206 protein-coding genes, 1 tRNA gene, 1 pseudogene and 1 riboswitch (1 of these 209 cut by a window edge) are annotated in these 230686 nt (G+C 65.0%); of the genes and pseudogenes, 95 read left to right on the top strand and 113 right to left on the bottom strand.

The features are described 5' to 3' along the window. From AB4099_RS20155 to AB4099_RS20130, 6 genes are all read right to left on the bottom strand, one after another. Positions 1–191 carry the beginning of a tripartite tricarboxylate transporter TctB family protein gene (locus tag AB4099_RS20155; protein WP_441479367.1) on the bottom strand. It extends 304 nt beyond the left edge of the window, so only the first 191 of its 495 coding nucleotides appear in the window; its start codon is at positions 189–191; its stop codon lies off the left edge, out of view. 71 nt (positions 192–262) lie between these two features. After that, the gene (locus tag AB4099_RS20150) at positions 263–1213 is read right to left on the bottom strand and encodes a Bug family tripartite tricarboxylate transporter substrate binding protein (protein ID WP_113515898.1); all 951 of its coding nucleotides are present in this window, start codon (positions 1211–1213) and stop codon (positions 263–265) included. A gap of 105 nt (positions 1214–1318) precedes the next feature. Next, positions 1319–2251, bottom strand: coding sequence for a methylisocitrate lyase (gene prpB / locus AB4099_RS20145; RefSeq protein WP_441479366.1), 933 nt, complete (start codon positions 2249–2251; stop codon positions 1319–1321). Positions 2252–2257: 6 nt separating this feature from the next. Further along, positions 2258–3709: a bifunctional 2-methylcitrate dehydratase/aconitate hydratase gene (locus AB4099_RS20140; protein ID WP_441479365.1), complete on the bottom strand. Its 1452-nt coding sequence runs from the start codon at positions 3707–3709 to the stop codon at positions 2258–2260. A 316-nt stretch (positions 3710–4025) separates the two neighbouring features. Next, a complete protein-coding gene (locus tag AB4099_RS20135; RefSeq protein WP_441479364.1) occupies positions 4026–4730 on the bottom strand; it encodes a glutathione S-transferase N-terminal domain-containing protein in 705 nt (234 codons plus the stop codon). A 105-nt stretch (positions 4731–4835) separates the two neighbouring features. Next, positions 4836–5282, bottom strand: coding sequence for a hypothetical protein (locus AB4099_RS20130; RefSeq protein ID WP_113515894.1), 447 nt, complete (start codon positions 5280–5282; stop codon positions 4836–4838). A 157-nt stretch (positions 5283–5439) separates the two neighbouring features. On the opposite strand from AB4099_RS20130, the gene AB4099_RS20125 reads away from it, so the two are divergent. The 14 genes from AB4099_RS20125 (at position 5440) to AB4099_RS20060 (ending at position 20215) form a co-directional block, all read left to right on the top strand. Next, entirely contained in the window at positions 5440–6162 is a 723-nt protein-coding gene (locus tag AB4099_RS20125; protein WP_441479363.1) for a helix-turn-helix domain-containing protein, read from the top strand. A gap of 174 nt (positions 6163–6336) precedes the next feature. Further along, positions 6337–8004: a cytochrome-c oxidase, cbb3-type subunit I gene (ccoN, locus tag AB4099_RS20120; RefSeq protein ID WP_441479362.1), complete on the top strand. Its 1668-nt coding sequence runs from the start codon at positions 6337–6339 to the stop codon at positions 8002–8004. 11 nt (positions 8005–8015) lie between these two features. Further along, entirely contained in the window at positions 8016–8780 is a 765-nt protein-coding gene (gene ccoO, locus AB4099_RS20115; protein ID WP_441479361.1) for a cytochrome-c oxidase, cbb3-type subunit II, read from the top strand. 11 nt (positions 8781–8791) lie between these two features. Next, positions 8792–8947, top strand: a complete 156-nt coding sequence (locus tag AB4099_RS20110; RefSeq protein ID WP_113515890.1) for a cbb3-type cytochrome c oxidase subunit 3 — start codon at positions 8792–8794, stop codon at positions 8945–8947. Between the two features lie 3 nt (positions 8948–8950). Next, complete coding sequence (gene ccoP / locus AB4099_RS20105; protein ID WP_441479360.1) at positions 8951–9838, top strand: cytochrome-c oxidase, cbb3-type subunit III; 888 nt, start codon at positions 8951–8953, stop codon at positions 9836–9838. A 1-nt stretch (position 9839) separates the two neighbouring features. Then, on the top strand, positions 9840–11276 hold the full coding sequence (gene ccoG / locus AB4099_RS20100) for a cytochrome c oxidase accessory protein CcoG (protein ID WP_441479359.1): 1437 nt from the start codon (positions 9840–9842) through the stop codon (positions 11274–11276). Between the two features lie 34 nt (positions 11277–11310). Continuing rightward, positions 11311–11835 carry a FixH family protein gene (locus AB4099_RS20095; protein ID WP_441479358.1) on the top strand — a complete coding sequence of 175 codons (525 nt, stop codon included), beginning with the start codon at positions 11311–11313 and terminating at the stop codon, positions 11833–11835. Positions 11836–11840: 5 nt separating this feature from the next. Then, positions 11841–14048, top strand: a complete 2208-nt coding sequence (locus AB4099_RS20090; RefSeq protein ID WP_441479357.1) for a heavy metal translocating P-type ATPase — start codon at positions 11841–11843, stop codon at positions 14046–14048. After that, a complete protein-coding gene (ccoS, locus tag AB4099_RS20085) occupies positions 14045–14221 on the top strand; it encodes a cbb3-type cytochrome oxidase assembly protein CcoS (protein WP_113515886.1) in 177 nt (58 codons plus the stop codon). Before AB4099_RS20090 ends, ccoS begins: the two co-directional genes overlap by 4 nt. 17 nt (positions 14222–14238) lie before the next feature. Further along, positions 14239–14439, top strand: a riboswitch (cobalamin riboswitch). 120 nt (positions 14440–14559) lie between these two features. Next, positions 14560–16503 (top strand): TonB-dependent receptor plug domain-containing protein, encoded by a 1944-nt coding sequence (locus AB4099_RS20080; protein WP_441479356.1) that lies wholly within the window; start codon positions 14560–14562, stop codon positions 16501–16503. Continuing rightward, complete coding sequence (locus AB4099_RS20075) at positions 16500–17366, top strand: ABC transporter substrate-binding protein (protein WP_113515884.1); 867 nt, start codon at positions 16500–16502, stop codon at positions 17364–17366. The genes AB4099_RS20080 and AB4099_RS20075 overlap by 4 nt, the downstream gene beginning before the upstream one ends. Then, complete coding sequence (locus tag AB4099_RS20070; protein ID WP_441479355.1) at positions 17363–18388, top strand: FecCD family ABC transporter permease; 1026 nt, start codon at positions 17363–17365, stop codon at positions 18386–18388. The genes AB4099_RS20075 and AB4099_RS20070 overlap by 4 nt, the downstream gene beginning before the upstream one ends. After that, complete coding sequence (locus AB4099_RS20065; RefSeq protein ID WP_441479354.1) at positions 18388–19188, top strand: ABC transporter ATP-binding protein; 801 nt, start codon at positions 18388–18390, stop codon at positions 19186–19188. Before AB4099_RS20070 ends, AB4099_RS20065 begins: the two co-directional genes overlap by 1 nt. Next, entirely contained in the window at positions 19175–20215 is a 1041-nt protein-coding gene (locus AB4099_RS20060; protein WP_441479353.1) for a DUF6925 family protein, read from the top strand. Before AB4099_RS20065 ends, AB4099_RS20060 begins: the two co-directional genes overlap by 14 nt. Positions 20216–20423: 208 nt before the next feature. Here the strand turns inward: AB4099_RS20060 and AB4099_RS20055 are convergent, their stop codons facing one another. The 10 genes from AB4099_RS20055 to AB4099_RS20010 form a co-directional block, all read right to left on the bottom strand. Further along, positions 20424–21899 carry an alkaline phosphatase family protein gene (locus tag AB4099_RS20055; protein ID WP_441479352.1) on the bottom strand — a complete coding sequence of 492 codons (1476 nt, stop codon included), beginning with the start codon at positions 21897–21899 and terminating at the stop codon, positions 20424–20426. Continuing rightward, a complete protein-coding gene (locus AB4099_RS20050; protein ID WP_441479351.1) occupies positions 21896–22819 on the bottom strand; it encodes a sugar phosphate isomerase/epimerase family protein in 924 nt (307 codons plus the stop codon). The genes AB4099_RS20055 and AB4099_RS20050 overlap by 4 nt, the downstream gene beginning before the upstream one ends. A gap of 16 nt (positions 22820–22835) precedes the next feature. Beyond that, positions 22836–23711, bottom strand: coding sequence for an ABC transporter permease (locus AB4099_RS20045; RefSeq protein WP_441479350.1), 876 nt, complete (start codon positions 23709–23711; stop codon positions 22836–22838). Position 23712: 1 nt separating this feature from the next. Then, complete coding sequence (locus AB4099_RS20040; RefSeq protein WP_069880364.1) at positions 23713–24648, bottom strand: ABC transporter permease; 936 nt, start codon at positions 24646–24648, stop codon at positions 23713–23715. After that, entirely contained in the window at positions 24648–25640 is a 993-nt protein-coding gene (locus AB4099_RS20035; RefSeq protein WP_441479349.1) for an ABC transporter ATP-binding protein, read from the bottom strand. The genes AB4099_RS20040 and AB4099_RS20035 overlap by 1 nt, the downstream gene beginning before the upstream one ends. After that, a complete protein-coding gene (locus tag AB4099_RS20030) occupies positions 25637–26647 on the bottom strand; it encodes an ABC transporter ATP-binding protein (protein ID WP_441479439.1) in 1011 nt (336 codons plus the stop codon). The genes AB4099_RS20035 and AB4099_RS20030 overlap by 4 nt, the downstream gene beginning before the upstream one ends. A gap of 5 nt (positions 26648–26652) precedes the next feature. Then, the gene (locus AB4099_RS20025; protein ID WP_441479348.1) at positions 26653–28290 is read right to left on the bottom strand and encodes an ABC transporter substrate-binding protein; all 1638 of its coding nucleotides are present in this window, start codon (positions 28288–28290) and stop codon (positions 26653–26655) included. A 71-nt stretch (positions 28291–28361) separates the two neighbouring features. After that, positions 28362–29999 (bottom strand): ABC transporter substrate-binding protein, encoded by a 1638-nt coding sequence (locus AB4099_RS20020; protein ID WP_441479347.1) that lies wholly within the window; start codon positions 29997–29999, stop codon positions 28362–28364. Then, on the bottom strand, positions 29966–31570 hold the full coding sequence (gene pehA, locus AB4099_RS20015) for a phosphoric/sulfuric ester hydrolase PehA (RefSeq protein ID WP_441479346.1): 1605 nt from the start codon (positions 31568–31570) through the stop codon (positions 29966–29968). The genes AB4099_RS20020 and pehA overlap by 34 nt, the downstream gene beginning before the upstream one ends. 401 nt (positions 31571–31971) lie before the next feature. Then, a complete protein-coding gene (locus AB4099_RS20010) occupies positions 31972–32205 on the bottom strand; it encodes a hypothetical protein (RefSeq protein WP_441479345.1) in 234 nt (77 codons plus the stop codon). 116 nt (positions 32206–32321) lie between these two features. On the opposite strand from AB4099_RS20010, the gene AB4099_RS20005 reads away from it, so the two are divergent. From AB4099_RS20005 to AB4099_RS19965, 9 genes are all read left to right on the top strand, one after another. Further along, positions 32322–32891 carry a flavin reductase family protein gene (locus AB4099_RS20005; RefSeq protein ID WP_441479344.1) on the top strand — a complete coding sequence of 190 codons (570 nt, stop codon included), beginning with the start codon at positions 32322–32324 and terminating at the stop codon, positions 32889–32891. Between the two features lie 52 nt (positions 32892–32943). Beyond that, entirely contained in the window at positions 32944–33948 is a 1005-nt protein-coding gene (locus AB4099_RS20000) for an LLM class flavin-dependent oxidoreductase (protein WP_441479343.1), read from the top strand. Positions 33949–33974: 26 nt separating this feature from the next. After that, positions 33975–35333, top strand: a complete 1359-nt coding sequence (locus AB4099_RS19995; RefSeq protein ID WP_441479342.1) for an LLM class flavin-dependent oxidoreductase — start codon at positions 33975–33977, stop codon at positions 35331–35333. 12 nt (positions 35334–35345) lie between these two features. Continuing rightward, complete coding sequence (locus AB4099_RS19990) at positions 35346–36539, top strand: M20 aminoacylase family protein (RefSeq protein ID WP_441479341.1); 1194 nt, start codon at positions 35346–35348, stop codon at positions 36537–36539. Positions 36540–36562: 23 nt separating this feature from the next. Beyond that, entirely contained in the window at positions 36563–37105 is a 543-nt protein-coding gene (locus AB4099_RS19985) for a GNAT family N-acetyltransferase (RefSeq protein WP_441479340.1), read from the top strand. Between the two features lie 60 nt (positions 37106–37165). Then, positions 37166–38959: an amino acid ABC transporter permease/ATP-binding protein gene (locus AB4099_RS19980; protein ID WP_441479339.1), complete on the top strand. Its 1794-nt coding sequence runs from the start codon at positions 37166–37168 to the stop codon at positions 38957–38959. A gap of 88 nt (positions 38960–39047) precedes the next feature. Next, a complete protein-coding gene (locus AB4099_RS19975; RefSeq protein ID WP_441479338.1) occupies positions 39048–39986 on the top strand; it encodes an ABC transporter substrate-binding protein in 939 nt (312 codons plus the stop codon). Between the two features lie 80 nt (positions 39987–40066). Further along, the gene (locus tag AB4099_RS19970; protein WP_113515864.1) at positions 40067–40999 is read left to right on the top strand and encodes an ABC transporter substrate-binding protein; all 933 of its coding nucleotides are present in this window, start codon (positions 40067–40069) and stop codon (positions 40997–40999) included. 32 nt (positions 41000–41031) lie between these two features. Continuing rightward, complete coding sequence (locus AB4099_RS19965; protein ID WP_441479337.1) at positions 41032–42090, top strand: LLM class flavin-dependent oxidoreductase; 1059 nt, start codon at positions 41032–41034, stop codon at positions 42088–42090. A gap of 140 nt (positions 42091–42230) precedes the next feature. Here AB4099_RS19965 and AB4099_RS19960 read toward each other — a convergent pair whose 3' ends face one another. Further along, on the bottom strand, positions 42231–42845 hold the full coding sequence (locus AB4099_RS19960) for an NrsF family protein (protein WP_441479336.1): 615 nt from the start codon (positions 42843–42845) through the stop codon (positions 42231–42233). 129 nt (positions 42846–42974) lie between these two features. Beyond that, positions 42975–43541 carry a sigma-70 family RNA polymerase sigma factor gene (locus AB4099_RS19955; RefSeq protein ID WP_441479335.1) on the bottom strand — a complete coding sequence of 189 codons (567 nt, stop codon included), beginning with the start codon at positions 43539–43541 and terminating at the stop codon, positions 42975–42977. A gap of 49 nt (positions 43542–43590) precedes the next feature. Here AB4099_RS19955 and AB4099_RS19950 point away from each other — a divergent pair, with 49 nt between their 5' ends. From AB4099_RS19950 to AB4099_RS19930, 5 genes are all read left to right on the top strand, one after another. Then, positions 43591–44616 (top strand): CE1 family esterase, encoded by a 1026-nt coding sequence (locus tag AB4099_RS19950; RefSeq protein ID WP_441479334.1) that lies wholly within the window; start codon positions 43591–43593, stop codon positions 44614–44616. A 58-nt stretch (positions 44617–44674) separates the two neighbouring features. Continuing rightward, positions 44675–46324 (top strand): thiamine pyrophosphate-binding protein, encoded by a 1650-nt coding sequence (locus AB4099_RS19945; protein ID WP_441479333.1) that lies wholly within the window; start codon positions 44675–44677, stop codon positions 46322–46324. Further along, positions 46324–47529: an OpgC family protein gene (locus tag AB4099_RS19940; protein ID WP_441479332.1), complete on the top strand. Its 1206-nt coding sequence runs from the start codon at positions 46324–46326 to the stop codon at positions 47527–47529. The genes AB4099_RS19945 and AB4099_RS19940 overlap by 1 nt, the downstream gene beginning before the upstream one ends. 68 nt (positions 47530–47597) lie before the next feature. Continuing rightward, positions 47598–48983 (top strand): tetratricopeptide repeat protein, encoded by a 1386-nt coding sequence (locus AB4099_RS19935; RefSeq protein ID WP_441479331.1) that lies wholly within the window; start codon positions 47598–47600, stop codon positions 48981–48983. 23 nt (positions 48984–49006) lie between these two features. Continuing rightward, a complete protein-coding gene (locus AB4099_RS19930; protein WP_441479330.1) occupies positions 49007–49507 on the top strand; it encodes a hypothetical protein in 501 nt (166 codons plus the stop codon). A 66-nt stretch (positions 49508–49573) separates the two neighbouring features. Here the strand turns inward: AB4099_RS19930 and AB4099_RS19925 are convergent, their stop codons facing one another. The 11 genes from AB4099_RS19925 to AB4099_RS19875 all read right to left on the bottom strand — a co-directional run bounded on the left by AB4099_RS19925 (position 49574) and on the right by AB4099_RS19875 (position 61501). Continuing rightward, the gene (locus AB4099_RS19925; protein WP_441479329.1) at positions 49574–50506 is read right to left on the bottom strand and encodes a BadF/BadG/BcrA/BcrD ATPase family protein; all 933 of its coding nucleotides are present in this window, start codon (positions 50504–50506) and stop codon (positions 49574–49576) included. Beyond that, on the bottom strand, positions 50493–51185 hold the full coding sequence (locus tag AB4099_RS19920; RefSeq protein WP_441479328.1) for an N-acetylmannosamine-6-phosphate 2-epimerase: 693 nt from the start codon (positions 51183–51185) through the stop codon (positions 50493–50495). Before AB4099_RS19920 ends, AB4099_RS19925 begins: the two co-directional genes overlap by 14 nt. Then, positions 51182–52039 carry a carbohydrate ABC transporter permease gene (locus AB4099_RS19915; RefSeq protein WP_441479327.1) on the bottom strand — a complete coding sequence of 286 codons (858 nt, stop codon included), beginning with the start codon at positions 52037–52039 and terminating at the stop codon, positions 51182–51184. The genes AB4099_RS19920 and AB4099_RS19915 overlap by 4 nt, the downstream gene beginning before the upstream one ends. Next, on the bottom strand, positions 52036–52968 hold the full coding sequence (locus tag AB4099_RS19910) for a carbohydrate ABC transporter permease (RefSeq protein ID WP_113515952.1): 933 nt from the start codon (positions 52966–52968) through the stop codon (positions 52036–52038). The genes AB4099_RS19915 and AB4099_RS19910 overlap by 4 nt, the downstream gene beginning before the upstream one ends. 109 nt (positions 52969–53077) lie before the next feature. Further along, a complete protein-coding gene (locus AB4099_RS19905) occupies positions 53078–54349 on the bottom strand; it encodes an extracellular solute-binding protein (protein WP_113515854.1) in 1272 nt (423 codons plus the stop codon). Positions 54350–54380: 31 nt separating this feature from the next. After that, positions 54381–55199: a hypothetical protein gene (locus AB4099_RS19900; RefSeq protein ID WP_441479326.1), complete on the bottom strand. Its 819-nt coding sequence runs from the start codon at positions 55197–55199 to the stop codon at positions 54381–54383. A gap of 276 nt (positions 55200–55475) precedes the next feature. Then, positions 55476–57104, bottom strand: coding sequence for an ABC transporter ATP-binding protein (locus AB4099_RS19895; RefSeq protein ID WP_113515852.1), 1629 nt, complete (start codon positions 57102–57104; stop codon positions 55476–55478). After that, positions 57101–57931, bottom strand: a complete 831-nt coding sequence (locus AB4099_RS19890; protein ID WP_113515851.1) for an ABC transporter permease — start codon at positions 57929–57931, stop codon at positions 57101–57103. The genes AB4099_RS19895 and AB4099_RS19890 overlap by 4 nt, the downstream gene beginning before the upstream one ends. 3 nt (positions 57932–57934) lie before the next feature. After that, positions 57935–58912: an ABC transporter permease gene (locus tag AB4099_RS19885; protein ID WP_113515850.1), complete on the bottom strand. Its 978-nt coding sequence runs from the start codon at positions 58910–58912 to the stop codon at positions 57935–57937. 40 nt (positions 58913–58952) lie between these two features. Then, the gene (locus AB4099_RS19880; protein ID WP_113515849.1) at positions 58953–60557 is read right to left on the bottom strand and encodes an ABC transporter substrate-binding protein; all 1605 of its coding nucleotides are present in this window, start codon (positions 60555–60557) and stop codon (positions 58953–58955) included. A 95-nt stretch (positions 60558–60652) separates the two neighbouring features. Continuing rightward, positions 60653–61501, bottom strand: coding sequence for a VOC family protein (locus AB4099_RS19875; protein WP_441479325.1), 849 nt, complete (start codon positions 61499–61501; stop codon positions 60653–60655). Positions 61502–61825: 324 nt separating this feature from the next. On the opposite strand from AB4099_RS19875, the gene AB4099_RS19870 reads away from it, so the two are divergent. Continuing rightward, the gene (locus AB4099_RS19870; RefSeq protein ID WP_441479324.1) at positions 61826–63154 is read left to right on the top strand and encodes an NAD(P)/FAD-dependent oxidoreductase; all 1329 of its coding nucleotides are present in this window, start codon (positions 61826–61828) and stop codon (positions 63152–63154) included. A gap of 142 nt (positions 63155–63296) precedes the next feature. Here the strand turns inward: AB4099_RS19870 and AB4099_RS19865 are convergent, their stop codons facing one another. The 4 genes from AB4099_RS19865 to AB4099_RS19850 all read right to left on the bottom strand — a co-directional run bounded on the left by AB4099_RS19865 (position 63297) and on the right by AB4099_RS19850 (position 67957). Then, complete coding sequence (locus AB4099_RS19865) at positions 63297–64727, bottom strand: M20 family metallopeptidase (RefSeq protein WP_441479323.1); 1431 nt, start codon at positions 64725–64727, stop codon at positions 63297–63299. A 232-nt stretch (positions 64728–64959) separates the two neighbouring features. After that, positions 64960–65739 (bottom strand): ABC transporter ATP-binding protein, encoded by a 780-nt coding sequence (locus tag AB4099_RS19860; protein ID WP_441479322.1) that lies wholly within the window; start codon positions 65737–65739, stop codon positions 64960–64962. Beyond that, positions 65733–66803 carry a FecCD family ABC transporter permease gene (locus tag AB4099_RS19855; protein WP_441479321.1) on the bottom strand — a complete coding sequence of 357 codons (1071 nt, stop codon included), beginning with the start codon at positions 66801–66803 and terminating at the stop codon, positions 65733–65735. The genes AB4099_RS19860 and AB4099_RS19855 overlap by 7 nt, the downstream gene beginning before the upstream one ends. 11 nt (positions 66804–66814) lie before the next feature. Further along, a complete protein-coding gene (locus AB4099_RS19850) occupies positions 66815–67957 on the bottom strand; it encodes an ABC transporter substrate-binding protein (protein ID WP_441479320.1) in 1143 nt (380 codons plus the stop codon). Between the two features lie 233 nt (positions 67958–68190). On the opposite strand from AB4099_RS19850, the gene AB4099_RS19845 reads away from it, so the two are divergent. The 5 genes from AB4099_RS19845 to AB4099_RS19825 all read left to right on the top strand — a co-directional run bounded on the left by AB4099_RS19845 (position 68191) and on the right by AB4099_RS19825 (position 76686). Continuing rightward, positions 68191–68976 carry a class I SAM-dependent methyltransferase gene (locus AB4099_RS19845; RefSeq protein WP_441479319.1) on the top strand — a complete coding sequence of 262 codons (786 nt, stop codon included), beginning with the start codon at positions 68191–68193 and terminating at the stop codon, positions 68974–68976. Positions 68977–69501: 525 nt separating this feature from the next. After that, positions 69502–70287, top strand: coding sequence for an IclR family transcriptional regulator (locus tag AB4099_RS19840; RefSeq protein ID WP_441479318.1), 786 nt, complete (start codon positions 69502–69504; stop codon positions 70285–70287). Continuing rightward, a complete protein-coding gene (locus tag AB4099_RS19835; RefSeq protein WP_441479317.1) occupies positions 70284–74132 on the top strand; it encodes a hydantoinase B/oxoprolinase family protein in 3849 nt (1282 codons plus the stop codon). Before AB4099_RS19840 ends, AB4099_RS19835 begins: the two co-directional genes overlap by 4 nt. 57 nt (positions 74133–74189) lie before the next feature. After that, positions 74190–75860: an OPT/YSL family transporter gene (locus AB4099_RS19830; RefSeq protein WP_441479316.1), complete on the top strand. Its 1671-nt coding sequence runs from the start codon at positions 74190–74192 to the stop codon at positions 75858–75860. A 151-nt stretch (positions 75861–76011) separates the two neighbouring features. Further along, positions 76012–76686 carry an AroM family protein gene (locus AB4099_RS19825; protein WP_441479315.1) on the top strand — a complete coding sequence of 225 codons (675 nt, stop codon included), beginning with the start codon at positions 76012–76014 and terminating at the stop codon, positions 76684–76686. Positions 76687–77076: 390 nt separating this feature from the next. On the opposite strand, the gene AB4099_RS19820 is transcribed toward AB4099_RS19825, so the two are convergent. The 4 genes from AB4099_RS19820 to AB4099_RS19805 all read right to left on the bottom strand — a co-directional run bounded on the left by AB4099_RS19820 (position 77077) and on the right by AB4099_RS19805 (position 81214). Further along, entirely contained in the window at positions 77077–77385 is a 309-nt protein-coding gene (locus tag AB4099_RS19820; protein ID WP_113515836.1) for a hypothetical protein, read from the bottom strand. Positions 77386–77642: 257 nt separating this feature from the next. Next, entirely contained in the window at positions 77643–78539 is an 897-nt protein-coding gene (locus AB4099_RS19815; RefSeq protein ID WP_441479314.1) for an ABC transporter permease, read from the bottom strand. Beyond that, positions 78539–79492, bottom strand: a complete 954-nt coding sequence (locus tag AB4099_RS19810; protein WP_441479313.1) for an ABC transporter permease — start codon at positions 79490–79492, stop codon at positions 78539–78541. Before AB4099_RS19810 ends, AB4099_RS19815 begins: the two co-directional genes overlap by 1 nt. 33 nt (positions 79493–79525) lie before the next feature. Next, the gene (locus AB4099_RS19805) at positions 79526–81214 is read right to left on the bottom strand and encodes a peptide ABC transporter substrate-binding protein (protein ID WP_441479312.1); all 1689 of its coding nucleotides are present in this window, start codon (positions 81212–81214) and stop codon (positions 79526–79528) included. A gap of 338 nt (positions 81215–81552) precedes the next feature. On the opposite strand from AB4099_RS19805, the gene AB4099_RS19800 reads away from it, so the two are divergent. From AB4099_RS19800 to AB4099_RS19785, 4 genes and pseudogenes are all read left to right on the top strand, one after another. Then, complete coding sequence (locus AB4099_RS19800) at positions 81553–82881, top strand: NAD(P)/FAD-dependent oxidoreductase (RefSeq protein ID WP_441479311.1); 1329 nt, start codon at positions 81553–81555, stop codon at positions 82879–82881. A gap of 154 nt (positions 82882–83035) precedes the next feature. Next, complete coding sequence (locus AB4099_RS19795) at positions 83036–84352, top strand: NAD(P)/FAD-dependent oxidoreductase (RefSeq protein WP_441479310.1); 1317 nt, start codon at positions 83036–83038, stop codon at positions 84350–84352. A 200-nt stretch (positions 84353–84552) separates the two neighbouring features. After that, positions 84553–85220: pseudogene (locus tag AB4099_RS19790) on the top strand (haloacid dehalogenase type II). Between the two features lie 5 nt (positions 85221–85225). Next, on the top strand, positions 85226–86698 hold the full coding sequence (locus AB4099_RS19785; protein WP_441479309.1) for an aldehyde dehydrogenase family protein: 1473 nt from the start codon (positions 85226–85228) through the stop codon (positions 86696–86698). Positions 86699–86904: 206 nt separating this feature from the next. Here the strand turns inward: AB4099_RS19785 and AB4099_RS19780 are convergent, their stop codons facing one another. Continuing rightward, a complete protein-coding gene (locus AB4099_RS19780) occupies positions 86905–88182 on the bottom strand; it encodes an NAD(P)/FAD-dependent oxidoreductase (RefSeq protein ID WP_441479308.1) in 1278 nt (425 codons plus the stop codon). Between the two features lie 205 nt (positions 88183–88387). On the opposite strand from AB4099_RS19780, the gene AB4099_RS19775 reads away from it, so the two are divergent. Beyond that, on the top strand, positions 88388–89263 hold the full coding sequence (locus tag AB4099_RS19775) for a GNAT family N-acetyltransferase (RefSeq protein WP_441479307.1): 876 nt from the start codon (positions 88388–88390) through the stop codon (positions 89261–89263). 102 nt (positions 89264–89365) lie between these two features. Here AB4099_RS19775 and AB4099_RS19770 read toward each other — a convergent pair whose 3' ends face one another. The 7 genes from AB4099_RS19770 to AB4099_RS19740 form a co-directional block, all read right to left on the bottom strand. Continuing rightward, entirely contained in the window at positions 89366–89842 is a 477-nt protein-coding gene (locus AB4099_RS19770; protein ID WP_441479438.1) for an Lrp/AsnC family transcriptional regulator, read from the bottom strand. 115 nt (positions 89843–89957) lie between these two features. Then, a complete protein-coding gene (locus AB4099_RS19765) occupies positions 89958–91352 on the bottom strand; it encodes an aminotransferase class III-fold pyridoxal phosphate-dependent enzyme (RefSeq protein ID WP_441479306.1) in 1395 nt (464 codons plus the stop codon). Between the two features lie 49 nt (positions 91353–91401). After that, on the bottom strand, positions 91402–91818 hold the full coding sequence (locus tag AB4099_RS19760; protein ID WP_441479305.1) for a helix-turn-helix domain-containing protein: 417 nt from the start codon (positions 91816–91818) through the stop codon (positions 91402–91404). Positions 91819–91981: 163 nt separating this feature from the next. Beyond that, complete coding sequence (locus tag AB4099_RS19755; RefSeq protein WP_441479437.1) at positions 91982–93445, bottom strand: NAD-dependent succinate-semialdehyde dehydrogenase; 1464 nt, start codon at positions 93443–93445, stop codon at positions 91982–91984. Between the two features lie 20 nt (positions 93446–93465). Beyond that, the gene (locus AB4099_RS19750; RefSeq protein WP_441479304.1) at positions 93466–94392 is read right to left on the bottom strand and encodes a 2-hydroxyacid dehydrogenase; all 927 of its coding nucleotides are present in this window, start codon (positions 94390–94392) and stop codon (positions 93466–93468) included. A gap of 21 nt (positions 94393–94413) precedes the next feature. Continuing rightward, complete coding sequence (locus tag AB4099_RS19745) at positions 94414–95274, bottom strand: GNAT family N-acetyltransferase (protein ID WP_441479303.1); 861 nt, start codon at positions 95272–95274, stop codon at positions 94414–94416. A gap of 42 nt (positions 95275–95316) precedes the next feature. Further along, complete coding sequence (locus tag AB4099_RS19740) at positions 95317–96042, bottom strand: cupin domain-containing protein (protein ID WP_441479302.1); 726 nt, start codon at positions 96040–96042, stop codon at positions 95317–95319. A gap of 682 nt (positions 96043–96724) precedes the next feature. Between AB4099_RS19740 and AB4099_RS19735 the strand changes: the two genes are divergently transcribed. The 5 genes from AB4099_RS19735 to AB4099_RS19715 all read left to right on the top strand — a co-directional run bounded on the left by AB4099_RS19735 (position 96725) and on the right by AB4099_RS19715 (position 102485). Then, the gene (locus AB4099_RS19735) at positions 96725–97669 is read left to right on the top strand and encodes an ABC transporter permease (RefSeq protein WP_441479301.1); all 945 of its coding nucleotides are present in this window, start codon (positions 96725–96727) and stop codon (positions 97667–97669) included. Beyond that, entirely contained in the window at positions 97659–98549 is an 891-nt protein-coding gene (locus AB4099_RS19730; protein ID WP_113515822.1) for an ABC transporter permease, read from the top strand. The genes AB4099_RS19735 and AB4099_RS19730 overlap by 11 nt, the downstream gene beginning before the upstream one ends. A 182-nt stretch (positions 98550–98731) precedes the next feature. Next, positions 98732–99799: an ABC transporter ATP-binding protein gene (locus AB4099_RS19725; protein ID WP_441479300.1), complete on the top strand. Its 1068-nt coding sequence runs from the start codon at positions 98732–98734 to the stop codon at positions 99797–99799. Then, the gene (locus AB4099_RS19720; protein WP_441479299.1) at positions 99796–100857 is read left to right on the top strand and encodes an ABC transporter ATP-binding protein; all 1062 of its coding nucleotides are present in this window, start codon (positions 99796–99798) and stop codon (positions 100855–100857) included. Before AB4099_RS19725 ends, AB4099_RS19720 begins: the two co-directional genes overlap by 4 nt. 137 nt (positions 100858–100994) lie before the next feature. After that, complete coding sequence (locus tag AB4099_RS19715) at positions 100995–102485, top strand: ABC transporter substrate-binding protein (protein WP_441479298.1); 1491 nt, start codon at positions 100995–100997, stop codon at positions 102483–102485. A 416-nt stretch (positions 102486–102901) separates the two neighbouring features. Here the strand turns inward: AB4099_RS19715 and AB4099_RS19710 are convergent, their stop codons facing one another. After that, a complete protein-coding gene (locus AB4099_RS19710; RefSeq protein ID WP_441479297.1) occupies positions 102902–103156 on the bottom strand; it encodes a heavy-metal-associated domain-containing protein in 255 nt (84 codons plus the stop codon). A gap of 229 nt (positions 103157–103385) precedes the next feature. Between AB4099_RS19710 and AB4099_RS19705 the strand changes: the two genes are divergently transcribed. Beyond that, entirely contained in the window at positions 103386–104402 is a 1017-nt protein-coding gene (locus tag AB4099_RS19705) for a 2Fe-2S iron-sulfur cluster-binding protein (protein WP_441479296.1), read from the top strand. Between the two features lie 54 nt (positions 104403–104456). Here AB4099_RS19705 and AB4099_RS19700 read toward each other — a convergent pair whose 3' ends face one another. The 7 genes from AB4099_RS19700 to AB4099_RS19670 all read right to left on the bottom strand — a co-directional run bounded on the left by AB4099_RS19700 (position 104457) and on the right by AB4099_RS19670 (position 113193). Further along, positions 104457–105527: an ABC transporter ATP-binding protein gene (locus AB4099_RS19700; RefSeq protein WP_441479295.1), complete on the bottom strand. Its 1071-nt coding sequence runs from the start codon at positions 105525–105527 to the stop codon at positions 104457–104459. Then, positions 105524–106516, bottom strand: coding sequence for an ABC transporter ATP-binding protein (locus AB4099_RS19695; protein ID WP_441479294.1), 993 nt, complete (start codon positions 106514–106516; stop codon positions 105524–105526). The genes AB4099_RS19700 and AB4099_RS19695 overlap by 4 nt, the downstream gene beginning before the upstream one ends. Then, a complete protein-coding gene (locus AB4099_RS19690) occupies positions 106513–107973 on the bottom strand; it encodes an amidohydrolase family protein (protein WP_441479293.1) in 1461 nt (486 codons plus the stop codon). Before AB4099_RS19690 ends, AB4099_RS19695 begins: the two co-directional genes overlap by 4 nt. Positions 107974–108091: 118 nt before the next feature. Continuing rightward, positions 108092–109681, bottom strand: coding sequence for an ABC transporter substrate-binding protein (locus AB4099_RS19685; RefSeq protein WP_441479292.1), 1590 nt, complete (start codon positions 109679–109681; stop codon positions 108092–108094). A gap of 27 nt (positions 109682–109708) precedes the next feature. Next, the gene (locus AB4099_RS19680) at positions 109709–110617 is read right to left on the bottom strand and encodes an ABC transporter permease (protein WP_441479291.1); all 909 of its coding nucleotides are present in this window, start codon (positions 110615–110617) and stop codon (positions 109709–109711) included. Then, positions 110617–111558 (bottom strand): ABC transporter permease, encoded by a 942-nt coding sequence (locus AB4099_RS19675; protein WP_069880300.1) that lies wholly within the window; start codon positions 111556–111558, stop codon positions 110617–110619. Before AB4099_RS19675 ends, AB4099_RS19680 begins: the two co-directional genes overlap by 1 nt. 12 nt (positions 111559–111570) lie before the next feature. Next, positions 111571–113193, bottom strand: coding sequence for an amidohydrolase (locus tag AB4099_RS19670; RefSeq protein WP_441479290.1), 1623 nt, complete (start codon positions 113191–113193; stop codon positions 111571–111573). 358 nt (positions 113194–113551) lie between these two features. Here AB4099_RS19670 and AB4099_RS19665 point away from each other — a divergent pair, with 358 nt between their 5' ends. Then, positions 113552–114130 carry a cupin domain-containing protein gene (locus AB4099_RS19665; protein WP_441479289.1) on the top strand — a complete coding sequence of 193 codons (579 nt, stop codon included), beginning with the start codon at positions 113552–113554 and terminating at the stop codon, positions 114128–114130. A gap of 51 nt (positions 114131–114181) precedes the next feature. Here the strand turns inward: AB4099_RS19665 and AB4099_RS19660 are convergent, their stop codons facing one another. The 3 genes from AB4099_RS19660 to glpK form a co-directional block, all read right to left on the bottom strand. Further along, complete coding sequence (locus AB4099_RS19660) at positions 114182–115081, bottom strand: HNH endonuclease (RefSeq protein ID WP_441479288.1); 900 nt, start codon at positions 115079–115081, stop codon at positions 114182–114184. Positions 115082–115315: 234 nt separating this feature from the next. Further along, a tRNA-Gln gene (locus AB4099_RS19655) sits at positions 115316–115389 on the bottom strand. Positions 115390–115492: 103 nt separating this feature from the next. Next, positions 115493–116995 (bottom strand): glycerol kinase GlpK, encoded by a 1503-nt coding sequence (gene glpK, locus AB4099_RS19650; RefSeq protein WP_441479287.1) that lies wholly within the window; start codon positions 116993–116995, stop codon positions 115493–115495. 236 nt (positions 116996–117231) lie between these two features. On the opposite strand from glpK, the gene AB4099_RS19645 reads away from it, so the two are divergent. Together AB4099_RS19645 and AB4099_RS19640 are read left to right on the top strand one after the other, a co-directional pair. Next, positions 117232–118326 carry a Ppx/GppA phosphatase family protein gene (locus tag AB4099_RS19645; protein ID WP_441479436.1) on the top strand — a complete coding sequence of 365 codons (1095 nt, stop codon included), beginning with the start codon at positions 117232–117234 and terminating at the stop codon, positions 118324–118326. A gap of 65 nt (positions 118327–118391) precedes the next feature. Then, complete coding sequence (locus tag AB4099_RS19640) at positions 118392–119108, top strand: RlmE family RNA methyltransferase (protein ID WP_113515802.1); 717 nt, start codon at positions 118392–118394, stop codon at positions 119106–119108. An 89-nt stretch (positions 119109–119197) separates the two neighbouring features. Here AB4099_RS19640 and AB4099_RS19635 read toward each other — a convergent pair whose 3' ends face one another. Next, entirely contained in the window at positions 119198–120637 is a 1440-nt protein-coding gene (locus tag AB4099_RS19635; RefSeq protein WP_441479286.1) for a DHA2 family efflux MFS transporter permease subunit, read from the bottom strand. Positions 120638–120911: 274 nt separating this feature from the next. Here AB4099_RS19635 and guaB point away from each other — a divergent pair, with 274 nt between their 5' ends. The 10 genes from guaB to AB4099_RS19585 all read left to right on the top strand — a co-directional run bounded on the left by guaB (position 120912) and on the right by AB4099_RS19585 (position 135196). Then, complete coding sequence (gene guaB, locus AB4099_RS19630; protein ID WP_441479285.1) at positions 120912–122405, top strand: IMP dehydrogenase; 1494 nt, start codon at positions 120912–120914, stop codon at positions 122403–122405. Positions 122406–122527: 122 nt separating this feature from the next. Further along, positions 122528–122938, top strand: coding sequence for an MAPEG family protein (locus AB4099_RS19625; RefSeq protein ID WP_441479284.1), 411 nt, complete (start codon positions 122528–122530; stop codon positions 122936–122938). A gap of 204 nt (positions 122939–123142) precedes the next feature. Continuing rightward, positions 123143–124396 (top strand): efflux RND transporter periplasmic adaptor subunit, encoded by a 1254-nt coding sequence (locus AB4099_RS19620; protein ID WP_441479283.1) that lies wholly within the window; start codon positions 123143–123145, stop codon positions 124394–124396. Continuing rightward, positions 124396–127536, top strand: coding sequence for an efflux RND transporter permease subunit (locus tag AB4099_RS19615; RefSeq protein WP_441479282.1), 3141 nt, complete (start codon positions 124396–124398; stop codon positions 127534–127536). The genes AB4099_RS19620 and AB4099_RS19615 overlap by 1 nt, the downstream gene beginning before the upstream one ends. 271 nt (positions 127537–127807) lie before the next feature. Next, positions 127808–128728 (top strand): DUF2865 domain-containing protein, encoded by a 921-nt coding sequence (locus AB4099_RS19610; RefSeq protein WP_441479281.1) that lies wholly within the window; start codon positions 127808–127810, stop codon positions 128726–128728. A 153-nt stretch (positions 128729–128881) separates the two neighbouring features. Next, the gene (locus AB4099_RS19605; RefSeq protein WP_441479280.1) at positions 128882–129979 is read left to right on the top strand and encodes a DUF2865 domain-containing protein; all 1098 of its coding nucleotides are present in this window, start codon (positions 128882–128884) and stop codon (positions 129977–129979) included. 208 nt (positions 129980–130187) lie between these two features. Continuing rightward, positions 130188–131201 carry an extracellular solute-binding protein gene (locus AB4099_RS19600; RefSeq protein WP_441479279.1) on the top strand — a complete coding sequence of 338 codons (1014 nt, stop codon included), beginning with the start codon at positions 130188–130190 and terminating at the stop codon, positions 131199–131201. Between the two features lie 23 nt (positions 131202–131224). Further along, positions 131225–132877 carry an ABC transporter permease gene (locus tag AB4099_RS19595; protein ID WP_162768165.1) on the top strand — a complete coding sequence of 551 codons (1653 nt, stop codon included), beginning with the start codon at positions 131225–131227 and terminating at the stop codon, positions 132875–132877. A gap of 147 nt (positions 132878–133024) precedes the next feature. After that, positions 133025–134782, top strand: coding sequence for an AsmA family protein (locus tag AB4099_RS19590; RefSeq protein ID WP_441479278.1), 1758 nt, complete (start codon positions 133025–133027; stop codon positions 134780–134782). A gap of 114 nt (positions 134783–134896) precedes the next feature. Beyond that, positions 134897–135196, top strand: a complete 300-nt coding sequence (locus AB4099_RS19585) for a hypothetical protein (protein WP_113515792.1) — start codon at positions 134897–134899, stop codon at positions 135194–135196. An 80-nt stretch (positions 135197–135276) separates the two neighbouring features. Here AB4099_RS19585 and gyrA read toward each other — a convergent pair whose 3' ends face one another. Continuing rightward, positions 135277–137991, bottom strand: a complete 2715-nt coding sequence (gene gyrA / locus AB4099_RS19580; protein ID WP_113515946.1) for a DNA gyrase subunit A — start codon at positions 137989–137991, stop codon at positions 135277–135279. A 356-nt stretch (positions 137992–138347) separates the two neighbouring features. Here gyrA and AB4099_RS19575 point away from each other — a divergent pair, with 356 nt between their 5' ends. Next, a complete protein-coding gene (locus AB4099_RS19575) occupies positions 138348–138980 on the top strand; it encodes a MarC family protein (RefSeq protein WP_113515791.1) in 633 nt (210 codons plus the stop codon). Positions 138981–139102: 122 nt separating this feature from the next. Here AB4099_RS19575 and AB4099_RS19570 read toward each other — a convergent pair whose 3' ends face one another. Both AB4099_RS19570 and AB4099_RS19565 read right to left on the bottom strand, forming a co-directional pair. Continuing rightward, entirely contained in the window at positions 139103–140281 is a 1179-nt protein-coding gene (locus AB4099_RS19570; RefSeq protein ID WP_441479277.1) for an E22 family MetX-like putative esterase, read from the bottom strand. 90 nt (positions 140282–140371) lie between these two features. After that, a complete protein-coding gene (locus AB4099_RS19565; protein ID WP_113515789.1) occupies positions 140372–141487 on the bottom strand; it encodes a M20 family metallopeptidase in 1116 nt (371 codons plus the stop codon). Positions 141488–141654: 167 nt separating this feature from the next. Between AB4099_RS19565 and AB4099_RS19560 the strand changes: the two genes are divergently transcribed. The 3 genes from AB4099_RS19560 (at position 141655) to AB4099_RS19550 (ending at position 143081) form a co-directional block, all read left to right on the top strand. Then, entirely contained in the window at positions 141655–142047 is a 393-nt protein-coding gene (locus AB4099_RS19560; RefSeq protein WP_113515788.1) for an ArsR/SmtB family transcription factor, read from the top strand. 2 nt (positions 142048–142049) lie between these two features. Then, a complete protein-coding gene (locus AB4099_RS19555; RefSeq protein WP_441479276.1) occupies positions 142050–142544 on the top strand; it encodes an SRPBCC family protein in 495 nt (164 codons plus the stop codon). Between the two features lie 102 nt (positions 142545–142646). Beyond that, positions 142647–143081: a VOC family protein gene (locus AB4099_RS19550; protein WP_113515944.1), complete on the top strand. Its 435-nt coding sequence runs from the start codon at positions 142647–142649 to the stop codon at positions 143079–143081. 194 nt (positions 143082–143275) lie between these two features. Here the strand turns inward: AB4099_RS19550 and ssb are convergent, their stop codons facing one another. After that, the gene (ssb, locus tag AB4099_RS19545; RefSeq protein ID WP_113515943.1) at positions 143276–143812 is read right to left on the bottom strand and encodes a single-stranded DNA-binding protein; all 537 of its coding nucleotides are present in this window, start codon (positions 143810–143812) and stop codon (positions 143276–143278) included. 396 nt (positions 143813–144208) lie between these two features. Between ssb and uvrA the strand changes: the two genes are divergently transcribed. Both uvrA and AB4099_RS19535 read left to right on the top strand, forming a co-directional pair. Further along, positions 144209–147130, top strand: a complete 2922-nt coding sequence (gene uvrA / locus AB4099_RS19540) for an excinuclease ABC subunit UvrA (protein WP_441479435.1) — start codon at positions 144209–144211, stop codon at positions 147128–147130. Between the two features lie 421 nt (positions 147131–147551). Continuing rightward, positions 147552–148049, top strand: a complete 498-nt coding sequence (locus AB4099_RS19535) for an invasion associated locus B family protein (RefSeq protein ID WP_113515787.1) — start codon at positions 147552–147554, stop codon at positions 148047–148049. A gap of 19 nt (positions 148050–148068) precedes the next feature. Here the strand turns inward: AB4099_RS19535 and AB4099_RS19530 are convergent, their stop codons facing one another. Beyond that, the gene (locus tag AB4099_RS19530) at positions 148069–149148 is read right to left on the bottom strand and encodes a citrate synthase/methylcitrate synthase (protein WP_441479275.1); all 1080 of its coding nucleotides are present in this window, start codon (positions 149146–149148) and stop codon (positions 148069–148071) included. An 84-nt stretch (positions 149149–149232) separates the two neighbouring features. On the opposite strand from AB4099_RS19530, the gene AB4099_RS19525 reads away from it, so the two are divergent. After that, the gene (locus AB4099_RS19525) at positions 149233–150378 is read left to right on the top strand and encodes a citrate synthase family protein (RefSeq protein ID WP_441479274.1); all 1146 of its coding nucleotides are present in this window, start codon (positions 149233–149235) and stop codon (positions 150376–150378) included. Positions 150379–150398: 20 nt separating this feature from the next. Here the strand turns inward: AB4099_RS19525 and AB4099_RS19520 are convergent, their stop codons facing one another. Next, a complete protein-coding gene (locus tag AB4099_RS19520; RefSeq protein ID WP_113515940.1) occupies positions 150399–151073 on the bottom strand; it encodes an RraA family protein in 675 nt (224 codons plus the stop codon). Positions 151074–151181: 108 nt separating this feature from the next. Continuing rightward, positions 151182–152735: a phospholipase D family protein gene (locus AB4099_RS19515; protein WP_441479434.1), complete on the bottom strand. Its 1554-nt coding sequence runs from the start codon at positions 152733–152735 to the stop codon at positions 151182–151184. Positions 152736–153020: 285 nt separating this feature from the next. Here AB4099_RS19515 and AB4099_RS19510 point away from each other — a divergent pair, with 285 nt between their 5' ends. Both AB4099_RS19510 and AB4099_RS19505 read left to right on the top strand, forming a co-directional pair. Beyond that, on the top strand, positions 153021–153890 hold the full coding sequence (locus AB4099_RS19510; RefSeq protein WP_441479273.1) for an endonuclease/exonuclease/phosphatase family protein: 870 nt from the start codon (positions 153021–153023) through the stop codon (positions 153888–153890). A gap of 223 nt (positions 153891–154113) precedes the next feature. Beyond that, positions 154114–154749, top strand: coding sequence for a pyridoxamine 5'-phosphate oxidase family protein (locus AB4099_RS19505; RefSeq protein WP_113515784.1), 636 nt, complete (start codon positions 154114–154116; stop codon positions 154747–154749). 240 nt (positions 154750–154989) lie between these two features. Here the strand turns inward: AB4099_RS19505 and AB4099_RS19500 are convergent, their stop codons facing one another. From AB4099_RS19500 to AB4099_RS19490, 3 genes are all read right to left on the bottom strand, one after another. Continuing rightward, a complete protein-coding gene (locus tag AB4099_RS19500; protein WP_441479272.1) occupies positions 154990–155679 on the bottom strand; it encodes an isochorismatase family protein in 690 nt (229 codons plus the stop codon). A gap of 43 nt (positions 155680–155722) precedes the next feature. Beyond that, a complete protein-coding gene (gene ycaC / locus AB4099_RS19495; RefSeq protein ID WP_441479271.1) occupies positions 155723–156349 on the bottom strand; it encodes an isochorismate family cysteine hydrolase YcaC in 627 nt (208 codons plus the stop codon). Positions 156350–156450: 101 nt separating this feature from the next. After that, on the bottom strand, positions 156451–157332 hold the full coding sequence (locus AB4099_RS19490; RefSeq protein ID WP_441479270.1) for a pirin family protein: 882 nt from the start codon (positions 157330–157332) through the stop codon (positions 156451–156453). 125 nt (positions 157333–157457) lie between these two features. On the opposite strand from AB4099_RS19490, the gene AB4099_RS19485 reads away from it, so the two are divergent. Beyond that, positions 157458–158396, top strand: coding sequence for a LysR family transcriptional regulator (locus tag AB4099_RS19485; RefSeq protein ID WP_113515938.1), 939 nt, complete (start codon positions 157458–157460; stop codon positions 158394–158396). Positions 158397–158419: 23 nt separating this feature from the next. On the opposite strand, the gene AB4099_RS19480 is transcribed toward AB4099_RS19485, so the two are convergent. Next, positions 158420–159088, bottom strand: a complete 669-nt coding sequence (locus AB4099_RS19480) for a ceramidase domain-containing protein (RefSeq protein ID WP_441479269.1) — start codon at positions 159086–159088, stop codon at positions 158420–158422. A gap of 450 nt (positions 159089–159538) precedes the next feature. On the opposite strand from AB4099_RS19480, the gene AB4099_RS19475 reads away from it, so the two are divergent. Together AB4099_RS19475 and trmFO are read left to right on the top strand one after the other, a co-directional pair. Continuing rightward, the gene (locus AB4099_RS19475) at positions 159539–159691 is read left to right on the top strand and encodes a DUF1127 domain-containing protein (RefSeq protein WP_113515780.1); all 153 of its coding nucleotides are present in this window, start codon (positions 159539–159541) and stop codon (positions 159689–159691) included. Positions 159692–159861: 170 nt separating this feature from the next. Beyond that, positions 159862–161274: a methylenetetrahydrofolate--tRNA-(uracil(54)-C(5))-methyltransferase (FADH(2)-oxidizing) TrmFO gene (gene trmFO, locus AB4099_RS19470; RefSeq protein WP_441479268.1), complete on the top strand. Its 1413-nt coding sequence runs from the start codon at positions 159862–159864 to the stop codon at positions 161272–161274. Between the two features lie 148 nt (positions 161275–161422). On the opposite strand, the gene AB4099_RS19465 is transcribed toward trmFO, so the two are convergent. The 5 genes from AB4099_RS19465 to yajC all read right to left on the bottom strand — a co-directional run bounded on the left by AB4099_RS19465 (position 161423) and on the right by yajC (position 165752). Beyond that, positions 161423–162316, bottom strand: coding sequence for a phytoene/squalene synthase family protein (locus AB4099_RS19465; protein ID WP_441479267.1), 894 nt, complete (start codon positions 162314–162316; stop codon positions 161423–161425). 116 nt (positions 162317–162432) lie between these two features. After that, on the bottom strand, positions 162433–162810 hold the full coding sequence (locus AB4099_RS19460; protein ID WP_441479266.1) for an Mth938-like domain-containing protein: 378 nt from the start codon (positions 162808–162810) through the stop codon (positions 162433–162435). Positions 162811–162830: 20 nt separating this feature from the next. After that, on the bottom strand, positions 162831–163784 hold the full coding sequence (gene secF / locus AB4099_RS19455; protein WP_113515776.1) for a protein translocase subunit SecF: 954 nt from the start codon (positions 163782–163784) through the stop codon (positions 162831–162833). A gap of 28 nt (positions 163785–163812) precedes the next feature. After that, positions 163813–165423 carry a protein translocase subunit SecD gene (gene secD / locus AB4099_RS19450; protein WP_113515775.1) on the bottom strand — a complete coding sequence of 537 codons (1611 nt, stop codon included), beginning with the start codon at positions 165421–165423 and terminating at the stop codon, positions 163813–163815. Between the two features lie 53 nt (positions 165424–165476). Then, entirely contained in the window at positions 165477–165752 is a 276-nt protein-coding gene (gene yajC, locus AB4099_RS19445) for a preprotein translocase subunit YajC (RefSeq protein ID WP_113515774.1), read from the bottom strand. 383 nt (positions 165753–166135) lie between these two features. Here yajC and AB4099_RS19440 point away from each other — a divergent pair, with 383 nt between their 5' ends. After that, complete coding sequence (locus AB4099_RS19440; protein WP_441479265.1) at positions 166136–167014, top strand: ATP-binding protein; 879 nt, start codon at positions 166136–166138, stop codon at positions 167012–167014. A 321-nt stretch (positions 167015–167335) separates the two neighbouring features. On the opposite strand, the gene AB4099_RS19435 is transcribed toward AB4099_RS19440, so the two are convergent. Next, on the bottom strand, positions 167336–168535 hold the full coding sequence (locus tag AB4099_RS19435; protein WP_441479264.1) for a peptidoglycan DD-metalloendopeptidase family protein: 1200 nt from the start codon (positions 168533–168535) through the stop codon (positions 167336–167338). Between AB4099_RS19435 and AB4099_RS19430 the strand changes: the two genes are divergently transcribed. Further along, complete coding sequence (locus tag AB4099_RS19430; protein ID WP_162768161.1) at positions 168534–168722, top strand: hypothetical protein; 189 nt, start codon at positions 168534–168536, stop codon at positions 168720–168722. The genes AB4099_RS19435 and AB4099_RS19430 overlap by 2 nt on opposite strands. A gap of 95 nt (positions 168723–168817) precedes the next feature. Here AB4099_RS19430 and AB4099_RS19425 read toward each other — a convergent pair whose 3' ends face one another. From AB4099_RS19425 to AB4099_RS19360, 14 genes are all read right to left on the bottom strand, one after another. Continuing rightward, positions 168818–169486 (bottom strand): protein-L-isoaspartate O-methyltransferase family protein, encoded by a 669-nt coding sequence (locus AB4099_RS19425; protein WP_441479263.1) that lies wholly within the window; start codon positions 169484–169486, stop codon positions 168818–168820. 28 nt (positions 169487–169514) lie between these two features. After that, positions 169515–170276 (bottom strand): 5'/3'-nucleotidase SurE, encoded by a 762-nt coding sequence (surE, locus tag AB4099_RS19420; protein ID WP_113515770.1) that lies wholly within the window; start codon positions 170274–170276, stop codon positions 169515–169517. Positions 170277–170280: 4 nt separating this feature from the next. Further along, positions 170281–171582 carry a serine--tRNA ligase gene (gene serS / locus AB4099_RS19415; protein ID WP_441479262.1) on the bottom strand — a complete coding sequence of 434 codons (1302 nt, stop codon included), beginning with the start codon at positions 171580–171582 and terminating at the stop codon, positions 170281–170283. 52 nt (positions 171583–171634) lie between these two features. After that, on the bottom strand, positions 171635–172450 hold the full coding sequence (tatC, locus tag AB4099_RS19410; RefSeq protein WP_113515768.1) for a twin-arginine translocase subunit TatC: 816 nt from the start codon (positions 172448–172450) through the stop codon (positions 171635–171637). Next, entirely contained in the window at positions 172447–172941 is a 495-nt protein-coding gene (tatB, locus tag AB4099_RS19405) for a Sec-independent protein translocase protein TatB (RefSeq protein ID WP_441479261.1), read from the bottom strand. Before tatB ends, tatC begins: the two co-directional genes overlap by 4 nt. 47 nt (positions 172942–172988) lie before the next feature. Further along, entirely contained in the window at positions 172989–173231 is a 243-nt protein-coding gene (locus AB4099_RS19400) for a twin-arginine translocase TatA/TatE family subunit (protein WP_043232977.1), read from the bottom strand. 66 nt (positions 173232–173297) lie between these two features. Beyond that, complete coding sequence (locus AB4099_RS19395; protein WP_441479260.1) at positions 173298–174338, bottom strand: ABC transporter ATP-binding protein; 1041 nt, start codon at positions 174336–174338, stop codon at positions 173298–173300. Positions 174339–174558: 220 nt separating this feature from the next. Beyond that, positions 174559–175260 carry an SMC-Scp complex subunit ScpB gene (gene scpB / locus AB4099_RS19390; RefSeq protein ID WP_441479433.1) on the bottom strand — a complete coding sequence of 234 codons (702 nt, stop codon included), beginning with the start codon at positions 175258–175260 and terminating at the stop codon, positions 174559–174561. Between the two features lie 13 nt (positions 175261–175273). Then, positions 175274–176092: a segregation and condensation protein A gene (locus AB4099_RS19385; RefSeq protein ID WP_441479259.1), complete on the bottom strand. Its 819-nt coding sequence runs from the start codon at positions 176090–176092 to the stop codon at positions 175274–175276. A 46-nt stretch (positions 176093–176138) separates the two neighbouring features. Then, a complete protein-coding gene (gene nagZ / locus AB4099_RS19380) occupies positions 176139–177152 on the bottom strand; it encodes a beta-N-acetylhexosaminidase (protein ID WP_441479258.1) in 1014 nt (337 codons plus the stop codon). A gap of 153 nt (positions 177153–177305) precedes the next feature. Beyond that, entirely contained in the window at positions 177306–178403 is a 1098-nt protein-coding gene (locus tag AB4099_RS19375) for a TRAP transporter substrate-binding protein (protein ID WP_113515763.1), read from the bottom strand. 201 nt (positions 178404–178604) lie between these two features. Beyond that, positions 178605–180248 carry an SPOR domain-containing protein gene (locus tag AB4099_RS19370; protein ID WP_441479257.1) on the bottom strand — a complete coding sequence of 548 codons (1644 nt, stop codon included), beginning with the start codon at positions 180246–180248 and terminating at the stop codon, positions 178605–178607. A gap of 99 nt (positions 180249–180347) precedes the next feature. Further along, positions 180348–182114: an arginine--tRNA ligase gene (gene argS, locus AB4099_RS19365; RefSeq protein ID WP_441479256.1), complete on the bottom strand. Its 1767-nt coding sequence runs from the start codon at positions 182112–182114 to the stop codon at positions 180348–180350. A gap of 46 nt (positions 182115–182160) precedes the next feature. Then, a complete protein-coding gene (locus AB4099_RS19360) occupies positions 182161–183396 on the bottom strand; it encodes a deoxyguanosinetriphosphate triphosphohydrolase (protein WP_441479255.1) in 1236 nt (411 codons plus the stop codon). Between the two features lie 86 nt (positions 183397–183482). Between AB4099_RS19360 and AB4099_RS19355 the strand changes: the two genes are divergently transcribed. From AB4099_RS19355 to AB4099_RS19335, 5 genes are all read left to right on the top strand, one after another. Continuing rightward, complete coding sequence (locus AB4099_RS19355; protein WP_113515760.1) at positions 183483–183833, top strand: HesB/IscA family protein; 351 nt, start codon at positions 183483–183485, stop codon at positions 183831–183833. A gap of 203 nt (positions 183834–184036) precedes the next feature. After that, complete coding sequence (locus tag AB4099_RS19350) at positions 184037–185569, top strand: sensor histidine kinase (protein ID WP_441479254.1); 1533 nt, start codon at positions 184037–184039, stop codon at positions 185567–185569. Further along, positions 185562–186308 carry a response regulator gene (locus AB4099_RS19345; RefSeq protein WP_441479253.1) on the top strand — a complete coding sequence of 249 codons (747 nt, stop codon included), beginning with the start codon at positions 185562–185564 and terminating at the stop codon, positions 186306–186308. Before AB4099_RS19350 ends, AB4099_RS19345 begins: the two co-directional genes overlap by 8 nt. Positions 186309–186462: 154 nt before the next feature. After that, the gene (locus tag AB4099_RS19340) at positions 186463–187035 is read left to right on the top strand and encodes a TRAP transporter small permease subunit (protein ID WP_441479432.1); all 573 of its coding nucleotides are present in this window, start codon (positions 186463–186465) and stop codon (positions 187033–187035) included. Then, positions 187032–188459 carry a TRAP transporter large permease gene (locus AB4099_RS19335; protein ID WP_441479252.1) on the top strand — a complete coding sequence of 476 codons (1428 nt, stop codon included), beginning with the start codon at positions 187032–187034 and terminating at the stop codon, positions 188457–188459. Before AB4099_RS19340 ends, AB4099_RS19335 begins: the two co-directional genes overlap by 4 nt. Before the next feature lie 193 nt (positions 188460–188652). On the opposite strand, the gene AB4099_RS19330 is transcribed toward AB4099_RS19335, so the two are convergent. Together AB4099_RS19330 and AB4099_RS19325 are read right to left on the bottom strand one after the other, a co-directional pair. Next, complete coding sequence (locus AB4099_RS19330) at positions 188653–189267, bottom strand: cold-shock protein (protein WP_113515934.1); 615 nt, start codon at positions 189265–189267, stop codon at positions 188653–188655. A 138-nt stretch (positions 189268–189405) separates the two neighbouring features. Continuing rightward, positions 189406–190161, bottom strand: a complete 756-nt coding sequence (locus tag AB4099_RS19325; RefSeq protein ID WP_113515756.1) for an SIR2 family NAD-dependent protein deacylase — start codon at positions 190159–190161, stop codon at positions 189406–189408. Between the two features lie 101 nt (positions 190162–190262). Between AB4099_RS19325 and AB4099_RS19320 the strand changes: the two genes are divergently transcribed. Beyond that, positions 190263–191447: an aminotransferase gene (locus AB4099_RS19320; protein ID WP_441479251.1), complete on the top strand. Its 1185-nt coding sequence runs from the start codon at positions 190263–190265 to the stop codon at positions 191445–191447. Between the two features lie 63 nt (positions 191448–191510). Here AB4099_RS19320 and AB4099_RS19315 read toward each other — a convergent pair whose 3' ends face one another. The 4 genes from AB4099_RS19315 to AB4099_RS19300 form a co-directional block, all read right to left on the bottom strand. Then, positions 191511–191903 carry a hypothetical protein gene (locus AB4099_RS19315; protein WP_441479250.1) on the bottom strand — a complete coding sequence of 131 codons (393 nt, stop codon included), beginning with the start codon at positions 191901–191903 and terminating at the stop codon, positions 191511–191513. Between the two features lie 77 nt (positions 191904–191980). Next, complete coding sequence (locus AB4099_RS19310) at positions 191981–193510, bottom strand: UxaA family hydrolase (RefSeq protein ID WP_441479249.1); 1530 nt, start codon at positions 193508–193510, stop codon at positions 191981–191983. Positions 193511–193641: 131 nt separating this feature from the next. Then, the gene (locus tag AB4099_RS19305) at positions 193642–194976 is read right to left on the bottom strand and encodes a cytochrome c peroxidase (protein ID WP_441479248.1); all 1335 of its coding nucleotides are present in this window, start codon (positions 194974–194976) and stop codon (positions 193642–193644) included. A gap of 9 nt (positions 194977–194985) precedes the next feature. Then, on the bottom strand, positions 194986–195852 hold the full coding sequence (locus AB4099_RS19300) for a hypothetical protein (protein ID WP_441479247.1): 867 nt from the start codon (positions 195850–195852) through the stop codon (positions 194986–194988). A gap of 247 nt (positions 195853–196099) precedes the next feature. On the opposite strand from AB4099_RS19300, the gene AB4099_RS19295 reads away from it, so the two are divergent. Further along, complete coding sequence (locus tag AB4099_RS19295) at positions 196100–196759, top strand: Fe2+-dependent dioxygenase (RefSeq protein ID WP_441479246.1); 660 nt, start codon at positions 196100–196102, stop codon at positions 196757–196759. Here the strand turns inward: AB4099_RS19295 and AB4099_RS19290 are convergent, their stop codons facing one another. From AB4099_RS19290 to AB4099_RS19280, 3 genes are all read right to left on the bottom strand, one after another. Beyond that, positions 196760–197311: a gluconokinase gene (locus AB4099_RS19290; RefSeq protein ID WP_441479245.1), complete on the bottom strand. Its 552-nt coding sequence runs from the start codon at positions 197309–197311 to the stop codon at positions 196760–196762. 5 nt (positions 197312–197316) lie between these two features. Next, positions 197317–198300, bottom strand: a complete 984-nt coding sequence (gene gnd, locus AB4099_RS19285; protein ID WP_441479244.1) for a phosphogluconate dehydrogenase (NAD(+)-dependent, decarboxylating) — start codon at positions 198298–198300, stop codon at positions 197317–197319. Between the two features lie 90 nt (positions 198301–198390). Continuing rightward, positions 198391–199254 carry an AraC family transcriptional regulator gene (locus AB4099_RS19280; RefSeq protein WP_441479243.1) on the bottom strand — a complete coding sequence of 288 codons (864 nt, stop codon included), beginning with the start codon at positions 199252–199254 and terminating at the stop codon, positions 198391–198393. Between AB4099_RS19280 and AB4099_RS19275 the strand changes: the two genes are divergently transcribed. Further along, positions 199253–199663 (top strand): DUF2000 family protein, encoded by a 411-nt coding sequence (locus tag AB4099_RS19275; protein WP_441479242.1) that lies wholly within the window; start codon positions 199253–199255, stop codon positions 199661–199663. The genes AB4099_RS19280 and AB4099_RS19275 overlap by 2 nt on opposite strands. On the opposite strand, the gene urtE is transcribed toward AB4099_RS19275, so the two are convergent. The 5 genes from urtE to urtA all read right to left on the bottom strand — a co-directional run bounded on the left by urtE (position 199654) and on the right by urtA (position 205349). After that, positions 199654–200349 (bottom strand): urea ABC transporter ATP-binding subunit UrtE, encoded by a 696-nt coding sequence (gene urtE / locus AB4099_RS19270; protein ID WP_441479241.1) that lies wholly within the window; start codon positions 200347–200349, stop codon positions 199654–199656. The genes AB4099_RS19275 and urtE overlap by 10 nt on opposite strands. A 61-nt stretch (positions 200350–200410) precedes the next feature. Next, positions 200411–201172 (bottom strand): urea ABC transporter ATP-binding protein UrtD, encoded by a 762-nt coding sequence (gene urtD / locus AB4099_RS19265; protein WP_441479240.1) that lies wholly within the window; start codon positions 201170–201172, stop codon positions 200411–200413. A gap of 5 nt (positions 201173–201177) precedes the next feature. After that, a complete protein-coding gene (urtC, locus tag AB4099_RS19260) occupies positions 201178–202320 on the bottom strand; it encodes an urea ABC transporter permease subunit UrtC (protein ID WP_441479239.1) in 1143 nt (380 codons plus the stop codon). Further along, positions 202317–203933 carry an urea ABC transporter permease subunit UrtB gene (gene urtB / locus AB4099_RS19255; RefSeq protein ID WP_441479238.1) on the bottom strand — a complete coding sequence of 539 codons (1617 nt, stop codon included), beginning with the start codon at positions 203931–203933 and terminating at the stop codon, positions 202317–202319. Before urtB ends, urtC begins: the two co-directional genes overlap by 4 nt. A 159-nt stretch (positions 203934–204092) precedes the next feature. Beyond that, positions 204093–205349, bottom strand: a complete 1257-nt coding sequence (urtA, locus tag AB4099_RS19250) for an urea ABC transporter substrate-binding protein (RefSeq protein ID WP_441479431.1) — start codon at positions 205347–205349, stop codon at positions 204093–204095. Between the two features lie 659 nt (positions 205350–206008). Between urtA and rnr the strand changes: the two genes are divergently transcribed. From rnr to rpmG, 4 genes are all read left to right on the top strand, one after another. Further along, on the top strand, positions 206009–208315 hold the full coding sequence (gene rnr / locus AB4099_RS19245) for a ribonuclease R (protein ID WP_441479237.1): 2307 nt from the start codon (positions 206009–206011) through the stop codon (positions 208313–208315). Further along, on the top strand, positions 208312–208761 hold the full coding sequence (locus tag AB4099_RS19240) for a DUF983 domain-containing protein (RefSeq protein ID WP_113518778.1): 450 nt from the start codon (positions 208312–208314) through the stop codon (positions 208759–208761). Before rnr ends, AB4099_RS19240 begins: the two co-directional genes overlap by 4 nt. Continuing rightward, a complete protein-coding gene (locus tag AB4099_RS19235; protein WP_441479236.1) occupies positions 208758–209492 on the top strand; it encodes an NUDIX hydrolase in 735 nt (244 codons plus the stop codon). The genes AB4099_RS19240 and AB4099_RS19235 overlap by 4 nt, the downstream gene beginning before the upstream one ends. A 161-nt stretch (positions 209493–209653) precedes the next feature. Continuing rightward, positions 209654–209821 carry a 50S ribosomal protein L33 gene (gene rpmG / locus AB4099_RS19230; RefSeq protein ID WP_038367996.1) on the top strand — a complete coding sequence of 56 codons (168 nt, stop codon included), beginning with the start codon at positions 209654–209656 and terminating at the stop codon, positions 209819–209821. Positions 209822–210011: 190 nt separating this feature from the next. On the opposite strand, the gene AB4099_RS19225 is transcribed toward rpmG, so the two are convergent. Further along, positions 210012–210338, bottom strand: coding sequence for a cytochrome P450 (locus AB4099_RS19225; RefSeq protein ID WP_244523503.1), 327 nt, complete (start codon positions 210336–210338; stop codon positions 210012–210014). Between the two features lie 272 nt (positions 210339–210610). Between AB4099_RS19225 and AB4099_RS19220 the strand changes: the two genes are divergently transcribed. Then, complete coding sequence (locus tag AB4099_RS19220; RefSeq protein ID WP_441479235.1) at positions 210611–210811, top strand: hypothetical protein; 201 nt, start codon at positions 210611–210613, stop codon at positions 210809–210811. A gap of 255 nt (positions 210812–211066) precedes the next feature. On the opposite strand, the gene AB4099_RS19215 is transcribed toward AB4099_RS19220, so the two are convergent. Then, positions 211067–212443: a PleD family two-component system response regulator gene (locus AB4099_RS19215; protein ID WP_113518775.1), complete on the bottom strand. Its 1377-nt coding sequence runs from the start codon at positions 212441–212443 to the stop codon at positions 211067–211069. Between the two features lie 17 nt (positions 212444–212460). After that, positions 212461–212832, bottom strand: a complete 372-nt coding sequence (locus tag AB4099_RS19210; RefSeq protein ID WP_043232944.1) for a response regulator — start codon at positions 212830–212832, stop codon at positions 212461–212463. A 133-nt stretch (positions 212833–212965) separates the two neighbouring features. Between AB4099_RS19210 and AB4099_RS19205 the strand changes: the two genes are divergently transcribed. Further along, on the top strand, positions 212966–213256 hold the full coding sequence (locus tag AB4099_RS19205; RefSeq protein ID WP_441479234.1) for a DUF3572 domain-containing protein: 291 nt from the start codon (positions 212966–212968) through the stop codon (positions 213254–213256). After that, positions 213253–214617, top strand: a complete 1365-nt coding sequence (locus AB4099_RS19200) for a DNA polymerase IV (RefSeq protein WP_441479233.1) — start codon at positions 213253–213255, stop codon at positions 214615–214617. Before AB4099_RS19205 ends, AB4099_RS19200 begins: the two co-directional genes overlap by 4 nt. On the opposite strand, the gene AB4099_RS19195 is transcribed toward AB4099_RS19200, so the two are convergent. Continuing rightward, positions 214574–215422 (bottom strand): cell envelope integrity EipB family protein, encoded by an 849-nt coding sequence (locus tag AB4099_RS19195; RefSeq protein ID WP_113518773.1) that lies wholly within the window; start codon positions 215420–215422, stop codon positions 214574–214576. The genes AB4099_RS19200 and AB4099_RS19195 overlap by 44 nt on opposite strands. A 240-nt stretch (positions 215423–215662) precedes the next feature. On the opposite strand from AB4099_RS19195, the gene AB4099_RS19190 reads away from it, so the two are divergent. From AB4099_RS19190 to AB4099_RS19160, 7 genes are all read left to right on the top strand, one after another. Beyond that, entirely contained in the window at positions 215663–216136 is a 474-nt protein-coding gene (locus AB4099_RS19190) for a RidA family protein (protein WP_069880227.1), read from the top strand. Then, complete coding sequence (locus AB4099_RS19185) at positions 216136–216894, top strand: glycerophosphodiester phosphodiesterase family protein (RefSeq protein WP_441479232.1); 759 nt, start codon at positions 216136–216138, stop codon at positions 216892–216894. The genes AB4099_RS19190 and AB4099_RS19185 overlap by 1 nt, the downstream gene beginning before the upstream one ends. Beyond that, positions 216891–218150, top strand: coding sequence for a GNAT family N-acetyltransferase (locus AB4099_RS19180; protein WP_441479231.1), 1260 nt, complete (start codon positions 216891–216893; stop codon positions 218148–218150). Before AB4099_RS19185 ends, AB4099_RS19180 begins: the two co-directional genes overlap by 4 nt. Continuing rightward, positions 218140–218943, top strand: coding sequence for a hypothetical protein (locus AB4099_RS19175; protein ID WP_441479230.1), 804 nt, complete (start codon positions 218140–218142; stop codon positions 218941–218943). Before AB4099_RS19180 ends, AB4099_RS19175 begins: the two co-directional genes overlap by 11 nt. 33 nt (positions 218944–218976) lie before the next feature. After that, complete coding sequence (locus AB4099_RS19170) at positions 218977–219405, top strand: HIT family protein (RefSeq protein ID WP_069880223.1); 429 nt, start codon at positions 218977–218979, stop codon at positions 219403–219405. 63 nt (positions 219406–219468) lie between these two features. Continuing rightward, on the top strand, positions 219469–219933 hold the full coding sequence (locus AB4099_RS19165; RefSeq protein WP_441479229.1) for a carboxymuconolactone decarboxylase family protein: 465 nt from the start codon (positions 219469–219471) through the stop codon (positions 219931–219933). Positions 219934–220014: 81 nt separating this feature from the next. Continuing rightward, a complete protein-coding gene (locus AB4099_RS19160) occupies positions 220015–220896 on the top strand; it encodes a sigma-70 family RNA polymerase sigma factor (RefSeq protein ID WP_441479228.1) in 882 nt (293 codons plus the stop codon). Between the two features lie 8 nt (positions 220897–220904). On the opposite strand, the gene AB4099_RS19155 is transcribed toward AB4099_RS19160, so the two are convergent. The 7 genes from AB4099_RS19155 to AB4099_RS19125 form a co-directional block, all read right to left on the bottom strand. After that, positions 220905–221270 carry an AzlD domain-containing protein gene (locus AB4099_RS19155; protein ID WP_069880221.1) on the bottom strand — a complete coding sequence of 122 codons (366 nt, stop codon included), beginning with the start codon at positions 221268–221270 and terminating at the stop codon, positions 220905–220907. Further along, positions 221267–221992, bottom strand: coding sequence for an AzlC family ABC transporter permease (locus AB4099_RS19150; protein WP_441479227.1), 726 nt, complete (start codon positions 221990–221992; stop codon positions 221267–221269). Before AB4099_RS19150 ends, AB4099_RS19155 begins: the two co-directional genes overlap by 4 nt. Before the next feature lie 154 nt (positions 221993–222146). Then, a complete protein-coding gene (locus AB4099_RS19145) occupies positions 222147–222416 on the bottom strand; it encodes a hypothetical protein (RefSeq protein ID WP_441479226.1) in 270 nt (89 codons plus the stop codon). Between the two features lie 4 nt (positions 222417–222420). Further along, entirely contained in the window at positions 222421–224949 is a 2529-nt protein-coding gene (gene clpA / locus AB4099_RS19140) for an ATP-dependent Clp protease ATP-binding subunit ClpA (protein WP_113518768.1), read from the bottom strand. A gap of 45 nt (positions 224950–224994) precedes the next feature. Next, the gene (gene clpS / locus AB4099_RS19135; RefSeq protein ID WP_043233033.1) at positions 224995–225339 is read right to left on the bottom strand and encodes an ATP-dependent Clp protease adapter ClpS; all 345 of its coding nucleotides are present in this window, start codon (positions 225337–225339) and stop codon (positions 224995–224997) included. A 323-nt stretch (positions 225340–225662) separates the two neighbouring features. Further along, entirely contained in the window at positions 225663–225974 is a 312-nt protein-coding gene (locus AB4099_RS19130; RefSeq protein ID WP_113518767.1) for a DUF6506 family protein, read from the bottom strand. Between the two features lie 440 nt (positions 225975–226414). Next, complete coding sequence (locus AB4099_RS19125) at positions 226415–227203, bottom strand: PAS domain-containing protein (protein WP_441479225.1); 789 nt, start codon at positions 227201–227203, stop codon at positions 226415–226417. A gap of 933 nt (positions 227204–228136) precedes the next feature. On the opposite strand from AB4099_RS19125, the gene AB4099_RS19120 reads away from it, so the two are divergent. Continuing rightward, positions 228137–230686 (top strand): beta strand repeat-containing protein (locus tag AB4099_RS19120; protein WP_441479224.1); only part of this gene is annotated, 2550 nt, incomplete at its 3' end.

The following is a 230686-nucleotide window of genomic DNA, read 5'->3' as shown; positions in this document are numbered from 1 at the left end:
ACCCCAAGGACGGCCAGCCCCATTCCGACGGCCAGGATGATGGCCGCCGGCCCGACCCCGATATAGTTCGTCGTCGAGGCGATGCTGCGTGCACCGTTAAGCCACAGCGCCCCCATCGCGAGCACGCCGAGCCCCAGCCACCATGGGCGCGGCTTGCGGTGCGCATCCTGTCTGCTTGGATTGACCGACATCGTTCGGGCTCCTCGAGAACAAGCGCCATGACGGCGCGCAACCATCGGTCACGCGCCGCTCCGACAGGCCGTCATTTCAGGATGCCGACTTCCTTGAGCGCGCTCGACCAACTCGCATCCTCGGCCTTGAGGAAGGCAGCGAACTGGTCGCCCGGGAGATAGGCGTCCTCCCAGCCCTGGGTCTTCAGAGTTTCCTTCCAGACCGGGGTCTGGTGCAGCTTGGCGAAGCGCTCGAGCCAGGTCTTCTTGGCGGCCTCGCTCATGCCGGGCGCACCGACGAAGCCACGCCAGTTGCCGATCTCCACCGGAATGCCGGATTCCTTCAGCGTCGGCGCATTGAGTCCGTCGACCCGCGTCGGGCCCGAGACGGCGATGATGCGGATGCGACCAGTCTCCGCAAACTGACGGAATTCCGAAGCGCCGGAAATCGCAGCCTTGATCTTGCCGCCACCGAGAGCAGCCAGGATCTCTCCGCCCGAGAAGGATACGAAATTGATCTTCGCGACCGGAGCCCCGGCATGCTTGGCGAGCAGCGCCAGCATGACATGGTCCGCGCCGCCGGCCGAACCGCCGCCGACCGAGAGCGCGCCGGGATCAGCCTTCATCGCCGCGATGAAGTCCTGCGGCGTCTTGATCGGCGAATTCGCGGGAACGGCGATCGCGTTGTACTCATTGGTCAGGCGCAGCAGCGGAGTGGTGTCCTTCAGGGACACAGGCGTCTGGTTGGTGATGACGCCGCCGACCATGATGACGCCCGTCACCAGGAGCGCGTTGTCGTCGCCCTTGGAGGTGCGGACGAATTCGGCAAGCCCGATCGTGCCGGCAGCGCCGCCCTTGTTGGTGAAGGACGCGCCATCGGTGAAGATCTTCGACTGCGCGAAGGCCGCCATCGTATGGCGGCCGGCACCATCCCACCCGCCACCCGGGTTGGCCGGAATCATCACCTTGGCCGGCTCGGCGATCGCCATGCCCGTGCTCAGGACCAGCGCCAGCGCGCCAGTCGTCATCAGACGCCTCAACATCTTGTTTCCTCCCGTGGGTTGCCGCCGCCTTGTCTGGCTGGTCGTGTTTGCCGCGCGACGCGCGGAATTTGGCCGCCGGTCTCGCACCGGCTCGCATACTGGTCGTCAGGCGCTCCGCTCGTGCTGCGGCATGGCTTCCGGCGTGATGGTCGCCACAATCGAGGCATCGAGCGCCTCGTAGTCGTGCAGCCCGATGGTCGCGTAGAGTTCGGCGCGGGTCTGCATCTGCTCGACCATGCCATGCGTGCCGCCATCGCGAGCGAGCGCGGCATAGAGCCTCTCCTGCGCCTTGTTGGCGACGCGCAGCGAGGAGACCGGCCAGATCACCATGCGGTAGCCCATCGCCTCGAACTCGGAGGCGGTGAAGAACGGCGTGCGTCCGAACTCGGTCATGTTGGCGAGCAGCGGCACGCCGGGCACACGGCGCGCGAACTCCCTGAACATCTCGGCGGTGGTCAGCGCCTCCGGGAAAATCGCGTCGGCACCGGCCTCGAGATAGAGCTTTGCGCGCGCGACCGCGCCCTCCATGCCCTCGCTCGCCGCGGCATCGGTGCGGGCGATGACGTAGAGATGCCGGCGGGCCCTCACCGCAGCCGCGACCTTGGCCGCCATGTCATGGGCATCGGCCAGCTTCTTGTCGTTGAGATGGCCGCATTTCTTCGGCAGCAACTGGTCTTCGATATGGACCGCGCCCGCCCCGGCATCCTCGAAGGCGCGGACCATGTTCATGACGTTGAGGGCCTCGCCATAGCCGGTGTCGCCGTCGACCAGCACCGGCAGAGCACTGGCCCGCGCCACCTGCCGGATGAAGAAGGCAACCTCGTCGACCGTGATGATGCCGAGATCGGGCAGCCCCATTGAAGCCGTCATCGCCGCACCCGAGAGATAGAGCGCCTCGAAACCGGCGGCCTTGGCCTGCAGCGCCGCCATGCCGTTATGGGTGCCGGGTAACCGGAGGATGCCGCCCTCCCCGACCAGCGCGCGAAAGCGCTCGCCGGCCGGCTGCGCAGGACAATCGGAGGCAACGAGATAGGGCATGGGGCCTCAGTTCGCGTAGAGGTCGACGTAGTCGTGAACCGGCATGGCTTCGAGCCGCGCCTGATCGAGCGAGACATCGAGAATCTGGCGCTGGCGCTTCTCGACGAAGCGGCGCGCGAGATTGGTGCGGAACTTGGCCTCGAGCAGCGGGATGCCGTCGACGCGGCGGCGCTTGTGGCCGATCGGATATTCCACCACCAGTTCGGGCAGCACCGTCCCGTCATTCAACGTGATCGTCATCGCGTTGGCGATCGAGCGCTTTTCCGGATCGTGATAATCGCGGGTGAAAGCAGGATCCTCGACGCATTCGATCTTGTCGCGGAGTGCGTCGATGCGTGGATCGGCGGCAATATCGTCTTCGTAATCGCCTGCGGTGAGACGCCCGAAGATCAGCGGCACGGCGACCATGTATTGGAGAGTGTGGTCGCGGTCGGCCGGGTTATGCAGCGGTCCGCGCTTGTCGATGATCCGGATGCAGGCCTCGTGCGTGCGGACGCGGATCGAAGCGATGTCGTCGCTGCTGCGCCCGATCTTCTGGAGATGAGCCTGCAGCGTCATCGCCGCTTCGACGGCCGTCTGCGCATGGAACTCGGCCGGATAGGAAATCTTGAACAGCACATGCTCCATGACATAGGAGCCGTAAGGTCGCTGGAACTTGAATTCCTGGCCGCGGAACGAGGCGTCGTAGAAGCCCCAGATCTTCGCGCTCAGGGCCGAGGGATAGCCCATCTCGCCACTCCGGGCGATCAGGGCGAGCCTCACTGCCCGGCTCGTTGCATCGCCAGCCGCCCAGCTCTTGCGCGAGCCGGCATTCGGTGCGTGGCGATAGGTTCGCAGAGCCTGTCCATCGACGAAGGCAAGTGACAGCGCATTGACGATCTCGTCGCGGTTCAGGCCGAGCAGCCCTGCGACCACGGCCGTCGAGGCGATCTTGACCAGGATGACATGGTCGATCCCGACCTTGTTGAATGCATTTTCCAGCGCGAGACAGCCCTGGATCTCATGGGCCTTGATCATCGCGGTCAGCACGTCGCGCATGCTCAGCGGCCGCCGTCCGGACGCAACCGCCGTCCGTGACAGCCAGTCGGCCACAGCCAGGATGCCGCCGATATTGTCCGACGGGTGGCCCCATTCCGCCGCGAGCCAGCAATCATTGAAGTCGAGCCAGCGGATCATCGTGCCGATATTGAAAGCGGCCTGGACCGGATCGAGCTGATAGGGCGTGCCGGGCACGCGCGCGCCGTTCGGGACCACGGTCCCCGGTACGACCGGGCCGAGCAGCTTGATGCAGGCAGGGTATTCCAAAGCCTCCAGCCCGCAGCCGAGCGTGTCGAGCAGGCAGTTGCGGGCGGTCTCGTATGCCAGCGAACTGTCGACACGATAGTTCAGGACGTAATCGGCGATATCGACGAGCACACTATCCGGAGCGGGGCGTTCATTGTTGTTGAATCGAGCCATGGACGGGCATTTCCTCACGCCGACCCGGCTGGTCGCCTAGCGCCGCCGGAGAATTATTGTCGACATATGTTTCATGCGCACGGCTGTGGCGCAAGATCAAACTGCCCAATAATGAAATTCTGTCGACAATGATCAAGCGCTATGCCGTTTGGCTCCCAACTGGCGATCCGCATCCTGGTTGAAAACTTTCAGGTCGGAGCCCGCTCCGCATCGCCAGACGCGATGCTCCAGGCCGACCCGAGCCAGCATAAAATTCTCGAAAATCCAGGGGATCAGAGCCGGCTGTAGCCGCAACGATTGCGGCTACAGCGAGCCCTCAGGGCCGCTTCGGGATCTCGAGCCCGCGCTGGACAGCGGGACGTGCAAGCCCGCGCTCCAGCCAAGCCGGCACATGCTTCAGGCTGGCATAGTCGACGAGTTCGCCCGCGCCGTAGAATCCAACCAGGTTGCGGACCCAGCCGAGCAGGGAGATGTCGGCAATGGTATACGCATCGCCCATGATCCAGTCGCGACCGGCGAGACGGGTCTCGAGCACACCGAGCAGACGCTTGCTCTCGGCCGCATAGCGGTCACGCGGACGCTTGTCCTCGTATTCGCGCCCGGCGAATTTATGGAAGAAGCCGAGTTGACCGAACATCGGCCCGACCGCAGCCATCTGGAAGAACACCCACTGGATGGTCTCGTAGCGCTCCGCCAGATCGGACGGCAGGAACTTGCCTGCCTTCTCCGCGAGATAGATCAGGATCGCGCCCGATTCGAACAGGCCGATCGGCTTGCCGCCTGGGCCATTGGGATCGATGATCGCTGGAATCTTGCCGTTCGGATTGAGGGAGAGGAATTCGGTGGTCCAGGTCTCATTCTGCCCGATATTGATCGTATGCGGCTCATAGGGCAGCCCGGTCTCCTCCAGCATGATCGAGACCTTCACGCCATTCGGCGTCGGCAGCGAATAGAGCTGGATGCGGTCGGGATGCTGGGCCGGCCAGCGCTGGGTGATCGGAAAGGCAGAAAGATCGGACATCCGGAGCTCCAAGGGCTTGAAACAGGCGCCCGGGAACGGATTCCCGCGGCACTGAGCAACCCTACCCAGATTCCCCCCGTATCACTGCGACGATTTCGTGAGCTGTTACCAGGTCCGTCCCCGCATCCTGACCCGTTCGAGCGCAAAGCCCCGCTGCTCCATGGCCACCTGGTCCTGCGCCCAGACGGCCGAGGGCTCGAGTTCGAGCGCGATGGCAGGAAGATTGAGATCACCGGCGAGAGTATTGGCGAAGCGCATCAAGGCGTCGATCAGGACGGTCCCGGGCAGGCGCACCGAGGCCAGTTCGGAGACATTGAGCGTCGCCTCCCGCGAAAGCGGCTGGGCGACGTCATAGGCGAAGATCCCGTGGATGCAGCGACGCCGGTCATACAGCGCAATCAGGCCGCGCTCCTGGCCTGTCTCCTTCTCGTAGCGGCGCAGGTAAGCCGCCCAGTCACTGATACTGAGGCCCGGGTTCGCCATCGCCATCAATGCATAGGCTGCCTGTGCCTGCTGCGATGTGACGCGTACCGCCTCGAAAATATCTTCCATTACGATTGCCGAACTGCTGAGCGGAGATATGTCAGCAGAGTTGAACACCCGATCTTCTGCATTGATGCAGATCAAGGAGCGCCCTCGCCGTCCCGGCTAGGGTTTGAATGACTGGGAACAAGGTGTGAAGCTCCCTTGTTCACGGAGGTACGAACGCGTGGACTGCCAGCAGGCCGCTTGCGGCAACGATTCAAGACGGGAAAGCGGATGCCTTGCCTGCAAGGTCCGCCTCGCGAGCGTGTGCGCGTCGCTGTCCGTCGAGGAACTCGCGGAGCTCAACGCTCTCTCCCATCACACCTCGTTCGATGCCAAGGAAACGGTCTTCGTTCAGGACCATCCCGCGCATTCCGTCTACAACATCATCGAAGGCATGGTGCGGCTCTACAAGCTGCTGCCGGATGGGCGCCGGCAGATCATCGGCTTTGCCCTGCCGGGTGATTTTCTCGGTTTGGCGATGCGCGATGCCTTCGGCTTCTCCGCCGATGCGGTCGACTCGGTGTCGGCCTGCGCCTTCTCGCGTTCGGCCTATGCCTCGCTGGTCAATGCCAAGCCGCATCTGCTGCGTCGCCTGCATGAATTCGCCACCCATGAACTCACGCTGGCCCAGGAGCAGATGATGCTGCTCGGCCGCCGCAGCGCAGAAGAGCGGGTCATCTGCTTCCTGCTGACCATGCGCGACCGCTGGGCCAAGCTCGGCAAGCCGTCGGTAACGGTGCCGCTGCCGATGAGCCGCCAGGACATCGCGGATTTCCTCGGCCTGACGATCGAAACGGTGAGCCGCACCTTCACCAAGCTCGCCAAGGACAAGACGATCCTGATCGTGCCTGATGGCGTGCGCCTGCTCAACACCGACCATATGGAAGTGGTCGCAGCCGCCTGATCGCAGTTCCCGCAGCTTGAAGGGCGCCGTCCAACCGGCGCCCTTGCTGATTCCGCAGCGCAACAACGGGGCCTTCCTCAGGTCGCGTTGATCTGCATCAAGGCTCGCCTCGCTCCGCTTCGCTAACGCTCTCGATTGGCAGCATTGATGCGCTGCAGCAAACGAGGGCTGGCCATGGCGGCGACAGGGTATCCGATCAGGCGCGCGACGACGGGAGAAATGGGGGGCCTCGTATTGGCGGCCGGCTGCGTGCTGCCGCTGATCATCATCGCCGCCCTGACACCCGATCCCGCCTATGCCTTCCATATCAGCCTCGCGGCGGTCGCCTCGCTCGTCGCGGTGTTCCTGATCGGCAATCGCTGCTTCAGTCCGGCGCCGAGCCCTGCGCCGCAGGAGATCGACGGCAAGCCGAACTACAATATGGACCCGGTCAAGTTCGCGACCGTGGCCGCAATGGTCTGGGGCATTGCCGGGTTCACCGTCGGCCTGATCATTGCGCTTCAGCTCGCCTTCCCCGACCTGAACTTCGACCTGCCCTGGACGAATTTCGGACGGATGCGCCCGCTTCATACCTCGGCGGTGATCTTCGCCTTCGGCGGCAACGTGCTGATCGGCACATCCTTCTACGTCGTGCAGCGCACCTCGCGGGCGCGCCTGGCCGGCGACATCGCGCCATGGTTCGTCATCCTCGGCTACAACTTCTTCATCGTGCTCGCCGGCACCGGCTATCTGCTCGGCATCACGCAGGGCAAGGAATACGCCGAGCCCGAATGGTACGCCGATCTCTGGCTGACCATCGTCTGGGTGGTCTACCTGCTGGTGTTCCTCGCAACCTTGGCCAAGCGCAAGGAGCCGCACATCTATGTGGCGAACTGGTTCTATCTCGGCTTCATCCTGACGATCGCCGTTCTGCATATCGGCAATAATCTGGCGCTGCCGGTCTCGATCCTCTCACCGAAATCCTATGTCATCTGGTCCGGCGTCCAGGATGCGATGTTCCAGTGGTGGTACGGCCATAACGCGGTCGGCTTCTTCCTCACCGCCGGCTTCCTCGCGATCATGTACTATTTCGTGCCGAAACGCGCCGGTCGGCCGGTCTACAGCTACCGTCTCTCGATCATCCATTTCTGGGCGCTGATCTTCCTCTACATCTGGGCCGGCCCGCACCACCTGCACTATACCGCCCTGCCCGACTGGGCGCAGACCCTCGGCATGACCTTCTCGATCATGCTTTGGATGCCCTCCTGGGGCGGCATGATCAACGGGCTGATGACGCTGTCCGGCGCCTGGGACAAGCTGCGCACCGACCCCGTGCTGCGCATGATGGTGGTCTCGCTCGCCTTCTACGGCATGTCGACCTTCGAAGGTCCGTTGATGTCGATCAAGGCGGTCAACTCGCTCTCGCACTACACCGACTGGACGATCGGCCATGTCCATTCCGGCGCGCTTGGCTGGGTCGCCTATATTTCCTTCGGCGCGATCTACTGCCTCGTGCCGTGGCTGTGGAACCGCCGCGAGCTGTATTCGCTGAAGCTCGTCAACTGGCACTTCTGGATCTCGACGCTCGGGATCGTCTTCTACATCTCGGCGATGTGGGTCTCGGGGATCATGCAGGGCCTGATGTGGCGCGCCTACACCTCGCTCGGCTTCCTCGAATACTCCTTCATCGAAACCGTGGCTGCGATGAAGCCCTACTACGTCATCAGGGCGCTCGGTGGCGGGCTCTTCCTGACCGGGGCGCTGATCATGGCCTTCAATCTCTGGATGACGGTCAGGCACGGCACAGTCGACGCCCCGAGCGATGACCATGCGCTGCAGCCGCAGCTCGTCCCCGCGCAGTAAGGAACGCTCAGATGTCGAGCATTGAAAACCCGGCTCCGCGCAAGTCGCTCTGGCTCAAGCACAAGATCTTCGAGACCAACTCGATCATCCTGGTCATCGGTGTGCTGCTGGTGATCTCGGTCGGCGGTCTCGTCGAGATCGCGCCGCTCTTCTACCTGCGCAACACGATCGAGAAGGTCGAAGGCATGCGGCCCTATACGCCGCTGGAGCTCGCCGGCCGTGCGATCTATGTCCGCGAGGGCTGCTACAACTGCCATAGCCAGATGATCCGGCCGCTGCGCGACGAAATCGAGCGCTATGGACCCTATTCGCTGGCGGCCGAGAGCATGTACGACAAGCCCTTCCAGTGGGGCTCGAAGCGGACCGGTCCCGACCTCTCCCGCGTCGGTGGCAAGTATTCCGACGAATGGCAGCTCGGCCATCTCAACCAGCCGCGCGCGCTGGTGCCGCAGTCGATCATGCCGGGCTACCCCTTCCTGGCGAAGACCGAGCTTCATTTCGGGGACATTGCCGATCACCTGCGTGCCAACCGCGGCGGCGGCGTGCCCTATACCGACGAGATGATCGCGCAGGCCGCGAGCGACCTCGAAGCCCAGGCTACGCCCGACCACCCGAGGGCGGCCGAACTCGAAGCGCGCTACCCGAAGGTCCAGATCCGCGATTTCGACGGCGATCCCAAGCGGATCACCGAAGCCGACGCGCTGATCGCCTACCTGCAGGTCCTCGGCACGCTCGTCGACTTCAAGCTCTACGACACCAAGGCCAACATCCGTTGAGCGAGGGCACCATGGATTCGACCTACCATTGGCTCGCGGGCTTCGCCCAATCCGCCGGCCTTCTCTACTTCGTCGGCACCTTCCTGGCCGTTTGCCTCTACGCGCTCTGGCCGAGCAACCGCGCGCGCTTCGACGAGGCCGCCCACACTCCCCTGCGGGAGGACTGAGCCATGAACAAGCATCACGACCCTGCCTCGGAATTCGACGCCGCCACCGGCCAATCGACCACCGGCCATGAATGGGACGGCATCCGCGAGCTCAACACGCCGCTCCCGCGCTGGTGGCTCGGCATCTTCTACGCCACGATCATCTGGTCGCTCGGCTATTGGGTCATCTATCCGGCCTGGCCTCTGCTGACCGACGCCACCAAGGGCGTCATCGGCTATGCTTCGCGACAGGAGATCGAGGACGATCTCGCAATCATGCGCAAGGACCGGGCCGCGCTGGCCAGCGGCCTCGCCGATGCCTCGCTCGAGCAGATCAAGGCCGACCCCGCGCTGTTTCGCGTCGCAATGGCACAGGGCAAGGCCGCCTTTGGCGACAATTGCGCTGCCTGCCACGGTGTCGGCGGCAGCGGTGGCAAGGGCTACCCCAACCTGAACGACGACGAGTGGCTCTGGGGCGGCTCGCTTGCCGCGATCCAGACCACGCTGCAGCACGGCATCCGCGTCGCCGGCAACAACGACACCCGCGTCAGCCAGATGCCGGCCTTCGGGCGCGAAGGCATGCTGAAGAAGGACGAGATCAGCGCCGTCGCCAACCATGTGCGCGAACTGGCCGGACTGTCGACGCAACCCAAGGCTGACCTCGCGCTCGGCCGCAAGCTCTTCGCCGAGAATTGCGCCGCCTGCCATGGGCCTGCCGGCAAGGGCAATCAGGAGCTCGGCGCTCCGAACCTGACCGACGCCATCTCGCTCTACGGCATGGATCTCGCGTCCGTGACAGAGACCATCACCAACAGCCGCAACGGCGTCATGCCCGCTTGGGGCCAGCGTCTCGACCCGACCACGATCAAGGCGCTGACCGTCTACGTCCACTCGCTCGGCGGAGGCCAATGACATGGCACTCACGGAAAGCGAAGACGCTCCGCTCTTCGCGCCGTCGAAGAAGGTCTACCCACAGAGCGTGTCGGGCCCGTTCCGGCGCGCCAAGTGGTTTATCCTCGTCCTCTGCCTCGGCATCTACTACCTCCTGCCCTTCCTGCGTTGGGACCGCGGCCCCAACCTGCCGAACCAGGCCGTGCTCGCGGACATCGCCAATAACCGCTTCTATTTCTTCTTCATCGAGATCTGGCCGCAGGAGGTCTACTACTTCACCGGCCTGCTGATCCTGGCCGCCTTCTTCCTGTTCCTGATGAATGCGGTCGCCGGCCGGGTCTGGTGCGGCTATCTCTGCCCGCAAACGGTCTGGACAGACCTCTTCCTCGCCGTCGAACGCGCCTTCGAGGGTGACCGGCGCGAACGGATGAAACGCGACGAGGGTCCCTGGACCGCCGACAAACTTGCCAGGAAGACCGGCAAGCACCTGATCTGGCTCGTCATCGCCTGGTGGACCGGCGGCGCCTGGGTGCTCTATTTCGCGGATGCGCCGACACTGGTGCGGGAACTCGCGACCTTCACGGCACCGCTCTCGGCCTATGTCTGGATCGGCATCCTGACCTTCACCACCTACGCCCTCGCCGGGATCATGCGCGAGCAGGTCTGCACCTTCATGTGCCCCTGGCCGCGCATCCAGGCGGCGCTGACCGACGACGACGCCCTCAACGTCACCTATCGCTACGATCGCGGCGATCCGCGCGTCTCGGTCAAGCAGGCCACGCGCCGGCGCGCCGCCAACGAGCCGGCAGGCGACTGCATCGACTGCTTCCAGTGCGTCGCAGTCTGCCCGACCGGAATCGACATTCGCGACGGCTCGCAGATGGACTGCATCCAGTGCGGCCTGTGCATCGATGCCTGCGATACGGTCATGCTCAAGATCAACCGCCCGGCCGGGTTGATCGCCTATGACACCGACGACAACGTCAAGCGGCGGATCGCCGGCCAGAAGCCGGTCTATCGCCTGATCCGCCCCCGCACCCTGATCTACACCGTGCTGATCGGGCTCGTCGGCGGAGCCATGATCTACCAGCTCGCGACCCGCAGCACGGCGGGAATCTCGGTGCTGCACGAGCGCACCCCGCTCTTCGTGACGCTCAGCGACGGCTCGATCCGGAACGCCTACACCATCCGCCTGCTGAACAAACGCCCGGACTCCCGCCCCTTCGCACTCACCGTCGCCGGCGTGCCCGGCATCCGGGTCGAGACCATCGGGACCCAGGCGACAGCCGATCTTCGGCCGATCATCACGGTCGATCCCGATTCCTCGCGCGAGATCCGCGCGCTGGTCACGGTGCCGGCCGGCATTCCTCTCGACAAATCCCAGACGATCACCTTCACCGCCTCCGACCTGTTCGCTGGCGAGGTCGTGACCGCCGGGGATCATTTCATCGCTCCCTAGAGAACGCATCATGACCTGTTGCGGAGGCTTCATCATGCCGATCGACTTTCCATCCCCACCGGCGCCAGCTCGGCGCCGGCCTTTCGAGCTCAGCGGGCGCGCCGTGCTCTTCGGCATGATCGGCTTCTTCATCGTGGTCGCGGGCGTCAATGGCGTGATGATGGTCTCGGCCATCCGGACGATGCCCGGCGCCGATGTGAAGAGCGCCTACGAGACCAGCCAGCGCTTCAACAGCGAGATCGCGCGCATGCAGGCCCAGGCCGCACGCGGCTGGCTGGCCCAGAGTGAGGTCGTGCGTGCCGGCGCCGACGCGGTCGTTTCGCTCTCGCTGAAGGACAAGGCGGGCGCAGCCGTGACAGGGCTCGCAGTCGAGGCGAAGCTCCAGCACCCGGCGACGCGGCAGCAGGACCGCAGCATGACGCTGACCGAAACAGCCCCGGGCCACTATGGCGCGACGGTGCCGGAACTGCATGCCGGCGCCTGGACCCTGGTGGTCGAGGCGAAGCGCGATGGGGACCCGACCTTCTCCTCTCGCAGCCGCATCATGCTGAAGGAGTGAATCGCGTGGCCGCGCAGCAGGATCTCTCCGTCTTCGTCCGCCATCGCGAAAGCGGGGTCGCGGGCATGGAACTCGCGGTGGAGAACATCCGCTGCGCCGGCTGCATGCACGCGATCGAGAACGGCCTTGCCCATGAGACCGGTATCCTCAGCGCCCGGGTCAATCTCGCGCTGAAGCGCGTCACGGTGGAATGGACGGAGGGCGCACTGCGCCCAGAGGCCGTGATCGAGCGCCTCTCCCGGCTTGGCTTCAAGGCCTACCCCTTCCTGCCCGCCTCCGGACGTGATGACGACACAAGCGAGGAAAGGCGGCTGCTGCGCTATCTCGGCGTCGCCGGCTTCGCCTCGATGAACATCATGCTGCTCTCCGTCTCGGTCTGGTCGGGCAATAGCAGCGACATCAATCCGGTCACGCGCGACTTCTTTCACTGGCTCTCGGCGCTGATTGCCCTGCCGACCGCCGCCTATGCCGGCCGCCCCTTCTTCGAGAGTGCGCTCCGGGCTCTGCGAGCCGGCGCCGTCAACATGGACGTGCCGATCACGCTCGGCATCGTGCTCGCGCTCGGCATGTCGGTGGTGGTGACCTGGAACCACGCCGAGCATGCCTATTTCGACGGCGCGGTGATGCTGATCTTCTTCCTGCTGATCGGGCGCTATCTCGACCAGCTGATGCGCCGCCGCACGCGCGACCTCGCTGGCAATCTTGCTGCGTTGAAGGCGGAAACCGCGACCCGGCTACTGCCGAATGGCGAGGCGATGGTGACGCCGATCGCGGCCATCGTGCCCGGCGACCGCGTCCTGATCCAGCCGGGCGAGCGCGTCAGTGTCGATGGCATCATCGAGACCGGCTCCTCCGAGATCGACCAGAGCCTCGTCACCGGTGAAACCCTGCCGCATGCCGTCATGGCCGGCGCGCAGGTCTATGCCGGTACCGTGAACCTCTCCGGGGCCCTGACCGTCAAGGTCGAGGCCGCAGCCAGTGGCACCCTGCTCGACGAGATCGATGCCCTGATGGCGCGCGCGGTCGAAAGCCGCTCGCGCTATGTCAAGCTTTCGGATCGGGCGGCTAGGCTCTACGCCCCTCTCGTCCACGCCACGGCGCTCGCGACCCTGCTGGGCTGGATGGCCTTCGGTCTGCCCTGGCCCGAAGCACTGATCATCGCCATCACCGTCCTGATCATCACCTGCCCCTGCGCGCTGGGGCTGGCGATTCCGGCTGTGCAGGTCGTTGCCGCCTCTGCCCTGTTCAGGCGCAAGGTCATGCTGAAGCAGGGCGACGCGCTGGAGCGCCTGGCCGAAGCCGATGTCGCTGTCTTCGACAAGACCGGCACCCTCACGCTGCCGGATCCCGATCTGGTCAATGGCGCCGAGATCGATGCCGCAACCTTGCAGGCGGCGGGCAGGCTGGCGGCCGCGAGCCGCCACCCCCTCGCCCGCGCCATCGCCCGTGCCGCCGGCCATCCTGCTCCTGCGAGCGATGTCAGCGAGAATCACGGCGCAGGCCTGAGCGCGATCGTGGATGGGATCGAGACCCGTCTCGGCAGCGTCACCTATTGCGAGGCCGGGGCCGAAGCCGCCATCGTCGCCGCGCGCCATCCCGCAGCCTCCCTGATCGCCTGGCGCCATGGCAATGAATGCGCCGTCTTCGCGGTCGATCAGAAGATCCGGCCGGAGGCGCGCGACTGTATCGCCGCGCTGCGCGGCCTCGGCCTCGAGATCCGCATTCTCTCCGGCGACCGAAGCGAAGCTGTCGCGCCGGTCGCCTCGGCCCTCGGCATCACGAAGGCGGAAGCCGGCCTGCGTCCCGACGAGAAGCTCAAGGCGCTCGACCGACTCAGCGCCAAGGGGCGCAAGGCGCTGATGATCGGCGACGGGCTCAACGACGCTCCGGCGCTTGCCAAGGCCCATGTCTCGATCTCGCCGATCAGCGCGACCGACCTGGCGCAGGCTTCGGCCGACATCGTCTTCATCGGCGACAGCCTGATGCCGGTCGCAGACAGCCTGCGCATCGCCCGCAGGGCGCGCAACCTCATGCTGGAAAACCTCTGGTTTGCGGTGCTGTACAATGCCGTCGCGGTGCCGATTGCCGTCGCGGGCTTCGCGACGCCGCTCGTCGCAGCCGTCGCGATGTCGGGCTCGTCACTGGTGGTCACGCTCAACGCGCTGCGCGCGGGACGCGGCCTGCCGCGGCAGAATACGGGAGTGGCGGCATGAATATCCTGGTGATCCTGTTCCCCCTGGCGCTCGGTCTCGGACTGCTGGGGTTGGCGGCCTTCTTCTGGTGCATGCGCACCGGCCAGTTCAGCGATCTCGAGGGACCGAGCTGGCGCATTTTGAGGGATGACGACCTGCGTTCGCCTGGGGACACCCGCACCAACGATCATTGACGCAGCGGCCATTCCGGCCTTACCTCGCCAGCGACGGTTCCCTTAGGGGATCAAAAGGGAACGCGGTGCGGATGGTTCGCCATTCAATGCCGTGGCTGCCCCCGCAACTGTAAGCGGCGAGCCTTTCGCCACACGCCACTGGGGCCCTCGGACCTGGGAAGGCGGCGACAAGGCACCGACCCGCGAGCCAGGAGACCTGCCGTCAGCCGTGGTCACACGCGAACACGTTCGGACGGGGTGTTTCGATCGCTTGTTGAACTGCACGCTGGCTAAGGGCAGCGGACGGGGCCTCGCGTTCGCGGTGACGTGCCACAGACGTCAACGCCCGAGGTCCCATCGTGATCCGTCCTCCCAAGGTTGCCCGGCGCAGCCGGCTGCTCATCACCCTGCCGCTCCTTGTCTCCGCCGGCTCCCTCCCCGCCAGAGAGGCCTCGGCCCAGTCAGCCACCGGCTCGATTGCCCTCGACGAAATCGTCGTCAGCGCGACGACGCGACCCACGCCAGCGCGCGAGATCGCCAATTCCGTGACCGTCATCACTGCCGGTGACATCGAGCGCGAGCAGCGCCGGACCCTGCCGCAGGCGCTCGCCGCCGTTCCCGGCCTCAATATCGTGCAGACCGGCGGGCCGGGCGGGCTGACCTCGGTCTTCATCCGCGGCACTAACTCCAACCACGTCAAGGTATTAATCGACGGCATCGAGGCCAACGACCCGTCGACCCCGAACCGCTCCTTCGATTTCGGCTCGCTGCTGACCGACGACATCGAGCGCATCGAAGTGCTGCGCGGACCGCAAAGCGGCCTCTACGGCGCCAACGCGCTGGGCGGCGTCATCTCGATCACCACCAAGCGTGGCGAGGGTCCGCCGAAGCTGACAGCCCGCGCCGAGGCCGGCTCATACGGCACCTTCAACCAGTCGGTCGGCCTCAGCGGCGGCGATGACCGCTTCAACTACGCCCTCAGCATCGCCCATTTCAAATCGGATTCGACCCCGGTGACGCCTCCCGGGCTCGTGCCGCCGGGGCGCCGCATCAACCCGAATTCCTACGACAATTGGACCTATTCGGCCCGGTTCGGCGTCGCGCTGTCCGATACGCTGTCTCTGAACTGGGTCGGCCGCTACACTGACGGCTACCTGCTCTTCACCGGCGATTCCGGCTTTCCGAGCACGCCCAGCAGCTTCCGCAGCAGCCAGGACTACAAGCAGGCCTTCACCCGCGGAGAGGTCGTCTGGGATCCGCTTGGTGGGCGCTTCGTCAATCGCTTCGGCCTGTCCTACAGCAATCAGGACCGCACCGGCCGCACGCCGAATGCGATTGGTATCCTCGGCCTGCCGACGGAGAATCTCGGCGAACGCACCAAGGTCGACTGGCGCGGCGACCTGGAGCTGATGAAGGGCCAGACCCTCGTGATGGGCCTGCAATACGAGCGCGAGCGGCTGGAAACCCGCGCGCTCACGGCATCCAACGGCAATACGGGCGCCTTTGCCGAACTGCAGTCGAATTTCGGCGACCGGCTCTTCATGGTCTCGAACATCCGCTACGACGATGACGAGACCTTTGGCGGCCACACGACCTATCGCTTCGCGCCAGCCTATATCGTGCCGGGGACCGAAACCAAGCTGAAGGCGAGCTACGGCACGGGGTTCAAGGCCCCGACCCTGAGCGAGCGCTTCAGCGATTCTCGACCGGCCTTCAACTTCTTCGGCAATCCCAACCTGAAGCCGGAGGAAAGCCGCGGCTGGGATCTCGGCTTCGAGCAGCCCTTGCTCGCTGACAAGGTCCGGTTCGGCGCCACCTATTTCCACAACGACATCGAGAACCTGATCGTCACCAACGTGGCGCGGAACTCCTATGCCAATATCGGCAAGGCCACGACCAAGGGCGTCGAGGCCTTTGCCGCGCTCGAAATCTCGCCGCAGTTCAAGGTGCGGGCCGACTACACCTTCACCATCGCCAAGGACGACATCGCCCGACAGGAACTGCTGCGCCGTCCCCGTCACAAGGCCAGCGTGACAGCGAGCTGGATCCCGGTTGACAAGCTCACCCTTTCGGCGACGCTGATCTATGTGGGTGAGCGCGTCGACGGAAACCGTGACTTCTCGATCTCGCGCATGCGGGCGCCGGGCGCGGCCATCGTCAACCTCGCCGCCGAGTACAAGGCGACGGACAGGCTCAGTGTATTCGGCCGCATCGATAACCTGCTGGACAGGCGCTACGAGAACCCGGTCGGCTTCCTGGTACCGGGTCTGGGCGCCTATGGCGGCCTGAAGGTAACGCTGTGAAGGGCTGGGCCGCCCGCGCGATGGCCGGCGGCGCCCTCGCGCTCGGCCTCTTGCTCGGTTTTGGCGGCCTGCCGGCCGCTGAAACCCCGGCAAAGCCATCCCGTATCGTCTCGCTCAACATGTGCACGGACGAATTGGTGCTGCGGCTCGCCGAGCGCGAGCGCATCGCTTCAGTCACCTGGCTCTCCCAGGACCCGCGCAACGCCAACATGGCCGAGATGGCCCAGACCATCCCGGCCAATCACGGCCTGGTGGAGGAGGTGCTGAGCTACAAGCCCGACCTGATCATCGCCGGCGCCTACACGACGCGCAGCACGGTCGCGCTGCTGAAGAAGGCCGGCGTGCCCGTCCGTGAATTCGGGGTGCCGCGCAATCTCGCTGAAATGCGTGCCCAGATCACCGAGATGGCGGTCTTGCTCGGCGAGGCCGAACGCGGCGCGGCCCTGATCGCGGCGATCGACCGGCGCCTCGAAGCGCTCGCCGCCAACCCAATCGCGGGCCATACCAGGGCGCTGGTCCTGAGGCCGAACGGTTTCACCGTCGGGCGCGGCTCCCTGGTGGACGAGATCCTGACCCGCGCGGGCCTGACCAATCTCGCTGCCGAGCTCGGCATCGACAATTACGGCCAGATCGCGCTGGAGACGGTCGCTCTCGGACGGGCCGACATGCTGATCCTGAACACCACGCCGGGCGGGCCACCCTCGCTCGCCCATGAGATCCTTCATCATCCGCTCCTGACGAAGCTCGGCGAGCGGGTCAGGCTCGTCGCCCTCCCCTCGAAACTCTGGACCTGCGCCGGACCGGCCGTGCTCGATGCGATCGAGCTGCTTGCCGCCTCCCGCAAGCAAGGATCGCGCTCATGACACTGGCGGTTCAGGACAGGGCAGGAGCGACGACGCCGAAGCTGGCGCGCCTCGTTGTCATCCTGGCCGTGTTGATGCTGACCATGATGCTCGTTTCCATGGCGGTGGGCTATGCACCACTCGACATCGAGGCGGCCCTCTCCGACGCCCTCGCCGGGCGGAAGACCCTGCCGGCCCTTGTCCTTGTCGAACTCCGCCTGCCGCGCGCGCTGCTCGGCGCCCTTGTCGGCTTCAGCCTCGGGCTTGCGGGCGCCGCGATGCAGGGCCTGCTGCGCAATCCCCTCGCCGAACCCGGAATCCTCGGAATTTCGAGCGCCGCCGCCTTCGGCGCGGTCGTGGTCTTCTATAGCGGCTTGTCGGCGACGATGGCGCTCGCCCTCCCCTTGGGCGGCATGGCTGGCGCGGCACTGGCAACGCTTCTGCTCTATGCCTTCCTGGGGCGCGGCGCCGGAACGATGACGTTGATCCTCGCCGGCGTTGCGATCAACAGCTTCGCCGGCGCGATGACCGCGCTTGCGCTCAACCTCGCGCCAAATCCCTATGCCGCACTGGAAATCGTCTTCTGGCTGATGGGCTCCCTTGCTGACCGCAGCCTGCTCCATGTCTGGCTCGTGCTGCCGCCGATGCTCCTGGGCTGGCTGCTGCTGCTTTTGACGGCGCCTGCGCTCGACGCCCTCACCTTGGGTGAGGACACCGCCAAGAGTCTCGGCTTCGATCTGACCTGGCTGCGCGCCCGACTGACCGGCGGAGCTGCACTCGCCGTCGGTAGCGCGGTCGCGGTCACCGGTGCGATCGGCTTCGTCGGTCTCGTCGTGCCGCATCTGCTGCGTCCGCTGGTCGGCAACCGACCGGGTCGGCTGCTGCTCGTCAGCGGTTTTGGCGGAGCGATCCTGACGCTCGCCGCCGATACCGCTCTGCGCCTCGCCCCGATCCGGCCCGAGCTGAAGCTCGGTGTGGTGACGGCGCTGATCGGAGCGCCATTCCTGTTCCACCTGATCCATCGCCTGCGACGGGAGGTCTGATGAAGATCGAAGCCTCAGGAATTTCGCTCACGCTCGGGGCAAAACCGATCCTGCGCGACATCGATATCGCGCTCTCGGCGGGCGAAATGGTCGGGCTGATCGGCCCCAACGGTGCCGGCAAGACGACCTTGCTACGCGTGCTCACCGACCTCGTCACCCCCGATTTCGGCGAGGTGCGCTATGACGGGCTGACCGCCAAGACGCTCGGGCGCAAGGAACTGGCACGGCGCATCGCCTTCCTTGCGCAGGGCGGCGCGGTACACTGGTCGATGCGCGCGGAGGCCCTCGTCGGACTTGGGCGCCTGCCGCATCGCCAGCCCTTTGCCGGCGAGAACGAGGCCGATCGCGCCGCAATCACGCGCGCCATGGCAGCGGCCGACGCCACGGCGTTCGCCGACAGGACAGTAGAGACGCTCTCCGGCGGAGAGCGCATGCGCGTGCTGCTGGCGCGTGCGCTCGCCGTCGAAGCACCGATCCTGCTCGCCGACGAACCTCTGGCGGCGCTCGACCCGCTGCACCAACTCGAGGTCATGGAGCTTCTGCACCGGACCGCTGCCGGCGGCACCGGCGTGGCGGTCATTCTGCATGACCTGACGCTGGCCGCGCGTTTCTGCGATCGCCTCATCCTGCTCGATCGCGGCAAGCTCATTGCCGATGGTTCACCCGGAACCGTCCTCAGCGACGCCAATCTTGCTGCCGTATTCGGCATTACCGCCGCCCGCGGTTCGGAAGCCGGCGCACCCTACCTGCTGCCCTGGCGGCGCCTCACATCGGAACAGTCGCGACATGACAGCCCCTGACGACATCCGCGCTCTCCTGCGTGCCCATCTCCCCAATCCAGCCTCGCAATGGAATCTCGGTACCTTTGGCGCCATTGCCGAGTTCATGCGCGATTTGAACGAACCCGTTGAGCTCACTGATAAGACTCATCTCCTTGCGGCGACGACTGCGCGCGGCGGCATTGGCTTTCGCAATCTGACCGGCGTGACGCCCTTCGCATCGGAATCCGCGACCGGCCTGAGCTGGAACCACCGCATCGCGCTCTGCCTGCCTGAGAAAGCCTGTGCGATGAACCGGCGTATCGTCCTGACCGAGCTCGGCCCCGACGGCGACGCGCTGCGCGAGCAGGATCGCGAGGGCATCCTCTTCGACATGGGTCTCGATACCTTGCAGGTCGATATCTGCATCCGAACCTGCGCCCCGGGGCTGATCGCAGCCTTGCGCGCCGCATGCGGCCGCCCCCTCTTCGAGGCCGGCAACACCGCAATGGCCGCCATCGTCGCAGCCGGGCCGCATCGCGTCTTCATCACCCGTTTCGGCCGTTGTGAAGTCTACCAGCCAATCCCCCCGGCAGACGGCAAGAGCCCCGAGGGGCCGCATACCCATGTCCTGCCCAAGCTGATGCGGTCCGGCCGAACGCATGCCGCTACGGAGCCCGTCCCGGCGGGACTCGTGCCCTGCGCTCATCTCGTGCCGGCACATCCGGTCAAGGATGCGATGGGCCGGCCGACGCCGTTCGATGCGACCGCCCAGAAGCAATTCCAGGACCTGCTGATGCGTTATGGCGATGCCGAGCTGGTCCGGTTGAAGCAGAGCGTGCTCGCGGCCGTGGCCGCAGGAGCCACTCCGTCAGCCGTTGGCGCGCCGCAGGATCGCTTTGCCCGCCACGCCCTGCGGGCGACATTGCGCCAACTCGCGGCGTCCGGCGGAGCTATGCCTGGACTTCCCGCCTGGATCGCCGCTCATGATGAACGGTGGGCAGATGGTGCCGGGGCGGAGGACGCTGGCGCGGATGACGCGGCCGATGCCTATGGCCATGCGAGCTGAGGTGGCAAAACATCCCTGAGCTTGGCGCCCTCGGCTTCAATCTCGTGGTCGCCCCGATGCTGAAGGAAGGCGAGACGGAGCGCTAACTCTGCCTGCCCACGCATCCCGGTGGCTGGTACGACTGGCACGACGGCAAGCATTTCGAAGGGGCGGGACGTTTCGCGTCGATGCCCTTCGTGCAGGAGCGGAAAGCGCTCCCACCCCAAGGTCAGCCTCGCGCGCCGGAGAGGATGATGCGCGATCCCTTGCGGTCAGCGCGTTCGAGGCGCTGACGGAACCCGCCGGCGCCGGTCTCGAACGAACGGGTCCGCTGCTCCGTCGCCGGCAGCGCCAGATTCCGGCCCAGCATCGTCCGTGCCGGTGAAAGGCCGAGCAGGCCGAGCACGGTCGGGCCGATATCGATGATGCCGCAAGCGCAGACATCCTTCGCGCCGGGCTCGAAGCCGCCCCCGCGGACGGCCAGAACGGTGTTGAGTTCGTGCCGGTTGAGTCCGCCATGCATGCCGCCGCCGACCGGCACATCGAACTTGGTCAGGAGCCCGAGCCCGGGATTGCCATAGCTGTCCGGCTCGTCGCCGGAGCGCAGGACGTAGACGAGATCGGGCTGGCGAGCATGGTCGAGATCGACCAGCGAGAGCGCAAAACTTCCCTCGACCTCGCCCTCGACCTCGTTGCGGGCCTTCGAGAAGAGCATGCCCAGGAAGTCCTGCTCCCGGAGCCAGGCGGCAATCGCGTCGCGCCGGGACGCTCCTCCCTCGAGGATGCGGATTTCCCCCATATTTCCGCCCGTCATCGAGAAGCTGGCGCCGGCCAGCGTGCGCTCGGCGGCACGGCGACCGGCATGGCCTTGCCCACGCAGCAACTCGGAGAGAGCGAGCTCGCCCTTGGTCGAAATCTGGCCGTGATCCGAGGCCGCGACGACGGCGTAGCGCTCGGCATCGGGCTGCCCCTCGATCCATTCAAGCAGCCTGCCGAAGGCGGCATCGACATGTCTGAGCACCGCAAGCGTCTCGGGCGAGCCGAGAAAGCGGTAATGGAAGGACGTGTCGGGCTCATTGAACCAGATCAGCGCGACGTCGGGCTTCATCTCGGCCAGCACATGCTCGCGCAGCACCCGCTCAGCGTAATCGATTTCCTCGAAGCGCGGCAGGCTGCGCGGCGGCAGCGCCCCGAAGCGCGCGACGATCTCGTCCACCGCGTCCGGCGTCTGGCTGTGCTCGCGCCCGAGGATCGAGAAGGTCCAGTGGCCGTTGGCCCTGGCACGCGGATTGATCAGGTAGGCAGAGCCGGCCGAACCGGTATGGACCACGGCGAGCCGCTTGCCGGCCTTCGCCAGCACATCGCCGAAGCTCTCGGCCTCGACAAGGCCTCCTCCGGTCGCAACCTCCGCCAGCGCGATATCGTCGGCACGGCTCATGTCGAGCGCATGCTCGCGCGTCACCTCGGGAAACAGGAAGGCGTTGCCGACGACGCCGTGCACCTTTGGCGGCGCACCGGTCGCGATCGACGTGGTGGCCACGCGCGTCATCGACGGAAACACGCTGCGCGCCTCGCGAAACCACGTGCCCTGCCCTGTGAAACGCGCCAGGTTCGGCATCAGCTCCGGCCGGATGAAGTCGGGACGCAGGCCGTCGAAGACGCAGATGACGACGCGGGCGGCTGCGGCCTTGGCGGGATCCCTCATGCGCTCTTCCTCAAGCCGCTGGTCAGCGCCTGCATCGCAAGCGCCCGGGTCGCGGTCACGCACTCCTCGGCCGCGTACCAGAAACGCGGATTGAGCTCGATGTTGAAGAGGACGCCGTCCGGGAAGACGCAGGCCTCCATCAGCTCCTCCCAGGGAATATCGCCCCAGCCGACCGGCAGGTGCAGGTCGCCGTGTCCGAAGGCGAGCTTCTCGCTCAGGCTGTAGGTCTCGATCGCATCAGCCCGGCCGAAGGAATCGTGGACATGCAGATGCTTGGCGAGAGGGGCAAGCGCCTTGATCTCGCAGAGATAGTCGCCTCCGAAATAGCCCGTGCGTAAATAGGAATGGCTGAAATCGAGCGTCGCCCAGACATGGGAGTGGCCGATCTCGACGAGCTCCTCGGCGAGCCGCGACGGCATCGAGGCGTGCATCCTGCCGTGGTGGCCACCGAACATGGTCTCGACGCAAAGCAGGAGCTCGAGCTCGCGCGCCACATCTCCGGCCCTCGACAGCCACTCACGCTGGCGATCATAGGCAGCCTCGACCACCTCGCCGGGCTGGGCCGGCATGACGCCGGAATGCATGACGTAATGGACCGCGCCGACCTCGGCCGCGATCTCGAGCGAGGCTTTCAGCACCTCGAAATGGCGCGGCAGGCGGGCGGGATCATCGAAGAAATTGATCGCCAGCGGACCATGCGCGGAATAGGCGAGCTTGCGCCCGGCACAAGCTCGCTTGAGCAGATCGAGATGCGGACGGCGGATGCGCCCCCCGATGATCAGGTCCATGTCGAAGATCGGCAATTCCGTCGACTCGACGCCAAGCGTCTCGACCTTGTCGAGGATCGCCGCAAAATCGGAGAGATCGCTCTTCGGGCGCGGAGCCGTGATGCCGAAACCGCGGACGCCATTGGGATGCATGTTGTCTCTCCAAGGATCAGCGCAGGGTCGGATCGAGCCGATCGCGCAGCCAGTCGCCGACGAGACTCACCGCCAGCGTCGTCAGCACGATGGTGCAGGCTGGCGCGAGCATGATCCAGGGGGCACGGGTCAGATATTCGCGGCCATAGCCGACCATGTTTCCGAGGCTCGTCATCGGAGGCTGAACGCCGAGCCCCAGGAAGGAGAGCCCGCTCTCGAGCAGGATGACCTCGGGAAAGGTCAGCGTCATCGAGACGATCAGCGTCGAGGCGATATTCGGCAGGATATGGCGCAGGTAGACGCGCGCCGGGCTTGCCCCGATCTGGCGCACCGCGCCAGCATAGCCCTGCGCCCCTGCCGAGATCGCCAGGCCGCGCGAGATCCGGGCATAGCGCTCCCAGCCATAGAGCCCCATCAACCCGATGAAGAGCGGCAGCGCATTGCCGAAGAAGGCAAGCACCGAGAGCGCCAGGATCAGGAAAGGCATGGCTGCCTGGAAATCGGCCAGCATCAACACGAACTGCTCGACCCAGCCGCGGAAATGCGCGGCGAGAAAGCCCATCACCGTGCCGAACACCGCCGAGATCACGGTCGCACCGAAGGCGACCAGCAGCGAGATGCGGATCGAAACGATCAGGCGCGAGAGCACATCGCGGCCGAGTTCGTCGGTACCGAGCCAGTGCAGCACATGGCCGGGCGGCGAAAGCCGATTGCGCAGGTCGTAGGCCGTGAAGCGATAGGGCGTGATCCAGTCCGCCGTCAGCGCCACGATCAGGATGAAGCCGATCCAGATCAGCCCGAACCAGACCAGCAGCGGGATGCGGTTCTTCGGCTGCGGCGCAGCCTTGTCGACGGAGGCAGGGGTGGCGCCGGCAGCTGTGATATCGGCCATCTCAATGCGCTCCCGCCTTGGCGCCGCTGCGCAGGCGTGGATCGAGCACGCCGTAAAGCAGATCGACGATCAGATTTGCGCTGACCATGGTGATTGCGACCAGGAGGAGGATGCACTGCACGATGGCAAGATCGCGATTGGCGACCGACACCACCAACAGCCGCCCGACGCCCGGCCAGGAGAACACGCTCTCGACCACCACCGCGCCGGCGATCAGGCTGCCGACCATGAAGCCGACGATCGTAACGGTCGGGACTGCCGCGTTGGGCAGCGCGTGGCCGCGCACCACGGCAGGCCACGGAACACCCTTGGCGCTGGCCGTTCGGATATAGGATTGGCCGAGCACCTCGAGCATGGCGCTGCGGGTAAAGCGGGCAAGCACCGCCGCGCCGCCAATGCCAAGCGTCAGCACCGGCAGGATGGCGTGGCGCCAGCTCTCCTGGCCGCCGGAGGGCAGCCAGCCGAGCTGGACCGAGAAGATCAGCACAAGCACCAGGCCGAGGACGAAGCTCGGCACTGTGAAGCCGGCGACTGCCGTGACCATAACGATGCGGTCGATCAGGCTGTCGCGATGCAGGGAGGCATAGATGCCGGCGGGGATGCCGATGCCGAGCTTGAGCGCAAGCGCCGGCAGGGTCAGCGCCAGAGTGGCGGGGATGCGCTCGGCGACGAGCTCGAGAGCCGGCCGGCCATCGCGCATCGACTGGCCAAGCTCACCCTGCCCGATCGCCGAGAAATAGCGCAGATATTGCAGCCAGATCGGATCATCGAGGCCCCAGGCCTTGCGGAAGGCGGCGATGGCCTCAGGCGGAGCATCCACGCTCATGATGATCAGCGCCGGATCGCCGGAAAGCCTCAGCACCACGAAGGCGAAGGTCACGACGAGGGCAACGGTCAGTGCCGCGCGACCGAGACGCAGAAAGAAGAAACGCAGCATCAGCTCGCAGCCTTCAGGAAATTGGCCTGGTCATGCGCAACATGGCAAGCAGCAAGCCGGCCATCCGGCATCGGCTTCAGCAACGGGCTCTCGACCTTGCAGCGCTCGCGTGCCGCATGACAGCGGGGGTGGAAGGCACATCCCGAGGGGCGCGCCGCGGGGTTCGGCGGGTCGCCCTGCAGCACGATCCGGGGGCGCGTGCGGCGGCCGGGCACCGGCGCGGCCGAGACCAGCGCCTCGGTATAGGGATGTGCCGGGTTGGAAAGCAGCAGGTCGGCCTCGCCCTCTTCGACGATCCGGCCGAGATACATCACCGCGACGCGATGGCTGACCTGCCTGATCACCTTGAGATCGTGGCTGATGAACAGCAGACCGAGGCCGAGTTCCTGCTGGATATCGACCAGGAGATTGATCACCTGGGCCTGGATCGAGACGTCGAGCGCCGAGACCGGCTCGTCGCAGACCAGGAGGTCCGGCTTGGTGGCCAGCGCGCGGGCGATGACCGCGCGCTGGCGCTGTCCCCCGGAGAGTTCATGCGGGTAGCGCCGGCCCTGGTCGGCGCGCAGGCCGACCGATTGCAGCAACGCGAAGGCCAGCGCCTCGCGCTCCTTCGGCTGGCCAAGCCCATGCACGTCGAAGGGCTCTCGCACCTGTTCGACGATCTGGAGGCGCCGGTCGAGCGCGCCGAGCGGGTCCTGGTAGATCATCTGCATGCGCGCGCGCATCTGGCGCCAGGCCAAGCTGTCCGTGCCGGGCATGGCGGCGCCCTTGAACAGAACATCCCCCGCATCGGGCTTCTCGAGCCCGAGCGCGAGCCGGCCCGTGGTTGATTTTCCGGAGCCGGATTCGCCGACAAGGCCAAGTGTCCGGCCGCGTTCGACCGTCAGCGAGACGCCATCGACGGCGCGCACCTCGACGGAGCGGCCAAGCAGGCCTTTGCGCATGCCGTAGCAGCGCGCGACATTTCGCGTCTGAAGCAAGGGAGACGTCATGCGTAGACCGGCTCCCGCGGACGGACAGGTTCCGCTTGAAGCGCCTTGATGCAGGCCGCAAAGCGCCCCGGCGCCTTCCAGGCCAGGGGCGGTACGCCAGCATCGCAGGCCTCTCCCCGTCGCGGGCAGCGTGGTGCGAAGGCGCAGCCGGGCGGCAGATTCCAGGGCTCGGGCACATTGCCCTCGATCGGGTCGAGCCTGCGACGCACGCCTTCCAGCGGCGGCAGCGCGGCGATCAAGCCCTGCGTATAGGGATGCAGCGGCTCGTCGAACAGCGACTGAGCCTCGGCGGTCTCGATGATCCGCCCGGCATACATCACGCAGACCCGGTCGCAGGTCTGCGATATCACGCCGAGATCATGGCTGATCAGCACCAGTGCCATGTCAGTCTCGCGCCGGATCTTGGTCAACAGCTCGAGGATCTGCGCCTGGATAGTGGCATCGAGCGCCGTGGTCGGCTCGTCGGCTACGAGCAGGTCGGGCTTGCCGGCGAGCGCCATGGCGATCATCACGCGCTGATTCTGGCCACCCGAGAGCTCATGCGGGAAGGCGTCGAGGCGGCGCGCCGCGTCTGGAATCCCGACGAGATCGAACAGGCGTCTTGCTTCTGCCTTGATCGCCGCCCCGGAGAGGCCGCCATGCAGCGCCAGAGCCTCGCCCACCTGCTTGCCAAGGCGAAGGACGGGGTTGAGCGCACTCGCCGGATCCTGAAAGATCATGGCAATGCGCCCGCCGCGCACCGTGTCCAGCACGTCCGGTTCGGCGTCGATCAGTTCCGTGCTGCCCAGCCTGACATTGCCGGAGACGCTCGCCTTCTTCGGCAGGAGGCCGAGGGCAGCCAGCCAGGTCACCGATTTGCCGCAGCCGGACTCGCCGACCAGGCCGACCGCCTCGCCGCGTGCGACCGAGAGATCGATGCCGTGCAGCACCTTCACGCCGTCGAAGGCGACCGTCAGCCCGTTGATCTCGACCAGCGGGTCAGCAACGGTGCCGAACCTGTCCAACATTACGCTCACGAGCGGATCCCGCCCCAGTTGCGCGCCCTGAAATCCATGACGAAGGCCTGTGCCGCCTTCCACTGGATATCCCGGCGCTTGGCCGTGAAATTCGCTGTCTGGTGCAGCACGGTGTAGGCGGGGTCCTCACGCTCGCAGATTTCCAGGATGCGGCGGAACATCGCCTTGCGCCTGGCGCGGTCGGTGGAGGTCTCAAGCTCGTCCGAAAGCTTGCCCATCTCGTCGTTGCGCCACTCGCCGATCTGCCATTGTTGGCCGGTCGGGCCGTGCTGAGCGGTGATCGAGGCGACAGGATCGTTGAAGGCGGCGCTGTTCGACCAGTCGCGCACGGCCCGCGTCGGCCCCTTTGCCAGAACCTGCGGGAAGTTCTCCTTGCTTTCAATCTCGACGTTCAGGCCGATCTCGCGCCAGCTCTCGATCAGCACCTGCGCCGTCGAAACTTGGCCGGTATAGTAATTGTTGAGAAGTCGGTAAGGAATCGTGTCGCCCTTGTAGCCCGACTGCTTCACCAGTTCGCGGGCGAGCTTGGTATCGAAGGCTGGCACCGCCCAATCGGCGATGAACATGTCGCCGTAGAACTCCCATTGCAGCCCCTTGGGCACGCGGGTGCGCCCGCCCCAGAGCGCATCGACGATGGTCTGGCGGTCGATGGCATGGGTCATGGCCCGGCGCACCAGCGGGTTTTCGAGTTGGGGATGGGTCTTGTCGAAGGTCGTCAGGCGGTGATTGGTGATCAGGCCGCCGAGCACCTCATGACGCGGGTTCTTCTCGATCTCGCTGATCTGGTCAGGCGGGATATCGCAGGCAAAGTCGTACTCGCCCGAACGCAGACCGTTGATGCGGGACGCCGTCTCCGGCACCTCGACGAACCGGATCTGCTTGAGGGGCGGCCGGCCGCCCCAGTAGGCGTCATGCGCGACGAGCGTCAGCGACTGATCGGGTTTGAACTCGGCGATCCCATAGGGCCCTGTCCCGACGGGCTTGCGCGCCCAGTCGAGCCAGCTCCCGGCCTCGGCAAAAGCCTTGCGCGAGACGATGATGCCGACATTGCGCGAGATACGGCCTTCGAGCGTCACGTCGGGTGTCTTGTTGACGAAGCGAACGGTCTGCGGATCGACGATCTCGATTTTCTCGAAGCCCGGGAAGGCTCGCCTCGCCACCGCCACCACCTCGGCGGGCGGCTGCTTGCCGGCGGCGCCGGCCGTCACCGAACCGAATAGCCCGGCCGAGCTCGCCTGCCCCGCTCCGCCCCACATCCGTTCGGAGCCGAAGGAGAAGGCGACGTCCTCGGCAGTCATGGTCTCGCCATTATGAAACGTGACGCCCTGGCGTAGCGTCAGCTCGACCGTGCGATCGTCGATGCGGCGCCAGGCTGTGGCGAGGCCCGGCCGGAGCGACAGGTCGCCGGCCCAGTCGGTATCGATCAGGCTCTCGGCATAGCTGTAGAAGGTGCGAGTGCCGACATTGGACTGCTCGCGCAGCGTTTCCAACGTGTTGGAATTGGCGATCTTCTGGACCGCGATGGTGATCGAGGGCCGGTTATCGGCCTGCGCGATCGCGAAGCGCGGCAGGATCAGGGCACCGGTCGAGGCCGCGCCGAGGCCAAGCGCATGGCGGCGTGTCAGATGGGTCAAGGAACCCTCCAGAAGTCATCGGAAACAGAAAACGGCGCGCCCTTTCGGGGCGCGCCGCGATAGGACTGCGATCAGCTCCGGCCGCCCCAGTTCTCGGCACGGAAATCCATCGCGAAGGCCGGCGAGGCCTTCCAGGCAAGCGCCTTGGGCTTGGCCGTGAAGGTCGCGTTCTGGTGCAGCACCGTATAGGCCGGGTCCTCGCGCTCGGCGATTTCCAGCATGCGGCGGAACGCGGCCTTGCGGCGGGCCCGGTCGGTCGAGGTTTCGAGTTCGACCGAGAGCGTGTTCATCTCGTCATTGCGCCATTCGCCGGCCTGCTGCTGCTGGCCGTTGGGGCCGTGCTGGGCAACGATCGAGGAGACGGGATCGTTGAAGGGCGCCGAATTCGACCAGTCGCGCACCGCACGGGTCGGCGTGCGCTCGAGAATCTGCTGCCAGTTCTCCTTGACCTGGATTTCGACGTTGAGCCCCGCCTCCTTCCACATCTCGACCAGGACCTGCGCCGTGGCAGTCTGGTTGGTGTAGTAGTTGTTGAGCAGGCGATACGGGATCGGATCGCCCTTGTAGCCGGACTGCTTGACCAGCTCGCGCGCCAGCTTCAGATCGAAGGCCGGCACCGCCCAATCGGCGTGGAACATCTCGCCGTAATAGGGCCATTGCAGCCCCTTCGGCACCACCGTACGGCCGGCCCAGAGCGAGTCGACGATCGCCTGCCGGTCGATCGAGTGCGTCATGGCGCGGCGAACCAGCGGATTCTGCAGCTGGGCATGGTTCTTGTCGAACACCGTCAGGCGGTGATTGAGAATGGTCCCACCCTGCACCTCGAAGGCGGGATTCTTCTCGATCTGCGAGATCTGGTCCGGCGGGATATCGCAGGCAAACTGGTACTGGCCGGAGAGCAGACCGTTGATGCGGGACGCCGTCTCCGGCACCTCGACAAAACGGATCGACTTCAGCGGCGGGCGGCCGCCCCAGTACTCGTCATGGGCTTCGAGCAGCAGCGAGACGTCCGGGCGATACTCGGCGATCCGGTAGGGGCCGGTCGTGACCGGCCTGGTCGCCCAGTCGCTATAGGTCTTCGCCTCTTCGAAGGCGCGACGATTCATGATCTCGCTGCCATAGCGCGAGATGCGACCCTCCATCGTCACGTCGGGCGTGCCGTTGACGAAGCGCACCGTGTATTTGTCGACGATCTCGATGCCGAGCAGAGCCGGCCAGGAGCGGCGCGCCACCGCCGGCACTTCGGCCGGCAGTTCCTTGTTGGCGCGGCCGCCCCCGACGACGAAGTCGACGGAGATCGTCTTGCCTTGCGACGGCTGCGTGTCGCCGAACATGCGCTGCCTGCTGAAGGAGAACGCGACATCCTCCGCCGTCAGCTCATCGCCGTTGTGGAACTTCACGCCGCGGCGCAGCTTGAGCTCGACAGTCTTGTCGTCGATGCGCTTCCACTCGGTGGCGAGACCCGGAACCGTCTCGAGATTGCCGAGCCAGTTGCGGCCGATCAGCCCCTCCCAGATCGACGAGAAGAAGACGCGTTCGCCGACATTGGACTGCTCGCGCAGCACGTCGAGCGTGTTGGAATTGGCGATCTTCTGCACCGCGATGGTGATCGAGGGCCGGTTGTCGGCCTGGGCGATCGCAAAGCGCGGCAGAATGAGGGCCGAGCCGCCGAGCGCTATTGCGCTGCGACGCGTGAAGGAACCGACCATTGTTCATCTCCTGAAGGGGTGGCGTTGGGATCGCGCTCCTCGAGCCCGCGCGGGCCGGAGCGGAAATGGGTCAGGGTCCGGTCGGCATGGATCAGCCGCCAGGACAGCGCCTTCTGGGCATAGTCACGCACCAGGGCGGCATAGGCCGGGTCCTCGGCCAGATTGACGAACTGGTGCGGATCCTTGCCGAGGTCGAAGAAGAGCGGCGGCAGCGCGGCGAAATGGACGTATTTATAGTGCTCGTCCTGGATCACGCAGAGGCTGGACTGATCCATGTGGAGGCCCAGAACCTGCTCCGGCTGGGAGTAGTGCACGTCGCGGAAATCGTATTCGTAGTGCAGTTCGCTGCGCCAATCCGCCGGCCTGCCCTCGCTGAGGAACGGCATGACCGAGCGCCCGTCGCAGGCGCGCGGCGCCTCGCCCCCGAGCCAGTCGAGAATGGTCGGCATCACGTCGACGCTCTCGGTGAAGGAGGTCTCGATTGCACCGCGACGCTCGTCCGCTCCGCGCGGGTCCTTCACCACCAGCGGAATGCGGAAGCTCTCGTCGTTGAAGCCGATCTTGCCGAGCAGGTGGTGGTCGCCGAGCTGCTCGCCATGATCGCTGGTGAAGACTATCAGAGTGTCGTCCCACTGCCCGGTCTCGTCGAGATAGGCGAAGACCCTGCCGAGGCAGTCGTCGATCTCGGTGATCAGGCCGCAATAGGTCGCCCGCATCTGGCGGATTTCGGCCTCGTCCAAGGTCGCGCCCGAGCCTTCCGCCCCGTGGAAGAAGGAGCCGCGCTTGATCGAGTCGATGTAGAACTTGGTCAGCGGATGCTGAGCCGCCTCGGCTTCCGGCGATTCCGCCCGCACCAGTCCGGGCATATCCTCCGGACGGTACATCGCGTGATAGGGCGCCGGCGCAACGAAGGGCGGATGCGGGCGATAATAGCCGAGATGCAGGAAGAACGGCCTGCCGGCGCGCCCCTTGAGATAGGTCAGCGCACGCTCGGTGAAGAAGGTCGAGTCGGAGAACTCCTTGGGGATTCGCGATGGCTTGTCGGTTGCGCCCGGCACCGAGTCCTCGCCCTCCGGCAGCCAGATATCCTCGCGCTTTTCCGGCAGCTCGAAGCCGTTCTGCGCCACCCAGCCGAAATAGCCATCCATATTGGGCTCGAAGGCGCCGACCGAACGGAAACCGTCCATCAGGTCGCCGAGCACCAGGAAGCGCGGGTCGCTCTTCGAGGTCGCGCGCGGATCGGGCGTCGTCGTGGTGTAGCCGACCAACGCGGGATCATAACCGATGGCGCGCAGCGCCTTGCCGAGATTGAAATGGCGCTGGTCGAGCGGCACCGTGTTTTGCACGGCGCGGTGGTTCATCAGGTAAAGGCCGGTGAGCAGGCTGGCCCGGGCCGGACCGCAAGGCACGCAGGCCGTGACATGGTTGCGGAAGGTCACGCCCTCCGCGCAAAGGCGATCGAGATTCGGCGTCTTCAGGAAGGGATCGCGCCCCTCGGCCCGCATCAGATGCGGTATGAAATCGGCGCGCCATTGGTCGACGACGATCAGGAGAACATTCTGGCGTTTCATTCTCGGCAATCCAGCTGTGAGGCCGCCTGCCTAGGTCGCCTGGATGACGCCGGGATGACTGTTGGATGAAAGCCAGGGCAGCCATCTCGCGAGTGTTCGCCAAGCTGGAATGGTGACCTTGCGTCTCTTCCCAGCGCGCTGACCAAGGCGGGATGCCCCGCAGGTCACGTACGTCCAGCGCATGAGGCAAAGCCTTTCGAGCACCTCGCCGTCCAGAGGCGTTTATCCCGGTTCGAGAGCGATCTTTGAAAAGACGTTTCATTGACCGAAGCGGCATGATGCAGAATGATCATAGTATCGACAGTGTCGATCGCGGGATTTTCTGGAGCAGCTTGCACCGCGTCACCAAAGCTAAAAGCACCACGAATGCATTCGTGGGCTCCCGATTGCTGGAGACACGTTCATGACTGAATCAACATCGAAGAAAATTCCACTTTATCTTCATGAAACTGCACCTGATCGGGCGCATCGATGTTGAACACTCCTGCGTGCCGGGCCTGAACGGCACCGCGCCCCGCTCCTCCTGATCCCGCGTGGGTAACGCCGCTCAGCTCGGCCGCGGCGGAGCCATGCCGAACACCGTCGACCCCCGGATTGGGGTCAGACAGCGTTCTGGCCCGCTCGGAACGTCCCACCACCCCTCTTTTCGGCTCGGCCGCTGGCCGGCTCGATCGGCGAACGCACGGCTTGATCAACAGCCGTCGCGAGATCGCTGCGTCCAAACCCGCCCGCATGGCTTGAAGGATTCCCCATGAGCATCGTCACGCGCTTGCCGACAGCTTCGCCCCCGGTTCGCGACGAAGCAGCCGCATTCCGTGCCGCTTTCCGCCACCTCGCTGGCGGGGTCAGTGTCATCACGACCGGCGCAGGCGAGGATCGGACCGGCCTTACGGCGACCTCGGTCGCCTCGCTCTCGGCCGAGCCTCCGACCGTCATGTTCGGACTCAACCGCACATCGTCGAGCTATCCGACCCTGCAGCGGTACCGCACCTTCGGCATCAACTTCCTGAATGCGGCGCAGAAGCAGATCGCGGATCGCTTCGCCGGACGGAACGGCGAGAAGGGCGCCGAGCGCTTCCGGCACGCCGAATGGACCACCGCCGTAACCGGCGCCCCGCTCCTGGTCGGCGCGCTCGCCTCCCTCGATTGCGAAGTCGAGGAACTGATCGAGCGCCATTCCCACAGCATCATCATCGGCCGCGTGCGGGCCGTCAGATTCGGCGCCGACGAAGCGGCCCTCGTCTACTGGCGCGGCGACTACGAGCGCCTCGGCTGGATGGCGGACGAGGCCGCGGCGGCGCTCGGCCTGCGGGCGCTCTGATTCCACCCGCCCCAAACCCGCACGCAGACCTGCATTCACGAAGGCCGCTCCAATGACCTATCGCCTCAGCCTGCTCGAAAAGAGCCCCGTCTTCGACGGCGAGACCGGCAGCATCGCGCTGGCCCGCTCGGTCGCACTCGCTCAGAATGCGGAGCGCTGGGGCTATCACCGCTTCTGGGTCGCCGAGCATCATGGCATGGCGGGCGTCGCCAGTTCCTCTCCGGAAGTGCTGGCGGCCTATATCCTGGCCAGCACCTCGCGCATTCGGGTCGGGTCGGGCGGCGTCCTTCTGCAGCATTACAGCCCCTACAAGGTGGCGGAGAACTTCCACGTCCTCGCCTCACTCGCACCGGGCCGGGTCGATCTCGGCATCGGCAAGGCGCCGGGCGGACTGCCACTGGCGACGCGCGCGCTGCAATGGGGACATGATCCCGCCGTCCGGCGCGAGTTCGGCACGCAGTTGCGCCAACTCGGCGCTTATCTCGATCACGGAACGGACGCTGGGCAGGCCCTCGACCGGCCCCTTGTAGCGCCAATCCCGCCCGAGGTGCCGCAGCGCTTCCTGCTCGGCGGCAGCCCGGAGAGCGCGCGACTTGCCGCCGAACAGGGCTGGCAGTTCGTCTTTGCCGGTCAGCTCAATGGCGATCACGCAGCGATCGAGGCAAGCATCGAGGCCTTCGCCAATGCAGGAGGCCCTGGCACGCCGCTCCTCGCGGTGACCGCGCTGGCCGCCGAGAGCAACGAGGAAGCCGAACGGATCGCGGACGGGCTGCAGATCGTGCGTCTCTACCTCGACGATGGTCAGGCTCTCAATGTCGGCAGCGAAGCGCAGGCCGCGGAATACGCCCGGCAAGCGGGGGTCACCTCCTACCGCACCGAGTTGCGCCGGCCGAGCATCGTCGCCGGCACGCCGGCTCGGGTCCGGCGCGAGCTCGATGCGCTGCACCGGCGCTTCGGCATCGCTGAATTCATCCTCGATACGCCGGCGGCCGCCCGGCAGCAGCGGCTCACGTCGATCGCGCTGCTCGCCGACGAAGTCCTGGCGGCCGCGGCCTGACCACTTTCTCCACCGGAGCACGTTCCATGAGCAAGAATCCCATCACGTTCGGCATCATGCTGCAGGGCCCGGGCAGCCATATGAACTCCTGGCGCCATCCCAGCAGCCCTGCCGATGCCAGCGTCAATTTCGACTTCTTCGTCCGCACCGCGCGCAAGGCGGAGGCTGCCGGCATCGCCTTCGCCTTCGTCGCCGACGGGCTCTACATCAACGACAAGTCGATCCCGCATTTCCTGAACCGCTTCGAGCCGCTGACGATCCTGTCGGCGTTGGCTGCTTCGACCAGCAAGCTCGGCCTCGTCGGCACCGTCTCGACCTCCTACAGCGATCCCTTCACCATCGCGCGCCAGTTCGGCTCGCTTGATCTGATCTCGGGCGGGCGCGCCGGCTGGAATGCGGTGACCTCGCCGCTCGAAGGCTCGGGCCGCAACTATAGTCGGCCGCATCCGGAGCATGCCCTCCGCTATGAGATCGCCACCGAATATCTCGATGTCATCAAGGGCCTTTGGGATTCCTGGGACGACGATGCCTTCCCGCGGGACCGCGAAAACGGCGTCTTCTTCGACAAGGCCAAGCTCCACACGCTGGGGCACAGGGGCCGCTTCTTCCAGGTCGAGGGGCCGCTGAACATTTCCCGCTCCGCGCAAGGGCAGCCGGTCGTCTTCCAGGCAGGCGCCTCTGACGCCGGGATCGGGCTTGCCGGCAAGCACGCCGATGCCGTCTTCAGCAACAATGTCGCGCTCGAGGAGGCGCAGGGCTTCTATCGCAGCATCAAGAACAGCGCCATCGCCCATGGCCGCAGCGCGAGCGACATCAAGGTCTTCCCGGGCATCGGCCCGATCGTGGGGGCGACCGAGCAGGAAGCCGAGGAGAAGTACCGCGCCATCCGCGATCTCGTCTCGATCGACGAGGCCCTGCTCTATCTCGGCCGCTTCTTCGACCATCACGATTTCAGCGCCTACCCGCTCGATCAGCCGTTCCCCGAACTGGGAGAGATCGGCAAAAACAGCTTCCGGTCGACCACCGACCGCATCAAGCGCAATGCGGCTTTGAAGGGCTTGAGCCTGCGCGAGGTCGCGCTCGAAGCCACCACACCGCGAACCGATTTCATCGGCACGGCCGAGACCGTCGCCGAGCGGATCATTCACCGTGTCGCGCAACAGGCGGCGGATGGCTTCATCCTGGGCTTCCCGGTGATCGCCGAAGGCTTCGACGATTTCGCCCGGCTCGTCATCCCGGTGCTCGAAGAGCGTGGCGTCTATGACCGAAGCTTGCCCGGCGCGACGCTGCGCGACCATCTCGGTTTGCCGCGCCGGGAAAGCCGCCATGCCGGCGCCCGCGAAGGCACGACGCGGCAGGCCGCGTTGACGCGGTCGGCCAGCTGAGGCGGCTGGGAGATGACCTTTCACACGCCCGGTCTCGGCCAGCCAGAGCGTGAAGACGCGGCGCGCGGCATCGCAGCCTTCGCCGATACCTTCATCGCATTGCGCCGCGACCTTCATCGCCACCCCGAGCTCGCCTTCGCGGAAAACCGGACCAGTGCGCTCGTCGCCGAGCATCTCGCGGGATGGGGCTACGAGGTTGCGACGGGGCTCGCCGGTACCGGCGTCGTGGCGACGCTCCGGCGCGGCAGCGGCGAGCGTAGCCTCGGCATCCGTGCCGATATGGACGCCCTGCCGATCCAGGAGGCAACGGGCCTGGCCCATGCCAGCATCCATGCCGGCGCGATGCATGCCTGCGGCCATGACGGGCATACCGCGATCCTGCTCGCGGCAGCGCGCTATCTCGCCGAAAGCGGGCGCTTCTCAGGCACGTTGACTCTGATCTTCCAACCGGCCGAGGAGATCGGCGCCGGCGCCCGCAAATTGATCGACGAGGGGCTGTTCGAGCGCTTCCCCTGCGACGCGGTCTTCGGCCTGCACAACTGGCCGGGCGTGCCCACCGGACAATTCGGCTTCATTGCCGGTCCGGCGATGGCTTCGGTCGATCAGGCGCAGATCACCGTGCTCGGCAAGGGGGGACACGGAGCCGCTCCGCATGAGACGGTCGACCCGGTCGTTGCCGCCGCCGCGGTGATCACGACGCTGCAGAGCGTGGTCTCCCGCAATATCGATCCGCTCGAGGCTGCCGTCGTCACGGTCGGCTCGATCCATGGCGGCACCGGCTCGAATGTCATCCCCGACAGCGTCGGGCTCAGGCTGACGATCCGCTCCTTCAGCAGCACGGTCCGCGAGCAGTTGCAGCAGCGCATTCCGGCGCTGGTGCGTGCCCAGGCCGAGAGCTTTGGTGCAAGGGCCGACGTCCGCTACCGGCTCGGCTTCCCCGCGCTGGTCAACCACGATGCGGAAACCGCCTTCGCACACGAGGTTGCGGTGGCGGCCTTTGGCGAAGAACGGATCGAGCGAGACTTCAGGCCCCGTACCGCCAGCGAGGATTTCGCCTTCATCTCGGAGGCGTGCCCCGGCAGCTACCTCTTCGTCGGCAACGGCTACAGCGCCCCCCTGCACAGCCCTCACTACGACTTCAACGACGCCATCCTGGCCCCAGCGGCGACCTACTGGGTCGCGCTGGCGCAGGCCTACCTCTCCTGAACCCGCCGGAAAGGCAGCCCATCATGGCCGACAGCTTCATTTACACCACCCCGCTCGACGCGCGCTCGCAGCCCTTGATCGAAGCGCTGACCTGGGAATATGCGACCCGCTATGGCAGCATTTTCGGAGAGCCGCCCGGCGCCGAAATGACCCGCTATCCAGCCGAGCTGTTCGCGCCGCCGGATGGCAATTTCGTGCTGCTCGTCCGCGATGGGCGCACCATCGGCGGCGGCGCCTTCAAGCGCTACGACAAGCATACCGCCGAGCTGAAGCGGATCTGGACCCATGCCGATTTCCGTCGGCAGGGGTTGGCCCGCAAGGTGGTCGAGGAGCTTGAAGCGCAGGCACAGCGCCAAGGCTACAGCAGGATCTACCTGACGACCGGATTCCGACAGCCCGAAGCCAAGGAATTGTACCTGCAGTCCGGCTATCGCCCGCTCTTCGATGTCACGGTCGATCCCGAGATCCATCTCAAGCTTCCTTTCGAAAAGGAACTCGGCCCGTTCACCGGGCATCTGCCACATGCGTCGGCCAGCGAACGGCCGGGTGCCGCCAGCGCGGCCTGAGCGCCTCCGAGCCGACAGACAGCGGGTCAGACCGCCCCCAGCCTCCCGACGAGACCTGCCATGACCCTGACCACTGATTTTCGCGCGCTTGATGCGCCGCCGCCGCAACCCGCGCGAAAGAGCGACTACGCGCATTATCGTATCGTGCCAGCGAAATACCCGGCGCGGACGGTCGGAACGGTGTTCTCGGTGATCGTGATCTTTGCGATCCTGAACTCGGTTCTGTCGAACCCACGCTGGGGCTGGGACGTCTTCGCCGAATGGTTCTTTGCCGAGCCCGTCCTGGCCGGCCTCGGGCGCACCCTGCTGCTGACCTTGCTCGGCGCCACCTTCGGCTTCCTGCTCGGCACGGCGCTGGCGCTGGCGCGGGTCTCCGGCTCGCCCCTGCTGGGCTCGCTCTCCTGGGGTTATGTCTGGCTCTTCCGCTCGATCCCGCTGATCGTGCTGCTGCTGGTGCTGAACAATCTGGGCTATCTCTACGAGACGATCACGCTCGGTGTACCGTTCACCGAGATTTCCTTCTTCAGCTACCAGACCACGCAGTTGCTCACGCCATTCGCGGCAGCCGTACTCGGGCTGGCGCTCAACCAGGCGGCCTTCTGCTCCGAGATCATTCGCGGCGGTATCCTCTCCGTCGATCAGGGTCAGTTGGAAGCCGCAGCCGCACTTGGCCTGCCGCGCTCACGCCAGGCCACGCGGATCATCCTGCCGCAGGCGATGCGCACCATCCTGCCGACTGGCTTCAACGAGATCATCGGTTTGGCCAAGGGCACCTCGATGGTCTACATCCTGGCTCTGCCGGAGCTGTTCTACACGATCCAGATCATCTATCGCCGCAATCTGGAGGTGATCCCTCTGCTGATGGTCGCGACCGTCTGGTATCTGGTCATCCTTAGCGTCCTGTCCTTCATCCAGCATCATATCGAGCGCTATTATTCGAAGGGCGCGCTACGCAATCCACCGCCATCCCTGATCGGCAATGCCCTTGCAAAGCTGCGTCGCTCGAGAGCAGTGCAGGCAGCGAGCACGACATCGGTTCCACTCCTTGTGCGGGACGCGGGCACGCCGGTGAGCTGGGCCTCATTGGCCCGCAGCGGTGGCGAGGTTCGCATCCAGGCCGTCAGCAAGAGTTTTGGCCCGCTCAAGGTGCTGGACGATGTCAGCCTCACCATCCCGCGCGGCAGCGTCACCGTCATCCTTGGCCAGTCGGGCTCAGGCAAATCGACCCTGCTGCGCGCCATCAATCATCTCGAACGCGTCGATGACGGTTTCGTCTCGATCGATGGCGAGCTGATCGGCTACCGCCAGGACGGCGACACGCTCTATGAGCTCAAGGAGACGGATATTCTCAAGCGCCGCGTCGATGTCGGCATGGTGTTCCAGAACTTCAACCTGTTCCCGCATCTGACCGCGCTCGAGAACGTCATCGAGGCGCCGATCACAGTGCGAAACATCGGCCGCGATGAGGCTGTCGCCCAGGCACGCGAACTGCTTGCCCGCGTCGGCCTCTCCGAGAAGGCCGAAGCCTATCCGCGCCAGCTTTCCGGCGGCCAGCAGCAGCGTGTTGCGATTGCCCGCGCCCTCGCACTTCGGCCGAAGGTCCTGCTCTTCGACGAGCCGACCTCGGCGCTCGATCCCGAGCTGGTCGGCGAGGTGCTCGACGTCATCAAGGAACTCGCGAGCTCCGGCACGACGCTGATCGTGGTCACCCATGAGATCGGTTTCGCCCGAGAGGTCGCCGACCGGGTGGTCTTCATGGAGCAGGGCCGCATTCTCGAAACCGGCTCGCCCGAGAAGGTCTTTGGGGCTCCCGACCACCCGCGTACCCGCGAGTTCCTCGCCAAGGTTCTCTAGCGCCTGGCCAGAACCGGCGAGCGCAGCGGGACCTGCGCTTCCCCGGATGATCCGAGCCTGTCCCGATCCCTCGCATGGAGTTTTCAGCATGGCCGCAAGGACCAGATCCCTTTCGCTCGGCTTCGGCGCGCTCGCCGCAGCGGCCGCCTTCCTCACCGTCCCTGCCATGGCCCAGCAGGTCTTCGATCTCAGCCCGGAACAACCCGGCCGCCCCCGTGCGGAGAGGAACGAGGAGGCGCTCAGGCTGGTCGGCAAGGACGCCAAATTCGCCAGGGATGGCGTCTTCACCGTCGCCATCGCCTCGCAGCGCCTCCCCTTCGGCGCCTATGGCACCGATACGCGTACGCTGGTCGGCTCCGAGCCCGACATCGCCCAGCTCGTCGCCGACAGTCTTGGCCGGAAGCTCGAGATCGTCAGTGTCGCCTGGGCCGACTGGCCGCTTGGCGTCGCCTCCGGCAAATACGACGCCGCAATCAGCAATGTGACCGTCACCGAGCAGCGCAAGGAGAAGTTCGACTTCTCCACCTATCGCAAGGATCTGCTCGGCTTCTACGTCAAAGCCAGCAACCCGATCACCATCACGGAGCCCAAGGACGTGGCCGGGCTCAAGGTCATCGTCGGCTCCGGCACCAACCAGGAGCAAATTCTGCTGCGTTGGAACGAGCAGAACCTCAAACAAGGCCTGAAACCGGTCGAAGTGCAGTATTACGACGACGACGTCGTGCTCTATCTCGCACTCGAGACAGGCCGGGCCGACGTCTATCTCGGCCCCAACGCCCTGCTCAGCTTCAAGGCCGCCCGCGAAGGCAAGACCAGACTCGCGGGCAATTTCAGCGGCGGCTGGCCGCTGCTGGCCGAGATCGCGGTGACGACCCGCAAGGGCAACGGGCTGGCGGAAGCGATCACCCATGCCCTCAATACCCAGATCGCGAACGGCAATTACGGCAAGGCGCTGACCCGCTGGAATCTCGGCCCAGAGGCCGTCGAGAAATCCACCACCAACCCGCCCGGCCTGCCCAAGAGCTGAGGCCCTTGCGCCGCCGCGCGACAGCGGCGGCGCTGGTGTCCTTTAGCGAAGCGGCCAAATCTGGAACTGGAAAGACGATCATGATTGGGCGACGAGCCATTCTCTCGCTGCTGCTTGGGGCAGCCACCGCCTACTGGAATTCTGCCCCCGCCCTCGCGCAGCCCTTCGATCTCGGCCCGGAGCAGCCTGGCAGGCTTCGCGCCGAACGGAATCCCGAGGCAATCAAGGCCATCCCCAAGGGCTTTGCCTTTGTCGAGCCGGGCTCGCTCACCGTCGCGATAAGCCCGAGCGGCCCGCCGCTCGCCACCTATGCGACCGACGCCAGGACCGTGGTCGGCGCCGACCCGGACTTCGCCCAGCTCATCGCCGACAGCCTGGGCCTCAAGCTCAATCTTCTGCCGATCGCCTGGGCCGACTGGCCGCTCGGACTGGCCTCGGGCAAATACGACGCGGTGATCTCGAATGTCGGCGTCACCGAGCAGCGGAAAGAGAAGTTCGACTTCTCGACCTACCGGCAAGGTCTGCACGGCTTCTATGTGAAGGCCGAGAGCCCGGTGACGTCCATTAGGGCCCCCAAGGACGCGGCAGGTCTGCGCATCATCGTCGGCGCCGGCACCAACCAGGAGCGCATCCTGCTTGCATGGAGCAAGCTGAATGTCGCAGCCGGGCTGAAGCCACTCGATCTGCAGTATTACGACGACGAGCCGACCAAACTGATCGCGCTGCTCGCCGGCCGGGCCGACGTCATCGTCCAGCCGCATGCCCAACTGGTCTTCATCGCCGCACGCGACCGCAACATCCGGCGAGCCGGCACCCTCAGCGCCGGTTGGCCCCTCAAGTCGGATGTCGCGATTACGACGCGCAAGGGCAGCGGTCTGGTCGACGCATTGACCGTGGCAACCAACGGCCTGATCGCCACCGACAGGTACCGCCAGGCGCTCGCGCGCTGGGGACTTGAGGAAGAGGCCCTGGAGCGCTCCGAGACCAATCCGCCAGGCTTGCCCAAGTCCTGAAGCCGCCGCCCCCAACGCCTTGTGAGTCCATCATGCCCGCCACTCCGCTCACGATCAGCCGGATCGGCTTCCTGACGCCCGGCAATTACCGCGACGACGCTCCACTGGTTGGCTTGGAGGACACCCTCCAGCTCTTCGAATTCGGCGAACGGCTCGGCTTCGACAGCGCCTGGGTGCGCCAACGCCATCTCGAACCGGGCGTCTCCTCGGCCAGTGTCTTTCTGGCCGCGGCAAGCCAGCGGACGCGACGCATCGAGATCGGCTCCGCCGTGATCCAGATCGGCTACGAAAACCCCTTCCGCCTGGCAGAGGATCTGTCGCTCGTCGACGTGCTCTCGCGCGGACGCCTCAATGTCGGCCTCAGTGCGGGGCCTCCGTCGCACGCCGAGTTGCTGGGTCAGCGCTTCCTCGACGGAGACCGGACAGATTCCGATTACTCGCATCAGCGCGTCGCCCGCCTCGCAGCCAATCTCGACGGCGGCTATCTCGGCGACGACGAGACCTTCATCACGTCGGCGGCGGGGCGGTTGCGGCCGCGCATCCAACCGCACGCACCGGGACTGCGCGAGCGGCTCTGGTATGGAGGAGGATCGCTGCGTTCGGCGCGTTGGGCCGGGGAGAACGGCTTCCACCTTCTCGTCGGCAACATCAATATCGGCGAGGAGACCGACAATTTCTTCGAGGCCCAGTTGCGCCAGCTCGCTCTCTATCGCAGCAGCTGGCAGGCCCGGCATCAGCCACGCATTGCAGTCGGCCGTGTCATCGTCCCGCTCGACGGGGCCGATGCGAAGACCCGCAGTCGCTATCACGGTTACGCCGCCAGCCGGCATGAGCGCACCCTGAAGCCGCAGGGCGAACGCCGAACCCAGTTCGCTCCGGATCTCATCGGCACATCAGAGGAGATTCTGATCGCATTGCTGCAGGACCCAGTGCTGCGCGAGGTCGACGAGTTGCGTCTTGAGTTGCCCTATAATTTCGAAGCGGAGGATTATGAGCAGATCATCGACGATTTCATTCATCTGATCGCGCCGAACCTTGGCTGGCCCGGAGCGCGGGCGAACAAGCCGGACCTCGCCAGGCTGCCAGCCTGATACGGGCGCTGATTGCAATTGGTGACGTCGATGGGCAGACGAAACCCCGCGGGACGGCCAGATGAGGCGGAGCGCCAATCGCCGCGGGGAGAACGTGTACTGCGTGATGGCAGTGTTTCTCCCCCTTGTCTCGCACTCCGCTACCAGCGCACGCATCGCGGAAAAGCGAGGGCTCCGACGATAGCCATCAGGCCCATCGCCAGCGGATACCAGCTTGCGATGAAGGGGATCGTATCCTCAGGGCAATGCACGCTGTAGGCGATGGTCGCCAACGCCGCGGATGCAACTCCGGCGGCAGCGCCAGTGAGGCGCAAATCGACCGGCGCGCCTCGCCGGGCAATCGCGATCATGGCAGCGAACGGGATCAGTCCGTAGAGCACAACGGAGATCAGGCAGGCCTGCCAGCTCCTGCCAAAGGTCAAGCTGGCCCATTCTCCGCCAGGCGCCCGAGCCAGAACGACGAGAGCCCACAGCATCACGGCGGCGATCGGGAGCAGGATCAAGGACAGATGTCCTCGCGGATTGAGGCCGGGCCGCAGGCTGCGCTGGAAAACCGCCACGGCGATCCCGGCCACACTCGCTCCCAGCAGGACCTTGCCCAGCACCGGCGCGCTCGCCCAGGCCGCCGCCAGGTCACGGCGCGCGCCGAGCGTCAGGAGCACGGCAAGCGTCGCCCCGATCATGGCGAGGAACGCAGCGAGCCAGGTGATACGGCGCAGCCACCCGGTATCAACCGGCTGGCTGCTCGTGGCCATGAGGGAAATCAGCTCGTCTGTATGCATGTCGGATCGGTCATCGTGCTGTGATGGACGGGATTTCGCAGCAAGCAGGCGAAAGGTTACAGCGTTGGGTGCGCTCACGCTGCCGCATCCCGCGCAACCCGGTCACAGTGCCCTGCGCTTGGTCAGGAGTCGGGCCATGGCCCGCAGGCCGCGATGGATCGCGACCTTCGCTGCCGTCTCGGTCATGCCGGCAGCGCTTGCGGCCTCGGCGACCGAACAGCCCTGGACCTTGACCCGGTCGATCAGCGTTCGTGTCCGCTCAGGCAGGGATTGCAGGGCTCGCGTCAAGTCCAGCCGGGCATCGGAGGCAGGCGTGTCGGGCGCCGCCAATTGATAGGCCTCGTCATCGATCGGCAGGTTGGACGCGTGCCGCCCGGAGCGGCGCAAATGATCGACGAGTTTATAGCGCGCGATCGCATGGGCCCAGGCGGTCACGGGGCTCGCCGGATCATAGCTGTGCCGGGAGAGATGCAGGGCGAGCAAGGTCTCCTGCAAGACATCCTCCGTCTCGCTCGGCTCGGTGCGCCCCGCCCGCGCCAGCTGATGGCGCAGATAGCCGCGCAGACGCAGGCTGATCGCCTCGAGGAACACCCGATAGGCCGACGCATCACCGGCAAGCGCGGAGAGAAAGACGGGACGCAGCTGCGTTTCAAGATCGGCGAGAGACACGGAAGCGGCGATTCTCCGGGGCTGTACAGGCGGGTGCCCAATCCGTCGCATGACGATGCAGGGCTCACAAGCCCGTGACTGGCAGATGCTGACCTCGCCCCGCCCCGATACGCTCGCATACGCGCAGAGCGCGGCCTTCCGGGCCTTTCGCGGGAAAGCGACGAACATGGCGACAGCAGCGCGCTTCGGCCGGGCGATCACAGCGCTCGCAATTTCGCTGACCACGACGCTGACACCCGCCGCCATCGCACAGGAACACGCCAGGACGGAAGACCGCCTGATGCCTTGTCCGGCCGAGGGAGGCTGCCCGGTCGAGGGCGGGTTCTATCGCATCCTGCTGCCCGCGCAGGCCGCGATCGGGCATCCGCGCGGCGCGATCATGTACTTTCACGGCTGGCAAGGCTCGGCCGAGGAGATCATGGCCGACCAGGGTCTCGTCGCAGTTGCGCAACACCTCGGCGTTGCCCTGATCGCCCCTGACGGGATGGGGCGGACCTGGTCCTATCCCGGCTCCCCCGGACACCATCGCGACGAATTCGCCTTCATCGGCCATGTTCTCGACGACGTCGCGCAACGCTTCCCCGTCGATCCCGGCAGGATTCTGGCCAGCGGTTTCTCGCAAGGCGCGTCCATGGTCTGGAATCTGGCCTGCCGGATGCCCTCGCGCTTTGCGGCCTTTGCGCCGATCGCCGGTGCGTTCTGGGAGCCCCTTCCGCAGGATTGCGTCGGCCCCCGGCCCAATCTGATCCATGTCCATGGCACAAGCGACACAACCGTGCCGATGGCGGGGCGCCCACTCCGGTCCGGGTACAGGCAGGGCGATCTTTTCAGGAGCCTTGCCGTCCTGGCTCCGGGCTGCATCTCGTCCTGGGCGGATGAGGTCCGGAGGGCGCCACGGCCGGAGGCCTTGACCTGTCGGCTGGCAACAGACTGTCCCGGGCCCGCGCGGCTGGAACTTTGCCTCCATGGCGGCGGTCATATGGCCGCCCCGGCATGGGTCGAGCGGGCCTGGCAACTTGCGATGCCTCCCAAGATGCCGACAGCCGCGGCGGGCGCCAGGCTCACTTTTCCGTGAGGCCGTAACCAGCAGCCCGCCTCGCGCGATCTCTCCTGCCGATACCGAGGGAGACACCATGCGCCAGGATACAAGCCTAACCGAGACGATGCCGAAAACGGCGGAAGCGGCATGTGTGCGCGGCGCCGATCTCGTGGCGCAACAGCTTGCCGCCGCAGGCGCGACACACGCCTTTGGCATTCCCGGCGGCGAGGTTCTGGCGCTGGTCGATGCACTGGAACGTGCCGGCATCCGCTTCCTGCTCGCCAAGCACGAGAATGCGGCGGGTTTCATGGCCGAAGGGCTGTGGCATGCGACAGGCGCCTTGCCGGTTCTGGTCGCGACACTCGGGCCCGGCGTCGCCAATGCGGTCAATGTCGTTGCCAATGCCCGGCAGGATCGCGTCCCTCTGATCTTCATCACCGGCTGCGTCGATCATGCCCTGGCTGAAAGCTACACGCATCAGATCTTCGACCATCAGGCCGTGCTGCGACCGCTGGTGAAGGCGAGCTTTCGCGCCGCGCAGGGCACCGAGGATCTGGTGGTGCAGAAGGCTCTCGCCATCGCCAGGAGCGGCCGCCCCGGCCCCGTCCATATCGATCTGCCAATAACGGTCGCCGAGGCGAAGACGGCGCAGCGCACAGTCCAGATCGTAAAGCCTCCCGGCAGCCGCGCCCCCACCGATCTCGGTCTCGCACGCGAGATGATCGCGACCGCGAAGAGGCCGCTGGTCATTGCCGGGCTCGACCTTGTCAACGAAGGCTCCGCCGCCGCACTCGACCTGTTCCTCGCCCGGATCGGCGCCCCGCTGCTCACTACCTACAAGGCCAAGGGCTTGGTGCCGGAATGCGATCCGCGCGTGATCGGCGGAGTCGGATTATCGCCGAGGGCCGATGCGCTGGTGCGGCCGCTGCTGGACGAGGCCGACCTCATCGTGCTCGCCGGCTACGACCCGATCGAAATGCGCCAGGGCTGGCGCAATCCCTGGCCGCCGGGCAAACGCGTGATCGACATCGTCGCCGAGGATGTCCACCACGGCATGCATAGCGCGACACTGCTTCTCGAAGGTCATGTCGCCACGATCCTGAAGCAACTCGGCCAGGAAGCGATGCTGGAGGGTACCTGGCCGGACGGGCGCCCGGCCGTCATTCGCGCGGCGCTGAGGGAGGCCTTCGCTCCACCATCGAACTGGGGTCCCCACGCCGTCTTCGACATCCTGCGCGAGGTCGCGCCGTCGAAAACCATCGTCACCGCCGATTCCGGAGCGCATCGGATTCTGCTCAGCCAGATGTGGTGCTGCGACGGGCCGCGCCGCCTGCTGCAGTCGACCGGGCTCTGCACGATGGGCTGCGCGCTGCCTCTGGCGACTGGCGCGGCGCTCGGCACGGGGCAGCCCACTCTTTGCTTCGTCGGCGATGCCGGCCTCGAAATGGTTCTGGGCGAGCTCGCAACCCTGCGCGATCTGGCGCTTCCGGTCGTCCTCGTCGTCCTTGTCGATGAGAGTCTCGGCCTGATTGCACTGAAGCAGCGCCAGCTTGGCCTGGCCCGCGCCGCAGTCGACTTTGGCGGCACCGATTTCGCGGCGATTGCCAACGCGGTGGGCGGCCACGGCAGCACGATCTCAAACCCGGACAGCCTCAGGCGCGAGGCGCGCGCCGCATTCCAGCGCAGTGGTTTCACGGTGCTCGCCTGCAGGATCGATGCAGTCAGCTACGAAGGAGCCTTCTGATGAGCACGCTTCAACAGAGGGCAGGCAAGCGCCCGCGCGATGAACGGCTCGACTTCTTCCGCGGCCTGACAATGCTGATCATCTTCGTCGCGCATTGGCCGCAGAACAGCTGGAACGCCTTCATCCCTGCTCGCTTCGGCTTCTCGTCAGGCGCCGAACTCTTCGTCTTTTGTTCCGGCGTCGCCAGCGCACTCGCCTTCGGCAGCATCTTTGTTCGCCGCGGCCTGTGGCTTGGAACCGCGCGCATCATGCTGCGCATCTGGCAGGTCTATTGGGCGCAGCTCGGACTCGTTCTGGCGCTGATCGCGCTCGCCGCGCTGCTCGATCACAGTTTCGGCCTTGGCGTGCTCGCGTCCCAGTTCGCGCCGCTCCTGAGCTCCCCGGACAGCGCACTGCTCGGCCTCGCGACGCTGACCTGGCAGCCGGATTATCTCGATATCCTGCCGATGTATCTGGTGATCCTGGCCCTGGTTCCAGTCGTCATGGCGCTGCACCGGATCAATGCTGCCTTGCCCTTCCTGATGGTGGCGCTGCTCTATGGGCTCGCCTGGGCGATCGACCTCAACCTTCCCGGAAATCCCTGGAACGGCGCCGGCTGGTTCCTGAACCCCTTCGCCTGGCAGCTCATCTTCTTCATCGGGTTCTTCATCGGCATGAAATGGGTGCCGGTACCGCGGCTTGGCGAGCACAGACTGATGCTCGCCGCCGGCGCCTTCCTGCTCCTTTCCGTCCCGTTCTCCTTCTGGGGCTTCCTGGAGCACTGGCCGGCGGCGCAGGCGCTACGCGACCTGATCCTCCCCACCAGCGAGAAGAGCAATCTGCACATCCTGCGCGTGCTGCATTTCCTGGCACTGGCCTATCTCGTACTCAGCCTGCTCGACCCCTGGCGCCGGAATCTGGATCAGGGCGTTGGCCACTTGCTCATCCTGATCGGACGGCAATCGCTCGCCGCCTTCCTTGCCAGCGTCGTGCTGGCAAGGCTCGCTGCCACCGCAGCCGATATGCTGGGCCGGACCGAGTTGAGCATGGCACTGCTCAATCTCGTCGGCTTTGCAGCGATCCTCGGCGTCGCGGTTCTCGTCGGCTGGTTCAAGAGCACACCCTGGGCCGGTCCTGCCGCGCCAGCGAAGGCCGAACCGCAACGGCCAGACGAGACGGAAGCGCCCAAGCACCGCCTGCCAACACGGGTCCGTGAAGCGAGTTGATCGCCGCTTGATCGCTCGCCAGCGAACTCCCCGGAGATGCCTTTCAAGGGCTCGAACGGAGTGGCCTCATGTATCACGATCTCTCAGGCGAGCGCGTCACTGTCGCGAATGACGCTGCATGCCTCGCCTGGAACGACACGCTCGAAGCTGTGCTGGCCCATGCTGCCGCGACGCCCGAGCATCTCGCCCGCGCGCTGGAAGCGGATCCGGATTTCGTCCAGGCTCATGCAGCCAAGGGCCTGATGCTGCTTTCGCTTGCCAGGTCCGAATTGCTCGGAGCGGCGCGCGACTGCCTCGCCAAGGCCCATGCCGCCATGACGCGGTGTCCCGTTACGCGGCGCGAGCGCATGCTGGTCGAGGCGCTGGCCCTCTGGCTGACCGATGCACCGCGCCTGGCCGCCGAACGCCTGGAAGCGATTCTGGAGGCGCACCCCCTCGATGTTCTGGCCCTGAAGCTCTCGCACGGCCTGCGCTTCATGCTCGGGGATCAAGCCGAGATGCTGGCCTGCCTGCGGCGGGTCGCTCCGAGTTTCACTGAGAACCACCCGCTCGCCGGCTATATCCATGGCTGCTACGCCTTCGCACTCGAAGAACAGGGTTTCTATGCCGAGGCCGAACGGGCGGGCCGCCGCGCCGTGACCCTGGCGCCGCGCGATGCCTGGGGCCGCCACGCCGTCGCCCATGTGCTGGAAATGACCGGCCGCGCCGACGAGGGGATCATCTGGCTCGCGAATGCCCGGAACTGGTCCCATGCCAATAACCTGCGCTTCCACATCGTCTGGCACCTCGCCCTGTTCCGGCTCGAGCGCGGTGAGATCGCGGAGGTGCTGCGCCTCTATGACAACGATATCCGGGGCGAGCCCACCGACGATTATCGCGACATCGCCAATGGCGCCTCGCTGCTTGCCCGGCTCGAATATGCCGGCGTCGATGTCGGGACGCGCTGGGAGGAACTGGCCGCACTCGCCGAGGGGCGGATCGACGATGGCCGCCTGGTCTTTGCCGACCTGCACTACGCTCTCTCATTGCTCGGCGCCGGGCATGCAAGCGGCGCGGAGGCGATTGCCCGCACGCTCGTTGGGGATAGCCGGGCGCATCGAAGCAGCGAGCGCCGGCAGGCAGCCCATCAAGGTGCGCTCGCGGCTTTTGGCCTGCTCGCCTTCCACGAAGGCGACTACACCGAGGCGGCGAGGCTGCTGGGCGCCGCGCGCACCGGGCTGGTCGTAATCGGCGGCAGCCACGCTCAACGCGACCTCTTCGAGCAAGCCTTTATCGAAAGCCTGATCCGCTCGGGCAATCATGAGCGCGCAGCCCCGTTTCTCGCGGAACGCATCACGAAGCGCGGCGGCTCCAACCTCTTCGCGGCGCGCCGGCTGGCGTTGCTGCGCAACCGACCGGCCGCCCGCACCGCCGCGCTGGCCGTCGCGGCGACGCCGCTCGCGCTCGCCCACTGAACGCCACCAGAGGAATCGCAGCCATGACCACCACCACCCTGCCCCGGACGCTCAGCCTTCCATCAGCGCGCACCATCGCGAACCTGGCCCTCGGCGGCTTTGCTGGGCTTGGCTTCTGGGAACTGTTCTCGGCCGTCCCGACCGCGTGGTTCGCGGAGTTTCCACTGGAGCCGCCGGAGCTGGTGAAATCGCTGTTTTCCCACCAGCTCGGCCTGACGATTTCGACGCCGGTCGCGAAGCTGTTGCATTTCCTCACGGGCTTCCTGTTCTACCCGCTCGGCTATTACGCTCTGACGCGCTTTGTGAAGAGTTTCGGCATGCCCGCCGATGGTTGGATCTGGGGGGTGATCACCTATTTCATCGCGCTCGGCTTCTTCGCGCCCCTGGCCGGTCAGGCCTTCCTTCTCACCGACGTGCCGCGCCTCTCCCTCATGAGCCTGATTGGCCACGCGATCTATGGCTACCTTGCGGCCTTCGTCTTCGAGCAGCTCGAAGCGTCTTCTGCGCCGGTTCGTTCCCGCTGAGGACATAACCCGGCTCTTGCCGATGACCGGGCACATAGCGCGGTTTCAACGCCCTGTGCCCGGCTTTCAATGACCAGGGTTCGCAGCAAGCTCAACGGCCAGTCGCGCCGCGACTGCCGGTACATCGGGGCTGGCATCGGCCAAAAGCACGGGCGGCGCGACGGAGGCTGCGAAGCTCCGGGCAATGGCTGGGGAGAGCACGATCGCACGGCCGGCCAGGGCCACCGGCTTGAGGCCGACACGCCTGCGCAACGCCAGAGCAAGACGGGCGAGTTCCCGTCCTGCGCCCGCAAAGATCCGTCTCGCCTCAGGATCCCCGGCCTCATCGGCTGCGCTTACTGCAAGGGCCAAAAGCCCCAGGCTGCCGCGGTCGCCGCCATAGATGTAGACGCGGGCCGCCTCCCAGGAGCTGCCGCCAACGGCTTCGGAGAGTGCCCGGCCAATCACCGTGCTCCAGCCTGAGCCCGGCTCCTCATCTTCCCGCCGCAGCACGGACCGCAACGCCTCGGTCGCGATCCAGGTCGCCGCCCCACCATCGTCGACCAGCACGCCATAGCCGCCGGCCCGCATGATCTCACCGCCTGCCGTGAGGTGGTAGCCGATGGAGCCGGTCCCGGCATAGACGACAATGCCCTCGCCGGGCGCAAAGCGGGCGCGGTAACCGAGCCACATGTCGTCCACGACGAGCACGGATGTCTCAGCGCATCGGAAGGCATCCGCGAGCATCCTTGCGAAGAGAGCCGTCGTCGGCGAAGCCGATCCGATGCCCGTGACGCCGGCCACGATGGCGCTGAGCCGGCCGTGGCCTGCGAGCTCCGCCGCGAGCCCCGCAAAGATGCCTCGGACACGCTCATGGTCCGCCTCGGAGAAGACATGGCCCGTCATCGGCGCCACGTCGCCTCGTGCCATCACCTCGCCAGTTGCCGAGACCAGGCACCAGCGCGACGCCGTCCCGCCCGTCTCGATGCCCAGGCCCCGCCGATGCTCAAGCCCGGGCATGCGAGACAAAGCGGCGCGTGATTTCACGAGGGTTGGTGATGGCCGTGCCGACAACCACGGCATGGGCACCTGCGGCGAAGGCCGCATCAAGCTGCTCCGGCCGCTCAAAACGCCCCTCCGCCACAATCGGAGTCGAGATCGCGCTAGCGAGGGCGGCAATCAGGGCGATATCCGGCCCCGTCGCCTTCAACGCAGCGGTTTCATCGGTGTAGCCGGACAAGGTCGTGGCAATGTAGTCGGCGCCAAGCCGGGCCGCGCGCATGCCGTCCTCGAATGTCGCGCAATCCGCGAAGACGGGCTTGCCCAGTTCACCGCGGATGCGCGCGATCAGGGCCCCGAGCGGCTCGCCGTCCCGGGGCCTGTCGGTGGCATCGAGCGCGATGATGTCGGCGCCTGCGGCAGCAATCAGCGCGGCAGCGGCGAAATTGGGCGTGATGTAGACGGGAAAGCGATCGTCCCAGCGCTTGAGAATGCCGATGATCGGCAGTGTGCTAACCGCGCGGATCGCCGTGATATCGGCAGCGCCATTGGCGCGCAGGGCGAGCGCGCCGCCCTGTTCGGCCGCCTGGGCCATCGCCGCCATGAACACCGGTCCATGCAAGGGGTTATCCGCCCGCGCCTGGCAGGACACGGCGAGGCTGCCGGGCGGTATCAACTTCTGATTGGCTGGAAGTGTCACTTTACCGCCCCTGCGGTCATGCCCCGGATGAACTGGCGCGACATCACGATGTAGATGATCGTCAATGGCAGGGCGGCAATGGTGAGCCCGGCAAACAGCATGCCCCAGTCGGTGGTATATTCGCCCATGAACACCGAAAGACCCTGAGGCAGGGTCTTGCGCGCATCAGTCTGGATGAAGACGAGCGGGAAGAAGAAATCATTCCAGGTCGGCACGGCATTCTGAATCGCGGAGATGACCATCGGCGGCACGGATAGCGGCAGCATGATGGACAGCATGATCCGCGGCTCGGATGCCCCGTCGATGCGCGCGGCTTCCTCCAGTTCCGTCGGCAGCGTCCGCAGGAAACCGGTCATGATGAAGATCGTCGAGGGCAGGCCCATCGCCGTATAGATCAGGATGAGGCCGAAACGAGTGTCGAGCAGGCCGAAATCGCGCATCTGCAGGAAGAGCGGAATCACCGCGAGCTTCAAGGGCAGCATCAGGCCGGCCAGGAAGAACATGAAGATGGCCGAATTGCCGGGAAAATCGTAGCGCGCAAGCGCATAGGCCCCCATCGTGCCGAGCAGCAGGATGAGCGCGATGGACGAGCCGGTGATGATCACCGAATTGATGAAGTAGCCCGGCAGGCTTGTCTCGCCCCAGATGCGGGTGAAGTTCGCGACATAGGTGAAATCAGGAATGGAAAACGGTGCGTCAAAAATCTCCCCCGTCGTCTTGAAGGCCGAGAAGACCATGATCACGATCGGGTAGAGCATCAGGACCGAGTTGCCCACGAGCAGCGCGGCAGCAATCAGACTGCCGGGGCTGCTGCGCGGGAACAGTGGATCCGGGCTTTGGGCCTTTGCCGTCACAACGCGATCTCCCGGCGACGCAGATACTGCGTGATGAGCGTGGCGACGACCGCGATGAACATGAACATCAAGACAGCAAGCGCATTGCCGTGCCCGAAATCCTGAAGGCCTCCGCTCTGGTTGCCGAAGGCTGTGCGGTAGAAATAGAGCCCCAGCACATCGGTGGAACCGTAGGGCGAGCCGTCCAGCCCCGCCATGATGTAGGGCAGCTCGAACCAGTTGAAGGCGCCGATGAACAGCAGCGTCAGCGTGATGGTCGTGGAGGGCGCCACCAGTGGCCAGACGACGCGGGTCAACATCTGCCAGCCGCTGCAGCCATCGAGCTTGGCCGCTTCCAGGATTTCGCGGGGAATGCGCTGCATTCCGGCCAGATAGACCAGCGCGGGAAACCCGACCCAGTGCCAGGCATTGGCCATGACCAGCGCGGGCAGCGCCGTCGTCTCCTGTCCGAGCCAGGGCTGGCGCAGCCCACCGAGCCCGATCATCTCGAGAAGCTGATTGATGAGTCCGAAATTGGGATCGAGGAAGAGCTTCCACAGGAACCCGACCAGGACGGTGGACAGGATCACCGGCATGAAGATCGCGATGCGGTGAAAGCGAAAGCCGAACGGCTCCCGATAGATGAACCAGGCAAGCAAGAAACCGGCGGTGTTCTGCACCACGAAAAGCGCGAAGAAGACGAAGAGATTGTGCCGGAACGCGCGCCAGGTCAGCGCTGCGAAATGATCCCCGAACAGGACATCGCTGAAGTTCTGCAGGCCAACGAATTCTCCCTGCGCCATCCCCTCCCAGCGATAGAAGGCCGAGCTGAGTGCCACCAGCAGCGGCCAGACGACGAAGGTCAGCATCATCGCCATCGGGGGCACGATGAGAAATGCGATCCAGGCCGCGCGCCTGCGCCTTTCGCGGCTTCGATAATCAGTCTTCATGAGACCTGGCCTGTTGAAGCAGCGCTCAGGGGAAAGCCCGGCGCGCTTGTCCAAGCGCATGGTCGGGCTCTGCCGGCCACGCGCATGATGAGAGCTTCAGCCCCGGAGCTTACTTCTTGAAAGGAGCGTAGTAGGTCCCGATGCCCTTCGTGACCTCCGCACCGACTTCGGCCGGGGTCGCCTTGCCCGCGAGCATCTTCTGCACGCCGGACTGCAGCAGCACCGAGCCCGTCGGCTCCTGATAGCGGAAGTTGACCAGCATGATGTAGGACATGGCCTGCTCGTTGAGCGCCGCCACCTCCTTCAGCAACGGGTTCTCGAACTTCACGCCCTTGATCGGCGAGATGTTCTGCAGATCGTTCGAGAAGGCCGTGCCGAACTCAGGCGTCCCGAGGAAGCGCAGGAACTTGAGCGCCGCGTCCTTCTTCTTCGACGCGGCGTTGATCGCGTAGCCGCCATCGTAATAGAGCGCGACCAGCCGTTCGTCCCCGGCCTTGGCGACCGGCGAGGCGAACATCCCCAGTTTCAGCTTCGGATTCTGGCGCAGGAAGTTGGCGAGTTCGAACGAACCGCCGGCAAACATAGCTGCACGCCCGGCGGCGAAGAACTGCTGCGACGCGGCATAATCCACGCCCGAGAAATTCGGGGCGAAGTACTCCTTCAGCTCGTTCAGCTTGGCGAGAGCGCCAACGAAGCGCGGATCGGTGAAGTCGGCCTTGCCGGCGAGCACGTCCTGCTCGAACTGCTTGCCGATCTGGGAGGAGAGCAAGGCGCCGACGATGGTCTCGTTCTGCCACGAGGTGGCGGTTCCGTTGCCGAAGGGGGTGATGCCCTTCTCCTTCAGCGTCTTCGAAACGGCAACGAGCTCGTCCCATGTCGCAGGCGGCGTGACGCCGGCTTTCTCGAACAGATCCTTGTTGTAGATGATCAGCATGGTCTGCGAGGCGAAGGGCACCGCATAAAGCTTGCCATCGGACCGCATGGTCTCTGCCGCCACCGCCGACGCGGGGAAATTCTCGAATTCCGGCACCATCGTCTTGTCGAGCGGCACGAGATAGTCCGGCTTACCGACGCCAAGCGTGCCGTAAGCACGCACCTGCACAATGTCCGGCCCGGTGCCGCCGGCAAGAGCGGTCGACAGGACGGTCGGGTAGTTCGCGGCTTCGAAGGCCTCGAACTTAACATTGATGTCTGGATGTTTCTTGCGGAACGCCTCGATGAACTTGGCGTAGGCCGCCTTGTCTTCCTGGCGCCAGCTCCACAGGGTGAGGTCCTCCGCCTGCACCGGAGCCGCAAGGACTGTCGCGGCGGCGAAAGCCGTCAGGGCAAGCTTGCCAAGCGCGCGCCTCAAGATGGATCTGGTCAGAACCCCGGCCAACATGTCTACTCTCCCTCGTTGAATGCAACGTTTGTTATTGTTGGATGAATTCGGCCGCCGGCAGGTCCGGCGTCACGACGAGCGCCGTGGCATCATCGTGGATTTTGACGCGGTTGAACCGTTCCGTCCGTGGATCTCCGCTCTCGAGCCGGCGCAGGTCATCGACAAGCGCGGCCGCGCCGTCGCTCACCACCGCCTGCATGAGACCAGCCTCGTCATAGCGTTTCAAGACATCGACAAGGCGCATGAACCCGTCGGAAGCGAGCAGCACCGTCGCCGTCGGAGAGACGGTCGTGACGAAGGAACGCAAGCCCCCGCGCCACGGAAGCCCGGGGTGAACAGCCCAATAGCCGTCCGGTCGGTTCAGGAAACGGCGGTTCTCGTGAATCTGCGCCAGAGCGGGCGCCGAAATCGGCTCACCTTCACGCCGCAGGCCGGTTCCGGCTGCCGCGATTGTCCTGGCCTCGAACGGGCCTGCCGAAGGGTCTGTCCAGCGCTCCATGCGCCTGCCATCGCGGATGATGATCGACACATCGCCAATCACCACGCCCTCGATACGGCAGGATTGCCCCGTGGGTGAAAGGCGCAGGAGGCCCAGGACAGCAGAAGGCCCCTCTCCTCCGACACGCTCAGGCTGACCGTCCCCCAGCGCAGCGTAATCTCGGGTAACGGTCGCCTCGAGAGTTGCCGCGATCTCGGAAAGCGGAGCTTCGTCGCGCATGTTAGAGCGCAGGATCTCATCGACACGCTGCGCGAGCCAGGCCCCTTCCGATTGCTGCTCCGTTCGGGCAGCGCCCGAGAAAAAGGCCGCCCCATCGATGATCCAGGCATGCGAGCCGGCAGATCCGGTCATGTCCTCGTTGAAAGGGGCACTACCCTTGTCGCTGACCTGCGACAGGATGCGCCAGCCGACCGATGCCTTCGGAACGGCACAGATGGCGGGACGTTCTGCGGACCCTGAAAGAGACCCCTCGCCTGCCACTGTTCCGCGTGCTCCCGCTTCGCGCGTTCAGCGCGATCAACACCCTCTGGTACGATACCAATATAGAACCAGTTTATGCTGTTCAAGCCGGAAAATGGCCACCCCTCACGCGTACGGGCGAAGGGGCACGACAGGCGTCTGAAAAGGTCAGCCCTCCTGCTGCTCGGCCACCCGCTCCAGCCCGAACTCGCGCCCGGGAATCGAGGCGAGCAGCGCTTGGGTATAGGGGTGCTGCGGATCGCCGAAGACCGCGCCGATGGGCCCGGCCTCCACCACCTCTCCGCTCTTCATGACAGCGACAAGATCACAGACCTGCGCTGCCACGCGCAGGTCATGGGTGATGAAGACGATTGACAGGCCGAGGCGCTGGCGCAGTTCCGCCAGCAGCTTAAGCACCTGCGCCTGTACCGATACGTCGAGCGCGGAGACGGGCTCGTCCGCCACCAGTACATCCGGCTCCAAAGCCAATGCCCGGGCAAGCCCGATCCGCTGGCGCTGGCCGCCCGAGAACTCGTGCGGATAGCGCTCGGTTGCGGCGGGGTCGAGACCAACGAGGCCAAAGAGTTCCTTGGCGCGCGCCAATGCCTGCGCTCGCGGCATGCCGTGAACGACGAGTCCTTGCGCGACCGCTTCCCCCGCCTTGCGGCGCGGGTTGAGCGAGGCAAACGGATCCTGGAACACCATCTGGATATGGCGCGTCTCGGCCCGCATCTGCTCGCGGGTCAGACAGGCGAGGTCGCGGCCATTCAGGCGGATCTCGCCGCTCTCGGGATCGATCAGGCGTACGAGGCAGCGCGCCAATGTCGACTTGCCGGAACCGGACTCGCCGACGATGCCGAGCGTGCCGCCCTTGGGCAGCACCAGCGAAACATCCTTGACCGCATGGGTGACACGCTGGCCGCGACCGAAGAAGCCACCAGTGCGATAGGTCTTCGAGACATGCTCGATGGTCAGGATCGGATCGCTGGAGAGCGGGCGCGGAGGTGGAGCCTTCAGTGGCGGCACTGCTGCGATCAGTTGCTTCGTGTAAGCGTGCCGGGGATTGCCCAGCACCGCGCTCGCCGTGCCCTCCTCGACGACGCGGCCCTGGCTCATCACCGCGACGCGGTCGGCGATTTCGGCAACGACACCGAAATCATGGGTGATGAACAGAACGGCCGTGCCCTTGCGCCGCTGCAGGTCGCGAATGAGTTCGAGGATCTGCGCCTGGGTGGTGACGTCGAGCGCAGTCGTCGGCTCGTCGGCGATCAGCACCCTGGGATCGAGTGCGAGTGCCATGGCGATCATGGCGCGCTGGCGCTGGCCGCCCGAGAGTTCATGGGGATAAGCCTTGATCGCCGAAGCCGGATCGGGAATCCGGACCTCGTCGAGCAGGGCAAGGACCCGCGTCCTGATCTCGCCAGCCAGCAGATCCGTATGGATCTCGAACATCTCGCCAATCTGGTCGCCAATGCTGCGCAAGGGATTCAGCGCGGTCATCGGCTCCTGGAAGATCATCGCGATGCCGGCGCCGCGCACCTTGCGCATCTCGGCCTCGCTTACATCGGCAAGGTTGCGGCCCTCGAAGAGGATGCGCCCACCGTCGATCGCGACCCCGCCCGGCAGCAGCCGCATGATGGCATTGGCCGTCATCGACTTGCCGGAGCCGGATTCGCCGACGACGCAGAGGATCTCATTGGCCGCCAGGGAGAGCGACACATTCGCCATGGCGTGCGACCGGTCGGCGCCGGCCGGCAGCTTCACGCTGACATCGTCGAGGACAAGGATCGGGGTCATCGGCTCTTCAGCCTCGGATTGAGAGCGTCATTGAGCCCCTGCCCGACCAGCGAGACGGCGAGCACGGTGACGAGGATCGCGATGCCGGGAATGGCCGAGACATACCACTGCACGCGCAGCACATCGCGCCCTGCCCCGATCAGGTTGCCCCAGGAGGCAACATTCGGATCGGAGAGCTTCAGGAAGGCGAGCGCGCTCTCAAGCAGGATCGCGACCGCCATTACGACGCTGGCATAGACGATCACCGGCGGTAATGCGTTCGGCAGGATCTCGCCGAAGATCAGCTTGATGTCCTTCAGCCCGAGCGTGCGGCCTGCCTGCACGAACTCGCGGTTGCGCAGAGACAGGAACTCGGCGCGCGTCAGTCGCGCCGAAGCCGGCCATGAAACGATGCCGATGGCGACCGTCACCGTGGTGATGGTCGAGCCGAACACCGCGACGAGCACCAGCAGCAGCAAAAAGTTCGGCAATGTCTGGAAGGCCTCGGTCACGCGCATCAGTACGGTGTCGACCCAGCTGCCGTAATAGCCGGCGAAGGCGCCGATCGTGATGCCGATCATGACCGAGATGAAGGTCGCGACCAGACCGATCAGCAGCGAAATGCGTGCGCCATGAAAGATTTGCGCGGCGATGTCGCGGCCGGAATTGTCGGTCCCGAGCAGGAAGCGCGGATTGCTGAAGGGCCAGATCAGCGGCCGCCCGGCGAGCGCCAGCGGATCCCGCGGATAGAGCCAGTCAGCCGTCGCCGCCATGGCCAGGACGAGGATGAACAGCAGCAGGCCGATGACGGCCGAGGGACTGCGGAAATAGAGCTTTGCGAACTCCATGGCTCAGGCTCCCGCCGTGATGCGCGGATCGAGCCGGGCATAAAGCAGGTCGACGATGAAATTGACCGCGATGACCAGCAGCGCCGAGACGAAGATGATGCCGAGCAAGGTGTTGAGATCGCGCTGCACGACCGATTCATAGGCAAGCCGCCCAAGCCCCGGCAGCGAGAACACGCTCTCCACCACCACAGAACCGCCCAGCATCGTACCGGCCTGCAGGCCGATCAGCGTCACCATCGGCAGCAGCGCATTGCGCAGGACGTGCCGCACCACCACCCGCGTCTCATCCATGCCCTTGGCCCGCGCCGTGCGGACGAAATCGAGGTTGAGCACCTCGAGCATGGAGCCGCGCATGATGCGCAGATAGATCGCCATGTAGAACAGGCCGAGCGTCAGGGTCGGCAGGATGAGGTGCTTGGCGATGTCGAGCGTGCGGGCCAGCCCGGTCAGGCTGACTGTGATATCCTCGAAACCTCCGGCCGGCAGCCATTGCAGGTAGATCGAGAACACGACGATCGCCATCAGCCCGAACCAGAAGGTCGGCATGGCGTAGAAGATCAGCCCGAGCGTCGAGATCAGGGTATCGGGCCATCTGTTGACGCCGCGCGCCGCGATCACCCCGAAGATCAGTCCGAAGAAGAAGGCGAAGGACAGCGAGGCGCTCATTAGCAGGATCGTCGCCGGCAGCCGCTCGGCAATCACGGTCACGACCGGCTTGCCGTAGATCGCCGAGAAGCCAAGATCGAGCCTGACCAACCGCCAGAGATAATTGCCGAGCTGGGCCCAGACCGAGAGATCGAGCCCGTAGAACTCGCGTAGGTGGCGGGCGGTGGCGGCATCGCCTCCGCCCATTTGCGCCATCATTGCATCGACCGTATCGCCCGGCGCGAATTGCAGCAGCAGGAACACCCCGATCAGGATCAGGATCAGGGTCGGAATCGAGGCGGCGAGACGCCGCCCCGCAAGAGCTAATACGCGCATGGGAACTGGCCGGTTTCGACTGCGGAGGCTGGTGGACGCGTCACTCCGCCAACCAAAGATCGTGCCAGGAGCTCGAGCCCCAGCGCGGCGTGTTGGAATGGTTGCGGGCCTTGGCGTTGATCACCGTCAGGAAGATCTGCTCGATCGGCGTCCAGATCGGCAGCTCGGTGTTGGCGCGCCGCACGAAGTCGCCATAGAGCGCCTTGCGCTTCGCCGGATCCACCTCGGTCGCCGCGTCGTCGATGATCTTGTCGATCGTCGGATCGGTCCAGTCCCATTGATTGGTCCATGGCGCACCCTTGGGCTGCCCAGAGCGATACCACACCGTCGTCGAGACCGCAGGATCATTGCGGTACTGATGCCAGCCCGTAGCCAGGTCGAAGGCGTGGTCGTCATAGACCTGCTTCAGGTAGCCGCCCCCATCGTTGCGCACGATCTCGACCTTGATGCCGACATTGGCGAGCGACTGCTGGATGAAGGTTGCAAAGAGCGTGATGTCCTCGCCCCATGGAGCCGGCAGCAGGCGCACCGAGAAGCGCGTCCCGCCGGCGCCGGCCTTGAACCCGGCTTCGTCAAGCAGCTTCGTGGCGAGTGCCTTGTCGAAGGGATATTGCGGGCCGTTATCGGCCGGATAGAAATCGGTCGAGACGGAGGGGACCGGACCTGTGCCGAGCTTGGCGAAATCGCCGAGGAAATTCTCGATGAAGAACGGGATGTCGAGCGCATGCGCGATGGCGCGCCTGACCCGGATATCTGCGAGTTCCTTGCGGCGGAAATTGAACTCGATCGTGTTCGTGCGGGCGTTGCCCTCGTTGCCCTTGGTCGAAACGATGAAGCGCGGATCCTTGCCGAGACGGGCGGAATCCGAGATCGTCAGGCCCGAGAACGGGCTGTAGTGGATCTGTCCGGCTTCCATCTGGGCGGCTGCGGCAGCGCGATCGGTGACCACACGCCAGACGACGCGATCGAGATAGGGGGCGTTGGCGCGCCAGTAGTTCGGGTTGCGGTCGGCAATGATGTGCTGGCCCCGCTCGTACTGCGCGAACTTGAACGGCCCCGTGCCGACTGGTGCGAGATTGACCGGGTTCTGGCGGATGTCGCCCTTGCCTTCGTAGAGATGGCGCGGCGAGATGTAGCCGAGATCGGGTAGCGCGCGCAGCAACAGGTTGAGCGGCATCGGGCGCTCGTAGCGGAACACCGCCGTCAACGGGTCGGGCGTATCGACGGCGGTAAGGAAGAGCTGCAGCGTGGTGCCGTAGTTGAGGATCTTCTTCCACATCTCCATCGCAGTGAACTGCACGTCTGCGGAGGTGAACGGCTTGCCGTCATGCCAGGTCACGCCCGGCCGCAGCTTGAACGTGATCGTCTTGCCGTCGGGCGCAGCCTCCCAGCTCTCGGCGAGCACACCGACCGGCTGGCCGGTGGCGTCGAGATCGACCAATTGTTCCTGGATCTTGCCGCCGATGATGTAGACGCCGGTCGAGGCCTGCAGGCTCGGGTTCAGCTGGCGCTGCTCAGCGCCGTAATGGACGGTGAAGACCCCGCCCTTGCGCGGCGTCTCCTGGGCGAAGGAGCGCATCGGAAACAGCACGTTGGAAGCGATGGCAGCGCTTGTCAGCAGCGCGGCGCGGCGGGTCATGTCCATGGAGACCTCCTGGGTCCGGTGTTCGATAAGGGCAGGACCGGCATTCACGATGATCCGGTCATCAGGCTGTTCTCAAAGGGAAGCCAAGGCTTCCGTCACGATACGAAGCTGACGATCACGCCATTGGCGGAGTCGGCCGGTACGCTGACGGCGCTGCCATGGCGCACCGCGAGCGGGCCGAGCGCCTTGGCAGGGCCTTCGAGATCGGCACTCGCCAGGACGATCGCGGTTGCGCCGGCGGGAGCCGCACCGATCCGCACCGCATCAGGATAGCGCCGCGCAAAACCGGCCGCATCATAGAACAGGAAATCGGCCCGCTTGCCGCCCGACGGCACCAGCCAGCCGTCATCCTGCGGACGTGCAGGCTCGTCGATCAAACGGCTGAGATGCCCGGCGGCCGCCTTCGGATCTGCCGCGAGGACCTCGACCCGGACGATGCGGCTTGCGCCGTTGGCATGTTTCTGGAGCTCAGGGATCCAGACCGTGTCGCGCGTCAGATGCTGGCAGGCAAAGATGCGCAGCCCGCCGGGACTCTCGTTCAGCGGCCAACGGAAGACATTGAACTTCGCTTCGCCCGTCCCGCCATTCGGCAGATCCACCGGGCGACCGAAATGCACGGGCCCCAGGGCGTCGAGGCCACGGCTCTTGAGTTCGGCTGCGCCAGCGGCAGCATCATCCGTGGTGAAGGCAGCGCGCTCCAGCCCTTCCCGGTTCTTCAGATAGTCCCGGGTCGGCTTGTTCTGATCCGTCTCGGTCAGCACGCCGAGCAGCTCGAGATAGTCCTCTCCGAACATGATCGTGTAGTTGCCGGTGCCCAGGATAGGCGAATGGGTGCCACGCGGAGAGACCGTGAAACCGAGGCGCTCCCATTGCCGGGCAGAAGCATCGAGATCGCGGACGGTCACGACGACATGATCGAGACCGAGAATGTGCTTGAGCGACATGACGCCCCCTTTGAACAAGAACCCAACGGAAGCAGAGTTCATCCGAACGAACAGAGGGGCGCAACCACTTCGAGATGACGATTCCAGCAGCCCCGGCTGCGCGGCACACATAGCGTCCGGAGAATAGTATTTTCAACAACCCGAGCGAGAAAGCCTAAATTTGGTAGATTCCATTCGTCATCGCCCAGAAAAATAGAAAACTGTTCTCCTCAGAGCAAATCGCTGGAACCAACCTACTTGCGAGCGGGCGGTCATGGCGGCAAGTATGCGCAAGCTCCTGCCAAACGGGCTTTGACCAGCCCGCCTTGCGAAAGATCGCCGCCGATGACTGCTCCGCCCTCCGTCGCCTGGCCTCCCTCTCTCTGGGCCGCCACCGCCCGGCCTGGGCCTGTACTCAGCGCGCTCGAAGGGGATGTCCAGACCGATGTCGTGGTGATTGGTGCCGGCTTCACCGGCCTCTCGACTGCGATCCATCTGCGCGAGCGCGGCGTCGACGTTACGATCGTGGAAGCAGCCGAGCCCGGCTGGGGCGCCTCGGGGCGCAACAATGGCCAGGTCATTCCGACGCTAGCCGGCCACGATCCCTCCGCGATGGTGAAACGCCATGGCGAAGCCGGCGAACGCTTCAACGCGGTGCTGCGCGACAGCGCTCAGTACCTGTTCGACCTCGTGCGGAAATACGACATCCCGGCAGAGGCCGAACAGGCCGGCTGGATCCAGCCAGTCCATTCGCCGGGCCGCTTCAAGCTCGCCGAGAAGCGGGTGCGCGAATGGTCGGCGATCGGGGCGCCGGTCGAGCTGCTCGATCGCGCCGCGGCGGCGGAGATGCTCGGCTCGGATGCCTGGTTCGGCGGCTTCTGGAACCGCAGCGGCGGTCATATCAATCCGCTCGCTCTCACCCGCGGACTGGCCGAGGTCGCGCTGAAGCTCGGCACAACCATCTATGCGCGGTCGCCCGCCACATCGATGAGCCATGCCAATGGCCGCTGGACCGTCAAGACCGCGCGCGGCTCGGTCATCGCTCGCGCGCTCGTGCTGGCGACCAATGCCTATACCGGCGAGTTCGAGCGCGATCTGGCCCCCGAGATCGCCAGCGAGGTCATCCCTGTCCTGTCCTGGCAGATGGCGACAAAGCCGGTCAGCGACAACATCGCCAAGACCGTCATCCCGGGCCGCCAGGCGATGTCGGACACCCATCGCGAGCTCTATTTCGCCCGATGGGACGCCCGCAATCGTCTTGTCACCGGCGGCGCCGCAGTGCTGCCGGGCGATGGCGGTGTCAATCTGCGCCCGCAGGTTGCGGCGCGGCTGAAACGACTCTGGCCGCTGCTCGGCGATGTCGAGTTCGACTATGTCTGGTCGGGCTATGTCGGGATGACCCCCGACAATCTGCTCCAGCCGCAGGTGCCGGGCTATCCGCGCATCCACCGTCTCGGGCCGGACGGATTTGCCTGGGTCGGATGTAATGGCCGAGCCGTAGCGCTGTCCATCTCGCTCGGTCGCGAACTTGCCAGGGCGACGCAAGGCACGGCGATCGAGACGCTCGGCCTGCCCTTGTCCGAGCCAAGGCCCCAACCGTTCCGCGCGATCGTGCGCCGGATCGCGCCGCTGGCGCTGCCGCTCTATCGGCGGCTGGACGCGACCGAGATCTGAGCACTCCTCGCACGATGCTGGTGAGCACGGCAGCGCCCGCCCGGTCGATCCGGAGCTCCGGCGCCATTTGGAACATCATCGCCCGGACGATGGCCCGGGCGATCCTTGCTGAGCCAAAACGGCTCGTGGCCCGATGCCCCGCTCAGTGAGCCGCCATGTCGAGCGGCGGTTCGATATCGTCGGTGATCGGGTTCTGGAACGGGTTTTCGGTGCGGAACGCAGCGAAGTCAGCCTGGGCCGCCTTGAGCAGCGCCGGCTGGGACAAGACATCGACCGCGACCCCGGCCATAGCCTTGGCCGCAAGCGAAAGCCCCTTATGCGCGGCCGGCGCGAGGCCCTGCGCAACCAGTTGCCAGGAATGTCCGGGCGTGCCCACCGCATAGCAGGCAACGCGGCATTGCACGGTGGGGACGACCCAGCTCACCGTTCCAACATCGGTGGACCCCACGGAGAGGGCCGCGACATAGTCCAGCGGATAGATATCGTCGCTGAGTGCTTCACCCTCCCGTACGGACAGCCCGAAGCGGCCATAGGAGGCGCGAATATCCTCTTTGGAAAAGGTCTTCTGGAACTCTGCCGCGAAGGCCCGGTCAGCGGCATCGAAACCAGGCCCGCCGAGCCGGATGAGGTTCGCGTGCATCGCCTCTTCGAGCGGACGATTGCCGACGAGGTTGGCATCGCCCGACAATTGCTGCGCAACGACTGAAGTCTCCGTCATCAGAGCAGCGCCATCGGCGATCGCCTTGACCCGCCGCACCAGGTCCCACATCTCGCTGAGCGTCCGGGCGCGGATCAAATGACGCACCGTCGCCTGTGCCTGCACGACATTCGGCGCGATGCCGCCGGCATCGATGATCGCGTAATGCACACGCGCATCGCTCGGCATGTGCTCGCGCATGTAGTTGACGCCGATATTCATCAACTCGACCGCATCGAGCGCACTGCGACCGAGATGCGGCGAGGCAGCCGCATGGGATGCGCGGCCCCGGAAGGTAAACTCGACCTCGACACAGGCAAGCGAGATCGCCTTGCTGACACCGGTGAATGAGGAGGGATGCCAGCAGATCGCGACATCGACATCGTCAAAGAGCCCGGCGCGCACCATGAAGCCCTTGGACGAGCCGCCCTCCTCGGCGGGGCAGCCGTAATAGCGCACGCGTCCCTTGATGCCGTTCGCAGCCAGCCAGTCCTTGACGGCGGTCGCGGCAAGCAACGAGGCCGAACCGAGCATGTTGTGGCCGCAGCCATGGCCATTGCCCCCCGACATGATCGGGCGTTGCTCGGCGACGCCGGCCTCCTGGCTCAGTCCGGGCAGCGCGTCATATTCGCCGAGGATCGCAATGACGGGACCGTCCTCGCCCGACTCGCCGATCAGTGCCGTCGGAAGACCGGCGACGCCCTTCTCGACACGGAAGCCTTCCTTCTCGAGCATCGCGGCGTGTTCGGCGGCCGAACGCTCCTCCTGATAATTCAGTTCGGGCATGGCCCAGACGCGATCGCTAAGCTCGAAGAAAGCCGGACTTTTGGCATCCGCCAACCGCCAGATCTCGGCGGTGTTCTGCTGATCGGTCATATCCTGCTCCTGGCTCTTTCCTGCCCATGCCGTCGCACGGCCGATCGCTCGGATCGGTCTCTGCGCAAACGCGCATCACGACATCAGACCAAACGGCCCGGGCGGCAACCCGGTGAGGAGCATGGGGCCCGATCGCGCCATGCAGCCAGCGCAGGATTCCGCACAGACAGGAACTTGCCCAGGCCGCAAGGCGTCAGGAGGGCACGACGTTGCCGGTCTGGACGACCGATCCTTATGCGGCGTGGCGCGTGGAGCCCTCGACGACGACATAGGGCTCACCGCTCGACAGGCCTTCGACGCGCGCCCTGACGCCATAGACCTCGCCCAGCAGCGACGGCGTCACGATCTCGCGCGGCGCACCGATCGCGACCAGGCGCGTCTTCGCCAGGACAAGGACCCTGTCGGCGACGCGCAACGCCTGATTGAGATCGTGGATCGAGATCAGGACGCACATGCCGCGGTCGCGCGCCAGTCGACGCACGAGCGATAGCACCTCGAACTGGCGATGCAGATCGAGCGCGCTCGTCGGCTCGTCGAGCAGGAGGATGTCCGGTTCGCGCGCCAGCGTCTGGGCGATCGAAACCAGCTGACGCTGGCCGCCGCTGAGTTCCCCAAGCCCCCTGAAGGCGAGATCTTCGATCTCGAGATCGCGCAGCACGCGATCGATCCGCTTGAGCTCGTCATCGCTGACCGACCATGTCCCGCCCTGCTTGAAGGCGAGCAGGATCGATTCGTAAACCGTGAGCACTGCGTTGACCGCCGTATCCTGCGGCAGGTAGCAGGACAACGGCGTGCGGCGCCCGGGCACGGAGCTCTCGCCGGAAATGCTGACCTCGCCCGGCCCTGGCACAAGGCCGGCAATCCGTCGAAAGAGGCTCGACTTGCCGGCCGCGTTCGGGCCGATCACAGCAATGACCTCCCCGCCGCTGAGCAGCGGCGTGGTCACTTCGCTCAGGACGACCTTGCGGCCGTAGCGGACGCCGACATCGCGAAGCTGTAGGCCAACTACCATGACCGCTTCCGATTGGTCAGGATCAAGCTGAAGAAGAACGGCACGCCGATGAGCGCCGTTACGATGCTGATCGGGAAGATGAGGCCCGGTATCAGCGACTTGCTGACGACCGAAGAGGCCGAGAGGATGGCGGCGCCGGCAAGCGCGGACGCCGGCAGGAAGAAGCGCTGGTCCTCGCCGATCACCATGCGAGCGATATGCGGGCCGACGAGGCCGATGAAGCCGATCGTGCCGACGAAGGACACGGGCACGGCCGCCAGCAGGCTGACCAGCAGCATGATCTCCAGCCGCAGCCGCCTGACATCGATGCCGAAGCTTGCCGCCTTCTCGTCACCGAGACGCAGCGTGGTGAGGGCCCAGGCGCGGCGCATGAAGAAGGGCACGCACAGGACAACTACGGCACTGGTGATCGCAAGCTTGTTCCAGCTTGCCTTCGTCAGGCTCCCCATCATCCAGAAGACGACAGCGCCAAGCGCCTGCTCGGAGGCGAAGAACTGCAGCAATGCGAGCAAGGCGTTGAAGGTGAAGACCAGGGCGATGCCGAGCAGGATCACAGTCTCGGTCGTCACGCCGCGGGACTGGCTGAGCACATGGATCAGCATGGCAGCCCCCATCGCCGCGATGAACGCGTTCAGCGGCACGATGTAATCGACGGCGAACGGCAGGATCGCGACGCCGAACACGAGTGCGAGCGCCGCACCAAAACTGGCGGCGGCCGATATCCCGAGCGTAAACGGGCTTGCGAGCGGATTGTTCAGGATCGTCTGCATCTGGGCGCCCGCCATGGCCAGCGATGCTCCGGTCACGACCGCCATCAACGCCACCGGCAAGCGGATGTCCCAGATCACGACGCGCACGGCCACCGGGACGCTGTCCGGCATTACCAGCGCGCGCACGACATCGGACGCCGCATAGCGGGCCGGGCCGATCATCAGGTCGGCGATGAAGCTCAGCAGCAGCAGCAGGAAAAGTCCGGCGAGGATCATGCGCCGGCGCGCGTTCAGGGCGCGATAGCTCGATCGCCCTCCATCCTCTCGCGCCACCTCGGCAGCAGCGCCGCTCATGCCGATCTCGCTCACCCCTTGCCCCCGACGGTCACCCAGTAGCCGGGCTGATAAGGCAGGGGCAGAAAGCGCTCATGCAGCGTCTTCAGCGTGGCATCGGCATCGACATCCCCAAACAGGTCGGGATGCAGCCACTTCGCAATCTCCTGGATCGCGACGAACTGGTAGGGGCTGTTGTAGAACTGGTGCCAGATGCCATGGACGCGGCCGTTCTTGACGGCAGCGGTCTGGGCGAAGGCGGGGCGGCGCGACAGCGCCGTGAGCTTGCGGCGCGCCTCGATCAGGTCGACGCCGGGGCCAAGGCCGACCCAGGCCCCACCCGGGACATAGGCCTCCCAATTGCCGCCGGTGACGATGACGACATCGGGATTGGCGGCCACGACTGCCTCGGCATTGACCGTACCGAAGGTCCCGGGGATCAGGTCGCCCGCAAAATTCTTGCCCCCGGCGATCTCGACCATCTTGCCGAAATTCTCGTTCCCGAATGACATGCAGCAATCGTCGGAATAGCCCCCGGCGCGCTCGATCATCACGACCGGGCGCTTCAACGCCGTAGCCTTGGCAAGACGGTCCGTCACCAGCGAGATCTGCTCGGCCCGGAACCTGATGAAATCCTCCGCAAGCGCCTCCTTGCCGAAGAGCTTGCCGATCACTCGCATGGAGGGTTCGGTGTTCTGGAAGGGTTTCTCGCGGAAATCGACATAGACGACGGGAATGCCGACGGAGGCGAGCTTTTCGACCAGCTTGGCCTCGTCGCTGGCGATCTTCGCCTCGACATTCAGGAAGAGAACGTCCGGCTTCAGCGCGATCGCCTGCTCGACGTCGAATGCGCCCTCCTTCATGCCGCCGAAATTCGGCAGTTTGGCAATGGCGGGATAGCGGGCGAGATAGGCCTTGTAACTGTCGGGGTCGGCTTTCGGCAGATCGTCGCGCCAGCCGACGACACGCTTGAACGGATCGTCCCTGTCGAGCGCGGCGACGAAGTACATCTGCCGCCCTTCGCCAAGGATCACGCGTTCGACTGGCGCGTTGACCTCGACCGCGCGGCCGAGAACATCCGTGACGCTGACCTTCTCCGCCAAGGCAGGCAACGTCGATGCGATGAGGCCAATGGTCAGAGTGGCTGCTTTAATAACCTTGTGAAGCAATGCCATCATGCCACCACCTAAACCTCGTCTGAGCTGGGCGGCTCGTATGAAATGACACAAGGTCGGTCAAGGCATATCTTTTAGAATACGTCCAATCTACTTGATTAAACCAATTCTAAAGTGAAGAACGGGCCGATCATCCACAAAACTTGTCAGCACAAACCGACGGAAAGACTTGTGAGATGCGGCGCAGCGTGGTGAAAGGTGTCGGAAACGGACCAAGACAAGGCGAATGATCGATGTCGACCACGATCGCAAATCGCAACCTGAAGGATGAAATCCGGGACTATTGGTCCATCAGGTCAGAGACATTCGATACGACGCCGGGCCACGAGATCTTTTCCCTGGAAGAACGGCGCGCATGGCTCGCGCTTCTGTCGCGGCACCTTGGCACCGATCAGGGGCGCCGGGCGCTCGACCTGGCCTGCGGCACCGGGGTGATCTCGCTGCTGCTGTCGGAACTCGGCTTTTCAGTGACAGGCCTCGACCTCTCCGAGGCCATGCTGGCGCGCGCCCGCGCCAAGGTCTCGGGCAAGGGACCAATCAAGCTCTTCCTCGGCGATGCCGAGAATACACTGGAGCCCTCGGACAGTTATGACGCAGTGGTCACGCGGCATCTCGTCTGGACGCTGCCCGACCCGCCGGCCGCTTTCGCCGAATGGCACAGGGTTCTCAAGCCCGGCGGGCGCGTCGCGATCATCGATGCGGACACCATCAACACCCCTCCGGACAGGCGGCTGATCAAATGGCTCGCACGACTTGCCAAACGCCTGAGCAGGAATGTGCCGCCTCCCCCGCCCTATGCGGATACCCATGCGAGCATCCTGTCGCGCGTCTATTTTTCTGACGGGTGCCGCCCCGATGCCGTAGCCGAATTGCTGAGGCAGGCGGGCTTCGAGGACATCATCGTCGACCGGGACCTTGGCCCGATCCACCACGCCCAGGGCCGCTTCATGCCGCTCTTCCAGCGCCTCGAGCGTGCGGCTCAAAACCGCTTCCTGATTTCCGCACGCAAGCCTGCTTAGGCTGATTTCTCCCCCAGTGCGGACGGGCTGACTGGCAAGGGCGGCGGCGTGCCCTGCGCCCGGTCCCGAGGCGCACGGCATTCGCCCCTGCCGGATCCGGGCAGCATCATCTCATACCGAGCACGCAGCCTCGGCAGGAATGGCGGTGCGCCGCCCCGTTCAGCCTTCCGGCGAACAGCTGGATCAGCACCGCGTTGCGCAGTCCCTTGCCTCCCGGATCGGCCGACGCCGGGCCGCGCAGCCTCGTCGCTGAATTCGCAGCGCCGGCCTTCCTGACGCCGACAGCATGACCGGGGTCGGCGAGAAAGCGTGACCTTCCCCGGATTGAGCGCCGGGCCGCTTCAAGCGACGCGCACCAGCCCAAGCGGGCTGCAGCACCATTGATCCGACACCAGGGCCACCGCGTGCCCCATGGGCATCCCGCCCACAATCCTTACCGCCCGTTGACTCTTCGGTCAGTCGCGATATTGTTCCTTTTATTGCAACTCTAGTTCCATTTTATGGAACTTTTTTGGACTCAACCGGATGTCCATTCTGTCGGCCGCCGTCGATGTGCTCCGTTGCTTCTCCAGCACGCGTCACGATGTGACCGTGACGGATCTGGTTTCGTTGCTTGGAATGCCGAAGAGCAATGCGTCGCGGCTGCTGCGGGCGATGCGCGACGAGGGGCTGCTTGAAACGGTCGGCGACAGCAAGCGTTACCGCCCCTCCCTGCTGCTCAATCAGGTCGGCCATATCTACCGCTTCGCCGCTTCGCTGATCGACCGTGCCGACACCGTGGTCGGGCGCGTCTCGGACGAGGTCGGGCATACCGGCTATATCAGCGTGAGACGCGGCAACGACATCGTCGGCGTCACGGCCCATCCCGGACGCCACGCCCTGCGTGTCGTCACGTCGATTGGCGACCGTATCGCCGCCTTCGCTTCCAGCACCGGCCGCGCCCTGCTGGCCCGCCTGCCGGACGACGAAGTCCGCCGCCTCTATGCCAGCGGTTTCGTTCCCCCGTCCGACACGGCCCCCCAGGACCTCGACGAACTCCTGGCGCGCCTCGCCGTCACACGACGCGAGGGCTACGCCGAATCCCATGACGAGGCGGTCAGGGGCGTGCGCGCCATCTCGGTTTCGGTCGGCGACCCGACCACCGGCGACGAAGTCGCACTCTGCATCTCCTTCCCGGCTGCGACCGTCACGCCGGAGGAGCGCCTCGCCATCATCCGTTCTCTGGGAGACGGCGCCGCCGAGATCGCAGCGCTGACCCGGGACCCGCTCTTCATTCCCCTACATCCCTCAATCGCGGAGACAGCTCCATGAGCAATCGTTGGCGCATCGGCTTCGATATCGGCGGCACCTTCACCGATTTCATCCTCTATGACGGCCAGGAGCGCTCGGTTCGGCTGCACAAGCGCCTGACCACGCCGCATGACCCGTCCGAGGCGGCCCTGATCGGCCTTGGCGAGCTGACCGAGATGGCCGGCATCACGCTGGCCGATATCGGCGACATCGTGCATGGCACGACGCTGGTGACCAACGCGGTGATCGAGCGCAAGGGTTCCAAGCTCGGCCTGATCACCACGCGCGGCTTCCGTGACATCCTCGAAATGGGAACCGAGCAGCGCTACGACATCTACGATCTGTTCCTGACCTTCCCCGAGCCGCTCGTCTCGCGCGAGCTTCGCCTCGAAGTCGCCGAGCGCATCGACCGCGACGGCAAGGTCGTGACGGCGCTCGATACCACAGCGGTGCGTGCAGCCGCCCGCGAGCTTGCCGCCGCCGGCTGTGAAGCCATCGCGATCTGCTTCCTGAACAGCTACCGCAATTCCGCCCACGAGCAGGAAGCCGGCCGGATCGTTCGTGAAGCCTGCCCTGAACTCACGGTCTCCCTGTCGAGCGAGGTCGTCGCCGAGATCTGGGAGTATCAGCGCTTCGTCACCACCGCGGCGAACGCCTATGTCCAGCCGTTGATGCGCCGCTATCTGGAACGGCTGGAGCGCGAGCTCGCAGCCCGCTCCTTCACCGGCTCGCTGCGGCTGATGCATTCGGCGGGCGGCCTGGTCTCGCCAGAGACCGCCCGCACCTTCCCGATCCGCCTGCTCGAAAGCGGCCCGGCCGGCGGCGGCCTCGCGACCGCCTTGTTCGGTGAGCTCGCCGGCCACAAGGACGTCATTTCCTTCGACATGGGCGGCACCACCGCCAAAGCCTGCATGATCGAGGACGGCCGCGCCGAGATCGCGCCGATGCTCGAAGCCGGGCGCGTCAACCGCTTCGCCAAGGGTTCCGGCCTGCCGATCAAGGCTCCCGTCATCGATATGATCGAGATCGGCGCCGGTGGCGGCTCGATCGCGGCCATCGATGAGGTCGGCCTGCTCAAGGTCGGCCCACACTCCGCAGGGTCCGACCCCGGCCCGGCCTGCTACGGCATGGGCGGTACCAAGCCAACCGTCACCGACGCCAATCTGGTGCTCGGCTACTATGACCCTGGCTTCTTCCTGGGCGGACGCATGGCGCTCGATCTCGCGGCCGCGCGCAAGGCCGTTGCCTCGGTCGCCGAGCCGCTCGGCCTCTCCGTGGAGGAAGCCGCCTGGGGCATCCACAAGGTCGTCGTCGAGAGCATGGGCGCTGCGGCGCGGGTCCATCTCGTCGAGAAAGGCAAGGATCCGCGGCACTACGCCATGGTCGGCTTCGGTGGGGCCGGCCCGGCTCACGCCGTCGACGTCGCCCGTGTGCTCGGCGTCCGGCAGGTCATCATTCCGCCGGCCTCGGGCGCAGCCTCGGCGCTCGGCTTCCTCGCCGCGCCGCTCTCCTTCGACATGGTGCAGTCGCTGCCGGTCGAGTTCTCGGAGGGTTTTGACGCCAAGGCCGTCAATACCGTGCTCAGCGAGCTCGAGGCCCAGGGCCGCAAGCACCTGATCGAGGCCGGTGTGAAGCCAGCCGACATCACGGTCGAGCGCTCCGCCGATATGCGCCTCGTCGGCCAGATGCATGATATCGCGGTGACGCTGCCGGCCGGAACGATCGATGCGTCCAGCCTGGACGCCATCCGCGCGGCTTTCGCCACAACCTATTCGGCGCGCTACACCTCGGTCTACGAGGGCGCCCGTCTGGAGGCGATCAACTTCCGCGTCCGCTGCGCCGGCCCGGTGCCGACCCTCTCGCTCTCCGGAGCGGCCGGCGGCGGCGATGCCGGCACCAAGGTGAAGGGTACTCGCAAGGCCTGGTTCGAAAGCGGCTGGAGCGAGGCAACCGTCTATGATCGCTACGCCCTGCGGCCGGGCGACAGCATCAGCGGGCCCGCGATCATCGAGGAGCGCGAGGCGACCACCATCGTTCCTCCCGGGGATACGGTCGCGATCGACGAGGTGCTCAACCTGCTGGTCAGCGTCGGGCGGGCCAGCGCCGCCGAGACCACGATCAGCGCCGACATGCCGTTGGCCGAGGCCGCGCGCCGGATCGAAGCCGACCCGATCTCGCTGGAGATCATGTGGAGCCGCCTCGTCAATGTCGTCGAGGAAATGTGGCTGACCGTCTGCCGCACGGCCTTCTCGCTGGTGATCTCCGAAGCGCAGGATTTTGCCTGCGAGCTGCTCGACCCCGAGGGCGAGACGCTGGCGCACTCGCCGCGCGCCATGCCGGTGTTCAACCTGACCCTGCCGCGCGCCGTCAAGGCGCTGCTGGAGCGCTATCCGGCCGACACCCTGAAGCCCGGCGACGTTCTGATCACCAATGATCCCTGGCTCTGCGCCGGCCATCTCTTCGACATCGCCGTGGTCACGCCGGTGTTCCTGGGCGATCGCGTCGTCGGCCTGATGGGCACTGTCGGCCATGTCTCCGATATCGGCGGCACCAAGGACAGCCTCAGGGCCCGCGAGATCTACGAGGAAGGCTTCCAGATCCCGCCGATGAAGCTCTATGAGGCTGGCCGGATCAACGAGACGCTGGTCCGCCTGCTGGGCGAGAACGTCCGCAATTCCGAGCAGGTCCTCGGCGATCTGCATTCGTTCGTCGCGGCCAATGCGATCGGCGCCGAGCGCCTGCAGTCCTTCCTGAGCGATTACGGCATGCAGGATCTGCGCGCCCTCGCCTCGGTGGTGCAGGACCGTTCCGAGAGGGCCATGCGCGAGGCCATCGCCGCGCTGCCGGATGGAACCTATCACGGCACCGTCTCGAACAATCCGCTCGGCACGCCGATGACCTATCCGCTGGCGTTGACCGTCAAGGGCGACACGATCCATCTCGACTTTGACGGCGCCCCGCCGCAGCTGCCGCAGGGCGGGCTCAACTGCACGCTGAACTACACGATGGCGCATGCGACCTACCCGCTGAAATGCATGCTGACGCCGAATGTCCGCGGCAATGCCGGTTGCTACCGCGCCTTCTCGATCGACGCGCCGAAGGGCTCGATCCTGAACTGCGACAAGCCGCTCGCGGTCAACCTGCGGACGCGCACTGGCTGGTACATCGCGCCGAACATCTTCCGCGCCCTGTCGCAGGCCGCGCCGAACCAGGTCCAGGCCTTCACCGGATTGCCGGTGGCGGCGAGCGTCTATGGCAGGGACCAGGCGGGCGACACCTATTCCGACATGCTCTTCGTCGGCGGCGGCCAGGGCGGCTCGGCCCATGGCGACGGCAAGTCCGGCCTTCTCTATCCGACCTCGGCAGCCAACACCTCGATCGAGACCTTCGAGGCGCGTGTGCCGGTGCTGGTGGTCGAGAAGACCTATCTCACCGACTCCGGCGGTGCCGGCGAGCATCGCGGCGGTCTCGGCCAGCGCGTCCGCCTGCGCAAGCTCTCCGATGACGGTCTCCCGACGCTGGTCTCGCTCTATCCGGAGGGCGTCAACAATCCGATCCCGGGCCTGTTCGGCGGCAAGGCCGGCGGCGGCGCGTCGGGGCGTGTCATCGATGAGCAGGGCCATGTCCTGAAGGATGTCGGGACCGGCGACCTCGTCCAGGTCAAGCATCCCCATGAGATCGTCGAACTCGTGCTCGCCGGCGGCGCCGGCTACGGCGCAGCGTCGGAGCGCTCACGTGACGCCATCGCCCGCGACATCGCACTCGGCCTCGTCTCGCCGGAGGCCGCCAAGCGCGATTACGGGGTCCAGACCGGCCATGCGACGCATGACGTCGGCGAGGCCAAGGCCGGCATCCTTGTTGCCTGACGACTGACATCAACAAGCACATCTGCCCCTCCAGGGGCCAATAACGGGGACTGAGGCATGAAGGACCAACCGAAAGGAGTGCCTCAGCGGCACCCGAGCCTGTTCGAGCCGGGGACGCTGGTACTGATCGCCATTCTTTGCGTCTTTGGCGCGATCATTGGCATGCAGCTTCTGGTGTCCCTGGGCATCACGGCGAACACATCGCTGATCGGGGCGCTCGCCGCCATGGCGCTTGCGCGCGTGCCGATAGCGATGTTCACGCGCTACCGCTCGATCCATGTCCAGAATCTGGCTCAGAGCGCGATCTCGTCGGCGACATTCGGCGCTGCCAACAGCCTGCTGCTGCCGATCGGCATCCCCTTCCTGCTCGGTCGCTCCGATCTGGTGCTCCCGATGCTGGCAGGCGCCTTCGCCGCGATGCTGCTCGACGCCTATCTGCTCTACCGGATGTTCGATTCCCGGGTGTTTCCAGCGACCGGTGCCTGGCCCCCGGGCGTTGCCGCCGCCGAAGCCATCAAGGCCGGCGACGAGGGCGGGCGCAAGGCGGTGCTGATGGGGGTTGGCTTCGTTACCGGCATCCTGGCCTCCTTCGTCAAGGTGCCGCTCGCGGCCATTGGCTTTGTCGGGTCCACGGCCGTCTCCGGCATTCCAATGTCGGCCTTCGGCGTCGCCTTCATCGGCAATATCTGGGCGCTCTCGATGTTCGGCGTCGGCCTGCTGCTGCGCGGCTATTCGAGCCAGCTCTTCGGCGGCCCGCTCTTTACCGACATCATCCCGAAGGGCGATCTGATGGCGGCCTATATCCCGCACGGTTTCATGATCGGTGCGGGCCTGGTTGCCCTGTTCCAGGTCGCGCAGCTCCTGTTCAGGCGCAGCGAAGCCCAGAAGCTGGCCGAGGCCGCCTCCGGCGTCTCCGATGCCGAAGTCAGGCGCGCGCTCGGTCTCGGCACCATTGCCTATCTCGGAATCGCGGTCTTCATCGCACTGGTCGGCGGCCTGATGAGCGATATGTCGATCGGGATGCTGATCCTGTTCGTGCTCTATGCGGCCTTTGCAGCGTATGTGCATGAGCTCATCGTCGGCCTCGCCGCGATGCACTCTGGCTGGTTCCCGGCCTTTGCCGTCGCCCTGATCACCTTGATCATCGGCATGCTGATCGGCTTCCCGATGCCGGCGCTTGCCTTGCTCGTCGGCTTCTCCGCCGCGACGGGGCCCGCCTTCGCCGACATGGGCTATGACCTGAAGGCCGGCTACATCCTGCGCGGCAACGGCGCCGATCCCGCCTTCGAGCGCGACGGCCGGCGGCAGCAGCTCTTCGCTGCAATGTTCGCCTTCGTCATCGCCGGTGCGGTGGTGCTGGTCTCCTACCAGTCCTATTTCGACCAGAACCTGGTTGCCCCCGTGAACAAGGTCTATGCCGCGACGATCAAGGCAGGCGTAGCGCCAGGCGTCGCCTGGCAGCTCGTCCTCTGGGCGATCCCGGGCGCGATCCTGCAGTTCATCGGCGGCCCGAAGCGTCAGATCGGCGTGCTCTTCGCCACCGGCCTGTTGATCAGCTTCCCGATGGCGGGCTGGGCCGTCCTGGCCGGCATCGTCTGCCGGCTGATCTGGGAGAAACTGCGCGGCAGCACGGGCGAAGGGGACATGGAGGTCTTCGCCGCCGGCATCATCGCCGGAGACGCGATCTTCAGCTTCTTCGACTCGGTGATCAAGAACTTCAGGCGCTAAAGCATCGGCCCCAAAAGCGTTTTGCGGCTTTCGGGGAAGCCGATGCGAACACAGAAGGCTGGATCATCGGACCGGAAACGAGATCCGATCGATCTCAGCGCCCGTGCCGGAAACGGCACGGGGATCCCCATTCGACAGAGGACGGTCGCGCATGCGCAAGCTCGGAACCCTGACCATCGGCCAGGCCCCACGCTCCGATATCACGCCCATTCTCGACGCGGTGATCGGCTCCGAGCTGCCGCGCTGCCATGCGGGCGTGTTGGACGGGCTGAGCCAGGTCGAGATCGAACGCGACTTCGGCCCTCGCCCCGGAGCTGCCGTACTGATCACCAAGCTGCTCGACGGCAGCTCGATCATCATCGACAGGAACCGCACCGAAGCTGCGGCACAGGCCAAAATCGCCATGCTGGAGGCCGAGGGCTGCAGCACGATCCTGATGCTCTGCACCGGCCATTTCGAGACTCTGGCGACAGACAGGGCGCAGCTGATCGAACCTGACCGTATCCTGCCGCCAACGGTCGCCGCCCTCACCCAGGGCGCGCAACTCGGCATCATCGTGCCGCTCGCCGAACAGATCGCAACCGAGGCCGGGAAATGGGCCGGGCTTGATCGCAAACCGCTCTATGCTGCGGCCTCGCCTTATGGCGGGCCTAGTCCCAACCTGGTCGAGGCGGCCAGCGACCTCGCCAGGCGCGGTGCCACGGTTCTGCTGATGGACTGCATGGGCTTCGTCGAGGCTCATCGCCGCGAGGCCGCGGAAGCGGCGAAGCTGCCCGTCATCCTCTCCAACAGCCTGATCGGCAAGCTCGTTTCCGAGATTGTCTGAGCGCGGCCGTCATGCTCAGGGTCCAATTTGGGGCAGATCGCCACGCAATGGTCTGGCGGGTGAACACAGGCACCGGTCACGCCAGCCATTACAGGGCTCGATACTTCCGTGGCGCAAGCGGAAGGCAGCGTCTGGAGCCCCGCCTTCAGCCGCTCTTCCGGCCGGCTGTGGCTCGTTCGATCATCTCAGATTGCCGAACTGGCTCTTCTGCGTGACGCCGGCTCGGATCTGCTGCTCTTCGATCGCCGCTCGCGGCCGTCGGAGCCCCGCACCCGGTATTGCCGCTGTCCGTTTTCGCCCGCCGGCAGTACCCGGACGATCTGGTAATTTACGACGTCGGATCTGTCGCGGAAGCCGAAACTCAGGCTGATCACATCGCCTTCCCTATAATCACTGGTCATGGAGCAGCTCCTCGCTCTCGCAGCGCTCATCGAGGAGGCTGCCAACGAAGGTAGCCCCATCGCTGCAATGATCGGTGATCGCAAGGTTCACGACATGCCCGTCCTCGCAGATCAACCTGATCTCATAGGAGAGCAGCAAGGGTGCGACCTGGCGTAGATCGAGGTCGAAATGCCCGCGGCATCCGCCGTTTGCGTTCCGGGATGTTTCGAAACTGTAAGATACAGGCTGGCGCGTGCCGTCGCGCCAGATGATCTGGCCCTTGCCCTGAAGCCAGGTGACCTGGCGTTCGCTTTGCACGACGAGATTCCAGCCTTGACCGGCACCAACCTGGCACCGCGGCCCGCCCTCGGTTCAGGTTGAACGGAAGCGGCGATCCAGTGAGCGCTCTTCCAGGGCACCAGGCAAGCAAATTCCGCGCGTCATCTCAGCACAGAGGCACGCGGGGGACGCCTTTCGGCATGGGGACAACCCAACTGAGAGGCGCGTGCTGCCGTCCCACTCTGTGCAGCCCGCAGCGATGCCTCTCCCCCTTTCGAGCAGGGCAGCATGCGAGGTCACGGCAGATCCATTCTGGGATCGAGTGCGTCGCGTAAGCCGTCGCCAACGAAGTTGAAGCTCGTGACGGCGAGCGTGATCGCGGCGCCGGGCAGGATCGCAAGCCAGGGTGCGCTGGTGAGATAGCTCTGGGCGTTCTCGAGCATGTTGCCCCAGCTCGGGGTCGGCGGCTGGATGCCGTAGCCGAGGAAGCTGATATAGCTCTCGGCCAGGATCGCATGGGCGACGTTCAGCGTCGCGGCGACGACGATCGAAGCGATCGCGTTCGGCAGTAGCTGACGAAACATGATGCGACGGTTGCTGGCGCCCGTTGCAACAGCTGCAACCACATAATCCCGCGTCCGGAGCGATTTTATCTGAGCCTCGACGACCCGCGCCACCTCCATCCACGAGGTCATCGCGATCAGCATGACGATCGAAGGCACCGACGGCGAGATCAGCGCCGAAATCGCCAGCAGCAGGAAAATCGAGGGGAAGCAGAGCATCGCGTCGACGAAACGCATCAGGGCAGCTCCGACCGCACCTTCGTAGAAGCCGGCGATCATGCCGATGCAGATGCCGATCGCCATGCTGATCAGCATGGCGGAAAATCCGACCGCGAGCGAGATCCGCCCGGCCATCAGCAGCCGCGCCAGGATATCGCGCCCGAGCGGGTCGGTGCCGAGCACATGTGGGCCCGAGAAGGGCGGCGCGAAGCGCTGCCGGATGTCGATGAACGTGTCGCTATAGGGCAGCAGCATCGGCCCGACGATGCAGGCGAGCGTCATTGCCACGATTGCCATGGCTCCGAAAACCGCCAGCCGGTGCCGGCGGAAACGGCGAAAGCCGGGGCTGTTCCAGAAGAACGGCGAAGCTGCGATCCGGATTTCGGTGACGCCGGTGAGATCAGCGCTCATCAGCCATTCCTCGCAATCCGCGGATCGGCGAGACCGTAGAGCAGGTCGGCGATCAGACTGCCGAGCAACACCAGGATGGCGGTGAACATCAGGATGCCCATCACGGTCGGATAGTCGCGGTAGCTGATCGAGTCGAGGAAGAGCCGCCCCATGCCCGGCCAGGTGAAGACGGTCTCGGTCACCAGTGCGCCCGACAGCAATGTCGGCACATGCAGGCCGGCGATCGTGATCATCGGCAGCAGCGCGTTGCGAAAGGCATGCCGCAGCAGAACCTGGCGTTCCGGCACGCCCTTGGCCCGGGCGGTGCGGATATAGTCCTGATTGACGACCTCAAGCATCGAGGAGCGCATGTAGCGGCTCCAGACCGCCGTCGAGACCAGCGCGAGCACGATGCACGGCCCGATCAGATGATGGATCCGGTTGAGCGCCGAACCATCGCCGATGGTGTAGCGGTTGCCGGCAGGCAGCCAGCCAAGCCCGACCGAGAAGACATAGATGATAACGAGGCCGAACCAGAAGGTCGGGATCGAGAGCGCAATCATCGCGCCGATCGTCGCGAGTGAATCGAACAACGAGTAGCGTCGGATCGCGCCAAGGATACCGACCCAGGCGCCGAGCAGCATGGCGAGCAGGGTCGAGCTCAGCATCAATTCCATCGTCGCCCCGATATGGGAGGCGATGATGTGCAGCACCGGCTGATGGTCGCGATAGGATAGGCCCCAGTCGCCGCGCAGCATCCGCCAGAGCCATTCCGCATATTGCACCGGCAGCGGTCGGTTGAGGCCCAGCTGCTCGGCGATGCGGTCGAGATCGGCCTGGGTCATGTCGCCGCCAGCGGCGAACTGCGAGAGCGGGCCGCCCGGAGCCAGGTGCAGGATCGCAAAGCCGATCATCGAGACGATGAGCAGCAGCACGAGCGCCTGCAGCAGCCGTCGCACGAGAAAGGTGCTCATGGCGCGGTGTTCCGGGCGGATCCGCTCATGGTCTCAGCGCGCCCAGTACCAGCTGCCCATGTTCCAGGTATTCTGGCGGGCATTGATGTTGGGCTCGTAGCCGATGAGACCCTCCTTGTAGCCCTCGACCGGAACATATTGGTAGATTGGCAGGATCGGCAGTTCTTCGCGGACGATCTCCTGCAATTTCCAGTAGATCGTCTTGCGCTTGGCCTGATCGAAGGTTTCCTGCCCCTCCTTCAGCAGCTTGTCGACTTCGGCATTCTGCCACTGCATCTGGTTGGCGCCGCTTCCGTTCTTGGCGGGGATAGCATCGGAGGCGAAGCGTGAGGCCGGATCGGGATCGATCACGGTACGGAAGGCGGTGCCGACCAGCAGCGACTGGAACTTCGAGCGCGTATAGAACTCGCCCCAGATCACCGCAGCCGGCATGTTGTTGATCTTCATGGAGACGCCGACCTGCTGCCAGTCCTGCATCATCAGTTGCTGGCACTGCTCGCGCAGCGAGGCGCCGGTCGTCGTCGAGACCGCGAATTCGAGCGGCACGCCGTTCTTTATGCGAACGCCGCTGCCGCTGCGTTTCCAGCCAGCGTCGTCGAGCAGCTCGTTGGCCTTGGCGAGGTCGTAACTCTGCTGCGGCAGATTGGGATTGTAGGCCCAGGATTCCTGAGGCGCGAAGGACTCCGTCGGCTTGTGCAGGCCGTAGAAGATGACGTCGATGATCGCCTGCTTGTTGATCGAGGCGTAGAGCGCCTGGCGCACCGCCTTTTCGGACAAGGCCGGATGCTCCAAGTTGGGCATCAGGATTTCGAGCGAAGCATTCGGGATCTTCACGATCTTGCGGCCCGGCAGCTTCACCGCCTCGGCATAGAAATTCGCCGGGATGCCGGTGCCGATGATGAGATCGACCTGCCCCGTACGGAATTGCGCATAGAGTGCCGTCTGGTCCGGCACATATTTGAGGACGGCCTTCTCCAGATAGGGGCCCTTGCCGTGATAGCGCTCGTTGGCCACGAGCGTGATGTTATCGCCCGGCGTGCGCTGCCCCCATTTGAAGGGCCCGGTGCCGACCGGCGCGCCGTTGAAGGGCGCGGTATTCGGGTCGCTGGCCTTTTCGAGCAGATGCTTGGGCACGATGAAGGTGTTGGAGAGCAGCGCCAGATAGGGCGCGTAGGCCTTCTCCATGCGCCAGGAAATCTCGTGCGGTCCCTTGACCACGATATCCTTGACCAGCGCATGGCCGACGCGGGTGCGGCTCTTGAAGCCCGGCGCATTGATCAGCTCGAGTGTGTATTTCACATCCTCGGCGGTGAAGGGCGTCCCGTCATGCCAGGTAATGCCCTCGCGCAGTTTGACCTTCCAGGCCAGGCCACCTTCCGAGATGCCGCCATTGGCCTCGCTCGGCACCTCCGTTGCGAGGTCGGGCGTCAGGTTGCCCTGGGGGTCGGCGAGCCACATCGTGTTGAAGACCTGCATCCAGACGGTCTCGTCGACCTCGATGCCGGGCATCAGCGGGTTGAATGCGGTCGGCTCCTGCGACAACCCCACGACAACCTGGCCGGTTGGTTTGGCGGGCGGTGGCGGAGCAGGCTTGGTCTGGGCGCTGGCGCTAATACCAGAAGCGGCGATCAGGCCGCCCGCTCCGAGCGCGAGAAACTGGCGGCGATGCAATGCCGGCATCGGGAAAGCCAAACGGGTCGTTCCGTCGGAGTGCTTGATCATCCGGTAACCCCTCTTTTGCTTGTTTTGCGGAAGTCCCGGGCGCCCCGGGCAATTCAGGCGGAATCGATCGCGTATCCACGCCGCCCGCTTCATCCGTCGGGTCGTTCGCGGGCGCGGCCGATCCTTCAACCGCGCAGCTAGGTTAGGCGCGCGACCACCCACTTCGGATGCCGATCACGATGGCCGGCTGGGCATAATCTGCTGATTCAACCGCTGTCTTTGGCATAGGGTTCTGCACCGGATCGGGTCTTATCGAGCCGACCAAATCGGATCGGCCGTGCGGAGGGATTAGTCGTCGGCCGCGCGGCGCTGTCCCGCATCGCAAGGAAAGCCAGCCTATGTCTCCTCCGGTCACGTGCGTCCACAGCGACGAGACACTGCCGAAATCTGCCGATGTGGTGGTCATTGGCGGCGGCATCGCCGGCACGAGCGCGGCCTATGAGCTGGCAAAGAAGGGGCATTCGGTCGCGTTGCTCGAAAAGGGGCACCTCGCCGGCGAGCAATCCAGCCGGAACTGGGGCTGGTGCCGTCAGCAGAATCGCGACCTGCGCGAATTGCCCCTGGCCCAGCGCGCCGTTGAGATGTGGAGCGGTTTGAACGAGGAACTCGGCGCCGAGACGGGCTTCCGCCGCACCGGGCTGCTCTATGTCACGACCAAACAATCCGATCTCGATCTGTGGTCGAACTGGGCCGACCGCGCTCGCGAGCATCAGATGCACAGCCGGATGCTGACGGCTGCCGAGGCCAAGGCCATGTCGCCGGGCAGCACGGAGAACTGGATCGGCGGCGTGCATTCGCCGACCGACGGGCGGGCCGAGCCCGCGCTGGCGACTCCCGCCATCGCCGAAGGGGCGCGCAAGCGGGGCGCGACCATTCATCAGAACTGCGCTGCGCGGGGACTGGAGACCCACGGTGGCAGGGTTTCGGCCGTCGTCACCGAAAGAGGCACGATCCGGACCAGCGCGGTGCTCTGCGCCGGCGGGGCCTGGAGCTCGATGTTCTGCCGCCACCACGGCATCAAGCTGCCGCAGGCCGGCGTGCGCTCGACCTCCTTTTTCACAGAGGCAGCACCGCAGGTGATCGAGGGCGGGCTATCGATGCCCGACCTCACTTTCCGGCGTCGGCTCGACGGGGGCTACACGGTCGGCATCAGCGGGCGCGGCCTGCTCGAACTCACCCCGCAGGGCATGCTCTACGCACAGCAGTTCTGGCGGACCTTCAAGAAGCGGCGCTGGGGCCTGACCATCCGGGCCGGCCGGTCCTTCTTCGCCGGACCAGAGGCGATCTCCCGCTGGAGCAATGACAGTATCTCGCCCTTCGAGCGGATCCGCACCTTCGATCCGCCGGCACAGGAGGAGCTGATCAGCTTTGCCCTGACAAGGCTTGGACAACTCTATCCGCAGCTCGCCAATGTGAAGATCGCGCGCAAATATGGCGGGCTGGTCGATTTCACCCCGGACTGGATTCCGGTCATTTCCGGCGTCGCGGCCCTGCCCGGCTTCTATATCTCGACGGGCTATAGCGGTCATGGCTTCGGCATCGGCCCGGCCGCAGGGCGCCTTGCCGCCGACATCGTCGCCAACGACACCCCGATCGTCGATCCACGGCCCTATCGCTACAGCCGCATGATCGACGGGACCGATCTCGGCGAGCCCGGCATGATGTGACGCGGCTTGGATTTGGATCTCGCCCGAGGAACCGCCGACCACCGGCATCGAGACCGCGCTGCGGCATCGCGTCCGGCACCGATGCAAAGATGATCCAATGCTGCCGGCAGCGCGGTCGCTAACCTCCTGACGAAACCGCCGGAGCTCCCCGTTTATGTCACCGACGCTTGAACGCATCGCCAGCAATGCGCGCCTGCCCGCCGAAGCCGATGTCGTGGTGATCGGCGCCGGAATCGTCGGCAGTGCGGCAGCCTATTACCTCGCGAAGCGTGGGCACGCCGTCGCGCTCGTCGAGAAGGGTGTCGTCGGCGGCGAACAGTCGAGCCGGAACTGGGGCTGGTGCCGCCAGCAGAACCGCGACGCCCGCGAACTGCCCCTCGCCATGCGCGCCATGGATCTCTGGGACAGCTTCAGCCGCGAAATCGGCGGCGATATCGGCTTCAGGCGCAGCGGACTCGTCTATGCCAGCAATGATACCGGCCAGATCGCGCAATGGGAAAAATGGCGGGAAACGGCGCGGCAGTTCGGCATCGATACGCGCATGCTCTCCGGTAGCGAGGCGGCAGCCATGACGGGCGGCCACTCCTGGCGCGGCGGGGTCCATTCGGTCAGCGACGGCAAGGCCGAGCCCGCACGCGCCGCACCTGTCCTCGCAGAAGGCGCCCGTTCGCATGGTGCGAGCATCCACCAGGATTGTGCTGCGCGCGGCCTCGACATCACGAATGGCGCGGTCTCCGGCGTGATCACCGAGAAGGGGTTGATCCGAACGCGCTCGGTGATCCTTTCCGGCGGCGCCTGGGCATCCGCCTTCTGCCGGCGCCATGACATCCGGTTTCCGCAGGCGAGCATCCGCTCGACCATTCTGCGGACGGAAGTCGCGCCCAAATTGCTCGATGCGCTCTACACCCCCGATTGCGCCCTGACGCGTCGGCTCGACGGCAGCTATACGATCGCCATCAGCGGCAAGGGCACACTTGAGATCACCCCGCAGGGCTTGCGCTATGCGCGCGAGTTCCTGCCGATGTTCATCAAGCGGCTGAAGGCGGTCGAGTTCGGCCTCGGCACCTCCTTCTTCAAGGGACCGGAGGCGCTCGGAGGCTGGGCTTTCGACAGAGAGACACCCTTCGAACGCATCCGGGTACTCGACCCCGTGCCGAGCCGCGCGTCCGTCGCGCTGACGCTGGCGCGGGCGCGGGCGCTCTACCCCGCACTTCAAAACGTCGCGGTCCGGGAGAGCTGGGGCAGCTACATCGATTCGACGCCGGATGCCGTGCCGGTGATCTCGCCCGTAGCTGGTCTGCAGGGCTTCGTGCTGGCGGCCGGGTTCAGCGGGCATGGCTTCGGACTCGGGCCCGCAGCCGGCCATCTGGCTGCCGATCTCGCCGTGGGTGATACCCCGATCGTCGACCCGCGTCCCTTCCGGCATTCGCGCCTGATCGATGGCTCGAGGGGCGAGATCGGCGAATTCTGAACGTCGCGCGTCAGCGTGGGACAGCCCGTTATTCGGCCTTTCGCAGCTGGCGGCAATTCATGCTGAACCGGGGCAGTTGATCGGCAGAATCTTTGCTCGGCCGGACGCAATTCCAAGTCCGCGCCTGCGCATCGGCCGTAGTCTTGGATGCAACGCGGCAGATCGTGCTGGCGCGGCAACTTCTGATGGCGAGAGACGCGATGAGCACCCTGCGGCCGAAATTCGTGACCTTCGATTGCTATGGCACGCTGATCAATTTCGAAATGGGGCCGGCGGCGCGGCGCGTCTATGGCGCACGCCTGTCTCCCGAGGTCATGGACGGTTTCTGCGAGAGCTTCAGGGGCTTTCGCCTCGACGAGGTCCTCGGCGCCTGGAAGCCCTTCATCGAGGTGGTCCACAACGCGGTGGAGCGCAGTTGCAAGGCCTGGAAGATCAAGTTCGACCCCGCTGATGCCCAGGCGATCTATGACGAGATCCCAGGCTGGAACCCGCACCCGGATGTGCCGGCGGGCCTCGCCAAGGTCGCCAGGGAGATCCCCCTCGTCATTCTCTCGAACTCGATGACGGATCTGATTCCGCACTCCGTCGTCAACTCGGCGCCCCCTTCCATGCGGCCTACACAGCGGAGGAGGCAAAGGCCTACAAGCCGCGCCTGCAGGCCTTCGAATACATGTTCGACATGCTGGGCTGCGGACCTGAAGAGATCGTGCACTGCTCGTCCAGCCTGCGCTACGACCTGATGAGCGCGTACGATCTGAAGATCGGCCAGAGGGTTTTCGTCAATCGCGGTCACGAGCCCGGTATTCCCGCTTACGGCTACCACGAAATCAAGGACATTGGTGGCCTGCCAGGCCTGCTCGGGCTCTGACGCCGATGCGCGATTTCGACCCTGACGCCATTACCTTCGCCACGGGCCATTTCATCGCCGGCAGCCATCTCGATGGCCCCGGTGAAAGGATCAGCGTCGCCCGACCATCCGACGCCGCCGCCTATGCCGATCTGCCGGTCGCATCGCCAGAGATCGTTGATCGGGCGGTCGAAGATGCAACGAATGCGGTCAAGCGCAGTGGCTGGGCGACGCAGCCGCCGCGCGACCGGGCGCGCGCCATGCGGCACTGGGCCGAGTTGATCGAGGCGAAGAGCGAGGAACTCGGCCGACTGGAGGCGCTGGGCTCGACGCGCCCAATCGCCCAGGCCGTGACCGGCGACGTCGCCAGCACAGCCGAAGGCATCCGCTTTTTCGCTGAATGGGCGGACAAGCTCGGCGGCGACGTTGCCGCGACGCGGGCCGACCATTTCGGCATGATCGTCTCCGAGCCCTATGGTGTGGTGGGGGCGATCACGCCCTGGAACTTCCCGCTCAGCATGGCGAGCTGGAAGGTCGGCCCGGCGCTCGCCGCCGGCAATGCAATCGTCCTGAAGCCATCCGAACTGACGCCGTTCTCGACCGTGAGGCTGGCTGAGCTCGCCGTCGAGGCCGGAATTCCGCCCGGTATCTTCAATGTCGTACAGGGCACGGGCGCGGTGACAGGCGACGCACTCAGCCGTCATCCCGGCATTGCCAAGCTCTCCTTTACCGGCTCCACCCGTACGGGCATCGCCGTGATGAAGGCCGCGGCCGAGACCGGCATCAAGCCGGTAACACTCGAGCTCGGCGGCAAGAGCCCGCAGCTCGTCTTCGCTGACGCCGATCTCGACAAGGCAGCGGAGTGCATAGCCAGCTCGCTCCTCGCCAATGCCGGCCAGGCCTGCGTGGCGGGTTCGCGGCTGATCGTTCAGCAGGAGGCCACTGATGCCCTGGTCTCGGCTCTATTGGCGCGGCTCTCGCGTATCGCGCCAGGTCCGACCTGGAAATCGTCGACGGGCTTTGCGCCGATCATCTCGGAGATCCAGGCCCGGCGCATCGATGCGATCCTGGCCCGCAGCCGCGCCCAGGGCGCCGAAGTGCTGCTGGGAGGAGGAAGGATCGAGGGCCATGGCGGAGCCTTCTATCAGCCGACCTTGCTCGCAGGCGTTGATGCGGACACCGCAGCGGTGCGCGAGGAGATCTTCGGCCCGGTGCTGACGATCCAGAGCTTCGAAACCGAAGAGGAAGGCTTCGCCCTCGCCGATCACCCCGAATACGGGCTCGCAGCCGGTGTCTACACCTCCGATCTCGGTCGGGGTCTGCGGGCCGTGCGCCAGATCAAGGCGGGCACGGTCTGGATCAATCGCTATAATCGCACGCTCGACTTCATCCTGCCGACCGGCGGGTACAAGAGCTCCGGCATCGGCAAGGATCTCGGCCGGCAGGCCGTCGAGGCCAACCTGCGGCACAAGACCGTGCTGATCGACATCGGTGCGTGAAGGCTTACGGCCCCTCGCGCGCAGCCGGCCGTGATCGGGAAGGAGCCGATCGATCGCCTCGATTCCGGCCCGTGCTGACGACGGTTTTCCTCCTGCTTCAGCGATGCTGAAGCAGGCCGTCTTTATCAACGAGGCTCATCGTCATTCCCGACAAGCCGCGAACCGGAGACCCGGTATGGCGATGGGGCTCGCCGGTTGACGGCTCCTCAGTGGCGCCAGTCCTGGTAGCGGTAATAGGCGCCGACGAAGGGCAGGAACCAGGGCGGACCGAAATGGCCTGGCACAGCCGGCCAGGCGAGCCCCGCGAACGGATTCGCATTCACGTCCCCGCCCATGACGCGGGCCATGATCTGCCCCATATGCACCGACATCTGGGTGCCATGACCGCTGTAGCCCAGCGCATAGAACACACCCTCACGCTCGCCGGCGCGCGGCAACCGGTCAGAGGTCATGTCGACCAGGCCCCCCCAGCAATAGTCGATGCGCACGCCGGAAAGCTGCGGAAAGAGTTCAAGCATCCGCGCCTGCAAAATCGCGCCGCTCTTCGCATCGGATTTCGGGCTCGACAGTGCGAAACGGGCCCGGCCACCGAAGATCAGGCGATTATCCGGCGTGAGGCGGAAATAGTTGCCGATGTTCTTCGTCGTCGTCGCGGTCCGCCGCATCGGAAGGATCGACGAAGCGAGCTCGGCCGAAAGCGGCGCTGTGGCGATGATGAAGCTGCCCACCGGCACGATGCGCCGCCTGAGCCAGGCGAAGGGCCCCTGCCGGGAGGCGCCAGTCGCAAGCAGCACCTGCCCGGCCTCGATCTCGCCACGCGTCGTCACGACCCTGTGCGCACGACCATTGACCCGGTGAAGGTCTGTCACGGCGGCGTTCTCGTAGATGCTCGCACCGCGCCGCGCAGCGGCATCGGCCAGCCCGACGCCGAAGCGGCCCATATGCATGTGGGCACTGCGCGGGAAGACCAGTCCGCCATGGAAACCGTCGGAACCGACCTCGCGCCGGATATCCTCCGGCCGGACCACGGTGAGATCAGGCTCGACGGTGCGCGACAGCAGCTCGGCGCCCTTTTGCAACTTGGCGAAGTGCTCGGGCTTGGCCGCGAGTTTGATCTTGCCGGTGCGGATGAAACCGCAATCGATCGCCTCGCTTGCAACCAGCCTCTCCACTTGATCGACCGCATCATCGAAGGCCCGGTAGAGCGCCACGGCACGGTCCTGGCCCAGGCTGGCCGCGAGACCGCCGAGATCATGGGCAAGGCCGTTATTGCAGTGTCCGCCATTGCGCCCGGACGCCTCGCCAATCACCCGGCCCGCCTCCAGAACCGCAACGCTTGCGCCGGATTTTGCCAGGGCCAGGGCCGCGGAGAGCCCGGTGAAACCACCGCCGACGATGGCGACATCAAAAGTGCCCGCCAGCGGGCCTGTGTCACCTGCGCCGAAACGCGGCGCCGTCGCAAGCCAATAGGGTTCGAGTTTCATCAGCGATCGGTCCGCGGGTCAGCGCCGGCTGTCAGGGCCGGAAAGGCGTTGCGAACCGGTCTGCGCAAGCTGTTGCCCAGACGCGGTCCGGTTTGGAGGACCGAGCATGCGACATTCTAAGCCTATGTATTGTATGAATTTTACTATTCTCGAAAGCCAGCGGCGCACCTATACTTGGGTTTCATTCCAGATGAGGCTCGCAGGGGTGGATACCAAAACGGCCAAGCGCCCACTCGACTATGCGATCGATATCCGCGCGATGACCGAGGCCGATCTCGGCCAGGCACACCAGCTCTCGATCGCCGTCGCCTGGCCGCACCGCCCTGAAGATTGGCGGCTGGTGTTCGAGGTCGGATATGGCCTCATCGCCTGCGACCGGATCGGTCGCGCACTCGGGACAGCAATGTGGTGGCCCTTTGGCGAACATTTCGCCACGATCGGCATGGTAATCACCTCGCCCCGACTCCAGGCGCGAGGCGCCGGCCGGCGGTTGATGGACACGATCTTCGAACAATCCGGGCAGCGCGATCTGCGCCTGAACTCGACGCGCGAAGGCTACCGCCTCTACCGCTCGCTCGGCTTCGAGCCGATCGGCCGCGTCTTTCAGCATCAGGGCCGCGTCGAGGATGCGGGCCGGGCAACCGATCCTACGATCACCATAAGGCCGGTCGTCGCGGACGATCTCGACGCCATCGCCCGTCTCGATGCCATGGCTTATGGCGCGGATCGGGCGCGGGTGATCCAGGCCCTGATGCCGCAATCGGTCGGGACGATCCACGAGCGCAACGGAGAGGCCGTCGGTTTCGCGTTGTGCCGCCCCTTCGGGCGCGGGCATGTCGTCGGGCCGATCGTGGCGGAGGACGATAGGGCGGCGATCGCTCTGACCCGGCCACATGTCCAGGCCCATGAAGGTGGGTTCCTCCGGGTCGACACTGCGATGGAGCAGGGTCTGTTCGGCGGTTTCCTCGAATCCTGCGGCATGATGATCCACGACACCGTGACGACGATGATCCGCGGCAACAACCACGCAGCGCGCGGCACAATGCGCACCTTCGGGCTGATCAACCAGGCCTTGGGTTGAGGGTTAGATCATCGGATCGGATATCGTATCCGGTCCGATGATCTAACCTTCTGTGTTTGCATCGGCTTTCCGAAAACCGCAATCCACTTTTCGGCCGATGCTTTAAACGTCGAACAGCACAGGCAGCGGATAGCCCGGTTTCTGGATCGGCGTCTTGATGACGATGTAGCTGAAGTATTTCGAGATGCCGAGATTGCGATCGAGCAGCGTCTCGATCAGCGACTGGTAATGCGTCAGCCCGCGCGTGACGAACTTGACCAGATAGTCATAGCCGCCGCTGACCATATGGCATTCCACCACCTCGTCGACGCGGCGCAGGCCCGTCTCGAAGCGGATGAAATATTCCTTCGTATGGTCAGCCAGCGTGATCTCGGTAAAGACCGTGATCGTCTCACCGAGCTTCTGCAGATTGATCGTGGCTCCATATCCGGAAATGAAGCCGGCTTGTTCAAGCCGCTTCACCCGCAGCAGGCAGGGACTGGGCGACAAGCCGACCGCATCGGCCAGCGTGACATTCGTCACGCGGCCGTTGTTCTGGAGCTCGATCAGAATCTTCATGTCGATGCGGTCGAGCCGCACGCCCGGTGTCACCACGAAAGCCTCACCCCAGCCCTCCCCGCGCAAACCCGAACGGCGAGCCACCACTCCGGTGGCGTGAAACTAAACCCGTCGCTCTATCCGAGCAAAGCGAGGATCATGCCAGCTCAACCAGATTCAACTCGGCCTTGACCTCAGGGAGCGCCAGCATGTCGTCCAGCGTCTGGCGCAGGCGCGCGATGATCAGATCGATCTCCGACTCGCTGCAGCACAGCGGCGGAGCGAGCCCGATGATGTCATCTGCGAAGGCGCGGAAGATCACGCCATTGGCATAGCCACGCGCAAAGAGATGGTCGGACAGCTTCGCCGCGCGCGAGAACTTCTCCTTGGTGACCTTGTCGGCAACGATCTCGACACCGGCGAGTAGACCGCGCGCCCGGACTTCTCCGACCAGGGGGTGGTCGGCGAGCGTGGCGAGGCGCTCCTCGAAATAGGCGCCGACGCGCTGGCCATTGGCGAGGATGCCACCCTCGTCATAGAGGCGCAGTACCTCGAGCGCGACAGCGGCGCTGACGGGATGGCCCGAATAGGTATAGCCATGCCCGATCGGGCCGCCGGCGGGCGCATTGTCGGCGATGGCGCGATAGACCTTCTCGCCTATCGCGAGCGCTCCGAGCGTGGCGTAACCCGAGGTCAGGCCCTTGGCCATGCTCATCATGTCCGGCACGACGCCTTCCGCCTCGCAGGCGAACATCGGTCCGGTACGACCGAAGCCGGTGATGACCTCATCGGCGACGAAGAGGATGTCGAGTTCGGCCGCGGCATCGCGCATCGCCTTCAGCCAGCCCTTCGGGGGAACGACGACGCCGCCCGATCCCTGCACCGGCTCGCAGAAGAAGGCAGCAACGGTGTCAGCCCCGAGTTCCTCGACCTTGGCCCGCAGCGTCGCGACGCTGGCCGCGATGACGGCGGCATCGTCGGAGCCCGCCGGGTTGCGATAGGGATAGGGCGAGGCGATGTAGTGCTGGCCCTCGGCCGGCAGGTCGAAATTGGCGTGGAACGCGGGCAGCGCGGTGACCCCCGCCCCCGTCGAACTCGAGCCGTGATAGCCTCGCTCCAGCGAGATGATCTGCTTCTTCGCCGGTCGTCCGGTGACGTTGTAGTAGTAGCGGATCAGGCGCAGCGCGCTGTCGACGGCATCGGAGCCGCCGAGCGAGAAATAGATGTGGTTGAGATCGCCGGGAGTGATCTCCGCAAGCTTGGCGGCCAGCCGGATCGCAGGCTCGCTGCCGAAACCGAAATAGCCGGTCGCATAGGGCAGTTCACGCATCTGCGCGGCGGCTGCCTCGACGATGCTGTCATGGCCATAGCCGACATTGACGCACCACAGCCCTGCAAAACCGTCGATCAGCTCGTGACCATCGGCATCGGTGATGAAGGCTCCGCGGGCCGACTTCAGGATGGTGACGCCGCGCTTCTCGTGCCCCGCCCAGTTGGCGACGGGGTGGACCCAATGCATGCGGTCGAGGGCTTCGAGAGAGTTCACAGTCATGGAGACAAGCCTTGCTGGGGGATCTCTAGATCGAGAGACGGATGACGGCTCAGGCGGCGCCGGCCTGCACATATGAGGCAGGTTCGGACCTCAGCCGCGTAGCATGCGCCTGCTCGCGCAGGTAGCGCCCAGGAGTGACCCCACATATGCTCTTGAAATGACGCGACAGGTGGCTCTGGTCGAAGAATCCGGCCTCGGAAGCCGCCAGTGCCAAGGGTACGCCCTCGCGCAGCAATGACTTTGCGTAACGAATGCGCCGATGGCAGATGAAGCGGTGCGGCGTCAGCCCGACCTGCCGGCGAAACACGGTCACGAAGCGGCAAACGCTGAGGCCCGCGAGAACCGCGATATCCTCGAGATAGACCGCGTCGGTGAAGTGCCGCTCGATATGGGTGAGAGCACGCTGGATACCGGGGCTGATACGACCCGAAAGCGCTGTGCCGACATTGGAAACTGGCTCATGCATGGACTGGCTCTTCCCTGCTGACGGCCATTGCCGCCTTGCCAGGAGCCTAGGACCGGGCCGCCATGATGTGGGCCTCCGCCAGGGGGCCGACATGGTATCCCCTGCGCATTTGCTACGCAGCGACAGCACATCGTGCTTTCGGCGTTCAATGAGGCGCCGCCGCTCAGGCTTGCTTCAGCCCGCCCATGTGGAAACTCTTGGTCTCCAGATATTCCTCGATACCGGTTGCGCCTCCTTCGCGTCCAGTTCCGGACTGCTTGATGCCACCGAAGGGTGCAACCTCCATCGAGACGGAGCCGGTATTGAGCCCGACCATGCCGAATTCGAGCCGCTCCCCGACCCGCCAGGCACGATGCAGGTTCTCGGTGTAGAAATAGGCTGCCAGGCCATAGGGCGTGCCATTGGCGATCTCGATCGCCTCATCCTCATGTTTGAACCGGAATAGCGGCGCTACCGGCCCGAATGTCTCCTCATTGGCCAGTCGCATCCGCGTATTCGCCCCGATCAGCACGGTCGGCGCAATGAAACGGGCGATATCGAAGCCAGCCTCCCCGCCAACGACCCGCTTTGCGCCAAGCGACAGCGCATCCTCGACATGCGCCCGAACCTTTTCAACCGCCGCAGCATTGATCAGCGGACCGATACTGACGCCATCCCTGCGACCGTTGCCGACCCGCATGGCCGACACTGCACTGGCAAGGCGCTCGGCAAACGCGTCATGAACCCCGTCCTGCACCAGGATGCGGTTGGCGCAGACACAGGTCTGGCCGGCATTGCGGAACTTGCTGACGATGGCCCCCGCAACGGCCATGTCGAGATCGGCATCGTCGAAGACGATGAACGGGGCATTGCCGCCAGGCTCGAGGCTGAGCCGCTTCAGCGTGTCCGAGGACTGACGCATCAACAGCGCACCGACCCGCGTCGAGCCTGTGAAGGAGAGCTTCCGCACAGCGGCGCTGCCGGTCAGCGTTTCGCCGATCGCATGGGGCAGGCCCGTGACGATATTGATCACGCCCTTGGGGATCCCGGCCCGCGCCGCCAGCACGCCGAGCGCCAAGGCCGAATAGGGCGTCAGCTCCGATGGCTTGACCACAACGGTACAGCCCGCCGCCAGTGCCGGCGCGCATTTGCGGGTGATCATCGCATTCGGAAAGTTCCACGGCGTGATCGCGGCGGAAACCCCAACCGGCTCCTTGAGCACAAGGATACGTCGGTCGATGGTCGGAGCCGGCACGATGCCGCCATAGATGCGCCGCGCCTCCTCGGCGAACCATTTGATGAAGCCCGCGCCATAGCGCACTTCGCCCTCGGCTTCCGCCAGCGGCTTGCCCTGTTCTGCGGTCATGATCAGGGCGAGATCACCGGCATGCGACAGCAGGAGATCGTGCCAGCGCTCCAGCAAGGCGGCACGCTCGGCTGCCGGGAGCACGCGCCACGCCGGAAAGGCGGCTTCCGCGGCAGCGATGGCAGCCTGCGTCTCGGCTTCGCCGCAGGCCGGGATCGTGCCAAGCTCGGAACCGTCGGCCGGGTCGTTCACCGCCAGCACCGCGCCCGACGCCGCCCCGACCCACTCGCCGCCGATCAGCGCTCGCTGGACGAAGAGCCCTGGTTCCTTCAGCTGTTCCACGAGCATGGACTGATCTCCCCTCAATAGCCGCGTTTGCGGTCCACCAGCCCAAGCAGCGGTTCGCCGGCGCTATGGCGCCTTAGATTGTCGAGCACGACGCCGACCGCAGTTTCCGGCTGGGTCATGCTGGCGATATGCGGGGTGATCAGCACGCGCGGGTCGCTCCACAGCTCATGGCCGACGGGCAGCGGTTCGGGCGAGGTGACATCCAGGACCGCCGCCGAGACCTGCCCGCTATCAAGTGCGGCGAGCAGCGCATCCTGGTCGAGATGGCCGCCACGTCCCGAACTCACCAGCCGCGCCCCGCGCGGCAGTGTTGCGAAGAGCTCGGCATTCAGCACGCCGCGCGTCTCATCGGTCAGGGGCAGCAGGCAGACCAGGATATCGGTGCGGCCGAGGAAATCAGCCATTTCGTCAGGGCCGGCATAACAGGTGACGCCCTCGATCTCGCGGCGTGAGCGGCTCCACCCCGCGACCTGAAAGCCGAAACCTGCGAGCTTGCGACACGCGGCCTCCCCAAGCATGCCGAGCCCCAGAATGCCGACGCGACGGGTCGAAGCCGGCCATACCCTGATCTGACGCCAGATCTGGTCGCGCTGCTGGGCGATATACGGCATCAGGTCGCGATGCAGCGCCAGCACCGACATCGTGACATATTCGACCATGCCGTCGACGATGCCGGGCTCGACCATCCGCACGACCGGAAGCTCCGGCGGCAGCTTCGAGAAATCGAACTGGTCGACACCGGCCCCGACCGAGATCAGCAGTTCCAGATTGGGAAACTGCGCCATGATGTCGTCCGGCGGTAGCCAGGCAGCGAGATAGCGGATGTCTGTGGGATCGCCGATATCCGGCCAGATGCGGAAGGCCAGATCCGGCGCCTTTGCCGCCAGGAGGCGGGCCCATTCGGCACCGCGCGCGGGGTCGGATTTGTAAAGCAGCGCCATACTACCTGCCTGTTCCAAAATTCAGCCGAGTGCCTGGTTGGCCAACGCGTAGAGGCGCATCGGTCCCACTGGGTTTGGCTTATTGCCAAGCACCATCGACGTCACCGCCCCCGCAGGGCTCAGCCCGCATTCCCTGAGCCAATCCGCGAGCCCGGAATCGGCCTGGATATCGACACGCAGGAACTGGCCGCGCTGTTCATGCAGCCAATGCGCGATCAGGATTTGCGCATCGTCGCGTGTCGTGGCGACGACAGGTCCGACGACCAGACCGCGACCGAAGCGGCGCAGGATGCTGAAGCCCATGGGCTGTCCGTCCCGCTCCAGCACGATGCACTCGCCGCAGGCGAGCAGCATCTCCAGCATCGGTTTGCGCACCAGTCCGGTGGCCTGGCGGTCAAGCCGTTCCAACAGCGTCAGATCCGCTTGGCGGCCGAGGCGCAGCGACAGGCCCGCTTGCAGGACGGGCGCCGCGATCGCGGGCGCCTCACCCTGATATTGTTGCACCCCACCGCAGGGAACGAAGCCGAGTTTCGCATAGAGCGGCTCCCCGGCGGCGGTGGCGTTGAGCATAAGCGAGCGCCCCTGCGCCTGCTCGAACAGCGCCTGCATCAGCCGTTTGCCGATACCTCCACCCTGATGGGCGGGCGAAACAATGATCATGCCGAGCGTGGCATGGGTCTCGCCATAGGGCCACCAAAGCGCGGTCGCGACGATCTCCTGGCCGAGCGTCGCGACGACGCCACGGCCGAGGCCGATCACCATCTCCCAATCCTCGGCCCGATGCGGCCAGTTCACGGCGCGCGACAACGCATGGCAGGCCAGTGCGTCGGCCATCGAGATCTCGCGCAGAAGCAGCGTCTCTTGAGGGGCGGTAGCGGACATTATCGGTTCCATGGTCGGAGGCATCGGCAGGATGTCGCGGGCTTAGCCCTGGACCTCCTGCACGACGTAGAATTTGGCGACATGAGCGCTGCTTTCCCAGGCGCAGGGTGCGTCCTGGACGACGAAGACGCTGTCGCCTTGCTCAACGCGCGTGACGCTGCCATCGGCTCCCGTGAGGGCGACGCTGCCTGCCACCAGATGCATGAGTTCATTGACGCGATGCGGTCGCGAGATGCGGTGATAGGGCGTCGAATCCCAGGTGCCTGCCCGGAAGCGCGAAGCCTCGTCGGTAAAGGCGTTGAAGCTGCGGCATTGTGGCGTCGGGCCGATGAGCACCTCGACCGGCGGGGCTGCCGAGGGCGAGAGGGCGGCATCGGCCCGAATGTCCTGCAAGCCAGGCGCGGCCGAGGTCGCACCGGTCGTGGCGCAGAAGACGAAGCGCGTACCGGGCGCCGCTTCGATCCCCAACGCGGTGCCGCGCGCGATCACGGCCCCACGCCCAGGCGTCAACTCCAGAGCAGCCTTGCCGGTCTCGGCAAGGCGCAGCAGCCCGTCGACGACGACCATGAATTCGGTGTGAGGAAACGAGGCGCTCTCGCAAGTCCCCTCGAACGCAGCGCGGCCCGCCGCCATGGAATCAGGGCCGGTCCAGGCGATCTCGCGGCCCGCGGCAAATGGGTCGGCGGCGCTCAGCCTTGTCGTGCCGGGGCTGATGGCAGGCTGGGCGCCCTTGGCGCGGTGAAGCACTATGATTGCGGGCGATGTCATCTGTGGAGCCGTCCAGACGTTTCTTGCGACAGGTCCAGAGCTAAAGCCAAAGCCGTCACCGGGATTGGACCATCTTTCCGGATGCCAGTTTCGGGGCCGACAGCCGCACGCGCCGGCTCGCCCTCCGGAAATCCAGGAGCAAGGCCAACGGGGGCGCAGGAAGACGCCTTCCTGCGCCATGAACCGGATAGGCACGGCATAATCTGCTGAACACCCTTCCTCGCGCGACATTGCTGTCAACAGCCGCCTGCCCTGGCGCGCGTTCCTCAATGGCGGGTTTTTGCGCTGTTTCGCCGCCGAAGGGCACATCGACATCATCGTCCAGCAGAGCCGGTCGCCTTGACGCCAGCAACATCGCCCGGTCGAAATGCCCCACGCGATCCCGCGATCCGGAGATGACGGCATGGCCTGCCATGACGGTGAGCGAAAACGGCACGGTGTTGTCGGCGTGACATCCAGAACGACATCGGCAGCCATCGCTGCGACTTACACTCCGGGAACTGCGCCTGACACACGTCGAGCGATCACTGCCGTGCCGGACTGCGCGCCGCGCTAGAGCGACGCGGCCCGTTCCTTGCTGCTGTGGTCTGTGCTCGGGCGGAGACGGTTCGGATCGACATTGGGGGTCGGCGGCAAGATCATGGGTCTTGCCGCCTGGCGCATCGACAAAAGGGGCGCGTGAATGTGGACGATCGCGTTGAAACGCTTCACGCTGCTGTGTGCGACATGCGTCTTCATTTCGCTGCTCGCCTTCATCGTGCCCTACATGAATGGCGGCGATCCCGTCCGGACGATCCTGCGATCCCGCATGGGAGATGTGGCCCTCGATACTGAGGCCGTTGAGGCCCTGCGCATTAGCCTCGGGCTCGAACAGCCGCTCTATGTCCAGTACCTGTCCTGGCTGAAGGCGGCCCTGAGCGGTGACTTTGGCTATTCCTTCGTCAGTCGCGCGCCGGTGGGACAGGAAGTGCTGCGGTCGCTGGGCGTCTCGTTCACGCTGGCGATGGCGGCGCTCGGCCTCGCCTTGCTCGTGGCCCTTCCGATGGGAACGCTTGTGGCGCTGAAGCCGGGCGGACGCCTGGACAACATCGTCACCTTCCTCACGCAGTCCCTTGTCGCCATCCCCGAGTACTGGTTCGCGCCGATCTCGGTGCTGATCTTCTCGCTGTACCTTGGTCTCTTGCCATCCGCCGGCTGGCAAGGTCCGTCCTATATCGTGCTCCCTGCCCTCGTTCTGTCGCTGCGCCCGATGGCCTACTTCACCCGAGTGACGCGCGCGGCGATGATCGATGTGCTGCAGGCGCCCTATATCACCGCTGCGCTCAGCCGCGGGCTGAGCATGCGGCAGACAGTTGTTCACCACGGGCTGCGTAACGGATCGATGCCGGTCGTCACGCTGTTTGCCCTGTGGCTTGCCGGCCTGCTCGGCGGCTCCGTCGTGGTCGAGGTCATCTTCTCGATCCCCGGCATGGGACGGCTGATCTACGAAGGCGTGGTGAACAACGACGTGCCCGTGCTGCAAGCGAGCTTCATGTGCATCGTCGTCCTGTCGATCGTGATCAACACCATTGCCGACGTGCTCTACATCCTGCTGAATCCAGTCGTGCGGATGGGCCATGTCCACTGAAACCGCCCTGCCCCTGCTCCCATTCGCCGGTCGCACCGTGGCTGGCCGCCCTTCAGCCCTTCGGCGCTTCCTCAGTTTCGCCCGCAGCCGACACTGGACCTTCGGGGTTGGAATCGCGCTGTTTGCGCTGATCGCTGCGCTGCTGATCGCCGGTCCCTGGGTGACACCCTACAATCCGGCAAGCCAAAGCCTGCTGCGCCGCCTGGCCTCACCGAGCGCTGCACACTGGCTCGGCACGGACCATCTGGGCCGCGATCTGTTGAGCCGGATTCTGGTCGGCGGCCAGTTTTCCGTGCTGATCGCCATGGTCACGCTGTTCCTCTGCGTCACCATCGGAACCGTGGTCGGCATCATCTCGGCTCGCTCGGGCGGCTGGGTCGATGAAATCATCATGCGCCTGGTCGACCTGCTGATCTCGTTTCCCGACGTGGTGATCGCCATCTTCGCGATCGCGATCCTCGGGCCGGGCTATGGCACGCTCATCATATCCCTGACGATCATCGGCTGGACACCCTTCGCCCGCTTGTCACGCGGTCTGGCGCTCGTGATCAGCGCCAAGGAATATATCAGCGCTGCCGAGGTGCTGGGCTGCTCGCGCACCTTCATCATTGTCCGGCACATCATTCCCAATACCCTGCGGCCGATCGCGGCGATCACCTTCCTGCGCTTCGGGCACAAGCTGATCACAGTGGGTGGTCTCTCCTTCATCGGGCTCGGCGTGCAGCCACCCCAGGCCGACTGGGCGCTGATGCTGGCCGAGGCTCAGCCCTATGTCGAGCGGATGCCGCTGCTCGTGATCGTGCCCGGCCTGGCGATCTTCCTGACGGCACTGTCAGTGACCTGGATCGGCCAGGGCCTCGAACTCAAGGAAGCCCGATAGGATTGCGGAGGCGGGAAGGATGCGGCCAACCGAATGTGTAAGGCCGCCCCCCATTCGCCTCTGATCGAGCACGAACGAGCCTGCCCCCCGCAGAGATAGGAAAAGCACCATAGCCTGAGCCGCGAAGAGCGAGTGCACCAATAGAGAACACGACCAAAAAAACCAGAACAGAGGGGTCACAGATGGACAAGCGCTTTCCCGATACTGCCGATGACGCGCGACCCGAGCCGGCCAGGGACGTGCTTCTCGATATCCGCAACCTGCACGTCTCGGTGCCCGGCAAAGGCTCATCGAAGACCATTATCGATGGCCTGAGCCTGCAGCTCAGGAGCGGCGAGATCGTCGCGCTCGTCGGCGAGTCGGGATCGGGCAAGAGCATGACCGCGCTGTCGCTGATGCGCCTGCTGCCCTCTGCCGCCAGCATCACGGGCGGGCAGGTCCTGTTTCGGGGGCGCGATGTGCTTGGCATGAGCCCGGCCGAATTGAACCATCTGCGCGGCGGGCACATCGCCATGATCTTCCAGCAGCCGCAGGCCATGCTCGATCCGACGTCTCGGGTCGGGGTGCAGGTCGCGGAGGCGCTCTGGAAGCATCGCCGTCCCGACCGTTCTTCGGTCAAGGAGCGCGTGATCAAACTGCTCGCCGATGTCGGCATCCCTGCTCCGGCGAGCCGCATCGACTGCTATGCACATGAACTGTCCGGCGGCATGGCGCAGCGCGTGATGATGGCAGCCGCAATGAGCGGCGAGCCCCAGATCCTGATCGCCGACGAGCCGACGACAGCGCTCGATGTCACCGTGCAGGTGCAGATCCTGAAGCTGCTGGACGAGCAGCGCCGAAAGCGGAACCTCGCGATCCTGCTGATCACCCATGATCTGTCGATCGTCTCCGCGATCGCCGATCGCGTCGCGGTGATGTATGCCGGCCGCATCGTCGAGGAAGGACCGGCCCGCGAGATCCTCCAGCAGCCGCGCCACCCCTACACCAGGGCGCTGGTGCAGTGCTCGCTGCTCAAGGCGGACGCGAACGGCCGGCTCTATTCGATTCCGGCGGCGCCGACGGCGCTCGCGACCGGACAGGGCTGCCGCTTCCTGCCGCGCTGCCCGACCGCGGCAGCCAACGGCATCTCCGCGCATTGCCTCGAGCAGGAACCCCAGCTGAGTACCTATGACGCAAGCTGCATGGCACGATGCTGGGCCGTGGCCTGCAACGACCATCCTGCGATGGCCGTCAGCGGAGCCCACGCATGATCGACAGTCGCATCGACATGGCGCCGCGGTCTCACGCTACAGTCGGCCGCCCCTTCGTCGAGGTCACCGACCTCAAGAAGCACTACATGATGCGCGCAGGGCTCTCGCTGAGGGCCCTGGACGGCGTCTCCTTCTCCATTCGCGAGGGCGAGGTCCTGGGTCTCGTTGGCGAGTCCGGCTGCGGCAAGAGCACGATCGCCCGCGTCCTGATGCGGCTGACATCCGCGACAGGCGGCGAGGCCAGGATCGACCGACGGAACGTCCTGACGCTGAATGGCCCGGACCTGCGCCGCATGCGGCGGACCATGCAGCTTGTCTTTCAGGATCCCTATGCCGCCCTCGATCCGCGCATGACGCTGGGCAACAGCATGCTGCTGCCGATGATCCAGAACAAGCTCGGCATGCGTGACACGCTTCGCGTTACGGTGCTGCAGATGCTCGAAGAAGTGGGGCTCGATGCCTCTTTCGCCGAGCGCTATCCCCGCGAATGCTCCGGAGGGCAGTTGCAGCGTGTGGTCATCGGACGGGCCCTGCTGCTGAAGCCTCGGTTCCTGGTCTGCGACGAACCGACCTCGGCGCTGGACGCTTCGATGCGGACACAGATCCTGAACCTTCTGGTCGACCTGAAGCAGCGCTTTGGCCTGACGCTGCTGATGATTTCCCATGATCTGCGCGTTGTGAAGTACATGTGCGACCGCATCGCCGTGATGTATCTTGGCCAAATCGTCGAGATCGCCGACCGGGACGAACTCTTCGCACGGCCGCGCCACCCCTATACGCGCGCACTGATCTCATCCGCCTTGATCGACGAGACTGGTCTTGACGGCGCAGCCAGCTATCTCAAGGGCGATCTGCCAAGCCCGCTGGCTCCGCCGCCGGGGTGCCGGCTTCAGACGCGATGCCGCTTTGCGACGCAGCCTTGCACCAGCGAGATGCCCCTGCTTCGCGACGTGGGCGACGGCCATCTCGTCCGCTGCCACCACTGGGAAAAGCTCGATCTGACCTCAGTGACCTATCGCGCAGCCGGGACGCCTGATGCGGCGATGACAGGCCCATGACATCTTATCGGCGCGCGTTCGATGGGGATGATCGGTTCTGCGGCCAATTCCCCGCAGAACGGTATTAAATTCTTCGCCAGACGCGGGACGATCAGCCTTGCTGCAACCATAAGCAGAATAAAACAGGGGATCGACGAATGAGCAAACGCAAGACCATAGGGGCTGCCTGCGCACTTGCCTTGTCTGCGGCGACCGCGGCTGAAGCCGCGGGAACCCTCACCATCGGCGAGGTTGTGAATGTTGTCGCGGGCTGGGACATGGCGTCTGACGACGCCTATCTGGGCAGTCGCTCAGGGTGCTATGAGGGCCTGACCAAAGTTGATTTCGACGGCGAGCTGAAGCCCTCGCTCGCCACGGCATGGAGCCAGTCTTCGCCGACCGCCTGGGACTTCAAGATACGCCAGGGCGTCACATTCCATGACGGGAGCCCCCTGACGGCCGAAGCGGCGGCGAACGCACTCAACCAGCTCCTGGCGGCGCAGGTGCCGGCACGGGCTTTTTCGAAGAAGAACATCAAATCCGTCGAGGTGCTGGACACCGAGACCCTGCGCGTCACCACCGTCGAACCCTCGGTCTTCCTCCCCGGCCAGCTGGCCAGTCCGGCCACGACGATCCTGGCACCGGCAGCCTACAAGGACGACAAGGTCAACCCGATCAAGACCTGCACTGGCCCCTTCGCCATCACGCGCGTCGATGCCAAGCAAGGCATGACCGTCAAGCGCAATGACAACTACTGGGGCGGCAAGCCAAAGCTCGACGGAGCAGAGATCAAATTCATCTCGGATGCGAACAGCCGTGCCACCCAGATCCGCACCGGAGAAGCCGATATCGCCCGGATGATCTCGGCCACCGCGCTGGCCCAGTTCAAGAATCTGAAGAACGTGAAGCTGGAGCAGACCAAGGCCCCACGCACCCTCATGCTTCTCCTCAACAACAAGAAGAAGCCGTTCGACGACATCCGCGTCCGCCAGGCGATCCAGGCCGCGATCGACACATCGGCGATTGCCGCGGCGGTCTATGAGGGCGCCGCGACGCCGGCCATGGGCCCGTTCCGCGCGACCGATCCGTGGGCGCCAGCCAATCAAAAGCCGTCCTATGATCCCGCGAAGGCAAAGAAGCTGCTGGCGGAAGCCGGCATCAAGCCCGGCAGCCTGACCCTCAATCTCTGGGGCTACGTGTCCAAGGTCGAGCTCAAGGATGTCGCCGCCGTGGTGCAGGAGATGCTCGGGCAGGTCGGCATCAAGGTCGATATCCGGATGGCGGAATATAAGGCCATCGAGCCGGATATGCTCGCCGGCAATTTCGACATGGCCTTCATGTCGCGCGGTTACCTGACCGACGTTCCCGAGCCGATCGGCTTCATCAATGCCGATTACTCATGTTCGGGAAGCTTCAATATTGCGCATTACTGCACACCTGAAATGGACGCGGAGATCGGCAAGATCTACGGCACGAAGGACCAGGCGGACCGGTTCAAAATGTACGCCAACCTGGGCGAAAAAATCCAAAAAGACGCGATCAACGTCTTCCTTGTCCATGAATCGAGCTACGATGCTCACGCGACGAAGATCAAGAATTACAGGGCACATTTCATCAATTACTACACGATGATGCCGGGCCTGGAATGATCTGACGTTCTCCGACATCAATGCCGCGCAGGGTCAGGCCCGGCGATCCAGCGCCGGGCCTGACTGTTTCTCCAGCCTGATCCGCAATGGAATCGCGCATGATCTGCCTTCCCCCGTCCGTGCCGATGATGGAGGCCGTCTATCCGCATCGCGGCGTTCGCACTCCTCCATCTGGATCGGGGCGCCATTCAGCGCTGTTTGATCGTCCGCCCGGCAATCAATCAGCCTTCCAAAATCCGAGACGCCGCGCTTCCGCTCCTCCGGAAAGGGCTCGGCATTCTGGTCCGGCTCCGAGGGCGGGCGCGAAGGATCGGCAGCGCCAATCAAGCAAAAGGCCGCGGCATTCGCCGCGGCTGTCATCATTTCAAAGAGGCACGCCGATTGTCGGCGAAAGCCGGATTGCCGGCCTCAAACGCTCAGGCGCGAGCGGCCTCCGGCGTATAGCCGGCCTGCGCGATGATCTCGCGAACCCGGGCAAGATCGGCACCCTCAACCGAGACGAGACGAGCCTCAGGGTTGGCGCTGACCTTGGCACCCGGGATCGAGCTCTCGATGGCGCTCTTGATGGTGCCAGCACAATGACCGCAGGTCATGTCCTCGACGCGGACGGAAACGCCGGAAACGGCAGCGGAAGCAACCTCATGATCGTCGGTCTGGTGAGCTTGGCACATAGGAAACCTCTCCTGAAGGAATGAGCGCAAAATCAGTGTCGTTCCTTGCCATATGGCAAGGTCAAGCCCGGATTTTTCTCCGCACGAGAGGTCTCCAGCCGCTTGACATTCCCACGATGGGAAGCCGCATCGCAGTGACCGTTCGTCCAACCGAGGTGGCGCAGATGACGGTTATCACTCAGTCCGAAAGGCCGTCAGCGGCGCGTGAGCCTCAGCTGAGGCCCACTCGATGACTCCGAACCATATCGTCCGCATCACCAACCTCGCGACCGAAATCGCGGTTGCGGCGGATATGACGATCCTGAAGGCGGCCCAGCTTGCCGGGTACGCCTATCCCTATGGCTGTCAGGTCGGGCGTTGCGGCGCCTGCAAATCGAGGCTTCTCTCGGGCGAAGTCGAGCTGCTGCCCCATACGCCATTCGCACTCACCGCAGCAGACACGGAGCGCGGTTTCGTTCTCGCCTGCCGCGCACAGCCGCGCAGCGATTGCAGCATCGCCTGGCTCGGCAGCGACACGGCCGGACATTCCTTGGGCGAGGTTTCGGGACGGGTCGTCTCGCTGCAGCGGCCGACGCCGGATATCTCGATCCTGCGCGTGGAATTGGAGGGAGCTCCGCTCGCCTTCACGGCCGGCCAATATGCCGAACTGGATTTCGCGGGCTGCGCGCCGCGCAATTATTCGATGGCAAACGACCCGGACGAGCCGCTGCTCGAGTTCCACATCAGGCATGTCGCCAATGGTGCAACCAGCGGTCATGTCGCGAGCAGGCTGCGCTCGGGCGATCCCGTCCGGCTGCGTGGCCCGATGGGTACAGCGCATCTGCGCGCTAGGCGGACCGGGCCGATCCTCGCCGTGGCGGGCGGAACCGGGCTCGCCCCGATCCTGTCGATCCTGCAAAGCGCCGCACGCCTGCATCTGAAGCAGCCGATCCGGCTCTACAATGCCGCACGGGCTGTGCATGATCTCTATCAGGAGGCCACGATCGCGGACCTCGCCAACCGGCTCGCCGATTTTACCTATATCCCTGTCCTGAGCGACGGGTCGCCGCTCGGCGCTCGCCTTGAAGCGCTCGCCGAACTCGAGGGCGTGACAGCCTATGTCGCCGGCTCGCCCCGCCTGGTTGACGACGCGGTCGCAGCCATGACGCGCCGCGGACTCGACCCGGCTCACGCCTATGCCGACGCCTTCTTCCCGGCATCGGACCAGGCAAGCGCGGACGGCACGGAGATCACGGTCCGGGCGTGACGGCGAGACGAGGACAATCGGTGAGCGGTGGCAGCCTCAGACGTCAAGCCTCGCTCAGTTCACCTGACGACGGTGCGCCTCATAGAGCGCGAGGCGCCTGCGCCGGCTCGGCGATTCCTCCCGGGCCGCGGCAGCGTGGCTGAAGGTCGGCACGGTCTCGGCAAAATGGCACGCAGTGCTATGTCCCGCGCCGACGGAACGCAGGCTCGGCACTTCACTGCGGCAACGCTCCTGCGCAAGGGGACAGCGCGTATGGAACCGGCAGCCTGCCGGCGGATTGAGCGGGCTCGGAACGTCGCCCCCCAGCACATTCCAGCCCTCGCGCCTGGTCGGGTCGGGCTCCGGCGCCGCTGATAACAAGGCCTGCGTGTAGGGATGGCGGGGATTGCCGTAGAGGTCCTGCTTGCTCGCCAGTTCGACGACCTGCCCGAGATACATCACCGCCACGCGGTCAGCCATGTGCTTCACGACGGCAAGGCCATGGGAGATGAACAGATAGGCCAGGCCGAGTTCTTTCTGAAGATCCTTCAGCAGGTTGACGACCTGCGCCTGGATCGACACATCGAGGGCCGACACCGGTTCGTCGCAAACGATGAGCTTCGGAGACAGGGCCAGGGCCCGGGCGATGCCGATGCGCTGGCGCTGGCCACCCGAGAACTCGTGCGGATAGCGCGCCGCGTGATAGGGGGCGAGATCGACCCGGCGGAGCAGTTCCAGCACGCGAGCCCGCCGCGAGGCCGCCGTCCCCTCGCCATGGACCAGCATAGGCTCGGCGATCAGCTCCTCCACTGTCATGCGCGGATTCAGGCTGGCATAGGGGTCCTGGAAGACGATCTGCATATTGCGACGCATGCTGCGCAGCGCCGCCCGATCGAGATGCGTGATGTCGCGACCTTCGAAGCGCACGCTTCCCGCCGTGGGCTCGATGAGCCGCATGGCAAGACGCGCGGTGGTCGACTTGCCACAGCCGCTCTCACCGACGATCGCCAGGGTCTCGCCGGGATTGATCTGCAGGCTCACCCCGTCCACGGCACGCACCGCGCCCACCTGCTTCTTCCGGATCAGGCCCTTGAAGACGGGGTAATGCTTGGTCACGTCCTCAAGTTCGAGCAACGGCGCTGTCATACGAACTCCTCCAGCGGGGCCTTCCGACAGGCGACAAGATGGGTCGGGCCGATTTCCCCGAGCACCGGCATCTCCGCGCGACAACCATCATCGGCGAACGGGCAGCGCGGATTGAACCGGCAGCCCTGCGGCAGCCGGAAGGGCGGAGGCACGACGCCGTCGATCGCGATGAGGCGCGCCACGTCCTGGTCCATGCGCGGCATCGAGCCCATCAGGCCGATCGTGTAAGGGTGCTGCGGATCGTGGAACACGTCCTGGACCGAGGCCCGCTCGACCACCTTGCCGGCATACATGACAGCGACTTCGTCGGCGACCTGGGCGACGACACCGAGGTCGTGGGTGATCAGGATCATCGACATGCCCGTCTCCTCCTGCAACTCGCGCAGGAGCCTGAGAATTTGGGCCTGGATGGTGACGTCCAGCGCCGTGGTCGGCTCGTCCGCGATCAACAGAGCCGGCTTGCAGGTCAGGGCCATGGCGATCATGACCCGCTGGCGCATGCCCCCGGACAGCTGATGCGGATACTCGTCGAAGCGTCGCTCGGGAGACGGAATGCGCACCCTGCGCAGCGCCTCGATGGCCTCGTCACGCAGATCGCGTGCGGAGGCCTTGCGGTGCGCGCGCAGGGATTCGACGACCTGATACCCCACCGTGTGCACGGGGTTCAGGCTGGTCATCGGCTCCTGGAAGATCATAGCGATGCGGTTGCCGCGCATGTCGCGCATCTCGCTCGACGACAGCTTCAGGAGGTCGCGCCCTTCGAACAGGATCTCGCCGCCGGCATTGCGCCCCGGGGGCGGCACGAGGCCCATGATCGACAGGGACAGCATGCTCTTGCCGCAGCCGCTCTCCCCGACGATACCGAGCGTTTTGCCGCGCTCGAGCGAGAGCGAAATCCCGTCGACCGCCCGCACCGTCCCGTTGAGGGTCTGAAAGGCCGTCGTCAGGTTGCGCAGCTCGATGATCGGCGTGGCCTTGGTCGCACTCATGAGCGGCCCCCGGAAGCCCGCTGCCCGGCTTCGGGAAAGGTCAGGGGCGAGTAATCCGTCACCGGGCGGCCGGCCCAGTCATTCCTGGGAGCAGCCGCTTCAGTCCGCTTCTGCGCTTCATGCAGGCGCCGGGCGGCCGCCGGATAATCAAAGGTGAGAACCTCGCCGCCGCTGACGACAAGACGGCCATCGACATAGACACGATCGACCGCGCGCTCGGCCGCTGCGTAGATCAGGCTGCGAACGGGATCACGCCGCGGCTGCATCATGGGATGGGTGAGATCGACGAGCACGAGGTCCGCCTTGCAGTCCACCGCAAGCCGGCCGATATCGCTGCGTCCCAGCGCACGAGCACCGGCGACCGTCGCCGCCTCGAACAGGTCGGTCGTGCTGAGTGTGCGCGGGCTCTCCGCCATCAGGCGCGCGACATAGGCCGCGTTGCGCATTTCCTCGAGCATGTTGTGGGGATAGGTGTCCGTCCCCAGGCCGATATTCACGCCGGAGCGCCGATAGCGCCCGAAATCACGCAAGGCGATGCCCCGCCGCATGAACACGGTCGGACAATGAGCCACCGTCGTGCCGGTCTCAGCCAGGAGATCGAGATCGCGGCGGCTGTGCCAGGCGTTGCGCGGGTAGTCGTCGAGGAAGATGGCGTGACCGACGATGCTCGTCGAGCCGAGCACGTCGAGCTTCTCGAGCCACTGGATCGGCGAGACGCCATGACGGCGCGTGATCTCATGGAACTCGACCGTCGACTGCGCCGCATGGATCTGCCAGCGCAGCCCACGTCGGCCGGCCTCGGCGTAGCTTTCCTTGATCAGCCCCTCGCTGCAGGTGTCGATCTGGGCGGGGCATACCATGCCGAACAAGCGGCCCGAGGGGTGAGCCTCGGCCTTAGCGATAACCTCGAAGGCCTGCGCCATGGCATCGGCGCCGGCCTTCTCGTCCCACTCGTATTCGACGACATAGCCATTGCGCGTATGCCAGCGGGCCGAACGGAACATCGGGGCAAGGCAGACGCGCATGCCGCTCTGCGCCGCGAGGTCTAGCCAGTCCGGATGCGGCACCGACAGATCGGCAACCGTCGTCACGCCGGAGAGTAGCAGCTCGGAATAGGCGACGCGCACGCAATCCGGCACCGCCTCGGCATCCGGGCGCAGGATCGGCATGAACTCGTAGAGCGAGGAATTGTAGAGTGCCGGCGAGCCGAGCTCATCCAGGAAGCCCTTATTGAGAGGCTCACTCGATGGGTGCGAGTGAATATTGACGAGGCCGGGCATGACCATCCGCCCCTGCCCGTCCACGGTCTCGTCCGCAGGACCGTCATAGCGCTCGCCGACAAAAAGGATCTTGCCATCCTCGAAGGCGACGTCTGCGCCGTAGAGATAGACGTGACCGGCAGCCTGGGCATCCCAGGCCACGACGACATCCGCATTCCTGATGACCGTGATCGTCATGGCATCATCCGTACAAAGAACAGGGAAAGGGCCCGGCCCGAGGGCCACGCGGGCGATTTGCATGACCGACGGAGCAGCGGATGCGGCGCAGGGTGTCCCCCGCGCCGCATCGAAGCGCTCAGCGCTTCAGCTTGATGTCGAGGCCCTTGTAGAGACCTGCGCCATAGACGCCGTGGGCGCGCACGCCTTCGACGCGGTCGCCCGAGACAACCCAGAGCGGCTGCGAGACCAGCGGCACCCAGACATTGGCTTCGGTGAGCTGCGTCTGGACGGCGCCGATCGCCTGCTTGCGCTTGTCGGCGTCGACGGCGGTCGCAGCCGCCTTCAGCATCTCGTCGGTCTTCGGGTCCTTCCAGTTCATCCGGTTCGGCGTCGGCGCCTGGCGGCTGTTGAAGTAGAGGTTCAAGGCCTCGGTCGCCGTCACATAGGGATAGGCCATCACGAAGGCGTCGAATTCCTGCGTGGCGAGCTTGCCCCAGGCGACCGTCGCATCCCAGAGCTGGATCTTCATGTCGATGCCGATCTTGCGCAGGTCGGCCTGCATGGCCTCGGTGATGCGCGGATTGACGTCGTTGCGGATGCCGTAGACCGTGAAACTGGCCTTCTTGCCGTCCTTCTCGCGGATGCCGTCGGCGCCGGCCTTCCAGCCAGCCGCGTCGAGGAGCTTGGCCGCCGCGGCCGGATCATATTTCGGCATCTTGGCAGCCGCGTCCTTGTCGAAGTCGAGGACGCTGGCATTGAGCAATGCCGGCAGGGTCTGGCCCTTGCCGAAGAAGATCGCCTTCGCGATGGCGTCCTTGTTGACGGCCATGTTGACCGCCTCACGGATCACACCCTCGCTGGCGACGGGCTTGTCGACCTTGAAGCCCATGAAGATGTCATAGATATAATTGTCCTGCCGCTGCACCTGCATGCCGGGCATACGCTGCATCGTGTCGAGCGCGATATAGGGCATATAGTAGGTGACGTCGGCCTGCTTGGCTTGGATCGCCGCCATCAGCGTATTCGACTCAGGAATGATCTTCCAGACGATCTCGTCGATCTGCGGCTTCGGATCTTTGTAGATCGGCGGCCCCCAAGTGTAGTGGGGGTTCTTCTTCATCACGAGTTCCTGCCGCGGGGTCCACTTCACCCAGCAATAGGGGCCCGTCGCGTTGAAGCCCTGCACGCCGAAATTGGCGCCGAGCTTCTCGACCGCGTTCTTGTCGACCACCGAAGCGAAGGACAGGCCGATCTGGAAGAGCAGGTCGCTATAGGGCTCCTTCAGTTCGTAGACGACCGTCGCGTCGCCCTCGGCGCGGATGTCCTTGACCTGACCGCCGCGGAACGACACCGGCGACTTGTTGGCCGGATCGGTCCAGCGCTTCAGCGAGTAGACGACGTCCTCGGCCGTCATCGGACGGCCGTCGCAGAACTTCACATCGGTGCGCAGCTTGAACGTGTAGGTCGTGCCGTCCGGAGAGACCGTCCACGACTCCGCCAGGCCGGGCTTGATCGTCTTCATGTCGAAATCGACGCTGACCAGCGTGTCGGCCAGCATATAGAGCGCCTCGGCGGCGGCGGTCGATGTCGAGCGGATCGGGTCGTAATTATCCGCGTCGATGACGCGCAGGATCGACAAAGGTGCCTTCTGCTGGGCGCAGACGGGCGCGGCGGTGGCCGCAACAGCAGCGGCGCTGCCGAGAAGCAGTGCGGTAAGCCTGTTCATGTGAGGAAACCTCCGGAAATTCTGCGTCTATTTGCGCAGCTTGGGATCGAGAGCATCGCGCAGCGCGTCGCCGAGAACGTTGAAGGCCAGCACGACCACGAAGATGACCAGGCTTGGCAGGACAGAGACATGCGGCGCGAAGAACAGGAAGTTGCGGCCGTCAGCCGCCATCGCGCCGAGCTCCGCCGTTGGCGGCTGCGCGCCAAGACCGAGGAACGACAGGGCGGCGCCGAGCAGGATGACCTGGCCGAAGCGCAGGGTGACGAAGACGAAGATCGCCGAGAGGCAGTTCGGCAGCAGATATTTGAAGATGATGCGTGCGTCGCTCATGCCGAGCGAGCGGGCGCTCTCGATATAGTCCTGCTGGAGCACGACAATGGCCGAACCGCGCACGACACGCGCCATCAGCGGCACGGTCGCAATCGACAGCGCGATGATCACCGCCGTGAGCCCGGGCCCGAAAATGGCGGCGATGGCCAGTCCGAACAGGATGGCCGGAAAGGACAGGAGCACGTCCATCAGGCGCATGAGCAGGCCCGACACCCGCGTGTAAAAGGCCGCAACGAAGCCGACGAGACCACCGACGGCACAGCCGAAGACGACGGAAGCGAACCCCATCAGCAACGTGGTGCGCAGGCCGAACAGCAGTCGCGTGATCATGTCACGCCCCTGCCCGTCCGTGCCGAGCAAGCCCATCTCGCCGGGCGCCTTCAGGGTATTGGCGAGATCGCCGCCATAGGGATCCGACGGAGCAAGCCAGGGCGCGAAGATCGCCCCGGCGATCACCAGCACCACGAGCACCAGCGAGATGCATGCTCCGACATCGCTGACGAGCATTCTCAGCACCGATGGGCGGCGGACGATGAAGTCTTCGGTCGCCGGCGCCGGCAGCGGTTCCGCCTGCCCCTTCGCGAGCGTCTGCATGATGGAGCTCATCAGGCGCCCCTCACTCTCGGGTCGAGCACGGCATAGAGCACGTCCACGGCAAGGTTGATCAGGATGAAGCCGAGCGACAGCACGATGATGGTGCCCTGCGCCATCGGCAGATCGCTCGACAGGATCGCACCAACGGCCAGCCGGCCGATGCCTGGCCAGCTGAAGACGGTCTCGGTGACGACGGCACCGCCGAGCAGAAACCCGATCTGCAGCCCGATCAGCGTCACGACGGGGACAAGCGCATTGCGCAGGGCGTGCCGCATGACCACGGCCCGTTCTGTCAGCCCCTTGGCGCGGGCCGTCCTGACATGGTCGGCCCCCAGCACGTCGAGCACCGAGCTGCGGGTCATGCGGGCGACGGGGCCGACGAAGACGCCGCCGAGCGTGATGGCCGGCAAGATGATCGCCAGAAAGCCGTCCCAGGTCCAGAACGGCCCCATCCGGCCGGTGAAGGGCAGCAGCGGATACTTGAAGCCGAGCAGCCAGATCAGTGCCAGGCCGAGGAAGAACACGGGCAGGGAGACGCCCGCGACCGACACCGCCATGATCGCGCGATCGAGGATAGAGCCGCGGAAATAGGCGCCGACCGTGCCCATGGCGATGCCCAGCGGAATGGCCCAGATCAGGGAGGCGACCATCAGCTCGAGCGTCGGCCCGATCGTGTTGCCGAGCTCCTGGACGACCGGCACATTGTTGATGATCGACACGCCGAGATCACCCTGCAGCAACCGCCCGACATAGATCAGGAACTGCTTCCAGAGCGGCTGGTCGAGCCCGAGATCGCGGCGGATGGCCTCGACGATGTCCTGTGTGGCGGTTGGCCCCGCTCGCACCTGCGCAGGATCCGTCGGGACCACCTGCATGAGCAGGAAGCCCAGCAGGAGAACCCCCAACAGGACCGGCAGCGCGAGCAGCAGCCGTTGCAGCGTGTGCCGCAGCATTCCGGCTTCTCCCTACTGCGCCGCGGCTGCGAACTGGCCGAGCCGGTCATAAACCACCTCGCCGCCCAGCAGCGTCAGATCGCAGCGCGCATCCATCTCCACGGTCTCCACCGGAGCGGCGAAGATGTCGTGCGACAGAACCGCGATGTCGGCGAGCTGACCCGGCACGAGACGTCCCATGCGGTCCTCGGCGAACTGGGTATAGGCGCCGATCGCCGTATAGGCATGGACGGCCTCTTCCATCGTCAGGCGTTCCGCCGCACCGATCACCGTGTGGCGCTTGGTCTGGCGGGTGACCATCGTGAAGAGGTTCTTGAATGGGTCCGTGGCGCAGACCGGCGCATCCGAACTCGCAGCGGGATGCACACCGGCATCGAACCATTTGCGCATCGGATAGGAGGCATCCGCCCGCTCTTGCCCGAGATTATGAACGTAGAGATCGCCGAACTCGTAGATGAACACCGGCTGCGGTACGGGATCGATCCCCGCTGCAGCCATCCGAGCGAGCTGGCCGTCGGTCAGGAAGCCGCAATGCTCGATGCGGTGGCGACGCCCGAGGACGGGGTGCTCGGCACTGTCCGCCTGCTCGATTCCCGACAGCACCTGCTCGATGGCTGCGTCGCCGATGGCATGAATCGCGAGCTGGTAGCCGAGCCTGTGATAATGCGCGAGGTAACCGTGCATGTCCGTATCGGAATAGATGAAGATGCCGCGGTTGTCGGGGTCGCCAACGCGATAGGGCTGGCTCATCGCTGCCGTCAGACCGCCGGCGCTGCCGTCACCGAACACTTTCATGGCGCCATAGCGCAGCAGGCCGACCTCGCGCCCAAAGCGGTATCCGGCCGCGTGCGCGGCATCGCCGATCCCGTCGGCGTTGCCATAGATGCAGACCCAGGTCCGTACCGGCAGGCGGTTGGTGCGGGCCATCTCCTCATAGGCCTCGATCTCCGCCATGCCCGCCAGCATGCCGACGCCGGCATCCATCACGCTGGTGAAGCCCTGCGACAGCATGTAGTGGCCGGCCTGCTCGATGGCCGTCGTCAGCTCCGCGTGGCTGGGTTTCGGCATCGCCTCGACGATCAGGCGCATGGCGCTTTCAGCCAGAAGGCCGGTGAGCTTGTTGTCACGCCGCTCGATCAACCCGCCGTCGGGGCTCGGCGTGTTGTGGCCGATGCCGGCCTTGCGCATAGCCTGGCTGTTGACGACGCCGACATGGCCGCAGGTGCGCTTGATATAGACAGGATTGTCGGGCGCCACCTGATCGAGCTCGTCGGCGGTGGGATGGCGGCCCTCGGCCAGTTCATTGTGATCATAGCCGCGCCCGAGCACCCACTCGCCTGGCTTCTTCGTCCTGGCGACAGTCGCGACGCGGCGCAGGACCTCGTCGATGCTGCGCACACCCTCCTCCGGCCGAAGATTGATTTCGTTCATGCTGACGCCGAGCGGCAGCAGATGCATATGCGCATCGTTGAGGCCGGGGATCGCAACGCGACCGGCCAGATCGATGACACGCGTGCCCGCCCCCCGCAGGTTCGAGATCTCCTCAGCCGAACCTGCCGCGAGGACTGTGCCGTCCCTGACCGCCAAGGCCTCGACGAACCCCTCGGCCAAACCGCAGAAGATGCGGCCGTTCAACAAGACGGTGTCCGCTTGAATCATAACCTTACGCTCACTGCTGCATTGTAATGATTGACACCGCTGCGCGCGCAACTTGCCAGGCGCAAGCAAACGCGCAGCGTAACGCAGATTTAGCGCACTAAATCCACGACGTTCAGCTCTGTCAGATAATGGAATATGCTCTAGGCAGCGGTCTCGAGCCGCAGAAACTCTTCCATCCTTGATATTTCCTCAGAGTCATTTTCTTATTGGATTGGGGTTAGCATTGCTCAGAATATTTGACAGCGCAAGGGGCGCTGAACAGGCAAGCGCTGCATGCCGTGTGGATAGCGTCGCAGGCATTGCGTGATGGAACGAAGACGGGCGGAGACCGGTCATGAGTTTTGACGTGGGTGGAAGATTGAAGGAAATCAGGGCGTCTGCCGGGCTTTCACAGCGTGAATTGGCCGCCCGCTCGGGCGTGACGCACAGCCTGATCTCGCTGATCGAGCAGAATCGGAACAGCCCATCGGTCGCGTCCTTGCGCAAGATTCTTGACGGCATTCCGATGTCGATGGTGAATTTCTTTGACGAAGAGCGCGTGCCGCGAGGCAAGGTATTCTTCGATTCGGGCGACCTTCTGGACCTGACATCCCGCCTGCATCAGGTCAGTGGCGGCAGCGGCGAGGGCCGCATGTCGTTCCGACAGGTCGGCGACGCCAAGGCGCATAACCTGCAGATCCTGCATGAATCCTACGAGCCCGGCGCCGATACCGGCGTCACCATGCTGAAGCACGATTCACATGAAGGCGGCGTGGTCCTTTCGGGAGAGCTCGAGATCACCGTCGGCGACCAGATCAAGATTCTTGGCGTCGGCGATGCCTATCTCTTCGACAGCCGCACCCCCCACCGCTTCCGCAATATCGGCGCGACGCGCTGCGAGGTCGTGAGCGCCTGCACGCCGCCCTATCTTTGAGGCCTGGGCGCGATCGACCGCGCCTCACCAGAGCAGGGTCCAGCAATCACCTCACTGCTTGAAGCAGCTCTCGCGGTGCCAATTGAGGAAATGAGGATGCGGGCGTTCAGCCGGCCGGGCGGGAGCAAACGCGCGGCCGGTTCTGTTCACGAAGGCCCGGATGCCCTCAAGATCGTTCGCATGTCGTGAGATCAGAATGTCCAGGTCATCGGACAGGCTGATCAACCCGCGATCGAACATCCAATGCGCCGTTCCCGAAAGCGCAAGCCCGTTACTGACGATATCGGGACCGTTCGCCTCCACGGGGCGAATATGGGCGGCGGCAACCTCGGCACGACCGCCACCATTGATGAGCCTGAGCCCGGTGATGGCACAGCGCTCGCCATAGGCCCGCAGCACCGTCCGGCGAAATGCTCGATCGCGCACGATCCGTGTGAGCGCAATCGTCAGCCTTTCGCGAGCTTGATCGAAAACAAACGGAGCTTGCTCTTCTGCGAGTTCCAAGGTGGCGTCCGGAGCATCGCGGCGCGGCAGAAGGGGCTCCGCATCGTCGAGGCCGAGGGCGAGAACACGGTTGAAGTCGGCCGAGGAGATCGATCTCACCGCGGCTTGTGCTCGCCCGGATATCCGGCCCTCGTCGTTTAGCACGCCGCGCTCGATGACACCGCTCTCGTCAGCAAAGGGGACGGGATTGGCGAAGTCGAGATAGCTGCCGGGCTCGATCACCGCGATGAACATAGCGGGGGCAGTCGGGTCGGGAATGACCTGCTGAACTTTGGCAATGGCAAAGTACCCGCGCGTACTCACCACCTTGCGCGGCTCGTAGTAGACGATCCAGTCACCGACACAGGCTTGAACACGACCGAGATATTGCCGCGGGAACTGATATCTCTCAGCCGGGCTGTCGTCGTAAATCGAATCGTGACGGTGAATGAAGACGCCGAACCCCATGGCTATTGGTAGCGCGGCGTCGGGACCGAACGCTAGCCTCCTCTCAGAAGCGGCGGGCGAAGAACGGTGTTGGCGCCGAGATCAAGCGCCGCAACGCGCGGATGCGATGCGCTTCAGGTGTTGCGTGCGCTGACGAACCTGATGGAGTCGTGCCCAGCAAGGTCCGAATCCCTCTTGCGAGGAGCCGCACCCAAATCGCTAAGTTCTTGATTTTCAAGAGACGCCACTGGTGAGTGGCTGGGGGACTAGGATTCGAACCTAGACAACCAGAGTCAGAGTCTGGGGTCCTACCGTTAGACGATCCCCCAACGGCGCGAACGCCTTCGTTGGTGAGGCGCGGTCTAAACAACCAGCGCCCGCATGGCAAGCCCATTGTGAGCAATCTTGTGCATGAAGCTGACAGGGCCCCTGTCAGCCTGCGCTCAGCGTCCTCCGTACGCTGTCACGCCAGCCCAGGACCAGCTTTTCGCGCTGGCTGTTCGCCATTCCAGGCACGAAGCGCCGTTCCAGCCGCCAGAGATCGGCGAACCGATCCGGCTCCGGCAACAGCCCTGCATCGAGCCCGGCGAGATAGGCGGCTCCCAAAGCCGTCGTTTCCAGCACCTCGGGCCTGTCGACAGGCAGCGCGAGAATGTCGGCGAGCCGCTGCATGGTCCAGTCGGAGGCGACCATGCCGCCATCGACGCGCAGCACCGCAGCGCCCTGCCCGGCGTCCGGCCAGTCGGCGCGCATCGCGTCGAGCAGATCGAGCGTCTGGTAACAGACGCTTTCCAGCGTCGCCCGCGCCAGCTCGCGCGGGCCGCTGTTGCGGGTGAGCCCGAAAATCGCGCCACGTGCCTCGGCGTCCCAATGCGGCGCGCCGAGCCCGACGAAAGCCGGCACCAGAAAGACCGCCTGGGTCGGATCGGCAGCTTCGGCAAGCGGCCCGGTCTCGCTTGCCGTCTCGATGATTCCAATCCCGTCACGGAGCCATTGCACCGCCGCCCCCGCGACGAAGATTGAACCCTCCAGCGCATAGGTGCGCTCGCCGCCGAGCTGATAGGCGATGGTGCTGAGCAGCCGGTTCTGGGACGCCACCGGCGTCGAACCGGTGTTCAGCAGGGCAAAGCAGCCGGTGCCATAGGTCGACTTCACCATGCCAGGCGTGAAGCAGGCCTGGCCAATCGTCGCCGCCTGCTGGTCGCCGGCCATGCCGCGCACCGGGATCGCCGCACCGAAATGTTCGGGCAGCGTCTCGCCGAACAGGCAGGCGCAATCGCGAACCTCCGGCAGCAATGAGCTGGGGATGTCGAACAGCTTGAGCAGGTCCTCGTCCCAGACGCCGCGCCCGATATCGAACAGCATGGTGCGGGCGGCATTGGTCGCGTCGGTTGCGTGGACGGCTCCGCCTGTCAGCCGCCACAACAGGAAGCAATCGACCGTGCCGAAGGCGAGTTCACCGGCTTCCGCCCGCCGGCGCGCGCCCGGCACATTGTCGAGCAGCCAGGCGATCTTGGTTGCCGAGAAATAGGGATCGATTCGCAGGCCCGTCCGGCTCGAAACCAACGAATCATGGCCTCGCTCGCTGAGCTCGGCGCAACGCGGCGCCGTCCGCCGGTCCTGCCAGACGATGGCGCGGTGGATCGCCTGCCCGGTCCTGCGGTCCCAGATCAGCGTCGTCTCGCGCTGGTTGGTGATGCCGATCGCGGCAATGTCCGCGGCTGAGAGCCCGCCCTTGCTGATGGCCTCGCGGCAGGTCGCCAGGACGCTCTCCCACAGATCCTCGGGCTCGTGCTCGACCCAGCCCGAGGCCGGAAAATGCTGTGGGAACTCGCGCTGCGCCGATGCCGCAGCCCTGAGCGCACCATCGAACAGGATCGCGCGCGACGAGGTCGTCCCCTGATCGATCGCGAGAATATAGCGTGCTCCGGCCATGGCAGCAGTGGTCCTTCCCAGTGGCGGCCCGTCCGATCCGGGCTTTCCCCGAACTTGGCCGAAGCGTGTCGCCGCAGGCAAGCGCTCCACCGACAAATGAACAGCACACAGGTTCCGCTTGGCATCTTCATCAGGCTCTTGTTACGCTTCACCCGAAGCAAGCGGCCGGAGCGTGCAAACCGCGGCCGACGAGGGGTCAAAACACGGTGACGGTCGAGGACCGCCAGGATCGGGATATCGCGCTCGCGGTATCCCCAGAGGTTAATGGCGCCGATCCGCGCCCGATCGGCTCGTCTCCCCTCGGCCCTCCCCCCGCTACGCAAACCTATTACGCACCCTCGCGCCATCCGGTCGCGACCTATGCCGCTCTCGATCTCGGCACCAATAACTGCCGGCTGCTGATCGCCCGCCCGGCCCAGCATGGCTTTCGCGTCGTCGATGCCTTTTCCCGCATCGTGCGCCTGGGCGAAGGGCTGACAGCGAGCGGGCGGCTTGCCGATGCGGCGATGGATCGGGCGGTCGAAGCCCTGAAGATCTGCAAGAGCAAGATGACCCATCGCGGCGTCAGCCGCGCCCGACTGGTCACGACCGAGGCTTGCCGGGCCGCCACCAACGGGCTCGACTTCGTCCGCCGGGTCGCGGCTGAGGCCGATCTCGAGCTCGAGATCGTCGACCAGCGGACCGAGGCCTCGCTGGCCGTCACGGGCTGCGCAGCGCTGGCCCATCCGACGGCGGAAGGCGTCATCGTCTTCGATATCGGCGGCGGCTCGACCGAGATCGTCTGGATGGGCGGGCGCTCGCAGGCGCGCGACCCGGCGGGTCGCATCCGCGAATGGGCCTCGCTGCCGATGGGCGTCGTCTCTGTCGCCGAGCGCTATGGCGGCGTCGATGTCGGGCGTGAAAAATTCGAGCGCATGGTCGATGATTGCAGCGCTGCCCTGAAGCCATTCGCGACGCGCGCCGCGGCGGCAAAAGACGCCGCCGGCTTCCATCTGCTCGGCACGTCGGGCACCGTCACCACCGTCGCCGGCATCCATCTCGGCCTGCCGCGCTACGACCGGCGCCTGGTCGACGGGCTGTGGATGGACGAGACGGATATCCTCGCAGTCATCGACCGGTTGGTCGATATGGACTATGCCGCGCGCTCGGCCAATGCCTGCATCGGCCGCGAGCGGGCCGACCTCGTGCTTGCCGGCTGTGCGATCTTCGAGGCGATCAGGCGCGCCTTCCCGAGCCGAAAGGTGCGCATCGCCGATCGCGGCCTGCGCGAGGGCATCCTGCTCCGGATGATGCATGAGGATCGCGCCTGGTGGCGCCGCAGGCAGGCATGACGTAAGTCCACGGGAAGGAAGCCCCGTAGCCATGAGCACCACCAAGAGATGAGCACCACCCAGCAATGAGCACCACCAAAGGCGGCACCGGCGCCCGCGATATGCGGGTCAAGGTGAAGAAGGCCGGCAAGCTCAAGCATTCCTCGCAGCTCTGGCTCGAACGCCAGCTCAACGACCCCTATGTCAAACGGGCAAAGGAGCGCGGTTTTCGTTCGCGCGCCGCGTTCAAGCTCGAGGAGATGGACGATCGCTACAAGTTCCTGAAGACCGGGCAGAAGCTGATCGACCTCGGCTGCGCGCCGGGCGGCTGGTGCCAGGTCGCGGCGCAACGCATCGGGCTCGAGCGCGGCAAGGGAGCGATCGTCGGCATCGACCTGCTGCACGTCGATCCGATCCCCGGCGTCGATCTCATCGAGATGGACTTCATGGCCGACGAGGCCCCTGCCCTCCTGACCGAGCGGCTCGGCGGCCGGGCCGACGGCGTGATGTCGGACATGGCGGCCAACACCACCGGCCACAAGAAGACAGACCACCTCAAGATCATCGCGCTGGCCGAGGCGGCGCTGGAGTTCGCCTATTCGATTCTGGCTCCCGGCGGCTTCTTCCTGGCAAAACTGTTCCAGGGCGGCGAGAGCGCCGAGCTGCTCGCCATGCTCAAGCGCGACTTCACCACCGTGCGCAACGTCAAGCCGGCAGCGAGCCGGGCGGATTCTTCGGAGCTCTACGTCCTTGCGACGGGCTACCGTCGCAAGGAACAGCCGGCAGCGGATACCGAGGGCTGATCTGTCTTCCAAATGTGCCAGGGGGAGGTCCAGATGACGCCCCCTGCTTGCCCACGGCTTCGCCTGAGGGCTGGAGGCCAGCCCGCCCTTCAGTCCAACGGCTTCTGATCCTCGATCGCCTGGGCCGTTGCCTTGCGCGCGCTGAGCGGTGCGTGACCTGAAACCTCGGCGCCGGCATCGGGTGCAAGCCGCATCATCCAGAGGACCGACGAGGCCGAGATCAGCCCGACCAGCACGAAGGCCGGCCAGAAATCATGCGCGCCCAGCGCCTTGCCGCCGTTCAGCATGTTCGCCGCCTCCAGAGCGAAGGCGCCGATCGTGATCCCGAGGCTGAGTGACAATTGCTGCGCCACGCTGGAGAGGCTGGTCGCACTCGACATGTCCCGGTTCGAGACATCGGCATAGCTCAGCGCATTGATGCCGGTGAACTGCAGCGAGCGGAAGCAACCGCCGATCAGCAGCACGCAGAGCATCAGCCATTGCGGCGTCGTCGGCGTGAACAGCCCGCATGCGGCCAGGAAGGCCGATCCGATCAGCGCGTTGAACATCAGGACGTGGCGGAAGCCGAACCGCGCCAGGATGGTCCTGGCCAGCGTCTTCATGATCATGGCACCGGCGGCCGAAGCGAAGGTGATCAGGCCTGAATGCAGGGCGTCATAGCCGAAGCCGAGCTGAAGCATCAGTGGCAGCAGGAAGGGGATCGCTCCGATGCCGACCCGGAAGATCGAGCCGCCGAGCACGCCGATCCGGTAGGTCGGGATCTTGAAGAGCGAGAGGTTCAGGACCGGATGGGCCGTGCGGCGCGCATGCCAGAGATAGGTCATCAGCGAAGCCAGACCCGCGATGACGAAGCCGATCGAGGCCTCGATCGGCACCAGATGCCGCCCGCCGGTCGCAAGTCCCAGCATCAACGCCGCGAAGCCGAAGGCCGACAGCAGGAAGCCGCGGAGATCGAGCGGCGCGACATCTTCCTCGCGCACATCCTCGAAGAACCGGCTCGCCAGAACGATGCCGATCAGCCCGATCGGAATATTGATGAAGAAGATCCAGCGCCAGTCGAAATAGGTGGTGATGAAGCCGCCGAGCGGCGGCCCGACCACCGGCCCGACCAGTGCCGGCACGGTCAAATAGGCCAGCGCACTGACGAGCTGCGATTTCTCGACACTGCGCAGGATGACCAGCCGGCCGACGGGCACCATCATGGCCCCGCCCATGCCCTGGACGAAGCGCGCGCCGACGAAAGCACCGAGCGAATTCGAGATCGCACACAGGATCGAGCCCAGCATGAAGACGCCGAGCGCCGTCCGGAAGATCGTGCGGGCGCCGTAGCGATCGGCCATCCAGCCCGAGATCGGGATGAAGACCGCGAGGCTAACGAGATAGGAGGTCAACGCCAGCTTGAGCGCGATCGGATCCTCGCCCAGCGATTGCGCGATCACCGGCAGTGAGGTCGCAATCACCGTGGAATCGGTGTTCTCCATGAACAGCGCGCAGGCGACGATCAGGGGCAGGAGTTTGGCGCGTTGCACGGATAAGGAACCTTGCGGCCCGGAGTCGGAATCGGAGAGTTTTGTTCTTTGCCACGCCGGATGTGGCATGAACACGGCCATTTTGCCCGTATCGCGAAGAGATGCCCTGCGCCTGTCGCATGAGTCGCGTTATCGCAGCGCAGCATAATCCGCCTCAATTTCGGCTGAGACCACTAGCGGCGATGCCGCACGCATGATATCGGGCCTCGTCAACTCGGTAGCGGGCGCATGTTGTCGCCCCCCTGAAATGCCCCGCATGGGCTTGGAGTTGGCGATGGCAAGCATCAGTGACACCCTCATCCGCGACGGCCTGACCTTCGACGACGTCCTGCTCGAGCCGGGGCCGTCCGACGTGATGCCGGCCGACGTCAATATCGCGACCCAGCTCACCAAGACGATCTCGCTCAACCTGCCGATCATCGCCTCGGCGATGGACACGGTGACCGAGGCCAGGATGGCGATTGCCATGGCGCAGGCCGGCGGCCTCGGCGTCGTCCACCGCAATCTGGAGGCCGACCAGCAGGCGGCTCAGGTGCGGCTCGTCAAGAAATTCGAATCGGGCATGGTCGCCAACCCGATCACGATCTTCCCTGACGAGACGCTGGGCGACGCGCTTGCGCTGATGCGGCACCATTCGATCTCGGGCATCCCCGTGGTCGAGCGCGGCCCGCAGGGACACAAGGGCAAGCTCGTCGGCATCCTGACCAACCGCGATGTCCGCTTCGCCGACCGCCCCGAGCAGCCCGTCGCCGAGATCATGACCAAGGATCGCCTGATCACGGTGCGCGAAGGCGTGACCCAGGAGGAGGCACGCCGCCTGCTCCACCAGTTCCGCATCGAGAAGCTGCTGGTCGTCGATGATCATTTTCGCTGCATCGGCCTGATCACCGTCAAGGACATGGAGAAGCAGGTCGCCCACCCGCATGCCGCCAAGGACGCGCAGGGTCGTCTCCTGGTTGCAGCGGCGACCACCACCGGCGATCTTGGCTTCGAGCGCTCCGAGCTGCTGATCGACGCCGGTGTCGACATCATCGTTGTCGACACCGCCCATGGCCATTCCGCCAAGGTGCTGGAGGCGGTCACCCGGGTGAAGAAACTCTCCAATACCGTTCAGATCATTGCCGGAAACGTCGCCACCGCGTCCGGCGCGCAAGCTCTCATCGATGCCGGCGCCGACGCGATCAAGGTCGGCATCGGACCGGGCTCGATCTGTACGACCCGCATCGTCGCGGGCGTCGGCGTGCCGCAGCTTACCGCGGTGATGGATGCAGCCTCGGCGGCGAGCAAGGCAGGCATTCCGGTCATCGCCGATGGCGGCATCAAATATTCCGGCGACCTCGCCAAGGCGCTGGCCGCCGGCGCCTCCTGCGCCATGGTCGGCTCGCTGCTGGCGGGCACCGACGAAACACCGGGCGAGACCTTCCTCTATCAGGGGCGTTCCTACAAATCCTATCGCGGCATGGGCTCGGTCGGCGCGATGGCGCGCGGCTCGGCCGACCGCTATTTCCAGCAGGACATCAAGGATGCCCTGAAGCTGGTGCCGGAAGGGATCGAGGGTCAGGTCGCCTATAAGGGGCCGGTCTCCGGCGTGCTGCATCAGCTCGCGGGCGGCCTGCGGGCTGCGATGGGCTATGTCGGCGGGCGCGATCTTGCGGACTACCAGTCCAAGGCCCGGTTCATCCGCATCACCAGTGCCGGCCTGCGCGAGAGCCATGTCCACGATGTCACCATCGTGCGCGAAAGCCCGAACTACCCGACGCGGTCCTGAGGCCCAGGCCTCGCCGATACCATCGTGACGCCGATTGGCCCTCATCCCGCGAAATTGCCTCAGGCGGCAACATCCCGGGGTGAGGGCTTTCTTTTGCATGAACAGCGAGAGGCGAGCCGCCCATGACGATCCAATTGGTCTACCCCGCCCTGGCTCAGATCCTGTGGACCTTCGTCGTGCTTGGCATCCTGTTCCAGCGCCGTCGTGTCGCCTTCCGGAACAAGGAGGTCGGGATGGCCGATATCGCGGTCTCGACCGAGCGCTATCCGGAGCGTGCCCGCCTCGCCGCTGCGAACTATGCCAATCAGTTCGAGACGCCGGTCATTTTCTTCGCGCTGATCATGCTCGCCATGGAGGTCGGCGCGACCGGCACGGTGATTGTTGCGCTTGCCTGGGCCTTCGTGCTGACGCGCATCGTGCACACCTTGATCCATACCGGTTCCAACCGGGTTCCAGCGCGGGCGGCTGTTTTTGCTCTGGGTGTCGTCTGCCTGTTCTGCATGACGGTCGGCATTGTCGTTACGGTACTTTGACATGCTCGTGCGGCGTGCAATGTTCGCAGCCGTACGTCCGTAAGATATACTCTGTCACATCCTCGCTACATCGTGAGACAAACGGTGTTTCGCGCTTGCGCCCAAAACCACCTGCCGGCATGCTAAATGCTTGCGGCTAGGACGGTTTAGGGACGACCGTTCCAAATGGTACAAAATCTGTCCCGCTCTGGCGCAAGGTTTCGCATGGCAGTCTTGTCTTTCGGGCGCGTTGTTGTCGTGGCCGCCGTCGGCGCGGTCGCGGCTGGCGCAGGTCTTCATTATTCCGGCAGATCAGTCCCTCCGCCGCTCGATCGCATTCCCTACGGAAAGATCATCCCGCCCTATGCCCAGCCGGCCCAACAGGCCGCAACGCCATCATCACGCGCTTCGGGACAACAACGCCCGCCCGTGACGATCGTCACGGCCAAGGCTGAACGCCGGCCGATGCCGGTCAGGCTCGACGCGATCGGAACCGTTCAGGCACTCTCCAGCGTTGCGGTGCGCTCACGCGTCGATACGCAGATCATCGAGGTCGGCTTCCCCGATGGTGGCTATGTGAAGAAGGGCGACATGCTCTTCCGCCTCGACTCCCGCCTGGCGGAAGCGCTCCTGAAGCAGGCTGAAGCCGGCGTCGCCCGCGACAAGGCCTCGCTCGCCTCCGCCGAAGCCGATCTGCGCCGGGCGGAAGAACTCGCCAAGCGCGACTTCGCCACGGACCAGCGTCTCGACACCGCCCGCACCCAGGTCGCGACGCTCAAGGCCAGCGTCCGTGGCGGTGAGGCGGCGGTCGACGCTCTCAAGGTCCAGCTGACCTACTACACAATCACCGCCCCGGTTTCGGGCCGGATTGGCGTCGCCGGCCTCAAGGAAGGCAATATCGCCAAGACAGGCGACAACTCGACCACACTGGTCACGATCAACCAGGTCCACCCGATCTATGTCAGCTTCGCCCTGCCCCAGCGTCAGCTGTCCAGCATCCGCGAGGCGATGAATGCCGGCACGGCCGTGGCGGTTGCCACGCAGCAGGGTGCGAGTCGCGGCGTCGAGGGCAAGATCGCGGTCATCGACAATCTCGTCGATGCGACGACCGGCACCATCCAGATGCGCGCGATCTTCGACAATCCCGACGAGACCCTGTGGCCGGGCGCCCTCTGCCAGATCCGCCTGACCCTGCGTGTCGAGCCCGATGCGCTGACCGTGCCCCGCGAAGCCATCCAGAACGGCCAGAACGGCACCTTCGTCTTCGTGATCGAGGACGGCGTCGCCCGCGCCCGCCCGGTCACCGTCGACCGCACCATCGACGAGCGCGTCGTACTTGCGTCGGGCCTGAAGGGCGACGAGACGGTCGTCGTCGACGGCCAGCTCCTGCTGACCGATGGCGCCCGCGCGGTCGAGCGCAACCGGGGCGGCCAGAGGCCGCCGCCGAACCAGACTTCGCAGCGCGGGAGTGCTGGCTGATGAACCTCCCGGAGGCCTGCATCCGTCGTCCGGTGATGACGACACTCCTGATGGCGACCTTTCTGATCTTCGGGTTCTTCGCCTTCAAACAGCTCCCGGTCGCGGCACTGCCGCGGGTCGATTTCCCGACGATCAATGTCAGCGCCCGCCTGCCGGGCGCGAGTCCCGAATCGATGGCCTCCTCGGTCGCCGCACCGCTGGAGCGCGAATTCGCCTCGATCTCGGGCATCACCTCGATGTCCTCGGTCTCGCAGCTTGGCGCCACCTCGATCACGCTGCAATTCGACCTCAACCGCAATATCGACGGCGCAGCGCTCGACGTGCAGGCCGCGCTGAGCGCCACCGCGCGTCGGCTGCCGCCGGAGCTGCCCTCGCCGCCCAGCTTCAGGAAGGTCAACCCGGCCGACCAGCCGGTGCTGTTCATGGTGCTGACCTCGGCGACAAAACCGCTCTACGAAGTCCATGAATTCGGCGAGAACATCCTGCAGCAGCAGATCTCGCAACTGCCTGGCGTCGCGCAGGTCAACATCTTCGGCGCGCAGAAATATGCCGTGCGCGTCCAGGTCAATCCCGACGCCGTCTCGGCTCGCGGCCTGGCGCTGAGCGATGTCCGCAATGCGATCGCCGCCGCCAACTCCAATTCCCCGGTCGGCACGCTCAATGGCGAGAACCAGCGCCTGACCCTTGGCGCCACCGGCCAGATGGAGCGCGCCGCCGAGTACGGCAACCTCATCATCTCGCAGAAGAATGGCGTGCCGATCCGCCTCGAGGACGTGGCGCAGGTCTACGACTCCGTCGAGAACAACCAGACCGGCAGTTGGTTCAACGGGCAGCGCTCGATCATGCTGGCGGTCTATCGTCAGTCCGACGCCAACACCGTCGAGGTCGTCGACAGCATCAAGTCCCGGCTCGACGCCTATCGCGAGCAACTTCCGGCGGCGATGGAACTCAATGTCCTGAACGATCGCTCGATCCCGATCCGGGAGGCGGTGGAGGATGTCGAAGTCTCGCTGATGATCGCAATCGCGCTCGTGATCATGGTGATCTTCCTGTTCCTGAAGAGCCTGGCCGCGACGCTGATTCCGACGCTCGCCCTGCCGATTTCGCTGGTCGGCACCTTCGCGATCATGCACGCGCTCGGCTATTCGCTCGACAACATCTCGCTGCTCGCACTGACCCTCGCGGTCGGCTTCGTCGTCGACGACGCCATCGTCATGCTGGAAAACATCATCCGGCATATCGAGATGGGCAAGAAACCATTCCAGGCGGCCCTCGACGGCTCCCGCGAAATCGGCTTCACCATTCTCTCGATCACCATTTCGCTGGTTGCCGTCTTCATTCCCGTCTTCTTCATGGGCGGCGTCGTCGGCAAGGTTTTCACGGAGTTCGCCGGCACGATCGCCGCCGCGATCATCGTCTCGGGCTTCGTCTCGCTGACCCTCACCCCGATGCTCTGCGCCCGTTTCCTCAAGGCGCATGATCACCACAAGAAGCCGAACCTGATCGAACGCGTCTTCGAGGCGGGTTTCCAGGGGATGCTGGGCGCCTATCGCTGGACGCTGGACTGGGTGCTGAAGGCGCGCATCCTGATGCTGATCTTCACGCTGGCGACGGTCTATATCTCGGCGCAGATGTATATCGACATTCCGAAGGGCTTCTTCCCGACCGAGGATACCGGCCTCCTGCGCGCATCGACCGAAGGCCCGCCCGACACCTCATTCGAGGCCATGGCGGCGCGCCAGATCCGCATCGCCGAAATCGTCAAGGCCGATCCGGCGGTCGATTACCTGACCTCGAATATCGGCGGCTTCAACGCCACCAATAACGGCTTCATGTTCATCGCGCTCAAGCCCAAGGATCAGCGCGAGAAGGCCGAAGTGGTGATCTCGCGGCTGAGGCGCGCGACCGGCGACGTGCCGGGTATCACTGCGGTGTTCCAGCAGGTCCAGAACATCAACCTCAACGCCGGTCGCTCCTCACGCGCCCAGTACCTCTATTCGCTGCAGGGACCGGACCTGAATGCCCTCTTCGCCTATGCTCCGCTGATGCAGCAGCGGCTCGCGCGGCTTCCGCAGCTGCGCGATGCCAATATCGACCTGCAGTTGCGCAACCCCCAGCTCTCGATCGACATCGACCGCGAACGCGCCGCGAGCCTGGGCATTTCCAGTGACCAGATCCGACAGGCACTGGGCAACGCTTTCGGCTCGCGCCAGATCGCGACGATCTTCACCCCCTCGACCGACTATCAGGTCATCATGGAGGCCGATCGCGCCTATCAGCAGGATCCCGCCGTGCTCTCGCGGTTGCTGCTCAAGGCGGCGAACGGCCTGAACGTGCCGCTGGAAACGGTGGCGACGATCAAGCCCAGCGTCGGCCCGCTCGCGGTGAACCGCATTTCGCAGCAACCGGCGGTGACAATCTCGTTCAACACGGCGCCGGGCATCTCGCTTGGCGACGCCGTCAACGCCATCCGTGCGGCCGAGCGCGACGTCAATCTGCCGGCCTCGATCGTGACGAGTTTCGCCGGCTCCGCCCAGCTGTTCCAGGATGCGTTGAAGGGGCAAGGCCTGCTGATCTTCGCCGCAATCCTGGTGATCTACATCATCCTCGGCATTCTCTACGAGAGCTTCATCCACCCGATCACCATCCTCTCCGGCCTCCCCTCTGCCGGCCTCGGAGCGCTGCTCGCCCTGCAGTATTTCAACATGGACCTGTCGGTGATCGCGATCATCGGCATCCTGATGCTGGTCGGCATCGTCAAGAAAAACGCGATCATGATGGTCGATTTCGCGATCGAGCGTCGCAAACAGGGGGACGACGCGCTGACCGCCATCCGCGAGGCGGCGCTTGTCCGCTTCCGTCCGATCATGATGACGAGCTTTGCCGCTATCTTCGGCGTGCTTCCCATCGCGCTCGGCGCGGGCGCCGGCGCCGAGCTGCGCCAGCCGCTCGGCATCGCGGTCGTCGGCGGATTGATCGTCTCGCAGTTGCTGACGCTCTACATCACGCCGGTGATCTACTTCTACCTCGACAAGGTCGACACCTGGCTCTCCGGTCGCAGTCGCGGCGAACGCGAAAGCGTGCCCACCTCCGCCGTCCCCGTCGCCATCCCGCAGGCGGTGCGCGGCCCAGACCTCTGAGGGCGCTCAAAGCCCCCTCTCCTTCATTCCCGCGCCCGAACCTCGCATGTCCCGAGGCTCGGGCCTATTTCTGCAGAATGCATCAAAGGCAAGCGAGTGCCTTAAAGCGGAGAGAACGGCGGCTTGCATAACGCTGGGTGGGTGATCCCTGCCATAAGCAAAGTCGTCGATGTTCCCCATAAGAAATGCCGTGCCGCTATCGGGCCATACTCCGCCCGGAATCCATTCGCCTCCATCCCGGCGGGCCGCTCTGACGCGGTACGGAGCCATGGTGCTGCTCGGATTGGTTCTCGGGGCGAGTGGCACAGCGCTGACCGTCTCGCTCGTTCGGGCAGGCGATGACGCCGGCGTCCGTGCCTTCCATCTTCAGGAGGCGGCGAGACGTGGGCCCAGCGCCGCGCCCTTGACCTATGCTCCGGTCAGTTCCGGCTGGAGGCTGCCGCTCCTCGGCTCATATCCAGATGGCCGGATCGAACATCCCCCCGTTCTGCGCGAACGCGGCAAGCCGCGCGATGCAGCGACCGCAGGCGCCTTCCACGCAACGGCACGTTACGATACCGGCTCGAGCGCCTCCCGCACCATCTGCGTGCGGATGTGCGACGGCTATCACATGCCGCTTGGCCATTTGCGCTCGCAGGCCGACTGGCCGGCGCATGAAGCCCTTTGCAGGGCGATGAACCCCGGCATCCCGGTCAAGGTCTTTCGCGTTCCTGCCGGCGCCGATATCGACGGCGCCGTGGCCTCCGATGGCAGGACCTACGGTTCCCTGCCCGTTGCCTATGACCACGAGAGATCGTCCGATCCGGGCTGCAGGCCCGCCATCCCGTCGGCCGGTGACCGCCGTGTCTCTCTTCTACGCGATTTCACCCTGCGCCCGGGCGACTCGGTGGTGCTTGATGGCAAGGTGACAACCTTCGAGGGTTCTTCCACCTGGCCCTACAACCCGAGGAATTTCCGCGATTTTCGTTCGTCGAACGAACTCAACGCCAACCAACGCCGGACGATCGACGAGACGGTCGGCATTTCCAGCCGTGAAGGCCAGATGCTGGCCCTGCGTCGCGACATGACGGTGCGGGAGGCGAAGATCGGTGACGCAACCACGATCGAGCTGCGCGGCCGTTTCGAGAGCGCCTCGGGTGAATCCGCAACTGCCTCGAACATACAGCGCATCGTCATCTCGCCCGAAAGCTGAGCCCTCTCTCCAGCCATTTTGGCCGGGCGCGCTGCGTTAAGCATCGCGCCCGTTTTGCATGGGCGAACGCCGACGGGCCGTTGATGATTAACGAAAAGTAAACTACACCCCAAGGGCGGCGGACGAAGAACAAGCGCGAGTGGAGTTGACGCGATGTTTCGTGTCCGTGAAATCCCCGACCGGGAAGACCCGCCGTTAAGCAGCCCTGTCCCCGTCGTTGCGCTGGAGCACACTGCTCACGGCAAGAAACGCGCGGGCCGCTTGGCAGCCATGACTGCGCTTGGCCTCGTGCTCGGAGCAGGCGGCGCGATCGGTACGATCTCGCTCGTCCAGGCTGGCGACGATGCCGGCGTCCGCGACTTTCAGCTTCAGGAAGCGGCAAACCGCCGCGCCATGCGCGCCCCGCAAGCTGGCGCCTATCATGCCCCCAACGCCTATGCGCCTGCGCGTGGGATCTGGACCCTGCCCCTGGCGCGCAGCGTCCCGAACGGGCGCCTCGCACATCCGCCCGTGGTCTTGAACCCCTTCAGGTCGGTCGAGCCTCCGCGTCAGATTGCACGACGTCCTACAACGCAGCACGGCGTTGCCCGTCTTGAGACCGTCTCCGGCAGTGGACATGGCGGGCGCACCATCTGCGTGCGGCTCTGCGACGGCTTCCATGCGCCGATCGGCAACCTGAATGCTCAGTCTGACCTCGCGGCCCACGACGCTCTTTGCCGCGCCATGAACCCCGGCATCCCGGTCAAGGTCTTCCGCGTTCCCGCCGGTGCCAGCACGATCGACGGCGCCGTTTCCGCGGACGGCAAGACCTATGGCTCGCTCCCCGTTGCCTACGGCCACGAGAAATCTTCTGATCCAGCCTGCCGGCCGCCGATTGTCGCCAGCGGCGAGCGCCGCGTCTCGCTGTTGCGCGATATCACGCTTCGTCCCGGCGACAGCGTCGTGCTTGACGGCAAGGTCACGACCTTCACCGGCTCGTCGCAGTGGCCCTATAGTCGGCGCGACTTCGTCGATTTCAGATCGGCGCGGGAGCTTAGCGCCGGCGATCGGCGCGGCATCGACGAGAGGGTCGGCATTTCACGCGTCGAAGCGCAGATGCAGGCGCTGCGCCGCAAGCTGCGTACGCGCGAAGCGTCCCTCCGTGACGAGACCGTGATGAGCGATGCAATCGAATTGCGCGGCTCGATCGATCCGCCAACGCGCGGGCCGATCCGCGTGATCGCCGGGCCGGCGTTCCGGCTTTTGCCTTAGCTCCATCGACTGGCTTCGGCGAGCCGATGACAATCTTGGGCGCTGGTTCCGAGGCGCTTCTTCTTTGAATTAATCTAAAGAGACAGCAATTTAGAAAACCTATAAGCAATTGATCTATAACGCTTTTCAATTGACCGCCCTGGTGTCAGGCACTACCGCTCCAGCACCACGAACGTGCAGAGGGCATCTACGCCCGAAGGAGCGAACCATGATCGACAAAACTCGCCTGTCCCTCATCGCCCTGGCGTCCTGCCTGCTCGCTACCCCGGTCCTGGCCCAGAGCGTCAATCTCTACACGACGCGCGAGCCGGCCCTGCTCAATCCCGTCGTCGAGGCCTTCACCAAGGACACCGGCATCAAGGTCAACACGGTGTTCCTGAAGGACGGACTCGAGGAGCGCATCAAGGCCGAGGGTGCAAACAGCCCGGCCGACGTCATGATCATGGTCGACGCCGCGCAGATGATCTCGGCCGCCAATGCCGGCGTCACCCAGCCGATCAAGTCGGCGGCTATCGACAAGATCGTCCCCGCGCAGCTGCGCGATCCGCAGGACAACTGGGTCACCCTGACCAAGCGCGCCCGCATCGTCGTCGTCTCGAAGGATCGCGTGCAGCAGGATGCGATCACCTATGAGGATCTCGCCGACCCGAAGTGGAAGGGCAAGTTCTGCATCCGCGGCGGTCAGCACCCCTACAACAACGCTCTCTTTGCCACCTATCTCGCGCGCAACGGCGCCGAGAAGACCGAAGCGTGGCTCAAGGCGCTCAAGGCCAACACCGCGCGCAAGCCCGGCGGCGGCGACCGTGAAGTCGCGCGCGACATCCAGTCCGGACTCTGCGACATCGCAGTGATCAACACCTACTATATCGGCCTGATGAGCACTGCGGCGAACGAGCAGAAGGGCTGGTTCGAGGCGATCAAGCCGCTGAAGACCACCTTCGCCAATGGCGGCACACATGTGAACATCTCGGGCGCCGCCATCGCCAAACATGCCCCCAATCGCGAAAACGCGGTCAAGCTGATCGAGTACATGCTTGGCGACAAGGCGCAGACCATCTATGCCGACGGCAATTTCGAGTTCCCGGTCAACCCGGACGTCAAGGAAAGCGCCGCTGTGAAGCTGCTCGGCAAGGTCAATGTCGACACCACCCCGCTGACCGAGATCGGCAAGAACCGCAAGGCGGCCGCTGACCTCGTCGACAAGGTCGGCTTCGACAATTGAGCCTGTCTCCCACGGCTGGAGAAGTGCGACGGTCGCCACGCCTGTGGCGGCCGTCGAGCCGTTTTGTCTGGGCCTCGATTGCAGCTGCCGGGCTCGTCGCACTGCCAGTGCTTTCGCTCGGCCTGACCGCGCTTTCGCCGGCAGCCTCGTCGATCTGGCCGCATCTTGTCGCCAATGTCATTCCCGATGCGCTGGCGAACACCGTCATGCTTCTTGCCGGCGTCGGCCTGCTCTGCAGCCTCATCGGCGTCGGCACGGCCTGGCTCGTCACCCAGTATGAGTTTCCCGGCCGCCGTGCCTTCGAGTGGCTGCTCGTGCTGCCATTGGCGATTCCGACCTATCTGACAGCCTATATCTATGTCGAGTTCCTGGGCTTCCAGGGACCCCTGCAGGCGGCGTTGCGGGCAGTGACCGGCTATCGCAGCCTGCGTGACTACTGGTTTCCCGACCCGCGCAATCTGGCCGGTGCGATCTTCGTCATGGGGATCGTGCTCTACCCTTACGTCTATCTCAGCGTCCGGGCGCTGTTCGGTCTGCAGAGCGCGACCATCGTCGAGTCGGCGCGGACGCTCGGGGCCGCGCATGGCACCTTGTTCTGGCGGATTGGCTTGCCCATGGCGCGCCCGGCGCTCGTCGCAGGGTTGACCCTGGCACTGCTCGAAACGCTCAACGATATCGGCGCGACCGAATATCTCGGCGTCCGCTCCCTGACGCTGTCGATCTATACGACCTGGCTCAATCGCGGTTCTCTGGCGGGAGCAGCTCAGATCTCCTGCGTGATGCTTCTCCTGGTCGTCGCCCTGATCGCAACCGAGGCGAGACTGCGCGGCGCACGCCGCTTCACGCTCTCGGTGCGCCAGCCGCGTGCCGTCGGCCGCCGCCTCCTGTCCGGGCGCATTGCGCTCGCAGCCAGCGCCGCCTGCGCCCTCCCCCTGCTGCTCGGCGCCCTTCTGCCGATGGGCTTTCTCCTCCAGGAGGTACTGACGCGCGGCCTGCTGCATCAGTTCGACATGGCCCTGCTACGCAATCTCCTGAATGCCCTGCTGCTTTCGGCTGGCGCCGCTCTGATCGTGGTGGCGCTCGGCCTTGGCATCGTAGCCGCAGGCCGGCTCGGTCGCGAAACCTGGTTACCGGCGCTCGCGCGCACCGCCTCGCTTGGCTATGCGCTGCCCGGCACGGTGCTCGCGCTCGGACTGCTCGTCCCGCTTGCCGCCTTTGACAATCTCGTCGCCGACACCGTCTCCGCACTGTTCGGCGTCAATCCAGGTCTCATCCTGATCGGCTCGGGCGCGGCTCTCGTGATTGCCTATGTCGTACGCTTCCTGTCGATCGCGATTTCGGGCATCCAGAGCGGCCTCGCCCGGATCTCGCCGAGGATCGACGATGCCGCGCGCGCCCTCGGCTCGAGCTCGGGCGAGGTGTTGCGGCAGGTGCACTGGCCGCTCGCGCGTCCTGCCATTGCGGCGGCCGCCCTGCTCGTCTTCGTCGACTGCCTGAAGGAACTGCCCGCGACACTGCTGCTGCGACCGCTGAACGTCGACACGCTCGCAACCATCGTCTATGGGCATGCCTCTCGCGGCATGTTCGAAGACGGAGCGCTGGCTGCGTTGCTGATCGTGATCGCCGGCCTTTATCCCGCCATCATTCTGGCACGAGCCGGTGGCACGAAGGGGTGACACCGTAAGGCGTTACGGCTCTCTTTGCCGATCCACAGTTTGTATGCCGGAAATGGGCCCCTCAACTCGACAAGCCCCCCGGCATCGTCATAAACAATTTTAGCTTGACCTCCGGTTCGATTCCGGTTGCAGCCCGGCCGAAGGCCCATGACACGACGCGTTTCCATTCTCGCCTATTCGCTCGCCATCGGCCTGATGCTGCTTGGCCTGCAATCTTGGGGCGTTGCCGTCGGGCTGGTCGAGCGACATGTCGTTGCCCGCATCGAGGATCGCACCGGCCTCAAGGTGACCAGCCTGGAGCATGCGAGTATCGTCCTGCTGCCTTTGCCGCGGATCGAGCTCTCGCAAGTCAGCTTCAAGCAACATGACGGCCTGCTCTCCGGCAAGGCATCGCAGCTCAAGGCCCGCGCGCGCCTGCTGCCGCTATTGGCAGGGCGCCTCTCCTTCGACCGGATCGATCTGATCTCTCCTGAGATCGATGCCACCGTTTCAGGCAGGGAGGATGAGCTCTCGGAGTGGCTGGCGCCGCCCCTCGCCTATCTCAGTGGCCTCACGAACCAGAGCCGGATCGTGATCATTTCGGGTTCGGTCTTTGCGCGGGCCGAAGGCGCGATCCGCACCATCCTGCGCGATGTCAATCTGATCATCGAAGATCGCGACCCCGAGGAGCCGATCATCGCCTCGGGCTCCGTGACCTGGCGCGGCGTCGCGACCAATCTCAGCGTTGTCTGGCCGGTCGCCGGGGAAAGCGCCAGGCTCTCGTTGTCCGCGACCTCCGAACGGATGAACCTGCGCCTGGACGGCATACGATCCGGCCTGCGCGAGCCGGTCTTCAATGGGCAATTGAGCCTCTCGACGCGGTCGCTCCCGGAACTGTTCGACTGGTTCGGTGAAACGCCCCGCCTCGCGCCTGCCATCGGACAGCTCAGCATCGCCGCTGAAGCCCAGATCAAGGCCAACGAGATCTCGCTCAGCAACGCAAGCGCCATCTTCGACGGGGACCGCCTCGACGGCGCGATCATGCTCGGCGAAGCCGGCCACCGCTGGTCCCTCTCCGGAACACTCGCCGGCGCGACGCTCGATCTTGGACGCATGACCAACCGGCTCGGCCTGCCCAAGCCCGGCACCGGGCTCTCCAACCCGACGCCGCTCGAATTCGAGGCCTGGACGGCCCATGACATCGACCTGCGCGTCTCCGTGGATGCGGCCCGCCTTGGCGGCGCCCGTCTCAGTGACGTCGCGACCCAGTTGCTCGTCAAGAAGGGCCGCTTCGAGGCCGGGCTGCTTCGCGCGACGGCCTATGGCGGCAGCGTCAAGGGCCGCCTGCTTGCGAGTGCGGCCCCGAACGCCGTCGACGTGAAGCTGCAAGGCATTCTCGACCGGATCAATCTCGGGCAGAGCGCAACCGACCTGCCCGAACTGCCGAAACTAAGCGGGCAAGGCAATCTGCAGTTCGCGCTGGATGGCACCGGCACCACCGCCGAGGCCGTTCTCGCCTCCATGAACGGAAAGGCGAGCCTCAGTCTGCGTCAAGGCGAGCTTGGCGGCTTTGCTTTCATCGACCTGCTGCGCCGCGCCGAGCGCAATCCGGTTGCGGCCCTGCGGGAATGGCGGCAGGGCAAGACACCATTCGACAGCGCGAGCGCCACGGCTAATGTCGCGGATGGCATCGCGACAATCGCTGATGCCCAGATGACCGGCCCGACCTATCGTCTCACTCTCGCAGGCCAGGCATTCCTTCCGCAAGGCTGGATCGAGATGGCCGGCCAGTTGGCGCAGCAGAGCGGCTCCCTGACGGTGCCCCTCGTCCTGCAGGGCCCGCTCGAGGCTCCATCGCTGGCGCTCAACTCGGAAGCCACCTTGCGGCCTGCCGGCAGCACCCTGCCAAATCTCCTGACCCGCTGACGCCCCGTCCGGTTAGTCAGGGCAGATTGAGCCTCAGCCTGCGCGGGCAGCCCCGCGATTGACCTGCCCACGGGTCGGGTGTTTCCTCATTGCAATCAGCGCGGAAACCACGCCATGCGTGCACCAACGGGATCGATCGTCGGGCTCTGTTCCGCCTCCGCCACCATGTTTGCAATGGGGATGGCGTTCCTCGGCTATTGGGGCGTGCATGAGCCGGTGCCATGGCGGCGGCTCGATATCGTCATCGTCACCCTGGCCTTTGCCGGCTTTGCCTCACTGGGCTCGGTCACCTGGATCGCAACCACACCCGTAGCAGCAGACAGCGACGAGAAGGTCGTACCCGCCCGGCGGGCCTTCGCCCTGGGCGTGTTTGCGATCTGGCTGTCGGTTCTTGTCGCGGTCCTGGCGGCATGACGTCGAGAATGTTCGACATCATGCCTCAGTCGTTCCACAGCCCAAGCTTCAGGTCATTTCAAACCTGAAACAGGCCGGTCTCAGCCTTCCTGAGCAGGCTCGTCCCCAGGCGCTGGGCCTTCGTCCTCTGCCTCGTCGTCACCTGCATCACCAATGCATTCGACCGAGACGACCTTCTCGCCGGCAGCGGTGTTGAACACCGTGACACCCTGGGTCGAGCGGCCGGCGATGCGGATGCGGTTATCAGGCCCCTTGTCAACCGGCACGCGAATTACTTGCCCGCCATCGGTCACGAGCATGATCTGGTCCGTGTCGACCGCAGGGAAGGAGGCGATCAGCTTGCCATTGCGTTCGTTCACAACCATGGCGACGATGCCCTTGCCGCCGCGTCCGGTGACCCGGTACTCGAAGGACGAGGTGCGCTTGCCATAGCCCTTCTCGGACACCGTCAGGATGAACTGCTCCGCAGCACCCATCTCGGCATATTTCTCCTGGCCGAGTTCGATGTCGCTGGCGGCTTCCTCGCCCTCGCCTGCCTGAATCGGCTCGGCGGTGTCGTCGCCTTCGCCGTTCAGTGCCTTGCGGGCAGCGGCAGCGCGCTTGAGATAGGCGGCGCGCTCATCCGGCGTCGCATCGAGATGATGCAGGATGGCGAGCGAGATCACCTCGTCGCCATCGGCGAGGTTGATGCCGCGTACGCCGGTCGAGTCGCGCCCCTTGAAGACGCGCACTTCCGGCACGGCGAAACGGATGCACTGGCCTGCTGCCGTGGTCAGCAGCACGTCGTCATGCTCCGAGCAGATCTGGACGTCGACGATGGAGTCTCCCTCGTCGAGCTTCATCGCGATCTTGCCGTTGCGATTGACCTGCACGAAGTCGGAGAGCTTGTTGCGGCGGACATTGCCTGTCCGCGTCGCGAACATGACGTCGAGCCGCTCCCAGCTCTCCTCATCCTCCGGCAGCGGCATCACCGTGGTGATGCGCTCATCCTTCTCCAGCGGCAGCATGTTGTTGAGGAACTTGCCGCGTGCATTCGGCGCCGCCAGCGGCAATCGCCAGACCTTCTCCTTGTAGGCTTGGCCGCGCGAGGAGAAGAAGATGATCGGCGTGTGGGTGTCGGCAACGAAGAGCCGGGTGACGAAATCCTCGTCCCGGGTCGACATACCCGAACGGCCCTTGCCGCCACGCTTCTGCGCCCGATAGGTCGAGAGCGGCACGCGCTTGATGTAACCGGCATGGGACACGGTCACCACCATGTCCTCGCGCGCGATCAGGTCCTCGTCGTCGAGATCGGAACCCCAGTCCTGGATCACCGTGCGGCGCGGCGTGGCGAAGGCAGCCTTCACCTCGGTGAGTTCGGTCTTGATGATCGACTGGATGCGGGCGCGCGAGCGTAGGATCTCGAGATAATCCGCGATCTCGGTTGCGAGCTTGGAGAGTTCTTCGCCGATCTCGTCGCGGCCGAGGGCGGTCAGGCGGGCAAGGCGCAATTCGAGGATCGCCTTGGCCTGCGCATCGGACAGGCGATAGGTGCCGTCCGGGTTGAGCGGATGACGCGGATCGTCGACCAGTGCGATCAGCGGCGCGATATCCTCGGCCGGCCAGTTACGATCCATCAGCGAGGCGTGCGCGGCGGCCGGGGTCGGCGCGGTGCGGATCAGCCGGATGACCTCGTCGATATTGGCGACGGCCGTGGCAAGGCCGCAGAGAACATGGGCCCGTTCGCGCGCCTTGTTGAGCAGGTAGCGCGTGCGCCGGGAGACGACTTCCTCGCGGAACTCGATAAAGGCCGAGATGAAGTCCTTGAGGTTCAACACCTCCGGCCGACCACCGTTGAGTGCGACCATGTTGGCGCCGAACGAGGTCTGCAGCGGCGTATAGCGGTAGAGCTGGTTCAGCACGACATCGGCCATGGCGTCGCGCTTGACCTCGATGACGACGCGCACGCCCTCGCGGCTGGATTCGTCACGCAGGTCGGAAATGCCTTCGATCCGCTTCTCGCGGACCAGATCGGCAATCTTTTCAACCATCGAAGCCTTGTTCACCTGATAGGGAACCTCGGTGACGATGATCGCCTCGCGCTCCTTGCGCAGCTCCTCGATATGCGTCTTCGACCGCATCACGATCGAGCCACGACCGGTGTGATAGGCGGAGTGGATGCCGCTCTTGCCCATGATCGAGGCGCCGGTCGGGAAGTCCGGACCAGGCACGATCTCGATCAGGTCGTCGATCGAGAGCTCGGGATCGTCGATCAGCGCGATGCAGGCATCGATCACCTCGCCGAGATTATGCGGCGGAATATTGGTCGCCATACCGACCGCGATGCCACCGGCACCATTGACGAGCAGGTTCGGATAACGCGCCGGCAGAACCCGCGGTTCATGCTCCTTGCCGTCATAGTTCGGCTGGAAATCGACCGTGTCGAGGTCGAGATCCTCGAGCAGCGGCATCGCCGCCTTGTCGAGCCTGGCCTCGGTATAACGATCGGCCGCCGCGGAATCGCCATCCATCGAGCCGAAATTGCCCTGGCCGTCGATCAAGGGCAGGCGCAGCGAGAAATCCTGCGCCATGCGGACCAGCGCGTCATAGACTGCCATGTTGCCGTGCGGATGGTACTTACCCATCGTATCGCCGACGATGCGGGCGCATTTGGTATAGGGCCGGTCCGGCAGGTTCTTGTTCTCGTGCATCGAGAACAGGATGCGCCGGTGCACCGGCTTCAGGCCGTCGCGGACGTCGGGAAGAGCGCGGCTAACGATCACGCTCATGGCGTAATCGAGATAGCTCTTCTTCATCTCGTCAGTGATGGCGATCGGCTTGATGTCGCCGCCGAAATGCGCGTCTTCGGGCTGGCCGCCGCGCGTGCCGTTGTCGTCTTCGCTCAAGGGATGAGGTCCCGTTTTCTACGATTTTTCAAGCTTCTGGCTATCCGATTCCGCCTCGCGAAGCCAGCAAAAGACGAATCTCTCCAGAGAAATTAAAACCGTTCTTTGTCAACGCGTTACGAGTCGTTTTTGACTCACTTTCCGAGCCCTCCCACATTGCCGCCATGTTTGACCGGCGCGAGCGCGTGGCGGAGCCGGAAAACCGCTCCTCAAATTTCGCGTCCGCGCCTAGTGACGCGGGGTCGGCGGCATGCCTAAGCTCCGCGATGTTCCTGGAATATCTCACCTCCGCCCTGGTCACGCTGCTGGTCACACTCGATCCGCCGGGGCTCGCCCCGATCTTCCTGTCCCTGACGCGCGGCATGTCGGCCGACGAGCGCAAGCAGGTCGCGGTGCGCGCCTGCATCATCGCCTTCGGCATCATGGCCTTCTTTGGACTTGCGGGCGATATCGTGCTGAAGGCGCTCGGCGTTTCGCTGCCGGCCTTCCGGATCGCGGGCGGGCTGCTGCTGTTCTGGATCTCGTTCGAGATGGTGTTCGAGCGCCGCAACGAGCGCAAGCAGGCGACGGCCGAGACCGCGATCACGCAGGATCACATCCGCAACGTTGCCGCCTTCCCGCTCGCCATCCCGCTGATGGCAGGTCCTGGCTCGCTGACCGCGATGATGCTGCTCGCAGGCCGCGCCAATGGCGATCTCGCTATGCTCGGCTCGCTGGCGGTCATCTGCGGGCTGGTGATCCTCTCCTGCCTCGTGACCTTCTTCATGGCGACGCCGATCGCGCGCCTCCTCGGCGTCACCGGCAATGTCGTACTGACCCGCCTGCTCGGCGTGATCCTCGCCGCCCTCGCCGTGCAGTTCGTCATCGACGGCGTACGCGCCGTAATCGGAGGCGGCTAGAACGCTGCGGCCTTGCACAGGGCACCCTGGCGAGACTCCCCCGGCCATCGGCGCATGCGCCGCTCATCATCGTTCAAAGCCTCATGCCCGGCAGAAAGCCGCACATGAGGCGCTGATGCGCCTCACTTCTCCAGGAAGGCCCGGATCGCTCCCTCGGCCTGCTTCATCGAGATGACGCCATCGAGATGCCCACGCGAGCCCTGGATGGTGATATGGGAGATGTCGACGCCGCCCTGCTTCATGCCATCGACCGTGCTGGCGATCGTATCCGCGGTGAAGACCAGATCCTTCGGTTGCGTGATCAGCAGCACCGGCGCCTTGATCTTCGACGCGCCATTGGCGAGCGAGGTTCCGCCAGCGGCAAAAAGCTGATTGGCCTTCACGAGATAGAGGAAATGGTTCGCATCTGACAGCTTGGCGCGTGCCTCCCCGGCATTGTCGAGAATGCTCTGGACCTGGAACCTGTTTCCGAGCGCTTTGGCGGGGTCCTCGCCTTCCTTGGCGGGCCGGCGTCCGAAGGTGCTATTGGTCCAGTCACGGTGGTTCGCCTGCAGCGTCACCACTGCCAGGGCCTTGGCGAGACCGGCATTGGGCGGGGTCCCACCGTAATAGTCACCCTTGTTCCAGTTGGGGTCGACCAGGATCGGCGCCGCCCAGACATCGAGCCAGGCGATGAGCTGCGCATCGGCTTCGGCCGCACCGATCACCGGCATCGCCTTGGCGACCATCTCCGGATGGCTTGCTGCCCATTCCCAGGTCTGGAGCGCGCCCATGGATGGGCCGGCGACCAGCGCCAGCTTCCTGATGCCCAGGCTCTCGACCAGTGCCTTCTGGACATTGACGAAGTCGCCAACCGTGACGATCGGGAAATCGAGCGCATAGGGCTTCCCGGTATCGGGATTGAGCGAGGCCGGCCCGGTGGTCGTTGTCTTCGGGTCGCCGGTGTTGAGATTCACCAGCGTATCGGAGGACAGGACGAAGTACTTATTGGTGTCGATCGCCTTGCCCGGGCCGATAATCGCATCCCAGTAGCCTGGTGCGGCATCCTTTGCGTCATACTTGCCGGCGGCATGTGAATTACCGGAGAAGAAATGGCAGATCAGGATCGCATTCGACTTGTCGGCATTCAGCGTGCCGTAGCTCTCCCAGCCGACCTTGACGTTCTTGACTATGCGCCCGCCCTGCGTCGTGAAGCTCGGCAGCTCGAACACCTTCTTCTCGACCATCAGCTCCTGTGCCGCTGCCATTCCCGCCACCACCATGCAAGCAGCGCCAAGGGCGCCCGCGATCCAGTTCTTCATGCCGCTTCCCTTCCCAAGGACAGCCGTCATGCGGCCTTGGGAAGCATCAGAGCGGATTTCGGGCAGAAGCGGAAGCGGGAAGCCGAGCGCTCAGACCGTCTCAAGAAGCCCCTTGATCAGGGCGCGACGCGGTGAGATCGAGGAGATCAGGGCGTATTCCTCGAGCGTGTGGGCGCCATTGCCGTCGATGCCGAGACCATCCAGCGTCGGCACGCCAAGCGCCGCCGTAAAATTGCCGTCGGAGCCACCACCGGTCATCGGGCAATCCTGCAGGTCGAAACCGACCTTCGCCGCAACGCCGCGTGCCGTCTCGAACAACTGCGCGACCGTGCTCGACTTCTCATAGGGCGGCCGGTTCATGCCGCCCGTCACCGTGATCTTCACATCGGGATCGCGGGGGGTGAGCCCAAGGATGCGGTTCTCCATCATCTGACCGTCGGCAAGCGTGGTGACGCGCACATCGACGCTGAACCAGGCATGCTGCGGAATCACGTTCGCCGCCGTGCCGCCGCCGATCAAGGCGACCGACGTGGTGATGCCACGCGCGTAATCCGTCATGCCCTCGATGGCGAGGATCTGGTGCGCCGCCTCGCGGATGGCGCTGCGTCCGTCCGCATGGCGCGAGCCTGAATGCGCCGGGCGACCTTCCAGCCTGACGTCGAAACGGCCGACACCCTTGCGGGCCGTGACGATGCGGCCGCCTTCGCGCGCCGGCTCGGTGACCAGCACCGCCGCCGACTGCCGCCCGATATCCTCGATCACCGAACGGGTCGTCGGGGAGCCGATCTCCTCGTCCGGAGTGAACAGGAAGATCATCGGCCGTTTGGCCGAGCCCGCCTTGGCCACATCCTTGAAAGCTTGCAAGGCGAGCCAGGCACCGCCCTTCATGTCATAGACGCCCGGACCATAGAGCCTGTCGCCCTCGATCCGGACCGGCAAATCCCGAGCACTCGTCCCGACCGGGTGGACCGTGTCGAGATGCGACATGACCGAAACTGCCTTCTCGCCATTAGCGAGCCCGGCCCTGAGGATCACGCTGTCGCCGAGCCCGTCGCGCCCGGGCAGACGCTCGACCGCGATCGGCAGGCCTTCGACCTCCTTGGCGACGAGGTCCATCATGCCGTTCACGCCAGGAGCGTGATGGGTGGGGCTTTCCAGCGCGATCCAGACGGACAGGGCTGAGGCGGCGGGATCTGTGTTGCTCATGAGCGCTGCACATACGCCCGTTGCCCTGTTGCGCACAAGGATTTCACGCGCCGGGGCCGCGATGCCTGGTTCGCATGACGGACCTATCGGAAGGCCCGCACCTGGTCCTTGACAACCGCGTCATCCAAGAAAATAACATATCAGTTATATAACTAATTGGTAATATAATGACGCCGTCTAGCCGACTCGACACCACTTTCGCCGCTCTCGCCGATCCGACCCGGCGGGCGATCCTGGCACGTCTCGCCCTTGGCGAGGCCTCGGTGACCGAGCTGGCGCAGCCCTTTGCGATGAGCCAGCCAGCCATCTCCAAGCATCTCAAGATGCTGGAACGCGCTGGACTGATTTCGCGCGGACGGGACGCGCAACGCCGCCCCTGCCGGCTCGAGCCTCAAGCTCTCGCCGACGCAAATGGCTGGCTCGAAGGCTATCGCCAGTTCTGGGAGACGACCTTTCAGCGCCTCGACCTCCTTCTCGACGAGATGAAGGCCGAGACTGGGCAATCCGCCATGAATCCCAAAGGCATGAACCCCAGAGGCAAGAACCCAAAAGGAGAGTGACGATGATGACGACCGCCGACCTGTCCGTCTCGACGCCCAGTGACCGCGAGGTCCTGATGACCCGCCTCTTCGACGCACCGCGCGAGCTGGTCTTCGAGGCCATGAGCCGGCCAGAGCTGCTGAAACGGTGGCTGAGCGGCCCTCCAGGCTGGTCACTGCAACATTGCGAAGTCGACCTACGGGTCGGCGGCAATTTCCGCCATGTCTGGCACGGACCGGACGGCGCTGTGATGGGGATGGGCGGCATCTACCGCGAGATCGCGCGCCCTGAGCGTATCGTCCGGACCGAACTGTTCGACCAGGACTGGACCGGCGGAGAGGCCATAGCGACGCTGGTTCTGACGGAGCAGGCGGGCAAGACCGAACTCGCGCTGACCGTACTCTATTCCTCGCGCGAGGCCCGCGACGGCGCGCTCAAGAGCGGCATGAAGGAAGGCGTCGCCGCAAGCTACGGGAAGCTCGACACCCTGTTCGCTGAAAGGCAGCAGGCCGCCTGAGCCATTCCACCTGAGCCGTTTCACCGATCAGTTCCGGAAGCCCTGCACTCGCAGCATTCGGGCGACCGCCCCATGCCCCGCAAGCAAGAGGAGGAGACGACCATGCAGAAGATCACCCCGTTCCTGTGGTTCGATGGCCAGGCTGAGGAGGCGGCAAAATTCTACACCTCCATCTTCAAGAATTCGAAGCTCGGCGGCGTCTCGCCCATGGCCGCATCCTTCGAACTCGAAGGCCTGCAGTTCACGGCGCTCAATGGCGGCCCACGCTTCAAATTCACGGAAGCGATCTCGCTCTATGTGAACTGCGAAACCCAGGACGAGGTCGATTACTACTGGGACAGGCTCGGCGACGGGGGACAGATCCAGCAATGCGGCTGGCTGAAGGACAGGTTCGGCATCTCCTGGCAGGTCATCCCGTCAGTGCTGCCCAAGCTGTTGAGCAGCCCCGAACAGGAGAAGGCCGGCCGTGCCATGCAGGCGATGATGCAGATGCAGAAGATCGACATCGCCGCGCTGCAGAAGGCCTATGACGGCTGACCAAACCCGAAAGAGCGCAATCTCGCACCGAGATTGGCGATCTTCGCCAACGAGCGCCGTTTACTTCACCTGCAATGATAGACGGCCCCGCCCCGTCCTTCAGCGACCAACAAAAAAGCCGCTCCGAACGGTCTGGAGCGGCCTTCTGATCCTGGGGAGATTGCGATCCGCAAAGCGGTTCGCCCTCGCCTGCCCTAGAACGGGATATCGTCGTCGAGATGAGTGCTCGACGAACGTCCGCCACCACCGCTGGACATGGCCGGCTGGCGCGAGCCGCCACCGCCGCCCATCGGGCTCGAACGCCCGAAGGAGCCGCCGCCGCCCGAACGGTCTTCGACCGAACCACCGCCCTCACCATACTCGTCAGAGCCACCCTGCCCGCGGCTGTCGAGAATGGTGAGTTCGCCACGGAAGCGCTGCAGAACGATCTCGGTCGTGTACTTCTCGACGCCGGACTGATCCTGCCACTTGCGCGTCTGGAGCTGGCCCTCGATGTAAACCTTCGAGCCCTTCTTCAGATACTGCTCCGCGACCTTGGCGAGATTCTCGTTGAAGATCACCACCGAGTGCCACTCGGTCTTTTCCTTGCGCTCGCCGGACTGCTTGTCGCGCCAGGTCTCGGACGTGGCGATGCGCAGATTGACGACCGGCTCGCCGCTGCCGAGCCGGCGCACCTCGGGGTCGCGCCCGAGATTACCGACCAGAATGACCTTGTTGACGCTACCAGCCATGAGAGGCTCCATTTCCTGCGCACATCTGCAAATCCGATCGACGACCGGAGCCGGACCCTAGCGCCCGCAGACGTCACTATCAACAATGTTCTTGCTTTGTTCAAGTCCGTTTTGCAGAGTTGTCCCCTGTCTTCATCAGGATTCGCGAGGCGGCCGCCGGAGGTCGGACGAGCCTCGGCGGACGGCGGCACCGTTCGCCGAACCGGATGCCCTACTCCTGACGCGAATTGTCAGGAGAAAGACAGCAGCCTATCCCGCTGCGTGATATTCATGCCTGCCAGACCGCCGTGAGGCTGGCATGGCCGGCCATTTGCCCTATCTCTACGCCTTACCCGAACGGACGCCCCGATGGCCCGCAAGACCTCCTTGGCTGAACAAGCCGCCACGCTTGAGGACATGTTCGACCGCAACCGCGCGGCCGATCCGAATGCACGCGTGATTTCCGTGCGCGGCGCGCGCGAGCACAATCTCAAGAATGTCGACCTGGCGATCCCGCGCGACAAGCTCGTGGTCTTCACCGGGCTTTCGGGCTCCGGCAAATCCTCACTCGCTTTCGACACGATCTATGCCGAGGGCCAGCGCCGCTATGTCGAGTCTCTCTCGGCCTATGCCCGCCAGTTCCTCGAGATGATGCAGAAGCCCGATGTCGACCAGATCGACGGGCTCTCGCCGGCGATCTCGATCGAGCAGAAGACGACCTCGAAGAACCCGCGCTCGACGGTCGGCACCGTCACCGAGATCCACGACTACATGCGCCTGCTCTGGGCACGTGCCGGCATCCCCTACTCGCCGGCGACGGGGCTGCCGATCGAGAGCCAGACCGTCAGCCAGATGGTCGACCGGCTGCTGGAGCTGCCGGAGAAGACGCGCGGCTATCTGCTGGCGCCCGTGGTGCGCGGTCGCAAGGGCGAATACCGCAAGGAACTGGCCGACTGGCTGAAGCGCGGCTTCCAGCGCGTCAAGATCGACGGCCAGTTCTACGAGATCCCGGACGCTCCCGCCCTCGACAAGAAGTTCAAGCACGACATCGACGTGGTGGTCGACCGCATCGTCATACGCCCCGACCTCGCGGCGCGCCTGTCCGACTCGCTGGAACAGGCCCTGGAGCTTGCGGAGGGCATCGCGGTCTTCGAGTATGCCGATGAGAAGGAGGAGAGCGGCGAGGCTAGGCGCATCACTTTCTCCTCGAAATTCGCCTGCCCGGTCTCCGGCTTCACCATCCCCGAGATCGAGCCCAGGCTCTTTTCGTTCAACAACCCGTTCGGCGCCTGTCCGACCTGCGATGGTCTCGGCCACGAGATGCGCATCGATGCCAATCTGATCGTGCCGGACGATTCCGTCTCGCTGAAGAAGGGGGCTATCGCGCCCTGGGCCAAGTCGACGTCTCCCTATTACGGCCAGACGCTGGAGGCGCTCGCCAAGCATTTCGGCTTCTCGATGACGAAGCCCTGGTCCGAGCTTCCGAAGCAGGCGCACGATGCCATCCTGTTCGGCACCGGCACCGAGCCGGTGCGCTTCGCCTATAATGACGGCCTGCGCGCCTATGAGGTGAAGAAGCCGTTCGAGGGCGTAATCACCAATATGGAACGGCGCTGGAAGGAGACGGAATCCGACTGGGCACGCGAGGAAATCGGCCGGTTCATGTCGGAGACGCCCTGCGCCGCCTGCAAAGGCTTTCGTCTCAAGCCCGAGGCGCTGGCGGTGAAGATCGCGGGCAGCCATATCGGCGAGATTTCCCGCCTCTCGGTTCGCGATGCGCTGGCCTGGGTCTCCGATCTGCCGCGCCATCTGACCCCGAAGCAGACCGAGATCGCGACGCGCATCCTCAAGGAGATCCGCGACCGCCTGACCTTCCTGCTTGATGTCGGGCTGGAATATCTGACGCTGGCGCGCGGCTCCGGCACACTCTCGGGCGGCGAGAGCCAGCGCATTCGTCTCGCCTCGCAGATCGGCTCAGGCCTCACAGGCGTTCTCTATGTGCTGGACGAGCCCTCGATCGGTCTGCATCAACGCGACAATGAGCGCCTGCTCGGGACGCTGCGGCGCCTGCGCGACCTCGGCAATACCGTGATCGTCGTCGAGCATGACGAGGACGCGATCCTGACCGCCGACTACGTCGTCGATGTCGGTCCCGGAGCCGGCATCCATGGTGGCGAAATCGTCTCGAAGGGCACGCCGGAGCAGATCCTGGCCGACCCGAACTCGCTGACCGGCCGCTACCTGACCGGTGAACTCTCGGTGCCAGTGCCGGCCAAACGCCGCAAGCCACAGAAGGGTCGATCGCTCAAGATCGTCGGCGCCAGGGGCAACAACCTCAAGGATGTCTCGGTCGAGATCCCGCTCGGGCTCTTCACCTGCATCACCGGCGTCTCCGGCGGCGGCAAGTCGACGCTGGTCATCGACACGCTCTACAAGGCCGTCGCCCGCAAGCTCAACGGCTCGATCGAGCATCCGGCCCAGCATGACCGCATCGAGGGCATGGAGCATCTCGACAAGGTCATCGACATCGACCAGTCGCCGATCGGCCGCACCCCGCGCTCCAACCCTGCAACCTATACCGGCGCCTTCACGCCGATGCGCGAATGGTTCGCCGGCCTGCCCGAGGCGAAGGCGCGCGGCTATCAGCCGGGGCGTTTCTCCTTCAACGTCAAGGGCGGACGCTGCGAGGCCTGCCAGGGCGACGGCGTCATCAAGATCGAGATGCACTTCCTCCCCGACGTCTACGTCACTTGCGACGTCTGCAAGGGCAAGCGTTACGACCGCGAAACGCTTGAGGTGAAATACCGCGAGCGCTCGATCGCGGATGTGCTCGACATGACCGTCGAGGAGGCGAAGGACCTGTTCAAGGCCGTGCCCTCGATCCGCGACAAGATGGAGACGCTGTCGCGTGTCGGGCTCGGCTATGTCCATGTCGGCCAGCAGGCAACGACGCTGTCTGGTGGCGAAGCCCAGCGCGTGAAACTGTCGAAGGAACTCTCGAAGCGCGCCACCGGCCGCACGCTCTACATCCTGGACGAGCCGACGACCGGACTGCATTTCCACGATGTCGCCAAGCTGATGGAAGTGCTGCATGAGCTGGTCGAGCAGGGCAATACGGTCGTGGTGATCGAGCACAATCTTGAGGTCATCAAGACCTCCGACTGGATCATCGATATGGGTCCGGAAGGCGGCGATGGCGGCGGCGAGGTCGTAGCTCAGGGCACGCCCGAAGACGTCGTCAAGGTCAGCCGCAGCCATACCGCCCGGTTCCTCAAGGAGGTGCTGGAGCGCCGGCCGCTGAAGAAACCGGCCAAGGCACCCGCACAAGCGGCGGAATAGGCGTCGTGAGGGCACCAGTTGGCGCCCTCGGTGCGCGCGAGACAGCGCGACCGGCTATGCGCCCGCCGGCGATGTCCCGTCGTTCCGATCACCGGACGCGGATGTGGTCCCTCCACTCTGCAAATGGTCCGCGGGACGTTCGCCCCGAAGGCTGAAGCACTTGAGACGCGCCGCCAAGTCTCACAGTCGGTGGAGACTTGGCTAGGCTGCGACGGCGAGTTCGCCGCCCCCCTCCCGCCCCGACGGAAGCAAACCGACCACGCTCCCCGCAGCGCGCCGCCCCGTTCATCCTCTCCTGCCGCGCCGGAGGCGGCGGCCGCGTGCCACTGCGCCGCAGGGTCGCACGCGCTTTCCGTCGCCTTGTTTACGCCTCGTTAGGCTTCAGGTTCCATCCCTTGCGAACTCAAAAGGAGATGAAGCAATGATGAGACTGGCGATCCCGGCGACCTTCGTATTCCTCGCGGCTTCGACCGGAGCAATGGCGAATCCGGCCAAGCCGCTCGGTCAGTTCAAGAACTGGAACGCCTCATCCTATGCGAGCGGGAATAGCCAACGTTGCTATATCTCCAGCAACCCGATCTCCGAAAAACCTGCAGAACTTCGCCATGGGGACGTGTATTTCTTCGTCCAGAGCGGTGAGAGCGCTGGCCGCACGGAGTCGAGCTTCCAGACGGGTTACGACTTCGCCAAGGATTCGACCGTCCAAGTCACGATCGGCGAGGAGCGTTTCCGCATGCTGACCGCCGGCCGCAATGCCTGGCTCCAGCGCGTCGAACGCGAAGGCGAACTGCTGGCAGCGATGAAGGCCGGCGACGAGATGGTGCTCGAGGCGCGCTCGGCCCGCGGCAACGAAACCAGCTACACCTTCTCGCTGGACGGCGTGACCGCCGCCTCGCGGCAGCTGCAGCAATGCAGCTGATGGCGGCAGCCGGCGCCCGTCAGGCAGCACGTCTTGGCGCCGGACCGACATAGGTTGACTGGGGCCGAATGAGCCGACCGCCGACAACCTGTTCCTGGGCATGGGCGATCCAGCCGATCGTCCGTCCCATTGCGAAGACGCAGGTGAAACTCTCGGGCGGGAATGCGAGGGCTTCGAGCAGGAGGGCGGTGTAGAATTCGACATTCGTCTGCAGCGCGCGGTTCGGCTTCCGCTCGCGAAGAATAGCCAAGGCGGCCCGCTCGACCGCTTCGGCATAGGCGAGGCGGCCGGAATCCGCATCGAGCTGGCGTATCGCCCGCTTCAACGCGTCGGCACGAGGGTCACGCACGCGGTAGATGCGGTGCCCGAACCCCATGAGGCGATCGCCGCGCTGCAACGCCGCCTCCAGCCAGGCTCGTGCATTCCCCACCTCGCCGATCTCGTCGAGCATGTCGATCACCGGCCCAGGCGCTCCGCCATGCAGCGGCCCTTTCAGTGCGCTGAGCCCGGCCACGACGGCCGAGGTCAGTCCCGCCTGCGTCGATGCGACGACGCGGGCGGCGAAAGTCGAGGCATTCAGCCCATGATCGCAAACCGTGACGAGATAGGTATCCAGCGCCGTGGCCTGCGACGGGCTGGCAGCCTCGCCGCGCATCATCCGCAGGATGTCGGCCGAGTGGCCCAGCCGCACATCCGGCATGATCGGTGCGAGCCCGCGCTGCCGCCGTACGATCGCCGGCGTGAAGACGGCCGGCGCGGCCAGGAGGCGCAAGGCGGTCGCCGCATCATCGCCATCGGCCAATCGCGCCATCAACGCACGGAGCGCTTCGACCGGCGCGCGCCGGATGAGCGTCTCATCGAGGCTCGCCACCTCGCTGAACACATCCAGCCTGCTCTCGCCGAGCGCGGCCTCGAACGCATCACCGGACGGCAGTTCGTCGAAGAAGCCAGCGAGCATCAGCTGCGCCGCCTCGGCAAAGCTCACGCGGCCGGCAAGATCGTCGAGAAGATGCCCCCTGATGACCAACCGGCCGGCCGCCCCGTCCACGTCCGAGAGGACCGTCCGTGCTGCAACGACATTTTCCAACCCATCCGACATTGGACACTCCTTTGAAGAACTGCCTTGAGGATCGGTTCGGGCCGAACTAGAATCAATCTTGAACAATAAAATCAATATATGGCGATGAGCGATTGGTTGACCGCGCAAGAGGTGATGACGCGGCTGCAGCTGAAGCCGCAAACGCTCTACGCCTATGTGAGCCGGGGGCGGATCGAAGCGCGGGCCGATATCGGCGATCCGCGGCGCAGCCTCTATCGCGCGGCCGATGTCGCGCGGCTAGAATACCGGAAGTCGCGAGGGCGACGAAACGCGGCGATTGCCGAGGACGCCATCGCCTGGGGCGAGCCGGTTCTGCCATCGAGCATCACGACGATCGCACATGGACGGCTGTGGTATCGCGGTCAGGATGCCGAAACCCTGGCCCGGAGCGTCCGGCTCGAGGATATCGCCCGCCTGCTCTGGGCCTGCGGCGATGCGCGTTTTCCGCCTCAGTTCAACATCGTCGGCCCCGGAACCGGCAATCAGCGGATGTTCGCCATGATCGCGGCACGCGCCGCAGCAGACCCGGTGATCGGCAGCCGGACCCCGAAAGCCCTGTATTTCGAAGCAGCTTCAGTGCTGGACGCGCTCGTCGATGCGGTTGCCGGTCGCCCCGGCGAAGGCCCGATTCACGAGCGCATCGCGCGCGCCTGGGGCTGCGACCCAACGGGCGCCGATTTCATTCGCACCTGCCTCGTCCTGCTGGCGGACCATGAGCTGAATGCATCGACCTTCGCGGTCCGCGTCACGGCCTCGACCCGGGCCTCGCTCGCCGCCTGCGTCCTGGCAGGCCTGTCCGCGCTGTCAGGCCCCTTGCATGGCGGCATGTCGGCCCGGGTTCGCGCCTTCTTCGGCGAAGCGCGGCGGGAGGGTGTCGAGACCGCCGTCCAGTCGCGGCTAGCCCTAGGGACACCGGTGCCAGGTTTCGGGCACCCGCTCTATCCGGAGGGGGATCCTCGGGCGCGCGGGTTGCTGTCAGCCTTCCCTCTTCCCGCGGAATTCCAGGAAATCCGCCACGTCACGGAAGCGATCACCGGCGAAAGTCCCAACATCGACTTTGCCTTGACGGCCCTGGCGTCCTCGCTGGGCCTGCCGCAGGACGCCCCCTTCCAGATCTTCGCCGCGGCCCGTTGCACCGGCTGGATCGCCCATGCCCTGGAGCAGTTTCAGACTGGCCGCCTGATCCGGCCGCGAGCGCGCTATGTCGGGGTAGCGCCGGGCTCGGTGTAACCGGAATCCAATGCTGCCTGCTAAAGCACTCCGTGCCGTTCGAAAACCGAACGCAAGCTCGCGCCGGCGAGAAGCTCCTCGCGCGTCGTGTCTTCCGCCTCGATCTTGGCAAGGGCGAGCTTCACCACCTCCTCGGCAATGCGCTGCGGCACGATCACCACGCCGTCGGCATCACCGAAGATGAAGTCGCCCGGTTCGACCCGCGCTCCGCCGACTTCGACGGCCTCGTCAACCGCCATCATCTCAGCCCGGCCCCTGGTATCGAGCGGACCGATGCCGCCATGGAAGAGCGGGAAGCCGAGTTCGCGGATGCGGCGCACGTCGCGAACCAACCCGTCGGTCAGGCAACCGGCGGCGCCGCGCACCATCGAGGCCGTGGTCAGGAGCTCGCCCCAGGGCGCGATCCGGTCGGTCGGCCCGTCGCAGGCCAGCACGGCGATCTCGCCGGGTTTCAGGCTGTCGATCAGATCCATCTCGAGCGCGTAGGGATTATGGCCCTCGGGAAGATGATAGCGCTTCATGTAGAGCCCCGTCCGGGCGAAGCCGCAGAGCATCGTCGCGTCGTCGAGCGGCCGCACGAACGGCTTCACCGCCTGATTGGGAAAGCCGAGCTGATCGAGCACATCGGAAAGGACAGCAGAGTAGAGCCTGCCCTTCAAGGTTTCCAGATCAGGCAGGGCGGTCAAGGCTGACATCGCGATCTCCTTATGCGGCGCCAGCTTCCGTCTGCCATTCCCGAGCGTCAAGCCGCTCAGAGTTCTGCTGGTGGAACAGGGTGAGCTCCACTGGACACTCAGTCGCATCTAGAGTTGCGACTGGATCGGCAGGAGCCCGACGATGAACGCCAGCGCGCGGCGGGTTGGGCCCGCATCCGGCTCATGTCCAAGGCGCCGCGGCTTGCCGTCGCGCATGCCGTTCCAGTGCAGGCCGCCATCCTCGAGCGAGAGCTCGTAGCTGACTTCAGGCGCAGTATCAGCCCTGAAGAGCTGCCGCATCTCGGCCACCAGTTCAGGTTGCTCGAACAGCACGCCCATCTCGGTGTTCAGCGAAGCGGAGCGCGGGTCGAAATTGAAGGAGCCGATGAAGCCGGTCTTGCGATCGACCGTGAATGCCTTCGTGTGCAGACTGGCGCCGCTCGAGCCGAAGACGGAGATCTGCTGCCGGCTCGCATAGCGCTGCAGTTCGTAGAGGCGCACGCCCCCCTTCAGCAGGCGCTCACGATACTGGGCATAGGCACCGTGGACTGCCGCGACATCCGTTGCCGCCAGCGAGTTGGTCAGGATCGCGACATCGACCCCTCGTTCGACCAGACCGCTCAGTTGCGCCGTCCCGTCGCTGCCTGGAATGAAATAGGGAGAGGTAATCTCGAGCACCTCGCGACTGGCTGAAATGCTAGGCATGAGCGCGCCCAGCAACCAGTTCTCCCGTTTGCCACCGAAGGCCTTCTCGGGGGGATCCGAGATGATTTTGGCCTCTCGCGCCCAATGGATCTTCTCGGAGAGATTGAGCGTGTCTGTCAGCGACATGCGCTCGCGGACACGCTCGATATAGGGGCGCGCGCGGGCGCTCTTGAGCAGCTTCGCGAGCGCGCTCCGCAAGCGCGCCAGCTTCGGCTGCCGCCAGGTCACCAGGGCATCGATCGGGATAACCACGTCGCTGTTCCAGAAGGCGTCGAAGACAGCTTCCGTCTGCTTCACCGCGGCTCCGACGAGCAGAACGTCGAGATCCTGGAAGTTGGAGGATTTGGCAGCGGCGAAATATTCATTGCCGATGTTGCGGCCACCGACGATTGCCAGCCGACCATCGCTGATCCAGGCCTTGTTGTGCATCCGCCGCGTGACGGAGACCGCGCGCAGCACCATCTCGATGCCGCGCCGCAAGCCACCGCGCCGCGCCCGGCTCGGATTGAACAGTCTGACCGAGATATTCGGATGTCCATCGAGCGAGAGATAGGCACCGTCCAGCCCCCGGGTGTTGATGTCGTCGATCAACAGCCTGACCCGCACGCCACGATCGGCGGCTGCCAACAATTCATGGGCGAGAAGCAGTCCGGTCAGATCGTTCTTCCAGACATAGTACATCAGGTCGAGGCTGCGCCCGGCGCTGCGGGCCGCAACCGCCCTCGCCGCAAAAGCGTCGAGATTTTCAGAGAGCAGCAGGAGGCCGGTTTCGTTCTCGCGCCCGGCGACGAGCTGCGAGAGGATCCTGTCCAGCAGCGTCTCGTCATCGGCGACGGCCAGGGCGCTGGACGGCGCCCCCTTCGCACGCCGGGCGAAATGACCATAGGAATAGGTCGCGATGGCCGATGCCAGGGCAAGCAGGCCAACCAATGCAGCGATGATCAGGAGCAGGTGCATCATGGTCGGGGAGAGGCCGGGTCGTCGCAGCGAAAAACCAGTCGGGCGCTCGCGGCGAAGGTTGGATCCATCTCTCCTCTGCCAGATCTCGACGACACATGAACGACCGCTTGCCGGACACAGTATCGAGAACAGTCCGGGACAGGCCGAACAGACTGCATTACGAATCGTTCTATTACAAACAAACCTCTGCCCTTCACCCTTCCGCCTAATGCCTCAGGAATCACGTTGTTCATGTTCCGGAAACGTCGGCTCCCGCGGGGGCTCAAATCCCTCGGACCGCTGATGGCCACGGCTTTGCGGCAGCAACGCAAATCCTATTTCAACGGCGATCACCCCGCGGGCCGCGGCAACACGCTGGTCGCCTCCTATAACATCCACAAATGTGTGGGGCGCGACCGTCGTTTCAATCCTTGGCGCACGATGAACGTGATCAAGGAGATCGATGCGGATGTGATCGCGCTGCAGGAAGTCGATCAACGTTTCGGAGAGCGCCTGGGCCTGCTCGACCTTCACGTGCTGGAACGTGAATGCGGGCTCACGGCCGTGCCGCTCCGGGCCACCCGCAACGGGCATGGCTGGCATGGCAATCTGGTGCTGTTCCGCGACGGCGTGGTCGACAGGGTCGAGCAACTCGTGCTGCCCGGCGCCGAACCTCGCGGCGGACTGGTCGTCGACCTGACATTGCGCGCCGGTCCCGTTCGGATCATTGCCGTGCATCTTGGCCTGCTGCACCGCTCGCGGACGCGTCAGGTCCGGAGCATCCTTGCCGCCTCGGAACCACCGGACGGCCGCCCGGTCGTGGTGATGGGTGATTTCAACGAGTGGCGGCTTGGCAGGCACTCGTCCCTGCAGGAGCTTCATCCGGACTTTGGACCGCTTGATGGTGCCGTGGCGAGTTTCCCGACGCGTTTCCCGGTCTGGTCGCTCGACCGCATCATCGCCAACCCGCATGATCTGGTCTCGCTCATCGAGGTTCACGACAGCCCCCTCGCCCAGATCGCCTCCGATCATCTTCCGATCAAAGCCGCGCTCAGGCTGGGACACGCAGTTCGTCCTGGGCGCTCCCCATCCGGGGACCTCGTGACGGCTGGCTGGATCGAACACAGGGCCGAGCCTACGCCTCGGAGGCAAGGCGTGAAGAGCCCTCTTTGAGGAGCGATTCCCTGAGGCTCGCTCGGTGACGCTTTGGCCCCAGGCCCGGCTCTGAGGAAGCGTCACAGGCGAGCAGCGCCCATATCGCTGGGTAAGCACCTCCGCCATGCATCCAGGCGCGCCGCCTCTGGTGGCGCCATCCGACATCTAACGCTAGCTTGCGCGACAATCGATCGATCAGCCGGTCACGCGGTTGGCACCATGCAAAAGGCGAGAGGACTTCATGACTGCGACAGCCACCGAGCCGGCAGCGTTGATCGAGGATGCGGTTGAACTGCGGAGCCATATCGGCCCGGTCAACCCGATCGCCGACAGCAAGGTGCTGAAGCATCTCGATCAGTTCTGCCGCGACTTCATCGCGCTCTCGCCCTTCCTTGTCATCGCCAGCGGCGATGGCGCAGGTGGCGCCGACGCCAGCCCGCGCGGCGATGCGCCCGGCTTCGTCAGGATCCTCGACAACAGCACGCTGCTGATCCCGGACCGGCGTGGCAACAATCGGGTCGACACCTTTGGCAACATCCTCGCGTCGCCGGGCATAGGCCTGATCTTCATGGTGCCCGGCATCAACGAGACCTTGCGGGTGAACGGCCGCGCCAGGGTGACGCGCGAACACGGCCTGCTCGAACCCTCCACCGTCCAGGAGCGTACCCCGGTTACCGGCATGCTGGTCGAGGTCGACGAAGCCTATTTCCATTGTGGCAAAGCGTTGATCCGCTCGAAACTCTGGGACCCCGCGACGCAGGTCCCGCGGCACAGCTTCCCTTCGCTTGGCCGGATCGTGGCGGAGCAGACCAAGGCGATCGGGGTGGCCGAGGCCGAAGCGAATCTCGCGGAAGGCTACAAATCGCGACTTTACTAGAGTTCGCGCCGCAGGAGTTGCGGGATGCTTGGGGTTCGGCAGCGCTTTGACCGCCGCCGCTCGGACCTGTTCGCCTGTCTGCTCGGCATCTGCTCGCCTGTCATGCCGGCGAGGGCCGAAGCCGCGGGCCCCGGATTTCTGGGCCGTCACGGGCGTTGCCGGGAATGATGTCCTCCCCCTGCGCGCAGGGTCGAAGCTGCCGGGTGGGGCGCCAAGAGGGCGCCCCACCCGGCGCAATCGTCAGCTGCGCTGCGAGTCGAGCTGCTCGTGGTTCTTCTCGACCTCCTGCGCCTTCATGTAGCTCTCGATCAGAAGCTGATAGGGCGGGAAGATCTTGGTGTAGACCTCCGCCCATTGCTGGGCGTCGTCGCGATGCCAGGTCTTCTGCAGCTCCGAGGCGACGGCCGCGGTGTCGATCGGCACGACCCCGGCCTGAACGACGCGGGCGAGCGTGATCTCCTGTGCCATCTTCGAATAGGTGCCGGAGGCGTCGATCACCGCGAAGACCTTGTAACCATCGGCAACCGCGCTGATGCTCGGGAAGGCCATGCAGACGCTGGTGATGGTGCCGGCGATGATCAGCGTCTTGCGGCCGGTCGCTTTCACCGCAGCGACGAAGTCCGGATTGTCCCAGGCATTGATCTCGCCGCGACGCGCAACATAGGTCGCGTGCGGAGCGTTCTGGTGGATCTCCGGGATCAGCGGACCGTTCGGCCCCTGCGGCACCGACGCCGTGGTGACCACCGGCATCTTGCTCAGCGTGGCCATTCTGGCCAGCGCGGCGGCATGGGCACGCAGCGTCGGCATCGGCATATCCGCGACGGTCTGGAACAGCCCGCTCTGATGGTCGATCAGCAGCATCACGGCATCGTTCGGATCGATGACCGGCCGCTGGCCGTTGAAGTTCGCAATATTCGCAAAGGTGCTCATGGTTGTCCTCCTGTGGGCTGGGTTGATGCGGTTGCGAAACCGGTCACTTCGACGACTTCACCGCGCTGTAGCTGGAGATCAGGTTGCGATAGTCGGGGATGTGGTTGGAGAAGAGCGCCCCCAGGCCTTCGACATCGTTGCGCCAATCGCGGTGCAGTTCGCAGGCAACGCCGAACCAGGTCATCAGCTGCGCCCCCGCTTCCGACATGCGGTCCCAGGCCGAGTCCCGGGTGATCTCGTTGAAGGTGCCCGAGGCGTCCGTCACGACAAAGACCTCGTAGCCCTCGGCCAACGCGGAGAGCGCCGGAAACGCCACGCAGACCTCGGTCACCACGCCCGCAATGATCAGTTGCTTGCGCCCGGTCGCCTTGACCGCCTTGACGAAATCCTCGTTGTCCCAGGCGTTGATCTGACCCGGGCGCGGGATGAAGGGAGCTGAGGGGAAGATCTCCTTCAGCTCCGGAACCAGGGGTCCATTCGGCCCATCCTCGAAGCTCGTCGTCAGGATGGTGGGCAGCTTGAAGTATTTGGCGAGGTCGGCGAGCGCCAGGACGTTGTTCTTGAATTGATCAGGGCCTACATCGCGAACGAGCGACAGCAGGCCCGCCTGATGGTCGACAAGCAGCACCGCGGCATTGTCCTTGTCCAGGCGCGCATAAGGCTTGGTCATTGTCATGATCCTTGCTGGTCTTGAGGTTCCGCTGTTTTGGGCAGCGCTTGCGCTGCCACTCCAGGAATGGCTCCGGCGCGGACATCCGGAGCCTCCTGTCCTCAGCGCCCGTCCGCGGCCCGCGGGATGACGCCGAACCGGCCGCTTTGGAAATCGATCATCGCCTGACGGATCTCCTCGGCCGTGTTCATGACGAAGGGGCCATGCATGACGACCGGCTCGTCGATCGGCGCACCACTGACGATCAGCACCGAGGCGTCGCTGTCGGCCTCCAGCCTCACCTCGCCGCCAAGGCGGTCGAACAGGATGAACTGTGCTTCCCGCGCCTTGTCCGCGCCGTTGATCAGGATGTTGCCACGCAGGACGACGACGCCGAGGGTGTGGCCCTCCGGCAGGACGAGCGAAGTTGCCCCGTCGCGCCGCAACTGCAGGTCCCAGATATTGATGGGCGTGAACGTATGCGCCGGCCCGAGATGGCCCCGATAATTGCCCGCGATCACCCTGAGCGTACCCGCCTCATCGGGCAGCTTGACTGCAGGGATCTCCTTGTCGAGCAGCGTCTGGTAGCCGGGAGTCGCGCTCTTGTCCTTGGCTGGGAGGTTGACCCAGAGCTGAACCATCTCGAGCGTGCCCCCCTTGCGGGTGAAGGCTTCCGAGTGGAACTCCTCGTGCAGGATTCCTGACGCCGCCGTCATCCACTGCACGTCGCCAGGGCCGATCAACCCGCCCTTGCCGGTTGAATCGCGATGTTCGACCTCACCCTGATAGACGATGGTCACCGTCTCGAAGCCGCGATGCGGGTGCGTGCCGACACCACGAGGCCGAGAGGCCGGCGCGAACTGTGCCGGCCCGGCATAGTCGAGCAGCAGGAACGGGCTGACATGCTCGCCCTGACCGGCATGCGAGAACATTGAGCGGACGGGAAAGCCATCCCCGATCCAATGAGGATGCGGGCTGCTGAAGACCCCGAGAACCTTTCTCATTGCGTTTCTCCTTGGGAGCATTGCAAAGGCATTGCGTTGACCAGGAGAATATGAATGAGACAAAAATGGCGGTAGACGGCATTATCTAACCACACTGTCCTATGAACAGGACAATGGAGCATCCGATGCAGGATCTGAACGATCTCTATTTCTTCGCTCAGGTCGTCGACCATCAGGGTTTCGCTGCGGCAGCCCGGGCGCTGGGAATGCCGCGCTCGCGGCTGAGCCGCCGGCTGGCGCTGCTGGAGGAGCGACTGGGCGTGCGTCTCGTGCAGCGCTCGACGCGCCGCTTCGCCGTCACCGAGATTGGCCGCGAGTATTATCGCCATTGCGTCGCGATGCTGGTCGAGGTCGACGCGGGCCAGGAAGCGATCGAGCGGGCGCGGGCGGCTCCTCAGGGCATCGTGCGCGTCGCCTGCCCGTCAGCCGTGCTCTACTTTCAGGTCGGCGGCATGGTCGCCCGCTTCCTGGCGGCCTGCCCCAAGGTCGAAGTGCAACTGGAAAGCACCAATCGGCGTGTCGACGTCATTCGCGAAGGCTTCGACATCGCCATCCGTGTTCGCTTCCCACCATTGGAGGAAAGCGAGTTGGTGATGAAGGTCCTGGCCGAGAGCACCCAGCGGCTGGTCGCGGCGCCGCGCGTGCTGCAGGGCCTATCACGACCTCTCGTTCCAGCCGACCTCAGCGCGTTGCCCAGCTTGTCCTGGGGAGATCCGCATCAGGACCATGAATGGCGCCTCAACGGACCAAACGGCGCCACGGCCATCATCCGACACAGCCCTCGGCTGGTCACGGAGGACATGGTCGCGCTGCGGCTTGCCGCTCTCCAGGGCGTCGGCGTCCTCCAACTCCCGACGATGGTTGTCCAGGACGACCTGAAAGCCGGAACGCTGGTCGAGGTCCTGCCGCAATGGGCCCCGCGCGCCGGCATCATCCACGCCGTCTTTCCGTCGCGGCGTGGTCTCCTGCCCTCCGTCCGCGCCTTGCTCGATAGCCTGGCGGCCGAATACGCCGTGCTCGACCGGGCCGAGAAGGAGGCCTTCGCCGTCGCGGGCGGACCGTGATCCGCAACGGTCGGATCATATCATCAGTTCGCCGACGTCCGCTCGATCACCGCACGCAGCAAGAGATAGAGCACCAATGCGTTCAGCAGGTGCCAGAGCCAATGCGTGCCGAAGGGGATGCTCTGGCACAGAACCTGGTCCAGCGTGCGCAAGCTGAGCGACAGCGCAAAGACAAACCCGGCGAGGCCGACCAGACGTGCCGCCGCATCGCCCTCACCTCGCATCCGCACCGCGAACGCGACCCCAAACAGCGCCAGCACGAAGGAGGCATATCCGCCGGAGGCGCGCATGCTGGGCGGCAGCAGCGCGCCAAGCCCCGACACGAGCAGGAAGGACGCAAGAAGGAAAACCAGCGTACCGCCCACCGCAACGGCTGGCCGCGCCCCGATGAACCGGACGAGAGCCAACCCGAAATAGGAGAACGCGAAGAACTGGATCGGAAGCACATCGGCCAGCAGCGTCCAGCGTTGCGGCATCGTGTGGAACAGGAACGAGCCGATACCGATCATGACGACAAGAGCAATCAGCGCGGCAGCTGCCCAGTCGCGCCGACGCGAGCGCCGATAGAGCACAAAGCCCGCGATCGCGGCCAGGATGAAGGCGCCATTGCTGAGTGCGTTCATCGGCTCCGCCCAGAAGGCCTGGCTGGCGCGTTCGCTGTAGCCGAAGAACATGATCGCTTGTGGCGACACCAGCAGTTTCTCCGGCGTAAGCCACAGCTTGCCACAGCGCCCCGGCGACGGCGACGCAAGCGCGACATTGCGGCGCAACATAAACCTTGACGCAAAAGCGTGAGGGCCGCGGAAAACCGGCCCGTGCCGGGTTCTTCCGATTCGAGTCAGGCGCGCATGGCGGAGCACTGCATGCCGCCTAATTTCGCGCCACATCGGAATCGACCCCTTGGTGACGAACCGAAATAGCCCGCAATTTAGGCAATCGACCTTGCTTGGTTAATGGTTTCCTACGCAACAGACGCGGGGCGTGGCAAAAATGTAAAGGGCTGGTTAAATCGCCATGCGCAAATCGCATAACGGAATTGATATCCTGCCCCTCCAATTGGCAGACAGCCTCCCTTATATGCAGTGCACAACGAATTCATCGTTGTCGGGCCAGAAATGACCCGGCACCCAGGAGCCAAACCAATGTTCGTCACCATGATTGCTGCTAAAATCCGCGCCTATCTTCGCTATCGCGAAACCGTCCGTGAGCTCTCGCGTCTGACCGACCGTGAGCTGGACGATCTCGGCCTGTCCCGTTCGGAAATCCAGTACGTCGCCCGTTCGCACGCTGCCTGATTACTGTCCGCGCCTACCGAGATTATAGTTTCTCCTGGGCCTGCGTCCTCCCCGCAGCCCGGTCGAAGAGCGAATGCCCGCCTCCTCCCAGGCGGGCATTTTGCGTTTCAGAGCTGCGTCACAGACGCCTCTCTCTTGACCTTCGGCCCGCCTGCGGACACATCGCAGGCATGAGCACGAAACCAATCCATGTCATCGGCGGTGGCCTCGCCGGTTCTGAAGCCACCTGGCAGATCGCGGAAGCCGGAGTCCCGGTTGTCTTGCACGAGATGCGCCCCGTTCGCGGCACCGACGCGCACAAGACCGAGGGGTTGGCGGAGCTCGTCTGCTCCAACTCCTTCCGCTCCGACGATTCCTCGTCCAACGCTGTCGGCCAACTGCATTGGGAGATGCGCCGGCTCAGCTCGCTGATCATGGCCAAGGGCGATGCCCATCAGGTCCCGGCCGGCGGAGCGCTGGCGGTCGACCGTGACGGCTTCTCGCAGGCGGTCACCGCCGCATTGGAAGCCCATCCGCTCGTCACCGTCGAACGTGGCGAGATCGCCGGCCTGCCACCGGCAGACTGGGACAATGTCATCATCGCGACCGGCCCCCTCACCTCGCCGGCGCTCGCCGACGGGATCAAGTCCCTGACCGGCGAGACCGAACTCGCCTTCTTCGACGCCATCGCCCCAATCGTCCATTTCGACTCGATCGACATGGACCAGGCCTGGTTCCAGTCGCGTTACGACAAGGCCGGGCCCGGCGGCACCGGCGCCGATTACATCAACTGCCCGCTCGACCGCGACCAGTACGAGGCCTTCATCGACGCACTGCTGGCGGCAGAGAAGACCGAGTTCAAGGAGTGGGAGGGCACGCCCTATTTCGATGGCTGCCTGCCGATCGAGGTCATGGCCGAGCGCGGGCGGGAGACACTGCGCTGGGGCCCCATGAAACCGGTCGGCCTGACCAACAAGCACAACCCGACAGTGAAGGCCTATGCGGTCGTGCAGCTGCGCCAGGACAATGCGCTCGGCACGCTGTTCAACATGACCGGCTTCCAGACCAAGCTGAAATACGGCGAGCAGGCCGCGATCTTCCGGATGATCCCCGGACTGCAGAATGCCGAATTTGCTCGCCTGGGCGGCATCCACCGCAACACGTATCTCAACTCGCCGAAGCTGCTTTCTCCGTCCCTGCAGCTGAAGGCCGATCCGCGCCTTCGCTTCGCCGGACAGATCACCGGCTGCGAGGGCTACGTCGAGAGCGCCGCCATCGGCCTGCTCACCGGACGCATGGCCGCCGCGGAGCGGCTCGGACGCCCGCTCGAACTGCCCCCTGCGACGACGGCGCTGGGCGCACTGGTCAACCACATCACCGGCGGGCACATCGTCACCATCGACGAGGGGCCGCGCTCCTTCCAGCCGATGAACATCAATTTCGGCCTGTTCCCGCACATCGAGGACGCGCCCAAGACGGGGCCGGACGGCAAACGCCTGAAGGGCCCTGCCAAGAGCGTGGCCCGCAAGCAGGCACTGACGGCGCGGGCGAAGGACCATCTCGATGTGTGGGCCGGCGCCGCTGCGGCTGAGGCGGCAGAGTAGAGCGCCTTCGGCGTGTAGGGTAATCCACTCCACCCCTCTCCTTCAGGGAGAGGGTTTTTTCACGCCAGGCTCGGCGTCCGGCGAATTATTGCTTCGGCCCGAAACGTGGATTGCGACTTTTGGGAACGCCGATGCAAACGCGCGCGATCTAACCCCGCATTGCCTTCCGGGCCGCGCGCCAGAGAATCCAGTGCCGCTGCCAGGCCGGCAGCGTGATGATGCTCCGAAACGGGTCGTAGCCGTTGCGCTCCATCTTCTTCAGATAGGGCTCGACCAGGGCGACCGGCAGGAAGGCCGGCACGAGCGTAGCCGGAATCGTCTCGCGCAGTTCCCGCAGCTTGGCGAGATGCTTGCGCGCAATCGCTCGGAGTTCCTTCAGGCTGTAGAGCACGCCGGGCCCGCCGCGCCCCCGCACGATGTCGTCGCGGATCACCCCGTTGCGGGCGAGGATCTCCGCCGGCACGTAGACCTGGCCTGCCGCCGCATGCCAGGGAAAAGCGCGCAGCAAGCCGGTCAGGGCATAGGCGACGCCGGCATGGCCACAGGCCGCCGCGCCGCCGGGATCACGCCCCTCGGCCAGGATGATCGACGCAAGCCGGAAGAGCGCACTCGCCGTTTCGCCGGCATAGCCCTCGAGATCGCCGAGAGAGGGCATCGGATCGTCGTAGAGATCGAAGATGCGCGCCTCGATCAACCCGGTCAGCGGCGCGATCGGCAGGCGGTAATGCAGGATGGTGTCGAGCAACGCGGCGGCAACCGGATGGGCGTGCACCTCGCCCTTGGCGTCGCCCTCCAGCAGGTCGCGCCACCATTGCAACCTGACCTCGCCGGGCAGAGGCTCGCTCACCGCGGCGCGAACCCTGGCGATCTCGTGGCTGAACGCATAGAGCGCGAAAAGACCGGGCCGTACGGCCTCGGGCGCGTAGAGACTGGCGATATAGCGATCGTGATCGGCCTCGCGCACCAGCGCAGCACAATGAGCATAGGCCTCCGGCAGGGCCTCGGGCAGCGTCTCGCGGCGATCGTCAGTTCTGGTCGTCATGCGGATCGTCCCGCCCAGGCAGTCGCCTCACAGGCACAGCCTTGGATCAAGTGTCAGTCTAGGCCAGGCAAGGCCGGGCTGGCTACGCCCCACGAGCATGATCGCCGCGCGCCTTGCTACTCAACCGCGATCAGCGCCGCCGCTACACGCCGGTCTTCGCCGACGAGAACATTGTAGGTCCGCGCCGCAGCCCCCGTCGCCATACCCTCGATGGTGATGCCGGCGGCGCGAAAGCGTTCGCGCAGGGCTGCGGGCACGAAGGCGATGTCGTGTCCGGTGCCGATCAACAGGAAGTCGATCGTATCGGCAGCATCGAGAACGGGCTGGAGGCTCTCAATCGTCACCTCCGCGAAGGACGAGACCGGCCAAATTTGGACCCCAGCCGGCAAGGCCAGGATCGAGCCGCGATGGCTCATATCGGCAAACCGGAACCCGCCCGCTCCGAAGGCATCGATTTGATGCCGCCCGGGAACGAAGCCTTCAAAGCGTGGCATGATCAGGGCGCTCCGCCCGCTCAGCTCGCCTTCGGCTTGGCTCCGGCTGGAACCTTCTCTTCGACATCCGCATCAAGGCGCCCGGCGCGCACATCGAGATAGAGCAGCACGGGCGTCGAGATGAACATCGCCGAATAGGTGCAAACCACCACGCCGAAGAGCATGACGAGCGCAAAGCCTTCGATCGCCGTGCCGCCGAAGAGCACCAGCGCGATCAGCGAGAGAACGGTCGTCGTGGCGGTCATTGCGGTGCGCGACAGCGTCGAGTTGACCGAGAGGTCGAGCAGTTCCTGGACCGGCATGGTCTTGTAGCGGCGCAGCAATTCGCGCGTGCGGTCGAACACCACCACGGTCTCGTTCAGCGAGTACCCGACGATCGTCAGAATCGCCGCGATCGAGGTCAGGTTGAATTCGAGCTGCGTGATCAGGAAGAAGCCGACGGTCAGCACGATATCGTGCAGGGTACCGACGATCGCGCCGATCGCGAGCTGCATCTCGAAGCGGAACCAGAGATAGATCAGCACGCCGACAATGGCGAGCACGACGCCAAGCGTACCGGCCTGGACCAGCTCGCCCGACACGCGCGGACCGACGGTCTCGACCCGGCGGAAATCGTGCGTGCCCGCGAAAGCCTCGCGTGCCTTCGCGACCACGGCCTGCTGGGCCGTTTCGCCGCCGGGCTGCAGCGCAAAGCGCATCGAGATGTCGCCGGCGCTGCCGAATTCCTGGACCTCGACTTCGCCGAAGCCGAAACCATTGGCCGTATGGCGGACCGAGGCGATCTCGGCCTTGCCGGCCTTGGCCTGCATCTCGATCAGCGTACCGCCGCGGAAGTCGATGCCGAAATTCAGCCCCACCGTGAGGAAGAGCACCAGGACGAGAATCGAATAGGCCGCCGAAAACGGATAGCTGAAGCGCCGGAAGCGGACGATTTTGAAACGGGTATTGTCGGGAACGATGCGAAGCAGACGCATGCGCGTATCTCCTGTCGGGTCGGCAGCGTCAGAACGGAAGGGCCTTGGGCCGAGCCCAGCGATACCACAGCGCGATCAGCATCCTGGTCAGCGTCACGGCCGTGATCACGGTCGTCAGAATGCCCAGGATGAAGACCACGGCGAAGCCGCGCACCGGTCCCGAACCCAGTGAGAACAGCGCAACTGCTGCGATCAGCATGGTGACGTTCGAGTCGATGATCGTCGCAAAGGCTCGTTGGAACCCAGCTTCGAGCGCCGAGACCAATGAGCGGCCCATATGCGATTCCTCTCGCATGCGCTCATAGATCAGCACGTTGGAATCGACCGCCGTGCCAATGGTGAGCACGATGCCGGCGATGCCTGGCAAGGTCATGGTTGCCCCGAGCAACGACATCAGTCCGAAGATCAGACAGACATGGACGAGCAGCGCCACGCTCGCGATGACCCCGAAGACCCCATAGGTCAGGACCATGTAGAGGATCACAAGCGCGGTCGCGATCAGCGTCGCCATCTTGCCCGCCTGGATCGAGTCCTGACCAAGGCCCGGGCCGACGGTACGCTCCTCGACGATGGTCATCTTGGCCGGCAGGGCGCCGGCGCGCAGCAGAATCGCCAGGTTGTTCACGGACTCGACCGTGAAATTGCCCGAGATCTGACCCGAGCCGCCGGTAATCGGCGACTGGATGACCGGAGCCGAGATCACCTTGTTGTCGAGCACGATTGCCAGCGCCCGCCCGAGATTCTCGGTCGTCGCCTGGCCAAAGCGCTGGGCACCACGGATATTGAAGCGGAAATTGACGATCGGCTGGCTGGTGCGCTGGTCGAAGGCAGGCTGCGCGTCGATCAGGTCTTCGCCCTCGACGATGACCTGACGGCTCACCGGCACAAGCTGACCGCCGGCATCCTGCGAGGGCAGCATGTCGACATCACCGCTGTTCTGGTCGGCGACCATGCGGAACTGCAGCTTGGCGGTATCGCCAAGGATGTGCTTCAGCCGTTGCGGGTCCTGCAGGCCCGGCACCTGGACAAGAATGCGATCAAGTCCCTGGCGCTGGATATTTGGTTCGGTGGTGCCGAGCGCGTCGACGCGTCGGCGCAATACTTCCATGGCTTGCTCGACGGCACGACGCACGCGCTCATTGGCCCCCGCCTCTGTCAGCTGGAGCTGAACCAGGCCGTCAGGCTGCTCGGAGACCTCGATCGACTGGGTGCCCGAAGGGCCGAAGGCGCCGAGCGTACCGACCGGTTGCGCCAGCTCCCGAAGCTTCGGCAACAGCTTGGCACGGTCGCTCGCCTCCGGCACACGCACCTGCACGCCACGCGCAGTCAGGCCGATACCGCCCTGAAAGGCGATGCGCTCCTCGCGCAGGATGCGCCGCATATCGTCGCGAAGCTGCGTCACCTGCGTCTTGATCAGGTCGGCCCTGTCGATCTCAAGCAGAACATGCGAGCCGCCCTGCAGATCGAGGCCAAGCGTCACGGCATGGATCGGCAGCAGGAACCGCGGAATCCAGGACGGGGCGCCCTGCTCGATCGCCTTTCGGGTCTCGGGCGAAAACAGGTTCGGCAAAGCCAGCCCGCAACCGAAGAGCAGGACGAGGAGAACCGCGATGACCTTGCGGGCCTGGAAACGAAGCATCTGCGTGAACAGCCTTGTTGTCGCGCGCCGACCCGTCAGGGCCGGGACGCCATTCAGCTCTTGACCGGCTCGCTCTTGGAGCGGACGTCCTGGATCATGCCCTTGACCAGCCGGACGCGAACGCCATCGGCAATCTCGGCCTCGATCTCGCCGTCGTCGATCACTTTCGACACCTTGGCCACGATACCGCCCGAGGTCACGACCGTGTCACCGCGCCGCACGTTCTTGATCATCTCCTGATGCGTCTTCACCCGCTTCTGCTGCGGACGGATGATCAGGAACCACATGATCACGAAGATCAGCACGAACGGAACGAAGTTCATCAGCATTTCGGGCGTTCCGCCACCGATACCTTGGGCAAATGCAGGGGTAATCACAAAAAGGCTCCTTCACAGCGGCGGCGCGGGCGCGCCTGCCGTCGATGCGGTTGCGGCTTCGTCAGGTCAAAAATCGCGCGGACTATAGCCAGAGACGCCGTTAAATCAATTGTCGGTGCGGCGAAGAACCGACCGCGTCGCTTCACCTATGAGCTTGCCGGCATGCGCGCAATGGCCTTGTCCGATTCAGCTTGGCATATTCCATAGAGTTCGTTCCGAAGAATGGCTGTCATGGCCTTCTGACAGGAAACCCCGAACATCGGGCCGCGCCTCCTCTGGGTCGCCTGGCTCGACGTCTCAGCTTGAACACCGCTCGCGCGATAGGCTTTGTCCCGATGACCACCGGCTCCCCCGATCTGAACCTCGAAACCCTGCTCCGCATTGCCTCGGCGCTGGAGCGCCTTGCGCCGCCGGCACGAAGGGCTGCGGACCTGACAGCCGCCGACGCCTTCGTCTGGCATCCGGCAGCGGCGGACCTGGCTCCCGTCGCCAGGGTCAACCGGGTCGAACTCTCGCTCCTGCGTGGCGTCGACCGGGTCCGCGACACGCTCGCTGAGAACACCGAGCGCTTCGCCCACGGCCTGCCGGCCAACAACGTACTACTCTGGGGCGCGCGCGGCATGGGCAAGTCGTCGCTGGTCAAGTCGGTCCATGCCGACACCAACAAGCGCATCGCCGGCAAGGCCCTGCCTCTGAAACTGATCGAGATCCACCGTGAGGACATCGAGAGCCTGCCGGCGCTGATGGCCATGCTGCGGCAGGACAAGCACCGCGCCATCGTCTTCTGCGACGACCTCTCCTTCGATGGGCAGGACACCTCCTACAAGTCGCTCAAGGCGGCGCTCGACGGCGGCGTCGAGGGGCGCCCGGACAATGTCGTGTTCTACGCCACCTCGAACCGTCGCCACCTACTGCCGCGCGACATGATGGAGAACGAGCGCTCGACCGCGATCAACCCCGGCGAGGCCGTCGAGGAGAAGGTCTCGCTCTCGGACCGCTTCGGCCTCTGGCTCGGCTTCCATAAGTGCAGCCAGGACGAATACCTGGAGATGATCAACGGCTATGTCAGCCATTTCGGCCTGACAATCGCGCCAGATGAGCTTCGTCGCGAAGCGCTGGAATGGGCGACCACGCGCGGATCACGTTCGGGGCGCACCGCCTGGCAATACATCCAGGATCTGGCGGGCCGGCTCGGGCAGCGGCTCGACGGCTGAGCCACGCAAGACCATCGCCGCGGGAGGCTTGCCCGCGGCCTGATGCGTTCAAGCCCATGTTCTCTGGTGGATAGATTCTCTGGTGGATAGACGGCATTCCGGGTTCGATCCGGTAGCGTCGCCAGACTCAAACCGGCATTCGACGCCGTGCGGGCGTCGGCCAAGCCACACAATGAAAACGGCGGGACGGCCTTTCCTGGGACCGTCCCGCCTTGTTTCGATCAGCGGGGTCTCGCGGGAACTGATCGAAGGTGAATGTTTCTGCGTGCCGGACAAGGGGTGAGAGCTCAGGCCCGGCGGGGGCGTCAGACCAACTCTGGATCAGTTGTTCAGATAGGGAACCGGATCGACCGGCGACGATCCCTTGCGCAGCTCGAAATGCAGCTGCGGCGAAGAGACGTTGCCGCTTTGGCCCGATTTGGCGACGACCTGGCCGCGCTTCACCGTCTCGCCGCGCTTGACGTTCAGCTCGCCATTATGGGCGTAGGCCGAGACGTAGCCGTTCGGATGACGGATGAGCACGAGATTGCCGTAGCCCTTGAGTTCGCTGCCGGCATAGGCGACGACGCCGCCTTCAGCCGCCTTGATCGGCGTTCCTTCCGGCACGGCGATATTGATGCCCTCGTTCGAGCCCTTGCCACCATAGCCGGCGATGACGCGACCGCGAGCCGGCCAGCGGAAATCGGCCTTGGCGGAGGCATCCTCCTCCTTCGGCAGGCTTGCGGTGGTCTTCGGATCGGGCGTCGGCTCCGGAGCCGACTTCGGCACGGCGCTGACTTTCTCTTCGGCCGGAGCGCTGGCAACCACGACCGGCTTGGTCTTCGTCGGGGTCGGCGTCGCAACAGGAGCAGGCGCCGGCGCCTTCGCCTCGACCACCGGCTTCGTCTTGGCCTTGGCTTCGGCCTTCACCTTGGCCTCGGCGGCGAACTTGGCGCGGGCGTCCCGCATGGCCTGAGCATCAGCGGCAGCCTTTGCCTTGGCATCGGCCGCAGCTTGCGCCTTGGCTTCGGCAGCGGCCTGGACCTTCGCCCTGGCATCAACCGGCGCTGCAGCGACACGTGCCGGCACCACAGGCGCACGCGGCGCCGCAGCTGGGGCGGGGCCAGGCACGAAACGCGGCGCCTCGGTGCGCGCATCGCTCTGCGGCGACGCCACCTGGGCCATCTGCTGCGGCGCAGCACCACTACCGGCATTGTAGACCGGGATCGTCAGCCGCGAGCCGGGAGCGACATTCGCGCTCGAAAGCCCGTTCGCCGACATCAGCGCTGAACGCGGCACACCATAGCGCGAGGAGAGGACATCGAGCGTTTCGCCCTGGGCGACGACGATCGGCGTGCCACCCTGGGCCGACCAGCCATTGGCGCTGCCGACGACAGGCGCCGGAGCTGCGCTACGCAGCGCAACGGCCGATTGCGGCGGCGGCAAGGGCTGGGCGCGGACCGCCCCGACAGACGGAGCCGGCGAAGACATCGGCGCACTGGCGCTACGCCCGATCGACCCGGTCGTTGCCGGATCACGCATGGCAGGCGCCTGCGCGGTGCTGAAGGGATTGCTGAAAGGTGCCTCGGTGAAGCGCATCGTGTCCGACGAACACGCGCTGACACTCAAGGCGAGCGCGCAGACCGTCGACAGGCGAAGGGCAACGCTGGACTTGAATCCGACTTGGCTACGCATGGACAAGATACTCGCGAACAACGCAACTCGATGAAGGGGATTAAAGCCCCGTTCAGGTTACGAAAACGTTTCGCGCGTGCTTGGCCTCTTCACATTTTTCAGCCGGGGCCGGCTTTCTTCAGCCGCGGTTCAGAGTGCCCGGGCTAAGCCCGGGATCAGCGGCGGCAGACGCAGGACCGGGCCAAGCGCATGATCATAGGCACTGTCATCCGTCCGCGTGACCACCACGCGACGTGATACGCCTTCAACCCTGAGCGCCCCGATCAGCCGCCCGCCAACCGAAAGCCGCGCCAGCAGGGCCTCGGGAACAGAATGGGTGACGCCATTGACCAGGATCCGGTCGAATCGGCCGAGTGTCCGGTCTGGCTGGAAACCGTCGGCATGGCGCAGGTCGACCATTTTTGCGTAGCCGCTGCCGCCGATGCGCTCATGGGCAGCAAGCGCGAGCGTGCGGTAGCGCTCGAGCGAGACCACCTCTCCGCCCATGGCGGCAAGCAGAGCCGAGACATAGCCGGAACCGGTGCCGACCTCGAGCACGCGGGCGGAGGGCTCCATCTGCAGCGCACTGACGAGATTCGCCACCGTATGCGGAGCCGTCATCGTTTGCCCGCAGGCGAGCGGCACGGAAACGTCCTGGCGGGCGAGGTCGGCAAAGCGGGTCGGCGCGAATCGCTCGCGCGAGACCTTCTCCATCGCCCGGAGCACGGCGAGATCGCGCACGCCCCGCGCCCTCAGTGACAGCAGGAAGGCGACAGTTCGCTCACCCTCGCTGCCAGGCGCCTCCTCGGCCTCGCTCATCGCCGCCCCCAATTACTCCCGTTCGAAATCAGGCAAAAACCTGCGCGAATCGGGTCAACGTCGGCTCATGCGTCAAGTCGAGTTCGAGCGGGGTGATCGAGATCTTCCGCTCGGACAGCGCCCTCAGATCGGTGCCGTTGGCAGGCTCCTTCCGGCTGCGCTGGAAGGCGATCCAGAAATAGGGATTGCCGCGTCCGTCATGGCGAGGCTCGAGCCGCACCAACTCCTGGTCGCGCCGGCCCTGGACCGTCACCGCGACGCCCGCAACCTCGCTCGGCGCGACATTCGGGAAGTTGAGGTTGAACAGCACGCCCTCGGGAATCCCCTCCTCCAGCAGCCGGCGGATGATTCCGGGAGCATGGTGCTCGGCGCAGTCCCAGTGGATCTGGTGCCGCCCGTCCGGGCCGTAGGCCTGGCTGACCGCGATCGACGGGATGCCGAGCAACGTACCTTCCATCGCCGCTGCGATGGTGCCGGAATAGGTCACGTCCTCGGCGACGTTCTGGCCGCGGTTGACGCCGGACAGCACGAGGTCGGGCCGCGCATCGAGCATGATCGAGCGCGCCGCCATGATCACGCAATCAGTCGGCGTGCCGGCGACGGCGTAACGCTTGTCCGAGATCTTGCGCTGGCGCAGCGGATTGCTGAGCGAGAGCGAATGCGCGACACCCGACTGGTCCGTCTCGGGCGCCACGACCCAGACATCGTCCGACAGCTGCGCCGCGATGCGCTCCAGCACCGCAAGGCCTTCGGCATGGATGCCGTCATCATTGGTGACGAGGATACGCATGGAGTCAGGCCGCCTTCTCGATGCGGGTGACCCCGCGCATGTAGGGAACCAGCACGTCGGGCACCGTGATCGAGCCGTCGGCGTTCTGGTAGTTTTCCATCACCGCGATCAGAGCGCGGCCGACTGCCGTGCCCGAGCCGTTGAGGGTGTGCACGAAGAACGGGCCCTTGCCGTCGCGGGTCTTGTAGCGCGCATTCATGCGCCGGGCCTGGAAATCGCCGCAGACCGAACAGGAGGAGATCTCGCGATAGGTCTTCTGCCCCGGCAGCCAGACCTCGATGTCCCAGGTCTTCTGGCTGGCGAAGCCCATGTCGCCCGTGCAGAGCGTCATTACCCGATAATGCAGGTCGAGCTTCTTCAGGATCGCCTCCGCCGAGGCGAGCATGCGCTCATGCTCCTCGCGCGACTTTTCCGGCAGCGTAATCGAGACCAGCTCGACCTTCTCGAACTGGTGCTGGCGCAGCATGCCGCGCGTATCGCGCCCCGCCGAGCCCGCTTCGGCCCTGAAGCAGGGGGTCAGCGCGGAATAGCGACGCGGCAGCTCCTCTTCGGAGAGGATCGATTCGCGCACGAGATTGGTAAGCGGAACTTCGGCAGTGGGAATCAGCCAGTGATCCTCGCCCGCCCGGAACTGGTCGTCGCGGAATTTTGGCAGCTGCGCGGTTCCGAACATCGCCTCATCCCGCACCATCAGCGGCGGGTTGACCTCGGTATAGCCATGCTCCTCGGTGTGGGTATCGAGCATGAACTGGCCGATCGCCCGGTTGAGCCGCGCCAGCCGCGCGTTCAGCACGACGAAGCGCGAGCCCGAGAGCTTGGCCGCCGTCTCGAAATCCATCTGGCGGAGCGCTTCGCCGAGCTCGAAATGCTCTTTCGGCTGGTTGACGCCAATGAGGCGCTTGCCCTCCTCCGGCTTGGTGCCATGGACATGCAGCACGACATTACCGTGCTCGTCCGCGCCCTCAGGCACATCGGCATTCGGTATGTTGGGGATCGCCGCAAGCTGTTCGTTCAGCGCTTCGACGGCCGCCTTCTCCTCGGCTTCGAGCGCGGGCTGAGCGTCCTTCAGCGCCGCGACCTCGGCCTTCAGCTTGTCGGCAAGCGCGACGTCCTTCGCGCCCATCGCCTTGCCGATCTCCTTGGAGAGCGCATTACGACGTTCCTGCGTGGCCTGTGCCTTGGCGATGGCCGAACGACGGGAATCGTCGAGCGCAAGCAGCGAGGACGAGAGCGGCGCAAGGCTCCGCCGCTTCAGTCCGGTATCGAACGCCTCGGCGTTCTCGCGAATCCATTTGATGTCGTACATCGCTGCTCAACCTATCGCGCATCCCAATCGATGCGCGCGAGCCGCGATCGGATCAGGCTTCGCCTGCTTCCTCGGCCGCTTTCGCAGCCTGCCGCTTCTTCTCGACATAGCGCACCGAGAACACCGAAAGCTCGTAGAGGAGCAGCATCGGCACGGCAAGCATGAGCTGGGAGATCACGTCCGGCGGCGTCAGCACGGCGGCGACCACGAAGACGAAGACGATCGCGTAGCGCCGCTTGTCCTTGAGGAAGGCCGAATCGATAATTCCGGCCTGACCAAGCAAGGTCAGGATCACCGGCAGCTGGAACGAGATACCGAACGCGAAGATCAGCGTCATGATCAGCGAGAGATATTCGCTGACCTTCGGCAAGAGCGCGATCCCCGCCTGGCCGTCCGTCGCCGCCTGCTGCATCCCGATCGAGAACTTCATCAGCACGGGCATGGCGAAGAAGAAGACCAGCGCGGCGCCGAGGCAAAAGAAGATCGGCGTCGCGGCCAGGTAGGGCGCGAAAGCCTGTTTCTCGTTCTTGTAGAGGCCCGGTGCCACGAACTTGTAGACCTGCGTGGCGATCACCGGAAAGGCGAAGAAGCCGGCGCCGAAAGCCGCCACCTTGATATGGGTGAAGAGCAGTTCGAGCGGTCCGGTATAGATCAGCTGCGCGTTGCCGTTCGGCCCGGCGGCCCAGACATAGGGCTGCACCAGCACGTTATAGATCTGCGTCGAGAACGCGAAGCAGATGAAGAACATGATCAGGAAGGCGATCAGCGACTTGATCAGTCGCGCCCTCAGCTCGATCAGATGCTCGATCAGCGGTGCGCGCGAGGCCTCGATGTCGTCCTCGCCTTCCCTCGGGTTGGCGACGCTCATGCCGGGCTCCCTTCATCCGGCTCACTGACCTTGGCCTTCTTCGTCGAAGCGCGCTTGCGCGGCGCCTTCGGCTTGACCTCGGGTTCAGGCTCCGGTTCCGCGATCGGCGCGGGCTCGATGACGATTTCGGGCAAGGGCTCAGGCCCCGGCAAGGCCGCGAGCGTAGCCTCCGCGTCCTTCAGCGCCGCGTCGTCGCGGGCGCCGGAGGCGGGTGTACTGAAATCGTCCTTGATCGGATCGATCGGTTTGAAATCGGTATTGAGCGCGCTCTGCACCGAACCACCGACATCCTCGACCTGCTTCTTCAGATCGTCCAGTTCGGCTTCGCGCATGGCGTCGTTGAACTGGCTCTGAAACTCGCCGGCCATACGGCGAATCTTGCCGATCGCCTGCCCGGCGGTCCGCATGGCTTTCGGCAGATCCTTGGGGCCGATCACGACGAGCGCAACCGCCCCGATCAGCATCAATTCGCTCCAGGCGATGTCGAACATCGACGGCTCGTCCTCTCAACCCCTCGCCGCTCGCAGGCGGCGCGGCGTCAGGCCTTGTGTTCGGCCTTCGCCGTGGCGGAATTGGCAGGCTGCGCGTGATCGATGATCTTCGGATCAGCCGTGGTCGCAGCAGGCGGCGGCGTGGTCGGCTCGTCTTCGGCCATGCCCTTCTTGAACGACTTGATACCCTTGGCGACGTCGCCCATCAGTTCGGAAACCTTGCCGCGCCCGAACAACAGCATCACGATGACGCCGACGACGATCCAGTGCCAGATACTGACGCCACCCATGGCAAACTCCTCCGAATTCCAGTGCGGCGCAGGCTCCCCACCCGCGCCAAGTGCTTGTGCCGGAACCTATGTGTCCCCCGAGGCGAACACAAGAACTTCGTCCGACTGAATATCGATACCGATGTCCTCGCCTTCCCGGATCGAACCCGGCAGCGAGACCCGTCCGACCAGCGGCTTTTCAAGCCCGCCGACGGCCAGCAGCAAATGGTCGACCTCACCCAGAAAGCGCCGCATCACCACGCGTGCCGGCAGGCAGAACCCCTTTGGCACCAGCCTGATCGCATGGGGCCTGACGCAGACCACAGCCTCCTGCCCATCGGCAAGGCCCGGTGCCGCAAATCTCCCGACCGGCGTCTCCACCGCGCCACGCTCGGCTATGCCGCTGATCTCGGTAAAATCGCAGAAAAATCGGGCCGCAAAGAGGCTGACAGGCCTCCGGTAGAGCTCCTCGCCAGTCCCGATCTGGACGATCCGCCCCGATCGCATCAGCACGATCCGATCGGCGATCCGCATCGCATCCTCGGGATCATGCGTGACGATGATCGAGGTTGCCCCGGTTTCCTGCAGCAATGCGGCGGTTTCGTCCCGCACCACATCGCGCAAGCGCCGATCGAGATTGGAGAAGGGCTCGTCCATCAGGAGCACGCCGGGGCGCGGCGCCACCGCTCGCGCCAGCGCCACGCGCTGCTGCTCGCCGCCTGAAAGCATATGTGGATAAGCCTCGGCCAGATCCGCGAGGCCGACACGGGCAATGGCGCGCAACGCCGTCGCCTTCGCCGAGGCATCGTCATAGCCGCGCAGGCCGAAGCGGACATTCTCGAGCACATTGAGATGCGGGAACAGCGCATAATCCTGGAAGACCAGACCAACGCCGCGCTTCTCCGGCTCGACGAAGGCGTCGGGAGCCGAAACGTCCTGACCTTCGAGCAGCACTTTGCCCGAGCTGGGCCGTTCGACGCCCGCCGCGAGACGGAGCAGCGTCGTCTTGCCGCAGCCCGATTGCCCGAGCAGAGCCACGATTTCACCCGGCGCGATCGCGAGCGTCACGTCCTCGAGCGCCGTCACATCACCGAAGCGCTGGGTGACGCCTTCGAAGGCGAGCGACATTGGAATGGCTGCGCCCGCTGTCCCGCGCCTACCCCAACTCAGCCACCGCGCCACGCCCTCGCTACGCGCCAAAGAATGCTCCATCGAAACCATGCGTCATCCCGGCGAAGCGCGGCAGAGAACCGGCGTCCATGCCGAACCTCGATCGCAAGCGCTCGGCCATAGACCCCATGGCTCCCTACGGTCGCCGGGGACGACAATCAGGGACTGTCCCCCGATTTCACTCGTCCGGGGTGTGGGGCGGACCGTCGCCGTCGTCAAGCGGGGTAAAGAGATCCCCAAGCGGATCCTCGTCCTCCTGCAGGTCAAGACCATCATCGGGGATCGGCACGGTCAGGTCCTTCGAGAGCCGCCCCTCGATGAAGCCCGAGCCCTTCAACTCGTCCAGGCCAGGGAGGTCGTCGATGCGGTCGAGCCCGAAATGATCGAGGAAGCCCGGCGTGGTGCCATAGGTCACCGGCCGGCCCGGCGTCCGACGCCGCCCGCGCAACCTGACCCACCCGGCTTCGAGCAGGATGTCGAGCGTACCCTTGGCCGTGGCAACGCCCCGGATCTCCTCGATCTCGGCCCGCGTCACCGGTTGATGATAAGCAATGATCGCCAACACCTCGAGCGCCGCCCGCGACAACTTGCGCGGCGGCTCGGCCTCGGCCGCCAGCAGGTAGCCGAGGTCCGGCGCGGTCCGAAACGCCCATTTGCCGGCGACCTGCCGCAGATTGACGCCACGTGTGGCGTAGATGTCCGTGAGCCGGGCAAGGAGCTGCCGTACCGCGACGCCGGACGGCACGGAATGGCCCAGTTCCTCTTCCGAGAGCGGTGCTGCCGATGCGAAGAGCAGCGCCTCGACGATGCGCAGCGACTGGGCGAAGAGCTGCGCCTCGCTCCCCTCATCATCGCCGATCCGCTCAGGCGCCGCAGACATTGTCATCGGGCCATCATAGCGGCAGGGTCGGCGGCCGCGCCGAGCGTCGGCGGATATAGAGCGGCGTGAAGGCACCATCCTGGCGCAGATCGAGAATTCCCTCGCGCACCATCTCCAGCATGGCAGATAGCGCCGAGGCGCGAACGGTCGCGCGCATTTCGCCTTGCAGCAGGCCGTGGCTCGCCATGTAGCGGGTCAGGTAGGGGTCAATCGCCGTCCAGTCTGCCGCCTCGCCGACCAGTCGCTGCAGGACCTCCCGCGCCTCGACCAGGGACCAGACCATGCGATGCCCGACGGAGATATGGCTTTGCGCCCGCTTCTGGCGCTGTTGGCCATAGGCCGAAAGCAGATCGTAGAGTTCGGCTTCCCAGACCGGGCGTGCGCCGGCAACGATCGGCTCCGGCGCACCACGGGCGAAGACGTCCTGTCCCAGCCTTTCCCGGGACGCCAGCCGCCGCGCCGCGGCGCGGATCGCCTCGAGCCGGCGCAACCGCAAAGCCAGCGCCGTCGCCAGATCCGCCGCACTCGGCTCCTCGCCCCTCGGTGGTTCGGGCAAAAGCAACCGCGACTTCAGATAGGCGAGCCAGGCCGCCATCACGAGATAGTCGGCGGCAAGCTCAAGCCTGAGCGCCCTCGCCTGCTCGACGAAGGCAAGATACTGCTCGGCAAGCGCCAGGATCGAGATGCGGTGCAGATCGACTTTTTGCCGCCGGGCCAGGTCGAGCAACAGGTCGAGCGGGCCTTCATAGCCGTCGACATCGACGAGCAGCGCCGGCTCGCCGTCAGTGCGCGCCGGCCTGGCCTCGTCCTCGAACGGCAGTTCGGCGTCCATTCCCGCCGGGTCCCCAAGCTGTCACCCCTGAGAACGCAGGTTCCGACTATCGGCCGCCCAACGCAAGGGCGCTGGTCAGCTGGGCGCGTGCAGCCTCCATATCGAGCGGTTCGGGCTCATGCCGTATCCGGGCGAGCGCCATCGCGGCGCGGCGGGCCCGTGCCCCCGTCATGTCCGGCACTGCACCTGCAACGGCGATCATCTCCTCCATGATGCCGTGGCAATGCAGCACGACGTCGACCCCGGCGCGGATCGCCGCCCGCGACTTCTCGGCGAAGCCGCCGGAGAGCGCCTTCATCGAGATGTCGTCGGTCATGATCAGGCCGTCGAAGCCGAGTTCGCCGCGCATGATCTCTTTGACGACCCGACGCGAAACCGTGGCCGGATGCTTTTGATCGAGTGCAGTGAACACGACATGTGCCGTCATTGCCATCGGCATGTCGGCGAGATGGCGGAAGGGCCGGAAATCATGCCCGCGCAGAGCCTCGAGCGAGGCGTCGACGACCGGCAGGTCGTGATGGCTGTCAGCCCGCGCCCGGCCATGGCCGGGCATATGCTTGACCACCGGGATCACCCCGCCCGCCAGAAGTCCCTCCGCCGCCGCACGGCCGAGACGCGCGACCATGTCGGGGTCATGGGCATAGGCGCGGTTGCCGATCACGTCATGGCTGCCGGCGACCGGCACGTCGAGCACCGGCAGGCAATCGACATCGATGCCGACGGCCTTGAGATCATGCGCCATCAGCCGTGCCGAGAGCCGCACGATCTCGCGCTGTTGCACGGGATCGTTGATCCCAAGGAAGGCTTGCGCCGGCGGATAGACCGGCCAGTGCGGCGGCCCCATGCGCTGGACCCTGCCGCCCTCCTGGTCGATCAGGATCGGCGCGTGCCAGCCCACGGTCTCCCGCATTTCCGCGGTCAGCGCCGCGGTCTGTTCCGGCGTCTGGGTATTGCGCTTGAAGACGATAAAGCCCCAGGGCCTGGCATCGCGGAAGAAGGCGCGTTCGTCAGGGGTGAGGCTGGTGCCGAGGCAACCGGCAATGAAGGCGCGGGATTTCATGAAGCAGGCCCGAAGCGGATTGCAAAACAGCGGAAGCCGTCTTCTCGCATGATTCCCGCTCTGGCGCCTCAACGGAAGAAGCCCGGGACCAGCGGGCCCCGGGCTTCGTCACGACCGAATTGGCAGAGCCCAGGAGGCTCAGCGCATCGAGGCTCAGCGCATCTGCTGCGCCATGCCGGCGTTGAAGGCGTCGAAAGGCAGTTCTGCGACACGGAACCAGAGCTGTTCCTTGCGCCAATAGGGCAACCACGAATCATAGAATGTCTTGAAGGCTGGATTGCTGGCCGCAAGCTCGCCATAGAGCGCCTGCGCTTCCTTGAAGGCGGCGACCATCACGTCCTGCGGAAACGGCCTGAGCTCAGCACCGCTGGCGACGAGGCGCAGCAGGGCATCGGGATTGCCGTGATCATATTTCGCGACGCAAAGCGCGTTGGCCTCGGCGCAGGCCGCTTCCACGATCGCCTTGTACGAAGCGGGCAGCGCGTTCCACCTCTCCAGGTTCACGATGAAGCTGACATTGGCGCAGCCCTCCCAGAAGCCGGGATAGTAATAGTACTTGGCGACGCGCTGGAAACCGAGCTTCTCGTCGTCGAGCGGGCCTGAGAATTCGGCTGCGTCGATCGTGCCGCGCTCCAGCGCCGGATAGATGTCGCCGCCGCCGATCTGCTGCGGCACGACACCCAGCTTCGCCAGGATCGTGCCGCCAAGGCCGGCAATCCGGAACTTCAAGCCCTTCAGATCTTCGACTGTCTTGATCTCCTTGCGGAACCAGCCACCCATCTGTGCGCCGGTATTCCCCGAGGGAATGGTGTGAAGGTTGTAGGTCTTCATGAAGGCGCGGCAGAGCTCGAGCCCACCGCCCTGATAGAGCCAGGCATTGTGCTGGCGCGTGTTCAAGCCGAAGGGCAGCGAGGTCTCGAAGGCGAAGGCCGGGTTCTTGCCGATATAGAAGCTCGACAGCGTGCTGCTGCACTCGACGGTACCGTTCTGGACGGCATCGAGCGCCTGCAAAGCCGGCACGATCTCGCCCGGCGCGAAGACCTGGATCTGGAACTGGTTGTCCGTTGCTTCCGCGACGCGCTTGGCGATCTGCGTGCTGATGCCGAACAGCGTGTCGAGGCTCTTCGGGTAGCTCGAGGTCAGGCGCCAGCTGACCTTCGGCTGAGCCTGCGCGATGGCGGGCGCGGCGATGGTCGCGCCACCTGCTGCGACTCCGGCACCCGAAGCCTTGACGAAAGTACGGCGATCCATGGACGTCCTCCTGAGTCAGGTGTCATCGTTTCGGGGCATGCCCTAACCGGATTCGACGCGGGCGTCTTCCGCCGCGCTGCCGGACGCCCAGCCCCTGGCTCCACGGCGCGACATAGCACTGCCCCCTGCCCGCGAGGCCCGGCGAAGAAAAACCGCCGGTGGCAGGAGCCACCGGCGGTCTGATCATATCGGAGCTGGCAATCAGTTCTTGGCGATGAAGCACTGGCCGCCGGCAGCCTGAAGCTGCGTGCACATCGTTGCCGCATCCTCGCGTGAATACGGCCCGATGCGCAGGCGATAGACCGTCTTTCCGCCAGCGAGATCCGTCTTCTTGACGATCGGCGACTGGCCGCCGAGCTGGCCGGGATACTTGCGCTGCAGGGCTGCGAATGCGGCGCGTGCTTCCGCCTCGCTGCCGGGGGCAGCGAGCTGCACGGCAAAGTCGCCGGTGCCGCTACGGATCGCGGCGGTCGCCGGAGCGGGCGTCGCAGCAGACGCTGCTGTCGGAGCAGCACTTGCAACACGCACCGGCGCCGCCGGGGTGGTCGCCGGGGCAGGCGTCGCGACACGCTCCTGAACCTTCGGAGCGTCAGGCGCCACCGCCGGCGTCGCAGCTGTGCGCTGCCGCAGCGGATTGGTGCTCGCGGTCGAGGACGGATTGAGCGGCAGGTTCCCCCCGAGCCGCGTCGGCGCTGCGCCGGTCGCAAGCCCTGCCGCGCCGTTGCTATAGGCCGCGCTCGCGCCGGGCGCAGGCGCTGGCGTGCCATCGGGACGGATCGAGACAGTGCGCACCCGGCGCGGTTCGCCGAGGCCTGGTACACTGGACGTTGCGATCAGGCCAGCTTCGGCCGGCGAGACGGAGCCGCGCTCAGCAGCCGCCGGGGCCTGCGCCAGCGGATTGCCATTGGCGCCTCCCTGCGGCGTCGAGCCGGGCATGACCATCCGGGTCGGCATCGTGCGGGCCGCCTGCTGGATATCGACCGGTTGCTCCTCCCGGCTGACGACCTTGGTCGGGTTCGACGGGCTGTCGCCAGCACGCTCATAAATCTGCTTGTTCTGATTCGGGATCTCGGCTCCACCGGGATTGGTCGGCGCAACCTTGCTCGGGCCGCCATCGGCCGCGATGACCGGTGGCTGACCGTCGCTCGTGACGGACGGACCACGCAGGCCCATATAGCCGCCGACCCCGATCACTGCGACTGCAATCGCGGCAGCGGCAGCCCAAAGGCCCTTGTGCGAGCGCCGCGGCGGCAAATCCTGATAGTCATCTTCGGCCATCAGCGGCGGCTCGGGATAGTCCGCCTGCGTGTCGTGGCCGTAATCCTGATACTGTGCATTGGCACGCTCCTCGTCGAGGTCACGTGCATCATGCGCCGCAGGTCGGGCAGGCTCCTGCCGGGCATTGCGATAGGGCTCGGGTTGCTCGACCGGAGTCGGAACATAGACCGCTGCTTGGCGGGCCGGTTCGGCTACGGGCGCCGGACGGGCGATATCGCCACGGCGCAGCAGCGCCTCGAACTCGTCGAGCGCACCGAGCATGTCAGCCGGAGGCTGCGCGTTATTGGCGGCAATGGGTTGCTGGGCCGGCGCCTGGGCGAAGGACGGCTCCTGACGCTGCCGTGCACCCGGCCACGCGGCAGCCGCGGCCGCTTGCTGTTGCGCCGGAGCGGCAGCAGCCCGCGGCGAGAAAAGTTCCTTCAGGGGGTCATCCTGACCGACGATCCGGGTCAACTCGACAAGCGGGTCGACAGACGCCCCTGCCTTTGGAGGCTGAGCCGCGCCGCGCAGCTGACGCTCGAGGTCATCGAGGTCGAGGGCGAAACGGTTCCTAGCTGGCTCACTCATGGTATGATCCATTCCAGCGCTGTCGGCGCCCAAATGGAACGCCGAACTCTACGCAAGGTCAATCTGACCGACTTTGCGCGCCGCCGGCGATCCTGGCCGTCAACGCATTTCTTCCGGCGCCGCAACCCCGACGACAGCCAGACCGGAGGCAAGGACGCTGCGCACCGCATGCACGAACGCCAGTCTTGCTACCGTGGATTCTCGATCAGTTTGATTAACGAACCGTAATTGCGGCGAGTCTTTGCCCTTGTTCCAGAGGGAGTGGAACGCGCTCGCCAGCTCATGCACGAAAAAGGCCACGCGATGCGGCTCATGTGCGCTGGCCGCTGCATCGATCATTCTTGGATAGGCAGCGATCATCTTGATGATGCCGATCTCCGCCTCGTCGGTCAGGCGCGACAGGTCCGCCTGCGCCAGAACGGTGGGTGACAGATCGATGCCGGGGAACGCCTCGCGTGCCTGCCGGAAGATCGAAGCGCAGCGTGCATGGGCATATTGGACATAGAAGACGGGATTGTCCTTCGACTGCTCGACGACCTTGGCGAGATCGAAATCGAGCGTCGCATCGTTCTTGCGGAAGATCATCATGAAGCGCACCGCATCGCGGCCGACTTCGTCGATGACTTCGCGCAGCGTCACGAAATCCCCGGAGCGCTTCGACATGCGCACCTGCTCGCCATTGCGCAGCAGCCGCACGAGCTGGCAGAGCTTGACGTCGAGCGAGCCCTCGCCATGCGTCACCGCCTTCACCGCGGCCGCCATGCGCTTGACATAGCCGCCATGGTCGGCGCCCCAGACATCGATCATCTCTGCGAAGCCGCGGACGAATTTCGAGCGATGATAAGCGATGTCGTTGGCGAAATAGGTGTAGCTGCCGTCCGACTTGAGCAGCGGCCGGTCGACATCGTCGCCAAACAGCGTGGCCCGGAACAGGGTCTGCTCCCGGTCTTCCCAGTCCTCGTCCTTCTGCCCCTTGGGCGGCGGCAAGCGGCCTTCGTAGATCAGGTCGCGCGATCGCAGATCCTCGATCGTCTCGCGCACGGCATCGATATTGCCGTCGACCGCCTGAAGCGAGCGCTCCGAGAAGAAGACGTCGTGGACGACGCCGAGCGCAGCGAGATCGTCCCGGATCATCGCCATCATGCCGTCGATCGCGGCAGCGCGCACCGCCACCAGCCATGCGGACTCGGGCTTGCCACGCAGGCTCTCGCCATAAGTCTTGGCCAGGCTCTCGCCGACCGACTTGAGATAGTCGCCAGGGTAGAGCCCTTCCGGGATCGCGCCGATCTCCTCGCCCAGCGCCTCGCGGTAGCGCAGGAAGGCAGAGCGGGCGAGCACATCGACCTGCGCGCCGGCATCGTTGATGTAGTACTCGCGGCTGACCGCGTGGCCGGCAAAGGCGAGCAGGCTCGACAAGGCATCGCCAAAGACCGCGCCGCGGCCGTGGCCGACATGCATCGGTCCGGTCGGGTTGGCCGAGACATATTCGACATTGATCTTCGGATCGGGCCGGAGCGCACCGCGGCCGTGATCCAGTCCGGCCTCGATCGCGGATTTGAGAATCCCCGTGAAGACGGCCGGCTGCAGCGTCAGATTGATAAAGCCCGGCCCTGCGATCTCGGCCTTCGCCACGTCCGGATCACGTGCGAGTTCCTCGACCAGCAAGGCTGCCAGGGCGCGGGGGTTGGTGCCGGCCTCCTTGGCGAGCACCATCGCGGCATTGATCGCAAGATCGCCATGGGCCGGGTCCCGCGTCGGCTCGACGACGACGCGGGCGAAGGACAGCCCGGCAGGGATGTCGCCGCGATCGGCAAGCTGCGTCAGGGCGCGGCTGATGCGCGCGGAAAAGGTCTCGAACAGGTTCATTGCGACCGCAAACATACGAAAACCGGAAGGAAGGAGTGCGCCGGGCCTATCGCAGCGACGGGGTCGCGTCAAACAGGCGGCGATGCTCGTCGAGCGCGTACCAGTCGGTCATGCCGGCAATATAGTCGGCAATCCGACGGGCCTTGCGGGGCTCGTCGAGCTCCGTCATCCCAGCCGCCCAGTCGGGCGGCATCGCCTGCGGCGCCGCAGCAAAGCGCGTGAAAAGGTCGCGCACCACATCGGCCGCCTGCTGGCGAATGCCCCCAACCCGTGGGTGCCGATACATATTGGGATAGAGGAAAGCCTTGATCTGGCGATCGGCCGTCGTGATCGTCTCCGAGAAGGCGACAACCGGTGCTCCCGCCCGGCGGATTGCATCGGCGTCAGCTGGCGCCAGCGCGGCGATGAGCTGCTCGGAGCGCCCGATCACATCCTCGACGAAGCGCGTGATCACCCGGCGCACCAGCTCGTTCGTGGCGCGGGACGTCTCGAGGCCAGGATGCAGCCGCTCGATCTCATCGAGCAGGTCCGCGAGGAACGGCACGACGCGAAGGTCCGCATGCCCGAACAGCCCCGCCCGCAAGCCATCATCGATGTCATGGGCGTTATAGGCGATGTCATCGGCGAGCGCGGCGACCTGCGCCTCCGCAGAGGCATGGCTGTCCAGCCAGAGATCCTGCCGCTCCTGGTATTCGACGATCGCCGCCGGGATGCCGGTCTTCGTATAGCGGGCGGTCGGCTCGCCGTCGGCGCCGATCAGCGGGCCGTTATGCTTGACCAGCCCTTCCAGCGTCTCCCAGCTGAGGTTGAGCCCGTCGAAACCGGCGTAGCGATGCTCGAGCCGAGCGACGATTCGCAGCGTCTGGGCGTTGTGATCGAACCCACCGAACTTGTGCATGCAGGCATCGAGGGCATCCTCCCCGGTATGCCCGAACGGCGTGTGGCCGAGGTCATGCGCCAGCGCCAGCGCCTCGGCCAGATCCTCGTCGAGACCAAGTGCGCGGGCGAGTGCACGCGCAATCTGCGCCACCTCGATCGTATGCGTCAGACGGGTGCGATAATGATCGCCTTCATGCGACACAAAGACTTGCGTCTTGTGCTTCAAGCGGCGGAAGGCCGTGGAATGGATGATCCGGTCGCGATCGCGCTGGAAATGGCTGCGCGTCGGCGACGCCGGCTCCGCGATCAGGCGGCCGCGGCTCTGGCTCGAACGACAGGCGTAGATCGCACGCCAGCGATCGCCGGGCTCGCGGTCGGGAGAAAGGCTCTGTGGCTGCGGCATGGCGGACCTATCGACGCCCCCTGCTTGTACAGGCGCTGCGGCGCAATTACCTTTGCAGACAACAAAGGTGCAAGGAGCATCTGCTTATGTCGACCGATCTTCAGGTCAATCCGCGTGGCATCGCCGTCACCGGCAAGGCCGCGAATCGCATTCTCGCGGTGATGGCGAAGGAGCCGCCCGGCTCGATGCTGCGCGTCAGCGTCGCCGGAGGCGGCTGCTCCGGCTTCCAGTACATCTTCGATGTCGACCGCGAGAAGGCTCCCGGCGACCTCGTGATCGAGCGCGACGGCGCAACCGTCCTGATCGACGAGACCTCGCTCGACCTGCTCGAAGGCTGTACGATCGATTTCGTCGACGATCTGGTCGGCCAGTCTTTCAAGATCACCAATCCGAACGCGACCAGCTCCTGCGGCTGCGGGACGTCGTTTGCGCTCTAGCAGGTCGGGATAGGCTTGGCCTGAGGAAGGTCCGCGCCTGAATCTGTTTCCCGCCGCCGTATCCTTTCGGTAGCCGGTGCGGCTTCATGCCGTACGGCGACCAAGCCGACGGGACGGGCCGCCAGAACAAATTCATCTTGCTCAGCTATCGACCCGCGACCTTTGATGGCAGGTAGAAACCTACCGAAGAGCGCTGGCGCGACGTGAACGAGGCATCTTCGACACTGATCTATGTGAAGGCTGCAGGCCTGGTCGCCGCGGCGACGGGGCTTGCCGCCGCTATCGTCGCCCTGACACCTTTGGAGAGTGTCTCGGCCATCTACATGCTGCCGGTTCTTGCTGCCGCAGTGCGATATGGCACGGGGCCGGCGGTGCTCGCGGCGGGACTCGGGACCCTGATGTCCACGCTGTTCTATCCGCCGATCTTCAGCGTTCTGGTCGTTCGTCCCCCGCAGCTCATCGATCTCGGCATTTCGCTGGCCGTGGCCCTGACGATGGGGCGACTGGCTGGCAGGGTGCGAGCGGACATGTTGCGAGCGCGGGACGATGAAAGGCGGGTGCGGCAACTGTACGGCCTCAGCAGCGACATTGCCGGCGCGAGCGACGTGGAGGCGATCTATGGGATCGTCGCCGCCCATATAACCGATGCGTTGGAGCGGCCCGTGGCACTGTTCGTGGGCTCGGACGGCCGCAGCGTACGCGCGGTGCATTCGCTCTTCGCGCATGATGTGACACGGTCGCTCGCAACCGAGGTCGAGACATTCACAGGACGCAGTGTCGAGGCGTCCGGCACAGCGACCGACGTCGTCCGCCTCGCGGATCAGAGCCACTGGCTCCTCTGCCATCTCGGAGACCCGCACCACCAGCAGGCAACCCTGGCCGTGCCCCTGGAGAAGGATCAGGAGCCCACGCAGGAAATCACTGACCAGGCACGCTCGATCCTCGCCGAGGGAGCCAAATCGCTCAACCGGCTGGGGCTGTCCCGTGCGCTGGAAGAACGGCGGCTACGCCAGCGCACGGATGCGCTGCGGGATATTCTGATGGAATCGGTGTCGCACGAGTTGCGAACGCCAATCGCCAGCGTTCTCGGTTCGGCGAGCGTCCTGTCTGTCGCCCCACAGGTTGCATCGGAGCCAGGGCTGCTGGGCCTGTCCCAACTGATCGCGAGCGAGGCGAAGCGCCTCGACCTGCGCATTCAGAACCTGTTAGACGTGACGCGTATCCGCTCAGGCGCGCTGCAGCCTCGTTTCGACAGCATCGACCCCGCCGATATCATCAATGCCGCGCTGGACAGCGCAGCCGAGCGGCTCCGGGACCGGAGAATCGTGCGAAGCTTCGGAGGTGATTTGCCGCTCGTGCGCGTCGATGCCGTTCTGGTCGAGCAGGCCTTGATCAATATCCTGGAGAATGCCGCCAAATTTGCGACTGCGGGTTCGTCGATTGCGATATCCGCCAGTCTGGACGTCGGTCGTCTCGCGATCGATATCCGTGACGAGGGCCCCGGCTTGGACGCACGAGAGGCGCAGCAGATTTTCGAGCGCTTCTATCGCGGCGAACGCCACGCCGACATCGCCGAAGGAAGCGGGCTCGGGCTGACGATCGCAAAGATCTTCATCGAAGCGAATGGTGGCAGCGTTTCCGCCCTGAGCGGGGGGCCAGGGAGAGGCACCACGATGCGTATCGTCCTGCCGGCCCCTCCCTCCGCACCGGATTATGCGAGAATAGACGATGACTGACAGCCCACAGGCAACCCTTCAGCCGCTGGTGCTGATCGTCGATGATGAGCCACAGATCCGGCGTTTCCTGAGGGCCGGGTTCGAGATGCAGTCCTTCCGCGTGGTTGAGGCCGAAACCGCGCGTCAGGCCATCGATCTTGCCGTCATGCGTACCCCTGACCTGATCGTGCTCGACCTCGGGCTCCCCGATGCCGACGGGGCCACAGTGCTCGATACTCTGAGGTCCTGGTCGCAATCGGCGATCATCGTGTTGTCGGTTCGCAACGCGGAATCCGAGAAGGTTGCGCTATTGGAGAAGGGCGCCGACGACTACATCGTCAAGCCGTTCGGCATGGCCGAGCTCCTGGCCCGGGCACGCGTCGTACTCCGTCGTATCGCCTCCCGCGCGGCTCCTGAGCCGGTCCTGTGCATCGGCAGCCTGTCGATCGACCTCGTGCAGAGGATCGTCAGCCGCGATGGCGGCGCCATCACCTTGTCGCCCAAGCAGTTCGCCCTGCTGCGCGCGCTCGCCGGGCATCACGGCAAGGTCCTGACTCATCGTCAGCTGATCAAGGAACTCTGGCCCCAGAACCCCGACGAGGACGTGCAGTATCTGCGCATCCTGATGAAGAAGCTCCGCAACCGGATTGAGCCAGATCCGGCCCGGCCAATCTTTGTCGTGACCGAGCTGGCGATCGGCTATCGCCTGCGCACGCAGGAGCAGCTCGATGCATCTGGCTATGCCGAGGTTATGCGATAGGCCCTGCCGCGATATGGAACGACTAAGCCCGTAGCTGCTAGCTCCAAAAGTAACCGGACCAGCGCCCTTCCTGCGCCATCTGGAGTGCAACGTAGCTTCAGCGCGAGGTCGGTTGATGTTCAAGCTGTGGTTGGCTCTTGCCACGGTCGGCAGCATGGCTGCTTCCGTCTGGGTGGCTTGGACCTTTTGCCGACAGCTCTTGCCGCTCGCCCGGTTCATCGATGCCATCGGCGAATATCTCGGCGTTGTTGCGAGCTGGCTGGTTCTGCTCGCCTGCCTGGTCAGCGCCGGAAACGCAACGATCCGCTATCTGATTTCGAACAGCTCAAACGCCTGGCTCGAACTGCAATGGTACATGTTCGGCGGCATGGTGCTGCTTGGCGCGGCCTATACGCTGAAGGTCAACGAGCATGTTCGCGTCGACCTGATCTACGGCATGGTCTCGGACCGCACCCGGCACTGGATCGACCTGCTCGGGGGCGCCGTGTTCCTGATGCCGATGTGCCTGATCATGATCTGGTTCACCTGGCCGTGGTTCTGGCAGTCCTGGGCCCTGAATGAATCCTCGAACAATGCGGGCGGCCTTGTTCGCTGGCCGATCAAGCTCCTCCTGCCGGTCGGCTTCGGCCTGATCCTGCTCCAGGGCATTTCCGAGATGATCAAGCGGGCTGCTGCCCTGCGCGGCTTCCATCAGCACGAATACGCATACGAAAAGCCGCTCCAATGATCGATGTGATCCGCAGCAATCTGGGCCCGATGATGTTCGGGGGCCTGGTGGTGTTCTTGCTCATCGGTTATCCCGCGGCATTCTCGCTCGCGGCCGTTGGATTGTTCTTCGGCTTAATCGCCATCGAGATGGGCGTGATCGACCAGTCCTATATGGGCAATCTGACCTTCCAGCTGTTCTCGATCATCTCGAACGACCTGCTGCTGTCGATCCCGTTCTTCACCTTCATGGGTGCGGTGCTGGAACGGTGCGGCCTGGCCGAAGACCTGCTCGATTCCGTCGGACAGCTCTTCGGCAAGATCCGCGGCGGCCTGTCCTACGCCGTCATTTTCGTCGGGGCCATCCTGGGCGCGATCACGGGCACCGTGGCTGCCTCGGTCATCGCGATGGGCGTGATCTCACTACCGGTGATGATGCGCTACGGCTACAACATGCAGCATGCCACCGGCGTCATCGCCGCCTCCGGCACGATCACCCAGCTCATTCCGCCCTCGCTCGTCCTGGTCGTCCTGGCCGACGTGATGGGCAAGTCTGTGGGTGACATGTATGCTGGCGCCATTGGCCCCAGCATCGTGCAGGTCGTGCTTTTCTGCATCTGGGTCATGATTCTCAGCATCATCAGGCCGGAGCAGGTTCCGGCCCTCCCACCGGAAGCGCGCACGCTCAAGGGCTGGCCGTTGGCCTGGAAATGCATCCGCGGCATCGTGCCCTCGGCGGCCCTGATCTTCCTCGTGCTCGGCACGATCTTCCTCGGCTTGGCCACGCCGACGGAAGCCGGCGCGATGGGTGCCGTCGGCGCGCTGATCCTGGCCGCAATGTACCGCACCCTGACCTGGAAGCTGACCTATCAGGCAATGTCGTCGACGATGCGCATCACCGCGATGGTCGCCTTCATCCTGATCGGCGCCCGCGTCTTCAGCCTCGTGTTCCAGGGAGTTGGCGGCGGCAAGTGGATCGAGCACATGCTGACCGGGTTGCCCGGCGGTCAGATCGGCTTCCTGTCGTTCTCGATGGTGTTCGTGTTCTTCATCGCGTTCTTCCTCGATTTCTTCGAGATCGCCTTCATCATCATCCCGCTGCTGACGCCCGCCGCCGAAAAGCTCGACATCAACCTGATCTGGTTCGGCCTGCTGATCTGCGCCAACATTCAGACCAGCTTCATGCATCCGCCCTTTGGCTTCGCGCTGTTCTACTTGCGGGGGATCGCCCCTCCCGAGGTCAAGAGCCGGGATATCTATCTCGGCTCCATTCCATGGATCGTCCTGCAGCTCATCCTCGTCGGGCTCATGATCGCCTTCCCGGGGATGGTGACCTATTGGCTGGACAAGCCCGTGATCATGGACCCGGCAGCGGTGGAAAGGCAGCTCGACAGCATGCCGAAATTCGACCAGCTCGATCTCCCGCTTTTCCCTCAGAAGAATTAGGCGCGCAGGGTCTGCTCGCGCCCGGGGCGGCAATTTGTCGATCCACCACAATGTCTGCGAAGGAGAGCGCAGTCGCGGCTCATGGCCCGGAAGCCGCATATGGGCCTCACCGGGTACTTTTCCGGAGTCTCCAACGAGAAAAGGCGCCCCTAAAGGGCGCCCTTTCCTTAATCTGAAATCCGCTTATCGACGCTCAGTGCGAGCTGATCGCGCCGCCCTGCTCCAGCCTGATCTCGGCTGCCATCAGGCCCTTCGGTCCAGGTCCGTAGCGCACCAGGACCGTCTGGCCGGGGATGAGCTCGACAATGCCGTAGCGGCGCAAGGTTTCCATGTGAACGAAGATGTCCGGAGCGCCCTCGCCCTTCGAGACGAAACCGAAGCCGCGCAGGCGATTGAACCACTTCACCACCATGCGCTCGAGCCCGCTCGTTGGAGCAACCGAGACATTGGTGCGTGCCAGTGGCATCTCCGCTGGATGGCGCCCGGCCGAGGTGTCGATCGACATCACGCGCACCGCCTGACGTCCGCGCGCCTTCTCGATCGCCTCCAGAACGATGCGGGCCCCTTCGGCGATGGCGTTGAAGCCGTCGCGCTTCAGGATCGTGACATGGACGAGCACATCGGCGCCGCCATCCTCGGGGACCACGAAACCGTAGCCCTTGCTGACGTCGAACCACTTGACGTAGCCGACGACTTCGACGCTTCCGTCGTGATCGAAGCCTTCGCCTCCGTCCAGCCGCATGATGCGGTTGAGTGATTGAATCGGACCGACCGGTGGCCGCCCGCTCTCACCGAACTCGTCGGACATGTCCCGCTCATCTCCGCGCGAACTGTTTGATTCGTGCCCATACGATACCATCGGTTCGAAGGCGCGATACAGCCGGCTTGGCGTCATCCACATCATCGCGATGGACACCGCGGCAGATTGGCAACGCTTTTGGCGCGCTCAGCCTGCCAGCCGGCCAAGCGCAGGGCCGATCTCGGCCCGCACCACGAGATCCGCGATCGCGTCGGGCTCCGTCGGTTCGCGATTGATGATCACGAGCTTCGCTCCATTGCGCTTGGCGATCACCGGGAACGTCGCCGCCGGAAACACCACGAGCGACGAGCCCGCGACGAGAAAGAGATCAGCCCGCATGGTCAGCGCATGCGCCCGTCGCATCGCCGCTTCCGGCATGGCCTGGCCGAACGAGATCGTCGCCGACTTCACGATGCCGCTGCAGATAATGCAGCGCGGCGGCTCTCCGCTTGCCTCAAAGGCCGGACGGATCGCGGCCAGTTCATGCCGCCAGCCGCAGGTCAGGCAGGTGGCATAGGTGCCGTTGCCGTGCAGTTCGATGATCCTGTCTTCGGGGATGCCGGAATCCTGATGCAGCCCGTCGATATTCTGCGTGATCACCCCGGGAGAGCGGCCCTGGGCCACCAGATTGGCGAGTGCCCTGTGGCCGCGATTGGGCATCGCACCGGCAAAATGATCATCCATCGCGAACTTGCGCCGCCAGGCTTCGACGCGCGCCTCGCGACTGGCAACGAAAGCGTCGAACGGGATCGGCCTGTGGATCATCCAGGGCGAGCCGGGCGAACGGAAGTCCGGCACGCCGGATTCGGTCGAGATCCCGGCTCCGGTAAAACTGACGATCACCGCCGCGCGGTCGAGCAGCGCATGGAGTTCGTCGATCGCGTCGTTGGTCTCGTCCTGCATGGGCCCGCTCGGTCCGCCTTCGCTGCTGCCTATATGAGCGCTGCCCCGTGCTGCAGCCAACCCGATTGACGAGACGCCGGACGCGCCTCAAAGCTGCCGTCATGCTCCAGACTGTCCGCCCCACGCTGAACCCCGACCTTCTCGACACCGGCACGCCGCCGATCCCGCAGGCGCAGGGCTGGGCTCGTTCCTATGACGGCCGCTCCGGCCCGCTGATCGATCTTTCGCAGGCCGTGCCAGGCTCGCCACCGCCCATGCCCCTGCTGCAGCGCCTTGGCGAGGCCGCCGCCCTGCCCGATCTGACACGCTATGGTGCGATCACCGGTGATCTTTCGCTGCGTGAAGCCTATGCCGCCGAGATCGGCAGGATTTATGGCACGCCATTTGCGGCGACCGAGATCGCCATCACCTCCGGCTGCAATCAGGCCTATGTCGTGACCATGATGGCGCTCGCCCGGGCAGGCGACAATGTGCTGCTGCCGACGCCCTGGTACTTCAATCACGAGATGACGCTGACCATGCTCGGCGTCGAGGCCCGCCCGCTCCCCTGCGATCCGGCTTGCGGCTTCGTTCCCGATGCCGAGCAGGCGGAAAGCCTGATCGATGCAAAGACCCGCGCGATCGTACTGGTGACGCCCAACAATCCGACCGGCTCGGTCTATCCGCCCGAGACCATTGCGGCCTTTGCCGCGCTCTGCGCGAGGCGCGGAATCTGGCTCGTCATCGACGAGACCTATCGCGACTTCCTGCCAGCCGGAGTGAAGGCGCCGCATGAGATCTTCGCCACAAACGGCTGGCGGGATTCCGTGATCGGCCTCTACAGCTTCTCAAAGGCCTATGCCGTGCCAGGCTGGCGCCTTGGCGCCATCACCGCCGGAGAGGCTGTCTTAGCACAGATCGGCAAGGTGCTGGACTGCGTCCAGATCAGCCCCGTGCGGGCCGGCCAGCAGGCGGCTGCCTGGGGCATCGACGGCATTCGCGACTGGCGCGAGACCAACCGTGCCGAGATCAATGCGAGAGCCGGCGCCTTCCGTGCCGCGATGGCGCCGCTAAACGGCTGGCAGGTGCTCGCAGCCGGAGCCTATTTCGCCTATGTCGCGCATCCATTCGCGGACGTGCCCGCGGCGGAGGTGGTACGGGCCCTGGTCGGGGAGCGTGGCGTACTCGCCCTGCCCGGCCCCTATTTCGGCCCCGGGCAGGAACAGCATCTGCGCATCGCCATCGCCAATGTCGGCATGGAACGGATCAACGAGATCGGCGAACGGCTCGCGGGCTTTACGCTCTGAATGAAACTCGGAGGTGATCCCGGGCGGCCAATGGGCGACCGGGACGACCATTGGCCAGAACCCTTACCGAAGCAGGGCGGCGTAGCGCTCGCGATAGGCGTAGACCAGCAGACCACCACTGACGATCAGGAGGAGCGCGACCGGCAGGCCCTCCGGATTGATGGCGAGGTGGAACAGCACGATCACGGCCATCACCGGCGCAATCAATGCAAGCCCCAGGGCCGGCACGATATTGAGAAGCAGGCTAAGCGCCCCGACAAGATTGACGCTCTTCAGAAAGGGCCAGAAGAAGCCGGAATTCTGCAGAGCGAGCTCGAATTCCATGCCCTTCGGAGAAGTCGGCGGATGGATCAGATGACTCCCCGTCGCCAGGAACCAGAAACCGTCGACTGCGCTGACCAGGAAGATCAGGCCGAGCAGAAGCCGCGGCACGGTGACAAGCAGGAGGTGCTTCATGAGAGCGCCCCCCAGCGCTTTCGTCTTGGACAGCGCGGCCGATGGAACCGCGCTCCCCTCCTGTCAAACGACTGCGATCACATCGTCGCGCCGATCTGCCAGGGCACGAACTCGGCATCGCCATAGCCAAGCTGCTCGGATTTGGAGCGCTCGCCGGACGCAACGCGCAGTAGCGTCTCGAAAATCTCGCGGCCCTTCTCCTCCAGCGTCACGCCATCGAGGATGTCGCCGCAATTGATATCCATGTCGTCGATCATCTTCTCGTAGATCGGCGTATTGGTGGCGAGCTTGACCGACGGTGTCGGCTTGCAGCCATAGGCCGAGCCACGCCCCGTGGTGAAGGCGAGGATATTGGCGCCTCCCGCGACCTGCCCCGTCGCGGCGACCGGGTCATAGCCAGGGGTGTCCATGTAGACAAAGCCCTTCGATTTCACCGGCTCGGCATAGTGATAGACGGCCGCGAGCGTCTTGGTTCCGCCCTTTGCCGCCGCGCCCAGCGACTTCTCCAGGATCGTGGTGAGCCCGCCCGCCTTGTTACCCGGCGAGGGGTTGTTGTTCATGCTCATCCGGGCGCGCTCCGTGTATTCCTCCCACCACTTGATCACGCCGACGAGCTTCTCGCCGACCTCGCGCGTTGCAGCGCGGCGGGTGAGCAGGTGCTCGGCGCCGTAGATTTCGGGCGTCTCGGACAGGATCGCCGTGCCGCCATGCTCGACCAGGATGTCGACGGCAGCGCCCAACGCCGGATTGGCCGTGATGCCGGAATAGCCATCGGAACCGCCGCATTGCAGGGCAAGCGTCAGCTCCGAGGCAGGCACCGTCTCGCGCACGGCGCGATTGGCGATCGGCAGCATCACCTTCAGCGCCTCGATGCCGGCGGCGACGCTCTTCTTGGTGCCGCCGGTCTCCTGAATCGTCATGGTGCGGAAGATGTCGCTCTCCTCGACGCCATAGGCTTCCTTCATGCGCTTGATCTGAAACCCTTCGCAGCCGAGGCCGACGACCAGCACCGCCGCCATGTTGGGGTTGCAGGCATAGCCCCAAGTCGTGCGCTTCAGCACCTCGAAGCTCTCGCCATTGTAGTCGATGCCACAGCCAGTGCCGTGGGTCAGCGCAATGACGCCATCGACATGGGGGTAATCGGCCAGAATGCCCGAGCGCTTGACCTCCTCGGCCATGAAGCGCGCGACCGAGGCCGAGCAGTTCACGGAAGTGAGGATGCCGACATAGTTGCGCGTGCCAGCCCCACCGCCCTTGCGACGAAACCCCTCGAAGGTCGCCTGCTGCTCGACCGGCAGCACGAATTCAGGCTTCGCCTCGGCGCAGAAATCATAGTCGCGCTCGAAGGCATGGAAACCGGTATTATGCTCGTGCACCCATTCGCCAGCCGGGATGTCGACAGTGGCAAAGCCGATGATCTGGCCGAATTTGCGGATCGGCTCGTCCTTGGCAATGGGGGCCAGTGCGACCTTGTGGCCGCGCGGAATGCGCTTCAGGGCGACGACCCCCGCTGCGGTGACGCCTGCATCGATCGGATCGACCGCGACCGCGACATTGTCGGCGGCATTGAGCTTCAGCGTACGCGGCGGCAAAACCTTGTCGAGCATGAGAGGAACCGTCTGCTTGGGGGTGGCGACCCTGGGCCGCGCTCGTCCAAGACATGCGCCTGTCCGGCGCTTTTTTCAATCGGTTGAAAGTAAGCCCGGCCTTGCATGCGACGCCTGATCGTCGGACCGGCCTATCGCTCGACCGAAACACTGAGCTGCATGGTCGGGTGGATGCCGCAATAGAGCTCATAAGTGCCAGCCCGCGTGAACGGGATCGTCACCGACTGGCCAGGCTCCTGCGCTCCGGAGTTGAACGGCTTTGGACCGGTGTCCAGCCGCACATTATGAGTGCGGACATCGTCATTGTTGATCGTCAGGCTCTGGCCGGCATGCAGCCCAACGGACGAGGGCTGGAACATCTTGTCCTTCTGCGAGATCGTTGTGCCCAGGCTCGCAACCGCCGACGCAGCAGGCCGGGAGGCATTGAGGGCCGAAACCGGCGCAGGCGGGCTTTCGCTGGACAGCGTCGCCAGGAAGGCCAACAGGGCCGCGCGCTCCTCAAACGTCAGCCCGATCGACCTGATATCCGGCGAGAGGCTCGGCCGCTGCACGACACCATGCTCATAGTGATCGAGCACGGCATCCAGCGTCGGCAGCGAGCCATCATGCATATAGGGTGCGGTCCAGGCCAGCTCCCGCAGCGACGGCGTCTGGAACGCATGATCGGCTGCTCTCAGATCGATGATCTTGCCGCGCCCGAGATCGCTCCCCGGCATACCGACATCGTGAAAGGCACGATCGGTGAAAGCCCAGCTGGAATGGCAATTGCTGCAGCCGGCCCTGCCGGTGAAGAGTGCAAAGCCCGCCTGTTCCTCGCTGGTGAGGGCGGTTCCGTCGCCTTCGACCCAGGCATCGAAACGCGTCGGTGGCGAGACCAGGCTTCGGACATAGGTCGCAAGCGACGCACTGATCTGGTCCGGCCCGATGCCTCGGCTACCGGGAAACGCGCTGGCGAAGGCCTTGCGATAGTCCAGCATGCGCGCGAGTTTGCCGGCGATGCGGGGCAACGTCTCGGCCATCTCCAGCGGGTTCTCGATCGGGCCGTGCACCTGCTCCTCGATCGTGCGCGCCCGCCCGTCCCAGAAAAAGCCTGCGCCCCAGGCGAGATTCCACAGATGCGGCGTATGCCGGACCAGCGGCACCCGCGCCACGCCCTTCCCGATCGCAACGCCATCGGTGAATCCGAGCGCCGGGTCATGGCAGGTCGCGCAGGAGACCGTGCCGTTCGAGGACAGGGTCGGATCGCCGAACAGGCGCCGCCCAAGTTCAAGCTTGGCGGGGGTGAGCGGGTTCGAGGCAGGGAACGGCACGGCACTGGGACGCCGATAGCTCGCACGCGCAGCCGTCAGCCCTGCGTCCGTGGCGGACTGGGCGGGCTCCACCGCCTGCGAGCCACCGATCAGCGCGAGCGCGGCAGTGGTCGCGCCGGCAAGAAAGGCGTTCAACAGGGAGGCCGACCGGGCCATCGCCATGCCTCAGCGTAGGAAATTCCCGGCCTGGAGCTCGACCCGAGCGATATCGCCGAGCACGGCACTGGTATCCTTGACCGGCCTTTTCGGTGCGACCGCCGTCGGCCACGCCTTCTTGAGTTCGACGAGCGCAGCCTGCAATTCCTTGAAGGCAGCCGCATCCTTGGCGGCAAGCTCGCTGGTAACCGCATCGATCATCGCGGCTGAATGCCAGACGAAGCCGCGCGAGTCCTGATACTCGACCGCCTTGGCGATGCGGCCCTTCTCGATGGCATTGCCATATTCGTCGGCGGCGACCTTCAGGGTCTCGAGCGCGGTCTCGACCGAGAAGCGCGGCCAGTTCTTCTCGGCCTCCCGGAGCCCGGCATCAGCCTCGGCGAGGCGCTCCTGCACCAGCTTCAGCGCGCCGTCATAGGCATCCTTCTTCCTGGCCTTGACGGTTTGTGCCAGCGCCTTCAGCGCCGCCTCGAAGGGACGGATCTTGTAGGTTGCGAGATCGTTCTTGATGCCACCATAGATTTCTTCAGCCGGGTGCAGGAAGTGCGGCAGCGCCTCACCGAAGCGCCCATCCTTGACCAGTTCGTCGCCAACCAGGAGATGGCCCCGGATCAGGGCGATCGAACGCGCAAATGTGAGGTTGGGCGCCAACGCGTCGGCTTTGCCGCCTTCGCCCCCCTCTCCACCTTCGCCGCCCTGCCCCTTGGCCGGCGTTACCTTCACTGGAGCGCCATGAGCATGCTGGGCAATGTCGAAGGAGCCACTCACATGCAGGGCCGGAGCGGCGGAGGTCTCTGCGAGACCATCCGCTGCCACGCCTGCTCCCGCAGCGATCACCGTGCCGAGACCGATCCACAGCTTGCTCGACGTCTTCATCATGTCATCCGGGGTTGGCCGACAGGCGGTGCTGTCACGCAGGGCCTGGCAGGCATCCCACGTAAGATCACGGCCTCTCGAATGAACCCGAAAACTGACCCCGTCAAGCAACTGCATTGCCGCAAAAGACGATTACATCGATTCTAAACTGGATATAAAGGTAATGACCCTAGTAATCCCCTGATGCCAGGCTATTTTCTGCCCCGACGCAGACTGTAGCTGCGCCCTTCAGCCAGCGAGAACCTCCATGATCCTTCCGATCGGCAATATCCTGACACAAGCCGAGATCGAAGACGTCCGTGCCGCGTTGGCCTCGCTGCGCTTCGAGGATGGTGGCAGGACCGCGGGCTGGAATGCGAAGCTGGTCAAGAACAACCGGCAGGCGGCCCCGGGCGGGTGCGCTGATGCGCTCGAGGCGCTCCTTGCAGAGCGCATTCTCGCCAATGAGGTCTTCGTGGCCGCCGTCCGCCCCAAGGCCCTGACGCCGCTGCTCTTCAGCCGCTACGAGCCCGGCCATGCCTATGGCAGCCATGTCGACGACGCCCTGATGGGTGGCATGCGCACCGATGTCTCGTTCACCCTCTTCCTGGCCGACCCCGCGACTTATGAAGGCGGCGAGTTGGTGATCGAGACCACCTCCGGAAATGAGGCATTCAAGCTGGCGGCCGGTTCGCTCATCGCCTACCCCTCGACTTCGCTGCACCATGTCGCACCCGTCACGAAGGGCGAACGGATCGCTGCCGTCGGCTGGGCTCGCAGCTTCATCCGCGGCGCAAGCCAGCGCGAGATCCTGTTCGATCTCGACCGGTCCCGCCGCGCACTGTTCAGCCGCGAGGGCAAGACGCCCGAGTTCGACCTGATCTCGAAATCGGTCGCGAACCTCACCCGCATGTGGGCGCAGGACTGACTAGCGGGTGCCGGCGCCCGGTGTCCCCATCGCCGCCAGGCCAGCAAGCGTCTCATCGACGATCGCATCCTTGGCCAGCTCCACCGACACGACCAGCGGGCGCTCATCCGCCCCGGGCTCTTCCAGAGCCGCGAACTGGCTGTCGAGCAGCGCCGGCGGCATGAAATGGTGCTGGCGCGCCGCCATGCGCTGGCCGATCAATTCGCGCGAGCCCTTGAGATAGACCAGCGCGACATCCGGCCGGTCGCCGATGATGACGCGGCGATAGGCCCGTTTCAGTGCCGAACAGGTGACGATTCCGTTCTTGCCGGTCGCGCGCAGCTCGTCGATCCAGGCCGCGATCGCCGCCAGCCAGGGCTTGCGGTCCTCATCGTTCAACGGTGTACCGCTCGACATCTTGGCGACGTTCTCGGGCGGGTGGAAGGAATCCGCATCACGAAACGGCCAGCCCAATCGCTCGGCCAGACGCTCGCCGAGCGAGGTCTTGCCGGAGCTGGCGACGCCCATGACGACGATGACGGCCGGCATCTGCCCATGCGGGAAAGCGCTCATGACGCTCACGACTTCTTCGGCTCGACATGCCCGCCGAACCCGGCGCGCATCGCCGAGAGCACCTTCTCGGCGAAAGTGTGGTCCTTGCGCGAACGGAAGCGGGTGTAGAGCGAGGAGGTCAGCACCTCGGCCGGCGTCGCGGTCTCCACCGCGGCCTGCACCGTCCAGCGCCCCTCGCCCGAATCCGAGACATGACCGGTATAGGCAGACAGCTCCTCGTCGGCGGCCAGTGCCTCGGCCGTGAGATCGAGCAGCCAGGAGGTCACGACCGAACCACGCCGCCAGACCTCGGCAATCTCCGCGACATCGAAATCGAAGCCGTATTCAGGCGGCAAACCGTCCTTGGCCGAGGCATTGCGCAACAGGTCGAAGCCTTCAGCGAAGGCCTGCATCATGCCGTACTCGATGCCGTTATGGACCATTTTGACGAAATGGCCGGCACCGACCGGGCCGCAATGCAGATAGCCCTGTTCGGATGCCGGGTTGCGACCTTCGCGGTGCCGGCTCTCTGGAATGTCGCCCTTGCCAGGGGCCAGCGCCTTGAAGATCGGCTCCAGACGGTCAAAGCCCGCCTTGTCGCCACCGACCATAAGGCAATAGCCGCGCTCCAGCCCGTGCACGCCGCCGCTGGTGCCGATATCGAGATAATGCAACCCCTTCGCCGCGAGCTCCTGCCCGCGCCGGACATCGTCCTTCCAGAAGGCGTTGCCGCCATCGATCAGCGTGTCGCCCCGCTGGACGAGGGCAGAGAGCTCGCTAAGCGTCGCCTCGGTGATCTCGCCGGCCGGCAGCATCACCCAGATAGCCCGCGGCGCCCTCAGCTTCGCGACGAGATCGGCGAGATCTGCGGCAACCACCGCGCCTTCGCCTGCCAGTGCCGCGCCGGGCTTGGGATCACGGTCGTAAACCACGCATTCGTGCCCGGCCTTCATCAGCCGGCGGACGATATTGGCTCCCATGCGGCCGAGGCCGATCATTCCAAGCTGCATAGCAAAGGCTCCTGCCGGGGATCCTGAACCGGCTTTGGGAGCGCTTCATGCCTTGTGCGGCGGGTTGGAGCAAGCGGAACCAAGCCGGGCTCAGCCACGCTGCAGCGCCCGCCAGCGCCCGGGCGGCACGCCATAGGCGCGGCGAAACTGGCGGGTCAGGTGGCTCTGGTCGGCAAAGCCGCAGGCCGTCGCCACCTCGACGAGCGAGGTGGCGCCGAGCAGGAGCCTGCGCGCCTGCTGAAGCCGGCGCATCACGAGATAGTTATACGGGCTGGTGCCGAAACAGGCACGAAAATGCCGGGCCAGCGTGAAGCGATCGAGGCCGGCAACGGCTTCGAGTTCGCGGGAAGCAACCACCTCGTCGCGATGGGCGTCGAGATATTGGCGGGCTCGCTCAGCGGCAGGCCGGTCAAGCAGATGTCCCGTCGGCCGGCCGGCCGATGGATCGAGCGCGAGCAACGCTTCGGCGAGCGGCAGCAGGATATCCTCGGCGGCGATCTCGTCGAGCGGTGCATCGAGATCGCGCAAGGCATGGGCTACGGCGCGAACCAGCCGCGCATCCTGCGAGACCGCTGTCGAAACGAAGGGCAAGGCGCAGCCCTGCGCTCCTAACGCCTCCTGGATCAGCCGCGGCTCGACATAGAGCATGCGGTAGCGGAACCCCTCCGGAATCCCGGCGCGCCCGTTATGGATCTCGTCGGGATGCAGCACGATCGCATGCCCGCTCAGGCTGTCGCACCGGCTACCGCGGTACTCGAAGCTCTGCACCCCGGATAGCGTCAGCCCGAACGCATAGGTGTCATGGCGATGCGGATCATAGGCAAAGCCGCGGAAGAACGCCTCCATCCGCTCGATGCCGTCTATGCCCGAGCCCGTGCGCACCCAGTCGGCGCCCTCCGGCCCGCACGATCGTTCAAGACGAGCCTTCCCGGCTTCGGTTAGCGATTGGGTCATGCGTTACGATACCAAGATCGCCATCGTGGTACGCGAGAATCTCGCTCCCTGGCAAAAACTCAATGTTGCGAGCTTCCTGGCGGGAGGGCTGGTCGGGGCCTCCCCCGAACTCGCGGGCGAAGCCTATCGCGACGGCTCCGGCCGCTTCTACGGTCCTCTGATCCGTCAACCCGTCCTGGTCTTCGCGGCGGCGGGCGAGCAGTTGAAGCAGGTTCTGGACCGCGCCCGTGTCCGTGGCGTGCGCCCGCATCTCTATACCAGCGAGCTGTTCACGACCGGCAACGATAGCGACAACCGGGCCGCCGTCGCTGCCGTGCCGACCGAAGCGCTCGATCTCGTCGGGTTGGCGCTCCACGCCGAACGCAAGGAAATCGACAAGATCGTCAAGGGCTTGCCCCTTCACACCTGAATCAATCTCTGAACCTGCGCTCCGTCGAGTTCGCCCATCGCACCCGACAGCACGATCTCGCCGCGATCCATCACGAACATCGTGTCGGCGAGGTCGCGCGCGAAGTCGAAATATTGCTCGACCAGCACGATCGCCATGTCGCCGCGCTGGCGCAGATAGTCGATCGCACGGCCGATATCCTTGATGATCGAGGGCTGGATACCCTCGGTCGGTTCGTCGAGCACCAGCAGTTTGGGTCGGGTGACCAGCGCCCGCGCGATGGCGAGTTGCTGTTGCTGGCCTCCCGAGAGGTCTCCGCCGCGTCGTCCCAGCATGGACTTGAGCACGGGGAATAGGTCGAACAGGTCATCCGGGATGAAGCGGCTGCGGCGTGGCAGCGGCGCGAACCCGGTTTCGAGGTTTTCCTTGACGCTCAGCAGCGGAAAGATCTCGCGCCCCTGGGGCACGAAGCCGATGCCGGCCCGCGCCCGATCCTCGCTGCGCAAGCCCGAGATGTCCTCGCCCGCAAAGCTGATGCGCCCGCCGCTGATCGGCTGCTGGCCGACGATGGCGCGCATCAACGAGGTCTTGCCGACGCCGTTGCGGCCCATGACGCAGGTCACCTTGCCGGGCTCGGCTGCGATCGAAACCCGGCGCAGGGCCTGCGCCGCGCCGTAATGCAGGTCGATGGCTTCGACGTTCAGCATCGTCCCATGTCCAGCCGCTTCGCCTGATCGAACAACCGGCTCCCGTATTTCCCGATCATGCTCACCGTCCCAGATAGACTTCGACGACGCGCTCATTGGCGCTGACCTGATCGAGCGGCCCTTCGGCCAGCACCGCACCTTCGTGCAGCACAGTGACCTTGACGCCGAGTTCGCGGATGAACCCCATGTCGTGCTCGACCACGATCACCGAATGGTCCCTGGCGATCTCCTTGAGCAGCACCGCCGTTGCGGCCGTCTCGCCATCGGTCATACCCGCCGCCGGCTCGTCGACGAGCAACAGCTTTGGGTCCTGAGCCAGGAGCATGCCGATCTCGAGCCACTGCTTCTGGCCGTGCGAGAGTGAACCGGCAAGACGGCTGCGCGCATCCCCCAATTTGATGATGCCGAGAATATCGTCGATGCGCTTCTGGTCGGTTGCCCCCGTCTTCCAGAACAGGGTTCTGGCCACCGTGCGCTGCGACTTCAGCGCCAGCAGGATGTTGTCCTCGATGGTGTGGAAGTCGAACACCGTCGGCTTCTGGAACTTGCGGCCGATGCCGAGATTGGCGATTGCGGCCTCGTCGAGCCTGGTCAGGTCGACCGAGCCGCCGAACATCACCGTCCCCTCGTCCGGCCTGGTCTTGCCGGTAATGATATCCATCATCGTTGTCTTGCCGGCGCCGTTGGGCCCGATGATCGCGCGCATCTCGCCCGGCGCGATCACCAGCGAAAGCCCGCGGATCGCCTTGAAGCCGTCGAAGGAGACGCTGACGCCGTCGAGATAGAGCAGTGAAGAGGTGAGCGCGGCATGGGCCGGGATCATGCGCGTCACTCCGCCGGAGCCGGTTCGGCCAGCGGGGCCGCCGGCTCGCGCTTGCGCCGCCTGCCCCACCAATCCTGCGCCGTGCCGAGAATGCCCTTTGGCATGAACAGGGTGACGAAGACGAAGAGCGCACCGAGCGCGAAAAGCCAGTAGGGCGCCATGAAGCCGGAGGTGAAGACCGTCTTGGCGTAGTTCACCACAACCGCGCCCAGCGCCGCGCCGACCAACGTGCCGCGCCCCCCGACTGCGGCCCAGATCACGGTCTCGATCGAATTGGCCGGAGCAAATTCGCTGGGATTGATGATGCCGACCTGCGGCACGTAGAGCGCGCCTGCGACGCCAGCCATGCAAGCCGAGACGGTGAAGACGAAGAGCTTGAAGCGGTCGACCCGGTAGCCGAGGAAGCGCGTGCGCGATTCCGCGTCGCGGATCGCGATGACGACCTTGCCGAGCTTGGAATCGACAATTCCGCGCGCGATCAGGAAGCCGGCGATCAGCATCACGCAGGTCATCGCGAACAGCGCCGCGCGCGTCGCCTGCGCCTGCACGTTGAAGCCCAGGATGTCCTTGAAGTCGGTCAGCCCGTTATTGCCTCCGAAGCCCATGTCGTTCCGGAAGAAGGCAAGCAGCAGCGCATAGGTCAGCGCCTGGGTGATGATCGAGAGATAAACACCGGTGACGCGGGAGCGGAAGGCGAACCAGCCGAAGACGAAGGCGAGCAGCCCCGGCACCAGCAGCACCATCAGCATGGCGAAGGGGAAGGAGGAGAAGCCGTACCAGTACCAGGGCAATTCGTGCCAGTTCAGGAAGACCATGAAGTCGGGCAGGACCGGATTGCCGTAGACGCCGCGCGAGCCGATCTGGCGCATCAGATACATGCCCATCGCGTAGCCGCCGAGCGCGAAGAAGGCGCCGTGGCCAAGCGAGAGAATGCCGCAATAGCCCCAGACCAGGTCGAGCGAGATCGCGAGCAGCGCATAGCAGAGGTATTTGCCCCAGAGCGACATGGTCGAGGTCGGGACATGAAGGACCGAGTTCTCCGGCAGCAGCAGATTGGCGAGCGGCACCAGCACCGCCAGAGCAGCCAGAAGCCCGAGAAAAGTGAGGCCGCGACTTCCGATGCCCTGGATGAGAAAGCGGGTGATCATGCCTCCACCGCCCGGCCCTTCAGCGCAAACAGGCCGCGCGGGCGCTTCTGGATGAACAGGATGATGAAGACGAGCAGTGCGATCTTGCCGAGCACCGCGCCAGCATAGGGCTCGAGCAGCTTGTTTGCGACGCCGAGCGTCATCGCGGCGACGAGCGTGCCCCAGAGATTGCCGACGCCGCCGAAGACGACGACCATGAACGAGTCGATGATGTAGCCTTGGCCGAGATTGGGGCTGACATTGTCGATCTGCGAGAGCGCGACGCCGGCCAGTCCCGCCACGCCCGAGCCGAGCCCAAAGGTCAACGCATCGATGCGGCCGGTGCGAATGCCCATGGCCGCCGCCATTCGCCTGTTCTGCGTCACCGCGCGCATCTGCAACCCCATCGGCGTGAGCTTCAGGATCGCCAGGAGTGCCGCGAAGACGAGCCCAGCGAAGACGATGATCCAGAGCCGGTTCCAGGTGATCGCGAGCCCGCCGAGCTCGAAGACACCAGCCATGAAGGCCGGCGCCCCGACCTCGCGATTGGTCGGACCAAAGACGGTGCGTACCGCCTGCTGCAGGATGAGGCTGATGCCCCAGGTTGCGAGCAGCGTCTCCAGCGGCCGTCCATAGAGGAAGCGGATGACGCCGCGCTCGATCGCGATGCCGACCAGCCCCGCGACGAGAAAGGCCGCCGGCAGCGCAATGGCGAGCGAATAATCGAACAGGCCTGGCAAACGGGCGCGGATCACCTCCTGGACCACGAATGTGGTATAGGCGCCGAGCATCACCATCTCGCCATGGGCCATGTTGATCACGCCCATCACGCCGAAGGTGATGGCAAGCCCGATCGCGGCGAGCAGCAGGACCGAGCCGAGCGAAAGCCCGTACCAGAGGTTCTGCGCCGCGCGCCACAGGGCGAGCTTGCCCTCGATCTCGGAGATCGCCCGCACCTGCGCCTCCTTCAGCGGCTGCGATACGTCGCCCGGCAGGGAGCGCAAGGTCGCCAATGCATCCTGGTCGCCGCGCTCGCGCAGCACATCGATCGCCCCGAGTCGGTCGACGGGTTGCGCATCGGCCCTGCTGATCAGGATCGCGGCCTGCGCCTGGCGCAGCGCGATCCTCGCCCGATTGTCGGTCTCCTTGGCGATGGCGCCCTCCAGGACCGGCAGCACCGAGGCGTCGCGCGATTTGAACACCGCCTCGGCGGCGGCGGCGCGCCGGGCCGGATCGGGATTGAGCAGGCCAAGCCCACCCAGCGCCGCCTGAATCACGCGCCTGACATTGTTGTTCAGCCTGACAGCGCTGACGCCCGCCGGATCGGCAGGAAGCGGTTGGCCCGTCCGCGCGTCGCTGAAACCGCCGGTCTTGGCCTTGATCGCAACCGCTCCGCCGCCGGCGAGCAACCGCCCCTCGGCGAGCGCCTCGATGATCGCGGCCGCGTTCGGATGAGCGGTCTGGACGAGAATCTCGACCGCCCGCGCCGTGTCGGAAAAGCTGTCTGCACCCAGCCGGGTAAAAGCCTCGTCGGCGCTCTGGGCGAAGGCGGCCCCAGGCACGAGCACGAGTGCCGTTGCGAGCATGATGATGCGCAGCAGTCTGGACAGGAGAAGCATCGGCTCGCTCTTCATGAGGCGCTCAGATCGGGACCTCAGCCCTCATCCCAGGAGCCGCGCAGGCGGTATCCCGAGGATGCGCGCTGTCTTGCTTGCGAGAGCCGCGACAGGTCGCGGCCGAATGCGAAGGGCGGCCGGGCGTTGTTCGCCCGTGCCGCCCCTCCCCTCATGACCTCACGCGCCGCCGCACTTACCGGTCTTGATGTTGAAATTGCCGCATTTCTTCTCGACCCAGTCACCGACCAGGTCCTTGGAGCCATCGAGTTCCTTCGACCAGGCGTCACCGGGCACGAGGCCGGTCTTCGAGACCACGTCGAACTGGCCATCGGCCTTGATCTCGCCGATCAGGACGGGCTTGGTGATGTGGTGGTTCGGAAGCATCGTGGAGACCCCGCCGGTCAGGTTCGGCGCCTCGATGCCGGGCAGTGCATCGATGACCTTGGCCGGATCGGTCGACTTGGCCTTCTCGACCGCTTTCACCCACATGGCGAAGCCGATGACATGGGCCTCCATCGGATCGTTGGTGACCGCTTTGTCGTTCTTCTTGAAGGCCTTCCACTGCTTGATGAAGGCGTCATTCTCCGGGGTCTTCACCGACTGGAAGTAATTCCAGGCGGCGAGATGGCCGACCAGCGGCTTGGTGTCGATGCCTGCAAGCTCTTCTTCGCCGACCGAGAAGGCCACGACGGGAATGTCGGTCGCCTTGATGCCCTGGTTGCCGAGTTCCTTGTAGAACGGCACGTTGGCGTCGCCGTTGATGGTCGAGACCACCGCGGTCTTCTTGCCGGCCGAGCCGAATTTCTTGATGTCCGAGACGATCGTCTGCCAGTCGGCATGGCCGAACGGCGTGTAGTTGATCATGATGTCCTCGGCTTTGACGCCCTTGGACTTCAGATACGCCTCAAGGATCTTGTTGGTCGTGCGCGGGTAGACGTAGTCGGTGCCGGCGAGCACCCAGCGCTCGACCTTCTCTTCCTTGGCAAGGTAATCGACGGCCGGGATCGCCTGCTGGTTCGGCGCGGCGCCAGTGTAGAATACGTTGCGCTCACTCTCCTCGCCCTCGTACTGCACGGGATAGAACAGGATCGAGTTCAACTCCTTGAAGACCGGCAAAACCGATTTACGCGACACCGAGGTCCAGCAGCCGAAAACGGCGGCGACCTTGTCCTTGTTGATCAGCTCGCGCGCCTTCTCAGCGAAGAGCGGCCAGTTCGAGGCTGGATCGACCACGACGGCCTCGAGCTTCTTGCCGAGCACGCCGCCCTTCTTGTTCTGCTCCTCGATGAGCATGAGCATGACGTCCTTCAACGTCGTCTCGGAGATCGCCATCGTGCCCGAGAGCGAGTGGAGGATGCCGACCTTGATGGTCTCCTGCGCGGCGACAGGCAGGAGCGACCCCGGGAATGTTGCGCCCGCCAGTGCGGCGCCCAATACGACGCGACGAGTAGTATTCACGGCCTGATCTCCCGAACACTTTTGTTGGCGCGCTCCCCTCGAGCGCTGATTGGCCTTTCCGGCCTGTTCAGGAAGGTTCGCAAGCGGCGTGCCAACCGGGGAGCGCACGCAAATCCGTGCCGCCATGGCGAAATTGGAGACAATTTCTGCCGATCATCCCGCGCCGCACGCAACGATGCTGCAATTGCGAGAGAATTGCCTATTTCTTAGACGAAACCCGTGCCCGCCCTTTTTGCAGTCGCTCCCCCCGCCCTGTCGAGCCCGGAAACGCAGCGGTTTCGGCGAAGGGGACAGCGTAAATTTTAGCGTTTACGAAGTAAGTAGAATCGCCTTAGCCTCTCTCTTGTCGGTAACAACTGAAAGGAGGTGATCCAGTGTCTCATTGTCATCAACCGCTGGTGCAAGGCGGGCGGACCTGGACTCATTCCCTGTGGGAGTCTTGTTCCGCGTGAGTTTTCGCACCTTTGGGTCCGGTTCGCCGGGCCGCGGTTCGACAATGGAAGGGCTGCCCGAAAGGGCGGCCCTTCTCGTTTCCGTGGGCGGCCCTGCAGTCCCGGTTCTGGCGCAGCAGCTCCGGACGTGGCACAGAGGCCACGTGTTTCTTCATTCTCATTCCCATCAGACGAGTTTAGCCCGTGTCATCGCTCGCGCCTGAACCGAGCCGCGAGGCGATCCTCGATTTCATCGAGAGCGAGCGCCTTGCCGGTCGCGAAGTCGGCCGTCGTGAGATCGCCAAGGCCTTTGGCCTTTCGGGCGGGGGCAAGATCTGGCTGAAGCGCATGCTCAAGGAGCTCGCCGAAGAGGGTGAGCTCGGCGGCGACGGCAAGGACAGGCCTGTCCACCCCCGGGGCGCCCTGCCCCCGGTGCTGCTTTGCGAGATCAAGGCACGCGATCGCGACGGCGACCTCGTTGCCGCGCCGCTCGAATGGAACGAGGCCGACGAGGGCGCACCGCCCAGGATCCTGGTGGAGCGCCCGCGCGAAATCCGCTCGCGCAAGCTCGCCTCCGCTGCTGCCGGGGTCGGCGATCAGGTCTTGCTCAAGCTCACCCGTCTTAGGGGCATGGACGGCTTCGCCTATTCCGGCCGCGTGCTCAAGATCATGGGCAAGGGCAAGGCGCAGGTGCTCGGCATTTTCCGCGCCCTGCCCGACGGTTCGGGCCGGCTCATCCCGGTCGACAAGAAGGCCCAGGGCCGCGAGGCGCTGATCCCCAAAGGGCAGACCGGCGACGCTCAGGACGGAGACCTGGTCTCGGTTTCGCTGCGGCGCGAAGGCCGCTTCGGCCCGCCGGAAGCGCGGGTGCGCGAACGGCTGGGCTCGCTGAAATCCGAGCGCGCCGTCAGCCTGATCGCAATCCATACCCACGGCATTCCCAACGAGTTCTCCCCTGCGACATTGGCGGAGGCAGAAGCCGCCCCGCACGCCAGCCCAGCTGGCCGCGAGGATTGGCGCGCGCTGCCGCTGATCACCATCGATCCCGCCGACGCCAAGGACCATGACGACGCAGTCCATGCTGCGCCCGACACCGACCCGGCCAATGAAGGCGGGTATGTCGTCACGGTCGCGATTGCCGATGTCGCCTCTTACGTCCGCCCGGGCTCCGCGCTCGACCGCGAGGCGCTGGAGCGAGGCAACTCGGTCTATTTCCCCGACCGCGTCGTGCCGATGCTGCCCGAGCGCATCTCCAACGATCTCTGCTCGCTGCGCGGCGGCGAGGACAGGCCGGCACTCGCCGTCCGCCTCGTCCTGAAGGCCGACGGCTCGAAGAAGAGCCATGACTTCCACCGCATCCTGATGCGCTCGGCGGCGAAGCTCTCCTATCAGCAGGTTCAGGCCGCCATCGACGGCAAGCCGGACGACCTGACCGGCCCGATCCGCGAAAGCGTCCTGATGCCGCTCTGGGCGGCCTATGGCGTCGCCTCCCGCGCCCGCGATCAACGCCAGCCGCTCGACCTCGATCTGCCCGAGCGCAAGCTGATCCTCAAGCCCGACGGCTCCGTCGACCGTGTCATCGCGCCCGAACGGCTGGCCGCGCACCGGTTGATCGAAGAGTTCATGATCCTCGCCAATGTCGCCGCCGCCGAGACATTGGAGAAGGCTGGCAGCCTGCTGATCTATCGCTGCCATGACGAGCCGTCGCTCGAGAAGATGCGGGCGCTCGGCGAAGTACTGGCCTCGGTCGGCATCAAGTTGCCGAAGGATAGCGCCCTGCGCCCCGTGTTGTTCAACCGCATCCTCGCCATGATCAAGGGCTCGGAGAACGAGCTCTTCCTGAACGAGGTGATCCTGCGCACCCAGGCACAGGCCGAATATGTCGCCGAGAATTACGGACATTTCGGGCTCAACCTGCGCCGCTATGCCCATTTCACCTCACCGATCCGGCGCTACGCCGATCTCATCGTGCATCGCGGCCTGATCTCCGCCCTGAAACTCGGCGATGACGGGCTCCCGAAGGCGACTACGCTCGCCGAACTGCGCGAGACGGCGACCCGGATCTCAGCCGCCGAGCGCCGCGCCATGGCGGCCGAGCGCGAAACGACTGACAGGTTGATCGCCCATTTCCTCGCCGACCAGATCGGATCGAGCTTCGACGGACGCATCGGTGGCGTGAACCGGGCCGGCCTGTTCGTGAAGCTCGATGGCACTGGAGCAGACGGTTTCATCCCGGCCTCGACGTTGGGGGGCGACTATTATCGCTACGACGAAGCGGCGCACGCCCTGACAGGCGAGCGCACGGGCGAGAGCTGGCGCCTCGGCGATCGCGTCCATGTCCGCCTCGTCGAAGCCGCCCCCGTCGCCGGCGCGCTGCGCTTCGAATTGCTCTCCGAGGGCCGGCGTGTGACATCGGGCCACTCTGGCAAAAGCGGCCCGAGGCGACCATTGTCCGGCCGAGCCAAGGGCAAGCCCCCCTTCGGCAAGGCGAAGCCGGGCAAGAGGCGATGATGTCGGTTCAGGTTCACAGTTCCATCGACCAGCCGGTCGAGCGCGACTGGCGTTTGGCGATCCGCCGCGGCCTGATGTGCCGCTGCCCCCATTGCGGCGAAGGCCGGCTGTTCCGGGGCTTCCTGAAGTCGGTCGACCGCTGCGAGGCCTGTGGCGAGGCGCTGCACCACCAGCGCGCCGATGATCTGCCGCCCTATATCGTCATCACCATTGTCGGCCACGTCATCGTCGGCGGCCTGGTGCTGGTCGAGAAATATGCGGAATGGCCGATGTGGTTGCACATGGCGGTCTGGCTGCCGCTGACACTGTTCCTGTCGCTCGTGCTGATGCAACCGGTCAAGGGCGGGGTCATCGGCCTGCAATGGGCCATGCGCATGCATGGCTTCGACAACACACCTCCCCTGCCCGAGCGCCAGCCCGGCACATCCATGGCATCCCGGCAATGAACGACAACGCCGTCATCCTGACTCAGGCAGAGCGCAGCCGGACCACGACCAACACCCGCCCGCATGACGCTGCGACGATGCTGATCCTTGATCGGAGCGGCGCGGCCCCCCGGGTGCTGATGGGCAAGCGCCACCCCGGACACAAGTTCATGCCGGGCAAATTCGTCTTCCCGGGCGGGCGCGTCGACGCCGGCGATCGACGCATGGCTGCAACTGGCGCGATTCCGCAGATCTGCGAGGACCGGCTGGCCAAGCGTACAGTGCGCCCCAGCCCGAACAAGGCCCGTTCGCTGGCCATGGCCGCCATCCGCGAGACGTTCGAGGAGACCGGCCTGCTCTTCGGTTCGGACGAGTTCGGCGTACCTGACAATCCCCCGGAAGGCACTTGGACCGAGTTCGCCAGCCATGGCGTCTATCCTGATCTCAGCGCCGTGACCTTCGTCGCACGCGCTGTCACGCCACCGCGCCGCCCCAAGCGCTTCGACACGCGCTTCTTTGTCGTGGACTACGACGGGCTGGGCGGCAGCATCGAGGGAGTCACCGGTCCTGATTCCGAGCTGATCGAGCTGGTCTGGGTCAATTTTGATGAAGCAAGGCAGCTCGACCTGCCGACGATCACACAGGTCATCATCAAGGAAGTCGAGGCCAGGATAGCGGCCGGCTTCAGCCCGTACCTCCCGGTGCCCTATTTCTGGGAGAAGAACCTGCATTTCGTGCGCGAGGAACTCTGACAGATTGCCCCCTGGGACAAACTGTTCGCTCCGTTCGGGCATTCTTTCTTGACTTCACCACCGGCTTGCGGCATCTCCCCGGGAACGGTTTGCCGGGTTCCCCCGGCCATTTTCTTTTATGAGGGCCAGACCGCGGCCCGCCAGGCTCGAGGACGGAACCCATGGCCAAGGCCGTGACCATCAAGATCAAGCTGCTGTCGACGGCGGATACCGGCTTCTTCTACGTGACGAAGAAGAACTCCCGCACGATGACCGAGAAGATGTCGAAGAAGAAGTACGACCCGGTCGCGCGCAAGCACGTCGAGTTCAAGGAAACCAAGATCAAGTGATCCTGGTCGCCTTTTCGGCATAGCCAAAGTTCAAGGAACCGCCCGTGACCCGGGCGGTTCTTTTTTTCGCTAAAGCATCGCCCCCGAAAAGTGGATTGCGGTTTTTCGGGAAAGCCGACGCCAGCACAGAAGGTTAGATCATCGGATCGGATACGAGATCCGGGCCGATGACCTGACGATTCGGTCCGGCTCAGAACACCTGTCTGGGCACGAACAGACAGAACGGTTTCTGCGACGGAGCAATCACGCTACCGGTCAGGGTTCCACCCCGTCGGCAAATATGAAAGCGGCCATCCAGGGACGCACGTGTCGCCCCTTCAGGAATGAAATAGCCGTCATAGGTCAGGTAGCCGCCGGGCACGATCCGGGGATCCGGCTCGCGTGCGTCGACATCCTGGCCCATAGGCCAGCAGTCTTGGTCGCTGCAACAATCGTATGGATACCAGCTATGTGCATGGACAAGCCCTCCGCCCGGCAGAAACGCCGCGAGGCAGAGCGCCAATGCGAGAATACGCATGGGTCGCTCCCCGTTTGAGGATCTCAGGCCAGCCTCTTCTGCCCCGGGTTCCACCGGAGTCGAATCTCCATCAGAATATCACGAACTGGCGCGGGCGGGGATGCATATGCTGCGTTGCAGCATAAACACATTCCAGCGAGCCTCGGTGACAGGAGTTGCGGCTCGGGCCGCCCCCGCGCCCAAGTCATCCGCCGAGCTTCGGGGCTTGCCGAATGCCTTTGCTCCCCCCATTTTCGACGCGGACAATCTCCAGTCGCGATGCGGAGTTTCGTGTGAGCAGCGGTGACAAGAAGGCGGCGGGTCCCGCCAGGCCGCACGGCGCCGTGCGTGAATTCCTGAAGCTGATCGTCGAACTCGATTCCTCGCGCTTCGCGTCGAGCAGAATCAAGGCCGGGCTAATGCTGCTTGGCCTGCTCGCGGCTTTCGGCCTGTTCGGCTACGCCGTCGCGGCCGGGTTATCGCACTATCTCTGATCCCGCGCCTGGGGGAGTGGTGGCCGGCCGGCTGCGGGTCTGATGAGGCCAGATATCCCGCGGCCGACCGACCGAGCCCATCGGATTCCCAGGAGATGCGGCGGACCTGAGCTCCCGAGGGGCATTTCGGGCAGCCCAAGCTGAGCTGCGTTGGAAATGACCCTACGCAGCCGCCTTTCGATTGCAATTGAATCAGATCGATTCTCGAATCTTCATCGATGGTTAACCCTACCTGGAAAGGTTTATAGGGTTGGTTTACGCCGCGCTGGCGACGATCACGCGGTTCCGGCCGCTTTCCTTGGCCCGGTAAAGCGCATCATCCGCCCGCTTCATCATCTCGGAAGGCGAGAGATCGCCGGCACGCCGGCTGGCGACGCCGATTGAAACGGTCACCCCGATTACCCGTGAGTTGCGCTGGATGGCGAAGGGCTCGGCCTCGACCTTTTCCCGGATTCGCTCGGCCACGGCGAAGGCCGCATCCAGCGTGGTATCCGGCAGTACGACAACGACCTCCTCGCCACCCAGGCGGGCGACGAGATCGATCCCCCGCGTGCAGGCGCGCACCCGATCAGCGAACTCGCGCAGCACCTCGTCGCCGGCGTCATGCCCCCAGCTGTCGTTGACGACCTTGAAGCGGTCGACATCGAGGACGAGCATGGCAAGCGACCGGGCTCTGAGTGCCGATTCGTCGAACAGGGTGGCGAGACGGCTGTCGAGATAGCGCCGATTATGCAGGCCGGTGAGCTGATCCATCACCGCCATTTCCATGGAGGACTGGACACTGTCGCGCAGACGCTCGGTGAAGCGCTTCCGGCGGATCTGCGTGCGCACCCGCGCCAACAGCTCGTTGCGATCGACCGGGCGCATAAGGAAATCATGTGCACCGATCTCCAGCCCGCGCAGGATGCGAGCGCGGTCCTCGGCCTCGCCAAGCAGCAGCACAGAAACGTTGCGGGTCCGCTCCAGCGAGCGCAGCTGGCTGCACAGCCTGAGGCCGTCATGGTTCTGCAGGTCGAGACTGACGAGGATGGCTTCGAAATCGCCCTCGGCCGCCTTGGCGAGAGCCTGGTTCGGGTCTGCCTCGACCTCAACGCTGTGAAACGTCGAAAGCGCGCTGGAGAGCCGCTCGGAGGCCGTGGGACGATCCTCGATCAGCAGGACGCGGCCGTTCAGCCCGGTCTCGGATGCAGCTGCAGCCAGCGGATCGGCGATGCCGAGACGCCGCGATGCGATCGCCCGGTGGCGCAGTTCATCGGTGACCGACTTTAGCCGCACCAGGCTGCGCACCCGGGCGAAGAGGGCGGCATCGTCGATCGGCTTGGTCAGGAAATCATCGGCTCCGGCATCGAGCCCCTTCAGCCGGTCACTCGGCTGGTCGAGCGCAGTCACCATCACGACAGGGATATGGGCGGTGGTCGGGCTGTTCTTGAGCCGCTGGCAGACCTCGAAGCCGTTCAAGCCCGGCATCATGACGTCGAGCAGCACGATATCAGCCTCCCCGCGCTCGCAGATCGCCAAGGCGTCGACCCCGTTGAGGGCCGTCGTCACGTCAAAATACTCCGCCGACAGCTTGGCCTCGAGCAGCTTCACATTTGTGAGGATGTCATCGACGACCAGGACACGCGCAGACATGGAGCCGCCCCCGCCGCTCAGGCCGCGCCGGCATAGGCGCGTACCGTTTCCAGGAACTTGGCAACCGAGATCGGCTTCGAGAGATAGGCCTCGCAGCCGCCCTCCCGGATCCGCTCCTCATCCCCCTTCATTGCGAAGGCGGTCACCGCGATCACGGGGATGGACTTGAGCGTGTCGTCTTCCTTGATCCACTTCGTGACCTCCAGCCCCGAAACTTCGGGAAGCTGGATATCCATCAGGATCAGATCGGGATGATGCGCGCGCGCCAGCTCGATAGCCTCGATGCCATCGGCCGTCTTCAGCGTCGCATAGCCGTGCGCTTCGAGAAGATCGTTGAAGAGCTTCATGTTGAGCTCGTTGTCCTCGACGATCAGGACCGTCTTCGTCATGCCGTTCCCCTGTTTCGCCTCGGAAGGCGTCGGTCTATTCCAAGCTTTCCAAGCCGACAGCTCCGTTCGATGATCATCCTAGCACGCCAGCCGTTGACGAAACGCAAACCTGATCCTGGACCCACAACCGACCATGCCACGCTCGATCGCTTCACCCGATGCTGAAACCCTTGCCTTGCGCGCATTGGGCTTTCTCGCTGCCGATTCCGCGCGAATCGAGCCATTTCTGGCTGCAACGGGGCTTGGACCGGAGACATTGCGCGCAGCAGCTAACGAGCCGGGCTTCCTGGTCGCGGTGCTCGATCACCTTCTCGGCAACGAATCGCTCTTGCTCGAATTTGTCGGAAATTTAAGCCTGAATCCGGAAATCATTGGGCAAGCGCGGGAAATCCTCGCAGGCCCCCACCATGGTGGCGATGCTTGACCGAAGAGCGTGACCGGCTGCGCCAAGCGCATGCGTTCTGCCGCGATTGTCTCACTGACAATGACGGAGCGGCAGGAGCCTCACGCCGTTGTCGCGCCTGCGGCTCGCCGCGCCTGATCTGCCATCCCGAACGTGATAGCCTGAGCCTCGCTCACATCGACTGTGACGCCTTCTATGCCGCAGTCGAGAAACGGGACGATCCTTCGCTGCTCGACAAGCCGGTGATCATCGGCGGCCGCAAGCGCGGCGTGGTCTCCACCGCCTGCTATATTGCCCGCACATACGGCGTGCGCTCCGCCATGCCGATGTTCCAGGCCCTGAAGGCCTGCCCGGACGCCGTCGTGGTGAAGCCCAACATGGCGAAATATGTCGCGGTCGGGCGCGAGGTCAGGCAGCTGATGCGGGAACTGACCCCTTTGGTCGAGCCGCTATCGATCGACGAGGCCTTCCTTGATCTCTCGGGCACCGAGCGGCTGCATCACGCCAGTCCGGCGATCACGCTTGCACGCTTCGCCAGGCGGATTGAGAACGAGATCGGCATCACCATTTCCGTCGGCCTGTCCTATGCAAAGTTCCTGGCCAAGGTCGCCTCCGACCTCGACAAGCCGCGCGGCTTTTCCATCATCGGCCGCGGCGAAGCCGTCGCCTTTCTCGCTGGCAAACCGGTCAGCCTGATCCCGGGCATTGGCAAGGCAAGCGCAGCCAAGCTGGCCGAATCCGGCTTTCGGCTGATCGGCGATTTGCGGGAGGCACCCACAGAGGCGCTGTTCCGGCTCGCCGGCAAGGACGGGCCCCGCCTGAAGAACCTCGCCAATGGCATCGACGCCCGCAAGGTGACGCCCGATCACGAGACCAAGAGCGTCTCCAGCGAGACCACGCTCGATGTGGATCTCTCCCGGTTCGATGAGCTGGAGCCGATTCTCTGGCGCCTGTGCGAAAAGACCTCGAAGCGTCTCAAGGCTCAGGCGCTTGCCGGGCGAACCATCACCCTGAAGCTGAAGACGGCCGAGTTTCATTCGATCACGCGTGCAAGCCGCCTGCCCGAACCAACACAGCTCGCCGGACGCCTCTTTGCGGCTGGGCGCGAGCTGCTGAAACGCGAATGCACCGGACAGCACTACCGGCTGATCGGCATCGGAGCGAGCGATCTCACCGGTCCCGATGAGGCCGACCACGGCGATCTCGCCGATGTCGCAACTCCGCGTCTCAAGGCCATGGAAGGCGCGCTCGACAAACTCCGCGCCCGCTTCGGCGATGATGCGATCGGAAAGGGTCTGAGCCTGCGCAGTCCGGACCGGCTGCACGCAGGGAGCAAGTCTATTTCGCGCAATCCTGATGAGGCAGAAGATCCAGACGCGTGAGCGTGCCGCGCAGCGCGAAACTGCCATAGTCCATCCGGACCGCGCCGGTGACACCATTCTCGTACAGTTCGAAGGAAATCGAATAGGCTGGCGTGACCTCGCCGGAACCGACCTTGTAATAGGATACGGTGACCGGCCAGCGTGTCAGTTTCTCGAATTCCGGGCGCCTCAGGGGCGCCTCGCTCGGTGGCGATTCGATGTGCTTGCCGATGACGGAGAGCGTGTCATAGACCTCCTTGCCGCTATTGGCACCGTCATAGAGCCGCACGCCAAAGGTGTTCTGGCCCGCTCGTGCCGCCGCGATCAGCGCTTTCATCTGCGCATTCGGGAACAACGCGTCGCCGGCCTCACGATGCGTCTCGGCCTTGGGGGCAGTCAGCTTGACCTCATAGCCGTCGGCTCCCGACTTCTTCGCAGTGCCATCGACGATTTCGGTCGGAGCGCCACTCGCGGAACTCTCGGTCTTGAATCGGTAGCTCTGACCGTCCCCTGCTTCGAAGCTCGTGGTGCGGGCATCGATCGTGCGCGGGCCGCCCTCGCTGGTGAGCTGGGTCACCTGGCGGAAGGAAAGCGCATAACCCTCGCAGGCATCGCCGGTGAAATCGAAGGCGATGCGCCCGCGTGCCGCCTCGATGTTCTTGGCCGGTTTCCCATCGTCGAGCACGAGATCATAGACTGCGCGGTGCGGCACCAGGACGACGCGATCCCCTGGTTTGGCCTGCGCCAGAGCGGCTGCTGGCAACGCCATCAGCAGGAGTGCCGTAGCACCCGCTGAGCCCAGGAGACCGAAACCGATTCTGTTCATTTGCCCGCCGCCTTGCTGCACCTGATCGACGAGTCTAGTGCAATGCGGCAATGGCGCAAACAAGGCGCGCGTCGCGGCGAGCTACGCCCACGGCACAACCCCGCTTGGCAGGCCCCGCGCTTGCGGCTTACCCGGCCATCGGCCATGTAGGAATCCTGCGTCGCCGCAGCTCTGAGCCAAAGCCCAGGCGGGCCACCGCGCAGATGATCCGAACCGACCGAGCGCCAGGAGCCCGACCCGATGAGCGAAATCGAAGCCAACCTCGCTGCACTGGGCATCACCCTGCCCGCTCCCGCCGCGCCCGTGGCGAACTACGTGCCCTATGTCATCACCGGCAACCTGCTGGTGATTTCCGGGCAGATCTGCTTTGGCCTCGATGGCAAGCTCTCCGACAAGCACAAGGGCAAGCTCGGCGCCGAGATCTTCAACGAAGCCGGGCTCGAGGCCGCGCGTCTCTGCGCAATCAACGTGCTGGCGCAGGCCAAAGCCGCTCTTGGCGGCGATCTCGAGCGCATCAGGCGCTGCGTCCGGCTTGGCGGATTCATCAACGCAACCCCGCATTTCTCCGCGCTTCCCGCGATCATGAACGGCGCATCCGATCTGATGGTCCAGGTTCTCGGCGATCGCGGCCGCCATGCCCGCTCGACCGTCGGCGTCGCCGAACTGCCGGCAGATGCTGCCGTCGAGGTCGAGGCGATGTTCGAGATCGCCTGATGAGCGCGCGTCCATCCCTCGACTGGCTGGTCGCGCGGCCGATCGCGCATCGCGGCCTGCACGACCTCGCCGCCGGCCTGGTCGAGAACAGCATCTCCGCAGCTGACGCCGCCATTGCCGGCACGTTCGGCATCGAATGCGACATCCAGCTCAGCGCCGATGGCGAGGCCATGGTGTTTCACGATTTCGTGCTCGATCGGCTGACGGCTGAGACCGGCAATGTGAATGCCAGGACCGCGAAGGCGCTCGCCGCGATTTCACTGAAGGGCAGCAGCGACAGGATTCCGACCCTCGACGCATTTCTTGACCGGATCGCCGGCCGCGTGCCGCTGGTGATCGAGGTCAAGAGCGGCTTCGACGGCGATCTCGCGCTGACGCGACGCGCAGCAGAGATCGTTGCCAGGCGCTCCGGCCAGCCGATCGTCTTCAAATCCTTCGATCCGACGATCGTCACCGCCCTGCGCGAGCTCGCTCCAGCGATCCCGCGCGGCATCGTGGCCATGAACGAATATGCCTACTCCGATTACGACCGGCTCGACGCGCACCAGAAGCACGCGCTTGCGAACCTGCTGCATTTCGAGGAAAGCCGACCCGATTTCCTGTCGTGGAAGGTCGCGGATCTGCCAAGTGCCGCCCCGTTCCTCTGCAACAAGGCGCTTGGCCTGCCGCTGATGAGCTGGACGGTGCGCACCCCCGAGGATCGCGAAACAGCCCGCATTCACGCCGACCAGATGGTCTTCGAAGGGTTCCGCCCTTGACTGCAGGTCGCGACCGCAACGACCTGCGGGTTCGGGTCGCGACCTCGTTGAAATCCGTGCCGGCGGAAGCCTGGGACGCCTGCGCCAACCCGCATGCGGCCAGCGTGCCTTCGCCTGCACGACTTGAATCAAGCTGCGAAGCAACCGATTCACTTTCTCAACAAGACACAGATAACCCCTTCGTCTCTCACGCCTTTTTGAGAGCCCTGGAAGAAAGCGGGTGCATCGGCGGCCGCTCCGGCTGGTCTCCCGCCTATCTCCTCGTCGAGGACGGCGACGACCGGCTGCTCGCGGCGGCACCGAGTTTCGTGAAGGGTCACAGCCAGGGCGAATATGTCTTCGATCATGCTTGGGCCGACGCCTATGAGCGGGCCGGTGGGCATTATTATCCCAAGCTCCAGGTCGCCGCGCCCTTCACCCCCGCAACAGGCCCCCGCCTCCTCGCGGCAGACGGGCCGCGCACCGGCGAAGCACGCGCCGACTTGATCGCCGGGCTGGAGGCGCTACGCGATCAGACACGCTCCTCCTCGATCCACGTCACCTTCGCGCAGGAGCCCGATCTCGGCGCACTGATCGAGGCCGGCTATCTCGAGCGCCACGATCTCCAGTTCCACTGGGGCAATGACGGTTTCGCGACCTATGACGACTTCCTCGCCACACTCGCCTCGCGCAAGCGCAAGGCGCTGAAACGCGAGCGACGCGAGGCGCTTTCGGCCGGGATCACGGTAGAGGTTCTCAGCGGCTCCGGCCTGACCGAGGCGATCTGGGATGATTTCTTCGCCTTCTATCAGGATACGGGCGCGCGCAAATGGGGCCGGCCCTATCTGAACCGGCGCTTCTTCTCACTGGTCGGGCAGGCACTGGGCGAGCGCATCGTGCTGATCATGGCCCGCCGTGCCGGACGCTATATCGCCGGTGCCATCAATTTTCGCGGAGCGAACACGCTCTATGGCCGCAACTGGGGCTGCATCGAGGACCACCCCTTCCTGCATTTCGAACTCTGCTACCATCAGGCCATCGACTACGCGATCGCGCACGGACTTGCGCGGGTCGAGGCCGGCGCGCAGGGCGAGCACAAGATCGCGCGCGGCTATCGCCCGGTCATCATGCGCTCGGCCCATCACCTTGCCGATCCCGGCTTGCGCCGCGCGGTTGCGGCCTATCTCGTGACGGAGCGCGAGCATATTGCAGCCGCCCGCGAGACGCTCGCGGCGGAGAGCCCGTTCCGCAGGGATGGACGCACCGATGAAGCGTGACCGCGACGAGGCACATCCCGCGCGAGAGCTCACATTCTGCGACGACGCAGTGCTCGGCTATGACCGAAGCCGCACCGCCTTCGAGCCCGGGGAGCCGCTGCTGCTCGACGACGCCTATCGCCTCGCTCACTTGCCGCTGGTTGCCCCGCGCCACCCGGGCGTGATCGCCACCTTGCCGGGGCGCTTCTACGACATGGGGCGACACCCGTCGGTCTTTTCGCTGGTGCTGCCCATCGACGATGCAGCGCTGCGTGCCTCCCCTGCCTTTATCGCGATGGAGGCCGAGCTGAAGGCTGCGCCATTCGCGGCAAAGATCGCCTGGGATATCCTGCCGAAGCGGGCTGGGCGCCTGCACGCCACGATCTGCGGCTCGCTTGGCACGGACGTTTCGCCATCCATCGACCCCGCGGCCCGAACCGTGCTCGGCGATATCGGTCCCCTTACCGTCGAACTGCGCGGCCTGTTCTCCGGAAACATCAATCGTGGCCGGCTCTATCTGCGCGCGTATCCGGAGCGGCGCCGCGATCAGAACGTCTTTCATGCCATTCAATCTGCACTTTGCCGGCAGCAGACCGATCTCTATGTCGTCGGCCTCTACAATCTGACCGACGACCTTTCCCCCGCCGAGGCCGCGGCGCTCGCCGGCATCGTGGAGTGCTGGTGGCATCGCCCGCTTCTGCGTTTCGAGGCGCGCGACCTCTGGCTGCTTGGTGCACGCGACGATCTCGTGCTGGATGCCGAAATCATCGAGACGCTGTCTCTTGACGCTGGACGGCAGCGCACCTCACCCTGACCGCATCTTCCCCGTACAACGGACCGGCCAACGATGACCGCCTATGATCCAGCCAATGTCTTCGCCAAGATCCTGCGCGGCGAGCTGCCCAGCCACAAGGTCTATGAGGACGACGAGACCGTCGCCATCATGGACATCATGCCCCGTGCCGACGGGCATGTCCTGATCATCCCCAAGACCGCATGCCGCAATGTGTTCGATGCTCCGCCGGACGCGCTCAAGGCGGTGGCGCTGACGACCCAGAAGCTCGCCCATGCGGTGAAGAGCGCCTGCGCGGCCGACGGCATCACCATCCAGCAGTTCAACGAGCCCGCGGGTGGCCAGGTCGTGTTCCACCTGCATGTCCATGTCATGCCGCGCTGGGATGGTGTCGCGCTTCGCCCCCATACGGGTGCGATGGAAGCGAATGACGTGCTTGCCGCGAACGCCGAAAAAATCCGGGCAGCGCTGAAAAATATCTGAGGGCATGTCACAGGCGTCGGGCCTGCCTCGTCTTGCTTCCATCAGACACCGATGGAGAAAATCATGCCCCAACGCCTCAATGTCTTCCAGGTTGCTCCGGCCGCGGTCAACGCCGTCCTGGGAATGCAGAACTATGTCGAAGAGTGCGGGCTGGAGCACAGCCTGCTCGAACTCGTGAAGATGCGCGCATCGCAGATCAATGGCTGTGCCTATTGCCTGCACATGCACTCGGCCGATGCACGCAAGGCCGGCGAGACCGAAGCGCGGCTCTATCTGCTGAGCGCCTGGCACGAGTCGGAACTCTACACCGCGCGCGAGCGCGCGGCCCTGCGCTGGACCGAGGCGTTGACGCGTCTGTCAGAAGCCAGTGTGAGCGATGAGGCCTTCGCCGAATTGCGCGAGCATTTCAGCGAAGCCGAAGCGGTCAATCTTTCGGTCGCGATTGGAGCGATCAACACCTGGAACCGCATCAATGCCGGCTTCCGGGCCAGGCACCCGCAGGATCGCCAGCGGTCCGCGGCAGCCTGAAGCCCCCTCACGCAAGGATCCTGCGCGAGATATTCGAGTGTCCGCTGTCGCGGGCTCTCGTTCACCTGCGAGATGGCATTCATGACCCTGCAGACCGCATTCGAACAGCATCGGCGCTTCCTGGCCCGGCTTGCCTATCGGATGCTTGGCTCCGTCAGCGACGCCGAGGACATCGTCCAGGATGCCTGGCTGCGCTGGCACGAGGCCAGTCGTGACGAAATCTCGAACCCGCGCGCCTATCTCGCGCAAGTGGTGACGCGGCTCTGCCTCGACCAGATGAAATCGGCCCGCAGCCGCCGCGAATTCTATGTCGGGACCTGGCTGCCGGAACCACTCGTCGAAAAACTCGGCAGCGCCGAGGTCGCCGACGACGAGCTCGATGCCCCTATCGCCCTGATGCTGGCGCTCGAACGCCTGTCTCCCTTGGAGCGGGCCGCCTTCCTTCTGCATGACATCTTCGACATGGACTTCACCGAGATCGCCGCGATGCTGGAGCGCAGCGAGGCCGCCTGCCGTCAACTCGCCAAGCGTGCACGCGACCATGTCCGGCTCGACACGCCACCGCGCAACAAGGTTTCCCGAGAGGAGGCCGCACGCTTCGCCGAAGCCTTTTTCAAGGCGTCGCATCAATCCGACCCGACGATGTTGCAGCGCCTGCTCGCCCAGGATGTCGTCCTGCACAGCGATGGCGGCGGCAAGGTCCAGGCCGTGTTCAAGCTGATTTTCGGCGCGGACAAGGTCGCCCGCTTCTTCGCCCGCCTCTCTCACGCACTGACTCAGCGCAACGTCTCGACGACCAGCTATGAACCTGTACTGATCAATGGGCTGCCCGGCTATGTCAGCCTGGAGAACGGCCAGACCCTGCAGGCAACGGCGCTCGACATCCGCGACGGGCTGATCCACGCCATCTACGTGGTCCGCAATCCCGACAAGCTGCGCCATCTTCAGCAGCCTGGTTCCTGAGGGACCTGTCAGGCCGCCTGGCTCAGCATCCAGCCGCCGCCGATCAGCACCGCCTCGCCGACGAGGACGGCGAGAAAAACGCGCCGTCGGTCGAACAGGACGATGGCCAGCGTCGCCGCCAACGCTCCGACGCGCAAGGAGAGCGGCAAGGCCGCGAGCGCGCCTGGCGGCGCGATGATCAACTTGGCGACGACCCCGGCGAGCAACGCCGTCGCCACCGCCCTCACCCATTCCAAGGCCGGCGAATCGGCGTTGATGCGCCGTGCGAAGGCGACTGCGAGCCAGCGCCAGATCTCGGTCGGCAGGAAGGCGAAGAGCAGCAGCGCGAGATAGGGCCAGAATGGGCCGTCGAGCAGCGGGATCGGCTGAGTCATGCGCGCCGCGCCCCGATGCGCTGCACGGCAAAGGCGATGCTGCCGCCGATCAGACCGGAGACGATCAGATCGAAGCCGCTGCCCATCAGACGGTCGAAGATCGGCGCCAGTGCAAGGCCAAGCCCCATCGCGATGAGGTCCCCGCGGTGGCGAATACCGGCAGCGATCGAGGCGAGGAAGAAGATCGGTGTCAGGCAGAGCAGCCCGGCAGCGAGCGGAAGCGGCAACGCTCCAACGAGGTAATAGCCTGCATAGGTGCCCGCTGCGCTCACCATCATGCAGGCATTGGCGAACCCCAGGAAATAAGCCACGCGCTGGTGCGGCGCGATCCCCGGCAGGCGGCGCAGGCCCTCGGTCCAGGCGGTAACGGCAACGTAATGCGCAAGCAGCAACTGCATCGCGATGCCTTGCCCCGGCCGGCGCAGCAGCGGCAGGATCGCCACCGTCATCGGCAGGAAGCGCAGCGAGGCAAAGCCGATCGCAAGCGCGATCGCGCTCCATGCAGCCCCCGCCGCGATCGATGCGAAGAAGATCACCTGCGACGGCCCGGCCCAGACCAGCATGGTCGAGAGCACAGCGACATCGACGGGATAGCCGACATCGCGCGCCAGCGAGCCAACACCGACGAGCCCGAAACCGACAACCCAGGCCGGCAGCGACAGCGCATCGCGTATGCCGGCCAGCGCGGTGCGCTGCCAGCTCCAGTCGGCCGATACGCTCATGAGAGATTCTGCACGCCTGACGGGTCGGTCACTCGAAAAGCCGCACCGGCCTGAGATGGCCGGGCGAAACCCGTTCTAGACGTTCACATGCGTGAAGCCGACATCCGACATCGCGCGGTCACCCTTGCACGGCCCGCAAAGGCAAAGGGTGGCCTCAGGTGCCACCCTTCATCACGATGCCGATCAACTCGTTGCCGAAATCGATGATTTCCTTCGGCACGCCACCAACCGACTTTATCCCGAGATAGATCAGATAGCCGAAGGCCGGGACGAGGATCCAGCCGAGGATTTCTTCGAACAGCACGCGCCGCCGGCGGCGGCGCGCACGCTTCTCGAACCAGCCAAGTTTTTCCTTGGCAGGCTGTGCCGGGACGTCGCCGCTGGTCTGGAGCGCGGCAGCTTGGGTCTTGCGTCGAAAGAACACGGTCTCAAGCCTTCGTCAGCGGGACCTTCGGCACAGTACGAATGGCGCGTTGCGTCGCCTTGGGCGGCTCGGCCGGGCCACCGCCCTTCCCGTCTCCGCCGCCCTTCGGCGCCCGGCGCGTGCCGGGCGTAGCCGGCTTCGCTGCGCCTTTCGCCTTTGCCCGTGGCGAGCGCTTCTCAGCCGCCGCGGCCACGTCCTTCTCCGGCTTGGGCTTGACCGGCCCGTCGGGGAATTCGAGCCCCAGCACCTTGATGCCGGTCTCGGACTGCACGACGACGACCTTGACCGCCCCGCCACCCTTCAGCCGCCCGAACAGAACCTCGTCGGCGAGCGGCGTCTTGATCGTCTGCTGAATCAGGCGAGCCATCGGCCTCGCCCCCATCGCCTCGTCGTAGCCGTTCTCGACCAGCCACTCGCGTGCCTCGTCGGTGAGCTCGATCGTGACGTTGCGGTCAGCGAGCTGCGCTTCGAGCTGGAGCACGAACTTGTCGACGACGCGCGCCACCACCGTCTTCGGCAGATGGCTGAAGGAAATCACCGCATCCAGCCGATTGCGGAACTCCGGCGCGAACAGGCGGTTCACGGCCTCGGTATCGTCGCCCTCACGCTTGGTCCGCGTGAAACCATACGCCGCACGTGCCATGTCCGCAGCACCCGCATTGGTCGTCATGATCAGGATGACGTTCCTGAAATCGACCTGCTTGCCGTTATTGTCGGTCAGCTTGCCGTGATCCATCACCTGCAACAGGATGTTGAACAGGTCGGGATGGGCCTTCTCGATCTCGTCGAGCAGCAGCACCGAATGCGGGTGCTGGTCGACCTGATCGGTCAGGAGACCACCCTGGTCGAAGCCGACATAGCCGGGAGGTGCGCCGATCAACCGCGAGACGGTGTGGCGCTCCATATATTCCGACATGTCGAAGCGGATCAGCTCGACGCCGAGCGACGCGGCGAGCTGGCGCGCCACCTCGGTCTTGCCAACGCCCGTCGGACCGGCGAAGAGATAGCAGCCGATCGGCTTCTCGCCGTCACGCAAGCCGGCACGGGCCAGCTTGATCGAGGACGACAGCGCCTCGATCGCCTTCTCCTGGCCGTAAACCGTCCGCTTCAACGTGTTCTCGAGATTGCGCAGAACCTCGGCGTCGTCCTTGGAGACAGTCTTGGCCGGGATGCGCGCCATGACCGCGACCGCAGCCTCGATCTCCTTCACGCCAATGGTCTTCTTGCGCTTGCTCTCGGTCAGCAGCATCTGCGAGGCGCCGGTCTCGTCAATCACGTCGATCGCCTTGTCCGGCAGCTTGCGGTCATGGATGTAGCGCGCCGACAGCTCCACCGCCGCCTTGATGGCGTCATTGGTGTAGCGGAGCTTGTGGAACTCCTCGAAATAGGGCTTCAGCCCCTTCAGGATCTCGATCGTGTCCGGCACTGACGGCTCGTTGACGTCGATCTTCTGGAAGCGACGCACCAGCGCCCGATCCTTCTCGAAATACTGTCGGTATTCCTTGTAGGTCGTCGAGCCGATGCAACGCAGCGTACCGGAAGCCAGCGCCGGCTTCAGCAGGTTGGAGGCATCCATCGCCCCACCCGAGGTCGCGCCAGCGCCGATCACCGTGTGGATCTCGTCGATGAACATGATCGCCTTGGGATGGGCCTCGATCTCCTTGATCACCTGCTTGAGGCGCTCTTCGAAATCGCCGCGATAGCGTGTGCCGGCCAGCAGCGTGCCCATGTCGAGCGAGAACACCGTCGCGTCCTCGAGAACCTCCGGCACCTCTCCGCGGATGATCTTCAGCGCGAGCCCTTCGGCGATCGCGGTCTTGCCGACGCCGGGGTCGCCGACCAGCAGCGGATTGTTCTTCTGCCGGCGGCACAGGATCTGGATGGTGCGCTGAACCTCGGCCTCGCGGCCGATCAGCGGGTCGATGCGCCCGTCGCGCGCCTTGCGGTTGAGGTTGACGCAATAGGCTTCGAGCGCGCTTTCCTTCTTCTTCTTGTCCTTGTCGGCATCGTTGCCCTGGTCGGCCCGCGACTCGCGCTGCTGCTGCTCGGGCTCTTCCTCGCTGCCGCGCACCGGCCGGCTCTCGCTCGCGCCGGGGCGCTTGGCGATGCCATGGCTGATGTAATTGACCGCGTCGTAACGGGTCATGTCCTGCTCCTGCAGGAAATACGCGGCATGACTCTCGCGCTCGGCGAACATCGCGACCAGCACATTGGCGCCGGTCACCTCTTCGCGACCGGAGGACTGGACATGGATGACCGCGCGCTGGATTACGCGCTGGAAGCCGGCTGTCGGTTTGGAATCGTCGCGGCCATCGGTGACGAGATTGCTCAGCTCGGCATCGATGTAATCGACGAGATTGCGCCTCAGCATGTCGAGATCGACGCTGCAGGCACGCATGACGGCCGCAGCGTCCTGATCGTCGACCAGGGCGAGCAGCAGATGCTCCAGCGTGGCATATTCGTGATGACGCTCATTGGCGAGCGCCAGAGCCCGGTGAAGCGCCTGTTCGAGACTGCGCGAGAAACTCGGCACTGATGCGCTCCTATTCCGCTTTCAGGAGGATGATCGAATCCAAAACTACTTCTTCTCCATCACGCACTGCAGAGGATGCATGTGCTTGCGCGCCAGGTCCATCACCAAGGTGACCTTCGTCTCGGCGACCTCGTAGGTGAAGATCCCGCATTCGCCGACGCCGTTCTGATGCACATGCATCATGATCTGGGTCGCCTCGGCGCGGTCCTTGTTGAAGAACCGCTCGAGCACATGCACCACGAATTCCATCGGGGTGTAGTCGTCATTGAGCAGGAGCACGCGATAGAGATTGGGCTTGCGTGTCCTGGTCCGCGTCAGCACGGCGGTGCCGGCTCCCTCGCGGCCACCGCCATCGACGGGAGAACTGGGGCGTTTCGGCCGATCGGCCATTGAAAGTGGCGCGCGCAGGTCTTCGCCGTCGCCCCGAGGCCCCGCTTGCGTTCCGCTTCCCATGGTCGCCGTTGTCTTCAAAGCAATCGTCCTGACGCTTCACCGCAGATAATGCGCCGCAAGAGAATTTACAGGCCTCTCCTCCCCTTCGCCAGTCCGTTCCATGCAGGTGGGGCACAAGCATGGCGGGCACGAAGGAATTTGTGGATGACCCAGGCCGAAGGCTACGCCACGCCGAGCCGCCTCCTGGCCGAGGCTCCAGGGAATTCGCCCTCCATGTCGAAACCGGACATGACGCCCCCTCGCTTGGGCGCCCCCCGCGTTCAGCCGCCGGCCTCGAACTTGGCCTTGTAGGCAGCCGCCTGGGTCAGGGACTCGATGCCGAAGCTGACCAGGCCGACCGCGGCGCGGCCGGCGACAGCCCTGACGACCGCAGAGCCCGGCTCGACGCCGAAGCCCCCGCAGAGCTCGATCAGTTCCACGCCCTCGGCGATCAAGGACCGCGCGACGTCAGGGGCTGCCTCGGGCGTCGGCACGAAGACGATCGTCAGGCGTTCTGAGGCTGTTTCGCGCACGATACGATCGATGGCAGGGTCGCTGCCTTCCATGAGGAGCATCGAGGCCCAGATATTCACGGCAGGTTCTCCCGGTCATTGGAGCGCACGGCGGCCTGTGCGGTCCGGGCAGTGCTTCCAGCAGATCGCTCGCACTCCAACGGCGAACCCCGCCACAGAAGCATGGCAGCAGATGTAAATGCCCTAACGGAAGGACGAAACGATGGAAAGCCTGCCGGCGCTCTGCGAGAACCCCGCCTGCATTGACCCTGGCGATCGGCAGCTTGCCGGCTCCGTTCTCCGGGGCAGTCCCTGGCCCCCCTAAACCGAAGCCGCCCTTTCGGCCAGGCCGATGCATGCTCGCCCTTCGCCGTCATGGAAGAGGCGAATGCCATTGCGCTCGAGCGCGTCCCGGACCTTCCGCAGATTGTCCGACCGGACGCCCGCCGTTGAAATCTCCATGCGGCGAATGGTGGAGAAGGAAACCTGCGCTTCCCTGGCGAGCGTAGGCGCCGACCAGTTCAGGAGCGCGCGCGCCGCCCGCACCTGCGCGGCATGCAGCGGCGCCGTCTGCCGCGGTTGGGGACGCGCGTCGTGTTCATAGATTGTGCAGCCAATCCACTCCCGGATCTCCCGCTGGGTCCGCGCACCGGGAGCGCTCGTCCGGTGAGGGTGACATAATCCCCTTTCACGGTCCGGACCCTGATGGTGGCCTGATATTCCTTCTCCATCGCGACCGCAGTCTTCCAGGCATCGAGGAAGATTCTTCGATCATCCGGGTGAATGGCCGCCAGCTCATCCCAGTTCCTGGCTTCAGCGGGTGACTGCCCCGTGAGCTTCGACCATTCCGTCGTCTCGACCAGTTTTCCATTCGGATAGGCGCGCCAGACGTGATCACCCAGCAGGCGAGAGAGCGCCTGCCGCCACATCGTCTCGAGATCGAGCGTCGTCCTGAGTTCCTGGACATCGGTGACGTCCGCAATGACGCCGAACATCGCGACAGGGCGGCCATTTCGGTCGAAATGAGGCTGCCCCTTGCTGCGCAGCCATCTCAGGCTGCCATCGGGGCGAATGATCCGAAATGTCCGGTCTTGAAGCCGCTTGTCTGCCGCAAGCCCGATGGCGTTGCTGAAATCCAGCTGGTCGTCCGGATGCACCAGGGACTGGTAGAGATCGATCGTTGGCACCACGGTCGCGGCGTCCAGCCCGAGAATTCGGAAAAGCCCCGGCGACCACGTGATCTCGGATGTGTCGAGATCCCAGCTCCAGGTGCCGACGCTGAACTTGTCCTCGATCACCCGGAGCCGCATATCAGGCGAACTCAGTAGTCGCTTGGATGTTGGCATCGCTGGCTGCTTCGATGGTGGACGGGCGGCATCGGCGGCTTGCTACGTTCCGCCGTGAATAGAGCTCTCTCGGATGGGAAAAAGAAGAATATCAAAGTTCCGAAGGCGCGCAGGCCGACGTGAACAGCGATCATCACCCGCTTTCCAAATTCGGAATCTAAGTATGAGGGAGAAATCTGATCATTTTCTCCGTTTGCTAATCGATCATGAACATAATGTGCTCATTCAGAGCGCCGATTGAATAGTTAATGCTCGCATCTACTTCGCTTGAACCCAATCGGGGAAATCGTCGATTCAGGTTGGGGTGTTACTCCTGAGCCACGGTGAGATGCGAGGCGCGAAACAGCATGAGCAGCACGTCGCCACCACTTGAAGCAAGGTTCAGATGGCGAATTGTTGGACACTTGGGACTCTCCCCACACGGAGGGGGCTCAGCGCACAGGTCGAAGTGACGGACGGCAATCGCACGCAGCATGCCCGCTTCCGAGACGGTCGCGGCCCGACGCTCGAAGCGGATGCCGCCTGGCTGGCGGATGATGGTACCCCACTCGGCTGGCAGCCCACCCACTGGCGCCGTGCGGCGCCGCGGCCACCCCAGAACGTGTTCGAATTGGACTAACGGAGCGGTCCTCGCCAGATGCTGCCAGCGCGAGCCGGTGCGCCCCTCGCAACAAGCCAACCTGAAATTCCCGGCAAATCCGCCCCTTCACCTGTACCCAGAATGCAACATTCCGCAGGGTTAATCGGCAATGAACGGCGGTTCGTTGCCTGCCTCATGCCAGAGGCTATGGTGTGGACTCGGCCGGGGGCAATTGCGTGTCGTCAACAGCAGGACTGGATAAGGTGTCGCGAGGCGTCGCGCCGCAGCGGCCTTGTGTTGCGCGGTCACGCCCAGCCATGCTCGCCTTTCTCACATTCGCACTGGCTGTGCCGGCTCTGGCCGATGGCGGAGCTGGGGGCGGAGGGGGCGGCGCAGGCGGTGGTGACAGCCTCACCCTTCCCGGTGGCAGCGGGATAGTCGGCGGTAGCGCCGGGGGCGGAGGTGGGGGCGGCTCCGGCATGACGGGCGGCTCAGGCGGCAGAGGGAACACAGGTATCGGCGGCAATGCCGGAGACGGAGGAGCCGCTCCGGGAGCCGCAGGGCAGGACGGGCAGGATTTCGACGGCGCTGGCGGTGGCGGCGGTGGCGCTCATGGCAGCGTGGGCGTGGCGGCTCCCAGCGCCGCTGTCTCAGGCGGCCATGGCGGCAATGGCGGCAATGGCCTCGTGGGAAGTGGTGGTGGTGGTGGCGCCGGCGGATATGGCGCGGTGATAACCGGCACCGGCGCGCTCGGCTTGCTCACGTCGACGACGACGGGCGGCAATGGCGGCAATGGTGGCAGCGGTCAATTGGAGGCCGGCAATGCCGGCAGCGGCGGCATCGGCTTGGCAGTGACCGGCGGAGCCGGCACGTCGCTCACGATCAATGCAAGTGTCAGGGGTGGCGACGGCGGAGTTGGAGGGAACAGCGCCAGCGCGGCAGGCGGAAGCGGCGGCACTGGTGGCGCCGGCCTGATCGGCTCCAATGGTGCCAGCTTCGTGATCCATGGCGCGGTGCGTGGCGGAGACGGCGGCGCGGGCGGCTCGGGCATCGCCCCAGGCTCTGCTGGACAAGCCGGAGCCGGCATCTCCGGCCAGAACCTGAGCATCACGCTGGGCGCGAGCGGCTCGATCTCCGGCGGTCTGGATGGCGGGGGCGCCCGCGGAAACGCTATCGCGCTGTCCGGCAACAGCAGCCTGACGGTCGCGACGGCCGGCACCGCCAATCTCACCGGCAACATCGCTCTCGGCGCCGGCACATTGACGCTTGACCAGAGCAACGGTGTCGACATCGCCATCGCCAATGCCATGACCGGCTCGGGCGCCCTCGCCAAGACCGGCTCCGGCACGGTCACCCTCTCCGGCAACAACGACTATTCGGGCGCAACCAACGTCTTGGGTGGGCGTCTGATCGCCGACTCTTCGACCGCATTCTCCGCGAACTCCCATTACGGGGTCGCGGCTGGGGCGACGATCGAAATTGCAAGTGCTGCCGGGTTCGGCGCCACGGTGGGTGCGCTGTCGGGAGCGGGCAACGTCGTCATCGGCAGTGGCACCATGCTGACCATCGGCGCCAAGCCCCTCGCAACTATCTTCTCAGGCCAGATCTCCGGTCCGGGCTCTCTCTCCCTTGATGGGCCTGGCACGCTGTCGTTGACCGGCTCGAACAACAACATCGAGGGACTGCTTCTCCTTTGCGGCTGCTCGAACCCGACACTCGAAATCAATGGCGGATCGCTGAGCGTCGGAGATCCGGCGGGAGGCTCGGGCAACATCGCCGTGGCCGGCGGAACGCTGAAGGTCGTCAATGGCGGCAGGCTGCACATGGTGGATCCGAACGGGCTGCTCGCCATGCAGTCGAACATGGAGGTTTCCGGCCTGAATTCCTTGGTGACCGTGGAAGGCTTCACGGGGATCGGTGGTCCGAGCAATGTCGGCCTTTCGATCAGCGCCGGCGCGGCCATGGAGAGCAGGGCCGAGGCCGCGATCGAAGGCATCGGGCCCTCGACGACCGTCACGGTGACAGGGCACGGTTCGAGCTGGACGGTCGGCAGCACTCTGTTCGTCGGCGGCTATTCCTTCGGCGGAACCGGCACCTTGGCCATCTCGGCCGGAGGCACCGTCAATTCCTCCGGCCCGCTCTGGATCGGCTCGGACCCGGATCCCTCGCTTGGATTTGCCCGTGCCAGCGTCAGCGTGACAGGCGCCGGTTCCGTGCTGAATGCGAATGGCGGCCTGCTCGTCGGCTATCCCGGCTGTGGCCGTGGCGATTACACCGGCGCCCTGATCGCCGCTGACGGAGGCACTGTCAATGCCGGCGCGGGCCTGCAGATTGGCCAACTTGGCACGCTCGCCATCGGCGTCGGCGGGCTTGCCGGCACGATCATTACACCGGCGATCGTCAATGACGGCGAGATCCTCGCCAATTTTGTCGATACCGCCACGCTCGCCGCGAACATCTCGGGCACGGGGACGCTGACCAAGCAGGGTACTGGCCAGCTCATTCTGACGGGAAGCAACAGCTATACCGGGGCGACCTCGGTGCTGTCGGGCCTGCTCACGGTCAACGGTTCGCTGACGGGCTCCACCATCACGCTGGCCGGCGGCGCGCTCGGCGGCTCGGGCACGGTCGGCAGCGTCATTGTCGGCCATGCCGGCACGGTCGCGCCGGGCAATTCGATCGGCACCTTGAACGTTGCTGGCAACATCTCCTTCAACCCCGGCTCGACCTATCAGCTCGAGGTCAATGCCGCCGGCCAGTCCGACAGGATCGCCGCCACCGGAACCGCCACCCTGTCCGGGGGAACGGTGCAGCTTCTGGCGGAACAAGGCGGCTATGGCGCCTCGACGCGCTACACCATTCTGACG

The sequence above is a fragment of the Allobosea sp. 2KB_26 genome, from assembly GCF_052115715.1.
GTDB lineage: Bacteria > Pseudomonadota > Alphaproteobacteria > Rhizobiales > Beijerinckiaceae > Allobosea.
The sequence above is the reverse complement of the archived record's forward strand: the minus strand, read 5'-3'. Positions and strand labels throughout refer to the sequence as shown.

Coding starts and splice junctions, on each gene's coding strand:
- AB4099_RS20150 (WP_113515898.1), bottom strand. CDS start 1,213: ATGTTGAGGCGTCTGATGACGACTGGCGCGCTGGCGCTGGTCCTGAGC.
- prpB (WP_441479366.1), bottom strand. CDS start 2,251: ATGCCCTATCTCGTTGCCTCCGATTGTCCTGCGCAGCCGGCCGGCGAG.
- AB4099_RS20140 (WP_441479365.1), bottom strand. CDS start 3,709: ATGGCTCGATTCAACAACAATGAACGCCCCGCTCCGGATAGTGTGCTC.
- AB4099_RS20135 (WP_441479364.1), bottom strand. CDS start 4,730: ATGTCCGATCTTTCTGCCTTTCCGATCACCCAGCGCTGGCCGGCCCAG.
- AB4099_RS20130 (WP_113515894.1), bottom strand. CDS start 5,282: ATGGAAGATATTTTCGAGGCGGTACGCGTCACATCGCAGCAGGCACAG.
- ccoN (WP_441479362.1), top strand. CDS start 6,337: ATGGCGGCGACAGGGTATCCGATCAGGCGCGCGACGACGGGAGAAATG.
- ccoO (WP_441479361.1), top strand. CDS start 8,016: ATGTCGAGCATTGAAAACCCGGCTCCGCGCAAGTCGCTCTGGCTCAAG.
- AB4099_RS20110 (WP_113515890.1), top strand. CDS start 8,792: ATGGATTCGACCTACCATTGGCTCGCGGGCTTCGCCCAATCCGCCGGC.
- ccoP (WP_441479360.1), top strand. CDS start 8,951: ATGAACAAGCATCACGACCCTGCCTCGGAATTCGACGCCGCCACCGGC.
- ccoG (WP_441479359.1), top strand. CDS start 9,840: ATGGCACTCACGGAAAGCGAAGACGCTCCGCTCTTCGCGCCGTCGAAG.
- AB4099_RS20095 (WP_441479358.1), top strand. CDS start 11,311: ATGCCGATCGACTTTCCATCCCCACCGGCGCCAGCTCGGCGCCGGCCT.
- ccoS (WP_113515886.1), top strand. CDS start 14,045: ATGAATATCCTGGTGATCCTGTTCCCCCTGGCGCTCGGTCTCGGACTG.
- AB4099_RS20070 (WP_441479355.1), top strand. CDS start 17,363: ATGACACTGGCGGTTCAGGACAGGGCAGGAGCGACGACGCCGAAGCTG.
- AB4099_RS20065 (WP_441479354.1), top strand. CDS start 18,388: ATGAAGATCGAAGCCTCAGGAATTTCGCTCACGCTCGGGGCAAAACCG.
- AB4099_RS20060 (WP_441479353.1), top strand. CDS start 19,175: ATGACAGCCCCTGACGACATCCGCGCTCTCCTGCGTGCCCATCTCCCC.
- AB4099_RS20055 (WP_441479352.1), bottom strand. CDS start 21,899: ATGAGGGATCCCGCCAAGGCCGCAGCCGCCCGCGTCGTCATCTGCGTC.
- AB4099_RS20050 (WP_441479351.1), bottom strand. CDS start 22,819: ATGCATCCCAATGGCGTCCGCGGTTTCGGCATCACGGCTCCGCGCCCG.
- AB4099_RS20045 (WP_441479350.1), bottom strand. CDS start 23,711: ATGGCCGATATCACAGCTGCCGGCGCCACCCCTGCCTCCGTCGACAAG.
- AB4099_RS20040 (WP_069880364.1), bottom strand. CDS start 24,648: ATGCTGCGTTTCTTCTTTCTGCGTCTCGGTCGCGCGGCACTGACCGTT.
- AB4099_RS20035 (WP_441479349.1), bottom strand. CDS start 25,640: ATGACGTCTCCCTTGCTTCAGACGCGAAATGTCGCGCGCTGCTACGGC.
- AB4099_RS20030 (WP_441479439.1), bottom strand. CDS start 26,647: ATGTTGGACAGGTTCGGCACCGTTGCTGACCCGCTGGTCGAGATCAAC.
- AB4099_RS20020 (WP_441479347.1), bottom strand. CDS start 29,999: ATGGTCGGTTCCTTCACGCGTCGCAGCGCAATAGCGCTCGGCGGCTCG.
- pehA (WP_441479346.1), bottom strand. CDS start 31,570: ATGAAACGCCAGAATGTTCTCCTGATCGTCGTCGACCAATGGCGCGCC.
- AB4099_RS20005 (WP_441479344.1), top strand. CDS start 32,322: ATGAGCATCGTCACGCGCTTGCCGACAGCTTCGCCCCCGGTTCGCGAC.
- AB4099_RS20000 (WP_441479343.1), top strand. CDS start 32,944: ATGACCTATCGCCTCAGCCTGCTCGAAAAGAGCCCCGTCTTCGACGGC.
- AB4099_RS19995 (WP_441479342.1), top strand. CDS start 33,975: ATGAGCAAGAATCCCATCACGTTCGGCATCATGCTGCAGGGCCCGGGC.
- AB4099_RS19990 (WP_441479341.1), top strand. CDS start 35,346: ATGACCTTTCACACGCCCGGTCTCGGCCAGCCAGAGCGTGAAGACGCG.
- AB4099_RS19985 (WP_441479340.1), top strand. CDS start 36,563: ATGGCCGACAGCTTCATTTACACCACCCCGCTCGACGCGCGCTCGCAG.
- AB4099_RS19980 (WP_441479339.1), top strand. CDS start 37,166: ATGACCCTGACCACTGATTTTCGCGCGCTTGATGCGCCGCCGCCGCAA.
- AB4099_RS19975 (WP_441479338.1), top strand. CDS start 39,048: ATGGCCGCAAGGACCAGATCCCTTTCGCTCGGCTTCGGCGCGCTCGCC.
- AB4099_RS19970 (WP_113515864.1), top strand. CDS start 40,067: ATGATTGGGCGACGAGCCATTCTCTCGCTGCTGCTTGGGGCAGCCACC.
- AB4099_RS19965 (WP_441479337.1), top strand. CDS start 41,032: ATGCCCGCCACTCCGCTCACGATCAGCCGGATCGGCTTCCTGACGCCC.
- AB4099_RS19960 (WP_441479336.1), bottom strand. CDS start 42,845: ATGGCCACGAGCAGCCAGCCGGTTGATACCGGGTGGCTGCGCCGTATC.
- AB4099_RS19950 (WP_441479334.1), top strand. CDS start 43,591: ATGACGATGCAGGGCTCACAAGCCCGTGACTGGCAGATGCTGACCTCG.
- AB4099_RS19945 (WP_441479333.1), top strand. CDS start 44,675: ATGCGCCAGGATACAAGCCTAACCGAGACGATGCCGAAAACGGCGGAA.
- AB4099_RS19940 (WP_441479332.1), top strand. CDS start 46,324: ATGAGCACGCTTCAACAGAGGGCAGGCAAGCGCCCGCGCGATGAACGG.
- AB4099_RS19935 (WP_441479331.1), top strand. CDS start 47,598: ATGTATCACGATCTCTCAGGCGAGCGCGTCACTGTCGCGAATGACGCT.
- AB4099_RS19930 (WP_441479330.1), top strand. CDS start 49,007: ATGACCACCACCACCCTGCCCCGGACGCTCAGCCTTCCATCAGCGCGC.
- AB4099_RS19925 (WP_441479329.1), bottom strand. CDS start 50,506: ATGCCCGGGCTTGAGCATCGGCGGGGCCTGGGCATCGAGACGGGCGGG.
- AB4099_RS19910 (WP_113515952.1), bottom strand. CDS start 52,968: ATGAAGACTGATTATCGAAGCCGCGAAAGGCGCAGGCGCGCGGCCTGG.
- AB4099_RS19905 (WP_113515854.1), bottom strand. CDS start 54,349: ATGTTGGCCGGGGTTCTGACCAGATCCATCTTGAGGCGCGCGCTTGGC.
- AB4099_RS19900 (WP_441479326.1), bottom strand. CDS start 55,199: ATGACCGGATCTGCCGGCTCGCATGCCTGGATCATCGATGGGGCGGCC.
- AB4099_RS19895 (WP_113515852.1), bottom strand. CDS start 57,104: ATGACCCCGATCCTTGTCCTCGACGATGTCAGCGTGAAGCTGCCGGCC.
- AB4099_RS19890 (WP_113515851.1), bottom strand. CDS start 57,931: ATGGAGTTCGCAAAGCTCTATTTCCGCAGTCCCTCGGCCGTCATCGGC.
- AB4099_RS19885 (WP_113515850.1), bottom strand. CDS start 58,912: ATGCGCGTATTAGCTCTTGCGGGGCGGCGTCTCGCCGCCTCGATTCCG.
- AB4099_RS19880 (WP_113515849.1), bottom strand. CDS start 60,557: ATGGACATGACCCGCCGCGCCGCGCTGCTGACAAGCGCTGCCATCGCT.
- AB4099_RS19875 (WP_441479325.1), bottom strand. CDS start 61,501: ATGTCGCTCAAGCACATTCTCGGTCTCGATCATGTCGTCGTGACCGTC.
- AB4099_RS19870 (WP_441479324.1), top strand. CDS start 61,826: ATGACTGCTCCGCCCTCCGTCGCCTGGCCTCCCTCTCTCTGGGCCGCC.
- AB4099_RS19865 (WP_441479323.1), bottom strand. CDS start 64,727: ATGACCGATCAGCAGAACACCGCCGAGATCTGGCGGTTGGCGGATGCC.
- AB4099_RS19860 (WP_441479322.1), bottom strand. CDS start 65,739: ATGGTAGTTGGCCTACAGCTTCGCGATGTCGGCGTCCGCTACGGCCGC.
- AB4099_RS19855 (WP_441479321.1), bottom strand. CDS start 66,803: ATGAGCGGCGCTGCTGCCGAGGTGGCGCGAGAGGATGGAGGGCGATCG.
- AB4099_RS19850 (WP_441479320.1), bottom strand. CDS start 67,957: ATGGCATTGCTTCACAAGGTTATTAAAGCAGCCACTCTGACCATTGGC.
- AB4099_RS19845 (WP_441479319.1), top strand. CDS start 68,191: ATGTCGACCACGATCGCAAATCGCAACCTGAAGGATGAAATCCGGGAC.
- AB4099_RS19840 (WP_441479318.1), top strand. CDS start 69,502: ATGTCCATTCTGTCGGCCGCCGTCGATGTGCTCCGTTGCTTCTCCAGC.
- AB4099_RS19835 (WP_441479317.1), top strand. CDS start 70,284: ATGAGCAATCGTTGGCGCATCGGCTTCGATATCGGCGGCACCTTCACC.
- AB4099_RS19830 (WP_441479316.1), top strand. CDS start 74,190: ATGAAGGACCAACCGAAAGGAGTGCCTCAGCGGCACCCGAGCCTGTTC.
- AB4099_RS19825 (WP_441479315.1), top strand. CDS start 76,012: ATGCGCAAGCTCGGAACCCTGACCATCGGCCAGGCCCCACGCTCCGAT.
- AB4099_RS19815 (WP_441479314.1), bottom strand. CDS start 78,539: ATGAGCGCTGATCTCACCGGCGTCACCGAAATCCGGATCGCAGCTTCG.
- AB4099_RS19810 (WP_441479313.1), bottom strand. CDS start 79,492: ATGAGCACCTTTCTCGTGCGACGGCTGCTGCAGGCGCTCGTGCTGCTG.
- AB4099_RS19805 (WP_441479312.1), bottom strand. CDS start 81,214: ATGATCAAGCACTCCGACGGAACGACCCGTTTGGCTTTCCCGATGCCG.
- AB4099_RS19800 (WP_441479311.1), top strand. CDS start 81,553: ATGTCTCCTCCGGTCACGTGCGTCCACAGCGACGAGACACTGCCGAAA.
- AB4099_RS19795 (WP_441479310.1), top strand. CDS start 83,036: ATGTCACCGACGCTTGAACGCATCGCCAGCAATGCGCGCCTGCCCGCC.
- AB4099_RS19785 (WP_441479309.1), top strand. CDS start 85,226: ATGCGCGATTTCGACCCTGACGCCATTACCTTCGCCACGGGCCATTTC.
- AB4099_RS19780 (WP_441479308.1), bottom strand. CDS start 88,182: ATGAAACTCGAACCCTATTGGCTTGCGACGGCGCCGCGTTTCGGCGCA.
- AB4099_RS19765 (WP_441479306.1), bottom strand. CDS start 91,352: ATGACTGTGAACTCTCTCGAAGCCCTCGACCGCATGCATTGGGTCCAC.
- AB4099_RS19760 (WP_441479305.1), bottom strand. CDS start 91,818: ATGCATGAGCCAGTTTCCAATGTCGGCACAGCGCTTTCGGGTCGTATC.
- AB4099_RS19750 (WP_441479304.1), bottom strand. CDS start 94,392: ATGGCGCTGCTTTACAAATCCGACCCCGCGCGCGGTGCCGAATGGGCC.
- AB4099_RS19745 (WP_441479303.1), bottom strand. CDS start 95,274: ATGTCCGCTACCGCCCCTCAAGAGACGCTGCTTCTGCGCGAGATCTCG.
- AB4099_RS19740 (WP_441479302.1), bottom strand. CDS start 96,042: ATGACATCGCCCGCAATCATAGTGCTTCACCGCGCCAAGGGCGCCCAG.
- AB4099_RS19735 (WP_441479301.1), top strand. CDS start 96,725: ATGTGGACGATCGCGTTGAAACGCTTCACGCTGCTGTGTGCGACATGC.
- AB4099_RS19730 (WP_113515822.1), top strand. CDS start 97,659: ATGTCCACTGAAACCGCCCTGCCCCTGCTCCCATTCGCCGGTCGCACC.
- AB4099_RS19725 (WP_441479300.1), top strand. CDS start 98,732: ATGGACAAGCGCTTTCCCGATACTGCCGATGACGCGCGACCCGAGCCG.
- AB4099_RS19720 (WP_441479299.1), top strand. CDS start 99,796: ATGATCGACAGTCGCATCGACATGGCGCCGCGGTCTCACGCTACAGTC.
- AB4099_RS19715 (WP_441479298.1), top strand. CDS start 100,995: ATGAGCAAACGCAAGACCATAGGGGCTGCCTGCGCACTTGCCTTGTCT.
- AB4099_RS19710 (WP_441479297.1), bottom strand. CDS start 103,156: ATGTGCCAAGCTCACCAGACCGACGATCATGAGGTTGCTTCCGCTGCC.
- AB4099_RS19705 (WP_441479296.1), top strand. CDS start 103,386: ATGACTCCGAACCATATCGTCCGCATCACCAACCTCGCGACCGAAATC.
- AB4099_RS19700 (WP_441479295.1), bottom strand. CDS start 105,527: ATGACAGCGCCGTTGCTCGAACTTGAGGACGTGACCAAGCATTACCCC.
- AB4099_RS19695 (WP_441479294.1), bottom strand. CDS start 106,516: ATGAGTGCGACCAAGGCCACGCCGATCATCGAGCTGCGCAACCTGACG.
- AB4099_RS19690 (WP_441479293.1), bottom strand. CDS start 107,973: ATGACGATCACGGTCATCAGGAATGCGGATGTCGTCGTGGCCTGGGAT.
- AB4099_RS19685 (WP_441479292.1), bottom strand. CDS start 109,681: ATGAACAGGCTTACCGCACTGCTTCTCGGCAGCGCCGCTGCTGTTGCG.
- AB4099_RS19680 (WP_441479291.1), bottom strand. CDS start 110,617: ATGAGCTCCATCATGCAGACGCTCGCGAAGGGGCAGGCGGAACCGCTG.
- AB4099_RS19675 (WP_069880300.1), bottom strand. CDS start 111,558: ATGCTGCGGCACACGCTGCAACGGCTGCTGCTCGCGCTGCCGGTCCTG.
- AB4099_RS19665 (WP_441479289.1), top strand. CDS start 113,552: ATGAGTTTTGACGTGGGTGGAAGATTGAAGGAAATCAGGGCGTCTGCC.
- AB4099_RS19660 (WP_441479288.1), bottom strand. CDS start 115,081: ATGGGGTTCGGCGTCTTCATTCACCGTCACGATTCGATTTACGACGAC.
- glpK (WP_441479287.1), bottom strand. CDS start 116,995: ATGGCCGGAGCACGCTATATTCTCGCGATCGATCAGGGGACGACCTCG.
- AB4099_RS19640 (WP_113515802.1), top strand. CDS start 118,392: ATGAGCACCACCAAAGGCGGCACCGGCGCCCGCGATATGCGGGTCAAG.
- guaB (WP_441479285.1), top strand. CDS start 120,912: ATGGCAAGCATCAGTGACACCCTCATCCGCGACGGCCTGACCTTCGAC.
- AB4099_RS19625 (WP_441479284.1), top strand. CDS start 122,528: ATGACGATCCAATTGGTCTACCCCGCCCTGGCTCAGATCCTGTGGACC.
- AB4099_RS19620 (WP_441479283.1), top strand. CDS start 123,143: ATGGCAGTCTTGTCTTTCGGGCGCGTTGTTGTCGTGGCCGCCGTCGGC.
- AB4099_RS19615 (WP_441479282.1), top strand. CDS start 124,396: ATGAACCTCCCGGAGGCCTGCATCCGTCGTCCGGTGATGACGACACTC.
- AB4099_RS19605 (WP_441479280.1), top strand. CDS start 128,882: ATGTTTCGTGTCCGTGAAATCCCCGACCGGGAAGACCCGCCGTTAAGC.
- AB4099_RS19600 (WP_441479279.1), top strand. CDS start 130,188: ATGATCGACAAAACTCGCCTGTCCCTCATCGCCCTGGCGTCCTGCCTG.
- AB4099_RS19590 (WP_441479278.1), top strand. CDS start 133,025: ATGACACGACGCGTTTCCATTCTCGCCTATTCGCTCGCCATCGGCCTG.
- AB4099_RS19585 (WP_113515792.1), top strand. CDS start 134,897: ATGCGTGCACCAACGGGATCGATCGTCGGGCTCTGTTCCGCCTCCGCC.
- gyrA (WP_113515946.1), bottom strand. CDS start 137,991: ATGAAGAAGAGCTATCTCGATTACGCCATGAGCGTGATCGTTAGCCGC.
- AB4099_RS19575 (WP_113515791.1), top strand. CDS start 138,348: ATGTTCCTGGAATATCTCACCTCCGCCCTGGTCACGCTGCTGGTCACA.
- AB4099_RS19570 (WP_441479277.1), bottom strand. CDS start 140,281: ATGAAGAACTGGATCGCGGGCGCCCTTGGCGCTGCTTGCATGGTGGTG.
- AB4099_RS19565 (WP_113515789.1), bottom strand. CDS start 141,487: ATGAGCAACACAGATCCCGCCGCCTCAGCCCTGTCCGTCTGGATCGCG.
- AB4099_RS19560 (WP_113515788.1), top strand. CDS start 141,655: ATGACGCCGTCTAGCCGACTCGACACCACTTTCGCCGCTCTCGCCGAT.
- AB4099_RS19555 (WP_441479276.1), top strand. CDS start 142,050: ATGATGACGACCGCCGACCTGTCCGTCTCGACGCCCAGTGACCGCGAG.
- AB4099_RS19550 (WP_113515944.1), top strand. CDS start 142,647: ATGCAGAAGATCACCCCGTTCCTGTGGTTCGATGGCCAGGCTGAGGAG.
- ssb (WP_113515943.1), bottom strand. CDS start 143,812: ATGGCTGGTAGCGTCAACAAGGTCATTCTGGTCGGTAATCTCGGGCGC.
- uvrA (WP_441479435.1), top strand. CDS start 144,209: ATGTTCGACCGCAACCGCGCGGCCGATCCGAATGCACGCGTGATTTCC.
- AB4099_RS19535 (WP_113515787.1), top strand. CDS start 147,552: ATGATGAGACTGGCGATCCCGGCGACCTTCGTATTCCTCGCGGCTTCG.
- AB4099_RS19530 (WP_441479275.1), bottom strand. CDS start 149,148: ATGTCGGATGGGTTGGAAAATGTCGTTGCAGCACGGACGGTCCTCTCG.
- AB4099_RS19525 (WP_441479274.1), top strand. CDS start 149,233: ATGAGCGATTGGTTGACCGCGCAAGAGGTGATGACGCGGCTGCAGCTG.
- AB4099_RS19520 (WP_113515940.1), bottom strand. CDS start 151,073: ATGTCAGCCTTGACCGCCCTGCCTGATCTGGAAACCTTGAAGGGCAGG.
- AB4099_RS19515 (WP_441479434.1), bottom strand. CDS start 152,735: ATGCACCTGCTCCTGATCATCGCTGCATTGGTTGGCCTGCTTGCCCTG.
- AB4099_RS19510 (WP_441479273.1), top strand. CDS start 153,021: ATGGCCACGGCTTTGCGGCAGCAACGCAAATCCTATTTCAACGGCGAT.
- AB4099_RS19505 (WP_113515784.1), top strand. CDS start 154,114: ATGACTGCGACAGCCACCGAGCCGGCAGCGTTGATCGAGGATGCGGTT.
- AB4099_RS19500 (WP_441479272.1), bottom strand. CDS start 155,679: ATGAGCACCTTTGCGAATATTGCGAACTTCAACGGCCAGCGGCCGGTC.
- ycaC (WP_441479271.1), bottom strand. CDS start 156,349: ATGACCAAGCCTTATGCGCGCCTGGACAAGGACAATGCCGCGGTGCTG.
- AB4099_RS19490 (WP_441479270.1), bottom strand. CDS start 157,332: ATGAGAAAGGTTCTCGGGGTCTTCAGCAGCCCGCATCCTCATTGGATC.
- AB4099_RS19485 (WP_113515938.1), top strand. CDS start 157,458: ATGCAGGATCTGAACGATCTCTATTTCTTCGCTCAGGTCGTCGACCAT.
- AB4099_RS19475 (WP_113515780.1), top strand. CDS start 159,539: ATGTTCGTCACCATGATTGCTGCTAAAATCCGCGCCTATCTTCGCTAT.
- trmFO (WP_441479268.1), top strand. CDS start 159,862: ATGAGCACGAAACCAATCCATGTCATCGGCGGTGGCCTCGCCGGTTCT.
- AB4099_RS19465 (WP_441479267.1), bottom strand. CDS start 162,316: ATGACGACCAGAACTGACGATCGCCGCGAGACGCTGCCCGAGGCCCTG.
- AB4099_RS19460 (WP_441479266.1), bottom strand. CDS start 162,810: ATGCCACGCTTTGAAGGCTTCGTTCCCGGGCGGCATCAAATCGATGCC.
- secF (WP_113515776.1), bottom strand. CDS start 163,784: ATGCGTCTGCTTCGCATCGTTCCCGACAATACCCGTTTCAAAATCGTC.
- secD (WP_113515775.1), bottom strand. CDS start 165,423: ATGCTTCGTTTCCAGGCCCGCAAGGTCATCGCGGTTCTCCTCGTCCTG.
- yajC (WP_113515774.1), bottom strand. CDS start 165,752: ATGCTGATGAACTTCGTTCCGTTCGTGCTGATCTTCGTGATCATGTGG.
- AB4099_RS19440 (WP_441479265.1), top strand. CDS start 166,136: ATGACCACCGGCTCCCCCGATCTGAACCTCGAAACCCTGCTCCGCATT.
- AB4099_RS19430 (WP_162768161.1), top strand. CDS start 168,534: ATGGCAGGCGCCTGCGCGGTGCTGAAGGGATTGCTGAAAGGTGCCTCG.
- AB4099_RS19435 (WP_441479264.1), bottom strand. CDS start 168,535: ATGCGTGATCCGGCAACGACCGGGTCGATCGGGCGTAGCGCCAGTGCG.
- AB4099_RS19425 (WP_441479263.1), bottom strand. CDS start 169,486: ATGAGCGAGGCCGAGGAGGCGCCTGGCAGCGAGGGTGAGCGAACTGTC.
- surE (WP_113515770.1), bottom strand. CDS start 170,276: ATGCGTATCCTCGTCACCAATGATGACGGCATCCATGCCGAAGGCCTT.
- serS (WP_441479262.1), bottom strand. CDS start 171,582: ATGTACGACATCAAATGGATTCGCGAGAACGCCGAGGCGTTCGATACC.
- tatC (WP_113515768.1), bottom strand. CDS start 172,450: ATGAGCGTCGCCAACCCGAGGGAAGGCGAGGACGACATCGAGGCCTCG.
- tatB (WP_441479261.1), bottom strand. CDS start 172,941: ATGTTCGACATCGCCTGGAGCGAATTGATGCTGATCGGGGCGGTTGCG.
- AB4099_RS19400 (WP_043232977.1), bottom strand. CDS start 173,231: ATGGGTGGCGTCAGTATCTGGCACTGGATCGTCGTCGGCGTCATCGTG.
- AB4099_RS19395 (WP_441479260.1), bottom strand. CDS start 174,338: ATGTCGCTCGCCTTCGAAGGCGTCACCCAGCGCTTCGGTGATGTGACG.
- scpB (WP_441479433.1), bottom strand. CDS start 175,260: ATGTCTGCGGCGCCTGAGCGGATCGGCGATGATGAGGGGAGCGAGGCG.
- AB4099_RS19385 (WP_441479259.1), bottom strand. CDS start 176,092: ATGGACGCCGAACTGCCGTTCGAGGACGAGGCCAGGCCGGCGCGCACT.
- nagZ (WP_441479258.1), bottom strand. CDS start 177,152: ATGAAATCCCGCGCCTTCATTGCCGGTTGCCTCGGCACCAGCCTCACC.
- AB4099_RS19375 (WP_113515763.1), bottom strand. CDS start 178,403: ATGGATCGCCGTACTTTCGTCAAGGCTTCGGGTGCCGGAGTCGCAGCA.
- AB4099_RS19370 (WP_441479257.1), bottom strand. CDS start 180,248: ATGAGTGAGCCAGCTAGGAACCGTTTCGCCCTCGACCTCGATGACCTC.
- argS (WP_441479256.1), bottom strand. CDS start 182,114: ATGAACCTGTTCGAGACCTTTTCCGCGCGCATCAGCCGCGCCCTGACG.
- AB4099_RS19360 (WP_441479255.1), bottom strand. CDS start 183,396: ATGCCGCAGCCACAGAGCCTTTCTCCCGACCGCGAGCCCGGCGATCGC.
- AB4099_RS19355 (WP_113515760.1), top strand. CDS start 183,483: ATGTCGACCGATCTTCAGGTCAATCCGCGTGGCATCGCCGTCACCGGC.
- AB4099_RS19345 (WP_441479253.1), top strand. CDS start 185,562: ATGACTGACAGCCCACAGGCAACCCTTCAGCCGCTGGTGCTGATCGTC.
- AB4099_RS19340 (WP_441479432.1), top strand. CDS start 186,463: ATGGCTGCTTCCGTCTGGGTGGCTTGGACCTTTTGCCGACAGCTCTTG.
- AB4099_RS19335 (WP_441479252.1), top strand. CDS start 187,032: ATGATCGATGTGATCCGCAGCAATCTGGGCCCGATGATGTTCGGGGGC.
- AB4099_RS19330 (WP_113515934.1), bottom strand. CDS start 189,267: ATGTCCGACGAGTTCGGTGAGAGCGGGCGGCCACCGGTCGGTCCGATT.
- AB4099_RS19325 (WP_113515756.1), bottom strand. CDS start 190,161: ATGCAGGACGAGACCAACGACGCGATCGACGAACTCCATGCGCTGCTC.
- AB4099_RS19320 (WP_441479251.1), top strand. CDS start 190,263: ATGCTCCAGACTGTCCGCCCCACGCTGAACCCCGACCTTCTCGACACC.
- AB4099_RS19315 (WP_441479250.1), bottom strand. CDS start 191,903: ATGAAGCACCTCCTGCTTGTCACCGTGCCGCGGCTTCTGCTCGGCCTG.
- AB4099_RS19310 (WP_441479249.1), bottom strand. CDS start 193,510: ATGCTCGACAAGGTTTTGCCGCCGCGTACGCTGAAGCTCAATGCCGCC.
- AB4099_RS19305 (WP_441479248.1), bottom strand. CDS start 194,976: ATGGCCCGGTCGGCCTCCCTGTTGAACGCCTTTCTTGCCGGCGCGACC.
- AB4099_RS19300 (WP_441479247.1), bottom strand. CDS start 195,852: ATGAAGACGTCGAGCAAGCTGTGGATCGGTCTCGGCACGGTGATCGCT.
- AB4099_RS19295 (WP_441479246.1), top strand. CDS start 196,100: ATGATCCTTCCGATCGGCAATATCCTGACACAAGCCGAGATCGAAGAC.
- AB4099_RS19290 (WP_441479245.1), bottom strand. CDS start 197,311: ATGAGCGCTTTCCCGCATGGGCAGATGCCGGCCGTCATCGTCGTCATG.
- gnd (WP_441479244.1), bottom strand. CDS start 198,300: ATGCAGCTTGGAATGATCGGCCTCGGCCGCATGGGAGCCAATATCGTC.
- AB4099_RS19275 (WP_441479242.1), top strand. CDS start 199,253: ATGCGTTACGATACCAAGATCGCCATCGTGGTACGCGAGAATCTCGCT.
- AB4099_RS19280 (WP_441479243.1), bottom strand. CDS start 199,254: ATGACCCAATCGCTAACCGAAGCCGGGAAGGCTCGTCTTGAACGATCG.
- urtE (WP_441479241.1), bottom strand. CDS start 200,349: ATGCTGAACGTCGAAGCCATCGACCTGCATTACGGCGCGGCGCAGGCC.
- urtD (WP_441479240.1), bottom strand. CDS start 201,172: ATGATCCCGGCCCATGCCGCGCTCACCTCTTCACTGCTCTATCTCGAC.
- urtC (WP_441479239.1), bottom strand. CDS start 202,320: ATGATCACCCGCTTTCTCATCCAGGGCATCGGAAGTCGCGGCCTCACT.
- urtB (WP_441479238.1), bottom strand. CDS start 203,933: ATGAAGAGCGAGCCGATGCTTCTCCTGTCCAGACTGCTGCGCATCATC.
- AB4099_RS19240 (WP_113518778.1), top strand. CDS start 208,312: ATGATGTCGGTTCAGGTTCACAGTTCCATCGACCAGCCGGTCGAGCGC.
- AB4099_RS19235 (WP_441479236.1), top strand. CDS start 208,758: ATGAACGACAACGCCGTCATCCTGACTCAGGCAGAGCGCAGCCGGACC.
- rpmG (WP_038367996.1), top strand. CDS start 209,654: ATGGCCAAGGCCGTGACCATCAAGATCAAGCTGCTGTCGACGGCGGAT.
- AB4099_RS19225 (WP_244523503.1), bottom strand. CDS start 210,338: ATGCGTATTCTCGCATTGGCGCTCTGCCTCGCGGCGTTTCTGCCGGGC.
- AB4099_RS19215 (WP_113518775.1), bottom strand. CDS start 212,443: ATGTCTGCGCGTGTCCTGGTCGTCGATGACATCCTCACAAATGTGAAG.
- AB4099_RS19210 (WP_043232944.1), bottom strand. CDS start 212,832: ATGACGAAGACGGTCCTGATCGTCGAGGACAACGAGCTCAACATGAAG.
- AB4099_RS19205 (WP_441479234.1), top strand. CDS start 212,966: ATGCCACGCTCGATCGCTTCACCCGATGCTGAAACCCTTGCCTTGCGC.
- AB4099_RS19195 (WP_113518773.1), bottom strand. CDS start 215,422: ATGAACAGAATCGGTTTCGGTCTCCTGGGCTCAGCGGGTGCTACGGCA.
- AB4099_RS19190 (WP_069880227.1), top strand. CDS start 215,663: ATGAGCGAAATCGAAGCCAACCTCGCTGCACTGGGCATCACCCTGCCC.
- AB4099_RS19185 (WP_441479232.1), top strand. CDS start 216,136: ATGAGCGCGCGTCCATCCCTCGACTGGCTGGTCGCGCGGCCGATCGCG.
- AB4099_RS19175 (WP_441479230.1), top strand. CDS start 218,140: ATGAAGCGTGACCGCGACGAGGCACATCCCGCGCGAGAGCTCACATTC.
- AB4099_RS19170 (WP_069880223.1), top strand. CDS start 218,977: ATGACCGCCTATGATCCAGCCAATGTCTTCGCCAAGATCCTGCGCGGC.
- AB4099_RS19165 (WP_441479229.1), top strand. CDS start 219,469: ATGCCCCAACGCCTCAATGTCTTCCAGGTTGCTCCGGCCGCGGTCAAC.
- AB4099_RS19160 (WP_441479228.1), top strand. CDS start 220,015: ATGACCCTGCAGACCGCATTCGAACAGCATCGGCGCTTCCTGGCCCGG.
- AB4099_RS19155 (WP_069880221.1), bottom strand. CDS start 221,270: ATGACTCAGCCGATCCCGCTGCTCGACGGCCCATTCTGGCCCTATCTC.
- AB4099_RS19150 (WP_441479227.1), bottom strand. CDS start 221,992: ATGAGCGTATCGGCCGACTGGAGCTGGCAGCGCACCGCGCTGGCCGGC.
- clpS (WP_043233033.1), bottom strand. CDS start 225,339: ATGGCCGATCGGCCGAAACGCCCCAGTTCTCCCGTCGATGGCGGTGGC.
- AB4099_RS19125 (WP_441479225.1), bottom strand. CDS start 227,203: ATGCGGCTCCGGGTGATCGAGGACAAGTTCAGCGTCGGCACCTGGAGC.